The sequence below is a fragment of the Fretibacterium fastidiosum genome (genome assembly GCF_964642095.1).
Classification (GTDB): domain Bacteria; phylum Synergistota; class Synergistia; order Synergistales; family Aminobacteriaceae; genus Fretibacterium; species Fretibacterium fastidiosum.
In genome coordinates, this window is sequence record NZ_OZ209244.1 from 173,015 (window position 1) to 403,700 (window position 230,686).

General features: G+C 63.2%; 198 protein-coding genes, 5 tRNA genes and 4 pseudogenes (2 of these 207 cut by a window edge). 79 read left to right on the top strand and 128 right to left on the bottom strand.

Features of this window, described 5'->3' with window-relative positions:
* The 7 genes from ACK28C_RS00750 to ACK28C_RS00780 form a co-directional block, all read right to left on the bottom strand.
* Positions 1–550: the 5' portion of a hypothetical protein gene (locus tag ACK28C_RS00750; protein ID WP_208872554.1), read on the bottom strand. Its footprint begins 368 nt before the window's first position; the window shows 550 of its 918 coding nt (coding positions 1–550); it begins with the start codon at positions 548–550; its stop codon lies off the left edge, out of view.
* Between the two features lie 14 nt (positions 551–564).
* Entirely contained in the window at positions 565–1,242 is a 678-nt protein-coding gene (locus ACK28C_RS00755; protein ID WP_015555971.1) for a hypothetical protein, read from the bottom strand.
* A 15-nt stretch (positions 1,243–1,257) separates the two neighbouring features.
* A complete protein-coding gene (locus ACK28C_RS00760) occupies positions 1,258–2,427 on the bottom strand; it encodes an SPFH domain-containing protein (protein ID WP_015555970.1) in 1,170 nt (389 codons plus the stop codon).
* A 1-nt stretch (position 2,428) separates the two neighbouring features.
* A complete protein-coding gene (locus ACK28C_RS00765; RefSeq protein ID WP_208872553.1) occupies positions 2,429–2,695 on the bottom strand; it encodes a hypothetical protein in 267 nt (88 codons plus the stop codon).
* Positions 2,696–2,730: 35 nt separating this feature from the next.
* On the bottom strand, positions 2,731–3,525 hold the full coding sequence (locus ACK28C_RS00770) for a TNT domain-containing protein (RefSeq protein ID WP_015555969.1): 795 nt from the start codon (positions 3,523–3,525) through the stop codon (positions 2,731–2,733).
* A gap of 10 nt (positions 3,526–3,535) precedes the next feature.
* Positions 3,536–6,223, bottom strand: coding sequence for an ATP-binding protein (locus tag ACK28C_RS00775; RefSeq protein WP_015555968.1), 2,688 nt, complete (start codon positions 6,221–6,223; stop codon positions 3,536–3,538).
* 234 nt (positions 6,224–6,457) lie between these two features.
* Positions 6,458–7,414 carry a hypothetical protein gene (locus ACK28C_RS00780; RefSeq protein WP_243440555.1) on the bottom strand — a complete coding sequence of 319 codons (957 nt, stop codon included), beginning with the start codon at positions 7,412–7,414 and terminating at the stop codon, positions 6,458–6,460.
* 245 nt (positions 7,415–7,659) lie between these two features.
* On the opposite strand from ACK28C_RS00780, the gene citC reads away from it, so the two are divergent.
* A complete protein-coding gene (gene citC, locus ACK28C_RS00785; RefSeq protein WP_015555967.1) occupies positions 7,660–8,655 on the top strand; it encodes a [citrate (pro-3S)-lyase] ligase in 996 nt (331 codons plus the stop codon).
* Between the two features lie 79 nt (positions 8,656–8,734).
* Here the strand turns inward: citC and ACK28C_RS00790 are convergent, their stop codons facing one another.
* The 5 genes from ACK28C_RS00790 to ACK28C_RS00810 form a co-directional block, all read right to left on the bottom strand.
* On the bottom strand, positions 8,735–10,042 hold the full coding sequence (locus ACK28C_RS00790; RefSeq protein ID WP_208872551.1) for a Na+/H+ antiporter family protein: 1,308 nt from the start codon (positions 10,040–10,042) through the stop codon (positions 8,735–8,737).
* Between the two features lie 127 nt (positions 10,043–10,169).
* Positions 10,170–11,000 (bottom strand): hypothetical protein, encoded by an 831-nt coding sequence (locus ACK28C_RS00795; protein ID WP_208872550.1) that lies wholly within the window; start codon positions 10,998–11,000, stop codon positions 10,170–10,172.
* A gap of 6 nt (positions 11,001–11,006) precedes the next feature.
* Positions 11,007–12,575: a histidine ammonia-lyase gene (gene hutH, locus ACK28C_RS00800; RefSeq protein WP_015555966.1), complete on the bottom strand. Its 1,569-nt coding sequence runs from the start codon at positions 12,573–12,575 to the stop codon at positions 11,007–11,009.
* A 387-nt stretch (positions 12,576–12,962) separates the two neighbouring features.
* Positions 12,963–14,333 carry a tRNA uridine-5-carboxymethylaminomethyl(34) synthesis GTPase MnmE gene (mnmE, locus tag ACK28C_RS00805; RefSeq protein WP_015555965.1) on the bottom strand — a complete coding sequence of 457 codons (1,371 nt, stop codon included), beginning with the start codon at positions 14,331–14,333 and terminating at the stop codon, positions 12,963–12,965.
* Positions 14,317–15,654, bottom strand: a complete 1,338-nt coding sequence (locus tag ACK28C_RS00810; protein ID WP_015555964.1) for a CCA tRNA nucleotidyltransferase — start codon at positions 15,652–15,654, stop codon at positions 14,317–14,319. The genes mnmE and ACK28C_RS00810 overlap by 17 nt, the downstream gene beginning before the upstream one ends.
* A 398-nt stretch (positions 15,655–16,052) precedes the next feature.
* Here ACK28C_RS00810 and ACK28C_RS00815 point away from each other — a divergent pair, with 398 nt between their 5' ends.
* Positions 16,053–17,237 (top strand): M20 family metallopeptidase, encoded by a 1,185-nt coding sequence (locus ACK28C_RS00815; RefSeq protein WP_208872548.1) that lies wholly within the window; start codon positions 16,053–16,055, stop codon positions 17,235–17,237.
* Positions 17,238–17,278: 41 nt separating this feature from the next.
* Complete coding sequence (locus tag ACK28C_RS00820) at positions 17,279–18,697, top strand: YfcC family protein (RefSeq protein WP_208872547.1); 1,419 nt, start codon at positions 17,279–17,281, stop codon at positions 18,695–18,697.
* Positions 18,698–18,842: 145 nt separating this feature from the next.
* Here the strand turns inward: ACK28C_RS00820 and ACK28C_RS00825 are convergent, their stop codons facing one another.
* The 20 genes from ACK28C_RS00825 to ACK28C_RS00920 all read right to left on the bottom strand — a co-directional run bounded on the left by ACK28C_RS00825 (position 18,843) and on the right by ACK28C_RS00920 (position 41,544).
* The gene (locus ACK28C_RS00825) at positions 18,843–19,925 is read right to left on the bottom strand and encodes a Xaa-Pro peptidase family protein (RefSeq protein ID WP_015555963.1); all 1,083 of its coding nucleotides are present in this window, start codon (positions 19,923–19,925) and stop codon (positions 18,843–18,845) included.
* A 94-nt stretch (positions 19,926–20,019) separates the two neighbouring features.
* Positions 20,020–20,703, bottom strand: a complete 684-nt coding sequence (locus ACK28C_RS00830) for an ABC transporter ATP-binding protein (RefSeq protein WP_015555962.1) — start codon at positions 20,701–20,703, stop codon at positions 20,020–20,022.
* 2 nt (positions 20,704–20,705) lie between these two features.
* Positions 20,706–21,926 (bottom strand): ABC transporter permease, encoded by a 1,221-nt coding sequence (locus ACK28C_RS00835; protein ID WP_243440554.1) that lies wholly within the window; start codon positions 21,924–21,926, stop codon positions 20,706–20,708.
* A 1-nt stretch (position 21,927) separates the two neighbouring features.
* Entirely contained in the window at positions 21,928–22,335 is a 408-nt protein-coding gene (locus ACK28C_RS00840) for a DUF4418 family protein (RefSeq protein ID WP_015555961.1), read from the bottom strand.
* The gene (locus tag ACK28C_RS00845; protein WP_015555960.1) at positions 22,332–22,745 is read right to left on the bottom strand and encodes an FMN-binding protein; all 414 of its coding nucleotides are present in this window, start codon (positions 22,743–22,745) and stop codon (positions 22,332–22,334) included. The genes ACK28C_RS00840 and ACK28C_RS00845 overlap by 4 nt, the downstream gene beginning before the upstream one ends.
* A gap of 65 nt (positions 22,746–22,810) precedes the next feature.
* Positions 22,811–23,527 carry an ABC transporter ATP-binding protein gene (locus ACK28C_RS00850; protein ID WP_243440553.1) on the bottom strand — a complete coding sequence of 239 codons (717 nt, stop codon included), beginning with the start codon at positions 23,525–23,527 and terminating at the stop codon, positions 22,811–22,813.
* Between the two features lies 1 nt (position 23,528).
* A complete protein-coding gene (locus tag ACK28C_RS00855) occupies positions 23,529–24,770 on the bottom strand; it encodes an ABC transporter permease (protein ID WP_243440552.1) in 1,242 nt (413 codons plus the stop codon).
* A 50-nt stretch (positions 24,771–24,820) separates the two neighbouring features.
* Positions 24,821–26,107, bottom strand: a complete 1,287-nt coding sequence (locus ACK28C_RS00860; RefSeq protein ID WP_208872546.1) for an ABC transporter permease — start codon at positions 26,105–26,107, stop codon at positions 24,821–24,823.
* Between the two features lie 108 nt (positions 26,108–26,215).
* Positions 26,216–27,457, bottom strand: coding sequence for a Fe-S-containing protein (locus tag ACK28C_RS00865; protein WP_243440551.1), 1,242 nt, complete (start codon positions 27,455–27,457; stop codon positions 26,216–26,218).
* A 170-nt stretch (positions 27,458–27,627) separates the two neighbouring features.
* Positions 27,628–28,221: an iron transporter gene (locus ACK28C_RS00870; protein WP_015555958.1), complete on the bottom strand. Its 594-nt coding sequence runs from the start codon at positions 28,219–28,221 to the stop codon at positions 27,628–27,630.
* Between the two features lie 96 nt (positions 28,222–28,317).
* On the bottom strand, positions 28,318–29,739 hold the full coding sequence (locus ACK28C_RS00875) for an FTR1 family protein (protein ID WP_015555957.1): 1,422 nt from the start codon (positions 29,737–29,739) through the stop codon (positions 28,318–28,320).
* A gap of 604 nt (positions 29,740–30,343) precedes the next feature.
* Positions 30,344–31,276 (bottom strand): carbamate kinase, encoded by a 933-nt coding sequence (arcC, locus tag ACK28C_RS00880; protein WP_208872545.1) that lies wholly within the window; start codon positions 31,274–31,276, stop codon positions 30,344–30,346.
* Positions 31,277–31,290: 14 nt separating this feature from the next.
* A complete protein-coding gene (gene argF, locus ACK28C_RS00885) occupies positions 31,291–32,283 on the bottom strand; it encodes an ornithine carbamoyltransferase (RefSeq protein WP_208872544.1) in 993 nt (330 codons plus the stop codon).
* 253 nt (positions 32,284–32,536) lie between these two features.
* A complete protein-coding gene (locus tag ACK28C_RS00890; protein WP_015555956.1) occupies positions 32,537–33,556 on the bottom strand; it encodes a hypothetical protein in 1,020 nt (339 codons plus the stop codon).
* Positions 33,557–33,634: 78 nt separating this feature from the next.
* Entirely contained in the window at positions 33,635–34,687 is a 1,053-nt protein-coding gene (locus ACK28C_RS00895; protein ID WP_409152327.1) for an Rpn family recombination-promoting nuclease/putative transposase, read from the bottom strand.
* Between the two features lie 269 nt (positions 34,688–34,956).
* The gene (gene codB, locus ACK28C_RS00900; protein WP_015555954.1) at positions 34,957–36,321 is read right to left on the bottom strand and encodes a cytosine permease; all 1,365 of its coding nucleotides are present in this window, start codon (positions 36,319–36,321) and stop codon (positions 34,957–34,959) included.
* Between the two features lie 40 nt (positions 36,322–36,361).
* Positions 36,362–37,189, bottom strand: coding sequence for a creatininase (locus ACK28C_RS00905; RefSeq protein WP_208872542.1), 828 nt, complete (start codon positions 37,187–37,189; stop codon positions 36,362–36,364).
* Positions 37,190–38,413, bottom strand: coding sequence for an arginine deiminase (gene arcA, locus ACK28C_RS00910; RefSeq protein ID WP_015555952.1), 1,224 nt, complete (start codon positions 38,411–38,413; stop codon positions 37,190–37,192). It lies immediately after the preceding gene.
* Between the two features lie 202 nt (positions 38,414–38,615).
* On the bottom strand, positions 38,616–40,151 hold the full coding sequence (locus ACK28C_RS00915) for a sodium:solute symporter (protein ID WP_015555951.1): 1,536 nt from the start codon (positions 40,149–40,151) through the stop codon (positions 38,616–38,618).
* Between the two features lie 241 nt (positions 40,152–40,392).
* Complete coding sequence (locus ACK28C_RS00920; protein WP_015555949.1) at positions 40,393–41,544, bottom strand: N-dimethylarginine dimethylaminohydrolase; 1,152 nt, start codon at positions 41,542–41,544, stop codon at positions 40,393–40,395.
* Between the two features lie 322 nt (positions 41,545–41,866).
* Between ACK28C_RS00920 and ACK28C_RS00925 the strand changes: the two genes are divergently transcribed.
* The gene (locus ACK28C_RS00925) at positions 41,867–43,129 is read left to right on the top strand and encodes a helix-turn-helix domain-containing protein (RefSeq protein WP_208872541.1); all 1,263 of its coding nucleotides are present in this window, start codon (positions 41,867–41,869) and stop codon (positions 43,127–43,129) included.
* Between the two features lie 347 nt (positions 43,130–43,476).
* On the opposite strand, the gene ACK28C_RS00930 is transcribed toward ACK28C_RS00925, so the two are convergent.
* The 14 genes from ACK28C_RS00930 to ACK28C_RS00995 form a co-directional block, all read right to left on the bottom strand.
* Positions 43,477–44,046, bottom strand: coding sequence for a CD3072 family TudS-related putative desulfidase (locus ACK28C_RS00930; protein WP_243440550.1), 570 nt, complete (start codon positions 44,044–44,046; stop codon positions 43,477–43,479).
* 72 nt (positions 44,047–44,118) lie between these two features.
* Positions 44,119–45,420: an ABC transporter substrate-binding protein gene (locus ACK28C_RS00935; RefSeq protein WP_015555947.1), complete on the bottom strand. Its 1,302-nt coding sequence runs from the start codon at positions 45,418–45,420 to the stop codon at positions 44,119–44,121.
* A gap of 67 nt (positions 45,421–45,487) precedes the next feature.
* Positions 45,488–46,297: a carbohydrate ABC transporter permease gene (locus ACK28C_RS00940; protein WP_208872540.1), complete on the bottom strand. Its 810-nt coding sequence runs from the start codon at positions 46,295–46,297 to the stop codon at positions 45,488–45,490.
* Position 46,298: 1 nt separating this feature from the next.
* Complete coding sequence (locus ACK28C_RS00945; protein WP_015555946.1) at positions 46,299–47,183, bottom strand: carbohydrate ABC transporter permease; 885 nt, start codon at positions 47,181–47,183, stop codon at positions 46,299–46,301.
* Entirely contained in the window at positions 47,180–48,220 is a 1,041-nt protein-coding gene (locus tag ACK28C_RS00950; RefSeq protein ID WP_243440549.1) for an ABC transporter ATP-binding protein, read from the bottom strand. The genes ACK28C_RS00945 and ACK28C_RS00950 overlap by 4 nt, the downstream gene beginning before the upstream one ends.
* A 690-nt stretch (positions 48,221–48,910) precedes the next feature.
* Positions 48,911–49,504, bottom strand: coding sequence for a sulfurtransferase-like selenium metabolism protein YedF (gene yedF / locus ACK28C_RS00955; RefSeq protein ID WP_015555945.1), 594 nt, complete (start codon positions 49,502–49,504; stop codon positions 48,911–48,913).
* A gap of 59 nt (positions 49,505–49,563) precedes the next feature.
* Positions 49,564–50,325 carry a LamB/YcsF family protein gene (locus ACK28C_RS00960; protein WP_015555944.1) on the bottom strand — a complete coding sequence of 254 codons (762 nt, stop codon included), beginning with the start codon at positions 50,323–50,325 and terminating at the stop codon, positions 49,564–49,566.
* Between the two features lie 19 nt (positions 50,326–50,344).
* Positions 50,345–51,415 carry a biotin-dependent carboxyltransferase family protein gene (locus ACK28C_RS00965; protein WP_015555943.1) on the bottom strand — a complete coding sequence of 357 codons (1,071 nt, stop codon included), beginning with the start codon at positions 51,413–51,415 and terminating at the stop codon, positions 50,345–50,347.
* Complete coding sequence (gene pxpB, locus ACK28C_RS00970; RefSeq protein WP_015555942.1) at positions 51,412–52,143, bottom strand: 5-oxoprolinase subunit PxpB; 732 nt, start codon at positions 52,141–52,143, stop codon at positions 51,412–51,414. Before pxpB ends, ACK28C_RS00965 begins: the two co-directional genes overlap by 4 nt.
* 67 nt (positions 52,144–52,210) lie before the next feature.
* On the bottom strand, positions 52,211–53,416 hold the full coding sequence (locus ACK28C_RS00975; protein WP_015555941.1) for an NRAMP family divalent metal transporter: 1,206 nt from the start codon (positions 53,414–53,416) through the stop codon (positions 52,211–52,213).
* A 55-nt stretch (positions 53,417–53,471) separates the two neighbouring features.
* On the bottom strand, positions 53,472–54,272 hold the full coding sequence (locus tag ACK28C_RS00980) for a putative hydro-lyase (RefSeq protein WP_015555940.1): 801 nt from the start codon (positions 54,270–54,272) through the stop codon (positions 53,472–53,474).
* Positions 54,273–54,887: 615 nt separating this feature from the next.
* Positions 54,888–56,744 (bottom strand): TRAP transporter permease, encoded by a 1,857-nt coding sequence (locus tag ACK28C_RS00985; protein ID WP_409152328.1) that lies wholly within the window; start codon positions 56,742–56,744, stop codon positions 54,888–54,890.
* A gap of 53 nt (positions 56,745–56,797) precedes the next feature.
* Positions 56,798–57,751, bottom strand: coding sequence for a TAXI family TRAP transporter solute-binding subunit (locus ACK28C_RS00990; RefSeq protein WP_409152329.1), 954 nt, complete (start codon positions 57,749–57,751; stop codon positions 56,798–56,800).
* Between the two features lie 17 nt (positions 57,752–57,768).
* Positions 57,769–58,056, bottom strand: coding sequence for a hypothetical protein (locus ACK28C_RS00995; RefSeq protein WP_409152330.1), 288 nt, complete (start codon positions 58,054–58,056; stop codon positions 57,769–57,771).
* A 1,079-nt stretch (positions 58,057–59,135) separates the two neighbouring features.
* Between ACK28C_RS00995 and ACK28C_RS01000 the strand changes: the two genes are divergently transcribed.
* On the top strand, positions 59,136–60,146 hold the full coding sequence (locus ACK28C_RS01000; RefSeq protein WP_409152331.1) for a hypothetical protein: 1,011 nt from the start codon (positions 59,136–59,138) through the stop codon (positions 60,144–60,146).
* A gap of 226 nt (positions 60,147–60,372) precedes the next feature.
* Here the strand turns inward: ACK28C_RS01000 and ACK28C_RS01005 are convergent, their stop codons facing one another.
* From ACK28C_RS01005 to ACK28C_RS01045, 9 genes are all read right to left on the bottom strand, one after another.
* Complete coding sequence (locus ACK28C_RS01005) at positions 60,373–61,791, bottom strand: aminopeptidase (RefSeq protein ID WP_015555938.1); 1,419 nt, start codon at positions 61,789–61,791, stop codon at positions 60,373–60,375.
* 71 nt (positions 61,792–61,862) lie between these two features.
* Positions 61,863–62,864: an ABC transporter ATP-binding protein gene (locus ACK28C_RS01010; RefSeq protein WP_015555937.1), complete on the bottom strand. Its 1,002-nt coding sequence runs from the start codon at positions 62,862–62,864 to the stop codon at positions 61,863–61,865.
* Complete coding sequence (locus tag ACK28C_RS01015; RefSeq protein WP_015555936.1) at positions 62,861–63,847, bottom strand: ABC transporter ATP-binding protein; 987 nt, start codon at positions 63,845–63,847, stop codon at positions 62,861–62,863. Before ACK28C_RS01015 ends, ACK28C_RS01010 begins: the two co-directional genes overlap by 4 nt.
* A gap of 10 nt (positions 63,848–63,857) precedes the next feature.
* The gene (locus ACK28C_RS01020; RefSeq protein WP_015555935.1) at positions 63,858–64,754 is read right to left on the bottom strand and encodes an ABC transporter permease; all 897 of its coding nucleotides are present in this window, start codon (positions 64,752–64,754) and stop codon (positions 63,858–63,860) included.
* 10 nt (positions 64,755–64,764) lie between these two features.
* A complete protein-coding gene (locus ACK28C_RS01025; protein ID WP_208872536.1) occupies positions 64,765–65,730 on the bottom strand; it encodes an ABC transporter permease in 966 nt (321 codons plus the stop codon).
* Between the two features lie 149 nt (positions 65,731–65,879).
* The gene (locus ACK28C_RS01030; RefSeq protein WP_015555934.1) at positions 65,880–67,490 is read right to left on the bottom strand and encodes an ABC transporter substrate-binding protein; all 1,611 of its coding nucleotides are present in this window, start codon (positions 67,488–67,490) and stop codon (positions 65,880–65,882) included.
* 122 nt (positions 67,491–67,612) lie between these two features.
* Positions 67,613–68,671, bottom strand: a complete 1,059-nt coding sequence (locus ACK28C_RS01035) for a M42 family metallopeptidase (RefSeq protein ID WP_208872535.1) — start codon at positions 68,669–68,671, stop codon at positions 67,613–67,615.
* Positions 68,672–68,697: 26 nt separating this feature from the next.
* Positions 68,698–69,027 carry a YbjQ family protein gene (locus ACK28C_RS01040; RefSeq protein WP_015555933.1) on the bottom strand — a complete coding sequence of 110 codons (330 nt, stop codon included), beginning with the start codon at positions 69,025–69,027 and terminating at the stop codon, positions 68,698–68,700.
* A 164-nt stretch (positions 69,028–69,191) separates the two neighbouring features.
* Positions 69,192–70,031 carry a transporter substrate-binding domain-containing protein gene (locus ACK28C_RS01045; RefSeq protein WP_208872534.1) on the bottom strand — a complete coding sequence of 280 codons (840 nt, stop codon included), beginning with the start codon at positions 70,029–70,031 and terminating at the stop codon, positions 69,192–69,194.
* A 279-nt stretch (positions 70,032–70,310) separates the two neighbouring features.
* Between ACK28C_RS01045 and ACK28C_RS01050 the strand changes: the two genes are divergently transcribed.
* Entirely contained in the window at positions 70,311–72,617 is a 2,307-nt protein-coding gene (locus tag ACK28C_RS01050) for a hydratase (RefSeq protein WP_015555932.1), read from the top strand.
* Between the two features lie 76 nt (positions 72,618–72,693).
* Here ACK28C_RS01050 and ACK28C_RS01055 read toward each other — a convergent pair whose 3' ends face one another.
* A complete protein-coding gene (locus tag ACK28C_RS01055; protein ID WP_015555931.1) occupies positions 72,694–74,193 on the bottom strand; it encodes a leucyl aminopeptidase in 1,500 nt (499 codons plus the stop codon).
* A gap of 340 nt (positions 74,194–74,533) precedes the next feature.
* On the opposite strand from ACK28C_RS01055, the gene ACK28C_RS01060 reads away from it, so the two are divergent.
* The 8 genes from ACK28C_RS01060 (at position 74,534) to ACK28C_RS01095 (ending at position 82,777) form a co-directional block, all read left to right on the top strand.
* Positions 74,534–75,430 (top strand): WG repeat-containing protein, encoded by an 897-nt coding sequence (locus ACK28C_RS01060; RefSeq protein ID WP_409152332.1) that lies wholly within the window; start codon positions 74,534–74,536, stop codon positions 75,428–75,430.
* 136 nt (positions 75,431–75,566) lie between these two features.
* Positions 75,567–76,991: a YfcC family protein gene (locus ACK28C_RS01065; protein WP_208872533.1), complete on the top strand. Its 1,425-nt coding sequence runs from the start codon at positions 75,567–75,569 to the stop codon at positions 76,989–76,991.
* Positions 76,992–77,472: 481 nt separating this feature from the next.
* The gene (locus tag ACK28C_RS01070) at positions 77,473–78,618 is read left to right on the top strand and encodes an ABC transporter substrate-binding protein (protein ID WP_208872532.1); all 1,146 of its coding nucleotides are present in this window, start codon (positions 77,473–77,475) and stop codon (positions 78,616–78,618) included.
* A gap of 176 nt (positions 78,619–78,794) precedes the next feature.
* The gene (locus ACK28C_RS01075; RefSeq protein WP_243440547.1) at positions 78,795–79,688 is read left to right on the top strand and encodes a branched-chain amino acid ABC transporter permease; all 894 of its coding nucleotides are present in this window, start codon (positions 78,795–78,797) and stop codon (positions 79,686–79,688) included.
* An 11-nt stretch (positions 79,689–79,699) separates the two neighbouring features.
* Complete coding sequence (locus ACK28C_RS01080) at positions 79,700–80,599, top strand: branched-chain amino acid ABC transporter permease (RefSeq protein ID WP_015555928.1); 900 nt, start codon at positions 79,700–79,702, stop codon at positions 80,597–80,599.
* Positions 80,599–81,381: an ABC transporter ATP-binding protein gene (locus ACK28C_RS01085; protein WP_015555927.1), complete on the top strand. Its 783-nt coding sequence runs from the start codon at positions 80,599–80,601 to the stop codon at positions 81,379–81,381. The genes ACK28C_RS01080 and ACK28C_RS01085 overlap by 1 nt, the downstream gene beginning before the upstream one ends.
* Positions 81,382–81,384: 3 nt before the next feature.
* The gene (locus tag ACK28C_RS01090) at positions 81,385–82,116 is read left to right on the top strand and encodes an ABC transporter ATP-binding protein (protein WP_015555926.1); all 732 of its coding nucleotides are present in this window, start codon (positions 81,385–81,387) and stop codon (positions 82,114–82,116) included.
* Between the two features lie 223 nt (positions 82,117–82,339).
* Positions 82,340–82,777 (top strand): GNAT family N-acetyltransferase, encoded by a 438-nt coding sequence (locus tag ACK28C_RS01095; RefSeq protein WP_015555925.1) that lies wholly within the window; start codon positions 82,340–82,342, stop codon positions 82,775–82,777.
* A gap of 246 nt (positions 82,778–83,023) precedes the next feature.
* Here the strand turns inward: ACK28C_RS01095 and ACK28C_RS01100 are convergent, their stop codons facing one another.
* Positions 83,024–84,178, bottom strand: a complete 1,155-nt coding sequence (locus ACK28C_RS01100; protein ID WP_015555924.1) for an ABC transporter substrate-binding protein — start codon at positions 84,176–84,178, stop codon at positions 83,024–83,026.
* Between the two features lie 431 nt (positions 84,179–84,609).
* Between ACK28C_RS01100 and ord the strand changes: the two genes are divergently transcribed.
* From ord to ACK28C_RS01125, 5 genes are all read left to right on the top strand, one after another.
* Entirely contained in the window at positions 84,610–85,977 is a 1,368-nt protein-coding gene (gene ord / locus ACK28C_RS01105; protein ID WP_409152333.1) for a 2,4-diaminopentanoate dehydrogenase, read from the top strand.
* A 1-nt stretch (position 85,978) separates the two neighbouring features.
* Positions 85,979–87,388, top strand: coding sequence for a 2-amino-4-oxopentanoate thiolase subunit OrtB (gene ortB, locus ACK28C_RS01110; protein WP_409152334.1), 1,410 nt, complete (start codon positions 85,979–85,981; stop codon positions 87,386–87,388).
* Between the two features lie 97 nt (positions 87,389–87,485).
* Complete coding sequence (locus tag ACK28C_RS01115; protein ID WP_409152335.1) at positions 87,486–87,848, top strand: ornithine aminomutase subunit alpha; 363 nt, start codon at positions 87,486–87,488, stop codon at positions 87,846–87,848.
* A 1-nt stretch (position 87,849) separates the two neighbouring features.
* Entirely contained in the window at positions 87,850–90,102 is a 2,253-nt protein-coding gene (gene oraE / locus ACK28C_RS01120; RefSeq protein ID WP_409152336.1) for a D-ornithine 4,5-aminomutase subunit OraE, read from the top strand.
* The gene (locus ACK28C_RS01125) at positions 90,099–91,517 is read left to right on the top strand and encodes a GlmL-related ornithine degradation protein (RefSeq protein ID WP_243440546.1); all 1,419 of its coding nucleotides are present in this window, start codon (positions 90,099–90,101) and stop codon (positions 91,515–91,517) included. The genes oraE and ACK28C_RS01125 overlap by 4 nt, the downstream gene beginning before the upstream one ends.
* A gap of 187 nt (positions 91,518–91,704) precedes the next feature.
* On the opposite strand, the gene ACK28C_RS01130 is transcribed toward ACK28C_RS01125, so the two are convergent.
* From ACK28C_RS01130 to hrcA, 5 genes are all read right to left on the bottom strand, one after another.
* Positions 91,705–92,619, bottom strand: coding sequence for a DnaJ C-terminal domain-containing protein (locus tag ACK28C_RS01130; protein WP_015555923.1), 915 nt, complete (start codon positions 92,617–92,619; stop codon positions 91,705–91,707).
* A 216-nt stretch (positions 92,620–92,835) separates the two neighbouring features.
* Positions 92,836–93,957, bottom strand: coding sequence for a molecular chaperone DnaJ (gene dnaJ, locus ACK28C_RS01135; protein ID WP_243440545.1), 1,122 nt, complete (start codon positions 93,955–93,957; stop codon positions 92,836–92,838).
* Between the two features lie 154 nt (positions 93,958–94,111).
* A complete protein-coding gene (gene dnaK, locus ACK28C_RS01140) occupies positions 94,112–95,950 on the bottom strand; it encodes a molecular chaperone DnaK (RefSeq protein WP_015555922.1) in 1,839 nt (612 codons plus the stop codon).
* Positions 95,951–96,057: 107 nt separating this feature from the next.
* Complete coding sequence (locus tag ACK28C_RS01145; protein WP_409152337.1) at positions 96,058–96,765, bottom strand: nucleotide exchange factor GrpE; 708 nt, start codon at positions 96,763–96,765, stop codon at positions 96,058–96,060.
* Between the two features lie 31 nt (positions 96,766–96,796).
* Positions 96,797–97,861, bottom strand: a complete 1,065-nt coding sequence (gene hrcA, locus ACK28C_RS01150) for a heat-inducible transcriptional repressor HrcA (RefSeq protein WP_409152338.1) — start codon at positions 97,859–97,861, stop codon at positions 96,797–96,799.
* A gap of 283 nt (positions 97,862–98,144) precedes the next feature.
* On the opposite strand from hrcA, the gene dprA reads away from it, so the two are divergent.
* Positions 98,145–99,236: a DNA-processing protein DprA gene (gene dprA, locus ACK28C_RS01155; protein WP_015555920.1), complete on the top strand. Its 1,092-nt coding sequence runs from the start codon at positions 98,145–98,147 to the stop codon at positions 99,234–99,236.
* Positions 99,237–99,343: 107 nt separating this feature from the next.
* On the opposite strand, the gene lptB is transcribed toward dprA, so the two are convergent.
* Positions 99,344–100,156, bottom strand: coding sequence for an LPS export ABC transporter ATP-binding protein (gene lptB / locus ACK28C_RS01160; RefSeq protein WP_409152339.1), 813 nt, complete (start codon positions 100,154–100,156; stop codon positions 99,344–99,346).
* Positions 100,153–101,007 (bottom strand): LptA/OstA family protein, encoded by an 855-nt coding sequence (locus ACK28C_RS01165; RefSeq protein WP_208872528.1) that lies wholly within the window; start codon positions 101,005–101,007, stop codon positions 100,153–100,155. The genes lptB and ACK28C_RS01165 overlap by 4 nt, the downstream gene beginning before the upstream one ends.
* A 257-nt stretch (positions 101,008–101,264) precedes the next feature.
* Between ACK28C_RS01165 and ACK28C_RS01170 the strand changes: the two genes are divergently transcribed.
* The 11 genes from ACK28C_RS01170 (at position 101,265) to ACK28C_RS01220 (ending at position 111,324) form a co-directional block, all read left to right on the top strand.
* A complete protein-coding gene (locus ACK28C_RS01170; RefSeq protein ID WP_015555918.1) occupies positions 101,265–103,307 on the top strand; it encodes a methyl-accepting chemotaxis protein in 2,043 nt (680 codons plus the stop codon).
* A 572-nt stretch (positions 103,308–103,879) separates the two neighbouring features.
* Positions 103,880–104,611 (top strand): DUF5058 family protein, encoded by a 732-nt coding sequence (locus tag ACK28C_RS01175; protein WP_015555917.1) that lies wholly within the window; start codon positions 103,880–103,882, stop codon positions 104,609–104,611.
* A gap of 33 nt (positions 104,612–104,644) precedes the next feature.
* Positions 104,645–105,313 carry a hypothetical protein gene (locus ACK28C_RS01180; RefSeq protein WP_015555916.1) on the top strand — a complete coding sequence of 223 codons (669 nt, stop codon included), beginning with the start codon at positions 104,645–104,647 and terminating at the stop codon, positions 105,311–105,313.
* Between the two features lie 55 nt (positions 105,314–105,368).
* A complete protein-coding gene (locus ACK28C_RS01185; RefSeq protein WP_015555915.1) occupies positions 105,369–106,553 on the top strand; it encodes a M20 family metallopeptidase in 1,185 nt (394 codons plus the stop codon).
* 544 nt (positions 106,554–107,097) lie between these two features.
* Entirely contained in the window at positions 107,098–108,276 is a 1,179-nt protein-coding gene (locus ACK28C_RS01190; protein ID WP_015555914.1) for a M20 family metallopeptidase, read from the top strand.
* Positions 108,277–108,345: 69 nt separating this feature from the next.
* Complete coding sequence (gene yajC / locus ACK28C_RS01195; RefSeq protein WP_015555913.1) at positions 108,346–108,624, top strand: preprotein translocase subunit YajC; 279 nt, start codon at positions 108,346–108,348, stop codon at positions 108,622–108,624.
* 63 nt (positions 108,625–108,687) lie between these two features.
* Positions 108,688–109,980 (top strand): C40 family peptidase, encoded by a 1,293-nt coding sequence (locus tag ACK28C_RS01200; RefSeq protein WP_208872527.1) that lies wholly within the window; start codon positions 108,688–108,690, stop codon positions 109,978–109,980.
* Positions 109,981–110,084: 104 nt separating this feature from the next.
* Complete coding sequence (locus ACK28C_RS01205) at positions 110,085–110,645, top strand: DJ-1 family glyoxalase III (protein WP_015555912.1); 561 nt, start codon at positions 110,085–110,087, stop codon at positions 110,643–110,645.
* Between the two features lie 43 nt (positions 110,646–110,688).
* A complete protein-coding gene (locus tag ACK28C_RS01210; protein WP_208872526.1) occupies positions 110,689–110,973 on the top strand; it encodes a hypothetical protein in 285 nt (94 codons plus the stop codon).
* A gap of 193 nt (positions 110,974–111,166) precedes the next feature.
* A tRNA-Lys gene (locus ACK28C_RS01215) sits at positions 111,167–111,242 on the top strand.
* 6 nt (positions 111,243–111,248) lie between these two features.
* A tRNA-Glu gene (locus ACK28C_RS01220) sits at positions 111,249–111,324 on the top strand.
* Between the two features lie 500 nt (positions 111,325–111,824).
* On the opposite strand, the gene ACK28C_RS01225 is transcribed toward ACK28C_RS01220, so the two are convergent.
* Positions 111,825–112,199, bottom strand: coding sequence for an ASCH domain-containing protein (locus ACK28C_RS01225; protein WP_015555911.1), 375 nt, complete (start codon positions 112,197–112,199; stop codon positions 111,825–111,827).
* Between the two features lie 686 nt (positions 112,200–112,885).
* Here ACK28C_RS01225 and ACK28C_RS01230 point away from each other — a divergent pair.
* The 4 genes from ACK28C_RS01230 to ACK28C_RS01245 all read left to right on the top strand — a co-directional run bounded on the left by ACK28C_RS01230 (position 112,886) and on the right by ACK28C_RS01245 (position 116,999).
* Positions 112,886–113,533: a class I SAM-dependent methyltransferase gene (locus ACK28C_RS01230; RefSeq protein WP_409152340.1), complete on the top strand. Its 648-nt coding sequence runs from the start codon at positions 112,886–112,888 to the stop codon at positions 113,531–113,533.
* A gap of 219 nt (positions 113,534–113,752) precedes the next feature.
* On the top strand, positions 113,753–114,649 hold the full coding sequence (locus ACK28C_RS01235; protein WP_208872525.1) for a hypothetical protein: 897 nt from the start codon (positions 113,753–113,755) through the stop codon (positions 114,647–114,649).
* 142 nt (positions 114,650–114,791) lie between these two features.
* Positions 114,792–115,169, top strand: a complete 378-nt coding sequence (locus ACK28C_RS01240; protein ID WP_409152628.1) for a DDE-type integrase/transposase/recombinase — start codon at positions 114,792–114,794, stop codon at positions 115,167–115,169.
* 342 nt (positions 115,170–115,511) lie between these two features.
* Complete coding sequence (locus ACK28C_RS01245; RefSeq protein ID WP_409152341.1) at positions 115,512–116,999, top strand: transposase; 1,488 nt, start codon at positions 115,512–115,514, stop codon at positions 116,997–116,999.
* Positions 117,000–117,150: 151 nt separating this feature from the next.
* On the opposite strand, the gene ACK28C_RS01250 is transcribed toward ACK28C_RS01245, so the two are convergent.
* Both ACK28C_RS01250 and ACK28C_RS01255 read right to left on the bottom strand, forming a co-directional pair.
* Positions 117,151–117,600, bottom strand: coding sequence for a hypothetical protein (locus tag ACK28C_RS01250; protein ID WP_409152342.1), 450 nt, complete (start codon positions 117,598–117,600; stop codon positions 117,151–117,153).
* A 17-nt stretch (positions 117,601–117,617) separates the two neighbouring features.
* Positions 117,618–119,183, bottom strand: a complete 1,566-nt coding sequence (locus ACK28C_RS01255) for a hypothetical protein (RefSeq protein WP_409152343.1) — start codon at positions 119,181–119,183, stop codon at positions 117,618–117,620.
* Between the two features lie 105 nt (positions 119,184–119,288).
* Between ACK28C_RS01255 and ACK28C_RS01260 the strand changes: the two genes are divergently transcribed.
* From ACK28C_RS01260 to ACK28C_RS01275, 4 genes are all read left to right on the top strand, one after another.
* The gene (locus ACK28C_RS01260; RefSeq protein ID WP_015555907.1) at positions 119,289–119,561 is read left to right on the top strand and encodes a type II toxin-antitoxin system RelB/DinJ family antitoxin; all 273 of its coding nucleotides are present in this window, start codon (positions 119,289–119,291) and stop codon (positions 119,559–119,561) included.
* Positions 119,558–119,833, top strand: a complete 276-nt coding sequence (locus tag ACK28C_RS01265) for a type II toxin-antitoxin system YafQ family toxin (protein WP_243440544.1) — start codon at positions 119,558–119,560, stop codon at positions 119,831–119,833. Before ACK28C_RS01260 ends, ACK28C_RS01265 begins: the two co-directional genes overlap by 4 nt.
* A 219-nt stretch (positions 119,834–120,052) precedes the next feature.
* Positions 120,053–120,289: a hypothetical protein gene (locus ACK28C_RS01270; protein ID WP_208872520.1), complete on the top strand. Its 237-nt coding sequence runs from the start codon at positions 120,053–120,055 to the stop codon at positions 120,287–120,289.
* A complete protein-coding gene (locus tag ACK28C_RS01275; protein WP_208872519.1) occupies positions 120,282–120,560 on the top strand; it encodes a type II toxin-antitoxin system YafQ family toxin in 279 nt (92 codons plus the stop codon). Before ACK28C_RS01270 ends, ACK28C_RS01275 begins: the two co-directional genes overlap by 8 nt.
* Positions 120,561–120,583: 23 nt before the next feature.
* On the opposite strand, the gene ACK28C_RS01280 is transcribed toward ACK28C_RS01275, so the two are convergent.
* Both ACK28C_RS01280 and ACK28C_RS01285 read right to left on the bottom strand, forming a co-directional pair.
* Entirely contained in the window at positions 120,584–120,769 is a 186-nt protein-coding gene (locus tag ACK28C_RS01280; protein WP_409152663.1) for a hypothetical protein, read from the bottom strand.
* 78 nt (positions 120,770–120,847) lie between these two features.
* Positions 120,848–121,069 (bottom strand): annotated as a pseudogene (locus tag ACK28C_RS01285) (helix-turn-helix domain-containing protein); the annotation flags it as partial.
* Between the two features lie 58 nt (positions 121,070–121,127).
* On the opposite strand from ACK28C_RS01285, the gene ACK28C_RS01290 reads away from it, so the two are divergent.
* The 6 genes from ACK28C_RS01290 to ACK28C_RS01315 all read left to right on the top strand — a co-directional run bounded on the left by ACK28C_RS01290 (position 121,128) and on the right by ACK28C_RS01315 (position 124,725).
* Positions 121,128–121,535: a helix-turn-helix domain-containing protein gene (locus ACK28C_RS01290; RefSeq protein WP_409152344.1), complete on the top strand. Its 408-nt coding sequence runs from the start codon at positions 121,128–121,130 to the stop codon at positions 121,533–121,535.
* 17 nt (positions 121,536–121,552) lie between these two features.
* A complete protein-coding gene (locus ACK28C_RS01295) occupies positions 121,553–121,975 on the top strand; it encodes a hypothetical protein (protein ID WP_208872516.1) in 423 nt (140 codons plus the stop codon).
* Complete coding sequence (locus tag ACK28C_RS01300; RefSeq protein WP_015555903.1) at positions 121,975–122,547, top strand: TIR domain-containing protein; 573 nt, start codon at positions 121,975–121,977, stop codon at positions 122,545–122,547. The genes ACK28C_RS01295 and ACK28C_RS01300 overlap by 1 nt, the downstream gene beginning before the upstream one ends.
* A 136-nt stretch (positions 122,548–122,683) precedes the next feature.
* Positions 122,684–122,977, top strand: coding sequence for a hypothetical protein (locus ACK28C_RS01305; RefSeq protein WP_208872515.1), 294 nt, complete (start codon positions 122,684–122,686; stop codon positions 122,975–122,977).
* 616 nt (positions 122,978–123,593) lie between these two features.
* Entirely contained in the window at positions 123,594–124,526 is a 933-nt protein-coding gene (locus ACK28C_RS01310) for a hypothetical protein (RefSeq protein WP_409152345.1), read from the top strand.
* 61 nt (positions 124,527–124,587) lie between these two features.
* Positions 124,588–124,725: a hypothetical protein gene (locus ACK28C_RS01315; protein WP_015555902.1), complete on the top strand. Its 138-nt coding sequence runs from the start codon at positions 124,588–124,590 to the stop codon at positions 124,723–124,725.
* A 160-nt stretch (positions 124,726–124,885) separates the two neighbouring features.
* On the opposite strand, the gene ACK28C_RS01320 is transcribed toward ACK28C_RS01315, so the two are convergent.
* The 18 genes from ACK28C_RS01320 to ACK28C_RS01405 form a co-directional block, all read right to left on the bottom strand.
* A complete protein-coding gene (locus ACK28C_RS01320) occupies positions 124,886–126,397 on the bottom strand; it encodes an S-layer homology domain-containing protein (protein ID WP_015555901.1) in 1,512 nt (503 codons plus the stop codon).
* 334 nt (positions 126,398–126,731) lie between these two features.
* Positions 126,732–128,207: a Na+/H+ antiporter NhaC family protein gene (locus ACK28C_RS01325; RefSeq protein WP_015555900.1), complete on the bottom strand. Its 1,476-nt coding sequence runs from the start codon at positions 128,205–128,207 to the stop codon at positions 126,732–126,734.
* Positions 128,208–128,426: 219 nt separating this feature from the next.
* Positions 128,427–129,179, bottom strand: coding sequence for an SDR family NAD(P)-dependent oxidoreductase (locus ACK28C_RS01330; protein WP_015555899.1), 753 nt, complete (start codon positions 129,177–129,179; stop codon positions 128,427–128,429).
* 117 nt (positions 129,180–129,296) lie between these two features.
* Positions 129,297–130,409, bottom strand: coding sequence for an ATP-NAD kinase family protein (locus tag ACK28C_RS01335; RefSeq protein WP_015555898.1), 1,113 nt, complete (start codon positions 130,407–130,409; stop codon positions 129,297–129,299).
* On the bottom strand, positions 130,410–131,996 hold the full coding sequence (gene gcvPB, locus ACK28C_RS01340; RefSeq protein WP_015555897.1) for an aminomethyl-transferring glycine dehydrogenase subunit GcvPB: 1,587 nt from the start codon (positions 131,994–131,996) through the stop codon (positions 130,410–130,412).
* Positions 131,997–132,012: 16 nt separating this feature from the next.
* Positions 132,013–133,395 (bottom strand): aminomethyl-transferring glycine dehydrogenase subunit GcvPA, encoded by a 1,383-nt coding sequence (gene gcvPA, locus ACK28C_RS01345; protein WP_015555896.1) that lies wholly within the window; start codon positions 133,393–133,395, stop codon positions 132,013–132,015.
* Positions 133,396–133,420: 25 nt separating this feature from the next.
* A complete protein-coding gene (locus tag ACK28C_RS01350; RefSeq protein WP_015555895.1) occupies positions 133,421–134,194 on the bottom strand; it encodes an SDR family NAD(P)-dependent oxidoreductase in 774 nt (257 codons plus the stop codon).
* A 324-nt stretch (positions 134,195–134,518) separates the two neighbouring features.
* Positions 134,519–134,785 (bottom strand): Txe/YoeB family addiction module toxin, encoded by a 267-nt coding sequence (locus ACK28C_RS01355; RefSeq protein WP_015555894.1) that lies wholly within the window; start codon positions 134,783–134,785, stop codon positions 134,519–134,521.
* Positions 134,785–135,039, bottom strand: a complete 255-nt coding sequence (locus ACK28C_RS01360) for a type II toxin-antitoxin system Phd/YefM family antitoxin (RefSeq protein WP_015555893.1) — start codon at positions 135,037–135,039, stop codon at positions 134,785–134,787. Before ACK28C_RS01360 ends, ACK28C_RS01355 begins: the two co-directional genes overlap by 1 nt.
* Positions 135,040–135,952: 913 nt before the next feature.
* Complete coding sequence (locus ACK28C_RS01365; RefSeq protein ID WP_243440543.1) at positions 135,953–136,897, bottom strand: hypothetical protein; 945 nt, start codon at positions 136,895–136,897, stop codon at positions 135,953–135,955.
* Positions 136,898–137,145: 248 nt separating this feature from the next.
* A complete protein-coding gene (locus tag ACK28C_RS01370; protein WP_409152347.1) occupies positions 137,146–138,138 on the bottom strand; it encodes a hypothetical protein in 993 nt (330 codons plus the stop codon).
* 487 nt (positions 138,139–138,625) lie between these two features.
* Positions 138,626–139,018 carry a flagellar protein FlaG gene (locus ACK28C_RS01375; protein ID WP_015555892.1) on the bottom strand — a complete coding sequence of 131 codons (393 nt, stop codon included), beginning with the start codon at positions 139,016–139,018 and terminating at the stop codon, positions 138,626–138,628.
* Positions 139,019–139,178: 160 nt separating this feature from the next.
* On the bottom strand, positions 139,179–141,917 hold the full coding sequence (locus ACK28C_RS01380; protein WP_015555891.1) for a flagellin: 2,739 nt from the start codon (positions 141,915–141,917) through the stop codon (positions 139,179–139,181).
* Between the two features lie 659 nt (positions 141,918–142,576).
* A complete protein-coding gene (locus tag ACK28C_RS01385; protein WP_409152348.1) occupies positions 142,577–143,599 on the bottom strand; it encodes an Rpn family recombination-promoting nuclease/putative transposase in 1,023 nt (340 codons plus the stop codon).
* A gap of 185 nt (positions 143,600–143,784) precedes the next feature.
* On the bottom strand, positions 143,785–144,669 hold the full coding sequence (locus ACK28C_RS01390; RefSeq protein WP_409152349.1) for an Rpn family recombination-promoting nuclease/putative transposase: 885 nt from the start codon (positions 144,667–144,669) through the stop codon (positions 143,785–143,787).
* 128 nt (positions 144,670–144,797) lie between these two features.
* Entirely contained in the window at positions 144,798–145,769 is a 972-nt protein-coding gene (locus tag ACK28C_RS01395) for an Rpn family recombination-promoting nuclease/putative transposase (RefSeq protein WP_409152350.1), read from the bottom strand.
* 752 nt (positions 145,770–146,521) lie between these two features.
* Positions 146,522–147,097 (bottom strand): hypothetical protein, encoded by a 576-nt coding sequence (locus tag ACK28C_RS01400; protein WP_409152351.1) that lies wholly within the window; start codon positions 147,095–147,097, stop codon positions 146,522–146,524.
* Between the two features lie 104 nt (positions 147,098–147,201).
* Positions 147,202–150,849: a hypothetical protein gene (locus tag ACK28C_RS01405; protein WP_409152352.1), complete on the bottom strand. Its 3,648-nt coding sequence runs from the start codon at positions 150,847–150,849 to the stop codon at positions 147,202–147,204.
* Between the two features lie 367 nt (positions 150,850–151,216).
* Here ACK28C_RS01405 and ACK28C_RS01410 point away from each other — a divergent pair, with 367 nt between their 5' ends.
* From ACK28C_RS01410 to ACK28C_RS01440, 7 genes are all read left to right on the top strand, one after another.
* The gene (locus tag ACK28C_RS01410; RefSeq protein WP_015555890.1) at positions 151,217–151,639 is read left to right on the top strand and encodes a helix-turn-helix domain-containing protein; all 423 of its coding nucleotides are present in this window, start codon (positions 151,217–151,219) and stop codon (positions 151,637–151,639) included.
* A gap of 5 nt (positions 151,640–151,644) precedes the next feature.
* Positions 151,645–151,992, top strand: coding sequence for an ImmA/IrrE family metallo-endopeptidase (locus ACK28C_RS01415; RefSeq protein WP_015555889.1), 348 nt, complete (start codon positions 151,645–151,647; stop codon positions 151,990–151,992).
* Positions 151,992–152,177: a hypothetical protein gene (locus ACK28C_RS01420; RefSeq protein ID WP_015555888.1), complete on the top strand. Its 186-nt coding sequence runs from the start codon at positions 151,992–151,994 to the stop codon at positions 152,175–152,177. The genes ACK28C_RS01415 and ACK28C_RS01420 overlap by 1 nt, the downstream gene beginning before the upstream one ends.
* A 106-nt stretch (positions 152,178–152,283) precedes the next feature.
* The gene (locus tag ACK28C_RS01425; RefSeq protein WP_409152353.1) at positions 152,284–154,089 is read left to right on the top strand and encodes a C69 family dipeptidase; all 1,806 of its coding nucleotides are present in this window, start codon (positions 152,284–152,286) and stop codon (positions 154,087–154,089) included.
* A 4-nt stretch (positions 154,090–154,093) separates the two neighbouring features.
* The gene (locus tag ACK28C_RS01430; protein WP_409152354.1) at positions 154,094–155,176 is read left to right on the top strand and encodes a P1 family peptidase; all 1,083 of its coding nucleotides are present in this window, start codon (positions 154,094–154,096) and stop codon (positions 155,174–155,176) included.
* Positions 155,177–155,179: 3 nt separating this feature from the next.
* Positions 155,180–155,821 carry a thermonuclease family protein gene (locus tag ACK28C_RS01435; protein WP_409152355.1) on the top strand — a complete coding sequence of 214 codons (642 nt, stop codon included), beginning with the start codon at positions 155,180–155,182 and terminating at the stop codon, positions 155,819–155,821.
* Positions 155,822–155,994: 173 nt separating this feature from the next.
* Complete coding sequence (locus tag ACK28C_RS01440; protein ID WP_409152356.1) at positions 155,995–157,824, top strand: DEAD/DEAH box helicase; 1,830 nt, start codon at positions 155,995–155,997, stop codon at positions 157,822–157,824.
* Between the two features lie 125 nt (positions 157,825–157,949).
* Here ACK28C_RS01440 and ACK28C_RS01445 read toward each other — a convergent pair whose 3' ends face one another.
* Complete coding sequence (locus ACK28C_RS01445) at positions 157,950–159,602, bottom strand: phosphoenolpyruvate carboxykinase (ATP) (protein ID WP_015555886.1); 1,653 nt, start codon at positions 159,600–159,602, stop codon at positions 157,950–157,952.
* A 211-nt stretch (positions 159,603–159,813) separates the two neighbouring features.
* Between ACK28C_RS01445 and ACK28C_RS01450 the strand changes: the two genes are divergently transcribed.
* Positions 159,814–159,889, top strand: a tRNA-Val gene (locus ACK28C_RS01450).
* 99 nt (positions 159,890–159,988) lie between these two features.
* Here the strand turns inward: ACK28C_RS01450 and ACK28C_RS01455 are convergent.
* Positions 159,989–160,228, bottom strand: coding sequence for a hypothetical protein (locus tag ACK28C_RS01455; RefSeq protein WP_015555885.1), 240 nt, complete (start codon positions 160,226–160,228; stop codon positions 159,989–159,991).
* A gap of 712 nt (positions 160,229–160,940) precedes the next feature.
* On the opposite strand from ACK28C_RS01455, the gene ACK28C_RS01460 reads away from it, so the two are divergent.
* Together ACK28C_RS01460 and ACK28C_RS01465 are read left to right on the top strand one after the other, a co-directional pair.
* A complete protein-coding gene (locus ACK28C_RS01460) occupies positions 160,941–161,657 on the top strand; it encodes a flavin reductase family protein (protein ID WP_015555883.1) in 717 nt (238 codons plus the stop codon).
* A 20-nt stretch (positions 161,658–161,677) separates the two neighbouring features.
* Positions 161,678–162,433, top strand: a complete 756-nt coding sequence (locus ACK28C_RS01465) for a flavin reductase family protein (protein WP_015555882.1) — start codon at positions 161,678–161,680, stop codon at positions 162,431–162,433.
* Between the two features lie 1,071 nt (positions 162,434–163,504).
* Here ACK28C_RS01465 and ACK28C_RS01470 read toward each other — a convergent pair.
* From ACK28C_RS01470 to ACK28C_RS01495, 6 genes are all read right to left on the bottom strand, one after another.
* Positions 163,505–164,707, bottom strand: coding sequence for a M20 family metallopeptidase (locus ACK28C_RS01470; protein ID WP_015555881.1), 1,203 nt, complete (start codon positions 164,705–164,707; stop codon positions 163,505–163,507).
* A 65-nt stretch (positions 164,708–164,772) separates the two neighbouring features.
* On the bottom strand, positions 164,773–166,017 hold the full coding sequence (locus tag ACK28C_RS01475) for an NAD(P)/FAD-dependent oxidoreductase (RefSeq protein WP_015555880.1): 1,245 nt from the start codon (positions 166,015–166,017) through the stop codon (positions 164,773–164,775).
* Entirely contained in the window at positions 166,017–168,359 is a 2,343-nt protein-coding gene (locus ACK28C_RS01480; RefSeq protein WP_243440542.1) for a Tex family protein, read from the bottom strand. Before ACK28C_RS01480 ends, ACK28C_RS01475 begins: the two co-directional genes overlap by 1 nt.
* A 314-nt stretch (positions 168,360–168,673) precedes the next feature.
* Positions 168,674–169,156: a hypothetical protein gene (locus tag ACK28C_RS01485; protein WP_015555879.1), complete on the bottom strand. Its 483-nt coding sequence runs from the start codon at positions 169,154–169,156 to the stop codon at positions 168,674–168,676.
* Positions 169,153–170,898 carry a WD40 repeat domain-containing protein gene (locus ACK28C_RS01490; protein ID WP_015555878.1) on the bottom strand — a complete coding sequence of 582 codons (1,746 nt, stop codon included), beginning with the start codon at positions 170,896–170,898 and terminating at the stop codon, positions 169,153–169,155. The genes ACK28C_RS01485 and ACK28C_RS01490 overlap by 4 nt, the downstream gene beginning before the upstream one ends.
* Positions 170,899–171,211: 313 nt before the next feature.
* On the bottom strand, positions 171,212–171,361 hold the full coding sequence (locus ACK28C_RS01495; RefSeq protein WP_409152357.1) for a hypothetical protein: 150 nt from the start codon (positions 171,359–171,361) through the stop codon (positions 171,212–171,214).
* Positions 171,362–171,650: 289 nt separating this feature from the next.
* Here ACK28C_RS01495 and ACK28C_RS01500 point away from each other — a divergent pair, with 289 nt between their 5' ends.
* Positions 171,651–173,054: a TolC family protein gene (locus ACK28C_RS01500; RefSeq protein ID WP_409152358.1), complete on the top strand. Its 1,404-nt coding sequence runs from the start codon at positions 171,651–171,653 to the stop codon at positions 173,052–173,054.
* 61 nt (positions 173,055–173,115) lie between these two features.
* On the opposite strand, the gene ACK28C_RS01505 is transcribed toward ACK28C_RS01500, so the two are convergent.
* Positions 173,116–173,388: a hypothetical protein gene (locus tag ACK28C_RS01505; RefSeq protein ID WP_208872504.1), complete on the bottom strand. Its 273-nt coding sequence runs from the start codon at positions 173,386–173,388 to the stop codon at positions 173,116–173,118.
* A gap of 43 nt (positions 173,389–173,431) precedes the next feature.
* On the opposite strand from ACK28C_RS01505, the gene ACK28C_RS01510 reads away from it, so the two are divergent.
* A complete protein-coding gene (locus tag ACK28C_RS01510) occupies positions 173,432–174,124 on the top strand; it encodes a transglycosylase SLT domain-containing protein (protein WP_208872503.1) in 693 nt (230 codons plus the stop codon).
* A gap of 767 nt (positions 174,125–174,891) precedes the next feature.
* Here the strand turns inward: ACK28C_RS01510 and ACK28C_RS01515 are convergent.
* Together ACK28C_RS01515 and ACK28C_RS01520 are read right to left on the bottom strand one after the other, a co-directional pair.
* A complete protein-coding gene (locus ACK28C_RS01515) occupies positions 174,892–175,623 on the bottom strand; it encodes a hypothetical protein (protein ID WP_015555877.1) in 732 nt (243 codons plus the stop codon).
* A gap of 343 nt (positions 175,624–175,966) precedes the next feature.
* Positions 175,967–176,064, bottom strand: a tRNA-Sec gene (locus ACK28C_RS01520).
* A gap of 226 nt (positions 176,065–176,290) precedes the next feature.
* Here ACK28C_RS01520 and glyA point away from each other — a divergent pair.
* Both glyA and glpX read left to right on the top strand, forming a co-directional pair.
* Positions 176,291–177,550, top strand: a complete 1,260-nt coding sequence (glyA, locus tag ACK28C_RS01525; RefSeq protein WP_015555876.1) for a serine hydroxymethyltransferase — start codon at positions 176,291–176,293, stop codon at positions 177,548–177,550.
* Positions 177,551–177,919: 369 nt separating this feature from the next.
* Positions 177,920–178,933 (top strand): class II fructose-bisphosphatase, encoded by a 1,014-nt coding sequence (gene glpX / locus ACK28C_RS01530; RefSeq protein ID WP_015555875.1) that lies wholly within the window; start codon positions 177,920–177,922, stop codon positions 178,931–178,933.
* A gap of 229 nt (positions 178,934–179,162) precedes the next feature.
* On the opposite strand, the gene glgC is transcribed toward glpX, so the two are convergent.
* From glgC to ACK28C_RS01605, 15 genes are all read right to left on the bottom strand, one after another.
* Positions 179,163–180,479 carry a glucose-1-phosphate adenylyltransferase gene (gene glgC / locus ACK28C_RS01535; RefSeq protein WP_409152359.1) on the bottom strand — a complete coding sequence of 439 codons (1,317 nt, stop codon included), beginning with the start codon at positions 180,477–180,479 and terminating at the stop codon, positions 179,163–179,165.
* Positions 180,480–180,920: 441 nt separating this feature from the next.
* Positions 180,921–182,384: a glycogen synthase gene (locus ACK28C_RS01540; RefSeq protein ID WP_015555874.1), complete on the bottom strand. Its 1,464-nt coding sequence runs from the start codon at positions 182,382–182,384 to the stop codon at positions 180,921–180,923.
* A 5-nt stretch (positions 182,385–182,389) separates the two neighbouring features.
* Positions 182,390–184,135 carry an alpha-glucan family phosphorylase gene (gene glgP / locus ACK28C_RS01545; RefSeq protein WP_015555873.1) on the bottom strand — a complete coding sequence of 582 codons (1,746 nt, stop codon included), beginning with the start codon at positions 184,133–184,135 and terminating at the stop codon, positions 182,390–182,392.
* Between the two features lie 706 nt (positions 184,136–184,841).
* Positions 184,842–185,588: a hypothetical protein gene (locus ACK28C_RS01550; RefSeq protein WP_208872502.1), complete on the bottom strand. Its 747-nt coding sequence runs from the start codon at positions 185,586–185,588 to the stop codon at positions 184,842–184,844.
* Positions 185,582–186,028, bottom strand: coding sequence for a Panacea domain-containing protein (locus tag ACK28C_RS01555; protein WP_243440695.1), 447 nt, complete (start codon positions 186,026–186,028; stop codon positions 185,582–185,584). Before ACK28C_RS01555 ends, ACK28C_RS01550 begins: the two co-directional genes overlap by 7 nt.
* Before the next feature lie 494 nt (positions 186,029–186,522).
* Positions 186,523–186,598: transfer RNA gene (locus tag ACK28C_RS01560), tRNA-Thr, on the bottom strand.
* A gap of 99 nt (positions 186,599–186,697) precedes the next feature.
* Positions 186,698–187,081, bottom strand: a complete 384-nt coding sequence (locus tag ACK28C_RS01565) for a D-Ala-D-Ala carboxypeptidase family metallohydrolase (RefSeq protein ID WP_243440541.1) — start codon at positions 187,079–187,081, stop codon at positions 186,698–186,700.
* A complete protein-coding gene (locus ACK28C_RS01570) occupies positions 187,065–187,277 on the bottom strand; it encodes a YvrJ family protein (protein WP_243440540.1) in 213 nt (70 codons plus the stop codon). Before ACK28C_RS01570 ends, ACK28C_RS01565 begins: the two co-directional genes overlap by 17 nt.
* Positions 187,278–187,388: 111 nt before the next feature.
* Positions 187,389–187,598: a DUF2922 domain-containing protein gene (locus ACK28C_RS01575; RefSeq protein WP_208872500.1), complete on the bottom strand. Its 210-nt coding sequence runs from the start codon at positions 187,596–187,598 to the stop codon at positions 187,389–187,391.
* A gap of 48 nt (positions 187,599–187,646) precedes the next feature.
* The gene (locus tag ACK28C_RS01580) at positions 187,647–187,874 is read right to left on the bottom strand and encodes a DUF1659 domain-containing protein (RefSeq protein WP_015555872.1); all 228 of its coding nucleotides are present in this window, start codon (positions 187,872–187,874) and stop codon (positions 187,647–187,649) included.
* 232 nt (positions 187,875–188,106) lie between these two features.
* Positions 188,107–188,265, bottom strand: coding sequence for a hypothetical protein (locus ACK28C_RS01585; protein WP_409152360.1), 159 nt, complete (start codon positions 188,263–188,265; stop codon positions 188,107–188,109).
* Positions 188,262–188,606 carry a prepilin-type N-terminal cleavage/methylation domain-containing protein gene (locus ACK28C_RS01590; RefSeq protein ID WP_409152361.1) on the bottom strand — a complete coding sequence of 115 codons (345 nt, stop codon included), beginning with the start codon at positions 188,604–188,606 and terminating at the stop codon, positions 188,262–188,264. Before ACK28C_RS01590 ends, ACK28C_RS01585 begins: the two co-directional genes overlap by 4 nt.
* 100 nt (positions 188,607–188,706) lie before the next feature.
* The gene (locus ACK28C_RS01595) at positions 188,707–189,942 is read right to left on the bottom strand and encodes a type II secretion system F family protein (protein ID WP_015555870.1); all 1,236 of its coding nucleotides are present in this window, start codon (positions 189,940–189,942) and stop codon (positions 188,707–188,709) included.
* 64 nt (positions 189,943–190,006) lie between these two features.
* Entirely contained in the window at positions 190,007–191,086 is a 1,080-nt protein-coding gene (locus tag ACK28C_RS01600; RefSeq protein WP_208872499.1) for a type IV pilus twitching motility protein PilT, read from the bottom strand.
* Between the two features lie 28 nt (positions 191,087–191,114).
* Positions 191,115–193,391: a type II/IV secretion system protein gene (locus ACK28C_RS01605; RefSeq protein WP_409152362.1), complete on the bottom strand. Its 2,277-nt coding sequence runs from the start codon at positions 193,389–193,391 to the stop codon at positions 191,115–191,117.
* Between the two features lie 352 nt (positions 193,392–193,743).
* Here ACK28C_RS01605 and hisS point away from each other — a divergent pair, with 352 nt between their 5' ends.
* Complete coding sequence (gene hisS, locus ACK28C_RS01610; protein ID WP_409152629.1) at positions 193,744–195,012, top strand: histidine--tRNA ligase; 1,269 nt, start codon at positions 193,744–193,746, stop codon at positions 195,010–195,012.
* A gap of 79 nt (positions 195,013–195,091) precedes the next feature.
* Here the strand turns inward: hisS and ACK28C_RS01615 are convergent, their stop codons facing one another.
* The gene (locus ACK28C_RS01615) at positions 195,092–196,042 is read right to left on the bottom strand and encodes a GSPII_E N-terminal domain-containing protein (protein ID WP_015555865.1); all 951 of its coding nucleotides are present in this window, start codon (positions 196,040–196,042) and stop codon (positions 195,092–195,094) included.
* Between the two features lie 15 nt (positions 196,043–196,057).
* The gene (locus tag ACK28C_RS01620; RefSeq protein ID WP_409152363.1) at positions 196,058–197,452 is read right to left on the bottom strand and encodes a leucyl aminopeptidase family protein; all 1,395 of its coding nucleotides are present in this window, start codon (positions 197,450–197,452) and stop codon (positions 196,058–196,060) included.
* 435 nt (positions 197,453–197,887) lie between these two features.
* Here ACK28C_RS01620 and ACK28C_RS01625 point away from each other — a divergent pair, with 435 nt between their 5' ends.
* The 3 genes from ACK28C_RS01625 (at position 197,888) to ACK28C_RS01635 (ending at position 201,770) form a co-directional block, all read left to right on the top strand.
* A complete protein-coding gene (locus ACK28C_RS01625; RefSeq protein ID WP_015555863.1) occupies positions 197,888–199,798 on the top strand; it encodes a S9 family peptidase in 1,911 nt (636 codons plus the stop codon).
* 431 nt (positions 199,799–200,229) lie between these two features.
* Entirely contained in the window at positions 200,230–200,841 is a 612-nt protein-coding gene (locus tag ACK28C_RS01630; protein WP_409152364.1) for a peptide-methionine (S)-S-oxide reductase, read from the top strand.
* On the top strand, positions 200,841–201,770 hold the full coding sequence (locus ACK28C_RS01635; RefSeq protein ID WP_409152365.1) for a ketopantoate reductase family protein: 930 nt from the start codon (positions 200,841–200,843) through the stop codon (positions 201,768–201,770). The genes ACK28C_RS01630 and ACK28C_RS01635 overlap by 1 nt, the downstream gene beginning before the upstream one ends.
* A 147-nt stretch (positions 201,771–201,917) precedes the next feature.
* On the opposite strand, the gene ACK28C_RS01640 is transcribed toward ACK28C_RS01635, so the two are convergent.
* Positions 201,918–202,970, bottom strand: coding sequence for a ribokinase (locus tag ACK28C_RS01640; RefSeq protein ID WP_208872496.1), 1,053 nt, complete (start codon positions 202,968–202,970; stop codon positions 201,918–201,920).
* A gap of 542 nt (positions 202,971–203,512) precedes the next feature.
* On the opposite strand from ACK28C_RS01640, the gene ACK28C_RS01645 reads away from it, so the two are divergent.
* Both ACK28C_RS01645 and ACK28C_RS01650 read left to right on the top strand, forming a co-directional pair.
* On the top strand, positions 203,513–204,901 hold the full coding sequence (locus tag ACK28C_RS01645; protein WP_208872495.1) for a hypothetical protein: 1,389 nt from the start codon (positions 203,513–203,515) through the stop codon (positions 204,899–204,901).
* A gap of 168 nt (positions 204,902–205,069) precedes the next feature.
* The gene (locus tag ACK28C_RS01650; RefSeq protein ID WP_015555861.1) at positions 205,070–205,846 is read left to right on the top strand and encodes a hypothetical protein; all 777 of its coding nucleotides are present in this window, start codon (positions 205,070–205,072) and stop codon (positions 205,844–205,846) included.
* Between the two features lie 66 nt (positions 205,847–205,912).
* Here the strand turns inward: ACK28C_RS01650 and ACK28C_RS01655 are convergent, their stop codons facing one another.
* A complete protein-coding gene (locus tag ACK28C_RS01655; RefSeq protein WP_208872494.1) occupies positions 205,913–206,914 on the bottom strand; it encodes a hypothetical protein in 1,002 nt (333 codons plus the stop codon).
* Positions 206,915–207,109: 195 nt separating this feature from the next.
* Between ACK28C_RS01655 and ACK28C_RS01660 the strand changes: the two genes are divergently transcribed.
* From ACK28C_RS01660 to ACK28C_RS01670, 3 genes are read left to right on the top strand one after another with little or no spacing between them, the layout of a single operon-like run.
* Complete coding sequence (locus ACK28C_RS01660) at positions 207,110–208,498, top strand: serine hydrolase (RefSeq protein ID WP_015555860.1); 1,389 nt, start codon at positions 207,110–207,112, stop codon at positions 208,496–208,498.
* A gap of 23 nt (positions 208,499–208,521) precedes the next feature.
* Positions 208,522–209,619: a dipeptide epimerase gene (locus tag ACK28C_RS01665; RefSeq protein WP_015555859.1), complete on the top strand. Its 1,098-nt coding sequence runs from the start codon at positions 208,522–208,524 to the stop codon at positions 209,617–209,619.
* Between the two features lie 41 nt (positions 209,620–209,660).
* The gene (locus tag ACK28C_RS01670; RefSeq protein ID WP_015555858.1) at positions 209,661–210,839 is read left to right on the top strand and encodes a DUF819 family protein; all 1,179 of its coding nucleotides are present in this window, start codon (positions 209,661–209,663) and stop codon (positions 210,837–210,839) included.
* Positions 210,840–211,015: 176 nt separating this feature from the next.
* On the opposite strand, the gene ACK28C_RS01675 is transcribed toward ACK28C_RS01670, so the two are convergent.
* From ACK28C_RS01675 to ACK28C_RS01685, 3 genes are all read right to left on the bottom strand, one after another.
* The gene (locus ACK28C_RS01675) at positions 211,016–212,260 is read right to left on the bottom strand and encodes a YjiH family protein (protein ID WP_243440539.1); all 1,245 of its coding nucleotides are present in this window, start codon (positions 212,258–212,260) and stop codon (positions 211,016–211,018) included.
* A 458-nt stretch (positions 212,261–212,718) separates the two neighbouring features.
* On the bottom strand, positions 212,719–213,978 hold the full coding sequence (locus tag ACK28C_RS01680; RefSeq protein ID WP_015555856.1) for an ATP-binding protein: 1,260 nt from the start codon (positions 213,976–213,978) through the stop codon (positions 212,719–212,721).
* A gap of 206 nt (positions 213,979–214,184) precedes the next feature.
* Positions 214,185–215,510, bottom strand: a complete 1,326-nt coding sequence (locus tag ACK28C_RS01685) for a hypothetical protein (protein WP_208872493.1) — start codon at positions 215,508–215,510, stop codon at positions 214,185–214,187.
* Between the two features lie 196 nt (positions 215,511–215,706).
* Here ACK28C_RS01685 and ACK28C_RS01690 point away from each other — a divergent pair, with 196 nt between their 5' ends.
* Positions 215,707–216,696, top strand: a complete 990-nt coding sequence (locus ACK28C_RS01690) for a GAF domain-containing protein (RefSeq protein WP_409152366.1) — start codon at positions 215,707–215,709, stop codon at positions 216,694–216,696.
* Positions 216,697–216,837: 141 nt separating this feature from the next.
* Here the strand turns inward: ACK28C_RS01690 and ACK28C_RS01695 are convergent, their stop codons facing one another.
* The 6 genes from ACK28C_RS01695 to ACK28C_RS01720 form a co-directional block, all read right to left on the bottom strand.
* Positions 216,838–217,662, bottom strand: a complete 825-nt coding sequence (locus ACK28C_RS01695; protein WP_015555855.1) for a family 1 encapsulin nanocompartment shell protein — start codon at positions 217,660–217,662, stop codon at positions 216,838–216,840.
* Between the two features lie 14 nt (positions 217,663–217,676).
* Entirely contained in the window at positions 217,677–218,036 is a 360-nt protein-coding gene (locus ACK28C_RS01700; RefSeq protein ID WP_015555854.1) for a demethoxyubiquinone hydroxylase family protein, read from the bottom strand.
* A 148-nt stretch (positions 218,037–218,184) separates the two neighbouring features.
* Positions 218,185–218,439: a type II toxin-antitoxin system RelE/ParE family toxin gene (locus ACK28C_RS01705; protein WP_015555852.1), complete on the bottom strand. Its 255-nt coding sequence runs from the start codon at positions 218,437–218,439 to the stop codon at positions 218,185–218,187.
* On the bottom strand, positions 218,436–218,597 hold the full coding sequence (locus tag ACK28C_RS01710; RefSeq protein WP_409152367.1) for a hypothetical protein: 162 nt from the start codon (positions 218,595–218,597) through the stop codon (positions 218,436–218,438). Before ACK28C_RS01710 ends, ACK28C_RS01705 begins: the two co-directional genes overlap by 4 nt.
* 527 nt (positions 218,598–219,124) lie before the next feature.
* Positions 219,125–220,414: a hypothetical protein gene (locus ACK28C_RS01715; RefSeq protein ID WP_208872491.1), complete on the bottom strand. Its 1,290-nt coding sequence runs from the start codon at positions 220,412–220,414 to the stop codon at positions 219,125–219,127.
* 103 nt (positions 220,415–220,517) lie between these two features.
* A complete protein-coding gene (locus ACK28C_RS01720; protein WP_015555850.1) occupies positions 220,518–221,858 on the bottom strand; it encodes a replication-associated recombination protein A in 1,341 nt (446 codons plus the stop codon).
* 143 nt (positions 221,859–222,001) lie between these two features.
* Between ACK28C_RS01720 and ACK28C_RS01725 the strand changes: the two genes are divergently transcribed.
* The 4 genes from ACK28C_RS01725 to ACK28C_RS01740 all read left to right on the top strand — a co-directional run bounded on the left by ACK28C_RS01725 (position 222,002) and on the right by ACK28C_RS01740 (position 224,329).
* A complete protein-coding gene (locus ACK28C_RS01725) occupies positions 222,002–223,384 on the top strand; it encodes an MATE family efflux transporter (protein ID WP_409152368.1) in 1,383 nt (460 codons plus the stop codon).
* Positions 223,385–223,474: 90 nt separating this feature from the next.
* Complete coding sequence (locus ACK28C_RS01730) at positions 223,475–223,699, top strand: hypothetical protein (protein WP_409152369.1); 225 nt, start codon at positions 223,475–223,477, stop codon at positions 223,697–223,699.
* Between the two features lie 90 nt (positions 223,700–223,789).
* On the top strand, positions 223,790–224,014 hold the full coding sequence (locus tag ACK28C_RS01735; protein WP_409152370.1) for a hypothetical protein: 225 nt from the start codon (positions 223,790–223,792) through the stop codon (positions 224,012–224,014).
* Positions 224,015–224,104: 90 nt separating this feature from the next.
* Entirely contained in the window at positions 224,105–224,329 is a 225-nt protein-coding gene (locus tag ACK28C_RS01740) for a hypothetical protein (protein WP_409152371.1), read from the top strand.
* A 94-nt stretch (positions 224,330–224,423) separates the two neighbouring features.
* Here the strand turns inward: ACK28C_RS01740 and ACK28C_RS01745 are convergent, their stop codons facing one another.
* Complete coding sequence (locus ACK28C_RS01745) at positions 224,424–225,680, bottom strand: dicarboxylate/amino acid:cation symporter (protein WP_015555849.1); 1,257 nt, start codon at positions 225,678–225,680, stop codon at positions 224,424–224,426.
* Positions 225,681–225,701: 21 nt separating this feature from the next.
* The gene (locus ACK28C_RS01750) at positions 225,702–226,739 is read right to left on the bottom strand and encodes a low specificity L-threonine aldolase (protein ID WP_015555848.1); all 1,038 of its coding nucleotides are present in this window, start codon (positions 226,737–226,739) and stop codon (positions 225,702–225,704) included.
* 184 nt (positions 226,740–226,923) lie between these two features.
* On the opposite strand from ACK28C_RS01750, the gene ACK28C_RS01755 reads away from it, so the two are divergent.
* The 6 genes and pseudogenes from ACK28C_RS01755 to ACK28C_RS01780 form a co-directional block, all read left to right on the top strand.
* A complete protein-coding gene (locus ACK28C_RS01755) occupies positions 226,924–227,913 on the top strand; it encodes a LysR family transcriptional regulator (protein WP_015555847.1) in 990 nt (329 codons plus the stop codon).
* 235 nt (positions 227,914–228,148) lie between these two features.
* Positions 228,149–228,364, top strand: a pseudogene (locus ACK28C_RS01760) (MurR/RpiR family transcriptional regulator); the annotation flags it as partial.
* A 143-nt stretch (positions 228,365–228,507) separates the two neighbouring features.
* Positions 228,508–228,567, top strand: a pseudogene (locus tag ACK28C_RS01765) (hypothetical protein); the annotation flags it as partial.
* Positions 228,563–229,006: pseudogene (locus ACK28C_RS01770) on the top strand (MurR/RpiR family transcriptional regulator); the annotation flags it as partial. The pseudogenes ACK28C_RS01765 and ACK28C_RS01770, both read left to right, overlap by 5 nt.
* 140 nt (positions 229,007–229,146) lie before the next feature.
* A complete protein-coding gene (locus ACK28C_RS01775) occupies positions 229,147–230,448 on the top strand; it encodes a Na+/H+ antiporter NhaC family protein (RefSeq protein ID WP_015555845.1) in 1,302 nt (433 codons plus the stop codon).
* A gap of 38 nt (positions 230,449–230,486) precedes the next feature.
* Positions 230,487–230,686, top strand: the 5' end (the start) of a protein-coding gene (locus ACK28C_RS01780; protein WP_015555844.1) for a carbon-nitrogen family hydrolase. 634 nt of this gene lie beyond the right edge of the window; only the first 200 of its 834 coding nucleotides appear in the window; it begins with the start codon at positions 230,487–230,489; its stop codon lies off the right edge, out of view.

The following is a 230,686-nucleotide window of genomic DNA, read 5'->3' on the forward strand; positions in this document are numbered from 1 at the left end:
CTTCCGAAATTTTTTTGCAATCTTTCAATATCTGATCGAGTTTCTGCTGATATACACCCTTCAGTTCTTCCGGAGCGTATTCGATCGCGCGAAGTGCATTCGTGGTGTTGTTCCCAAAAAGATACTGCAGGTCCGCCCTGTCCAGTGCCGCAACGATGTCTTTCAATTCTTTTTTCGCATTTTCGATAAAGCCTTGCTTTATAAGAGAAATTACTCTATGCTGACAATCAACCAGTCTTATTGGAAGATACCCCCCCTCCAATAAACTCCTGAACTTTCCCCACCAGGCCTCGTGGCAAGTGGGGGCACCCTTCAGTATCTCCTCATACAAGGCCTCGGCCCCCTTCAGGTCCCCGTCGGAAAGCTTCTGCTCCGCGCGGATCAGCATGTTCTTCAGGGTTGGGAGCCCGTCAATCTCCGCCTTGAACTTTTGGATAGCCTCCTGAACCAGAAACTCGCTGCCGCAGTAGACGCAGATCCCCCGCTCCAGGCCGGGGTTGAGCTCCAGCGCGCCCCCGCAGGCGGGGCATTTGGCCTTGGTCAGCATCAATGCAATCCTCTCCTTTACGTTCGTTTTAAAAGGTGGTTCCTCTCCCGTATCAGCCTCTGAATCTCTTCGGCCCGACGGGCGATGTCCTCCCGGTTTTCTCCGCTCGCCCCGACGCGCGGCAGCGCGCGGATCGCGGCCTCCAGGTCGCGCTCGATATCCAAGACAGACGGGTGCGACCTCACGGGGCTGGAGGCCATCAGGTCATAAGTCCTGCGGAGCAGCCGGGCCTCCTCCCCCTCCCCGGCCTCGTCCACCGCCCGGCGCATCTCGTAGAGCAGCCCCTTGAAGGTCCGGAGCTCCGCCTCCCGCACGGTCTCGCCCCCGGCCGTGTGTTGGTCGGCCAGCATGGTGCTCGTCAGCGCGGCGATATGGAAGACGGACAGCACAAGCTGGAGGAAAAAGGCCGTGCGCCACCCCTCGGGACGGACCGCGATCAGCACGGAGCCCAGGGCCAGCTCGGCCAGGAAGAAAAACAGTCCCAGCCCTCCCAGCGTGGTCCCGAAAAGGGCCGCGCTCCGAGACCGCACGGTGAAACGCGGGGTCAGGAGCAGCAGGACATAGGCGCTGTGAACGAAGACGTAAGAAATCCACACCGAGGCGTTTTTCGGCTGGATGTCTGCCAGGAAGAACACGGCGTTGAAGAGCACGGGGAAGAGCGCTTTGAGGATCAGCCAGAGGATGCCATTTTTCATCGTTCTCACGCTCCCTCAGTTCCTGGGGGTTCCGCATTTGTTGCAGAACCGGGATTCGGGGGGCAACACCGCCCCGCAGTTTCCACACGTGGCCTCGGGCGCGTCCAGCCGCGTCCCGCACCGGCCGCAGAATAAGGAGTCCTCCGGGTTATCCGCGCCGCAGTGAGCGCAGCGCTTCGCGCCGCCGGGGCCGTCCCGCTGCACGAAGCGCCCTCCGGACGGCCCCTGAGGGAAGGGGCGCTCCTCCGGCCGGGGCTCCTGCATGGGCGCGAACATCTGCTGGGCCATGCTGTTGAAGACGCCGCCTGCGACCATGCCCATGCCCAGCCCCGCGCCCGTCGCGGCCACGCCGCCCGCCCCGGGGTTGTTCGCCACATCGTGCAGGATCTCCGTCGCCTGCTGCCGGCCCCAGTCGTTGCCCAGGATGCCCATGACGCCCTTGTTGGCGTAGGCCGCCTCCAGCTTCTGGCGGTTGGGGTCCTGCTCCGGGATGTCGATGGCCTCGATGGTGAAGTTGACCAGCCGGACCCCGTAATCGGCAAGCGGCTCGCGGAGGATGGGCGTCAGGTGCTCCGCCAGGAGCGCCTGACGCTCGCATATGCCCAGGATTTCCTCGTTCGACTCGCGGATCGCCCTCGCGATGTTGGACTTGATGTGCTGCATGAACTCGCGCCGAAAGTATCGGGTGAGCTCCTCCTGGGTGAGCTGCTGCACGTTGTTCCCCAGGAGCTTGATCAGAAACAGCTTGGAGTTGTCGACCTGTACCTTGAACGCGCCCCGTGCCGTCACGCTCGTCGCGATCCGCAGCACCGGGTCGCGGACCTGTATCGGGGAGTCCGTGCCCCAGAGGATCTCCATGGAGTGCGCCTTGCGGACGAAGTAGACCTTGCAGTTGAACGTGCTGATGCCCCCGGAGAAAAGGTTCCTCAGACGGCTGATGAACGGGTAGTTCTCGGTGGACAGCACGTATTTGCCGCCGTCGAAGACCTCCTCCACGATGCCGTCCCGGAAGAACAGCGCCTCCTCCGACTCGGCCACGATCAGGGTGGAGTTGGTGTTGAAGTCCTCCTCTCCGTTGAGCCATATCAGCAGGTTGCCCGGCCCCGTGTTCTTGATGACGTCGGTAAAGTGCTTCCTGCCCCCGACGTAGGCGGCCTCGTTGGGGTTGCGTCCGAACATCGCCATGCTAACGTCCTCCTTCGTTCAGGGCTCCGGAGCCCCGAAGCTCCTTTTCCCTGAGCATCCGGGAGAGCAGGTCCCGGCAGGCTTCCGATTCCGAATCATGAAGTTTCAACGAGCTCTTCAGACCATGCTCGCTGAAGTACACGGCCCACCTGCCATCGATACGCCTCATGCAGGTCCGACATTCGGAGATGCCTTCGTCGCCGATCAGATACCAATCGGGCGGTATGCCCTCCTTCCGCAGCGCAGAAAAAAGTTCCTTAAGCCCCACGCTTCAACGCCTCCTTCGACGTCAACGCCCCGGCGTCAACGCTTCAACTTCAGTGCCTCGTCAAAAGAGATTTCCCGCAGGTACGGGGATGCCCCCCGGGTCATCTCGAACTCCCTGAGCTCCGTCCTGTACTGTATCCCTCCGCCCGGCTGGCGGAACCACGGGGCCACCGTACCCCGCGCAACGTCCTCGAGGGGCCTCAGGATCTCGAAGTACCTCGGCTCCGTCTCCTTCCACGGCAGGGAGACCTTCTCATAGGGCGTCCCAAACTCCGTGAAATGGTGACCGGACTCGTTCCCCCACCGCTGCAGCACCACGGACCCCGGCTGCACCGCGACCGTCTCCGGATTTTCCACAAACCCGCCGTTGGGGGCCCAGATCAGGTCCCCGTTCGCGTCGATAAATTCGGGGTCCTCCCTGATGTCGTCCCGCAGCGTCTCCCGGATCGCGTCGTCGGCCCTCCGCTGCTCCTCGAACTCTGCCTCCAGGGAAGGATTTTCCTCCGTGTCCGTATCCCCGTCCTCCGGGATCTCGTCGGGACACGCTTCGGAGGCGTCGGACTCGTTGAGGTTCTCGAAGTCCGCGCTCGTGTCCTCCTCCAGATCGGTCAGGCCATAGCTTCCATCCGGCCCAGCATCCGGGGCATCCGGTAGCTCCGTGTCCTCTGCGATGTCCTGGGGCGGGGCGTCGAGGTCCGCGCTCCTCTCGAGCCCGGCGCCCTCGCTGAGCTCGACGCTTTCAGATAGGGTGTTCTCCGTGCTCTCAATGTTTCCGATATTCTCGGTGCTTTCGATGTTTTTGGTGAAACCGAGGTCGTTTCCGTCGCCCATCCTGTCCCTCCTACTTTTGCAGCGAGTTGCGGATCAGCGCATCGCTGACGTCGATCCGCGTCCCGTACCGGATTCGTCTCCAGAGATGGCACTTCGTGCAGGCCAGCAGTTCCGCGGAGAACGGCTCGTCGTTCAGCTCCGCCCTGACGCGCTGTGAAATGCTCCCGAACACGGACCTCAGGACCTCAAAGTCTCTGGTGTCCCCCTTGAAGTTCTTGGCGAAGATCCGTTTCGCCGCCTCCCGCGCCAGCTCCCTGAGGTCGGGCCGACACGTCTCGGCGCAGTACCGCACGAACCCGCACTCGGGGTAGGGCCTCAGGTCCCGCTGCCGGGTCCTCCAATACGTGGAGCGCTCACGGATGGCCTCGTCCGACAGCGTGACGCCGATCTCCTGCTCGAGGCGATAATCCGGGATACGCACCTCCTCCGGCACGTCGAGCCGGCCGAAGAACAGAAAGGCCTCCCCTGGCCTCAACCTGCCCAGACGCTCCGTCTGTGCCGCGTCCATGTTCGTGCTGTCGCTCACGATCTGCCTGTCGCCCGCCTCGACGATCCTGAAGGCCACCTTGATGTCGGTGAGGGCCACGACGTCCGCGGTCACCTTCCGCGGCGACTGGTCCGCGATCACCATGCCGACCCCATAGGCGCGGATCTCCGCGAGCATCCTCTTGATCAACTCCTGGGCGATCGCGCCCGGGTCCGCCTCTCCCTGTACGGCGTTCGTCCCGCCTCCCAGAAGGACGTGGGCCTCCTCCAGCAGGATGACGTTCTTCAAGCGGCCCTCCCCGACGTAGTTGGCGTTCACATAGGCCAGGATGGACAGCAGCAGCAGCGCAATCAGCAGCGCCTTCTGGTCGTTGTTCTCTATCGCGGCCAACTCGATGACCGTCGGCCTGGACAGAAGGTCCTCGATGGGGATGGAGTGATAATGGTCGAAGAGGTTCGACAGGCTGCCGAGCCGCACCGTCCCCGCCCGGCCGATGTTCAGGGCCTCGCCGACATAGCCGATCGCCTCGAACGTCTCCCGAAAGCAGCGGATGAAGTCCGCAATGTTGAACACGCGCCCCTTGTTGGCGGACGTGTAGGAGTCGAGCCATCGGAACTCCGAATAGCAGTTGTTGACCGCCTCCTCGAATATCTTGTCGAGCGGCGAGGACATGGAGACGGCCGCCGCGAAAGCGGTCTTCAAGGTCGATTTGTAGGCCCCAAGTCTGACGTTCTTCGGGGGCAGGAATGGGTTGAAGATGAAGGGAGAGATGAAATCTTTGCCGGGCGTGAAGACCTGAAGGTCGGGAATGCTCCGCACCAGGGCCCGGTATTCGTTCTTCGCGGGCTCGATGACGAGAAAGGGGATGTTGTATCGCTTCCACAGCCTGTCCAGCAGGCCGACCGCAAAGGTCGTCTTCCCCGATCCGGGAGTCCCGGCGATGAGCGCGTGCTTCGTCAGGTCGTCTACGGAAAACCCGATCGTGTTGCCGCCGGATGAGGATTTGAGCTGCCCCACCTCGATGTCGGCGCCGTCCACCACGTTCTCGGCGTAGGTCTTTTTTCTCCCGCCCGACTCGTTGACCGTCAGCCCCGCGGCGACGGTCCGGCTCCCGATGGGAAGACGGAAGAGCTCCGCGGCCTCTTCGGCGGTGATGATGCCGGGCAGCTGCCCGCAGACCCGGAGGAGGTCGCCACCCTGTCCGACGGCCGCGTCCGCCGGCTGTGTCAGTTCGTGCAGCCGCTGGTTGATCGCCCAGGGCAGGGGATGGTCGTTCCAGGGAAAACCGACGTCGGCCACGGGGATGGAGACGTTCTTTACGGCCACGGCCCCATCCCGTCCGGCGTTCAACTGCCCGAACAGCCTCTGCATGATTTGTTCCGCCGCCCGTTCCGGAGCGAGGACCGCGATGTTGTACCGGAACAGGGCCCTGTCCTTGTTCTCGGAGTAGTACTTGTAGACCTCCGCGGGGCGCTCCGCCAGGGTGAATCCGACGCTGCCGACCCCCTGGGTCATGACGCCCCTCTGGAGCGTCTCCAGGTTCTGGGAGAGCGAGTCGACGACGGCGGCCTCCTGGGGGGAGTACGACACCGGCATCAGCTGCACCGAGAACGCGCAGCCAGGATGACTGGCCAGCTCGTTGGCGATCCTTGCCAGGTCCTGACCACTCTTTCGTATCACGTCGAAGGAAAAGCACCAGGGGAGGATGGCGTTCTGAAGGTTCCGTATCCTGCCCTCCCTCACCAGCAGCCGTATCGCGTCGGTCTGAAGCTCCGAAAGGCTCGTCGCAAATTCGCCGTGCGGCAGGGGGCGGTATTCGTAGCGTTGGAGGTCCAGTGTCGTGGAACAGTCCCGGGCTATCGACCGGACCGCGTCCTCCGCAGCCGCTCGATCCACGGCCAGGGCGCGCGAAACAAGAAACAGACGAATGGAGGCCGCATACGGCTGGTTGGCGACCGACCGCGTCAGCCACATCAACTCGACCGAGACATCACGGCTCCCGGAGCCCCATGCCTTCCACCTCTGGTGTGCCTCCGAAAGCATAACGGCCATGCCGTCCCTGTACGCGGCGATGACGTCGCTCTCGTCCGCGCTTTGTCTTTCGGACAGGACACTGGCGACGTCCGGTATGGACGTCACCTCCAGAATATGCATCGCGGCGTACTCCTCGCCGCGCGTTCCAATCTTTACCGAGGAGATCGACGAATCCATTCGCACACCTCTCCCTCCCGGAGACCACCATCGAGAAAGAGGTCCCGGTCCCTCACGAGCCGAATTTTTCTTAACATACCCCATCTTCATTCACATTGTCAAGAGGTTTCGCACCTCCCCTTGCAGGGGGGCCTAATAAACCGGGGGCCTAACAACGCGCCTCTTCTTTTTGCCTCCCCTGGAAGGGGAGGCGCCGCCGAAGGCGGCGGAGGGGTTGCTTTTGAAGTGGTGCATTCAGTTTCCGGTTCCGGCCCTCAGCGCCGCAACCTCGTCAGGGGACAGACCGGTGAAGTCGGCAACCTGTTCGGGCGAAACGCCCCGATCCAGCATCCGTCGCGCCGTGGCGGCGATGCCCTCATCTCGTCCCAGAGCAATACCCTCATTGCGTCCCAGAGCGATGCCCTCCCTCAGGATCGTCTTCGCCTCGTACTCCAACACCCGGCCTCCCATGATGGACTTCACTCCTTCCCTCACCTTTTCGTGTCGACGGGCAATGTGCTCCAACACCTTACCGGACATCTCCTCAAGCGTCCGCTTCACGTACTCCGTCAACTTCCCGCTCTCCGCCAGCCCCTCAAGCCGTTCCCGTATCCCCTCGTACTCGGACAGAAGCTCCCGCAGCAATCCCTCGTCCCTCTCGTACTTCGCAAACCGTCTCTCGTGCGCAAAAATGTGGAAGGGAATGAGAAACAACAGCCCCCTGGAGAAGATGTCCTCCGGCGTGTACCGCTGGGCCTTCATCGCAGGGATATCGTAGGCCGCAGAACCACCGCCTGGCAGTTCGATGCGCACCGTCAGCACGTCCGGCGTACTCGCGCGACAACGAAGGTACAGGATCGCCGACGCAGGAAAGCGCACCGTCAGCACTCCCTCGCTCACCTCGCCCGCATCCAGCGCAATCTGCGCGTCGTACTCGAACATCCGGACCAGCATCGTGTCGTCCGACGTGCTCTGGCACTCGATGTGGTACTTCTTCAGCGACCTGCCCCGTATCCCGAAGCACGAGTCCGTGACGCGCTCTCGCTCCGTACCGTCCTGACCGTTGATAAAGTGCTCGTTAGGGTAGAACTCCACTGCCTCGTCCCCGGAGTACGACTCGTGAAAGATTTCGTTCACTAGCGGTATGATCAGGCTCGAACAATCGTTCAGCAGCGTTCGGAACACGTCGTCGTAGGGCGTGTTGACCAGCAATCCGCATCCCTCCCCCATCCCTTCGGCTCCTGGCCTCATTATAGCAAACAAGCCCCCTGCAAGGGTAGGCGCCGAACGCAGTGAGCCGGGTCGGTCGCTTATAACACCTTCTCTCACTTCCTGCCGTTGCATTTAGGGCGTAAATCCAGGAAAATAGAATGAAAAGCGCAGATTTTCGGAACGGACTTACAGGGCCGGCGCCCCTGCGCCGCGGCGGAATTCGTGTTATTCGGGAGGTGGTCGTCATGGGAGAGGTCAGCGTGGACACGATCTATCGGCCGGAGAGGGACGCGGCTCTGGCGGCGCTCCTGAAGGCAAACGACCTCACGCTACCAGAGGGGGCGGACGAGGGCGTGGGGCTCTACGAAGACGGGCACCTCGTGGGGTGCGGCTTCCTGAAGGGGAACCTGCTGCAGGGGGTCGCCGTCGATGCGGCGCACCGCGGGGAAGGGCTCTCCGCCACGCTCATCACGGCCCTGATCCAGAGGGCCGTCCAGCGCGGCATCACCTATTGGCAGGTGATCACCAAGCCCGACATGGAGCGTTTTTTCGCCGGCCTCGGATTTCGCCGGGTGGCGGACGCACGGCCCTACGCCGTCCTTCTGGAGGCTGGAAGCGGCAGCGCCTCGGCCTACTCGGAGGGCCTTCGGCGTCAGGCGGAGGGCAGGCCCACACCCCGCGCCTGCGTCGTGATGAACGCCAACCCCTTCACGCTGGGCCATCGGCGCCTCGTGGAGCGGGCCGCCTCGGAGAACCCCTGGGTGTGGGTGCTGGCCGTGCGCGAGGACCGGTCGGAGTTCCCCTTCGACGTCCGATTCCGGCTGATGCGCGAGGGCACGGCGGACCTGACCAACGTCGAGGTTCTGTCGGGGGGCGAGTACGTCATCTCCGCGCGCACCTTCCCCGCCTACTTCACGCGGCAGGAGTCGCTGGCCTCGGCGCAGGGCACGCTGGACGCAGCCGTCTTCTGCGATCTCGTGGCCCCTGCCCTCGGCGTCGCGAGGCGTTACGTGGGGACGGAGCCCTTCAGCCCGTCCACGGCGCGCTACAACGAGGCGCTCCTCGAGCAGCTGCCGAAGCGCGGCATCCAGGTCGTGGTGGTGGAGCGGGCCTCCGTAAACGGGGAGGCCGTCAGCGCGTCGCGGGTGCGGGCCGCGTTGGCCGCCGGGGACTGGGACACCGTTCGGGCCATGACGCCGGACAGCACGTATCGATACCTCCAGGAGCGGCGGGCAGGCTGACCCAGAGACAAAAAAAGGGGCGGGGCGGTGTTTCCGCCCCGCCGGCCGAGGGTCAGGCCCGGAAGCCCACGTCGCCGCGCTACAGGTACTGCGACAGGATGATCGCAGCGACCATCAGCGGAATGTTGAAGTGCAGGAACGTGGGGACACAGGTGTCCCAGATGTGGTCGTGCTGGCCGTCCGCGTTCAGGCCCGCCGTGGGGCCGAGGGTCGTGTCGGAGGCCGGGGAGCCCGCGTCGCCGAGGGCCGCCGCCGCCGCGATCAGGAGGCAGGTCGCCGGAGTGGAGAAGCCCATGTGCTTGCAGAGCGGGACGTAGAGCACCGCCAGCACGGGGATCGTGCCGAAGGAGGTGCCGATGCCCATCGTCACCAGGAGGCCGATGAGGGTGATCATCGTCGCAGCCATGACCTTGTTGCCGCTCATGGCGTTGGCCGCCGCGTGAACCAGCTCGTCGACGCCGCCCGTCTGCTTCATGACGCCGGCATAGCCGCCCGCGATCAGCATCACGAAGGCGATCATGCCCATGATCTTGATGCCGCCCGCAAACTGGTCGTCGATCCTGCTCCATGGGACGGCTCCCAGGGCGAACATCACCACGAGTCCGCTCAGGGCGGAGAGGGGCAGAGAGTCGCTCCAGAGCTGTACCGCAACCACGACGAAGATGGCCAGGACGGTGATCCAGTGCGCCGGCTTCAGTTCCTCGGCGATGGCGTCCGTGGCCGACGTGTCCACGTCCAGCGCCTTGTACTCGCGGGGAGCGGCGTAGGAGATGAAGATGGCGATCAGCAGGCCGATGAACATCGCCACGCCGAGGTGCCACGTGTAGTGCCAGACCACGGCCGTCTCGATGGGCATGCCGTTCTCGCTCATGTTCTTCGCGATGATGCCGTGGAAGATCGTGCCGAAGCCGAAGGGAATGGCGATGTAGGGCGCCTTGAGCCCGAAGGCCAGGGAGCAGGCCGCGCCGCGGCGGTCCAGCTTCATGCGGTTGAACATGGCCAGCATCGGCGGGATCATGATGGGGATGAAGGCGATGTGGATGGGGATGAGGTTCTGGGACAGGCAGCTGACGCCCGCCAGGATCAGCAGCAGCACCGCCCGCCGGTTCCCCATCACGCGGGACATCTTCTTGCCCATGATGTCCGCAAGGCCCGTGGTGGCGATGGCTGTGGCGAAGGTGCCCAGCAGCAGGTAGGCCAGGGCCGTCTCGGCGTTGCTGCTGAACCCCTCCGTGATGATGCCCATCACGTCGCGGAACGGGATGCCGCCCACCAGGGCGCCGGCGTAGCAGGCCACCAGCATGGCCGCCAGGATATTGAGCTTGAAAAGGCACAGCACGCACAGCACGATGACGGAAACCGTTACCGGGTTGGTCAGGATAGACAATCTAACCCCTCCTTTTGTCTGATAAAGTCCGCAAGGTCAAAGATATGGCTCACAATGCGCCTCGGCCTGGGGGGCGGCCCGTCCGCCGGCCGCTTCCGCCCCTCTCGAAAATTATAACATCACCGTATCACCCCGCCGCGTGCAGGTCAAGTTCGACCTCGATGGGCTCGTCCAGGGAGACCGGCCCCTCGATAAAGGCGCTCCGCACCTCCCCAGACCGCCGGACGACCGAGGCGATCAGGGCCCCGGCGGGCTGGACGTACCGCCTGCGGAATTCGCCGTCCCGGACCTCCGCGCTCTCCGCCACCGCCGCGGCCAGGCTGCCGGACCCGCAGCTGCCCTCCTGGAACAGCGTCCCCACGGAGGGGACCTTGACGAGAGGCGTCAGCCGCTCCTCCCCCGCCGCCGCGTCGAGGCGGTTCAGGAAGACGACGCCATAGGCCTCAAGCCCGGCCATCCCCTTAAAGACCGGCTCCGCGCGGTGGAAGAACCCGCGGCTCGGAGCCGTATCACGAACCACAAGGTGAGCGATGCCGCCCAAGTGGACCAGCGTCCCCCCGAACTCTGGGACGGGGCGGACCGCAAGGGGCAGGGGCATCTCCGTCCGCGCCGTGCCTTTCGCCCAGTCCACGTCCACCGCGATGGGGTGGCCGCAGCCGCTGACCTCAATCCGCACCCTCTCAGGCGGGGGGACGCGTCCCGCTTCCCGTGCGGTCCACATGCCCCAGGCGCGGGCCGCGTTGCCGCAGAACTCGCCCCCGGCCATCTCAAGCCGGGCAGCGCCACCCATGAGGGGTGCGGAGGCGAAGCCCACCTGCTCGACCTTCATCTCCGGCAGGGCGGCGATCAGCTTTCCCGCGGCGTCGGCGCGCAGCGCGCGGTCGACGGGCGTCAGCACGAAGAGCGTGACGTTGCCCGCCGGGTCCGCGCGGACGACCTTCAGCCTCACGAGGCTCACGACGGCCTACTCCAGGTCGGGGACGTGCGCTCTCACGATCTCCAGAAGCTCGCCGCTGCGGACCATCTTCTCGACCTCCACGATGTCGGGCCAGATCTCCCGGTCCACCTCGTAGAAGGCCACCCGCTCGCGCACGTGCTTCAAGAGCGCCTCGTGCAGCGGCGTGATCCCCTGGCCGTGGGTGTCGAGGCGACGGCGGACGTCGATGGCCTGGCAGGCCGTCAAGAGCTCGTCCGCCAGCACGGAGAGGGTGTTCTGCACGATCCAGCCCGCCTTGCGCGCGGCGGTGGTTCCCATGGAAACGATGTCCTCCTGATTTGCGGAGGAGGGGATGGAGTCCACGGAGGCCGGGTGCGCCAGCACCTTGTTCTCCGACACCATGGAGGCCGCGGCGTACTGGACGATCATGAAGCCGGAGTTCACGCCAGCCTTCGTCGTCAGGAACGGGGTGAGACCGTTCGAGAGCGCCGCGTTGACCATGCGCTCCGTGCGCCGTTCAGAGATGTTGGCGAGCTCGGAGCAGGCGATGCCCAGGGTGTCGAAGGGGATGGCCATGGGCTCGCCGTGGAAGTTGCCCCCCGAAATGACGGCCTCGTCCTCCAGGAACAGCAGGGGGTTGTCCGTGACAGCGTTCAGCTCGATCTCCACCTTGTCCAGCACGTAGTCCAGCGCGTCGCGCACCGCGCCGTGGTACTGGGGCACGCAGCGCAGGGCGTAGGCGTCCTGCACCCGATCCCCCTGGCAGCGGTCCAGGATCTCGGACCCCTCCATCAGGCGGCGCATGTTGGCGGCCACCCGGATTTGCCCCCTCTGGCCGCGGACCTGGTGGACGCGCGGGTCAAAGGCGTCCTTCAGGGCGGTCAGCCCCTCGAAGGACAGGGAGGCGATGACGTCCGCCAACTGGGCCGCGCAGATCGTGTCGTAGAGGGCCAGGGCCCCGACCGACGTCATGGCGCAGGTGCCGTTCGTCATGCCCAGGCCCTCCTTGCAGGCCAGCGTGCTCAACGTGGGGATATCCGCCTTCTCCATCGCCTCCGCTCCGCTCATCTCCACGCCCCGATACAGCGCCCGTCCGCGCCCCAGGAGGGGCAGCGTCATGTGGGCCAGCGGCGCCAGGTCGCCGGAAGAGCCAAGGGAGCCCTTCTGGGGGACGACGGGCGTCACCCCCCGGTTCAACATCTCGACGAGCATCTGCACCAGGACGGGCCGCACTCCGGAGACCCCTCCGCACAGGGCGTTGGCCCGCAGGAGCATCATGCCGCGCACCACCTCGGCGGCGTAGGGGTCCCCCGTGCCCGTGCAGTGGCTCAGGATCAGGTTCGTGGAGAGCTGGTTCGACATCTCCTCCGGCACCGCCACCTTCTGGAAGTCTCCGAAGCCCGTGGTGATGCCGTAGGCCGCGCGCTTCTCCCCCGCGATCTTCTCCGCCAGCGACCGGGACCGCTCCATGGCGCGGAGGGCGGACCCGGCCAGCTCCACGGAGGCGCCAAACCGTGCAACGGCAACGAAGCCCTCAAGGGAGAGGCTCTTTCCATCCATCACAACGCGCTTCACTGCAGAAGGGTTCATGATCATCGGCCTAACCTCACTTTGCTTTTAAAATTAACATGGGGTTATGCCCCCCACCTCGGGGAGCCTTACGATTGACAGTTCTCAACGACTCAATTTCAGTGTTTCCTCAAATTATCCACCGGCACAGGCTGCTCCAGGGGGCCGGGACGAACGGGGCTGAAAAACCTCAGGAAACTCGATGCAGCCGAGGGCGGTCCGGACGGGTGCGGCGCCTCTTTACTGCACCCTGTTAAACTAGTATTTTTTCAGATCAGTAAATTTAAAATAGTGGCATTTATTTGTTTAATTATAGTTTACTATGGCTCGAAGAAAATGTAAAGGTGGCAGACGAAAAGGCGGCGGGTCAAGGCCCGCCGCCTCGTTCTCTTAGGTTCGCTCCCGCTGCCTGCCCTACTTGCCGACGCAGAAGCGGCTGAAGATGGAGTCCAGGAGGTCGTCGTCCGCTGCGATGCCCAGCGTGCGCTCCAGGGCCTTTCTGGCCGTGCCCAGAAGGGCCGCCGTCACGTCCTGTCCCATGTCGGCCTCCAGGACCCTCTGGGCCTCCGCGATGGCCTCCGCGCAGGCGCGAAGCTCCGACAGCTGCCGCGCCGTGACGTTCAGCCCCACGTCCAGCGCGCCACCCGCCGTAGCGATGGCGGCGATGGCCTCCTTGAGGGCGTCCAGGCCCTCCCCCGTCTTGGCGGAAATGGCAAGCGTCCTCCCCTCCGGGACGATGGCCCGAAGGTCGTCCTCCGTCACCGCGAGGGCCTTGTCCGCCTTGTTCAGGACGATGATCGACTCCCGCGTCCCCAGGCTGCGGATGTAATCCCGATCCGCGTCCTCCAGGGGGGCGGAGCCGTCCAAGAGCCACAGGCAGATGTCCGCCTGCTTCAGGGCCGCCCGCGCCCGCTCGATGCCGCTGGCCTCGACCTCGTCGGAGGGGACGCGCAACCCCGCCGTGTCCACCAGACGGATGGGGATGCCCCGATAGGTGACGGTCTCCTCGATGATGTCCCGCGTCGTGCCCGGCACGGCCGTCACGATGGCGCGGGACTGCTTCAGCAGGGCGTTCAGGAGGGACGATTTGCCCACGTTGGGACGGCCGGAGATGACCACGCGGATGCCCTCCCGCAGCAGGAGCCCCAGGGAGCAGCGATCCTCCAGGTCCCGCAGGGTGATGCGAAGCGTCTCCAGCGCGTCGTACAGGCCGATCGGGTCCACAGCCGGCGCCGCGTCCTCCGGAAAGTCCAGCCCCACCTCGAGGTCCCCCTGAAGGGTCAGGAGCTCGTCGCGGATCTGGCGCACGAACTCGGAGAACTCCCCCGACAGGGTCCGCGCCGCGGCCCGCAGGGCCTCCTCGCTGCGGGAACGGATGATGCCGAGCACGCTCTCCGCCTGGGACAGGTCCATGCGTCCGTTCAGGAAGGCCCGGCGGGTGAACTCCCCCGGCTCCGCCATGCGGGCCCCCCGCCGCAGCAGTCCCTCAAGACACAGCTGAGCCACCAGCGTTCCTCCGTGGGTGTGGACCTCCACCACGTCCTCGCCCGTGAAGCTGTGAGGCCCTGGGAAGTGTACCGCCAGAACCTGATCGATGGCGTTGTCCGCTCCGTCCAGGAGGGCGGCCAGGCGCATCGTCCGGGGCGGGGGAAAGCCCTTCGGCCCGAAGCGCAGGATCGACCGGGCCAGCGGCACGGCACAGGAGCCGGACACCCGCACGACGGCGATGCCCGCCTCGCCCCACGCCGTCGATATCGCAGCGACCGTGTCAGACGGAGCGTGCATGGCTGACGATCCACTCCTCGGCCTGGGCGCGGTTCGTCACCCGCCCCGTGCCGACGGCCACGTCAAGCCCGTCCAGAAGAGCACCGATAATCCGTCCTGGAGCCAACCGAAGGAGGCTCATCACCTCGTCCCCTCCGAGGAAGCGCGAGGCGCCCCCCGTTTGAAGCGCCACGGCCTTGAAGCGGCGCAGCACCTGGGCCAGACGCCATCGGTTTTCGGAGAGCGTCTCCAGGTGCGGCAGGCCCTCCGCCCGCGCGATGCAGCCCGCGAAGTCAAGCCCCGCCGCCATCGCGTCGGCCCCGTGCTCCAGCACGGCCCCGCACAGGTCCTCCTCTGTCCGAAGCTCGTAGAACCTGCGGTAGCCGTCGATGATGGCCTGCGCGGCGCGAATCGTCTCCGCCGGGATGTTCCACTGGCTCAGGAAGGAGGAGGTCAGGGCCTTGTTACGCCTCCGCTCCCCCTCGTCCCCGGCGTTCAGCGACCTGGTGCCGATTCGGCTGAAGAGCCCCGCCAGGATAAAGGCCTCGTCCTGCATGATCTTGTGGGTCGGCAGGCGCCTCTCGATGACGGACAGGGTCGCCATGACGTGGCTGAAGAACGTCCTCCCGCGCCCGTCCGGAACGGACTTCAGGTCCTCCAGGTCCTTCAGGAAGACGGGCAGGAGGCCGTAGTGGTCGCAGAGGCTGATGAAGCGCCAGGGGCGCTCCTTCATGCCGCTGATGATCTCCCGCCCCCAGCGCTCGGCGGGGATGGCGTTCATGCGCTCCGCGTGGCACCTCAGGAACTCGCGCACGTCCATGTCGGTCCGCCAGAAGACGTCCATCCCCAGCTCCGCCGCAAAGCGCAGGATGCGCACGATGCGCAGCGGGTCCCTGTCGATCAGCTCCACGTCGTCGCCCGTCAGGCGGATGACGCGGTTTCGGATGTCGCGGCGCCCGCCGAAGGGGTCCACCACCCCGCCGTCGCTGCGCAGGGCGATGGCCTCGATGCTCAGGTCCCTGCGCGCCAGGTCGTCCGCGATCGTGTCGCCTTGGAGGCTGTAAGCCCGAAAGGGCGCGCCCAGGACCGAACCCCGGAGGACGGGGAACGTGCCCCTGGCGTCAACCGTCGCACCATCCAGCCTGTCGCTCAGGGAGCTCAGGTCCTTCGCGTCCACGGCCAGCGTCATGACCTCCGGCTCGATGCCCATCTCGATCATGCGAGCGGAATCTCCGACCAGCCAGGCCCTCACGCCGGTCCTCTCCACCGTCTTGAGAACGCGCAGATGTCTCATCTCCACCACCTCCAGAAAACCGCACCCAGGAAGTGTGCCGCCGGTCATGGACTCCCCCTCCTACTCCCTTTGTTATTTAGAACCGTTTTATCCTACGATATAAGTTTAACCCAAAAGCGTCCATATATCCAGAAGAATACCACTTATATTGAATTTAATGGCAGAAATTTCCGGCGGCGTGGATGGAACTCCCAAATCCGAAGGCAAAATTTTTAACGCGCAGCAGGGGGAGGTTTTTCGCGTTTTCCGACGCACCGGACGGGTGAAAGGACGGCGTCAGCTTACCTGCACAACGGCGGGCTCGATTTCCGAATAGAGACGTCGCAACCCGTGGATTTGGGGGAATCGAAGCGCCTTTCCACGCTTCTCGATTTATGCTATCATTTTTTACGTGCATTTTTTTAACGCGGTCAAGCAAACCGGACACGACAGGAGGAACGATCATTTTGAAGGAACGGATGAACCGCCTCATCGACTCCCTCAGGCCGGAACTCTCCCGGATGTCCGACGACATCTACGATCATCCGGAGGTTGGCCTGACGGAGCGGCATGCGTCCCGACTGCTCACCGCATGGCTTGAGGGGCGGGGCTTTGCCGTGGAGCGCGGCGTGGGGGGGCTTGAGACGGCGTTTCGCGCCGTCTGGCGCCAGGGGGAGGGTGGCCCTCGCATCGGGCTACTCTGCGAGTACGACGCGCTGCCGGCCCAGGGACACGCCTGCGGACACCAGATGCAGGGCCCCTGCATCCTGGGGGCGGCCGCGGCCCTGAAGGATGGGGGCATCGAGGCGCCCTTCAGCGTCGTCGTCTACGGGACGCCGGCGGAGGAGACGGTGAGCGGAAAGGTCCTCATGCTGAAGCACGGGGACTGCTTCAACGACATCGACGTCGCCCTGATGATGCACGGCAGCGGCGAGACGACGACGGACGTCAAGTCCATGGCCCTGACCAGCTTCACGGTGACGTACCACGGCCGGGCGGCTCACGCGGCCATCCGGCCCGAGGAAGGACGCAGCTCGCTGGACGCCATGATCCTGGCCTTTCAGGGGGTGGAGTTCCTGCGGGAGCACGTGAAGGAGGACGTCCGCATGCACTACAACCTAACGGACGGCGGCGGAACGGGAGCCAACACGGTGCCGGCCCTCACGAGGGCGCAGTTCTACGTCCGCTCCTACAACCGCGCGGTGCTGAGGGCCGTCATCGAGCGCTTCAAAAAGGTGTTGCAGGGCGCGGCCATGATGACGGAGACGGAGCTCGAGCTCGACGAGGGCAAGAGCATCGACAACAAGATCCCCGCGCTGAAGCTCAACGAAGTGATCCTGGAAAACGCCCGCGCGGTGGGGGCGCCGGTCATCCGTCCCCCCCGGCAGAAGACGGGCTCCACGGACCTGGGGAACGTCATGCAGGTCATGCCCGGCTCCTGCATCCGCGTCGCCTTCGTGCCGGAGGGCACGGCCTCCCACTCCCAGGCCTACCTCGACGCAGGCAAGACGGAAAGCGCCCACGACGCCGTCGTCTTCGGGGCCAAGATCCTGGCGGGCACGGCGGAGGACCTGATCGTCACTCCCGGCCTGCTGGACGAGATTCAGGAGGAGTTCCGGTCCAACAAGGCGGCCCTCGATGCCGAGGCGTAGGCCCGCAGATACCGTTTTCCATCGTTAAGGAGGTCTTTGTCGTGTCCGAGGAAAAAAACGCCGCTATCGCCGTAAAGCCCAGGAAAGCGATGAACACGCTCGTGATCATCTTTGCCGTCGTGTGCCTGGCCTGCCTCATGACGTGGGTCATCCCCGCGGGAGAGTTCAGCCGCGTCAAGCTGGAATCGGGGAGGTCCGTGGTGGACGGCGGCTCGTTCCACTGGGTCCAGAACGCTCCGGTGAACTTCCTCCTCATCCCGCTGCACATCGCGAAGGGAGCCAGGAGCGCCGCGGACCTGCTCTTCATGCTCCTGTGCTCCGGCGCGGCCTTCGCCATCGTGATCCAGTCGGGCGCCATGCACTCCTCCATCGGGGAGCTGGCCCTGAAGTACCGCGGACGCAAGACCCTGTTCGTCCTGGGCATGTTCGTCCTGTTCTGCCTCATCATGCTGACGCGCGGCCTGGTGGAGTTCGTGGCCTTCGCCCCCGTGCTCGTGATGATCTGTCTGGCACTGGGGCTGGACTCGATCACCGCCGTCGCCATCATGACGGGAGGCACGGCCTGCGGCTTCGCCACGGGCATGCTGCAGCCCAGCACGACGCTCATCGCCCAGGAGCTGGCCGGCCTGCCGCCCTTCTCCGGCATCGAGTTCCGCGCGCTCTGCTTCGTCCTCTACACGATCCTTACGGGCTTCCTGATCTGGCGCTACGCCGTGAAGATATCCAGGGACCCGACCGCCTCCCCCATGTACGACCTGGACCGCGAGGAGAGCCTGAGGGACCCCGACGCCATCCGGGCCTACGGTCCCATGGACCCTGGCAAGTGGCTGGTCTGCCTGGCCACCGTCGCCTCCATGGCGCTCATGGTCTGGGGCAGCATCCGGTGGAAGTGGCAGTACCAGGAGCTCTCCGCCACATTCATCGGCCTTGCCATCGCTGCGGGGGCCTTCGCCCGGATGAGCCCCTCCGCCATCGCCAAGACCTTCGTCGAGGGCGCGAAGACCATGGTCATGGTGTTCTTCCTGGTCGCCTCGGCCCGGGCCATCTCAAGCATCCTCACGGATGGCCGCGTGCTGGACACCATCGTCTACGGCCTGGGCGAGGGGCTGAAGAGGGTTCCGGCGGTCCTTCAGGGGCCGGCCATGTTCATCGCCAACCTCCTGATCAACACGGTCATCCCGTCGGGGTCGGGCCAGGCCGCCGCGGTGATGCCCATCATGCTGCCCCTGGCGGACCTCATCGGGATGACGCGCCAGACGGCCATCCTGGCCTTCAACTTCGGCGACGGCTTCTGCAACTGGGTGATCCCCACGAGTTCGGCGCTGATGGCGGTTCTGGGCATCGTCAACATGCCCTTCGAGCGCTGGATGAAGTACAGCTGGCGCGTGTTCTGCTGGTGGGTGGCGCTGGGCTGCATCCTGGTGGCCGTCGCTCAGGCGATCCACCTGGGGCCCTTTTAAGCCTGGGAGGGGACGCGATGAAAAGACTGATCCCCGGCGACGCCTTAGGCGCTCTTTCCCGACGCGGCAGACTGACTTCGCGCGAGAGCAGTCCTGGAAATATCCAGGGCCGCTCTCGCGTCCTCCGTCAGACGGCCTTTGGAAGTTACCGAAGCACCTCGAGCTCCTTGCTGTAGCGGTTCAGCCTCTCGCAGCCCTCCTCCGTCACCAGGACCAGGTCCTCGATCCGCACGCCAATGTCGTCCTTCAGGTAGATGCCCGGCTCGATGGAGAAGATCATTCCCGGCTCCGTCATGCGGCAGTCCGCCGGCGACACGTCGCCGTACTCGTGCGTTTCAAGCCCAATGAAGTGTCCGAGGCGGTGAGTGAAGTTCGGCCCATACCCCGCCGCCGTGATGACGTCCCGCGCCAGGGCGTCGATGTCGCAGAGCCTCACCCCCGGCCTCACGCCGGCCTCCGCCGTTTCCTGAGCCCGCCGCACCGTCTCGTAGACCTGACGATGGTGCTCCGACGCCGAGCGCCAGAAGAACGTCCGCGTCATGTCCGAGCAGTAGCCGTCCTTTCGGCAGCCCACGTCGAACAGGACGCAGTCCCCTTCCTTGAGGATCGTTCCGTCCGGCGCGTGGTGCGGGTCCGCCGCGTTGGCGCCGAAGGCCACCAGGGGGCTGAAGGAGAAGCCCTCCGCCCCCAGCTCGAGGTAGATGTCCAGGAGCTGGCGGGCGACCTCCGCCTCCGTGACACCCTCGTGAACGAGGCCTTTGAAGCGCCCCATGGCTTGATCGTTGACGCGGGAGGAGGCGGCCATCCTCTCCCGCTCCTCCGCGTCCTTCACGCCCCGGGCCAGGTCCACGGCCGGCGAGGCGACGATCAGGTCCTCCGGCGCCCAGCGCTCCAGGAGCGACAGCAGGAAGCGCGCCGGCATCCCCTTGTCGACGCCCAGCTTTCCAACGTTCCCGCGGTGGAGGCGCTCCGTCACGAGAGCCATCACCGGGTCCCCGTCCGAGTGGAGGACGACCTCCAGGTCCGGGTCCTCCTTCAGCCCGAACAGCCGGTTTGCGAAGAGGATGGGACGGCCACCCCCGCGCAGGCAGAGCGCGAAGAACCGCTCCATGGGGCGAACGTCCTGCCCCGTCAGGTAGAGGATGGACAGGGGATCCATCAGAAGAAAATCCGTCACCCCAAGCTCCCGCATCCCGCACAGCACCCGCTTCACGCGATCTCCGTTCATCGTCAACGCTCCTCCTTCACATTCAAGGCAGGGCCCCGCCTCGACGGCGCGGGCCCTGCTCTCTCATTATAATACGGAAAGCGTGCGTCCCAGGTTACGACAGCCCGTTCCCCTCCGTCAAGCGTCCGTCGACCATGGTGTACACCCGGTCGGCGAAGTCAAGGGTGTCCAAGTCGTGCGACACGACGAGGAGCGTGGTCCCGTCGTCCTGCAGCGCCGCAAGGCACTCCATCACGCCGCGGCGGGAAACCGCGTCCAGGTCCGAGGTGGGCTCGTCCGCGATCACGATGGAGGGCCGGTTGACGAGGGCGCGGGCGATGAGGGCCCGGCGCAGCTCGCCCCCCGAAAGGTCCTCCGGGTAGGCGTCCGCTAGCCCCTCGATCCCGAAGCGCGAGAGCAGGAGGCGCGCGGCCCCTTCCCCGTCGCCTCCGTGGGGCCACAGAACGAAGGGCAGGAGCACGTTCTCCAGCACCGTCAGGCCCGGCAGCGCGGACGGTCCCTGTGGAATGAAGCCAATCGCGTCGCAGCGCAGGCGCGAGAGCCGGGCGTCCTCCAAGTCCGCCAGGTTCTGCCCCAGCAGCTCGACGGAGCCGGCAGTCGGTGAGAGCATCCCCGCCGCCAGGTTCAGGAGCGTGGATTTGCCGCTTCCAGAGCGTCCGATAATGCTGACGCAGCTACCAGCCTCAACGTCCAGGCTCACGTGGTCCACCGCCAGGAAGCGCCGGCCCCCCCGGCGGTACTCCCGACAGAGGTCGTTCAAGCGAAGCACCGGAGCCATGGTCACGCCTCCCTCATCGCGGCGCTGATGTCGGTCCGCCCCGCCCTCAGGGCCGCCGAGAGCGCCGAAAGGAGGCCCGTCAGCACCGCCGTTGCTAACGAGCCCGTCGCTAAAAGCGACAACACCAGGGGGGACGGCAGCAAAAAGGGCATACGAAGGGCCGAGGCCAGCCCGGAGGCCAGGGTCGCCAGGGCCGCGATCGCCAGCAGCACCCCAAGGGACGCGCCCCAGAGGCTCTCCAGCAGTGCCTCTCCCAGAACGAGGCACACCAGCTTGCCGCGGCTTGCTCCCAGCGCGCGAAGCACGCCCATCTCCCGCCTCCGCTCCGCCAGAGTCACGGCAAAGAGCAGCGCGATAACGCACGCGGCAAGCAACCACACCAGCGCCCCGACACCCTTCAGAACCCAGGACACCGCAGCGAGGTTCGCCCCGATGCTGTTCACGAATTTCTTGCTGAAGAGGGCGTAGATGCCCCTGCCGTTGAAGCGCCGGTTGATCTCCTGAGCCGTGGCCACGGAATCGTGTCCCGACTCGAGTTTGATCATCACGGCGGAGATCAGGCTGTCGTCGCTGGTGAGGGGGTGCTTGAAGATGCGCTCCGCCTCGCGGGCCAGCGCCACGATGGTGGGACGGGTCACGAAGACCGCCGCGTCAAAGCCCATGCCCGTCTGGTGGAGCCGACCGGCGATGCGGAGCTCCTTCCCGAAGAACTTGAGCGTCTCTCCCGTCTCTCCGACGACGCGGCAGCCCACGACAGCCTCTCCGTCCGTCAGAGCGCGCCGAAGCTCCCCGTCCAGCCATGGCTTGATGATGAAGTCCGTGTCGAAGTCCACGCCAATCAACTGCAGAGGGTAGGAGCAGCAGGAAGCCCTGAGCGTCGCCAGAAAGACCTGTGGGGACATGCGGGCGATCCCCTCCACGCCCCCCAGGAGCTCCAGGACATCTCCCGGCAGGTAGAAGCTCGATGGCTCACCCGACAGCAGGATGCTGTCCACGTGGGGGTCGTACCCCTCCGGTACCACCATGACGTCCGCGCCCAGACGGTTTGCCATGCTCTCCGCTCCGGATGAAAGGCCCATGAAGAGGGCGGAGCCGGCGCAGAGGAAGAAGGAGAGCAGGAGCACTGCCGCGATGAGGCAGGCGCTGCGGCCAGGCCTGCGGCGGACGTTCCTCCGCGCGATGCCCAGCGTGGAGAGCGATCGGGTCAACGTACCATACTGCACCTCAGCGTTTCCCCACGAAGCCCGAAACGAGGCCCGCAATCCCGATGAGGACGATCGCCAGGACGATCCAGCCCACGACGGGCATGGTCACGGCGCGGCAGGCGTGGTTCGCCATTCCGCAGAGCCCCACGGCCCAGCCCGTTCCGGCAATGTGGATGATGTCGTTAGGGGCCAGCCAGGCCAGGAGAGCCGCTGCCGCCGCCAGGAGAAAGCTCCAGCTCTTCCACCAGGCCAGAATGGAGAACAGAACGACCAACACTCCAATGGCCGTGATCAGGATGCCGCTGTACCAGCAGAGCATGTGTCCGCCGTCCGGCTTGGGCATGGAACAGACCGGCCAGAGGACGAAGGGCGTCAGAGCCAACAGGACGCCCAGGAACGCTTCAAAGACCGCAAGACGTCGAGTCATCTCCGTGCCTCCTCGAGGGCCTGCTTCACCGCGTTCCGAAAGTCCAGAAGCGACACCGTGGCGCCTGACACGGCATCGATCCCGTCGACGTTCTGGGACTCGATCAACTTTTTCGGGTACTCTCCGATGCCCTGAAGGGCCGTCTGGGCCATGCGGAAGTTCGCCTCAGAGCTCCCCTCGCCGTAGTGGGCGTCCTTGACGTTTCCGTCGTCGTCCAGGGCCTCCATATCGCATTTCGCGATCCTGCCGTCTGCGATCGTCAGCGTGACCTTCGTCTCTCCGAAGGCTCCGGAGGCGCTTCCGCTGTAGACGCCGTCCCGATATCCAACCGGCCGCAGGTTCATGAACCCTGCGGTCCCGGCGACCATCAGGGCCGCTGCCCCGACAAGCAACAACGTGTGTTTCTTCATCGTCTTATCCTTCCTTTCAAACATTCCCCATAGATTAAACTGTACCAATCACCAAAAGCGGACGCTCAGCGATCCGACCGGACGACCTTCAGCTCGAGCGCCTGCCCGAAGGTGCCGCTCTGGTCCACGTCGTCCACGATTTTGCCGTACTCCAGCACGATCTTGCGCTGTGCCACATCCCCCACCTCCGGGTCGTGCGTCACCACGATGATGGTGACCCCCTCCTCGTGGAGCCTGCGGAAGATGTCCACCACGATGCCCTCGTTCTCCTCGTCCAGGTTGCCCGTGGGCTCGTCGCCCAGCAGGATCATGGGGGAGTTGATGAGGGCGCGGGCGATGCAGACGCGCTGCTGCTCTCCGCCCGACAGCTGGCTTGGAAGGTGCCGGGCCCGCTCCGCAAGCCCCACCTTGGCCAGCGCCTCCATGGCCTCCTCCTCGTCGGGCATGCTGTGGTAGTACTGAGCCAGCATGACGTTCTCGACGGCGGTGAGGTAGCTGATGAGGTGAAACTGCTGGAAGATCAGGCCGATCTTGTCCCGCCGGATCCGCGTCAGGCTCGCGGCGTTCTCGCGGCTGATGTCCACCCCGTCCAGGACGACGCTGCCCTCCGACGGCGTGTCCATGCACCCGATGATGTTGATCATCGTGGTCTTACCGCTGCCGGAAGGGCCCATGATGGACAGCCAGTCGCCCCTGTTCACGGACAGGTTGATGTCGGACAGGGCCCGCAGCGTTCCGTAGATCTTCGAGACGTTCTTCAACTCCAAAATCGCTTGCGACACGTTATTCCCCCCTCAGCACGATGGCCGGATGGATGTCCATCACCCTGCGGACCGGCAGAATCGAGGCCAGCACCGTGACGGCAATAAAGACTGCGATGGTGATGGGGATGAGGGACCACTGGAAGTTGATGGCCCTGCCAAAGACGTTCAGGCTGACGCGCTGGGCGAACTCGAACCCCAGCCATACGCCAAGCGCCCCGCCGATGAAGCCCAGGAACACGCCCTCGCCCAGGAGCTCTCCCATCACGAGGCCGTTCTCCGCGCCCAGCGCCTTCTTCAGCGCGATCTCGCGGTAGCGCTCCGCCACCATGGCGGTCATCGTCGTGTAGACGGAGATCATGGTGATGATGAGCACCACGACGGTCACCAGCAGGACCAGCGCCTGCAGCTTGCCCAGCACGATGTCCTGCGACTGCGTCAGGCGGCGGACGGCCCGGGGCAGCGCGCCGGGGACCTCCGCCTCCAGTTTCGCGGAGAGGGACGCCAGCTGCGTCGCGTCGGCCACCACACTGCACTCCACGACGTCGCATCGGAAGGCGTCGCCCACCAGCTCATCCAGCATGTCGACGTCCGCGAAGATGAAGCCCTCCTCCGCACCGCCTGTAGTGACGATGCCGCACACCGAAAAGCGCCGGCTGAAGTTCTGGCTGGCCAGGTCCCGCTTCTGGTTCTCCTCCGCGGTCAGGTTCTGGCCCGACGCCACGGCCTGGTGCCCGTACTTCACGCCCTGAACGGTGAAGGCGTCGCCCAGGCTCAGGTTCAGGGTGTCCGCGATCTCACGTCCCACCATCACGCGGTCCGGCTCCTCCGCAGAGGCCCACTGCCCCTCGACGTACCAGAAGGGGCTGTTCTTCTTCGCCTCGGGCAGGTCCGTCCCGGCGATGATGTAGGGCTGCTCGTTGATCTTCACCGTCTGATAGCGGTAGGGTGCCATCCCCACGATGCGGTCCGACCCCAGGACGTCCCGAACCTTGACCAGCTCCTCGCGCGTGATTCGGGCGTCGCCCTTCGGCAGGATGATGAGGTTCGCCCCGTAGGATCGGAACTCCCGTCCCAGCTGACGGGGGATGTCGTAGTAGATCGTCACAAGCCCCGAAAGGATCGTGGCGCCGATGGCGATCGCCAGCACCGCGATGATGAGCCGAGAGGCGCGGCGGACCAGGGAGCTCGTCACCATCCGCAGGTACATTCGTCGGCGGCTGCCGTGCCGCACGCCGCTATGCATATTTTCGCTGTTTTCCATGAAGAACCTCCGTAGACTTCGCGGAAAAGCCGCTCGCTTTTCCCGAACGCTCACTTTCCATGAAGGACCTCCGTAGGCTTCAGGGCCATCAGGTAGCGGATGGCCGGGACGCTCCCCAGGAGGGTGACGAAGAACAGGATCACCGCCACGATCAGGATGACCATCCGAGCGATCTCGATGGTGGAGCCGAAGACCGTCTGTCCGATGAGCTGAGCGAAGCCGATGCCGACGAAGTAGCCCACGGCACCGCCCAGGACAGAGGTCATCATGACCTCCGTCAGCACCAGGAGGGCGATCTGCCAGTTCTGCGCACCCAGCGCCTTCATCAGCCCCAGCTCCTGGCTACGTTCGATCACGCTCGCTGTGATGAGGTTCGAGATGGCCAGAGCCGAGCCGATGGAGCTCAGGATCGTGATCAGGACCATCAGGAGCGTCGTCTTGTTCAGGATCGTCCCCTCGGACTCCGCGACCTGCCGCACGGGCCGCGCCACCCCGTCGCGCACCACCTCCTGGATCTGGTGGCAGATGGCGCTGACGTAGGCCGTGCAGTACCACGTTTCATACTCGTCGGGGGAGAGGCTCTTGGGGTTTTGAGCCGCCTTGCGGGCCAGGTCGTTGTCCGGCGTCGTCAGAGCAGAGACCTCAATGGTGGACACGCAACCGGGCAGGTCCATTAGCTCCTGCACCATCCGCAGCGTACCGATGACCTCCGTGTCCGCGTTGCTCCCATCGGTGAAGACGCCCTTCACGGTCACCCGCTTCGTCCGTCCTCCGCTGCTCAGGGTCAGGACGTCCCCCGGCTTGATGTCGTTCCGACCCGCCAGGAGGCTCCCCACCATCACGAAGTCGTCGTCGGCCTCGCCGATCCAGTCGCCCTTCAGGTCGCGCGCCCACCAGCTGCGCAGGTCGCGCAGGCCCGTGTCCACCGTCTCGCCCGTATTGAGCTCCGCGTGCTTCCGCATCCACGTGCCCACGACGGTCACGGGGCCAACGCCCTGAAGCTCCACCCTGCCATTCAGCATGGGGGCGAAGCCGATGATGTTGAAGCCCCAGAAGATGGACTTCAACTTCATCACGTCCTCCTCCCGAAGGAACTTGTCCGTGACGCCCTGCCCCTCGTTCAGGCCGTAGAGGTCGCTCATGAGCGCGGCCTCCTTGTGGCGCACCGTGATGTTGGCGCCGTAGACCTTCAGCTCGCGGTTGACCTTGTCGCCCACCCCCAGCATGACGTTCATCATGGCGGTGGAGAGTGACACGCCCAGCACCACAGTGAAGGCGATCATCAGCATCTTGCCCTTCTGGCGGACCAGCGTCCGCCCTATCATTCTCCAGAACAACGCACGAACCTCCCCCGTGGGGCCCGCTCAGCGCAGGCCCGGTCAAGGTCGAAAACCAGAGGGACCGCCGCGCGGACGGCGCCGTAGGACGGCCCCCCGGAAAACCCGTCACTTAAACCGCTTCTCATGGCGCTCCAGGTCCCGCACGTCGATGAAGATCTTCGACGCCCGAATCTCGTAGGGGAAGGGGATGGGGTTGCACCCGCCATGGAAGCCGATGGTGTTCTTGTTCATCACCACGTCGCACCGGCGGCAGACGACCTCCTCCTCTCCCCGCTCGTAATAGCCCGCGATGCCACAGATCTCGCAGGCGTCCAGCCCGACGCCGTAGGCTCCGCCCACGGGCTTCTTCACCACCAGGAACCGGACGTCGAAGCCGTTTGGCGTGTGGTAGGAGAACTTGTGCAGGTGGCCGTCGTCCACCTGGTTCAGCGGGATCGTGATGATGCCGTCCTCCAGGGCGTACTCCTCCGGCTGCACCTCCGCAGGCGGGCGCGTGTCGTAGTAGCGCAGCACCACCACGATGAAGACCGCGATTGCGCACCAGAGAAGCAGGCTCCAGGACCATCGGCGGCAGTTGCGAAGCCGCGCCTTTTCCTTGCGGAGCAGCGCCCGGTTGGGGTAGGTCCCCAGCGGGCGGCGGTGAGTCGCGACGACCCAGACCAGCATCGCGACAGCCAGGGCCAGCTGGAGGAACAGGAAGACGTCAGGATGGGCGTCCCCGAAGATCATGACCTGGAACACCAGGTCCGTGAGGCGAATGACCTTGAGTCGCTGCAGCGCCGCCACGGCCATCGTGCCGTACCCCAGAAAGAAGACCCCGACAGAGAGGAGCAGGAAGCCCTCGCCCACCTGAGATGGGAGGGCGGAGTGGACCTCATCCGCGCTGAGGCACAGGAGTAGACAGACGATGATGCCGAGCGAGAAGCCGAGGGCGCGCAGCAGGGCGTTGGTGCTGATGCCGCTCTCCCCGAAGTAGACGAACTCGCGGGTGAACTGCAGCACCGAGGGCGTGACGTGCGTCAGCGCCAGGAGCGCCAGGACGGACAGCAGGAGCGTCAGGAACAGCGACGGACCGCCGTCCTGGCGCCGAAAGAGCAGGGCAAGGAGAGCCGACAGCGCGGAGAGGGCCGCCGCGGCGGCGATGGCGACCACGAGCCAGCGGTTGAAGCTGATCAGGATGAGGTTCGTGCCCTTCGGATCCCACAGGCGAACGCCGAAGGCCACACAGCCCAGGAGCAGCCCCGCGACGGCGCCGAACCGGGCCATGCGGCGCCGGACCGGGCCGCCTCCCGAAGCGAAGCTGAGGATGATGCCCAGCAGCACGGCTGGGGAGGCAAGATGATCCACGACGGATACAAGATACTTTAATATGGGGCTGACCTCCAATCTCACTCAGGGGGGGGCCGATCGAGGCCCGGCCAACACAGAAAAATTAAAAGCCGCGATGCCGGGCGGCGTTCGGCATGATCCGCAACGCGCCCGGCAGGCGGCCTTTTGAGGGAAATGGCGAACGTCAGTTACTTATTCTGAAGCTGCTCGCCGGTGTAATTCCAGTCGAACTCCGCAACGTGAGTCTTGAAGTACTCCGCCGCACCTTCCTTGGCGGGGACGCCCGTCTCCGGGTCCGTGTGAAGGAGGTAGTCCGTGGGGGGCTCGATGGTGATGCGGAGCTTATACGCACCCACCTTCAAGCCCTTCGCGATGTTGGCGCCGTAGTGGGGGCCGTCGTCGGCGTTCATGGGCATGAAGCTGCCCTCCATGGCGGTCTTGCCCGCCTTGTCGATAATCTCGTACTTGACGGTCAGATAGGCCGGCCAGATGTTGTCGCCGTTGCCGAAGCCGTACTTCACGGCGTCCTCGGGCTTCAGGTGGATGTCCGCCTCAAGGTGCATGTCCGAGTCCTCTTTCGAGGGGTTCTTGCCGGCGGGGTACATGTCCACGGCCTGGAAGTAGACGGCCGCGACGTTGTAGGGCCCAACCTGCTGCTCCTCCCCGATGGGGATCTCGGCAAAACCGCTCTCACCGGGCTTCTCCGCCGCCGGGGCGGCGAAAGCCACACCGGCCACGAGGGCCATGCACAGGACCATCAACGCAACCAACAACTTCTTCATGACAACTTCCTCCTTAAAAAAACCATCGATGAATGTGTGTATGTGCGCCCTATCACGCCCGCGCCGCAGCGCGGTGATCAAGCTAACGAATTCCCCCTACTCGCCCTCCGCAGGCTTTTTTCGGGAGAACAGGTGCGGGATGGTGATCCACAGCGCCGCGATGACCAGCATGATCTGAGGGATCAGGGTCTCCGCCCGGTCGTAGATGCTCAGGACCTCGATGGTGAAGCCGTTCATGGCGGGGATCACCGTTCGGCCCGTGATGACGTCCGCCTCCGTCAGCTCCTGGACTCCCTTGCCCATGAAGGAGACGCACATCACGAAGAGCAGGATGCTGGTGAAGAGGAAGAACGCCTTGAGGGGAAGCCGGACGCTGAAGTAGCGGAAGGCGATCCACACCGCCACCAACACGGCCACCCCGGCCGCGATGCCGTAAACAATGTAGACGGGGTCGCTCATGCCCCCCGTGAAGGAGGCCTGGTAGAACAGGATGAGCTCCGCCCCCTCCCGCATGACGGCGATGAAGGCCGCAAAGATCAGCGTCCAGTGGCTCCTTCGGTCGATGGACTGCTGGACCTTGCCACTGATGTACCGTTCCCAGGCGATGGTGTCCGCCTTGGACAGCATCCAGTTGCTAACGTAGAAGAGCACGGCCACGGCCAGGAACATCGTCCAGCCCTCCAAGAGCTCCCGTGCCACGCCGCTCTGCTCGCCCATCCACTCCTGCAGGACCCACGCCAGCGCGATGCTGGCCAAGATGGCGGCAAAGGAGCCCACGTAGACCCCCTTCAAGAGGTTCTTGTTGTCCGTCTTGATCAGGTAGGCCACGATGGCGACGATGACCAGAATGGCCTCCAGCCCCTCCCGCACCAAGAGCCCAAAGGCCGTGACGAAAGTGATCCAGTTCGGGTCCGTCCGCTGGCGCTTCTGAGGCGCGGGCATTGCAGCCGCCTCCGAACCCGCCTCGCCTGAAGAAGCACTCGCCACAGCCTCGATCGCCGCGGGAGCCCCAAGGAAGTCCGGCCGCTTCAAGCTCGTGTTGGCGTAGATCGCCGCTCCAGCGCTGTCCGGCTCCGACTCGTCAAGGTCGCCGTCCAACACCATGGCGTCACGATAGACCTTCAGCTTCAGGTCCTCCACCTGGGACAACAGAGCGTTCTTCTCCCCCTGAGTGTTGCCCAAAAGAGCGTGCTTGATGGCAGCGAACTGCCCCTCGATGTGACTGACCCGCGCGGCCGAGATGGCCACCATCACGTTCTTTTCAAACCCCTGGACCTCGTAATAACCGAAGTAGGCGTTGTTGACATGCTTATGTGCGTCCTTCCACTGATCGGCCAGAATGTCCTTCTGGGCCTCCTCAAACTCAACGGCCATGTCCGCCGCGACGGCCTTCCAGTTTTCGTAGCGCTTCTTGGCTGCAGCGGCTGCATCCCTCGTTCCAAGGGACAGCAGCAGGGCAACCAACAGAAGAGCCCCCGCCAGGGGCCGCACCCACGCTTTGCAAAACCCGAACTTCATCTCGTCCGCCCTCCAACCGAGCGTTCCCGCCTGAGCAGAACTCGACGGGGACAAGCAAAATGAATCACAATACCTGTATTCAGTCGCCATTATAACATTTTTTAAAAATAAATGTTAGTTAGATGACTGAAACCACGTGAAAGAGATTCTACTCCACCTCGTGGCCTTTGTCAACAACCCAACAAGGGAGGCAGGGGTCCCCCCTGGAAGGAGGGCTGCCCGGAAGGGGCTGGGACTGACGGCCCGTGAGCGGTAGCGAACGACAACCGGAAGGCTCCCCGAAGGGGAGGGGTGTTTTTCATAAGACGCGCCTGTCTAACATTCCCCGCCAACGCCTCCACAAGGCAATCAATTGCCTTGCTTCGGCACAGCCGACCGACACGACGCCGACCGCCTGTCGGCGTCCGTAAGTCGTGTCGTCTGGCTGAACCCCTCCGGTTCGCTGACGCGAACCACCTCCCCTTAGGGGAGGCAATTCATATTAAACGCGAATTGGTATGAGCTGGATATGAAAAAGGGCCGCTCCATCAAAACGGAGCGGCCCTTCGGTCTGCGGAATTTAAAATTCGCGACGACTACAGACGCCTGATGTCCAGAGGGTGGCCTAGGCCTCGATGACCGTCCCGACCTCGCCCTTCAAAGCCTCAGCAGCAAGGGCGAGGGAGGTGATCACGGCCTTGCGCCCCTTCTTGGCCTCGACGAAAGCCAGGCAGGCCTCGACCTTGGGCAACATGCTGCCCTTGGCGAACTCGCCCTTCTTCATGTACTCCCTGGCCTCTGCAACCGTCAGGTGCGTCAGGTCCTTCTGATCGGGCTTGTTGAAGTTGATGGCCACGCGGTCAACAGCCGTCAGGATCACCAGGGCGTCGGCGTCCAGGTCCGACGCAAGGCGGGCGGAGCTCCTGTCCTTATCGATGACCGCATCGATCCCCACGTAACGATCTCCCTTGCAGATGACCGGAATGCCGCCACCGCCGACTGCGATGACGACCATTCCCATCTCCATCATCTTTTTGATGGCGTCCATCTCGACGATCTTCACCGGGAGAGGAGAGGGAACGACCCTGCGATAGCCGCGTCCGGCGTCCTCGACGAAGGTCCAGCCCTTTTCCGCAGCAATGGCGTCCGCCTCCTCCTTGCTGCAGAAGTTGCCCACCGGCTTGGAGGGGTCCTGGAAGGAGGGGTCCTCCGCGCTGACCTCAACCTGCGTCACGACGCTCACGACGTCCAGCTTCAGGCCCACGTGCTCCGCTTCGGCCTGAAGCGCCTGCTGAAGGTGGTAGCCGATATAGCCCTGACTCATGGCGCCACACTCGACGAGGGGCATATAAGGCGTCTTGCCGTCCCCCTGCGAGGCGAAATCGAAGGCGTTGTTGATCATCCCGACCTGCGGGCCGTTTCCATGCCCGATGACCACCTGATGACCGGCCTTCACCAGCCCCATGATGGACGGAGCCGCCTTGCGGACCGCCTCGATCTGTCCCTCCGGGGTATTGCCAAGGGCATTGCCGCCCAGCGCAACGACAACTTTACTCAAGGTTCGTCCTCCGCTCAGCACATCGTCGCAAAGATGACGGCCTTGATGGTGTGCATCCGGTTCTCCGCCTCCTCAAAGACGAGAGAGCGGTCGGAGGTGAACACCTCGTCCGTGACCTCCATCTCCGGGATGCCGAACTTCTTGTAGATGTCCTCGCCGATGGTGGTATTCCGATCGTGGAAGGACGGCAGGCAGTGGAGGAAAATCGCGTTCGGCGAAGCCAGGTCCATCACGCGGCGGTTGACCTGATAGGGCGAGAGCAGTTTGATCCTCTTCTCCCAGATCTCGTCAGGCTCCCCCATGGAAACCCAGATGTCGGTGTAGAGGACGTCGGCGCCCTTAACCGCGGTATCGACGTTGGAGTCGAGCGACACCGTGCATCCCTGCCTCTTTGCGATCTCCTTGGCCTTCTCGACCAGCTCCGCCTTCGGGAAGAGGTCGCTGGGGCCACAGGCGGTGAAGTTCACGCCGGTCATGGCGCAGGCGATCATCAGCGAATTCGCGACGTTGTTCCTGGCGTCGCCCATAAAGACGCAGCTGAGCCCTTTGAGGTGCCCGAAGTGCTCCTCCATCGTCATCAGGTCCGCAAGCATCTGGGTGGGGTGGAAGTCGTCCGTCAGGCCGTTCCAGACGGGGACGCCGGAGTACAGCGCAAGCTCCTCCACCAGCTTCTGGCTGAAGCCGCGGTACTCGATGCCATCGTACATCCTGCCGAGGACCTTCGCGGTGTCCTCGATGCTCTCCTTTTTGCCCATCTGAGAGCTGCCCGGGTCAAGGTAGGTGACGCCCATCCCCAGGTCCATCCCCGCGACCTCAAAGGAGCAGCGGGTCCGGGTCGAAGTCTTCTCGAACAGCAGGACGATGTTCTTCCCCTCAAGGTAGCGGTGCGGCGTCCTGGTGCGCTTCAGGTCCTTGAAGTTCTTCGCCAGGTCCAGAAGGTACCGGACGTCCGAGGGCTCAAAATCTAAAAGCTTCAGAAAACTTCTTCCTCTCAAGTTCCTTGCCACGATAATTCCTCCCTATCGTTTTTCGATAACGGGGTCCGTTCGGGCTGAAAGCCCAACGAACGGCCCGCTTTAACGCTCAATTTTGCATTGAAAACTCAAGCTCCAAAAGACTGACGTACAATAAACCATCCTACCGAAAAAGGCAAGCCAGACAACGCTGGTTTTTATCTCGTTATTGAAAAGAGAACGGATCCTCGCCTACGGATACAAAAAGAAGGCTGCTCCTGGAGGTTCTTGTAGATGCCACTAAGCGCTAGTCCGGGAAATACTGCAGCGTAAGGTCCCGCTCCCTGCACCACTCCGTCCAGGTCTTTCCCTTGAAGTCGGTGTCCTTGGCGTAGTTATAGAACTGCTGCAGGAAGATGCGCCGCTCGATGGACGCCTTCATTTTATAGTGCTTTTTGCCCGTTGTCGCGACTTCCGTGCGCACATCTACGGGACCGATAAGGCCCTGCCGTGCAGCGATGTCGTCAAAGCTCGCCACTTTATAATTCTTGTAAATGTCGGTCATCACCATGAAGTTCGTGGTTCGTCCCTCGCCGGCATAGCAGTGCATGAACAGCCATTCGTCTGCCGGAAGGTTCGCCATGAAGGCCACAAACAGATCGACCTCATGATCGTCAGGGCGGAAGTGGTTGGTGTCCGCGAAACGCACGTACTTTGCGCCCTTGCTTTTGACGAGGTCTTCCTCGCTCCGGATCACCGGTTTTTTGTACTCCAGCATGGGACTCTCGTGATCTGCGCCCCAATCCTTGGTCTGATACATCTTTACGGTATCCTGCTTTTTCAATTCATCCAGCAGCCCTGCCTCGATCTCAAGCACTTTTTCGGTGGGGGTTCCCTCATTGACGTAGTTGTTGGGAATCCAGTACATGAACACATTGCCGTCGATAAGTCCGTGCGTTTCGCCACGCAAATCCATGACGGTTAGCTTATCCGGCGTTACGCCAACCTTCTCCTTCAGCGTGGACAAAATCCAGTCAAACTGTTTCTCGGTGAAGTCAGCGCCTCCGGCGGTGCGGAGGGTGTCCATTCCGGCACGGCTGACGTCAGTGCTACAGCCAAGCTCCTTCAACTTGGACAGCTTCTCCTCCGGAAAAGGATCGATCGACATGCGCCAGTTCATGTACTTGAAATCGGCAGCCAAGTCCTCGTTGACGAAGTCCACCTTCCATTCCGGTTTCGGCTCGGCTCCCTCCATTTGCGGAGCAATAGCAAAAGACAACAGGACAGCGAACGCCAGTTTCCACGCGATGGATGAACGCCGTAACATAACCATAAATTCCTCCTCAGACAACCATTCGACCTGTCCTGAATAAAGGAGCGAGGGCTATCTTTAACTGGAACTCCCTCAACTCCTCTTCAGGGCCTCGACCTCGTCCAGGGGAAGGCGGGTGAAGCGCGCGACGATCTCCGGGGACATCCCTTCCCGCAGCATGGCGCGCGCCGTCTCCTGCCTGCCCCGCAGCTCGCCTTTAGCCTCACCTTTAGCCTCGCCCTCAGCTCTGCCCTCGGCCCAAGCCTTCTCGCGGACCGCCCTCGTCGCCTCCGCCAGACGGTCCTCACGAATCGCCTTATAATCCAGCTGCGTCATCATCTCCCGCAGCTGATAGTAGCGGTTCTCCGGAGAACTCCAGTACTCCTGCTCCACCTCGCTCACCTCCGAAAAAACGGTATCCCCCGACAAGCTCTCGCGCAGCAGGGCCAACCCCTCGCTCTCGTTGTTGATGTAGCCTCCCCATACCTGCGCGCGCTCCTCGGGGCTCAGAACGTGCCCCGGCCTCGCCTTCAGCTTCGCCCGCAGCTCCCGCAGGGGGCGCGTCGCCTTGTTCAGCTCGACGTAGAACAGCAGAAGGTCGTCCGCCTCCATCAGACGACGCCCCGTCCCGGGGTTCATCAGCGCAAAGTCCCACAGCCCACGCTCTCCCTCGAAAAGGTCGAATCCCAACAGCAAGATGGAGACGATCGGGGACAGGCTCGCGTACCCTTCGCCCCTCTTGAGTGACCTCGTGTAGTTCCGGCACAGGTAGAAGAGGCAGCGCTTTTGAAAGTGGGTGTAGTTCTCCCGCTGCATCTCGATGTGGAGGGTGCGGCCCAGGTCGTCCAGCGCCGTCAGGTCCAGGCGCGTGTACTTCGACCCCAACGCCTCGGGCTCGCGCTCGGTGTCCGTGAGGGTCACCGTCTGCAACAGGGGATAACCCAGGGCGCCGAAGAAGGCGTTCAGCATATCGCGAAGCAGCCGGCCCCGTGCCGGCGTCCCCAGCAGGAAGCGGAAGTACAGGTCGGTGGAGCGGTCGATGTTCTCCGGCAGCTCCCCCTGCTCCTGAAGGTTCAGCATCTCCTGCCGTTCGTGCGTCGTCATCGCCGGAACGACCTTCGCCTTCTCTCCCTTGCCATCATCCATGCTCATCACTCCCCGCAGGCAACGTATTCGTTGGCTTTATTATAGCAACAACGGAACGCACCCCACAAAATTACAACTCATTGGTGGGTGCAGGACCAGGAATTTACATCACCACCGAAGGGGAAGTTCGAGCAAGAAAAACCAATGAGAAAAGTTAGAGCCTCTCCCGAACCACCGGCATGGTCATGCAAGGAGGCTTACTTGTATGTGTGGGTCCTCTGCTTGAGGCCCCACACATTTTAATTATCCAGCAGGAAGAGCGGAAAATCTTACACCTGCTGCTTACCCTCCCCGGGAGCAAGCACCCTATGGTCCTGGCTCATGCCCATAGCCTGCAGTATCTTATCCAGAATAGGATAGGCGATAAAAGCGGCGATGATGCCGTTGATAGGCGGAATCCCCGGGCTAAAGAGAGCTGCTGCAGCTCCAATAATATAAGCGCCGATTCCCGTGAGATTATAGTCCTTGAACTCAGTTTCCGCAATCTTAGAGTAGCGTCTCTTATGCTTAATCAGCCAATCTGCCAGCATAGTGCCACCAATAGGCGGAATGACCGTACCGGAGATGATGATAAAGTCGATCAGGTAATTATAGATTCCCCCCAGTGCCATAATGATAGCGATGACGGCACCTGTAAGCGTGATGCCTTTTCTTGCTTTGATGCGGAAGGCGTTGCAGCAGGCAACAGAGAAACAGTAAATCTCGTTGTCCTGGGTTGTCCACACGTTCAGGATTAACAAAACATATGCAGGAATGGCCATACCCTGCATGGCCATAACCCTTGCGACATCCGGGTCCTGATAAACGTAGCCGCCATAAGCGCCTGCAAAGATCATCAGGCCATTCCCGATAAAAAATCCAACGAAACTGGCTATTACCGCATGCCAGCCTTTGCTCGCAAATCGGGACCAATTTGTGGACTGCGTAGCCCCACTGACAAATGTGCCAAAAACCAGTGTCATCGCTGCAGCCGTTGTCATTGGTTCCTTCGGGAGAATTTTCTGCAGCCCTTCCAATCCTCCAACCTTTACCGTAGAAACATAAATGCTATAGAGGATCAAGCACGTCACGAGCGGCACAGCAACGATGGAAAGCAACTCCATCGCCTTATAGCCACCATACGCCGTCATCACAAAAAAGAATCCAAAGAAAATAATCAAAATCACATAGATATAGGGGTAACTGGCCGTATTTTCTTTTGTGATACCCGCCAGCTGAAGAACAAGGTCAGTGATCAGGGCAGTGCCCCAAGCATACCAACCGATTTGAGTAAATCCGTAAAGGAAGTCACTCCAACGACTGCCCTTATTGCCAAAGCAAAACCGACTCAGCAACCCCGCGTGCAGCCCTGTGGAGAAAGCGATATACCCCAGAACGGCTGCATAAGTACCAAGCAGGAAATCTCCTACAATGACCACGTACATCAAGTCAGGCCAAAATTTGTAGTGGACGCCAAGCTCACCGCCCGCCCACATGACGGACGTAAAAAACGTGAACCCGGCCAGCACCATAGAGAGCGAGAAAAGCCCGGCTCTGGCAGAAGCAGGTACCTCGGTTAAGGGATAATCCTGCCCCCTCCTTTCCTCTGCAGTTTCAGCCATGGTTTCAGTAATTTGAGTCCGATCTTCTACCATTATTAAACCCACCTTTTTGTCAAGGATAAATTACCGCGCCTTATAAATTAAACTCTTTCTTCAGGAAACGCAGGAAGTTTTTTATAACGTCGTCCGTGATGAGTTTTCCCTTTTCTGCAGTACTGGTCATCGACGTATACAGCGCACCTGTCTTCGGGATCAAAGTCTTAGACACAGGGTACCTCTGATACCGTGGAACGTCATCTCCAATGCCATCATCCGAAAGCAACTCCACCTTGACAAGTTCTGGAGCGAAATACAGCATCAAAGAAGTTTCTGTAACCGCAGCATGCTCCAAGTCCCAGCCTCGGAACGGCCTCTCATCGAAGACAGCGGGAATTATATCTTGCGAAACATTATCCCACCAACTGGTCAGGATCACCTTGGGAAACTCCTCTTGCTGTTTGCCAATGGTAAGATCTGCAGCTTCGGCCAAAAATGCCTGATTCTCATAATGACTATTCATCAGGATGATTTTTTTCCATCCGTCGGCAATGAACTCAAGCAATATGTCCTTGGTCAGGGTAACCAGCGTATTCCCCTTAAGGTCGATTGTGCCGGGGAAGAGGGGACCGCCGCCGCTTGTCGGGTTTGATTTGTAGCCATACGCAATACTAGGTGCAACGTAGGCATCAATTTCTTCTGTCAGTATCCTGGCAAAGTTTTCCGAGATAATCACGTCGACAGAGAGGGGCAGGTGCTGGCTGTGTTGCTCCGTGCTACCTACCGGAATGATCAAAACACCGTCTTTCGCAGCCTTTGCGTATTCTGGCCACGTGATGTTCTGAATAAACTTTTTATTGCGCTGCTCCATAAATATTTCACTCCTTCCGGTACCTTGCTTTTCAAAACTTTCAAGCGTTTTCAACTACAGTAGCTTCTCCCGAACCACTGGCATGGTCATGCAACGGGGACCGCCACGCCCGCGCGACAGCTCCGCTGACGGTATGACGTGCAGTTTAACCCCTGCATCCTCAAGAGATTTATTCGTGACCACATTGCGGTCGTAGACGATGATCTCACCTGGCGCGACGGCAAAAGTGTTGGAGCCATCGCTCCACTGTTCGCTGGGTGCGTCAACGGGGTCGCCCCCCCCGCAGGGCAGGAGCCGGACCTTATCCAGGTGCAGGTACTTCTTGAGCACGTCCTCAAGCGCACGCCCCTGATACTCGAACCTGAGCTCTCCATCCTTCATCGTCACAGCGATCACTTCAAGATGCTGCTGTATCTCCGGGTGGATCGTGAAGAGATCCCGGTCCACCATGGTAAACACTGTATCCAGGTGCATGAAAGCCCGCTTCGCGGGAAATTTGAACGCCAGAATCGTTTCAAAGCCATCAGGCCCCTTAAACAGCCTCTCTGCGAAGAGCTCAATGGCCCTAGCCTCCGTGCGCTGAGAGATTCCTATCGCCAAGACCTTATCGCTGAGGACCAGCTGGTCACCGCCCTCAATGTGGTACGGGATGTCCCTGTCGTAGTAGAACGGAATGGCGGAGTCCTTAAATCGTGGGTGATACTTAAAGATATACTTGCCAAAGAGCGTCTCGCGGTTGCGGACGGTGCTCCACATGTGGTTGAGCGACACGCCGGACCCGATCAGGGAAAAGGGGTCCCTTGTGAAATAGAGGTTGGGCATCGGGTTTGTGACGAATGGATACTCCACATCCACGAAGTCGACAAGCGACGTGTGATCACGCTTGGGGAAACTGGAGCGGCGGGTTCCGGCCATGATCTGCAGCACCATATCCCGCGTCTTGGGAATGCCCAGCAGGAAGTCCTTGAGCATCCGAATCTCATCCTTGGAGGTCACGCAGGTTTCGCCGATGAACTCATCCACAAACGCCTCGCGCACCCCGGCGTTCTCAATCGCCTCTGCAGCAAGGTCCTCAAGGTAGATCACCTCGGCACCGCAGCTTTTCAGCATGGCAGCAAAGGCATCGTGCTCCGCCATCGCTCCGCGCAAAAACGGCACTTCATCGAACAGGAAATCCGCCATCAGATCGGGAGAGATGTTGCTCAACTCGTTGCCAGGCCTGTGGAGGATAACCTGTTTCAACCGTCCTATCTCAGAAAAAACATGAATATCCTTCATGAACTGCACTCCTTCCAAAAATGCGGGGAATCCGCTTCAACCCCGCTTCAACCCCGAAGGAAACTCGCCTCCCAAAAAGGATTGCAACCTTGACGACGATATCAAGGCTGCATCCCAACTCAAAACGCATCCCTGCCTATGCATGGCAAAAACTCAAGCGCAGTCAGGGATATGGGGTTGACCGGTCAAATGGCGCGCGTCATCAGGCGGCAGCGGCCTCCTCGCTGTCGAGGGGCCTTGCCCTCATCCCGTTGGTGACGTAGCCGACGATCATGTAGACGAGCGAGCCGGCGATGCCCGCGATGATCGGTGCCTCGACCCAGCCGAACTTGCCGTAGATGAGGACGAGGTAGACGTTGCCGAAGAAACCCGTGATCATCGAGAGCAGACAGGTGAGCAGGTTCCCCTCGATGAACGTCCTGATGATGGTGGGCCCGACCAGCATCGAGATGAGGCCTCCGGTCCCTATGTAGGCGATGCGGTTCAGCATCCCCTGAGGGGCGAAGAAGGTCAGCACGATGCCCAGAACCGTCGTGACGACGACCGTGCCGCGGTCCAGGAGATCAGCGTACCTGGATTCCTTGCCCGCCGCCGACACATAAAGGTCGTGCGAGAGCGCCGCTGCCTGCACCTGAAGCACGGAGCTGATCGTGGAGAGCATCGCGAAGATGATGAAGAGCGATATGATGCTGGCGACAGCCGGCGACAGGTACGTGTTCAGGAAGACCGGCATCGCGTGGTCCGCAATGTGCGCTCCCGCCGGGGCATCGGCCGCCAGGGCCTGAGGCCAGGTAGGATCCTTGTAGAACATGTAGAGGCCCACCAGCGGGACAAAGCTCATGGCAAAGCCCATGGGGGCCATGTAGAGCGCGACGAGCGGAATGTTCATGTCCTTCTTCATGGCGAGGAAACGAACGGACATGTAGGGCAAAACGGTCGTAAAGAGCGTGGCGTAGACGAAGACGAGGAACACGCTGTACTTGGGGTCACCATAGGGGTTGGACGTGGTTGGGTTGATGAACTCCGGCTTGATCTCGCCCACCTTGGCGATGAGCTCCGTCAGCGAGATGTCCTGCGTGATGACGTAGTAGACGATGCACGAGGCGATGACCATGCCGCAGCACATGATCGTATCGGTGATCGCCACCGCCAGGAGCCCGCCCTGCATCGTGAAGATCATGACGACCGCCATGAAGATAATGGCCGACATGTGGGGTGACGTCCCAAGCCACTCCGAGGCCACGCTTGCGACGGCGCGGATCTGTCCGATCATGTAGACCGACAGGAAGACGAACGTGGCGATGGCCGCCAGGAAGTGGACGAGCCGACGCATGCCCTGCGAGCCCCTGTGGGTGTTTGCGAGGTATTCCGGAACCGTCAGCGCCCCGAACCTCTCGCCCTGCTTGCGCATGAAGCCCGCGAAGAAGAGCGCGCCGAAGGTAATGGCCGGCGCAAACAAGAAGTTTGCAAGGATCTCGATCGTGCCGTAAGCGTAGGCCGTCCCGGGCGAGCCGATGAAGCCCCAGCCGCTGTAGCCCGTCGCCATAAGCGTCCCCGCAGCCACAAAGGGCCCCATCTCGTTGCTGCCGAGCAAAAACGCCTTCTCGTCGTCGCCGGACAGGTGGGTCATCGCGGCCTTCTTCTTGAGCCTGACGTTCGTCCACCACCCCACGGCGATCAGTATCGCTGACGCAACCGCAAAGACGCCCCACCTGTACAGTTCGATTCCGGTCGTCATCACTCACACTTCCCCTGCTGGATCTGCCTGTGGATACAGGCGATGATGGGAACGGCAAAAAGAATGACGCTACCTATAATAAAAGAATCCAAGGTCCATGAACCAAGCATGGTGCCCTCCTTAATTAAGTAAGGATGATTTTAAGATACAAAAAAGGAGGTTTGTCGGGCTAAAAAGCTATAGCAGCTCGGCAAACCTCCAAAAACGTTATGCTAGACCGAAGCTCTAAAAATCGACGTCCTTAGCCGTTCTTCATCTTGCCAAACTCGACAAGCGTGACGTCCTTGACCTGCTTCGGGAAGTAGTCCTCACAGCCGCCCTCGCGGTACACGTCCGCCGTGGCGCAGTGCAGGCCGCCGCCGAACGGGTAGGCATCACGGAAGGGGATGGGGATGACGTTCATGCCCAGCTTGTCCATCTGCTCCATCTGGGCGGTTTCGCTGGCCTCCACGAACACCGTCTTGTGGTCGAGGACCAGGCAGTTCATGGACAGCCACACGCTGGAGTAGCAGAGTGCCGGCGGCTCCTTGTGGGCGGGCATGGCGGCCTCTACGATCTGCCAGTCGTTGGCCTCGAAGATCTTGCGCTGCTCCTCGGGGAGCTTGCGCTGCGGGTTGTTGAGGATGAGGCCGGGGCGCAGGGGAACGAACGTCGCGTCGATGTGGATGGGATAGGGGTCGCCGGGGAAGTTGACGGCGTGGATGCGGCACTCGGGGTACATACGGCGAATCCACTCCATGGCCTTCCTGTTGGTCGTGAGGCCGTGCTGGATGAAGAAGTCCTTGCCGACGCGCATCACGTCCGCGGCGTCAAACAGGATCTCGTGCTCCGTGGTGACCATCTCCAGCTTCGCCGTACGCTCAAGGAGGACCTCCTCCGTGATGTGCCCGTCGTAGTAATGCATGTCGTAGCTCGCGTCGCCCAGCTCGGGACGCGGGGCAGCAATCCAGCGGAAGTCCGGATCCTCGTCAAAGTAGCGGCGCAGGACCTTGGAGTAGGCCAGATACTCGAAGAAGCGGGAGCGGAAGGACATGGGCGCGCAGATGATGTCGCTGCCCACCGTCAGCAGGACGTCGCGCGGAGGCATGCAGCCGAACATGCTGCCCGTCATGAAGTGAGGGGTCACGACGGCCTGGTTCCACTGCATGGGCTCCGGACGGTCCACCTTAACGCCGCGCTTCTCCAGCTCCTTGACGAAGTGCTCGATCTGGGCGTTGGCCTTCTCAACCGTATCCAGCGGACGAGGACCGGTCATGCCGCGCATCGGGCTGTCCAGGGGAACCTTGGCCTTGGACGCGGGCTCAGAGGGCGCGATGCAGCAGTTATCGGCGCGACCGACGATAACGTGCTTCAGGGGGTCAAAATCATTCCAAGAGTTAACAACTTTCGGCATAATTCTTACCTTCCTTTACGTATTATTTTTGGGTGGCGGAGTTGCACCACTCCAAAGAAAAAAACGCTGTCGTCCCGAATAGCAGAAGTAAAACCCCTGCACACCAACCGTACATTGCAGAGATGCTCTATCTATGTGCACTATAGTATCATGCTTCGCATTTTTTTCATTGTACAATCCTTCCAAGATTACTTAAGAAACGTTTCCAGGTAATTCATTCACGAAAAACCTAGGATATCAAATGAGCTTGTGTTATAATTCTTAGAATAGATTCTCATAAAACTGGAAGCCACATCATAAGGAGGAGGGGGTGCTGCAGGTCATGTCTCAGAAACCGTCGGAAGCGTCGGAGTCCCTCGATGGCATCGTCCGGGACGTCCTGAGCGGCATGGCGGGGATCGTCCCCTGTCCGTTGGTCGTCTCAAACGCTCAAGGAAGGGTCCTTGGGACGACTGCCTCTGCGGTCAAGGCGGTTTGCCCCCTCTGCCGGAAGGTCGTGGACATGGTTGCCCATCAAAAAAAGATGGCACCGATTGGCGGTGAGGAATGCGAGTGTGACGACGCCTCGGGGGTAGCCCTGCCGCTGCGGAACGCATACCTCGAGGTCATCGGGGCCGTCGCGGCGCTTGGGACGGCCGATGAGGTCCGCCCCTACGCGCTGGCGGTGAAACACCAGATCGAGCTGGTCATCAAGACGCAATACAAGCTCAGATCAGGCTTCCTCAAGGAGAACGCGATCCAGGACATCATTCAGGACTTCGTGAACTACATCCCGGGCGTCAGCGACCTCGAACTGCTTGAGGCCAGGGCGCGCTACCTCGGCTTTTCGCCGGGGCTCCTCTACGTCCCCATCGTGTTCGACATGCATAATTTCAGGCAGTTCATCCGGGACTCGTGGAAGGACGCCTCGTCGTCGGAGGACTGCCGCGAGGCGGAAAACTTCATCCAGTCCGTCAAAAACAGGGTGCTCCTGCGGACCAAGGAGGTCTTCAGCGCTCCCGACGACGTTTCCGTTCCCCTGAACGGGGACAAGTACGCCGTCTTCTGTTCCATCAGCCCCAAGATCCAGCAGGACAAGGACCTGGTGTTCAAGCGGGTGAACGAGAACTCCCATATCCTCCTCAAAAAGTTAGAGGAGGAACATCTCTCCGCCGTCCTGGGGATCGGCTTCTTCTTTAAGGGCGTTCCGGGGCTTTCCTACGCCTACCGCAGTGCTCTGGAGGCGGTCAGCCTTGGAAAGCTGCTCTTCAAGCAGCCCGGCATCTACGACATCCAGAACCTTCGGGTGGAGTCCCTTCTCCTGAGCCTCCCCGCCTCCGCCCGGCAGCGCTTCATCCGGGACCGTTTCACCGAATTCAACCTGGATCCGAACGACGACGAGCTCAAGAACACGATCATCGTCTACGGAATGAACTTCTTCAACCGCCAAAGCACCGCGGACGAACTGCACATCCACCGGAACACCCTCAACTACCGGCTCAAGAAAATAGAGGAGCGCACGCAAAAATCCCTGCGCTCCTTCCGCAACTACATCGAGCTCTACATCGCCTGCCTGCTCTCGAACCTCCCCTCTCCGGAGCTTTAGAAACCGAAGTCCTGAAACGGCCTGGGGAAGCGCGCTTCAGCGCTTCCCCAGGGAGAGGCCATGTTCATCGTCGCACCGGGCTTATACCAATTCGCGTTTAATATGGATTGCCTCCCCTGAAAGGGGAGGTGGTTCGCGTCAGCGAACCGGAGGGGTTGTTTCTCAGGCTCAACACCCCCCAGCCCCTTCGGGGCAGCCCCCCTTGCAGGGGGGCCTTTCTTGCCCTTTAGACGCAAATTGGTATTAGGCACTTTCCACGACACACCGAATGACTCCGGCCAGAGGACGACGGGGCTGAAGAGCGTTGATCTGCATGGGGACGGGGGAGAGACGGGGTCGCCAAGCTCTCAGCTGCCGCATGGCCTCGCAGAGCCGCCGCGCAGCCCCTTCAGGAGCTCTTTCCAGGACAGCGCCTCCTGAATCCCCTCGTCGATCCCGACCGCTGGAATGGAAAGCCCCCGGCTCTGCAGCATCGACGTCAGGCACTCCATGAATACCCCCCTCCCATCGACGCAGGAAAAACTCGGCAGCGAAGGCATCGAGGCGATCTCCCCGCCCTTATATCCGGCGCAGGTCCGATCGACGCCGCAGGAGGGGCTGCCGTCAACGCCAACGATCCCCAGGACCTCATAGCCGTTGCGCAGATAGTCCTCCATCTGGTCCACGACATCCTCCAAAAGGGAACGGCAGTGCTTGCGGTAACAGGGAACGTCGTACTGTTCCCGCGTCATGCCCCATCGGCGGCAACCCCCGAAGGTCTGTTCCGGACAGGGCAACTGCACGATGCCAACGCCATCCTGCAAGAGCCCCTCGAGAACTCCGGGGATCGCCCCCCGAGTCTGGGCGGCGCCGGCGATTTTGGCGTTGGGGTTCAGGATGCAGTGCGCCAGCAGCACCATGGTTCTGCCCCTCTTCACGGTTCTTCTCCCTCCCTTCGCCTAGATTTCAAGGGCCCGTTCCACCGGTCCCCGGCCACAGACCCCACCCGGCTAGTTGAAGCTCTTGCGGCTCTCCTGGATCTCCTTCCAGGCCTGATCCGCCGCCTTGTCCAATGCCTCCTTCACGGGGACGTTCTCGAGGAGAATGGCGTCCAGAGCCTTCGACATGTTGTCGTGAATCGCGTAGCCGTTCAGGATTTTCGGGTCGCTGAACCCGTACTTGAACGAGGGCAGGATCGCCAGCTTCGCAGGGTTTTCCTTCTCCGCGAACTCGTGGAACTCCCTGCTGTTGAGGACCTTCCAGCTCAGCGGCAGGCAGCCCGAACGGGTCCCCCAGAGGCTCTGAATCTCCGGCGTGAGGAAGAACCTGAGGAAGCGGAAGGCGTCACGCCGCTCGATCTCCGGCACGGTGTTGAAGATCGCCACGTTCGTCCCCGTAAACATGCAGGCCTTGCGCACACCCTTCGGCAGCTCGACGGAACCGAACTCGACGCCGTTTGCGGCGCAGAGCTCGATGATGTTCGGGAGCTGCGACATGTAGGTGATGCCCATGGCGGCCTCGCCTCGACCGAAGGGGCCGAACATGTATTTTTCCTCGCGTATGATCTTGGCGTGCCCCTTTCGGATCATGGAAACCAGGAATTCATACGCCTTGACGCCCGGCTCCTCGTTGAAGGTGATCCGGTCCGCCGCCTCGTCGTAGATGTGACCGCCGGCCTGTTCAACCCAGAAACTGCCGTCGATGGCCACGGAGTTGTTCAGGGCCAGCCCAACGACGTCCTTGTCCCCCACCTTCCCGGTCAGCGCCTCGGCGGCTGCGCTCAGCTCCTCCCACGTCGCTGGCGGGGTAATGCCCTTGTCCGCCAACATCTTCTTGTTGTAGAAGAGCAGGAAGCCCTCCTTGTTGAAGGGCAGGGCGTAGTGCTTGCCATCCCAGACGCTCCCGTCGCGGAGAAACGCCGGAATGTCCGCCCAGGCCTCCTCTGAGAAGCCGTTTCCGGCATCGAAGAGCATCGGTTCCATCGGGTCCACGAACCCGTTCTTCACGTAGGAGATCAGGCGGTTGTTGTAGATCATGGCCAAATGAGGAAGGCTCCCCGCCTTGGCTGCGCCCTCCAGCTTGGCGAACAGATCACGGTAATGCCCCTGATAGACCAACTCCACGGCGCAGTCCTCGTTCGCCTGATTGAAACGATTCACGATCTCCTCGAGCGCTTCTGCGTTGGCACCGGTCATGACGTGCCAGAACTGGAGCTTCCTGGCCTCCGCAGAGGCGGGAAGGGCAGAGGCAACAAGCAATCCGGCCAGCACGGAACCGAGAATTCCCCTCAAGAGCGCGCGTGCATGAAACATGACAAAACCTCCCAACATAGTATTTTAATATCAACCAATCGTATGGATAGCGCTGTTTCCAATGGACTTAGCCCTTCAGTCCGGCCCCGGACAGGGTCCGAACGAGGTGTTTCTGCAACAGGAGGTACAGGGCAATCACGGGCAGGATGATGATCGTCGCCGTAGCCATCAGGAGGTGGTAGCGAATCCCCGCCTCGTTGGTGAACACGGAGAGCGCCACGGGAAGGGTGCGCATCTCCGGGCGGTGGGTCACGATCAAGGGCCACAAAAATTCGTTCCAGCTGTTGATGACGCGCAGAAGCCCGATCGTCACCAAGGCAGGCTTCGCGGCGGGGACCATGATCTGGAACAGGAAGCGGAGGTCCGAGCACCCATCTGCACGGGCCGCGTTGTAGAGCGATTCGGGGATCGTGAGGAAGTACTGACGCAGCAAAAAAACGGAAAACGCGCTGACGGTCCAGGGCAGGATCAACGCCGTGTAGCTGTTGACCAGCCCCATGCGGGAGAGGGTGACGTAGTTGGCGATGAGGAGGGCTTCCTCCGGAACGATCATCGTTCCGACGCAGAGGGCAAAGAGGAGGTCGCGCCCCCTGAAGCGGAGGCGGGAGAAGGCGAAAGCTCCCATGATCGTGGTCAGGAGGGTTCCAACCGTCACGCAGACCGTCACGATGACGCTGTTGACGACGTAGCGGACAAGGGGAATCTCGCGCGCCACCTCCGCGTAGTTGCCCCACCGAGGGGCCGCGGGAACGAACGTCATGGGAATGGCAAACGCCTCCGCCCCGGACTTCAGGGACGTGGAGATCATCCACAGGAACGGGAGCAGCGTGGTCCCGCACCCCAGAAGCAGCAGGAGGTAGAGCGCCGATCGTCTCAATCTACTTTCCCCTCCCGTAATGGATTACCCGGCGGGCAAGCCTGAACTGAATCAGGTTGAACAGCGTGATGAAGCCGAACAACAGCAGGACCGCCGCCGAGGCGATGCCGTAGTGATGTTGGTTATAGAACTTCTCATAGATGTAGTAGACCAGCGTCATGCCGCAGTTGGAGGGTCCCGGAGTGCTCCTGAAGAGGATGAAGGGGAGGTCGAAGACCTTGAAGCAGTTGATGGCGCTGATCACGCAGACGAAGAACAGCGTGGGCGACAGGAGGGGCAGGGTGATGAAGAAGGTCCGCCTCCAAAACCCCGCGCCGTCCACGGCAGCCGAACGGTTGTACTGGGCGTCGATGGTCTGCAGCCCCGTCAGGAAGATCAGGACGTTATACCCGGCGCTCTTCCAGACCCCCAAGATCACCAGGGAGACGCGCGCCCACCGGGGGTCCCGAAGCCAGGGGATCGGGTCGAGGCCGACCCCCTGCAGCATGGCGTTCAAAAGGCCGTGGTCGAGGTGGAATATCCAGTTCCACACCAGCGCGATCGCCACCGTAGAGGTGACGAAGGGCAGGAAGTAGATCGTCTGAAACAGCCTTTTGAACGGCCCGATGGCGTTCAGCGCAAGGGCAAGTGCCAGTCCGATTCCGACGGAGAGAGGCAGGGTCCAGGCCGTGTAGAAGAACGTGTTGTCCAGCGACCGCCAGAATTCCGGGTCGTTCCAAAGATAGGCGTAGTTGTCCAGGCCCCGCTCGAAGACCAGGTCGCGAAAGTAGTTGTAGCGGGTGTAAAAGCTCATATCGACCGTGCGAAGCGCAGGCCAGACCGTAAAGAGCCCCAACAGGATCAGAAGGGGCAAGAGCCAGAGCATCCCTGCGGCAAAACGCTTCATCGTGCAGCCTTCTCCACGGAGGGGGCCGGCAGCGCATCGACCCTCAGCCCGGATTCAGCGTCGAAGACGTGGAGCGCGTTCTCATTGAAGCGCAGCGGCGCCCACGACCCCACCTCAGGCAGGGCCTCTCCGGACGTCAGGAGGCGCAGAGGCCGATCCCAGGCGACGACTCGCACCAACCAGTCCCGGCCCAGGAGCTCCCGCCCCACAACCCGAGCTTGAAAATGCGCGTCCGCTCGAGAGGCCAGGCTCAACCCCTCGCAGCGCACCACCGCCTTCACCGCAAGGCCGGCCCCCACCGGACAGGCAACCCGCAGGGCTCCGTCGAAGAGCGCCAGAGCCCCTCCCATTCCCACGCCATCGAGGACGTTGACGGGAGGGTTGCCAAAGAACGAGGCCGTGAAGAAGTTCTCCGGGGACCTGTAGAGCGCCTCGGGGGACCCGATCTGCTGGACCCTCCCGTCGCACAGAAGGATGACGCGGCTGGAGAGGCTCAGGGCTTCCTCCTGGTCGTGGGTCACGAAGATCGTGGTGATCCCGGTCCTGGATTGAATCCTGAGTATCTCCTCCCGCATCTCTATCCGGAGCCCCGCGTCGAGGTTCGACAGAGGCTCGTCCATCAAGAGCAGGGCAGGCTGCTTCACCAGGGCGCGCGAGATCGCCACCCGCTGCTGCTGGCCGCCCGACATCTCCGCCGGCTTTTTGTCCAGGACGTCCTCGATGCGGGTCAGGGCCGCCACGTCGCGGATTTTGGAATCCCTGGCCGCCCGGCCCTCTCCCCTGGCCCTGAGAGGAAAGGCGATGTTGTCATAAGCCGTCATGTGCGGATAGAGGGCGTAGTTCTGAAACACCATCCCGATGTTGCGCTCCTGGGGCTTCAAGTGGGCGACAGGCCGGTCGTCGAAGGCGATCTCGCCGCCCTGAGGGGCAATAAACCCTGCAAGGGCGTTGAGCACTGTGGTCTTGCCACACCCACTGGGGCCCAACAGGCTGACGAACTCACCGGAAGAGGCCTCGAAACTCAGCCGATCGACCACCCGGCGTCCTCCATATCCCAAAGAAAGATCGCGCACCGACAGCTTCAAAAACCCGTCCCCCCTCCAGCAATCAAAACGCATCCACCACGGGAACCCGCAGGGGACCCGGCCCCACCGGCTTCCCGCAGCCCGTTCCGAACCTCCTGAACAAGGCGCCGCCAACGCTCCCCCGCAAAACAGGGGGAACGTCCGCCCGACGCGCACGACGAAAAGGAGGAGGATATCCCCTCCTCCGCCGAAGATGTAGGGCCCAGAGCACGCAACAGGCACGACGACGTTCAGGCCGTTCGGCCCGAACCGTCCTCTGCCAGTAGGTCGTTCAGATCAGCAGGTTAAAAATTCCGAGAACGTCGGGGACGCGCGTTCCAGGCGAACGAAGAACCGGACAGGTCGTTCAGGATGCAACCCGTGCAAGGCATTGCGTCGCGTCACGTGAATGTCGCAGTCATGTCCCGTTCGCCCCTCTCCCCGTTTTCGTATGGAAGGAATAAGGTATCGTTTCAGCGGAGCAACTCCGCCCTTATGGAGCAGTATAACAGAAATTCTTGGAATTGAGAATGGCCAGGAGCTGGCGCGGGGCCACTGGAGAGCCGCATCGGGAACCGGTGCGGCCCCCTCGCCCACGCAGCAGAGCTTTCCCGAGGGGCGCGAGAGCCGGCGCCTCGACGCGCGCCCTTCGGTCGGCGTTCGCTAGACGCTCAGGATCCTGTCCGCGCCCGTAACGGCCTCAAGGATCTCGAACATGTTGGAGACCGTCCCCACGCCGACTTGCTCGGTGATCCCGAAGTGGTTCGTGCAGGTCCCGCACACCAGGACCCGCGTGCCCGCCTTTTCCAGGTCCTTCAGGTGATCGCAGGTGGAGGCCTCAGGCAGGGCCAGTTTGACCCCCTCGTTCATGAGGGCCAGCACCGCGGGCGGCGTGCCCAGCTTCGAGAGCGTGCCCATAAAGCCCTTGATCAGGACCTCGCCCAGCTCCTTGTCCTCGCGCCCCAGGGTCTTGCCCGTGACCAGGACGGCGAGGCGGGCACCGCTCTGCGGGCAGGAAGCCGAAGCGGGGGCTGTGGCAGCGGCCGCACCATCTCTCCGGCCGGTCAGCCTGAACTCGCCAGCATTCTCCCGACGCTCCACCTGGAACCCCTGCCCCTCCAGAAGTCGGGTGACGTTCGAGGCGGCGACGGCGTTGTCCACCAGGACCTCCAGCTCCGTCGCTCCCTTCTCCAGCGCCGCCTTCGTCATAATGACCGGCTCCGGACAGGCCTTCCCCATAGCGTTGATTGTGATCATAAAAGAGTCCCTCCTAAAAAGTCGTGTTTCCTTAATTATACCGCCCACTCCCCGCATCCCTACTTCAGGGGGGCGATCTCGATGCCAGCCTCCTCCAGGCGGGCGCGGAGCGTCCGCGCCATCTGCACGGCCGTTGGGGAGTCGCCATGCAGGCAGATGGACTGGGGTTTCAGCCTGACCACCGTTCCGTCGACGGCCTCCACCACCCCCTCCTTCACCATGCGGATTACGCGCCTGGCCGCGACCTCCACGTCCTTGACGAAGGCCCCCTCCATCCTGCGCGGCACCAGGGAGCCGTCGTTCATGTAGCCCCGGTCCGCGAAGGCCTCCGCCGCGTAGGGGATGCCCAGCTTCTCCGCCGCCTCGTCGAATTTGGACCCCGCCAGCCCCATGAGGATGATGCCGTCCCCAGCGTCCTTCACGGCCTGGGCGATGGCCATGGCCTCTTCCAGCTTCTTGGCCGCGCTGTTGTACATGGCGCCGTGGGGCTTCACGTGCTGGAGCTTCAGCCCACCGGCCTCACAAAAGGCCTTCAGGGCCCCCACCTGATACAGCACGTCCGTGTACAGCTCGTCCGCCGAGCAGACCATGCCGCGTCGGCCAAAGCCCACCACGTCCGGGTAACCTGGGTGGGCCCCCACGGCCACGCCGGCAGCCCTGGCCGCAGCCACCGTGTTCTTCATCACCAGCGGGTCGCCCGCGTGGAACCCGCAGGCCACGTTGGCGGATGAGACGAAGGTCAGCACGTCCTCGTCCATGCCCATCTTCCAGGCGCCAAAGCTCTCGCCCAGGTCGCTGTTCAAATCCACCTTGTAAGGCATCAGGTCATCACTCCTCTACTCAGGAAAGTCTCTCCCAGGTGACGGTGTGTTCCACCCCGTCCACCCGCACCTTCATGGCCCCGGACGCCCTCCTCCCCAGCCCACGGAACGCCTTCGCCGAGGCGCCCGCAGCCGCAGTCACGTGCTCTTGAAGCGCCTTCAGCGCCGCCGCCTCCCGCCTGGATATCTCGATGCCCTCCTCCTGAGATATCTGCGTGAAGCGCACCGCTGCGCCGGGGACGCGCTGGCTCAGGCGGGCCACGTCAAAGGCGTGGACCACGCCAATCTTGACGTACCCCCCCGTGGTCTGGCGGTCCGCCATCATCACGATGGGGAGGCCCTGCCCGGGGATCTGCACCGCCCCCATGGGAATGCCGTCCGAAACGATGTCCGGGCCCTTCACGTGCTCGATGACGGCGTCCCCCTCCATGCGATACCCCATGCGGTCCGCCGAGGCGGCCACCTTGTACTCCGCCTCGAAGAAGGTCTTGACGCCATCGGGTTTGACGTAGGAATCCTGCGGCCCCAGGACCGTCCGCAGCGGGGCCTTTGGCGCGTAGTCGGGGCGCAGGTCCTCCGGACAGCCGACTCCCGCCGTGTAACGCCACAGGACCCAGGGCTCCCCCACCGGCAGCGCGTCCCCCGCCGCCAGCTTACGTCCCTCGAAGCCTCCGGTGCCGGCCTTCATGTAGGTGCTGCGGCTCCCCATCACCAGGGGGACGTCAATCCCGCCGGCCACGCAGAGGTAGGCACGGCACCCCTTGCCGGTCATGCCGCCGAAGGACAGGACGTCGCCCTCCCGGACCGCCACGATCGTCCAGTTGGGAACAGGCACGCCATTCAGCCTGGGAGAAAGGTCTCCGCCCGTGATGGCGACAGCCCCCTCGCCCTCCTCAAAGAGGACCGTAGGCCCCATCAGGGTGACCTCAAGGGCCGCAGCCCCCGCCGGGTTTCCCAGCAGCAGGTTGCCTCGGGCCAGAGCAGGCGCATCCATGGCGCCACTGACGGGCATTCCAAGCGCCTGGTGTCCCCAGCGGCCGAGGTCCTGCACGGTGGTCAGCGTCCCCGGTTTCTGAATCACAAGCCTCATCTCGCCGCCCCCTTCTCACGGTACTCAATTCTGTAGGTGCCGCTTTTGGCCTCCGCCTCAATCTCCCGATAGCGCTCCATGGTCACCGGATAGAAATGGACCCACATTCCAGCCTGGATGGCCACGGCGGGTTCACGACCGGCGTCGTAAAGGTCGTAGGGCACGCGACCGATGATACGCCAGCCACCGGGGCTCGCGATGGAGTAGGCTCCGGCCTGGGCGCCTCCAATGGCCACGCTGTTGGCCGGAATGAGCTCCCGAGGCGTCTTGAGCCGTGGTGTCTCCAGCGAAGGGTCCATGCCCCCCAGGTAGGGGAAGCCAGGGGTGAAGCCGTTCATGAAACAATAGAGGGGCGACTCGCTGTAGCGCCGCACCACCTCGTCCTCGCTGAGGCCTGTGTGCGCTGCCACCTCGCCCAGGTCCGGACCGAACTCGCCGCCGAAGAACACGGGAACGCACACCTCCGTGGTGCTGGCCGAGTCCGCGGGGCCGGCGCCCTCAAGCTCCTGCTCCAGGCGCTTCTTCAGCGCCGGCAGGTCCACGGTAAGCGGGTCAAAGTACACGGAAAGGGAGCGATAGGTGGGCACAAGCTCCTTCATCCCCTTGAAGGGACGATCCAGCAGCGCCCGCTTGATGGCCTGGACGTGCCTGTTGATCTCCATGTCGATCTTCTCGCCGAAGTCCACGAACAGACACGTCTCCCCCGCCGGAAGAATCTTTGCGTCCATGTCAGTCACCTCCAGATGAGGTCACACATGGGGGAGGGTCGGAAACGCGCCCTTCCCCATGCATCAATTAGCTGTTGAAGATCTTCATGATGTTGGGGAGCGCCTGGACGCCCATCCACAGCGTGAAGGCCACCACAGCCCAGCCGGTGAGGGTGAGGAGGATGGAGTGGCGGTAGGGGCCCACAACTTCCTTCTTGTATGCGCCCAGCAGGATGGAGCCCAGGGCCAGAGGCAGGATGAGGCCGTTGATGGTCCCGGCCAGAATAAGAAGCGCCACGGGCCTGGCCACCAGGACGTTGACGGCCGTGGAGACGCAGATGAAGCCGATCATCCACCAGCGGTAGTTCCGGTCAATGACCTTGAAGAGCGTCCGAAGGAAGGAGACGGAGGTGTAGGAGGCGCCGATGACGGAGGTGACGCCAGCCGCCCACAAGACGACGCCAAACATCCGCCGCCCGATCTCGCCGGCGCCTCTGAAGAACGCATCCGCCGCCGGGTTGTTCTTGTCCAGCGCGACGGCATCCTCTCCAGCCACAACGTACACCACGCCTAGGACCGCGAGGAAAAGCAGGACGCGCATGACCGAGGTGACGAGGATCCCATTGACCGCCGCCCTGGTGGCGTCCTTCACGTCTCTGATGCCGGCATCCAGCAGGCGGTGCGCGCCTGAGAAGGAAATGTACCCGCCCACCGTGCCGCCGATGAGGGTCAGGATCACCATCCAGTCGATCGTGCCGGGGGCAAGGGTCTCCTTGACCACCACGTCAAGGGGCGGCGCGGCCTTCACGGCCACGTAGCACATCAGGGCGATCATCAGGACGCCCAGGAACTGAGTGAAGTAGTCCATGGCCTTGCCCAGGTCCTTGTTCAGGTAGATGAAGATGGCGATGGCCGCGCTGATCACTGCGCCGTAATGCAGCGGAAGGCCCAGCACCGTGTTGAGGCCCAGGGCTGCGCCGCCCACGTTGCCCACATTGAAGGCGAGCCCGCCCAGGGCCACCGCAAAGGCCAGGAAGTAGCCCAGCCCCGGCAGGACCCTGTTGGCCACGTCCTGGGCCCGGAGGCCGGAGACGCAGAGGATGCGCCAGATGTTGAGCTGTACGATGGCCGTCACGACGATGGTGGCGAGGATGGCGAAGCCTGCCGCGGCCAGAAGCTGCTGGGTGAACACCGTCGTCTGAGTGAGGAATCCCGGCCCGATGGCCGAGGTGGCCATGAGGAAAGCTGCGCCCAACAGGACCTGCATCGTCCCCTTCTTGCTCTTCTGTTCCATATGCTGACCTCCTAAATATAGGGTATGCGCAAACGACCGGAGCCGTCCCGCTCTCCTAGAACACGGCGTAGTCGCTATCCATGGGGTCGGCGATGAACATGTGCCCCGGTGAATGGGTGATGGCAAACTCCGGACAGGCCGCCATGATGGCCGCCTGGGGCGTCACGCCGCAGGCCCAGAAAACGGGGGTCTCCCCCCTGCGGATATCCACTGCGTCGCCGAAATCCGGCTTCGTAACGTCGGCAATGCCGATGGCTGCGGGGTCACCGATGTGGATGGGAGCGCCGTGGACGGAGGGGAAGCGTCCCGTGCAGAGCACGGCCTTGGGGACCTGAGCGTGGGGGATGGGGCGCATGGAGACCACCATGGGGCCCTTCAACTGCCCCGCCGGGCGGCACTGGAGGTTCGTGATGTACATGGGGACGTTGCAGTCGCACTCAATGTGGCGAACGCCGATCCCCGCCTGGAGCAGCGCCCCCTCAAAGGAGAAGGAGCACCCCACCAGGAAGCCCACCAGGTCCCTCTTCCAGTACTTCGTCACGTCCGTGGGTTCGTCCACGCACTTCCCCTTCTCCCACACGCGGTAGCGCGGGATGTCCGTGGCGATGTTCGCCCCCGGCGCAATGAGGCGCGGCTCCGTCTCTCCGGGCTCCGTCACGTCCAGGATGGGACAGGGCTTTGGGTTTCTCTGGGCGAAGACCAGAAAATCGTAGGCAAGGTCCCTGGGCAGCACCACCAGGTTAGCCTGTACGTGTCCGGCACACATACCGGAGGTGGGCCGATCCCACTTGCCTTCACGGATCATCCGCCGCACCTCGCGGGGGCTGGCGCCCGCATAGTCGCTCATCTTTGCCATTTCCTTCAAGACCTCCGTTCCTGGATTGATCGAGCAGACACCTGGATTCACCATCTAAAAGGCGACAACAGGGGGATGAACGAAGAAAAAAGGCCCCTATTGAGAGACGGCCAACGAGCGCAGTGAGTTGTGCCGGGTCGCTCAGGAGCTTCATCAAGATGGCAGCCATTCGCGGCAGGTGAATTTTTACGAGCGCAAAGAGCGAGGAAGACGACCACCCGGAGTCCGCCCCTTCCTCTAAACATTCTGCCGGGAGGGTATGGGCTGTCATCATTCTATAGCAACAGAGCGGGAAAGTACACCGGGTCTTCACATCGGTCGGAGCATATCGGTCAGGCTGCTTCCATCGAACTTCAATCGAAAGAAGTCGAGCAGAGGCTCTACATCGGAGACCGGGAGGCCGGCGCCATTCCGGGCAAACCGGGGGCCCTGGTCGATCGCAGGCCCTGTCTCCGCCGCACGTTAAAAACCTTGCCCGTGGATTGGGAATCAAAATCCGGCTGGCCCCCCCGAGTAACACTCGAACGCCTGCCGGATTGAGTTATTCACGAAACAAGTTCTTAGTTCGACTTCAAATTACCACCGCGCCAAGGAAACCGGATACGACGAGAACCTTCATTTACGCACCCCACTTTCTTTGACGAAAAAACTCCCGCCCCAGCGGGCCGCACTGCCAAGCCCCAACGACGCCAGGATTCCGGCAAGCCGTAAAGGGGTATATGGGACGAAGCACAACGCCCCCGCAGCGAGGGCCACGATGCGCAGGGGAACGCTCAGGCGCACCCCCCACCACCCCTGCAGGGCCGCGGCAAAGGCGACGATGCCGACGGCCGCTCCCACCGAGACCTCCAGGACGGAGAGCGGAGAGCCCCCCTCCATGAGAATCGCTGGGTTGTAGATGAAGAGGTAGGGGAGCAGGAAGGAGGTGAGCGCGAAGAGCAGCGCACGGATTCCCGTGCCGGCCGCGTTCGCTCCGGCTATCCCCGCCGCCGTGAAGGAGGCCAGGCAGACCGGAGGGCTGATGTCCGCCATGATTCCGAAGTAGAAGACGAACATGTGGGCGGAGAGGGGCGGCACGCCCATCTTGACGAGGGCGGGAACGACCACCGTGCTGGTCACGATGTAGTTGGCCGTCGTGGGGAGCCCCATGCCGAGGAGAAGGCAGGCCCCCATGGCCAGAAAGAGGGTGGGCAGCAGGGCTCCGCCGGCAAGGTCCAGGATGTTGTCGGAGAGCGTCGGGCCCAGGGCAGTCAAGGAGCTTCCCCCGACGACGAACCCGACGACGGCGCAGGCGATGCCCGTTCCGACCGCGCCCCGCGCCCCGTCCGCAAGGGCCTTGACGACGAGCCGCGGCCCCATGCGGGTGTGACGTCTCAGCCCGGCGACGCCGACCATCACGAGGATGCCCCAGAACGCCGCCTTGAGCGGCGTGTAGGCGCGCATCAGCATGACGACGATCAGGAGGAGCGGCAGCAGGAGGTGCCCGTCGTCCCTCAGGACCTCCCGGACTCCGGGGGCATCCCCGCCCAACCCCTTCAGGCCGGCCCTGCGGGCCCTGAGGTGGACGTTCAGGAAGAGGCCCGCATAATAGAGCAGGGCGGGGACGATCGCAGCCGACAGGATTCGGGCGTAGGGGACGTTCAGAAACTCGCTCATCACGAAGGCGCCGGCCCCCATGATCGGGGGCATGAGCTGTCCCCCCGTGGAGGCGCAGGCCTCGATGGCACCGGCCTCCTCGGGCGTGTAGCCGGCCTTCTTCATCAAGGGAATGGTGAAGGCTCCGGTGGTGGCTACGTTGGCGATGGAGGAGCCGTTGATCGTCCCCAGCAGTCCCGAGGCGACGATGGCCACCTTGGCGGGGCCGCCCGGGCTCCTTCCCGTCAGCGAGAGGGCCAGGTTGTTGAAGAACCGGGCCCCTCCGCTGCCGGACAGGAAGGCGCCGAACAGGATGAACAGGAAGATGAACGTGGAGGAGACCCCGACCGCCACGCCGAAGACGCCCTCCGTCGTCAGGTATAGGTGCTGGACGATTCGCTCCAGGGAGTAGCCCCGATGCATGAAGATCGACGGGGCGTAGCGCCCGTAACGGCAGTAGAGCAAAAAGGCCAGGCCCAACAGGGGCAGCGTCCGCCCCAGGACGCGCCGTCCCGCCTCCAGGACGGCGATCAGGGTGAGGGTTCCCAGGACGAGCTCGTACGGCAGGACCTTGCCGCCCCGCAGGGCGATGGCGTCGGAGAAGAGGGCGATGTACCCCGTCCCGGCGATGGAGCAGAGGACCAGGAGCGCATCGATCCAGCGCCATCTCCTCAGCGGGTGCAGCAGAAAGACCAGGACCAGGACGAACCCGACGTGGACCGCACGCTGGACGGGCGTCTGGAGGAGGTCGATCCCTGCGGTGTAGAGGTGGAACAGGGACATGGCGACGCAGAGCGCGAACGCCGCGTTCGTCCTGATTTTGTCGATGAAGGGCACCCTGAGGGGCGAAGGGGGATCCTCAGGCCCCTCTGAGGTAAACAACGCCATTGTTATCGCAGGATCCCGTTCTCTTTGTAGTAGCGCAACGCCCCCGGGTGCACGGGAATGCCGACGTGGGCGATGGACTCGGGATTCATGGCCGACATCCGCGCGCTGACGGCGACGAGGTCCTCCTTGTGCTCGAAAAGGGCCTTGGTCATCCGATAGACGAGCTCGTCGTCCAGCTTCTCGTGCACGGCCAGGATATTGGGGCTGCTGAAGGTCCCGATGGCCTTCGCCTGGTTTTTGTAAGTCCCCTCGGGAATCGTCAGAGGGCTGAAGTAGGGCGTCTCCTTGCAGATATTCTCGACGACGTCCTGTGGGATGGCGACGAGGTAAGCCGTTCCCAGCGTGGTCGTCTCCATGGCGCTGGCGATCCCGATGGCCCCGATGGTGACGGAGGCGTCGATGCGCTTGTCCGCGAACGCGGCGACCACGTCCGCGTGCCCCAGGTTCTCCGGGACGATGTCCTTTTCGGGATCGAGCCCGGCCAGGTGCAGGAGCTGGAAGGCCGTCAGCATGGTGCTGCCGCCCACGGCTCCCACAGCGACGCGCTTGCCCTTGAGGTCCTGAAGGGTTTCGATGCCGCTGTCCCGGGCCGCGAGCAGGTGGATGGCCTCGGGATAGAGGGGCACGGCGGCGCGCAGGAAGGACTGCGGCTTGCCCTCGTAGCTCTTGAGCCCGTTATAGGCGTCGTAGTAGAGGCCGTCGGCGAAGGCGGCTTCGGCCTCTCCATCGGCGAGCAGCTGGATGTTGTTCATGGTCCCCCCGGAGGACTGGGCGCTCGCCTTGAGCCCCTCGATGTTGTCCGTCCAGATTTTGGCCATCGCAGAGCCCACGGGATAGTAGGTGCCGCCGGTCGGCCCCGTTGTGACGTTGACGAACTGGACGGCCGCGGCGCCCGAAGCGCACAGGAACAGGGTAAGGAGCGTCAGGGAAAGGAACGAGATCACAGATTTTTTCATGCAGATTTCCTCCTCATTCATAACTGAGCTGGGACAGATACGTAAAGAATATTCGCTCGAGACAGGCTACCGATGGTACTCGGCAAAAGACTTCTCCATCCGGCCGTAGACCTCGGGTCCTCGTCGTAGTATTCCGCCTTGGCCATCGCCAAAAAGGCGCCGGACGGACCGCAGCGAGGGGAGAAAAAGGCCGGGCTGGCCGCCACGGTGGCCAGCCCGGCCTCGACGAAGTAGCGCAGCATCAGGACCCCGTGCTTTAGGTTCAGGAGGTCGTAGGCCGCACCCATGTTCCAGTCATTTTTCACCAGTCGTCACCCCTGCCCTTATCCGACAAAAAGCACAAGGAGCACAGAACGCCCGTCGGGCGCTCTGCGCAACCTCAAAGACGCCCCATGGACGACGACGTCCGTCGGGCCTCTTGCGTTTATCTCAGTGCAGCAAAAAAGGGAATGTCGTCAGCTAGGCCAACGCAGGAACAGAAAAGATGGAAAGAAGTGTCTCCGAAGTGGGGCAGGCGCCCCAACGAGCCTCAGCCCCGAAGCGGGGTCAAGACCGTCAAGACAAAAGACGGGAGAGCCCGGATCCTTCCATGCGCGGCCGCGTGACGACGTAATGCACCCCGTGCACCGTCCGCAGCGGCTCACGTCATCGCACAACGCATGGCAATCCTCCTCCCCCAACACAACAATCCAGCATAACAATCCTTTAACGTCTGAATCACCGTCATTCTAGCAAAGGGCCTGCGAGGCTGTCAAGGGCAACGCCGCCATGGCCATCGCTCATTAAATTAAGGACAAACCGGTCGCTTTTCAAGCTCCCCTGAAAGGGGAACTGTCGAGTCCCGAAGGGGCTGGGACTGACGGCCCGTGAGCGGTAGCGAACGGCTGCCGGAAGGCTCCCCGAAGGGGAGGGGTAGAGGTGGCGAGTGTTTTTCATAAGACGCGCCTGTCTGACATTCCCCGCCAACGCCTCCACAAGGCAATCCATTGCCTTGCTTCGGCACAGCCGACCGACCGGCCGCCGCAATCGTTGACGCGATTGCATAAGCTGCGTCGTCTGGCCGAGCTATGGAAGTCCCCCGGACTTCCTTCGCCCTCAGCCGACCGACCGGCCGCCGCAATCCTCCCGAAAGATCGGCTTGCGTGAGGCCGGTCGTCTGGCTGAACCCCTCCGGTTCGCTGACGCGAACCACCTCCCCTTTCAGGGGAGGCAAGGCAAGCAGAGCGCGCTTTTGGGCCCCCCTGAAAGGGGGGCTGGCGAGCCCCGAAGGGGCGAGACTGAGGGGTTGTTTTTGAGCCCCTTTCTGATCAAACTCTCCTGAGCTCTGCTATACTGGTACAGGGAAAGCCTGAGTGCGCGGCAAATCACGAAACGAGGTGACGCCATGAGCGGGAAGAAAAAAGACCCATCGGAGAAGGCCGCCAAGGAACCGCGACGCGATGACTTACTCTGGAAAGATATTCTAAACCGATTCTTCGTCCCCATGCTTCATTCCCTGCTGCCCGACCTGGCCAGGGACCTCGACGAGAAACGGGACGTCGTTTTCCTCGATAAGGAATTGCGCCGGCTGGCCCGCTTTACCCAAAGGTCGGAGGGCGGCGAGCCGGACGGGAACCGATTCGTGGACCTCCTGGCGAACGTCCCCCTTCGCACCCAGGAAGACGCCTGGGTCCTCCTTCACGTGGAGGTGCAGGGCCGTGGCGGGAACGAGGACTTCCCCCTGCGGATGCACCGCTACCGCGGCCTCCTGGAGGGACGTTACCGAAGACACGTCAGCGCCCTGGCCCTCCTCATCGAGCCCCTGTCGGAGGCGCAGTCCTGTGGGGTCTATTCCTGGGAGGGCTACGGTACGCGGGTGAAGTACGAGTTTCCCGTGTTCAAGCTCTACGAAGGGGACGAGGAGGCCCTGAAGGCGAGCGACAACCCCTTCGACTGGGCGCACCTGGCTGGCTTGAGGGCGTGGAAGAGCCGGGCCAGCGAGCCGAGGAAGCTGAGCTATCTGAAGGAGATGCTGAAGCTCTTGGACGAGCGGGGTTGGCCCCACTCAGACAAGGCGCAACTTCTGGTGTTTATGGAGGGCGTCATTCACCTGACGGAGGACGAGAGCTCAAGGGAATACGAAGAGTGGGAAAATACTTTGGAAGAGGCGAAGGAGGCGGGACGGATGTACGTCAGCATCATGGAGCGTAAGGGTATTGAGAAGGGCAGGATAGAGGGCATCCAGCTGGGCGAGGCCAGGGGCATTAAGCTGGGAGAGGCAAGGGGCATTCAGCTGGGCAGGACGGAAACGGCGCAGAACCTGCTTCGGATGGGGCTGGACCTGACTAAAATCGCAGAGGCCACCGGACTGCCCCTGGATGAGCTGCAATCCTTAAAAAACGCAGGGCGGGCGTAAGCGCACAACAAACCTCGATGACGATCAACAGGAAGCAGGGTTGCCGAATTGATCCCAATGCGGCAACCCTGCTTATTTTCATCCACAAGCGATCCGCCATGCAGCGTCATTGTCTTTGAACCTCGCAGGCAATGGCTTATCGTCTGACAACTTAGGTTAACACTGTTTTTTCAAACAGTCCCTGACTGGTGCTATTCTTTATAACCGTAGATTGGGGACGCCCTCCTCACCGGTGCGCCCTGCACACGGCCTCCATGGCCTTGAAGGTCATGTAGCAGTCCAGCTTGGCCGCCACCTCAAAGGGCGCGTGCATGGAGAGCAGCGGGACGCCCGCGTCCAGCGTGTCGATGTTGCGGTTGGCCATGAAGAGCGCTACGGTACCGCCGCCCCCCGCGTCCACCTTGCCCATCTCCGACATCTGCCAGGTCACGCCGGCGTCGTCGAACCACCGCCGCACGGCGGCCACCGTCTCGGCCGAGGCGTCGGAGGCGCCGCTCTTGCCCCGCGCCCCGGTGTACTTGTTCAGGGCGATGCCGCGGTTGAAGCGGGCGGCGTTGCGCTTGTCGAACACGTCCGGGAAGTTGGGATCGAAGGCCGCCGTCACGTCCGCGGACAAGCAGAAGGAGCGTTCCAAACACGCCCGCAGCGGCACGTTCTGCGCCTGGCAGAGGTCCTCCATAAAGGTGTCGAAGGCGGCGGTGCGCATTCCACTCACGCCCACGGAGCCGATCTCCTCCTTGTCCGCCAGCACGCAGACGGCACTTCGCTCCGGGGCCGCGTCCAGGTCCAGGACGGCGCGCAGGGCGGCAAAGGCACAGACCCGGTCGTCGTGGCCGTAGGCCCCGATCATGCTGGCGTCCACCCCAACGTCCACGGCGTCAAAGGCGGGGACGGCCTCCAGTTCCGCCGAGATGAAGTCCTCCTCCGTGAAGCCGTACTTCTCGTAGAGCAGCTTCATCACGTTCAGCTTGACACGGTCCTTCGCCCCTTCCTCCCCCTCCTCGCCTCCGTTCCCGGAGAGCGGCTCACTGCCGATCAGCAGGTTCAGTTGTTCGCCCTTGATGCCCTCAGACAGGGGCTTCTTGTTCTGTTCAGCGCCAAGGTGCGGCAAGAGGTCGCTGATGACGAGGCGGGGTTCTCCGCGCTCCCCTCCCAGGGTCACGGAGAGCGTGCGCCCATCCTTCATGGCCACGACGCCGTGCAGCTCGAGGGGGATCGTCACCCACTGGTACTTCCGGATGCCGCCGTAATAGTGGGTCTTGAGGTAGGCCAGCTCGCTGTCCTCGTAGAGCGGGTTGGGCTTCAGGTCCAGCCGCGGGCTGTCGATGTGGGCCGCGGTCATCTGAACCCCTTCCTCAAGCCCAAGGCGGCCGACGACCGCCAGGATCAGCATCTTGCCGCGGTTGTTGAAGAACACCCGGTCCCCGGCCTCGAGCGCCATGCCCCGGACGTAGGGGCGGAAGCCCGCCGCCTCGGCCAGCCGCACGCTCTCCTGCACGCACTCGCGCTCCGTCTTCCCCGCGTCGAGAAAGGCCTTGTACGCCGTGCAGTAGGCGTTCATCCGCTCCCGCTCCTCCGCGCTCAGGCGCTCGTAGCCATTCTTTGGTTCGACGCAGACCTTCTTCTTCCATTCTTTGGCGTTCATGAAAAACCCTCCTTAAGTCGGAATTTCAAAAGGTATCCGGCGGAAGGACGGCGACGCCCTCCCGCCGGCAACTACCGGCAAAACAGGTGGCACTGCACGAAGCGGCCCGGCTCCACCTCCCGCTCCGGCGGCAGCTCGGCGCTGCAGACGGGCATGGCGTAGTCGCAGCGCGTGTGGAAGCAGCAGCCGGACGGCAGGTCCATCGCGCTGGGGATCTCCCCCTGGATGCCCGCGAACCGGTTCATGTTGTGTCCGGAGAGCGTGGGGATCGACGAGAACAGCGCCTTCGTGTAGGGGTGCATGGGGTTGGAGAAGATCTGGTCCCTGCTCCCCTTCTCCACGATGCGCCCCAGGTACATCACCCCCACCTCGTCCGAGATGTGCTTCACCACGGACAGGTTGTGGGCGATGAAGAGGTAGGAGAGGCGAAACTCCTCCTTCAGATCCATGAGCAGGTTGAGGATCTGCGCCTGGATCGACACGTCGAGGGCCGACACGGGCTCGTCCGCGACGATGAACTCCGGGTTCACCGCCAGCGCCCGCGCGATGCCGATCCTCTGGCGCTGCCCGCCGGAGAACTGGTGCGGGTAGCGCGAGGCCTGCTCCGGCCGGATGCCGACGCGCTCCAGGAGGGCAAGCACGCGCTCCCGCGCCTCGCGGCGGCCCGCGACGACGCCGTGGAACAGCATGGGCTCCGACAGGATGTCGAAGACGCTCTGGCGCGGGTCGAGCGACGCATAGGGGTCCTGAAAGATCATCTGGAGCTTCCGGCGCAGCGGCAGCATCCGACGCTCCGGCACGTGGGTGATGTCCTGCCCGCGGTAGGTCACCGTGCCCCCCTTGGGCTCCAGCAGGCGGATGATGCTCCGCGCCGCCGTGGACTTCCCGCAGCCGGACTCCCCCACCAGGCTGAACACGCGCCCCTCCGGCACGTCAAAGCTGATGCCGTTCACGGCGTGCACGACGCGCTTGCGTCGCACCACGCGGCCGCGCTCGAAGCGGATCTGGCTCAGGAACGAACGGTCCAGGTCAAAGCGCTGTTCCAGGCCCCGGACGGAAAGGATGGGGGTCATGATCTCACCTCGCGATGGATTGGAAAGTGACAGGCGACGCAGTGGCCGGGCTCGAGCTCCCGCAGGTCGGGCGCGGAGGTTCGGCACAGGTCCTGCGCCCGCTCACAGCGCGGGCTGAAGCGGCAGCCACGGGGCAGGTCGAACATGTTGGGCACGATGCCGGGGATGGTCTTGAAGCGCCCCTGTTCGCGATTCAGGTCCGGGATGGAGTCGATGAGGCCCAGGGTGTAGGGGTGGAGGCTCCCGTCGATCACGGCGCGGGCCGGCCCGCTCTCCACAATCCTGCCGCAGTACATCACGTTGATGCGGTCCGCGATCTCCGACACCACGGCCAGGTCGTGGGTGATGAGCATGAGGGAGCACCCCTCGGCGTGGATCAGGTCCGTCATGAGGCGCAGGATCTGGGCCTGCACCGTCACGTCCAGCGCCGTCGTGGGCTCGTCCGCGATGATGAGGCGCGGGCGCGCCGCAAGGGCGATGGCGATGACGACCCGCTGACGCATACCGCCCGAAAACTGATGGGGGTAGCTCCCCAGCCGCCCCTCCGGGTTCGAGATGCCGACGGACCGAAGGAGCTCCACACTGGCCCTGCGCCGGTCGGCCCGGCCCATGGAGGTGTGCAGCCGCAGGACCTCGTCGATCTGCTGGCCGATGGTGTACACGGGGTTGAGCGACGTCATGGCGTCCTGAAACACCATGGAGATGTCCTTGCCGCGCACGCGGTTCATCTCCCGCTCGGAGAGCTTCATCAGGTCGCGCCCCGCAAAGAGGACCTCTCCTGACTCGATCCTCCCCGGCTCGTCGATCAGCCGGATCACCGAGAAGCCCGTCACCGACTTGCCACCTCCCGACTCCCCCACCACGGCCAGGACCTCTCCGACGCGGATGTCGAAGGACACGTCGTCCACGGCCTTGACGACGCCTTTGAAGGTGTGGAACCACGTTCTCAGGCCTTTCACCTGCAGAAGCAAACGGTCATCCATGGCGCGCGCCTCACTTCAGCTTGGGGTTCATCTCGTCGCGCAGGAAATCGCCGAGAAGGTTGATGCCGAACACGATGATCATGATGTAGAGCCCCGGCAGGATGGACACCCACCACAGGCCGCTGTAGAGCACGGTGAAGCCGTTGTTGCAGAGCATCCCCAGGGAAGGGCGCGAGATCGGCACCCCCAGGCCCAGGAAGCTCAGCGTCGCCTCCGTCAGGATGAAGCCCCCCACCTGCATCGTGGAGAGGACGACGATGGAGGCGAAAACGTTGGGCAGCACGTGCCGGAACAGGATGCGCCAGTTCGGCAGGCCGATGACGTGGGCCGCCTCGATGTACTCGTTGCGCTTGACCGAGAGCGTCTCCCCCCGCACGGTGCGCGCGTAACGCACCCAGCCCACCAGCATGAGGGACAGGAGGATGTTCGCCACGCTCCGCCCCAGGATCGACATGAGGAAGAGCGCGATGAGCATGGAGGGGAACGACAGCTGAACGTCCGCGATGCGCATGATGAGGGCGTCCACCTTCCCGCCGAAGTAGCCGGAAGCCAGCCCCAGCACGATGCCGATGGCGCTGGCCATCAGGGTGCCCAGGAGGCCGATGACCAGGGACACCTGACTGCCGTAGACGATGGCGCTCACCATGTCACGCCCCTGCTGGTCCGTCCCCAGCAGGAACTTCGGGTCCCCGCCCTCCATCCAGAACGGCGGCTTGTAGGCGTCGGACAGCTGGAGCTCCGCCATGTTGTAGGGATCCTGAACCGTAAAGTACGGGCCGATCAGGGCCACCAGCAGCACGAGGACCACGATCAGCGCGCCGGCGACGGCCGCCGGCGAACGGCGAAAGTTGTAGAAGAACTCCGACTGAAAAAAGGCGCGGAGCCGGCCTTTCCTTGTCTCTGACATGCCCTTCCTCCTATCGCAGGTCGATGCGCGGGTCGATGACCACGTAGAGCAGGTCCACGACGAAGTTGATGGCCACGAACATCACGGCGACGAAGAGGATGTACGCCGCGATGATGGGTCGGTCCGCGCTGGACACCGCGTCGATCAAGAGCTTTCCGATGCCCGGCCAGGCGTAGATGGTCTCCGTGATCGTCGTGAAGGCGATCAGGTTGCCCAGCTGCAGGCCGAACACGGTGACCACGGGGATCAGCGTGTTCTTCAGGGCGTGTCCGAAGAGCACCTTTCCGGTGGAAACCCCCTTGGCCCTCGCGAACTTGACGTAGTCCCGGCGCATGTTCTCCTGCATCCCGGCCCGCGTCAGGCGAATGATCGTCGCCACGTTGCCGAGGGCCAGCGTGATGGACGGCAGGACGACGTGGGCCCAGCCGTCCGCGGTGGCAAGGCTCGTGGACACGCCCAGAATCGTCCCCACCGCGCCGCGTCCGGACACGGGCAGCACGCCGAGGTAAAGCCCGAAGAAGTAGATCATCACCATGCCGATCCAGAAGGAGGGCATGGAGATCCCCGCGATGGAGGCGGCCATGACGCACCGGCTGAACCGGCTCTTCGGGTAGGCCCCCGCCCACACGCCGAGGGGGACGCCCATGACGATGGAGAGGATCATGGCCACCGCCACGATGTCGAGCGTGGCCGGAAGTCGTTCGGCGATCAGCGTGAGCGCCGGCAGGCGGTACATGTAGGACTGGCCGAAACGGCCGTGAAGCGCGTTGTTGAGGAATATCCCGTACTGCACGTAGAGGGGCTCGTCCAACCCGAGCTGGGCCGACACCGCCGCGATCTCCTCCGGCGTGGCGTTCTCGCGCACCATGAGGTACACCGGGTTGCCCAGCACGCTCGTCAGGACGAAGACGATGAGCGACACGGCGAACATCACCAGGACCAGCTGCACCAGCCTCCTGGCAAAAAACTGAAGCACAACGTCACCTCCAAAAATTCATGCGGGGGACGCCGGAAATGCCTGAGCGTCACAAACGGGCACGGTCCAGGGAAAGGACCGTGCCCATTGCCCATACCGGCGTTTTTACGAAAGGGGCCCGAAGCCCCAGGGAAGAAGTCCGAGGTCCGTCAATCCTTAAACGAGATGTCCCAGGCGTAGACGAACTTGTTGTACCTGGGCGCGTAGTCGATGCGGCTGCCGACGGCGTAGAGGTCCATCTGGAAGTGCAGGGGGATGTAGGCCGTATCGTCCGCGGCCAGCTTCCACGCCCGTTTCACCAGGTCGGAGCGCTTCTCCGCGTCCACCGTCTGCATGGCCTCCTCGATGAGCTTATCGACCTCCGGGTTCTGGTAGTAGCCGCGGTTCACGCCGCCCCACCCCTGCTTCACGTACTCGCCGGGCTTCATGGAGTAGATGCAGTCCATCGCGATCAGGGCGCCCTCGCCCCCCGAGTCCGCCCAGCCGGTCTGGCAGAGGTGCGTGTTGTCGCCACTCTTGTTGGTGGCGCCGATGTAGGAGAAGAAGACGTTGCGGGACATCAGGTTCAGGTTGACCTTGATCCCCACCTTCTCAAGGTAGCCGGCTATGGCTCCGGCGATCGCCGCGTCGTTGATGTAGCGGTCGTTCGACGCATCGAGCGTCACCGTGAAGCGCATGCCGTCGGCCTGGCGGGGGTACCCCGCCTCGTCCAGCAGCTTCTCCGCCAGGGCGGGGTCGTAGGCCAGCCGCTTGACGTCCGGGTTGTAGCCGTTGTAGCCCTCAGGGCAGTAGGTGGCGGCGGGCACGGCGTAGCCGTTCATGACCTTGGAGATGATCTCGTCCTCGTTGATGGCGCGGTACATGGCCTCGCGCACCCGCTTGTCCACCATGGGGTTCTTTCCCGTCGGGGAGACGAGGGGGAACTTGGAGTCCTTGCTGGGCGACTCGACGCAGGACGGGTTCAGGTAGATGATGCGAAGGCTCGGCGCCTTCAGGATGGTGATGTCCTTCTGCTTCTCCAGCATGGACACGTCGCGCACCGGCACGTCCACGATCATGTCCACGGCGTTGGTCATCATGTTGGCCGTCCGCGTCCCCGCGTTCGTGATGGGCTTGTAGGTCACGTTCTCCGCCTGCGGCTTCTCGCCCCAGTAGCCCTCGTTGCGCTTAAAGACGATGCGGTCGCCCCGCACGTACTCCGCCAGCTCGTACTTGCCCGTCCCCATAGGGTTGTTGGCGTTGTAGTCCTCGTCGTGGGCCTCGCAGGTCTCCTTGTCCAGCATGTACACGTCCTTCAGGTGGCAGAGCAGGAGCGCGTTCGGCGCCTTGCAGGTCACCCTGACGGTGTGGTCGTCCACCTTCTCGTACTTCTCGACCGTGGCCAACGCATAGACGAAGGCGGACTTGCCCGCCAGCTGTGCCATGCCGAAGGAGTAGACGACGTCGTCCGCGTTGAAGTCGTTTCCGTTCGTGAACTTGACGCCCTTCCTGATGTGGAAGGTCCATACGGAGGCGTCCTCGTTCACGTCCCAGCTCTCGGCCAGGAGGGGCATGAACTTCAGGTCCCGGTCCAGGTCCACGAGCGGCTCAAAGACGTGCTGCATGATGGCGTTGTTGATCGTCTCGTTCAGCGTAAAGGGGTAGAAGGAGTGGGCGTCCGCCGTCAACCCGATGGTGACGTCGCGCGGGCCCGCCGCCCAGGCGCCGGAGGCCGAGAACACCAGCCCTGCCAACAACAAACACAGGATACTTCGCTTCATAATCGCTTCCTCCTCATGGGGTAGATCGCAGGAACGTCCTGCTGCTGTGATAGAGTATACCTCAAAAGCTCAATCTTCGGGGGCGGGGAGCGCCGTCCGGACACGCCCCGCCCCAGCCGGGCTCAGGACGCCATGGGCGCCGTCAAATAGGCGATCAGAAGCCGCAGGGCGGCGTCAATGGAGTCTGCGTGGGTGCGCTCGTAGCTGTGGGTCGCCTCCGCCGCCGGGCCGAAGCACAGGGCCCGGACGTCCTTCCCCGCCTTCAGGCAGGCCGAGGCGTCGGAGCCGTAGTTCTGGTAGGCGTCGATGCGGTAGGGGATGCCGTTCGCCTCCGCCAGGGCCTTCAGCTGACGCACCATGCGGCGGTCGTAGGGCAGGGCTCCGTCGCGGGAGAGGATCGTGACCGCGTGCTCGCTGGACGCCGTCCCCTCCGCCACGACGCCGATGTCAAGCGCCGCCACCTCCTCCGCGCGCGGCGGGATGGCGGGCGTGCCGTGGCCGATCTCCTCGTAGTTGCTGAGGTAGAGGTGCGTCGTGTGAGGCAGCTCCACGCCCCGACGGCGAAGGTCCCGGACGGCCGTCAGCAGGATGGCCACGCTGAGCTTGTCGTCCAGGAAGCGGGACTTGATGAACCCCGTCTCCGTCACCACGCTCCGCGGCTCAAAGGAGACGATGTCCCCCGCGTGGATCCCCAGGGCCTCCGTGGACGCCTTCGAGTTCGTCTCCACGTCCAGGCGGACCTCGACGTTCTCCTCCTTGCGGGGCTCGTCGCGCTTGTCGATGGGCGTCGCGTGCCGCGCCGCCCGATCCGGCAGGAGCGTCCCGTCGCAGGCCGCCCCATCCAGGGTGTGTACAGTGCAGTTCTCGCCCTCAAAGCTGCGCCAGTCGTAGCCCCCAATGGGGTAGAGGCGCAGGCGGCCGTTGTCCTTGATCTCGTGCACCACCGCACCCAGCGTGTCCAGGTGAGCCGCCACCACGCGCTGGCGGTCGTCGTCCCGCCCCCGCAGGACCGCCAGCACGGCGTCCTTCGCCGTCCGGGTCGGGGCCAGCCCCGCGTCCCGCAGCTCGCGTTCCGCCACGCTCATGACCGCGGCGCAGTCCCCGGACACGGAGGGGATGCTCAGCAGCTTCAAGGTCAGGTCAACCACGTCCTCAACCAGCAAATTCTTCTCGTAGCGCAAGGTTCAAACCTCCATCCGCTCGTCCGTCACTCGACCCTGGCAAGCCTCACGGCCGTTCCGCTGCAGGCGGCCATCAACATGCCGCCGTTGGGTCCCAGCACCTCGTAATCGACCCGGACCGCGAGGACCGCATCGGCCCTCAGCGCACGGGCCCGCTGCTGCATCTCCTCGAGGCTCCTCTCCCGCGCATCCTGCAACTCCTCCTCGTAGCCCGCGGAGCGGCCCCCGATGACGTTCCGGATGGCCGCTCCGAAGTCCTTGATGAAGTTGACGCCCAGGATCACCTCACCCGACACGATGCCGAGGTAGTCAACGACCCGCCACCCTTCCAGGTCGTTCGTCGTGGTCACGATCATGCCGATCCCTCCTCGAAAAAATTGACACGACGGCATTGTAGCACGCGAAGCGCCGAAAGGACACGCCAAGGCAAAAGACGGGGCCGCCGGCATGCCGGCGGCCCCGCGAAACGTCCAGTGCATCGCTCTTTTCTCCTTGCGCCCTCCGGGCGCAGGGATGCCTATCAGCGCTCCTTCTTCGGCCTGGCAACCCGGTCCTTCGTCCGCACCAGCCCAACCTGTCTCGATACCTCGTAGGGCTCGGAGAAGTCCATGAGCCTCTCGCGCTCCTCTGTGACGGCAATGCCCGAACAGATCATGTCAACCCATCCCTCTCCCACCACCAAAAAGAGCGCATCGAGAGGGTAGGCGACGACGCTGAGCTCCATGTCGAGCTTCCTGGCGACGGCGGCACAGACCTCGACGTCGAGGCCCATGAAGCCGCCCTCCCTCATGGTGTCGGGCGAAAAACCCGGCCCCATCCCCACCGTCAGCTTTCCGCCGGCGGCCCCCCGATTGAGGTCGATGTCCTCCGGCCTCGTGGAGGCCGGCTCCTGTCGGTGCTTCAGCACGATGGCCTCAAGCGTCCCGTCGGCCTTGAGCTCCGTCAGTGCCCTGTTGACCTTCTCCAACAGGGCCTCATTGCCCTTCCGGAAGCCGATGGCGTACCGTTCGGCGGACAGGGGCCCCGGCAGGATCGACAGGTCACCCGACGAAGCCTTGACGAAGTGCATGGCGGTCGCCTCGTCCATGACGGCCGCCTGGACCTTGCCCAGCTTCAGCGCCTCCGCGACGTCCTCCCCCCGGTCGAAGGCCGTCAGCCGATCCTTCGCCCGGTCGCCAAGGAGCGTTCTCGCGATCCCCTCCGCACTCGTCCCGCGCTGAACGCCGAGCTTCGCCAGCCTCAGGTCCGCCGGCGTCGCGAACGTCAGAGACTTCTCGACCGGACAGGCTCCGACCGCCGATGCCGGGACCGCATGGGCAAGAGCCACCAGCGCAACGCCCCCCAGGAAAACCGCAAACAAAAACCTTCTTATTGAAAAGACCTCCATTCATAATGATGTATCCATATTATAACAACAAAGCATCGACGGGCGACACGCACTCCTGATCCAAAGTATCTCATGACAAAGTTGAGATAAAATAAAGACAGCAGCCTGTGAACCGAAGTTGACCAACGCATACCGACAGGGGAGAAAAAACGCTCACAGGACGCGCCGTCACGCCTTGCGCGACGACCGATGGAAACGCAGCCACGCATTGACCCACGCTCAGGCGACTTTAACAATGATGGGGGGATTTTTATGGTCAAACTTTACGATGAAGGCGTATACCTCGTCCATGGTGCGGAGGTCGTCCCGGAGTCAGAGGCGGATAAAGTCCGGCAGCTGACCGGAAAGGACGCGGACAAGGCGACGGCCTTGCAGGGGACCATCGCCTGGGGCATACTCGAGGCTCACAACACGTCGGATTCCATGGAACGCCTGAAGATCAAGTTCGACGCCATGACCTCCCACGACATCACCTTCGTGGGCATCATCCAGACGGCACGGGCCTCCGGGATGGAGCGCTTCCCGCTGCCCTACGTTCTGACGAACTGCCACAACTCGCTCTGCGCCGTGGGGGGCACCATCAACGACGACGACCACCTCTTCGGCCTCAGCGCCGCAAAGAAATACGGCGGCATCTACGTCCCGCCCCACATCGCCGTCATCCATCAGTACATGCGGGAGAGCTTCGCCGGCTGCGGAAAGATGATCCTGGGCTCCGATTCCCACACCCGCTACGGCGCGCTGGGGACCCTGGCCGTTGGCGAAGGGGGCGGCGAGTTGGTGAAACAGCTCCTGGGTGACACTTACGATATCGCCCGGCCCGGCGTCGTGGCCATTTACCTCAAGGGGAAGCCCGCACCCTTCGTCGGCCCCCACGACGTGGCGCTCGCCATCGTCCGCGCCGTATACAAGAACGGATACGTGAAGAACAAGGTCATGGAGTTCGTGGGGTCTGGCGTCTCCTCGATGACGACGGACTATCGCAACGGCGTGGACGTCATGACGACGGAGACCACGTGCCTGTCCTCCATATGGCGGACGGACGGGGACACGAAAACGTTCCTGGAAAGGCACCACAGGGAGGGCGACTACAAGGAGCTGAACCCGGCGGAGATCGCCTACTACGACGGCTGCGTGGAGGTGGACCTGTCGGCGGTGAGGCCCATGATCGCGCTGCCCTTCCACCCGTCCAACGGCTATACGATCGACGAGCTCTACGGGAACCTGAAGGACATCCTCCAGGAAACCGAGGCCGCGGCGGAAAAGGTGGCCGAGGGCCGGGCGCGTTTCACGTTGCTGGATAAAATCACGCCGGACGGCAAACTTCTGGTGCAGCAGGGCGTCATCGGTGGCTGCGCGGGGGGAAATTACACGAACGTCGTCGAGGCCGCCCACTGTCTCAAGGAAAGGTCCTGCGGCGACGGTGAGTTCTGCCTCTCGATCTACCCGTCGTCCCAGCCGGTGTTCACGGACCTGGACAGGAAGGGCTTCCTTGCAGACCTGATGGACGCCGGGGCGGTGATCCGCACGGCCTTCTGCGGCCCCTGCTTCGGCGCCGGCGACACACCCGCCAACAACGCGCTGTCCATCCGGCACACGACGCGAAACTTCCCCAACCGGGAGGGCTCCAAGCCCGGTCAGGGGCAGATGGCGGCGGTGGCCCTGATGGACGCCCGCTCCATCGCCGCCACGGCGGCCAACGAGGGAAAGCTGACGAGTGCCGAAAATTTCGAGTGCCAATGGGGCGACGTGCCGGAGCACGACTATGACGACAGGGCGTATCGAGCCAGGGTCTACCAGGGCTGGGGGAGGGCGGCGCCGGAGACGGAACTCCGTTCGGGGCCCAACATCAAGCCCTGGCCGGAGATGGAGCCTCTGACGGAGAACGTCCTGCTGCGGGTGGCGTCGAAGATCCTGGACGAGGTGACGACGACGGACGAGCTCATCCCCTCGGGGGAGACTTCCTCCTTCAGGAGCAACCCCCTGGGGCTTGCGGAGTTTACGCTGTCGCGACGGGACCCGGAGTACGTGGGGCGGGCCAAGGCGATCCAGGCGCTCGAGGAGGAGCGCCGCGCCGGCCGCCAACCCGACGACGCCGGCCTGAAGGAGGTCTTCGCCCTCATCAAAAAGATACCCGGCCAGGAGAGCGTCGATCCAATGAAGGTGGAGATCGGCTCCGTCGTGTACGCCAACCGGCCCGGAGACGGCTCCGCCCGCGAACAGGCGGCCTCGTGCCAGCGGGTGCTGGGCGGTCTGGCCAACATCGTTCAGGAGTATGCCACAAAGCGCTACCGCAGCAACTGCATGAATTGGGGCATGATCCCCTTTCACCTCAAGGGCAGGCCGGACGCATTCGACGTGGACGACTACATCTACGTGCCGGATATCCGCAGGGCGCTGGACGACGACCTGAAGGACATTCCAGCATATGTCCTGAAGGACGGCCGCGCGTCGAAGGTTTGCCTTTACGTCCAGGACATGACGGCCGAGGAGCGGGAGATCATCAAGGCCGGGTGCCTCATCAACTTCAACAGGAATCGGCGAAAGCGGGGGAAGTGAACCGCAGGATTGAACCTCGAAGGCGGTCTTGGGCCTCCTTCTACGGAAGGCCCAAAGACCGCTCCCCGATCTTCCCTTAAAGCGAGGCCAGGTAGTCCAGGCAGGTGCGGACGCCGAAGGCGCTGGCCCCCCTCGCGTAGACGCCCCACGCCTTCTCCATGAAGTCCACGCCCGCGATGTCCAGGTGGGCCCAGGGGATCGCCCGATCCACGAAGTTCCCCAGGAAGAGGGCGGCGAAGGTCGCCCCGCCGTAGCGCTGGCCGGAGTTCACCAGGTCCGCAAAGGGAGACTTCAGTTTTTCCGCGATGCGGTCGTCCTCCGCGGGCAGCCGCCAGAAGCGCTCCCCGCGCCTGCGGGCCGAGGCCAGAAGCGCCTCCGACAGGCCATCGCTGCGCGAGAAGAGGCCTGCCCTCCAGTTGCCCAGGGCCACCGCGCAGGCCCCCGTCAGCGTCGCGATATCGACGATGGCGTCAGGGCGCATCTCGCTGGCCAGACAGAGGGCGTCCGCCAGGACCAGCCGGCCCTCCGCGTCCGTGTTGTTGATCTCGATCGTCTTGCCGTTGCGGGCGCGGACGATGTCGTCCGGCCTGAAGGAGGAGCCAGAGGGCATGTTCTCGGCCGAGGCCAGGATGCCGTGGACCTCCACGTCCAGCTTCATCTCCGCCGCACCGCGCAGGATGCCCATGACGCAGCAGGCCCCGGACTTGTCCCCCTTCATGGTGGTCATGGACGAGGCGGGTTTGATGTCGAGCCCGCCACTGTCGAAGGTGATGCCCTTGCCCACGAACACGACCTTACCGCGGGCCTTCCCGCCCCTGGGGACGTAGGAGAGGCGGATTAGCCGCGGAGGCGTCGCGGAGCCGCTGCCCACCGCCAGGAGCGCGCCCATGCGCTCCTCCTTCAACCGCGCCTCGTCCCACACCTCGCAGGCCAGCCCCAGTTCCTCCGCCATCGCCTGAGCGCGGTCGGCCAGCGCCGGCGGGTTGATGACGCAGCCCGGCTCGTTGGCCAGGTCCCGCGCCGCGACCTGAGCGGCAGCGTAGGTCATCCCCCGCCGCGCCGCGGCCTCGTCCAGGCCGGGGACCAGGACCTCCCGCAGAGCGAAGGGTCCCTCCTCGTCGTCCTCCTTCCGCTCCTTGTACTTGTCGAAGGCATAGCCGGAGAGCCCCGCCGCCTCCCCCACGACGACGGACCAGTCGGGCGCCTCCGGACCGAAGGGCCGCCCAGCCCCGACGTTCAGATGCGCCATGGGGACGAGGGCGGACTCGCAGCGATGGCGCCCCGCCTCGCGCAGGGCGGCGGTCAGCGCGTTCCGCACCGCCTCGGCATTGCAGGCCTCGTCCTCCCCATTGCCCAGCCCGACCAGGAACAGGTTCCGCACACCGCCGCTCAGGAGCGGCACCCGCAGAGACGTCCCCGTCTTTCCCGTGAAGTCCTTCCGCGCCGCCAGTTCCTTCACCGCATCCCGACAGGGCACCTCCGGCACCGACCTGCAGTCCTCCTCCCGCAGGAGCAGGACGACGGCTCCGCCGCTCCACCCCGCGGCGTCTCCACCACGCACCTTAAGCTCTACCATACACAAAGACCCCTTTCGCTGCAAATGGCCGTCATCCGCTCCGAAGGCGGAGCCGCCCCAGGGGCGAGAACCGCGATCGAAACCGACCGACGCCCTCTAACCCTACTTCAAAACCTCCGTTTTGTCACCCCGAAAAGTCGGGTGGAGGCACTTTTCTGCACAGGCGCAGAGGAGAGGCCGGGCCGCCCCGCAGCGCGCTTTTTTGATATAATTTGATATAATACGAAAGAGTAGGGGGATGACCTTCAAAAGTTCCCCTGTGAAACCGTTTGTGAATCCGCACGAAAGGACAAGGATGTCGATGGCCCTGAAAACAGCGCAAAAAAAACTGAAAAGGATTTTGACGTGCCTGCTTCCAGCCCTCGCCGCAGCGTTTTTTACAGTGGGGGCGGAGGCGGTGCAGACGTGCCCGCCGCGCGTCGTGATCGACTTCGAGTACGCGGAGGCGAGGGACTTCCACGAGGGGCTGGCCGCCGTGAAGTCCAACGACGCCTGGGGCTACATCGACAGCCTGGGGCGCATGGTCCTGCCCTTCGTCTATCGGGTCCCGGAGGCGGGGCCCTTCAGCGAGGGGGTAGCCTTCGTGGGAGACCGCTACATCGACCCCGACGGAAAGCCCGTCTTCGGGGACGCCACCTTCGAGGGAGGGCTGCCCTTCAGCCAGGGGTTCGCTGCCGTGCAGCACGGCGGCCTCTGGGGCTTCATCGACATGACCGGCCGGTTCGCCATTGCGCCGAGCTTCGAGGCAGCCGGCTCCTTCTCCCAGGGGCTTGCGCCGGTGCGGCGCAACGGACTTTGGGGCTACGTTGACGCAGCGGGGCACATGAAGATTCCGCCCCAGTTCCTGAGTGCCGGTCCCTTCAGCGAGGGCCTGGCCCCCGTGGAGGTCGAGGGGCGGTTCGGCTACATCGACGTGGCGGGACGGGACCGCATCCGGGCCTCCTTCGACGAGGCGGGCCCTTTTAAATACGGCCTCGCCCCCGTGAAACGCCACGCGAGCTACCGCGCCTGGGGCTACATCGACGCGCGGGGACGCCTCGTCATCCCCCACCGCTACAACGGGGCCCTGCCCTTCAGCGAGGGGGTCGCCGGGACGGCGACGGACGCCCGATGGAGCTTCGTCAACGTGCTGGGGGAGAACGTCCTGAACAATCAATACGACGAGGTGCGGCCCTTCAGCGAGGGCCTGGCCGCCGTGCGCCAGGAGGACCTGTGGGGGTACATCAGGGCGCAGTGAGGAACGATCCGGACGCGCCCGCATCGACCTCGCGGGCCGGCAGGCGTTCGGGCGCGGCCGCGCCGCAACCGTACAGATTCAGGAGGACTTCGTCCTCGCGATTTATTTCTATAATTATTTTTAGGAGGAATTCAAAGTGTCAGAGAACCCCAAGCCCCCCGCGAAAAAGCTTCGGGAGCTGCCCCACATCTTCGTGCTCCTCTTCTGCGTGCTCGTCCTGGCGACCGTCGCCACCCACATCGTCCCCGCGGGGCAGTACGCCAGGGTGATGGACGAGGGGCTCAAGAGGACGGTCATCGACCCCACCTCCTTCAAGTACGTGGAGGAGACGCCCGTCGGCCTCTTCGAGATGTTCGTCTCTCTGGAGCTTGGCCTGATCGAGGCGGCCAACATCGTCTTCCTCATCTTCGCGGCGTTCTCGTGCCTCTACCTGATGGAGAAGACCGGAGCCATCGACGCCAGCATCGCCCTGATGGTCCGCCAGGCGAAGAAGAACCCACGGTTCTCCCTGGGCCTGATCGTCGTCCTGATGACGCTCCTCTCCATCTGGGGCTCGACCGGGACGCTGTCCTATGAGGAGATCATCGCCTTCTCGCCGATCTTCGTGTCCCTCAGCATCGCGCTGGGGTACGATGCGCTCACCGGCGTGGCCATCTCCGTGGTCCCGGTGGGGATCGGCTTCGCCTCCGCCACCGTCAACCCCTTCACGATCGGCGTGGCACAGAGCATCGCGGAGCTCCCCGTGTTCTCCGGCATCGGATACCGCTGTCTCATCCTCGCCGTCATGACGGCCTTCAGCATCCTCTACGTCCTGCACTACGCGAACCGGGTGAAGAAGGACCCGTCGAAGAGCCTCGTGAGCGACGTCGATTACTCCGACTTCACCATCGACGACGAGAAGATGAACACGCCGTTCACGCTCCAGCGCAAGCTCTCGATGCTCGCGCTCCTCGTCGGCGTGTGCGTCATGGGCTACGGGCTGATCTTCCTGGGATGGTACATCAACCAGGTCGCCGCGATCTTCATGATCGTCTCCATCGTCGTGGGGATCATCAACCGCTGGGGGCCCAACCGCATCGCGGGCACGCTCTGCGACGGGCTGTCCAGGGGGGTCGTCGCCGCGCTGACCGTCGGCGTGGCCCGCGGCATCCTCGTCGTGCTCACGAAGGGCAACGTCATCGACACGCTGATCCACGGCTGCGTCAGCCTCCTCGAAAGCCTGTCCCTCTACGCAAGCGCCATCGGCATGCTGGTGTTCCAGAACCTGCTCAACTTCCTGATCCCGTCGGGATCGGGGCAGGCCGCCGTCGCCATGCCCATCATCACCCCCATCGCCGACCTCATCCACCTGAACCGGCAGATCGCGGTGCTGGCCTTCCAGTTCGGGGACGGCTTCTCCAACCTGCTGTGGCCCACGGGCTTCATGGTCATCGTCTGCGCCATGGTCAAGATCCCGCTCTCGCGCTACTATCGCTGGATCATCCCGTTCTACGCCCTCTGCTTCCTGCTCCAGGCCGCCTTCATCGTCGGCGCGGTCGCGATCGACTACGGCCCATTTTAAGCCAGGGGGGAGAGGGCCCTGCCGGAGCACATCGGCTCAGGCCCAGGTCCACAGGCAAAGTTTTTAACGTGCAGCGAGGGCAGGCTTTGCACATTCCTTCCGCACCGGACAAGTGCAGGATAATACCAATTCACGTTTTAAAGAAGACAAGAAAAGCCCCCCTGCAAGGGGGGCTGCCCCGCAGGGGCTGGGGGGTGTTGTTGTACCCAGGGAACAACCCCTCCGGTTCGCTGCGCGAACCACCTCCCCTTTCAGGGGAGGCAATCTACATTATTAGACGCGATTGGGTATAAAATCAACTTAACCTGTGCATAGATGCAATCCTCGATAAAGCCGTCGCAGATTGTGGATTTGGGTCAGGGCCCTTTACATTTTCGCGCCGGGCCGGTACAATAATAGTCATCAAATTGCTAAATTGCTGCTACTCAAAATTATTTTCATTGGCTTTCCCGAAATCTGAAATTATCCGGAGGTGGACACCTTGAGAAAGGCTTTAGCGGTACTGGCGATGGTTTTGGCGGTTTCAGGAGCGGCCTGTGCGGCGGAGGGCCCCATCAAGATCGGCTACCTTGCCGCGCTCACGGGCGATTACGCGCAGTACGGCATCACCGAGGTCAACATGGCGAAGATGGTGGTCAGCGAGACCAACGCCGCGGGAGGCGTCCTTGGCCGTCCCATCGAGCTCGTCGTCTACGACACGAAAACGCGCAACGAGGACGCGGTCAACGCGGTGCGCCGCATGATCGAGAGCGACGGCGTCTGCGTCATCGTCGGGGCCAACACCAGCGGCATCAACATCGCCACGGCGCCCATCGTGAACAAGGGGCGCGTCCCCCAGATCTCCACCATCGGGACCAACCCGCTGGTTACGGTGGACAACAAGGGCAAGGTCCGTCCCTACTCGTTCCGCATCTGCTTCACGGACCCCTACCAGGGCGCGCTGGCGGCCGACCTGGCCTACAACGACCTGAAGAAGACGAAGGCCGCCATCCTGTACAACGTCGGCTCCGACTACGCCCACGGGCTCCGGGAGTTCTTCACCAAGGACTTTCAGAAGCTGGGCGGCACGGTCGTGGCGGACGAGGGCTTCCGCGAGACGGACGTGGACTACCGCGCGCAGCTCACCACCATCAAGAACTCCGGCTCGGACGTCCTGTTCCTGCCGGGGATGGGCAAGGACATGGCGCTGGCCATCAAGCAGGCCCAGGAGCTGGGGCTCGACGTCACCGTCATCGGCGGCGACGGGTACGGCGAGTTCATGAACGAGATCGCGGGCGACGCCATGAAGGGGACGTACTGGATCAACCACACCTACCTGGGGGACCCGGTCATGGCCCCGATCTTCGCGCGCTACAAGGAAACCTACCACGACGAGTGCAAGGAGTTCGTGAACGGCACGATGGCCTACGACGCCATGTGGTGGGTCCTGGACGCCATCAAGCGCGCGGGTGCGGCCGAGGGGCCTGCGATCGCAAAGGCCCTCGAGGAGACGAAGGGCCTCAAACTGAACCACGCCACCCTCACCATCGACCCCGAAGACCACAACCCGCTGAACAAGGCGGGCATCATCTTGAAGGTCGGCGACGACCTGAACACGGAGTTCTACAAGAAAATAGAGCCGAAATAAACCGCATTCACGGAGGGGCCCAAGGCTGGCGTTCGTCGGTCCTGGGCCCCGTTTCTATGCGGCCTCACCACCTTTCGGAGCGCGGGCGCGGGACGCGAAAGGACCGACGGTCCGAGTCCCCAGGCGCTTGGGCGCCTCCGTATCCACACCACTCAACGAAATCGAGGTGTTAAATTTTGAATCTCTTCGTCACCCTGATTCAACAGGTGATCAACGGGCTGTCGCTGGGATCGGTCTACGCCCTCATCGCGGTCGGCTACTCGCTGGTCTACTCCGTGTTGCTGTTCTCCAACTTCGCGCACGGCGGCTTCCTCGTCATCGGCGGCTACATTTGCTACTACGCCCTCCTCAAACTCAAGCTGGACATCTGGACGGCCTCCCTGGCCGCCCTCGTCGGCGCGGGCGTTTCGGCCATCGTCGTGGAGCGCCTGGCCTACCGTCCCATCCGCGAGCGCACGCCCGTCACGCTCTACATGCTCATCGCCTCCATGGGGATGAGCATCGTGATCGAAAACCTCTTCGTCGTGACCATCGGCGGCCGCTTCCGCGCTCTGCCGCCCGTGATCCCAACGAACCCCGTCCGCTTCTTCGGGGTGGTCACGACGAGCGCCTTCGACATCCTGTCGCTGATCACGGCCGTGGCGTTCCTCATCGGGCTGCAGGTCTTCCTCGTCAAGACGAAGTGGGGGCTGGCCATACGGGCCGCGTCCTACAACCTCCGAACGGCGGGGCTGATGGGGGTCAACGTCAACCGCCTCATCTCCATCGTGTTCTTCGTCGCGGGGCTCCTTGCGGCCGTGGGGGGAATCTTTCTCTCCGTGCGGTACACGCTCTATCCCCAGCTGGGGAACGCCATCACGACGAAGGCCTTCATCGCGGCCGTCATCGGCGGGCTGGGCTCCCTGCCGGGCGCCGTGCTGGGCAGCATCATCCTGGGGCTGGCCGAGATGCTGACCGCCGGCTTCATCTCAAGCCAGTTCCGCGACCTCGTCGTCTTCGGCATCCTCATCGTGACGCTGATCATACGCCCCACGGGCTTCTTCGGAAAGTCCGTCAGCGAGAAGGTATAGGGGGGATCATCATGGTGGAAGGTTATGCATCCGGAGTCGTCACCCTTCTGGCGATCAACCTCATCGCCGCTCTGGGGGTCTCCCTCTTTACGGGCTTCACCGGCATCTTCACGCTGGGGCACGCGGGGTACATGGCCATCGGGGCCTACACGGCGGCCATCCTGACCGTCGAGTACGAGGTGCACTTCGCCGCTGCGATCCTCGCGGGGGGCGTCCTGTCCATGGTGCTGGCGTACCTCATCGGCCTTCCGACGCTCAAGCTGGTGGGCGACTACTACGCTATCGTCTCCCTGGGGCTGGGTGAGGCCATCCGGCTCATCATCGAGAACTGGAACAGCGTCACGCGCGGCGCGCGCGGCTATCCGGGAATCGACAACTACACGTCCATGACCGTGGCCGTCTCCTTCTTTCTCGTCCTGTGCGTGCTCATGTTCTTCCTGATCAACAGCCGGTACGGGCGCGCCTTCAAGGCCTGTCGGGACGACTACGTGGCGGCGTCCCTCCTGGGCTTCAACACGGCCCACTTCCGCGTCCTGAGCCTCGCCATCTCGGCGTTTTACTGCGGCGTGGCGGGCGCGCTCCTGGCGGGCTACATGTCCTTCATCCAGCCCGTCATGTTCGATCAGGTGAAGTCGACGGAGCTGGTCTCCATCGTCGTCTTCGGCGGGCTGGGCTCCACCAGCGGCTGCCTGATCGGCACGACGATCCTGACGCTGGTCACGGAGCTGTTCCGCCCCATCTCTCAATACAGGATGCTCGTCTACGGGGCCGTGCTGGTGCTGATCATGGTCCTTCGCCCGGAGGGCATCATGGGGACCAACGAGTTGACCCCGGCCTACGCCCGACGGGTCCTGAAGCGCTGGAGGAAGTCCCCGGCCGCCGGGCCGGACGAGAAGGGAGGGAGCCGCTGATGAACCCGACATCGAAGAGCGCGGTGCTGGAGTTGAAGGGCGTCAACAAGTTCTTCGGCGGGGTCCAGGCCGTCAGCGACATGAGCTTCGTCATCCGGCGGGGGGAGCTCGCAGGGCTCATCGGGCCCAACGGTGCGGGAAAGACCACCATCTTCAACCTGGTGACCGGCGTCTACGACACAAACGGCGGCGACATCAAGTTCATGGGCAAAAACGTCAACGCCCTGCGGTCCTATCAGGTCATCCGCCTGGGGATAGCCCGCACCTTCCAAAACCTCAGGCTCTTTCCGGGTTCGACCGTCCTTGAGAACGTCATGACCGCGGCGCAGCAGCACCACGGCTACTCGTTCTTCGAGGCCATCACGCACCTCGGCCGCTGGCGCGGACGCGAGGCCGCGATCCGCGGGGAGAGCATGGAGCTCCTGGAGCAGGTCGACCTGGCGGACCGCGCGGAACAGGCCGCCGGGACCCTGCCCTACGGCCTGCAGCGCCGGCTTGAGATCGCCCGCGCCATTGCGCTTCAGCCGCAGCTCCTGCTCCTGGACGAACCCGCCGCGGGCATGAACGCCGATGAGGTGCACGACCTCAACGAGTTGATCACCCAACTGCATCAAAAACTCGGCCTCACCATCCTCCTGATCGAGCACCACATGGACATGGTCATGGCCATCTGCCCGCACATCATCTGCATGAACTTCGGCGCAAAGATCGCCGAGGGCAGTCCGCAGGACATCCGCCAGCACCCCGAAGTGCTCAAGGCCTACCTTGGGGAGGAGGAATGACAAATGGCTGACGAGAGAACCCCCATCCTTTCCGTTCAGGACCTCTCGGTGAACTACGGCGCCATCCAGGCCCTGAGGGGCATCTCGCTCGACGTCTTCCCCGGTGAGATCGTGGCGGTGATCGGGGCCAACGGCGCGGGAAAATCGACCATGATGAACGCCATCATGGGCGACGTCCCGCGCGCATCGGGCAGGGTCCTGCTGGAGGGCCGGGACCTGCCCCGAAGGAGCCATCAGGTGGTGACCAGCGGCGTCTCCCTCGCGCCGGAGGGGCGCAGGGTCTTCGCCCCGCTCACCGTCCTGGAGAACCTCAGGATGGGGGCCTTCCCCCTCTCCGACCGCAGCGCCATCGAAGAGCAGGAGCGGAAGGTCTTTGAGCTTTTCCCCCGGCTCCTGGAGCGCAGGGAGCAGTACGCGGGCACGCTGTCGGGCGGCGAGCAGCAGATGCTGGCCGTCGGCCGCGCCCTCATGGCCCGGCCCAAGGTGCTGCTCCTGGACGAGCCATCCCTGGGCCTCGCCCCCATCATCATCAACGAGATATTCAAGGAACTGACCGTCATCAACCGGAAGCTGGGCACGACGATCCTCATCGTCGAGCAGAACGCGAAGAAGGCGCTCCAGCTCTCCCACCGGGCCTACGTCATTCAGACGGGATCCATCGTCAAGGAGGGGGCGTCGAAGGACCTGCTGGTTGATCCGGAGATCGAAGCGGTCTACCTGGGCGGCAGGAAGTGACGGATAGGGCGGCATGAAGAGAGCCCGCCCCAATTGAGGCGGACGCTTTTATACCGCTGTCGAAAAAGTGCAATCGTTATGACATGAGATTCTAAGATCGACAAAGACAGCCGACCGAAGTCAGTCTTATGTCTTCTCCCTTAAGACTGGAAAGTTCGCCCCGCTTTGTGGGCACGGCTGAAGCCGAGGGCTTTCCCATTGCACTGTCGTAAGGGGTGATGGTATGGAACTCAACACAAAACGATTCCATGAATTAACCAATGAAGAACTGTACGCCATTCTGAAATTTCGTGTGGATGTTTTCGTGGTCGAGCAGAACTGCCCGTACCCAGAACTCGACAACTGCGATCAAGCTGCCATTCACGTGTATCTGAAGGACGAAAACGGCATTCAGGCTTATCTGCGGGTAATGGATAAAGAGATCGAAAGCGAGTACGTTTCCATCGGTCGCGTCATCGCGGCAAAACGGCGATGTGGCTTAGGCAGCCAAATTTTGAAGGAAGGCTTACTGGTAGCGCAGAAGCAGTTTGGGGCAAAACAGATTTATCTGGAAGCACAGACCTACGCGAGGCGTTTTTACGAAAAGCTGGGCTTCCAGCAGATATCCGAGGAATTTCTGCTGGACGGGATACCTCACATAAAAATGCTATTGCAGATCTGAAGGAAACCTGCCGGCGCACACGCTCCCTTTGAGGCTCCATCAGTCACCGTGAACTTCTTCTATCACGACGATTGGTTGCATAAAGCGTCCGCCCCGACAGGGACGGACGCTTTTTCTATCCAGTGGAGCTTTTGCGAAACCGCTGGGCCGTCTCTCAGGACCGACGGCACCCCACGGCCCCGTTGCCGCTGGCAGTCCAAAAGCAAGCTTCCGTTTGGGGTCCGTTGAGCGTTCACCCCCGCTCCCCTACTCCGCCTTGGGCTCGATCTTCTTGTAGAACTCCGTCTTCAGGTCGTCGTCGACCCGCAGGACCACGCCCGCCTTGTTCATGGGGTCGTGGGTGGCGGGGTCGATGGTGATGGTGGCGTGGTGCAGCTTCAGGCCCTTCGTCTCCTCGAGGGCCTTCGCGATCGCGGGCCCCTCGTCCACGCCCGCGCGGGTGATGGCGTCGAAGACCCAGTACACCGCATCCGCCGCCATGGCGCCGTCCAGGAACTCCTTGCAGACGTCGTTGTAGCGCTTCTGGTAGCGCTCGTAGATGGGGGCCATCTCCGGGTCCTCCATGTAGGTGTGGTTGATCCAGTACGTCCCCTTCATGGCGTCGCCCGCGATCTCGAACATGATGTCGCTGAAGCCGTCGCCGCCGACGATGGTCCCGTCGAAGCCCAGCTCCCGCGCCTGCTTGATGGCCAGCGCCATGTCCTTGCCCATGCCAGGGAGGAACAGGAACTCCGCGCCCGACGCCTTGATGGTGGTGAGCTGTGCGCGGTAGTCCACGTCCTCGCCGCGGAAGCCCTCGTCCGCCACGATCGTGCCGCCCAGCCGCTTGAAGTTCTCGGTGAAAAACTCGCGGAGCCCGTGAGCATAGTCGGAGCCGACGTTGTACAGGATGGCGGCCTTCGTCTTCTTCAGGTCGTTGTAGGCCAGGTCCGCCGCGATGGCGCCCTGGTACGGGTCCGTGAAGCAGATTCGGAAGGAGTAGGGCCTCACCCTGCCCTTCTCGTCAACCGTCACCAGCGGGTTCGTGCCGATGGTCGAGATCTGGGGAACGTGTCCCCGGTTGACGATGGGGGCCGTCGCGATGTTGATGCCGCTCGCCAGGTCCCCGATGATCACGCACACGCGGTCGCTCTCGATCATGCGGCGGGCCGCGTTGACCGCGTCCTCGTTGCGCGTCTTCGTGTCGTAGACGATGAGCTCGATGGGACGGCCGCCCAGAAGGCCGCCCGCCTCGTTCTGCTCGTCCACGATCATCCGGGCCATGTTGGCCTCCGTGATGCCGAAGGGGGCGTTGTCGCCGGTCAGCGCGACGAGGTAGCCGATCCGGATCGGGTCCGCAGCCAGCCCACTCCCAGCCAACAGGAGCACCAACGCCAGTGACGCAAGGATTTTCTTCAACATAATACAACTTCACCTCCTGAAAATGATTCACACACTCTCACAAAAACGGGCAACCGACAACGACTTTAACACTTTACCATCAGACGAGAGGGTTTGTAAAGCTCTCTTTCAGATAAACCATCGATTCATTCAAAATTCAACAGCGAAATTCAATACCCAATCGCGTTTAGCACGTGGATCGCCTGCCCCAGCGGACGGAGGGGTTCTCTTTTCATCCGCTTTATGCTATTCTAAATCCGTATTCAACGCATACAATTTTCTTCTTTTGCAGGGCCTCCGCGGGCAGCACGGGGTGTCAGGAGCCGCCCCAGCACAGACCTTGCCGCAGCGCCGTGGGGGATGGACGCGCTTCGCGGTTTTTTGGTTTTTCTTTGTGTATTTAATAGTTTTGTAATCAATTTGAGTTAAATTTGTAGTGAGGAGGCGTTTTCATGAGGGATATCCGTGTGATGATATGGGGATTTGGCGCGATGGGGAGCGGGATCGCGCGAATGCTTCTGAAGAAGACGGGCGTTGAGATTGTGGGGGTTGTGGTGGGGCGCAAGCACCTCCACGGAACGGACGTCTACCAGTACCTGGGGGAGGAGCGGGGGAGCCGTCCGGAGCTTTTGTTCGGCGGCACGGAGCTCATCCGAAACGGCGCGTGCGACGTGGTGCTGTTGGGGACGGACTCCTTCACCAGGAGCGCGTTCGAGAAGGTCAAGCTCTGCGTGGAGCACGGCCTGAACGTCATCACGACGGCGGAGGAGATGGCCTGGCCGTGGGCTCAGGAGCCGGAGCTGTCGCTCGAGATCGACCGTCTGGCGCGCCAGCACGGGGTGACGGTCTTTGGGACGGGGATCAACCCTGGTTTTGTGCTGGACCTGCTGATCCTGGCCATCACGGGGACCTGCGAGGACGTGAAGTCCATCGAGGCGGCGCGCATCAACGACCTCTCGCCCTTCGGCGGGGCGGTGATGCACGAGCAGGGCGTGGGGATCACGCCGGAAGAGTTCAAGAGGCGCCTTGCGGCCAACGACCTGGCGGGGCACGTGGGCTTTCCGGAGTCCATCTCGGCCATCGCCGCGGGCCTGGGCGTCGAGATCACCAAGATCGAGCAGACGAAGGACCCCATCATCTCGAAGGTACACCGCGAGACGCCCTACGCCAAGGTCGAGCCGGGGAACCTGGCGGGCATCCGTCAGCAGGGCTGGGGGAGGACGGCCGACGGCCGGGCGTTCATCCACCTGGACCACCCGCAGCAGGTCCGTCCGGAGGCCGAGGGGATCGACACGGGGGACTACATCACCATCGACGCGGGCGGCTACACGCTGAAGTTTTCGGGCAAGCCGGAGATGCCGGGCGGCATCGGCACGATCGCGATGGTCGTGAACATGATCCCGCAGGTGCTGAACGCACCCGCTGGGCTGACCGACCTTCTGGAGCTCCCGATCCCGCACGCGATCCTGGGCGACATGAACCGGTTCGTCCACGAGCTGCGGGAGGAGCGCCGCGTCTACCACAAGGGGGACTGCGTCGTGCTGCACATTGAGCTGCTCCCTGCAGGGGAGCGGGCCGCGGGTGTTCCGGAGGACACCGCCGCGCTGCCGCTTGAGATGTGGGTCAAGGGGGAGCTGTTGGCGGAGAGCGCCCACACCGGCGAGTCCGTGCGGGTCCGGACGGCGATCGGGCGCGAGGTGGAGGGCACGCTCACCAACTGCGACCCGGGGTATCGGCACGACTTCGGAAGCTACGTCCCGGAGCTGGCGCAGGTGCATCGGCAGGTTGTGGATATCCTTAGCGGAAAGGGGGCCTGCTGAGATGGGCGGCAGGAGCTATGAGGCCGTAATGGCGCGCAAGAGCGAGATCGTCAAGGCGGCGGTCGGGATCGACTACTCGAAGTTCGAGGAGCCGGGGGGGCGCTTCGACTACGAGCGGATGATGCGGGAGGCGGTCCCCCACAGCCTCGAGGAGATCGTCAAGATTCAGAGCGGGATGAGCGTTGGCGACACGAAGCTCCTGAGCCTCGACAACGTGACGGAGCTGGCCCGGAGGACGGCCGGAGGCGGGAAGGGTGCGCAGATCCTGGTGAAGGACGAGGCGCAGAACCTCTCCGGGAGCTTCAAGGCCCGGCGCGCGGCCCTGTCCGTCTACGAGGCGCACCGGATGGGGTACAAGGGCGTGGTTGCGGCCACGTCGGGCAACTACGGGGCGGCGGTGGCCTGCATGGCGGCGCGCCTCGGCCTGAAGTGCATCGTCGTCCAGGAGTGTTACGACAGCCGCCGCGTGGGGCAGCCGGAGATTCTGGAGAAGCAGCGGGCCTGCGAGGCGATGGGTGCCGAGGTGGTGCAGCTCACGGTGGGGCCGGAGCTCTTCTACGAGACGCTGATGCTGCTGGAGGACACGGGGTTCTACAACGCATCGCTCTACACGCCGTCGGCGATCGCGGGCATCGAGACGCTGGGCTGGGAGATCGCCCAGCAGTGCCGCAGCCAGCTTGGTCGGGACCCGGACGTCGTCGTGGCCACGAACGCGGGGGGCGGCAACATCACCGGCACGGCCCGCGGGCTCCGGAAGGCTGGGGCGAAGTCCCAGGTCTACGCGGCGAGCGTGGACCTGTCGGGGCTGCACATGGCCTCGGACCACGACTTCAACCGCAAGTCCTTCACGACGGGCCACACGGGGTTCGGCGTGCCCTTCACGGTGCAGCCGGACCGGACGGACGTGCCGCGCAACGCCGCGCGTCCGCTGCGCTACATGGACCGCTACCTTCTGGTGAAGGAGGGCGAGGTGTTCTACATGACGGAGGCCCTGGCCGCGCTGGAAGGGATGGAGCGAGGTCCTGCGGGCAACACCTCCCTGGCCGCGGCGTTCGCCCTCTCCATGACGCTGCCGTCGGACCAGGTCATCGTCGTGCAGGAGACGGAGTACACGGGCGCGGGTAAGCACCCGATGGCGCAGCTGAGCTTTGCACGCCGGAACGGTGTGGAGGTCCTGATCGGGGACCCGGAGACGGAGGTGCCCGGGAAGAACATCGTGCTGCCCGACCACCCGTCACGCTTCAAGGTTCGGGAGCACAGCCTGGAGGCCATGCGCCGCAGCGCGCTGAAGCGCCTGGCGCAGGACCGGAAGACCGCGAGCGCCGAGGACCTGGAGTACTTCAAGGCGGAGCTGAACGCGGACGCGGAGTTCGTCCGGAAGGAGCTCGAGGCGCTGGGCGTCACCTGCTGAGGGGCGCGCCGGCCGTTCCGCGGGGGGAGCGCTGTCCGTTCCCCCCGCGGGTTCACGAGGGCGCCGTGAGAGGTGCGAGTGGGAGAGAGGGGAGAGCATGGCAAGAGCGGACGACTTTGAACAGCGGCGCACGCACCTGGCGGACAAGAGCGACGAGGAGCTGTTCGACTACTTCTGGGAGCTGGCGGGCAGGGTGGTCCAGCCCATGCTGGACGCGGGGAAGGTCTACACGACGCCAGCGGTGGAGCGCAGCGTGCTGCTGCGCATGGGTTTCTCCAGCATCGAGGCGAAGCCCATCGTGGACGGCCTGGTGGAGCGCAGCCTGCTGGGGCACGGCGCGGGCAACACGGTGTGGCGCCTGTCGGAGAAGCTTGGGGTTTCCGTGCGTCAGGCGGGCGTGGCGCTGGCGTCCGGAGAGCACTGGGAGCTGGTTCCAGGCCTGTACGAAGGGGGGAAGTGACGTGGTGGAGGACAGAAAGGTTCCGTTCCCGGAGGCGGGGGACCCCCCGGAGCACCTGGACAAGGACCGTAAGATCGACGTCCGCCAGATACTGAACGGCCTCGAGGACTACCGGCCGCGGCGTCACCCGTGGCACTGGCGCGAGGGCCGCGGCGTCGAGCGCCAGGTGGGGGACTTCGTCTACCGCGAGACGTCGGAGCCCCTGAAGCAGTCCGTGCCCCTGCCAGGGAGCCGTGGCTTCGGGTCCATCGACCCGCAGCCGGACTGCGTCATCACGACGGAGATCGCCTCTGGGCGCTTCGAGGATGACATCCGCCGCATGAGGATGGCGGCCTGGAACGGAGCGGACCACCTGATGGTCATCCGGACGGCGGGCCAGTCGCACATCGACTCGCTCATCGAGGGGACGACGCAGGGGATCGGCGGCATCCCGGTGACCCGGAAGCAGTGTCGTGCGACGCGCCGTGCGCTGGACCTGATCGAGGAGGAGGTGGGGCGTCCTCTGAACTTCCACTCCTACGTGTCGGGCGTCGCGGGGCCGGACATCGCCGTGATGTTCGTGGAGGAGGGGGTGTCGGGCGTGCACCAGGACCCTCAGTACAACATCCTTTACCGGAACATCAACGGCCTTCGGAGCTTCATCGACGCCTGCGAGAGCAAGAAAGTCCTGGCCTACGGTGGGATGCTTCAGATCGACGGGGCCCACAACGCCAACGCGACGGCGATGGAGGCGTGGAAGGTGATGCCGGAGCTGATGGTGCAGCACGCCATCAACTCCATTTTCTCGCGGAAGGTCGGCATCCGTCCTGAGAACATCGCGCTCTCCACCGTGCCCCCCACCGCGCCGCCGGCGCCGTGCATGAGGCTGGACCTCCCCTACGCGGTGGCGCTCCGCGACCTGTTCCGCGACTACAAGATGCGCGCGCAGCAGAACACGAAGTTCATGGAGTCTGAGACGCGGGAGGCGACGGTGACGCACACGTTGAACATCGTCATCTCGCGTCTGACGAGCGCGGACATCCAGTCGACCATCACGCCGGACGAGGGGCGCAACGTGCCGTGGCACTACTACAACATCCAGGGGGTCAACACCGCGCGTCAGGCGCTGGACGGTCTGGACGGGATCCGGGACCAGGTGAAGCTGGACCGCGAGGGCGAGCTGGGGCGCACGGTTCGGGAGCTGAAGGAGCGGGCGGTGCTCTTCCTGGAGGAGATTCTGGAGGTCGGTGGCTACTTCGAGGCGGTGGAGCGCGGGTTCTTCGTGGACAGCGGGAAGTACCCCGAGCGCAAGGGGGACGGCATCGCCCGCGAGAAGGCGGGAGGCATCGGCAACGACATGATCTTCCTTCGGGAGCCGGACTACTTCGCGCCGGTCTCCGTGCACTACGGGAACAACCACGTCCCGCCGCAGTTCGAGCGCCCCTCGGACGCCATCGGTGGGGACACGTTCGAGGACCCGTCGAAGATCGTCTGGGTGGACGAGCTGGACGAGTTTGACAACGTGAACGCGCGGATTGCGGAGAAGCGGAAGTACTACGAGCACCCGAACCTCATCCGCCCCGAGGTGGAGTGGATGGCGGACGGGGTGGTGGTGGTGACGCTCCTGCTGCCGACGGACGTGCGCACGGCGGAGTTTGCGGCGCTGAAGATCGGGGAGAAGATGGGCCTCACCGACTGCGTGGCGATCCACAAGCAGGCGATGCACCCGTGCGAGGGTGCGCTGATCGAGCTGAAGGGCGTCGTGGGGTTCGACATCGACACCGACGAGCTGGTCATCCCGAAGCTTCCTGAGGTTTTGAGCGCGAAGGAGATTCGGGACTACATCCACGAGCGTCCCATCACGGTGGTGGCGGCGACGGTGGGCGAGGACGAGCACTCGGTGGGGTTGAAGGAGATCCTGGACATCAAGCACGGGGGGATCGAGGGCTTCGGGGTCAAGTACCACTACCTGGGCACGTCGTGTCCCGTGGAGAAGCTTGTGGACGCGGCCATCGAGACGAGGTCGGACGCGATCCTGCAGTCCACCATCATCTCGCACGACGACATCCACATCCAGAACATGCGGCGCCTGAACCAGATCTGCGTGGAGCGGGGGGTGCGCGACCGTCTGATCCTGGCGGGTGGCGGCACGCAGGTCACGGACGAGATGGCCGTGGCCGCGGGGCTGGACGCCGGCTTCGGCCGCGGCTCGAAGGGCATTGACGTCGCCAGCTTCCTCGTCAAACGATGCAGGCAAAAGGACGCAGAAAAGTGAGAAGGAAGCAGCCCGACGAGATCGTAAAGGAGGCCGTCATGTCCCAAAGGAAATCCATCGACGTCCTGGTGGCCGAGATCGGCAGCACGACGACGGTGATCAATGCGTTCGACGGCGTGGAGGGCTCCGACCCCGTCTTTATCGGACAGGGTCAGGCCCGCACCACCGTCGAGGAGGGGGACGTGGGCGTCGGACTGGATCTGGCGCTGACGGACCTCAAGGAACGGCTTGGCTGCGCGGACCTCGAGTGGCGCGATATGCTGGCCACGAGCTCCGCGGCGGGAGGGCTTCGCATGACCGTCCACGGCCTGGTGTACGACATGACCGTGCGCGCGGCGCGGGAGGCGGCCCTGGGGTCCGGCGGCGTCATCAAGGCGGTGACGGCCGGACGGCTGCGCCGAACGGACCTGGCGAAGGTCCGGGAGATCAACCCAAACATCATCCTCGTCGCGGGCGGCACGGACTACGGCGAGCGGGACACGGCCCTGGCGAACTTCGAGGCGCTGTCCCGCACCGTCCCGTCGATCCCCTTCATCTACGCGGGGAACGTCGAGAACCGCGACGAGATCGCGCTCATGGCGGAGGAGGCGGGCGTCCGGGTCTACTTCACCGAGAACGTCTACCCAAAGCTGGACCAGCTCAACATCGAGCCCACGCGCACCCTCATCCACCAGGTCTTTGAGGAGCACATCACCCACTCCCCCGGCATGGCGCGCATCCGCGAGAGGGTCAACGGCGCGATCCTGCCGACGCCCGGAGCCGTCATGCAGTGCGCCATCATGGCGCAGGAGATTCTGGGACCCCTCATCGTCATCGACGTCGGCGGAGCGACGACGGACGTCCACTCCGTCTGCGAGGACAGCCCCGCCGTCGCGGACGTGATGATGGAGGCGGAGCCCTTCGCGAAGCGCACCGTCGAGGGCGACCTCGGCGTGTTCGTGAACCGCGTACACCTCGTCGAGAAGTTCAGCGAGGAGGAGGCCGCGCGCCTCATCCCGCAGGCCGCCTATTTCCTGGAGCACGCCTCGAAGATTCCGACGACTCCGGAGGAGGTCGAGTTCGTCGAGCGCCTGACCCAGAAGGCCTGCGACGTGGCGCTCGACCGACACGCGGGGCAGTTCATCGACCTCTACGGCCCGACGGGCAGGACCACCCTGGCGAAGGGGAAGGACCTCTCCCTGGTGCGCACCGTCATCGGCACGGGCGGCGCCCTGACGCGCCTGCCGGGCGGGCGGGACATCCTGGCGCACGCGCTCTGTGCGGGCGGACGGCGCAAGCTCTTTCCGCCAAAGGACGCAAAGATCCTGCTGGACGGGGACTACATCATGGCCTCCCTCGGCGCCCTGCACCGGCGCCACCCGACGGCAGCGCGCAGGCTCCTCTTGAAGAGCCTGGAGGTGGAGGATCGGGCGTAGGGGGCGCACGCCAGGGACGCGCGGGAAACGTCCCCGTTCCGCGTGGCGGGCCCGCGCTGCCTGGGACACCAGGCCTCCGCCCCCACGGCCTTCGACGCAACCCTTCGCAAAGTACGGAGTGGGGCCGAACCCCGACGGGCTCGGCCCCACTCCGGCGTCCTGCGCCTCCCCTGCGGCCCGACCGCGGTTACTCGCCGCTCCTCTCGAGCTCCTGCCACAACTCGCGCTGGCGGTCCGTGATGTGGCGGGGGATTTCAATGCGCACCCTCACGTAGAGGTCGCCATTGCCGCTGCCGCGCTTCGGCAACCCCTTGCCCCGCAGGCGCAGGCGCTGCCCGTCCTGAATGCCGGGCGGCATCTTCATCGTGACGGAGCCCGTGAGGGTCTCCACCTGCACGTCGCCCCCAAGGACGGCCCGCCACGGCGCCACCTTCACCTCGCGCGTCAAGTCGCAGCCGCTGACGCTGAAGACGGGGTGCGGCGCAAGGTGCAGGTTCACGTAGACGTCCCCGCCCCCCGCAGCCTTGCCCGGAAGGCGGATTTGCGCCCCCTCCGTGACGCCCTTCGGCAGGCGCACGTTGAGCTCGCGGCGCTCGCCCCCCGGCGCGGTCATCACCATCGTGTGCGTGCCGCCGCGGACGACCTCCTCCAGCGGGAGCTCCAGGTCCACCTCGCTGTCGCGCCGGACCGGCGAATAGCCCCCGGCGGAGCTGAAGTTCCCTCCCCCGGCTCCGCCGAAGAGGTCCGAGAGGCCGCCGCCGAAGAGCGTCTTGAAGAAGTCACTGAAGCCGCCGGCGTCGCCGCCGAAATCCACGCGGAACCCGCCGCCCGCGCCGCCGCCCTGCCAGCCCGGAGGCGGCGTGAAGTCCTGCCCCGCCTGCCAGTTCATGCCCAGCGTGTCGTACTTCTGCCGCTTGTCCGGGTCCTTCAGCACCTCGTAGGCCTCGTTGACCTCCTTGTAGCGCTGCTCGGCGTCCTTTTCCTTCGAGACGTCCGGGTGGTACTTCTTCGCCAGCTTCCGGTACGCCTTGCGGATCTCGTCCACAGACGCGCTGCGAGGCACACCCAGGATCTCGTAATAGTCTTTATACTGAACGGCCATAGCCCATCAGCCCCTTTGACCAATATTAACCTTACCGAGAGAGTATAGCATCGCGCTTCGGCGCCGTAAATCACGAAAACTACGGACGTCGGGCGGTCTGAGCGAAGAAGGGGCCCGGCCCGCGGCCGCGCCGGAAGCGACGAAAAGGGCGAACGGGGGAGCGGGTGAACCCGTCCCTCCGTTCGCCGCACCGAACTGCCGCGATCGGCCTGCGGATCAGTTGAAGAGCTTTTTGACCTTCTCGAAGAAGCCCGGCTCCCCCGTGCCGACGGGGGCCTTCATCTCATCCGCCAGCTGCGTGATGAGCTCCCTCTGGCGGTCGGTGAGCTTCGCGGGGACGTCGATGAACACGTGGGCGTAGAGGTCGCCCCGCGACTTGGGTCGGTTCAGCCGCGGCATCCCCTTGCCCCGCACCTTCAGCACCTGGCCGTGGGCCGTGCCCGGCGGGACGGCGATCTTCTCCGGCCCGTCGGTCAGGGTCTCGATCTCCGCCTCCGCGCCCAGCACGGCCTGGGGGTAGGTCAGGACGAGGCGCGCGTGCAGGTCTGCGCCGTCGCGCTCGAACCGCTCGCTAGGCGCGACGTCCACGACCAGATAGAGGTCCCCCGCCGCCCCCCCCTTCGTGCCGGCATCCCCCGCACCGGGGATGCGAAGGCGTGTGCCCCGCTCCACTCCGGCCGGAATCTTGACCTCCAGCTTGCGCTTCTTCCGCACCTGTCCGTGGCCGCCGCAGTCGGCACACTTGTCCCGGATGACCTTGCCCGCGCCGCCGCAGTTGGGGCAGGCGGCGATGGTCATGAACTCTCCGAAAATCGAGCGCTGCACCTGCTGCACCTGCCCTCGGCCCCCGCAGACCGGGCAGGGTTCGGGCTTCGTGCCGGGCTTCGCCCCCGTGCCGCTGCACGTCTCGCACCGCTCCCAGCGGGGGACCTCGACCTCCCTCGCCACGCCCTGCGCCGCCTCAAGCAGCGTGACGCGCAGCACCATCTCCAGGTCGCCGCCCCGGCGCGGGGCCTCCGGGTCGCTGGCGCGCCGCCCCATGCCGCCGCCGAACACCTGGGAGAAGAGGTCCCCGAAGAGGTCGCCAAAGTCCATGCCGTTCATGCCGCCGAAGGGGCCGGAGCCGTCGGCGGTGCCGAACTGGTCGTAGCGCGCCCGCTTCTCCTCGTCGCCCAGCACGGAGTAGGCCGCGTTGATCTTCTTGAACTTCTCCTCCGCCTCCCTGTCGCCAGGGTGCGTGTCCGGATGGTACTTCCGCACGAGCTGACGGTAGGCCTTCTTTATGTCCGCCTGAGTCGCGTCCCTGGGGACTTCGAGGATCCGGTACAAATCTTCCACTTGAACAGACACCCCACTGCCGGGGAAAACGTCCCCCAAAAGAATTTAAAAGGGGCGGCGGGGCTTCTGCCGTCCGCCGTCCCTCAAAGATTATAGCCTATTCAGTGTGCGCTATCCGCTTCGCGCTCGGAGCGACGTCCCCGCAGCCTTCGGGCTAAGCGTTGCCCTTGTCGCTGAACTCGGCGTCCACCGTCTCGCCGTCGCCGCCCCCTGCACCAGCGCCGCCCGCATCGTTCTCGGCCGCCGCACCCTCCGCGCCGGCGCCCGCGGCCTGGTAGAGGCGCGTGGAGAACGCCTGCACCGTCCCCTCCAGGGCCTCCTTGGCGCGCCTCATGGCCGCCTCGTCCTTCTTATCGATCGCCTGCTTCAGGTCGTCGATCTGGGAGTTCAGCTTGCCCTTTTCCTCGGCGGTCATCTTGTCGCCGTAGTCGTTGATGAGCTTTTCCGCCCCGAAGACCGCGGAGTCCGCCTCGTTGCGAACCTCGGCGGCGCTGCGCTTCTTCGCGTCCTCGTCCGCGTGGGTCTCGGCGTCGTTCTTCATGCGCTCGATCTCATCCTTGGACAGGTTGGAGGACTGGATCGTGATCTTCTGGGACTTACCGGTCCCCTTGTCCTTCGCGGAGACGTTCAGGATGCCGTTGACGTCAATGTTGAACGTGACCTCGATCTGAGGGATGCCCCTGGGTGCAGGGGGGATGCCGTCCAGCACGAACTGGCCCAGCTTCACGTTGTCCGCCGCCATGGAGCGCTCGCCCTGAAGCACCATGATCTCCACCTGGGCCTGATTGTTGGCCGCCGTCGTGAAGACCTGGCTCTTGGAGACGGGGATGGCCGTGTTGCGCTCGATGACCTTCGTGAAGACGCCGCCCAGCGTCTCCAGCCCCAGGGACAGGGGCGTCACGTCCACCAGGACGATGTCCTTGTGGTCCCCCGTCAGGATGGAACCCTGGATGGCCGCGCCGGCCGCGACGCACTCGTCGGGGTTGATGCCCTTCGTGGGCTCCTTGCCCATGATCTCCACGATCTTCTTCTGCACCATGGGCATACGGGTGGAGCCGCCCACCAGGAGGACCTTGTCGACCTTCGACGGGTCGAGGCCGGAGTCGCTGAGGGCGCGCTGCGTGGGGACGGCCGTGCGGTCCAGGAGGTCCGCCGTCATCTCCTCGAACTTCGCGCGGGTCAGCTTCATCTCCATGTGCTTGGGGCCCGCCTGGGTGGCCGTGATGAACGGCAGGGAGATCGTGGTCTCCGTCATGTTGGAGAGCTCGATCTTCGCCTTCTCGGCCGCCTCGCGCAGGCGCTGCATGGCCATGCTGTCGTTCTTCAGGTCGACGCCCTCCGTCTTCTTGAACTCGCTCACCATCCAGTCCACGATGCGGTTGTCCCAGTCGTCTCCGCCAAGGCGGTTATCCCCCGCCGTGGCCAGCACCTCGAACACCCCCTCGCCGACGTCCAGGATGGAGACGTCGAAGGTGCCGCCGCCCAGGTCGAACACCAGTATCTTGTGCTCCTCCTTGCGGTTCTCGCCGTAGGCCAGGCAGGCCGCCGTGGGCTCGTTGATGATGCGGAGCACCTCGAGGCCCGCGATGGTCCCCGCGTCCTTCGTCGCCTGGCGCTGCGCGTCCGTGAAGTAGGCCGGCACCGTGATGACGGCCTGAGTCACCTTCTCCCCCAGGTAGTCCTCGGCGTCCCTCTTCAGCTTCTGAAGGATCATCGCGGAAATCTCCTGCGGCGTGTACTTCTTTCCGTCGATCTCCACGTGGTAGTCGTGCCCCATCTCGCGCTTGATCGACATGATGGTGCGGTCCGCGTTCACGATGGCCTGTCGCTTGGCCAGCTGCCCCACCAGGCGCTCGCCGTCCTTCGTGAAGGCCACCACGGAGGGCGTCGTCCGCGCCCCTTCGTTGTTGGGGATGATCGTCGTCTGATCCCCCTCCTGAACCGCAATGCAGCTGTTCGTCGTTCCAAGGTCAATTCCAACCACTTTCGACATAACGTTTTCCTCCTGTATGCAAACTTGTATCGTCTCTAAAGATAAGGAACCCCGATAACCGCGATCCCCTTGAACCCATTGAAAAAACGGCCGTTCCTCCGGCGGTCCTATTCCGCCTTGCCCACCAGGACCCGCGCGGGCCGCAGGACCCGATCCTTCGTCCGATACCCCCGGAGCTGCTCATCGACGACCGCGCCGTCCTCCTCCGCGTCCTCCACGGGGACGGCCCCGATCGCCTCGTGGAGCGCCGGGTCAAAGCGCTCGCCCTTCGCGGGGATGGCGCTGACGCCCATCTCGTCCAGGACGGACAGGAACTGGCGGCTCACCATCTTCACCCCCGCCAGGATGTCCTTCGCGCTGCCGTCCTCAGGGACGGAGAGCGCCCGGTCCAGGTTGTCCAGCACGGGCAGGAGGGAAACGATCAGGTCCTCCATCGCGCGCCGGCGCAGGTCCTGGCGCTCGCGCATCGCGCGCTGACGATAGTTGTAGAAGTCCGCCCTGGCCACCGCCAGCTGCCGCTCCAGCTCCGCGACGCGCTCTTCCGCGCCCTCGTCCGGCTCCTTCGCCGGCGGGTGGGCCGCGCCTTCCTCTTTTTCCTTCCCTTTCGCCTTCTCTTCGGGCTCCGGCGTCTCCTCAATGAGGACGCCGTCCTCGCCGATGGAGTACTCCTTAACGGGCCGGCTCATGGCCTCCGCCTCGGAATCCCCCAGGGCGTCCTCCGCTTCGGGTATCAGGTAGTCCTCCTTCAATCGTTCCTCCGTCATAGCACTCATCTCCCGCTCGGCCGTCCGGTCGTCCCCGGCGTTCCGGCTCATTCTCGTCGGCAGGCCCTTACGTCCCGCGCGCTTATTTTTTTTCCTGTGCATTCAGTGCCTCTTCTTTCCGCAGCCTTCCAGGCTCTCCCGCCTCGTCGTCCAGCGCGTCCGCGACGGCCTCCAAAACGCTGATGGAGCGTTCGTAGTCCATCCGCAGCGGGCCGATCAGGCCCAGGACCGCCTTCTGCTGACAGGCCCGCGCCGGGATCAGGATCATGGCGCTCTCCTGCATCCCGTCCGTCTCGTTCTCGTCGCCGAGGGATACCCGCAGGTCCGAGGCCTGGCGGCACTGTTCCACCATGCTCGCCAGCGGCTTCTCCTGCTCCAGGAGCGTCAGCACGGCTTGCAGCCGCGACAGCGCCTGAAAGTGGGGCAGGCTCAGGATGTGCTTCGCGCCGCTGCTGAAGAAGCGGTAGTTCTGTTCCGTCAGAAACCGGTCCACGTCGCTGATGGCCGCTCGGCAGGCCGTCTCGGCCTCCTCAAGCCCCCCCAGCACGTACTGATACAGCACGTCGTGGACCTCGCTCCAGGAGTGCTCGCAGGCGATGGTGTTGATCCGGCGGCTGAGCTCCTCCAGGAGCCCCGGCTCCACCTCGCAGGGAAGCGTGAACTCCGTGTGGTGCACCAGCCCGCCCTTCAGCACGATCAAGGCCAGGACGTTCTTCCCTCCCAGCGGCATCAGGTCGATGTGCCAGATCTCCATGCTGTCCAGCCCGGAGACCGCTGCCACCGCAACGCAGTTCGTGAGGCGCGAGAGAAGGTTCGTGACGTAGTTCAGGAGGTCTTCGATGCCGCTCCGCCGGCCCATGAGCTCCCGCCGCCAGGCCTCGGCCCCGCGGGAAGAACGGCTGCGGGCCCTGGCGGTGACGGAATCCACGTAGACGCGATAGGCTTTGGCCGTGGGCAGCCGTCCGGAGGACGTGTGGGGCTGATAGAAATACCCCATCTCCTCGAGGTCGGCCATCTCGTTGCGAATCGTGGCAGGGCTCAACCCCTTGATGTACTTCTTCGTGATGGTGCGCGATCCGGCGGGCTCCCCCGTCTTGATGTACTCGTACACCACCGCCAGGATAATGCTGAGCTGCCTCTCCGTCATCGGCATCGCCTCCGTTTCGTCCCCTTGATTAGCACTCTTGATCGGTGAGTGCCAACAGGTCGATAACATGGATAAGATTAGCAACTGGACCTCTAAATGTCAATACAAGTCAGACCCTGTAAATTACGGATTTTGCACGCCTGATGCGCGCTGCTGTAACGTTGAGCCTCGCCACATACCGGTTCACGCTAAAAGAAATGCTCAGTGCTCCTGGTCCCCCTGCAAGGGGCCCTGCCCCATTCCAGTATAATGGAGCGGTCACTGGGAGGAGGTCATGCGAACCATGGACTCGACACTGAAGGCGGCGCTCCTGATGAACGCCGCGCACGCGCCGCTCCCGGCGTTCCGGAAGCTGTGCGAGAATTATGCCCCGGAGGACCTGAAGCGGGAGGAGTTGTGGGATGCGCTCAACCTGACGCCGTCCGTCCGGAAGAACCTGTCGCGCCTCCTGCGAGAGGGGGACTGGCCCGAACGGGAAGAGGAACGCGCGGCGCGGTTCGGCGCGCGCTTTCTGACCGTGGACGACCCGGATTGTCCGGCGCGGCTTCAGGACCTGAGCCAGCCGCCCATCGGGCTCTACGTCAAGGGGAAGCTGGACGTCGCGCTGCCCTCCGCCGCCGTCGTGGGGACGCGGCGGTGCAGCGCCTATGGTAAGACCGTGGCGGAGGCCCTTGGCCGCGCTCTGGCCAGAGGGGGGCTCATGGTGGTGAGCGGCGGCGCCCGCGGCATCGACGCTGCGGGTCACAGAGGGTGTCTGGCCGAGGGCGGCGTCACGGTCGCGGTGCTGGGCACGGGCATCGACCGGGTCTACCCGATGGAGCACAGGGAGCTCTTCGCGCAGATCGCGGAGACGGGGGCGCTGGTCTCCGAGTACCCCATGGGGACGGACGGCGCGGCCTGGCACTTCCCGGAGCGCAACCGCCTCATCGTGGGGATGACGGGTCGCACGGTGGTCGTGGAGTCGCCGGAGGACGGCGGCGCGATGATCAGCGCCCGCCTGGCGCTGGACCTGGGGCGCGAGGTCTGGTGCGTGCCGGGGCGCATCACGGAGGGCGTGTGCCGGGGAACCAACCGTCTCCTGCGCGACGGCGCCGAGCCCCTGGTGGACGTGGACGAGTTCATCCACTGCGCGACGGGGCGCTACGGGCAGCTGGTGTTGGACCTGGACGAGCCCGCCGCCAGGCCGCAGCCGCCCCTCTCCACGGACGAGAAGGTCGTGCTGGCCCTGTTGCAACGCCAGGGCGGCCGAACGATGGACGAGCTCCTGGCCGAGAGCGGTCTGGACCTCGTGACGCTCCAGACCTGCATGATGACCCTCTCCGCCAGCGGGCTGGCCGTCGTCAGCGGGCCGGGGCGGTTCTCTGCCGGCGTCTGACCTGACCGGACGGCACCATCGAGAAACTCCGCAGGGCGCATTTCGAGTGCAAAACCATCGCCAACGGCGAGAGGCAAGGGGCCCCGGCAAAGCGACCGGGACCCCTCTTATCTTTTGCGGCGCCTGGGCTTCGCGTCGGGCCCCCGTTTCGGTTCAGGGTTCGGCGCGGCCTGCCAATCGAAGTGATCGCCGAGGTAGAACTTGCGGGCCATGGGGTTCTCCGCCACCTCGGACGGCGTCCCCTCGAGGAAGATCTTTCCCTCGTGGATCAGGTAGGTCCGGTCCGTGATGGAGAGGGTCTCGCGCACGTTGTGGTCCGTGATGAGGACGCCGTAGCCGCCCTCCTTCAGACGATGGATCATCCCCTGGATGTCGTTCACGGCGATGGGGTCGATGCCGCTGAAGGGCTCGTCCAGCAGGATGAAGCGCGGCGAGAGCGTCAGGGCCCTGGCGATCTCCACGCGCCTCCGCTCCCCCCCCGACAGGGCGTAGCCCTTCGTGTCCGCGATGTGCGCGATGCCGAACCGCTCCAGAAGCCCATCCGTCCCCGCCCTGGACTGCCGCGTCTCCTCCCACACCAGGTCGATGTTCTCCCGCACCGTGAGGCTACGAAACACCGAAGGCTCCTGGGGCAGGTAGCCGATGCCGGCACGCGCCCTGGCGTAGACCGGCAGGCCGGTCACGTCGCGCTTTCCGATAAAGACGTGCCCCGCGTCGGGGCGGACCAGCCCGACGATCATGTAGAAGGACGTGGTCTTGCCCGCGCCGTTGGGGCCGAGAAGCCCAACCACCTCGCCGGGGCGCACCCGGACGCTGACGTCCGAGACCACGAGCCGGCCGCCGTATCCCTTGCGAATCCCCGTGGCGGTCAGCTCCTCCGCTGCGCCGCCCCGCTCCTTCCCCGCCTTGTCGAGATTCACTTTCTGCGCTCCCGCTTGAGGTCGATGGTGATCTCCGCACGGTCCGCGCTCACCGTGCCCGACTCGTTCCGGGTGATGCCGCCCAGGGCCTCCACGCGGTTCTGGTCCGGAAAGTAGACGATGGAGTCGGACCTCAGGGTGCGCCCTCCCTGCACGGCCACGACCCGGCCGCTCAGCACGACGCTGCCGCGCTGGAGGGAGTAGAGCGCGTGGTCGCCGTTGATGCTTACGGGCTCCCCCGACTGCTTCGGTCGGCCCCTGACCCACACCCGATCCTTCGCCGTCATGGAGGCCAGAGCCCCCTCCCGCAGGACGCCCTCGATGGAGTCCGCGCCGAACGTCAGGCCCCTGGAGCGGTCCTCCAGCCTGTGGGCCCCCACGATCCAGAACTTCGTCTGCTGGTCCTCCTCCGTCGGGCTCCCGACGCCCCCTGCCCCGATGAGGGTCAGCCGGTCCGCGTCGAGGCCCATCGTGCCCACAGCCCCCTTGACGCCATCCTGAAGGCGGCAGGCCGGGGCTTCTGCGAAGTTGAGGGTCAGCCTTCCCGCCCTGAGGTCCACGGCATCGCCCATCCACGTTCCGGAGGCCGTCACCCCGCTGTCGAAGGCCGCCTCGCGACGCGGGACGTTACCCGAGCCTCGAGGCGCTCTGACCGTGAGTCCGTCCGCCGTGATGAGGACCTCCCCCTCCGCCAAAAAGTCCCCCGTCGTCGAGTCGAAGCGCATCCGGTTCGCCGAGAGCTTCGCCTTGTCCGGCAACCCCTGCTCGTCTACCGCAAAAGCAGCTCCCGCCAGCCACAGCGCCAGAAGCGCTGCCAACCCCATCGCCCCCGCCGTCCTTCTCATCCGCATCCGCTCCCCTCCGTGCAGGACGACGCAAAGCCCCTCTCCGCTCGACGTCGCCCGATATTTTCATTCCTAAATTATATCAGGGGGCGTCCCAGGGAGGACAACCGGCAGGGCACTGAAGTTTATGCCGTTTATGCCGGAACATCAGGCCGTCACCCCGACCTTACCCCTTCATCCCACTATTCGGGGGCTTGAGGTATATAATCGATACGCAGGTTATGCCACCATTTTGTGGAAAATTTTCTCCTGGAGGGAAAGATATGTCGATTCGCGGCAAGTTGAAGCTCATGGTGACCGTGGTGTTCCTCATTATTGTGACGATGACGCTGGTGACGCACTTTCGTTCCACCTCCATCGTCAGCGATCTGCAGGAACGAACGGGGAACGAGATCGTGACGGGAAGCGCGGGCGTCATCCGCGAGTACCTGGACAAGTACGCCAGCGTGACGCGGATGGCGGCTGCGGAGGTCCGCCACGCTATCCTGGAAAATCCCGACGTCCAAAGGAAGGACCTCGAGGCGCTGATGGCCTCCCTGGCCGGCTCCGTGGAGTCGCTCGGCCTCGTCGGCCTCTACCTGGGGACGAGTTCCGACGGACAGCTCTATTCGAGCGACGGATGGAATCCGGAGGGCTACGACTCCCGAACCCGACCCTGGTATCAGGCCGCCCTGAAGGCTCAGGGCGGTGAGCCCATCTTCACCACGCCCTACGTGGACGCCACGACGGGGACCTCCATCCTGAGCGTCGTCCAGCCGATCTCGGACAGGTCGGGCGGCCTGATCGGCGTCGTCGGCGTCGATATCAAGATGGAGGCCCTGGAGCAGTTCGTCGTCTCCCAGAAGATGTTTGGCCACGGCTCGGGCGCCATGATCCTGGAGGACGGCCTGCTCGTCGCCCATACCAACCAGAGCTTCGTGCTGAAGGCCAACCTGCTGAACCCCGCCGACTTCAGCGATTCGGTCAGCGCCTTCGCCCGCCGCATGGTCGCCGGGGAGACGGGCTTTGCAAGATACGAGTTTCAGGGAGAGCCCCACCACGCCTTCTTCACCCCCGTTGGAAACGGGTTCTTCTTCTACATCTTTCTGCCGACGAAGGTCATGGAGGCCCGGACCCACGCCCTGACGGTCCTGAACGTGACGATGGCGCTCATCGCCATCGCGTTCTCGACGATCTTCATCCTCTTCATCATCCGCGGGCTGTCGAGGGCCATCCGCGGCATGACCTCCGTCACGGACGTCCTGAGCGGGGGCGACCTGACCGCGCGCTTCGAGGCCTCGGGCCGCGACGAGCTGGCCCGCATCGCAGGCCTCCTGAACTCCATGCTCGACTCCATCTCAGGGGCCCTGAGTAGGGTCCGGGGCGAGGCGGAGGAGAGCTCCAGGCAAGCCAGCACCCTGGCCGCCCTCTCCCAGGAGACTCTGGCCTCCATGGAGGAGGTCTCCGCCTCGGTCGCTCAGGTCAACGGGCTGATGGAGGCGGCCTCGGCCTCCACCGAGGCGACCGGCGTCTCCGTCTCGGAGATCGCCGCCAGCGCCCAGTCCAGCGCTCAGGCCTCCACGGACGGCGCTCAGCAGGCCGCCCAGGTCGCCGAGGCCGCACGGAACGCCGCGGAGGAGGTCACCAAGGTCCTGAAGAGCATGAGCAGCGTCGGGGACGCCGCACGCCAGAGCCTCCAGGGAATCCGCGAGCTGGGGCAGTCCGTGGACTCGATATCCGGCTTCGTCGCCACCATCACCTCCATCGCCGACCAGACCAACCTGCTGGCCCTGAACGCGGCGATCGAGGCGGCGCGGGCGGGCGAGGCGGGACGGGGCTTCGCCGTCGTGGCCGAGGAGGTCCGCAAGCTGGCGGAGGAGTCGGGGCGGGCCGCTCAGGAGGTCTCGAAGCTGATCGCGAACCTGCAGAAGGAGTCCGAGAGCTCCACCGTCATGACGGAGTCCGCAGGGCCCCTGCTCCAGAGGGCGATGGAGGACGCGGAGTCGGCCCAGAGGAGGCTGGACGCCGCGCAGGAGGCCATCGAGAGCCTGAACCAGGGGATCCAGAGCATCGCTGCGGCGGCGGAGAAGCAGGCCGCGTCGTCCGAGGAGATCGCCGAGGCCATGAAGAACCTGAGCGATTCCAACGCGAAGATCATGGACTCCACCGCCGCGATCCGCGACTCGAGCCACGAGACGACGACGGCTGCGGAGTCGATCGCCACGGCGGCCCAGTCCATGGCGGAGACGTCGGAGCGGCTGAACGGGCTGGTCGACGCCTTCGTGCTGGACGAGAAGAGGGACCACCCCGCGTTCCTGAAGGGTTAGAGCAGCGGACGGAAACGCTGACGAAGGACGACCGGCGGACGCGATCGCGTCCGCCGGTCGTCCTTATTGCCCACTCCCCCGTTCGCCCCGCTCCAGGCCGGACGCCGCGGCCCCTCAGGCCGGCTGCGTAAAAGACCGAACCAGGCCATCCATTGACAAGCGTTCTGCCTTATGGATATAATTGTTCCAACGGTTTTGATGTTATCGGCCTTGAGAACGCCGTTGAGGACGGCCTGAATTCATTCGCCCCCCAGGCGCTCGAACGTAAGAGCGATCGAAAAATAGAGGGGCGAATTTTGCTGCGCTGCGGGGCAGCGCACTACCAGAAGGAGGTCCGCTCGTTCTTCAGGAAACGCTGTTCGGCACCCGGCTCGAAAGGCCCTGCCCTTGAGTGCACTGAACCCGCTTACAAAACGCCAGATACCCGCCCGAACCTCGTCGTCTGGTATCCCTGGGCGCGCTGAAACAGCGTATGAAACCCTTTCAAAACATCCCCTGGGGCCGCGCCTACCGCGCGGCCCTGTGGGTGTCCGGCGGGCTTTCCGCCAATTTCTATTCAAGGAGTGGTTTTTATGCAGGACGGACAGAGCTACTTGGACATCGCGAACTCGAGCATCATCTGGATGCTCTGCGCGATCACGGTGGGCATCGCGTTTCTACAGGCCATACTGTTCATGTGCATGGCCCGCCGCACCAGGCTTCGCGCAGGCATTCCGGCGGAGATCAGCAGCAAGGCCCTGCGCGTCGGACTCATCACCTCCATCGGCCCCGCACTCGGCGTCTTCATCGTCATGGTGGGGCTGATGGCGGCAATCGGGGGCCCCATGGCCTGGATGCGCCTCTCCATCATCGGCGCCGCCCCCACGGAGCTGACGGCCGCCACCTACGGCGCTCAGGCCTCCGGCGTCGAGCTGGGAGGAACGGGATACGACCTCACCGTCATGTCCGTCTCCTGGTTCGCCATGGCGCTGAACGGAGCGGGCTGGCTGGTGTTTACGGGACTCTTCACGCCGGCCGTCGAAAAGCTCCGCGAGAAGGCGAGCGGTGGCGACTCCAGGTGGCTGGTGGTCCTGTCCGGCGCCTGCTCCCTCGGCATCTTCGGCTACCTGGTCCACGGCGAGCTGCGCAAGAGCTCCGGACACGCGACGGCCGCCATCGCCGGGGCGCTCTGCATGTTGTTCCTGGTCAAGTTCGTCGTGCCGAAGTGCCCCAAGCTGATGGAGTACTCGCTGGGCATCGCCATGCTGTTCGGGATGGCCTGCGCGCTGGTCTACGACATGTATTTTGCCGTCATGCCGCAGTAGGGCTTGGACGCACACACTTCAGGAGGAATCACTATGTCAGAACACGATCACATGGCTGAATGGAAAAAGGGCAGCATCCTCATCGGCGCGCCCACCAACCTCATCGCCGCCGCGACGGCCTTTATCCCCGTCCTCTGGCTCTGCAGCACGCACCACTGCTGGCCGGACTGGAACGTCGTCCTTACCGCCTGGGGCATGACCGCCGCCTCCTTCGGCGCCTTCTACCTCGTCGAGCCCATCTCCTACTACGCGGCTTTGGGCATGGCAGGCACCTACCTCGGATTCTTGTCCGGCAACATCGGCAACATGCGCGTTCCCGTGGCGGCCCTGGCTCTTGAAGCCACGGACAGTCAGCCCGGAACGATCCAGGCGGAGATTGCGTCCACCATGGCCATCTGCGGGTCCATCATCATGAACCTGTTCTTCACCACCCTGGCGGCCGTCGTCGGCACAGCCGTCGTCGCCGTCCTCCCCAAGTTTATCGTGACGGGCCTCACGAAGTATTCGGCGGCAGCCATCTTCGGAGGCACCCTGGGCAACTTCGCCATCAAGTATCCCCTGGTGGGCGTCTTCGCCCTGGGGCTTCCGCTGCTCCTCCACTGGGCCATCCCGTCGATCGCCGCGTGGCTGCTCATCGTTATCTCGGTCTTTGGAAGCATCACCTTCGCCCGCGTGCTGTACGGCATGGGCATGGGGAAGTAACGCTTTCTTTTTTTAAGTAACGTTTTTCTTCGAAAAGTAAGGAGGAAGATCATCAATGAACCTGTGGAAGGAATGCGAGGGCCTGCAGGACTACATCGTGGGCATCCGCCGCGCCCTGCACCAGATCCCGGAGCTGGGGACGGACCTCCCCAAGACTCAGGCCGCGGTCTGCGCCGAGCTGGACAAGCTGGGCATCTCCTACAAGAAGAACCAGGGCGATTCAGGCCTCATCGGCACGATCCAGGGCGGAAAGCCGGGAAAGACGATCCTGCTCCGCGCGGACATCGACGCCCTGCCCATCAAGGAGGACACGGGCCTGCCCTTCGCCTCGAAGCACGAGGGACGCATGCACGCCTGCGGACACGACAACCACGCGGCCATGCTCCTCGGGGCCCTGCGCGTCCTGAACGAACATAAGGCGGAGCTGGCCGGCAACGTCAAGTTCGTCTTTCAGACGGGCGAGGAGATCAGCCGGGGTGCGAAGGTCGCGATCAAGGAGGGCGTCATGGACGGGGTGGACGCCGTCTTCGGCACGCACATCGGCTCCATCCTCGACCCCAACATCCCCTCCGGAACGCTCATCGTCGTCCCCGGCTGCGCCATGGCGTCGTTCGACCGCTTCGTCCTGACGGTGAAGGGCACCGGCTGCCACGGCTCGACGCCGGAGAAGGGCGTCGACCCCATCACCATCGCCGCAAACATCGTCCTGTCGCTTCAGGAGGTCATCGCGCGGGAGATCGCTGCGCCCAAGGCCGCCGTCCTGACCATAGGGAAGATCGCGGGCGGCTTCGCCTACAACGTCATCCCCAACGAGGTCGTGATCGAGGGCACGATCCGCGCCTTCGAGGACCCCGTGCGGCAGCACCTGGCCAAACGCATCGGGGAGATCGGTAAGGGGGTCGCGGCCACCTTCCGCGGCGGCTGTGACTTCGAGATGGACTGGGGCGCTCCTCCCGTCGTCAACGACGACGCCATGGCGAAGCTCGCGGGCGACACGGCGAAGAAGGTCCTCGGCGCCGAAAACGTCATTACGTCGATGCCCGCCCCCAACATGGCGGGCGAGGACTTCGCCTACTACCTGGAGAAGGCGCCCGGCGCCTTCATGTTCCTGAGCTCCTCGAATCACGAAAAGCACACGGACATCCCGCACCACAACCCGAAGTTCGACGTCGACGAGGACGTCCTGTACCGGGGCAGCGCCATGTTCGTCGGCCTCGTGGAGGAGTTCCTGGGCTGCTGACGCCGGCAGTCGGCCCCACAGCCCACAGCGGCATCTCCGGAAGGGAGAACCCCTGACCGCGGACGAGCGGTTTGACGAAACGCCTCAAGGGGGATCCGAAGACAGGGTCCCCCTTCTTTCTCGCTCTAGGAAAACACTGAATTAAATCGTTGAGAACTGTCAACCGTATGGGCTCCCTTCAGTGGCTGAAACTTTATCAGGCCGCGCGAAGCGCGTGGGGATTGGGGCGTAGCCCCATTTTAAAATTATAGGGAAGCGCTGAAGGATACCCTTTGTTTGATGATCCTTGATTGCTTTCAACAACTTTTGAAGGTAATACCAATTTGCGTCTAAAGGGAAAGAAAGGTCCCCCTGCAAGGGGGGCTGCCCCGAAGGGGCTGGGGGGTGTTGGGCCTGAGAAACAACCCCTCCGGTTCGCTGACGCGAACCACCTCCCCTTTCAGGGGAGGCAATCCGTATTAAACGCGAATTGGTACTAATCAGCGCTTCCCTATAATTTGCCATTATAATGATATTATAATGATGATGAAAAGGAGTGGATTCCATGAACTTGTGGGAAGAGTGTAAGGGGCTTCAGGACTACATCGTGGGGATCCGCCGCACCCTGCACCAGATCCCGGAGCTGGGGACGGACCTCCCCAAGACTCAGGCCGCGATCTGCGCCGAGCTGGACAAGCTGGGCATCCCCTACAAGAAAAACGTGGGCGATTCGGGCCTCATCGGCACGATCCAGGGCGGAAAGCCGGGAAAGACGATCCTGCTCCGCGCGGACATCGACGCCCTGCCCATCCAGGAGGACACGGGCCTGCCCTTCGCCTCGAAGCATGAGGGACGCATGCACGCCTGCGGACACGACACACACGCGGCCATGCTCCTTGGGGCCCTGCGCGTCCTGAACGAACACAGGGCGGAGCTGGCCGGCAACGTCAAGTTCGTCTTTCAGACGGGCGAGGAGGTCTGCAAGGGCGCTAAGGTCGCGGTCAAGGAGGGCGTCATGGACGGGGTGGATGCCGTCTTCGGAATGCACATCGGCTCCATCTTCGAAGGGATGCCGCTGGGGTCCTTCGCCATCGCGCCGGGGTGCATCATGGCGTCGTTCGACCGCTTCGTCTTGACGGTGAAGGGCACTGGCTGCCACGGCTCGACGCCGGAGAAGGGCGTCGACCCCATCACCATCGCCTCAAACATCGTCCTGTCGCTTCAGGAGGTCATCGCGAGGGAGATCGCTGCACCCAAGGCCGCCGTCCTGACCATAGGGAAGATCGCGGGCGGCTTCGCTTACAACGTCATCCCCAACGAGGTCGTGATCGAGGGCACGATCCGCGCCTTCGAGGACCCCGTGCGGCAGCACCTGGCCAAACGCATCGGGGAGATCGGTAAGGGGGTCGCGGCCACCTTCCGCGGCGGCTGCGACTTCGAGATGGACTGGGGCGCTCCCCCCGTCGTCAACGACGACGCCATGGCGAAGCTCGCGGCCGAGGCGGCGGCGAAGGCGTTGGGCAGGGAGAACGTCGTCACGGCCTTCAATCCCGTCATGGGCGGCGAGGACTTCGCCTACTATCTGGAGAAGGCGCCCGGAGCCTTCATGGCCCTGTGCTCCGTGAACCCCGAGAAGCACGCGGACGCGCCGCACCACAACCCGAAGTTCGACGTCGACGAGGACGTCCTGTACCGGGGCAGCGTCGTGTTCGTCAGCATCGTGGAGGAGTTCCTGGGCCGTTGAGCCGGCCCTCCCCGACTGCCCCCACAGGGGGAAAATTCGGAGCGGTTTTGTCTATGGAGGGGTTCGACCATGAATGATCTGTTGTCCCTCGGCATCCTTTACGTGCTGGGGATATTCGTCCTGATCTACTTCTTCACCGTGCTGCCGGCCCGAAAAAAGCACAAGCGGGTGCAGGCCATGCACGCCGCGGTCAAGGAGGGCGACGAGATCGTCACGATAGGCGGCGTCATCGCGCAGGTCCTGTCCCGCGACGGCATGGAGCTCGTGTTGAAGCTCAACGACGCGGGAACGACCATGAAGATCGTCGTCTACGCCGTGCAGTCCATCCGCAAGACCGGGACAAGATAGACGCCAAGCGCGTCAAGCCGCGCAAAATTCAGGCACACACATAAAATCCGAGGAGGTTGTTTCATGCGTTCTTTGGTTGGAAAAGCGCTTTGCATCGCATCGGTCCTCTGCGCCGCGGCCCTCGCGGCACTCCCCGCCCGGGGCACCGACGGATCGGGAGACCTGTGGGCGGTCGTCACCGCGCCGATGGCCCCCACCCTCTACGACGGGGAGCGGGACGACGAAGTCCTCTACGGGATGATCGGCGAGGTCCTGGCGGACAGGGACGACCAGGGGCTGTACGGCGTGCGGATGCAGTACGGCTACAAGACGTCCATCGAGGGCCAGCACGTTGCGCTCGTCTCCAGGGACGAGGCCGAGGCCTGGCGGGCCTCCGTCACCCACCAGGTGATCGCCCCCTTTGCGGACGTGCTGCCCGAGGCGCGGACGGAATCCTATCCACCGCTCATCACCCTGCCCCGCGGAGCGTACCTCAAGGTGGGGGAACCGGACTCCGAGGACGCCCGCTGGCTTCGCGCCGAACTTTTCGGCGGGCAAACCGGCTGGGTCAACAAGAACCTGGTGCGGGAACTTCGCGCGTGGGGGCAGGAAGAGGCCGTGCGCGCGGCGCTGACGGCCGACGCGGAGCTCTACCTCGGCGTCGGCTATCGCTGGGGCGGGAAGACCCCCTGCGGCCTGGACTGCTCCGGCTTCACCAGCATGGTCTACATGCTGAACGGCCTCGACATCTACCGCAACTCCCGCCCCGAGGCGGGCTACCCCATCGCCCTGATGCACGTGGAGGGGACGCCGGAGGACGCCCACACGGCGGAGACGCTGGCCGCCGCAAAGCCGGGGGACCTGGTCTTCTGGGGCGGACACGTCGGGTTCTACGTTGGAAACGGGAAGTACATCCACTCCAACGGCTCCTCCTTCAACACGAGGGTCAACTCCCTGATCTCGGGGGACGAGGACTTCCGCGCGGACCTGGCGAAGCCGTCAGCCATCTACACCTGGGGGACGGCGTTCCCAGCGGAGCCCAATCGGCTCGTCGTCCGGCGGTTCTACGCCCTGCCCTTCACGTCCGGCGACCAGACGGGCTACCGCTTCTACGCCCGCGCGGACGGGTACGCGCCGAACCGCGCGATCCTGTACCCCGAGGGGAAGGACGGCCCCGCCATCGAGGTGGGCAGGACGCGCCGCATGCTCTACGACAACCCCGCGTCGGAGCATAAGGACGTCCCCGTCTACTTCTACCCGAAACCCGGCTCCTACAGGCCCGCGCTAGTCCTGGTGAACGACGGGGGCTACCGCCCGGAGGGAAAGACCATCAGCAGCGATCTCGCGGAGATGACCGAGCCCATCGCCGTCCGGTGAGGCGCGCCGTTCGGGAGTGACCGGGGCCTGCCCATGAGGCAGGCCCTTTTTCGCTTGCCTAAACGCCCCAGATGGGGGACAATGGCCCCCAGGAGGTGTTGTCTATGGCAAGCGCAGCGGTATTTTTGATCGATGGCTTTGAGGAGACCGAGGCCCTGACCACCGTGGACATCCTGCGGCGGGGCGATGTGGAGGTCACGACCGTCTCCCTGACGGGACGGGGCGACGCGGTGAGCAGCCGCGGGGTTTCCGTGCGGGCGGACGCGCTCTTCGACGACGCGAAGGACAAGGACTTCGACATGCTGGTCGTTCCGGGCGGCACGGTGGAGTACGCCAGGCATGAGGGCCTCCGAACGCTGGTGCAGAAGTACGACGCGGCGAAGAAGCGCCTGGCCGCCATCTGTGCGGCACCGCTGGCGCTGGAGCGCGCCGGGGTGCTGAAGGACCGCCGGGCCGTCTGCTATCCGGGGATGGAGCCCCAGATCCCCAGCGCGATCCTCGGCACCGAGAACGTCGTGACGGACGGACACGTCACCACGGCGAAGGGGCCGGCCATCACGCCCTTCTTCGCGCTGAAGCTGCTCGAACTCCTCTGCGGCAAGGAGAGGGCCGACGAGGTTGCGAAGGACTTTCTGATCCCACTGATCGGCGGGGGTCAGCGATAGGCCCGTTAAAAACGGGGACGACTTGATCATCGAGGTGGATGAAATGACCAACGAGGAGTTTGCGCGCTGCGTTCAGGAGGCTGGGGAGAAGGACCTGGAGAACTTCCAGATGGGGATCGTGATGCTGAAGAACCTTCGCCCCATCATGGCGAAGTACGGCCTCGCCGGCAAGGCGGACCAGGACGCCAAGCTGAAGGAGGAGAACGCAGCAGCCCGGACCGCCACGCTGATGCAGTTCTGCCCCGCGGCCGAGTCCGCGGACGTGCTCTACGTGGACGAGAGCGGCGGCAAGTACGACGCGCTGATGTCAAAGCACAGCGGGTACTAGCGGGTACTGATGAGACGCCGGGCGTCCGTCCATAACGGAGTCACCGCGACGGCGGCACTTTCCATGGGGCCGCGCGACAGGGCGCGGACGGACCCCTTCATCCCGCGGAGGTGTCGGCGCCTCCGCGGGCACTTTTTTCCCCTCTTTCCAAATTGTTATGATATAATGCCATGGTGTCTGTTTCAGACGCCTTGAGCCGTTAGCTCAGTCGGTAGAGCACCGGACTTTTAATCCGGGTGTCGTGGGTTCAAGTCCCACACGGCTCACCATCGCGCGGTCCCATCGTCCAGAGGCCCAGGACACAGCCCTTTCAAGGCTGCGACGCGGGTTCGAACCCCGCTGGGACCGCCATTCTAACCATTCAACGATCATCATAACGGCCATATAATTCACTCTCGACGTTTTGCTCATCCAGGAGCCGTTGCGTTGATGTTGGGGCTCAAATGATACCAATTCGCGTTTAATATGGATTGCCTCCCCTGAAAGGGGAGGTGGTTCGCGTCAGCGAACCGGAGGGGTTCAGCCAGACGACACGACTTACGGACGCCGACAGGCGGCCGGCGTCGTGTCGGTCGGCTGAGGGCGAAGGAAGTCCGGGGGACTTCCGCAGCTCGGCCAGACGACACAGCTTATGCAATCGCGTCAGCGATTGCGGCGTTGCGTTGGTCGGCTGTGCCTCCACAAGGCAATGGATTGCCTTGTGGAGGCGTTGACGGGGAATGTCAGGCAGGCGCGTCTTATGAAAAACACCCCTCCCCTAAGGGGGGCGTAGCCCCATGTTATTTTAGGGAAGCGCTGAAGGATACCCTTCGTTTGATGCTCCTTACAGGCCACAGAAGGTGCTATAGGGGTTACAAAACGACCTCAAAAAGCCCCTGTTTGCCGCGAACCGGCGGGGTGTCCGGCACCACTACAGGGTTCTCCAGCACCCAGGAAAATCCCTGCACAGAGGGCAGAGCGTCTTCCTCCATCATCGCTGCCTCGGCATCCTTTTTGGGCTCAAACGGGCGAACCTCGACCAGTTCGACCGTTGCGACCGCGACACCAAGAGGCCAATTTTGCCTCGCCTCATCAGGGTCAAATTCAAAATAGATATCGTCTGGAGTTTTTCCCGAACAAATCAGCAACGGCCCTCGATAGTGCGTTCTCCATGAACGCCACTCGATCGTCTTATACCCGCCGGCGATCAAACTCGCCCAGGGTTGTTTTATCGACAGTGCTTTCATCTCGTCGCGTCCTCCCCGCCAGCCTCCGCCCGGAGGCAAACAGATGGGCATTCTTCGCGGCATATCGCTCCATGGATGCCCTCAACACGGTCGCCATCGTCGCACCGTTGGGAAACAGCAGAGCGGTAAGCGCCGGAACGACCGATTTTCGACACAAAACGTTATCGCTCTCTCCTGCCCATGCCACCACTCCCCTATCCGATACAGAGTATACAGTAAAATAATGTAAGAAGTAAGCCATACAAAAACTCACAGGGATTCCTTTTCTACTTTTCTACGCCCGCGATTCCGACGCAAAGGGCCCCTCCAGCCGCGGCAAGCGCCCTGTCGGGGACACGTCGCACACGCCTCGGCGGAGGCCGGCATCCTCCGAGCCCCCTGACGAAGCACAGACGGCTGTCTATTCTCAAAACTCTCCCGATCCGTGCTCTTGTTCGTGGTATCTTTATTCACGGCATATCCTCCTGTTTTCAGGAACAGGCACTGTCGGGAATATAACGATTCTACCCGGATACGCCATTCTTTAACCCCTTCCGGAACCCATACACCAGATTTGACAACAACTCGAAGGGAAGCTATGCTGGAGTTGCGGGAAGCGAACGGATTTTCAACATCTTTGAGGAGGTCGGTTCGATATGGGCTCAATCGCCGAAGCACGGGCAGAGGGAGACTGGTACGCCCGAAACATGAACGCAGCAAACCTGGAGGAGGTCTATCGGACGCGGCTGCCAAGGGTCCGTCAGTATCTTGAGGCGGAGATCGGCTTTGTGCGCAGTTTTTTGAGCGGCCGTGAGCGGGTGCTGGAGCTGGGGGCCGGATACGGCCGCATCGTGAAGGAGCTTGCGCCCTTTACGGCGTCGATCGTGGGGATAGAGCTCTCGGAGGCATCCGTGGCCTTCGGCAAAGAGTACCTGAAGGACGTTCCGAACGCAGAACTGAAGGTGATGGACGCGCATCACCTTCACCTCGCCGCGGAGTTCGATGTCGTACTTTGCCTGCAGAACGGACTGTCTGCCATGAAGGGAGACCCTTTGAACCTGGTGCGACAGGCAGTCTCCGTTCTGCTGCCCGGCGGCAGAGCTCTTTTCAGCAGCTACAGCCCAAAGTTCTGGGAGCACCGTCTGGCCTGGTTCCAGGAACAGGCAGAGAAAGGGCTTCTTGGTGCAATCGATCCTGACAGGACGAAAGATGGCATCATCGTCTGTCGGGACGGTTTCGAGGCCAGGACCTTTTCCCTTGAGGATTTGGAGGCCCTGGGGAACGCCATCGGCTGTGACCATTTTCTGGAGGAGGTCGACGCATCAAGCGTTTTTCTCGTCGTCACGAAGCCGTGAGTTCCTGAGCGTTCCCCTCCAAAAGAAACAACGCCCTAATCGGGCACATCATACTCGAAACGAAGGGTAATTCACGGAGGTATCCTCTTCGGCTGCCTCGTGCCGAAGGCGTTTGTATAGCTCGTCCGGGATTCGTAGGTAAGTCTGTTTCACTATGCACCTTCTAAACTTCCCGTGAGGGGAGTATTCCCAACAATCAATATCAGGACGGTGTTGGTCTTGCAGGATAATCGTAACGACCTTGCTTCCGCCTCCATCCGCATCACTTATGAAGGGGCCGCTTTAGAATCTCATTCCATCGACGCCGAAGCATTTGGTAAAAGCATTATGGCCGCTTCGCACATTCTTAAAGAAACATCTAGAGTCCTTTACGGCTTTGAATTCACTGTTCGCCTTGAACTTAAGGTCGTGGAGGCAAACTGTATCAGTGCCGATCTTCTCGTCTATCTATCAAGAGCAGCGGAAGCTATCCATTTTTTAGCCAACAATCCCCTGACTGCTGTTTTGGACGATATTCTGAAGCTGGCCGGCTATGCTCCTTTAGGCATTGGCATTTACGCTCTATTTCGTTGGCTCAGAAATCGTAAAATCAGCAAAACCGAAAAGCACCAGGATATAATCACGCTTTACTTGGAGGATGGCACACAAGAAACCATCTCGTTAAAGCTATACGAGGCCATCTGTAACTCGGTTTTACGTAAATACATCAAACAACATACCCAAATTCTTCAAACACCAGGTATTGAGCGTATCTGCTATTTCCGTAAAGACGATGAAGGCTTGCAGGAAGCAACGATCCTCACCAAGGATGACCTGGGACTTTTCGATTTGGACTTGGACGAAGCCCCCATCGAAAGAGAGTTGGATGTCATCGCAGAATTGGATAGACCGTCTTTCCACAAATCCAAGCGAGGCTGGAAATTGGTGTGGGAGGGGAAAGTCGTCCCCGTCGCACTTACCATCACCGACGATGCTTTCCTTGAAGATGTGGCCTCAGGTAAAATCTTTGTCGCCAAAGGGCAAAAATTCAACATCCACTTGGTTGAAGAACGCAAGCCCAATCAGACTAAGCCAAAATACAAAGCCACCATCATAACGCCTCGCTCTTTAACGTAAAGAAGCAGCTTGGTATAGCAAAAGAAAAGAGCCGAAAACTACTACCAAGGCAAAAAAACTCCAAACCACACATTCAGCCACCAAGCAAATTCCTTTGGTGTAAAATTTTGGGCTGCCCTCCAAAAGAAACAAGCCGGAAAAAATACATCAGCCCTACAACAATCAAGCAAAATACGTCTGCGTTGTTTTGGACCTGTTCTCTCGGAAGGTGATCGCCTGGCGTGTAAGCGACAAAATAGACACACAATTGGTGATGGAGACGGCAGAAGAAGCGTACCTCAAACGAGGACGCCCTCAATCGGTGTTGTTTCACTCCGACCGCGGGTGTCAGTATACGTCGGAACTGTTCCGACGCTTTTCGGACCAGAGGAATATCGTGCAGTCGTTCTCTGCGCCTGGCTACCCCTACGACAATGCGGTTGTGGAATCTTTCTTTAAATTCTTCAAGAAAGAGGAACTGAATTCGGAGGCATTTTCGAGACCAGGAGGAATTGAAGCGTTTCGCTTTTGTGTATATTGAGGGTTTTTATAATCCAAAGCGGCCTCACTCCGCCAATAACAACCTCTCGCCCGACGAAAAGGAGGACGTGTTTAAAAAACAGACTACGCCCATATCATGATTCCTTCGCTTAGCCTGTCCTTTTTCTTGACTATGGTCCAGGTTGGGCAAAGACCTGCCTTCCGCGGCGGGAGGTGACATTTTCTCTCACTACTTATAGGGTGACATGATCACTGATCAACGACACCTCACCCCCCAACCCGCGGGCAAAAAAACAGCACCTTGCAGGGACTGTTTGCAAAAACAGTGTTAAGCTTAAGTCACCAAACAATAAGCCATCACCTGCGAGGTGCGAAGACCATTATGCCATACAAACGACCAAAAATCGAGGTTACGACGACGGACAAGATGCAGGACATCACCCCTTTTGCCGGCCTTTTCCCCGTTATCGAACTTTGGAACCGGCTCCATCTTGACGAAATCATCGATACTTCCATAGGAATCCGGAAGCACAAAGGGTACCGGGACTCCGAGCAGCTTCTGTCGATGGTCCTGCTGAACCTCAGCGGCGGCAGAGCCGTGGAACACCTGAAGTTTTTGAAGGAGCAGGCGGGGCTGAAGAAAGTCTCTCTGCCGTTTCCATCTCCGACGTCGGCCCGGGACTACGCCAGCTGTTTTCATAACGAATCGAAGGACCGGGAGCGGGGTCATGGCCGTTCCTTTGTCCCGGCATCGAATGAGGCGCTGAGGGGGTTTGAGGAGGTGCACCGCCATCTTCTGAGGTGCGCGTTCGAGGCGTCCGTGCAGGAGGAGTTGACGCTGGACCAGGACGCGACGTTCATCGAGACGAAGACGAGCGGGGCGTTGTACAACTACCAGGGGAAACGGAGTTACGAGGCGTTGAACGTGTACTGTCCGGAGTACGACCTGCCTGTGGCGACGGAATACCGGGACGGGAATGTGAAGCCTGGGCACGGACAGCTGGAGCAGTTGCAGGGGGTACTGGCGCATCTTCCTGCGGGAGTGAGGAAGGTGAGGTACCGTTCGGACAGTGCGGGTTACCAGACGCATCTTTTGCGCTATCTGGCAGAGGGTCAGGATGCGCGTTTCGGGGTGATCGAGTTTGCGATATCGTGTCCTGTATACAGGGATTTCAGGGAGGCGGTGGAGGCAGTTTGTGAGAAGGATTGGCGCCCTTTGGGCAACGGCCAGGAATGGGCGGAGGTCATCTATGCGCCACAGTCTTTGAGTCTCGACAAGAAAGGTCCGACGTACCGTTTTCTTGCCATTCGCGAGGCATTCGAGTTGGAGGGATCGGGAAAGAAGCTTCGACTGTCTCAGGAGCTGCAGGACTCACGGCAGCTGTTCATACCGGAGCTGATCGACGACCTGGAGTCTGAGAACGCCAAGGTGAAGAAGCTGCATCTGACGGAGCTTGGCGGCCACGTATACAAGGTGTTTGGTATCGTGACGAACCTGTTGGATTGGGAGGGAGGAGCGGTAATCCGTTGGTATCGTGAGCGGTGCGGCAAGTCAGAGGAAGTGCACCGCATCCTGAAGGAGGACCTGGCCGGCGGGCACGTCATCTCGCACCGATTTGGGTCGAACGCGTTCTGGTGGAATGTGTCGGTGCTGTCTCTGTCGCTGCACAGTTTGTTAAAGCGTCTGCTTCTGCCTGAAGCGTTGAGGAGTTACCGTCCCAGGACGCTGCGATTTTTGTTTTACACGAGCATAGGGCGTATGGTGCGCCATGCGCGCCGCATTGTGCTGCAGGTGAAAGGGGGAGTTGTGGGGAGTTGGTTTCTGGGAGCGTACCGGAAGCTCAAGAAATTGGCTATCTCGCTGGAATGAGCGGGAGAACGCCGGGCCAATAGGCGAGAGGGGGTGTGGGTGCGAGCTCACGCTGACGGGGTTATTGTGAGAACGGGAAGATATTTCCGTATTTAAAGGCAGCGGAGGGGTGAACAGCCCATTTTTTAAAACTTTTCCTCTGCCTGCCTCCTTACCTTGCCCGCACTTTGCGTTCCCGTGGATTTGGGGCCTCTATCATCTCTTCCAGGATGATCTGATCTTCCCGTGCCACGTCCTCCGTTTCGGCCAACAAACGCTCTTTGCGTTCTTTATCCGTCAAAAGCGTGCGCTTCTCGATGTTCCGGGCCTCCACCTCTCCTGCAAGGCGGTGATATCGCTCGCCCCCCTTCTCCAGGTTCCCCCCGCTGGCGAACCCTTCGATGTTCTGTATCGCGTGTTGAATTTCGTGGATCAGTGCTGTCCTCGCATCCTCACCACGAACCCAAGCGTTGAGGGTGATCACGTTTTTAGCCGGGCTGTAAGCACCTTTTTTCTTCCCTCCCATACCCTGAAATTTGACACGAACATCCGCCAACTCCGGGTATGCTGCATAGAGCTCCGGTGCGTTGTAGAAATCGGAGAGCCGGGAAGGCTTCCTCATCTGCCGCACAGCAGGCTTCAGCTCCTCAAGCCTGGCCTGTTCCTCGTCCGTGAGATTCCCCTCAATATAGCGGTCGTTATCGCTTTGGAGAAGCTGTACCCCACGTAGTCGGCGCCCTTCTTCCCGGTCCCTGATGCCCTCTCCTTGTAGAACATCCTGACCAGGCTCTTCATGGTGCTGGACGAGAGCCGTCCACCCCAGCGGTAGATCAGCTCCTCGTCCGTCTTAATCTGCCCGTTCGTGACCTCCTTGAACGCCTGTGCCCAATCCCGGACGTCTTCCTTGAACTTCTCCGGGCGGTGTATCTGTGCGGCCCATCTCTCCATCTGCACGCGCTGTTTCCCGTCCGCCCCGCTGTCCTGGATGAGCTGCTGCGCCTCCTCCAGGCTCGAGCTGTCGGCGATCTTGTCCATCCAGCCGCTCATGTAGTCGCGGTCCCGCTGCGCCTCCCAGCGCTCCCGGTCGGAGAGGCGCGCCTTGTATTTACCCCAGATGCGCTCGCGCGTCTCGGGGTCCAGCGAGGGGTCGTTCTCCATCGCATTCCACGCGGCCCGCTCGTCCGTCCCAAACCGGTCCATGAGCGCATCCGTGGCGGCGTAGGCCGCCGCCTTCTCCGCCTCCGCCGCAGCCTGCCGCTCCAGGCGCTCCACCTCTCCGGAGAGCTTTTTCCTGAGCCCCGCCGCCGTGTCGGGGAGCAGGTACTCCGACCCTTCCGTCATCGCCAGGGCCGCGACGGGGTCCTCGGACACGACGACCGCGATGCGCGCTGCCTCGAGGTCGGAGTCCGCCTCCTCGACAGCGCGGGAAATCCCCTCGGGCGCCGCCCAGTCCTCACCGTTGTGCTTGCCGTTCCTGTACCCCCGCCAGTCGTCGAACTTTCCCGTCCGGCGCGCCTTCACGTCGGGGAGCATCCGGCCCCCCAGAGCCCGGCTGTCCCCTCCCTGCTCTCCCTGCAAGGAGGGGACAGCCGAAGCCCCACTCTTTTGCCCCCCCTGCAAGGGGGGGTGCCCCGAAGGGGCAGGGGGGTCATACGGTGTCCCGTCCGGTATCATCTTGGAGCGCTTCTGTCTGGGTGCGGCGGGGGCCTGCACCCCCTGCCCTCGCCGATCGGGGAGAGGCTGGAGCGGTTCCGGCTGTCCGGGGGGGTCTTCGCCCTCGTACTCGCTCGCCTGCTTCCAATACGGGAGCTTCGCGCGCTCGGCGATCCGCAGAAACGCGGCCTTCTGGTTCTCGTTCTCCAGGCCTCCGGCGATCTTTTCCGCCAGCTCGTCGGCATACTGGAAGGTCTCGTCGGTCAGTCCCCGCGCGGCCCCCAGCTTCAGGGTCTGGAGCTTCCCCGTCTCGGGGTCGTCCATCCACTCGGCCATCTGCCGTGCGTACTCGGTCTGAGCGTTCATGACCGTCGCGGCGTCCCACTCGTCCTGCTGGCGCTTGCGGACCTCCGCGAACCGGCGGAGCTCGTCGCCCGCTCCCGCGATGGCCCCGGCGACGTTCACGCCCGTCGCGGCGCCGTCGACGTAATTCCGCCCGAACGCCGCCGGTGTCGCCGCCTCGTTTATCTGATTCCGATACCGCTGCACCATCCCGCCTCCTTTCATGATGGGCAGTCTCGCTGTTGTACTGTATTGCCTTGTCGATATCCCCTGCCTGCGATAAAATGTAGCTACATTGTGCAAAGGAGGGGTATCATGAAGACAGATTCCGTCATCCGGGCCCGCATCGATTCGGACGTCAAGCACAAGGCGGATGCCGTATTCGCCCGTCGCGGTGTATCGGCCAGCACGGTCATCCGTGCGTTCTTCTCGACGGTTGCCGAGACCGGAGCACTCCCGATCGAGCTGAACGTCCCCAACGAGGAGACGGCCGCGGCGATTCGGGACGGCCGAGCCGGGCTTGGAGTCCGCCGTTTCGACAACGCGGCCTCGATGTTCGCCACGCTTGACGAGGAGGATGGGGAGTGACCCGATCCATCCTCACGACGAAGGCTTTCAGAAAGGACTACAAGCGTTCTTCCCGTTCCGGCTCCTGCGATATGGAGCTTCTTCAGTCCGTTATCGATCTTCTGTCCCAGGACGCCCCCCTGCCGGATTCTTATAGAGAGCACTCCCTGGTCGGGGAGTGGGTGGGCTGCCTGGAGTGTCATGTCGCTCCGGACTGGCTGCTTATCTATGAGCGGGACGAGGAGACCTTGACCCTCTATCGCCTCGGCAGTCACGCCGAGCTCTTCGGCTAGAACGCATACCCCCCGCGCCCCATCTGCTTGTTTCTGCGCCAGTCCTCATAGGGCCGGGACGCCAGGGTGATGCTCCCGCCCCGGACGCGTGTTCCGGTCGGCAGCCAAAAAACGCAGTTTGCGGTGCGTTCAAAGGGGAGTCTCGCCGTAAACTGCACTGTCTCTTTTCCCCTCACATTCCCCACGCCCCTTTTGTTATAATCTCTCCGAAAGGAGAGGATGATCATGACCGTTGCCCAAGTTGCTGAACGGAAAGCCCTGTACCGCCGTTTCCGCAATCTCTCGGACCAGGACGCCGCGCGGGTGCTCCAACTCATCGACGAACTGGAGGACCCTGAGCCTAACGAGGAAACCCTGGCCGCGCTTAAGGAATCAGAACGTATCGCTCATGACCCGTCGGTAAAAGGCTATTCAAGCGCTGCCGCGATGATGGCGGACATTCTCGCCGATGTATGAAATCAAGCCATCGTCCCGTTTCAGAAAAGACGTGAAGCTTCTTGCTAAAAGAGGCTTCGATATTTCTCTTCTGACTGAAACCATTGATCTGCTGGCTTCAGGCGAACCATTGCCCGCGCGCTGCTGCGATCATGCCTTGAGAGGGAAATGGCTGGGTCATCGAGAGTGCCACGTCACCCCAGATTGGCTTCTGATTTACAGAAAGTACGAAGATGTCCTCGTCCTCGCTCTTTCTTGTACCGGAACCCACGCCGATCTGTTCAAAAAATAGCCCCCCTCGTGGGGCTATTTCTCTTACGCCCTCGCCTCCTTCCACTTCTCCTGCTGCGCCCAGGCCTCGTCGAACCGCTCGGCCATTTCGTCCAGCATCAATTTTTTCGCCTCCTCGCGATTCAGGTTCGCGGTCTTGATGTTGACCATCGCGGCGATGCGCCGCGGCGAGACGGACATCACGCGCTGCTCCGGCGCGTTTGCTGCCATGTTCAGGACCTCCATTCTCAAATCCCCCTCTCTGTCGTAAATCAAGGTGAACTCTCGTGACTCCTCCGCCGGCCCGTTCAAAAGCTCTGATGTTTCGACACTCAAAATATTGGCGATACGCTCAGCAATACCTACTGATGGAGTAGATTTTTTATTTTCCCATCGCCATAAGGTATTCTCCTGAACTCCCACCTTGCCTACAAGGGCTCTTTGAGAATATCCTCGTTTTTCTCGAAAATATTTTAGCCATTTCACAAAGTTTCCCCTTAATAAAACAACTTTTATGTAGGTGAAAATCATCTGATATGGCAATAGACTTTCCGTCTACGAAATTGTAGAGTGTGTGCGGTGGTTGACAATGAATGTGGGAGAGAGGATTAAGCGGGCTCGCGAAGCCCTTAGATTGAGCCAAGCTGCTTTAGCGGAGGCTGTTGGTGTTCAAACTAACACGGTCTGGCGCTGGGAAAACCAACGTGCAACCCCTGATGTTGAAGTGATCTCCCAAATTGCTCAGACCCTGGGGGTTCCTGTCGCTTATTTTTTTTGTGAAACTGGTAAAACTGAGAAGTCTGAGGGGAAAAATGTTGTGCCACCTGTGGCTGGGAGTGACGCCCCTGTGGTGTTTCAGATAGGGGAGATGCGCTTGGAGCTTCCACCCACCCCTGAAACTTACGCATTTTTGGAGCGTCAGTTAAGGGGAATTCTGCCAACCGCTGAGAGGTTGCCTGCGCCGTCGCAAGAGGACGCTGGGGGACGGTCCGTATGATTAAGGGAGGGAGGAACATGCCTGAAGGTTACGACAGGGTGGCACACCTCGGTTTCATCCAGGGTGCAATCAATCGCATGGCGGGTAATTCATTCCTCTGTAAGGGCTGGGCGGTGACGCTTTTCTCCGCTCTTTCTGCGTTTGTTGTCTCGGCGGAGGGCTCTCATGTATTGTGCGTCCCCTGGCTTCTTGCTGCGGCGGTGCTTGTTTTTTGGTGGATGGATTCCTGGTATCTCCGTATGGAGCGTCTTTTTCGCCGCCTTTATGACCGAGTTCGTCTTGGGGATGAGGCAGGGAATCCCTACGACATGTCCTTCAAACCCTTCATGGGAGAAGAACAATGCGTCTTTCGTATCATGTTCTCCCGCAGCACGCTTCCCGTTTATTCTGTCATGCTGGTCGCTGCGCTGGTCTTGTTCTTCGTGAGGAGGGGTTGTTGATGACCAAGGTAAAAGAAAAGGTGTTCTACAGTTTTTATTACAAACAGGACGTCATGCGTGTGCAGAATATCCGACAGATGGGCGTTCTGGAGGGTAACGAGCCGGTTGAGCCCAACAAGTGGGAAGAGATCAAGAAAAAGGGTGACGATGCCGTCAGAAAGTGGATTGACGAGGAGATAGCGCGTTGTTCTTGCGTCATCGTCCTCATCGGCGCGGAGACGGCAAGTCGAAAATGGGTCAAGTACGAGATTAAAAGAGCCTGGAATGCCAACAGGGGGCTCATGGCCATTTATATTCACAATCTGTCCCCGGTCAATGACTCTTTGGCGAGCAAGGGACTGCAGGGGCAAAACCCCTTGTGCTCTTTTTGGCTGAGATCAGATGAGCAAGTCTTGGAGTTGTACACGGTTGCACCTGTTAAGAACCCGTCGGAATGGGACGCTTACGACGAAATACACGAGAATCTGAATTGCTGGGTTCAAGAGGCAATCGATGTGCGTAAAAAGTATGCCCGATACACATGCGTTCCCACCACGGTGAAAAGAATTTTCGGAAAAAGTTTGGAGCATTGACCACGATCTGATGGCATTGCCTGGCCTGCGTGATAGGGGGGAACGTAGATGAAAGGAGGAAAGCTTGGTATCAAACAGGATGGTCACATAATGAAGTTGAAGTGTTGCAGTAAGTATTGAATAGGAGGGTGTATCTATGACTACAGTGGGAACGAGAAAGGCCGCCATACATAACGTGGAAGGTTTTTTGATTGGAGTTTTTGATAAGGCAACATCGAAGGAGATAAGCGATACTGAAAATGGAAAAATGAAAGCATATCCACGTGAACGCGCGACAAAAGGTAATTCTACTGTTTCAGAATTTATCAAGAAATTTGAAAACTCTTACTCCGATTCTAATCTAACTTGTAAGGTTTATAAGGAAGACGGAACAGAAGCGACTGGGCAAACCAAGTTGTCTACTGTGAGAGAAAGCTACGAGGCTGATTAGCTCGGAGTGCTTTTAGCTGTGTGCTTAGGGAGAGAAGGGAGAAATAGCCTCTCTATTGTCTGACGAATCTAGGATCATGTTTCTTTCTCTGCGTTAGTGGATCTGTGCGCACGTATGGCTTGGACGCAGCTTTGCGACAGTATGCGGGCAAAGGATTCTTTCCTGGTCTTTGGCGCCTCCGAAATATTTGACCGCAATGCTCAGAACCTGCCCTCGGGTATCTTGGGGCGCTATCTCAGGAATAATGCAGAAGTCTTATCCTAATACCAATTCGCGTTTAATATGGATTGCCTCCCCTGAAAGGGGAGGTGGTTCGCGTCAGCGAACCGGAGGGGTTCAGCCAGACGACACGACTTACGGACGCCGACAGGCGGTCGGCGTCGTGTCGGTCGGCTGTGCCGAAGCAAGGCAATTGATTGCCTTGTGGAGGCGTTGACGGGGAATGTCAGACAGGCGCGTCTTATGAAAAACACCCCCCAGCCCCTTCGGGGCAGCCCCCCTTGCAGGGGGGCCTTTCTTGCCCTTTAGACGCAAATTGGTATAAGTAGGCAGCTCGCACCAGACTTTTATCGTCCGCCGCATGTCGAAAGTGATGGAGAAATGAATCAGGGGGTGTTTGGGTTTGTATTTGCCATGGAGTTTTTATTGCATAATCCCGTTTTTTTATTTTATATTAATGTTAAGTATTCACGTTTTATATGATGTTTTTCAATCATTTTTCTTGTTCTGTATCCCAGAAGACCTTACACTTTGGTTAAAACGTATTTTTCAAGCAACTTCTAGCCTCTTGTTCATTAGCAGTAGCACAATTCTTTTTTTTGAACGGAGCTTTTCACTTGATATTTTTCTGAGGTTGTTGTGGTTCATCTTTCTCTGCTTGGGATATTCTGTTTGCGTTTTAGTCGTTTTTGATCGTTTCTGTTGTTTTTTTTGTGTAAATCCTAATATTGTACATAGGTTAACATATCATTTTGGGATTGCCTTTAAACAGGGCAAAAAGGCTTGTGAAAATCGACTGTCTCAATGGTTTGAGTGTATTAAAAGAGGAAGAGAAGTATTCGGGGAAGTAGAAAAAAGTCCTTTAGAACATATACTTCAGCCTATTTCTGATTTTGGGGAGGATGCTGATCACCCCCAAAAATTTAAGACGATGACCTTGCGTTGGGAAAATCATTGTGTGTATGAAGGAACTCCTAAGAATTCGGTAAAACTTGCATCGGAGCATGGTTGCGCTCTCGTTTTCTCTTTAGATCCCACAGGGCGCGTTGTATGTATACTCTCCCCGTTTAGGTCTGATTGGCATTCATTCCCTGAATCATATCTTATAGCGAAAATCTATAAAACTCCTGCGCAACTTACAAAAAGAGAATTTTACAAGATGCTCCGTTATTTTTTTGCGTATTCCCTTTCTACTTCTCTTTGGGGAGCTCCTCGGATATCAGATCAAATTATCGTGCGATGGATAAAAATAATGAATTGTTTTCATTCCCGAAAGTGGCGCAAATATATCTTATCAGTTTTGACGGCCGTTGTAGAACACGCTTTCTAGTCTTCACTAAATAAACAAGGCTGTAGTTCATTGTGATTTTCTTCATAGGAGGATCTTTGCCATGCCTCGAGAAAAAATTCTCATCCTTGTCAAAGCCTGCCCAGAGCCAAGCAAGGGCTACATAGAGACCACCTGCGTCGCTGGAATAACGGAGGTGGGGGAGATGCGCAGGCTTCTCCCCGTTCCGTTTTCTCGATGAAGGGCAGCAATTCATACCAATTCGCGTTTAATATGGATTGCCTCCCCTTTCAGGGGAGGCGAAAAGAAGAGGCGTGTTTTTCGGGGGCAAAGACAAAGCGAGCGGGAGGCTTTTGCCTCCCGCTCGCTTTATAATTCAAGATCGTTCGTGATTTTCTTGACTAGAACACAACCTGCGTACGGAAACGAAGAACGTGGTCGTCATTCTTCTTATCGTCGTCCCAGTCAATCTTCACGTAGTTAAGACCGAACTTCACGCTGGGGTTGTAGGTGTACTGAACGCCAAGGCCCCACTCCGTCAGGTCAACATCCGTGTCGAAGTTGTAGCCGTTGTAGAACAGGTGGGTGGCCCACTTGTCGTTCCACTCCTGGCCCAGCGCCACGCGCCAGTACTTCAGGTCGTCGGGAAGCACGTAGCTAAACGCGTCGGTGGTGAACAGTGCTCCGTTCCCACCAAGCTCCGCCGGGACGATGAAGTTCTTGTCCATCTGGCCGTACTCCAGCCACAGGCTGGTGAACTTCAGAGCCTCCTGATTGACGTCCACGATCAGCTTCCAGTGGTTTGCGCTGTCGAGGTCCGCATCCTTCCAGACTCCACCTGCAGCGCCGGGCACCCAGACATCGCCGTTCAGCTGCTGGTGGTAGAAGATACCCTTCAGCGCGATGTCGTCGTTGAAGTTGAAGCGAAGGCCCGCGAAGATCGTCCACAGGTTGTCAAAGCTCCACCCGCTGCTGCTCGCCGTATCGATGTACTCCGCGTTGTCGCCCAGGAAGGCCTGCAGCCCCAGGTCGAAGCCGAAGCGCTCCGTGAACTGGAGCTTGCCCATCGCGAAGAGCTCCCACGCGCCCAGCGTCTTGGGAGCCTTCCCACCACGGTCGTAGTACTCGTTGCTGGGGTGAGCCACGTAGGCGATGAACTTGCCCATGCCCCACTGCTTCTCGAGGCCGAGAGCGTCCATCGTCCGGTCCGTCAGGATGCTGTCGTAGGCCGCGAAACTCCCCGTCTCCGGAAGGCTCGTCGCGCCACCCAGGTAGTACTCGTCCTCAAGGTCCCACACGAAACGGCCCGCGGTCAGCGTCGTCTCGAAGAAGAACGGGATCTCGGCGTAGAAACGGCTCCAGTTTTTGGTCCCCTCGTCCAGACGGATCACGGCGTGCATGGGGTTCTCCTCGTCGCCGAACCACCGCTCGATCCACAGGCGTCCCTGCTTCAGATAGACCTTGTTCTCCGACTCAGGAGCGTCCCTATCCTCGTAGTTTTCGATGTCGAGGCGCAAACGAGCGTGGATGTGCCATCCGCCCAGGCGCTCCTCAAGCAGGCTGACCCTCTCGTCCAGGTTCTCGACCTTGACGCCCAGAGCCTCCAGCTCGTCCTTGAACTCGACGACGAGCTTCTTCAGCATCTCCACGTCCTGTTTGCTGGCCTTCGTCATGTCGACGACCGCCAGCGCGCGGGCGAGGGCAGAGGCCATCTCGTAGCGCGTCGTGGGCTGCTTGCCCTTGTAGGTGCCGTCCGGATAGCCGGAGAGGATGCCGTGGGCGGCAAGCTGGCCGATGGCGTCATAGGCCCAGTGGTTCATCGGAACGTCCATGAACGGGTTGGTGGCCGCGAACACGGGCGCCGCGAAAGCAAAAAGCACCGCAACTGCAATTGCTGCTGCAAACTTCTTCATGATCTTGTGAAACCCCCTTATTTGGTTGTCAAAAATACCTTTTGACATACACCGTCCTCGTCCCTGGGGCACTACCCTGCGATTCGGGGGGTCCGGGAGAAGTTGCCTTGTTCCCTTTTCCCATTCCCCTGTCGAGAGAAACACCCTGCCGGACCAGCGCCCTGGCTTCCCGTCCCTTGTGGCATCCTGGGGGTTTTGCACCTCCTCCCCTGCCGTCAGAATCGAAAAACTCCGCCTTGGCCGACGATGCCCACCGTCCTCACGTGTCCCCACCTGAAGATCGGCTTGGCTATATCTTACAGGATAAGGTGTTTTTGCGCATGGGTCTTAAGGTTTATTTTTCCTTAGGCTCAGGGTCCGCCGCCCTGCGGAGGCGCACCTCCGGCTCCGTCGGAAGGGCGAAGAGGGGGACGAAGCGGTCCCACCCCGTCCACGTCAGGATCAGCATGGAGCCGACGGCGATCCACGCGAAGTAGTTGTGCAGGATGATGTCGCCCAGCGAGACGGTCCCCGCCGCCAGCGGGTACACAGCCCAGGCGATCCCCGCGAAGAAGGCCATGTAGGCGTGCCACGGGATGAGCTCCGCGCCCAGCACGGCCATCGCGTCCGCAAAGGTGGCGTTGCGCAGCGCCAGCCGGTACAGGGCCTTCGGGTCGCCCTCCACGTTCTGCTCCGTCAGGTTGCGGATGATGGGGCTGAGGGTGACGATCTGCGCCATCTCGTCCGCCAGGGCCGCGTTGCCCAGGAGGCACAGCGCCGCGTTGGCGAACATCAGCTGCCGCACCCTGGACACGCACTTCAACACGGCAGCCGCGATGGGGTCAAAGGCGTTCATCTTGCGCATGACGCCCCCAAAGGCCCCCACCCACAGCATCATGGCGATGGACCAGCCCCCCGCGTCGGAGAAGCCCGCGTAGACGCGCTCCCCGAAGGCGGCGAGGCTCGTCACCGTCCCCGCGGCGAAGCCGAAGACCAGGGAGCTCAGGATGCCCGCAGCCAGGCAGATCAGCGTGCTGGTGCCCCGCGCCGCCAGGATCAGTACCAGCACCAGCGGGATCACCATGTAGTACGGCACGCCGGCCTGCACCTGATGCAGCAGCGTGACGGCCGCCGGGCGCTTCTCCTCTAGGGCGGCCCACACCGTGTCCGGAATCTGACGGATGGCCTCCTCCGCGCTGCCCGCCACGTCCGAGAGGCCCATGCTGACCGAGGCGAAGTAGAACGCGGCCACCCCAAGCAGCAGGCACAGCCCGGACCAGACGCCCTGATGGCGCACGCGGTCGATGACGGAGACGTTCTGCATCCCGGAGCTGACCACCGTCGTGTCGGAGATCAGGCCGATGTTGTCCCCAAAGCAGCTGCCGCCCACCGCCGCCGCGATCACCAGCACCGTGCTGCCGCCCACGATGTGGTTCAGCCAGAGGAAGATCGGCGCGCAGGCGGCGAAGGTGCCCCAGGACGTGCCCGTCGCCACGGACAGGATCGCCGTCACGACCAGGCAGGCCGGCGCCACGAGCTTGGCCGTCATCCCCATGGAGAGCGCCATGTTGATGATGGCGGCCGCCACCCCGGTGGACATGAAGCACTCCGCCACGGCGTAGGCCGCCTGGAGGATCAGGAACACGATCAGGAAGTGCCGCAGGTTGTCCAGCGCGGCGTCCTGGAGCTCACCGAAGCTGTAGTGCTCCGTCGCCATGGCGACGAGCACGGCGCAGACGAAGGCGACGGGCGCGGAGAGCAGGATGTCGATGCCGCCGATCATCATCCCCGCCAGGACGGCGATAGGGCTCAGTTTCAACAGTGCGATCATTAAAAGCTCACTCCTTAACTTAGGGTAGCGCTGATTATACCAAATCGCGTTTTATAGGACTGCCTCCCCTGAAAGGGGAGGTGCCGAACGGAGTGAGGCGGAGGGGTTTGCTTTTAACCTGCTCAACACCCCCCAGCCCCTGCGGGGCAGCCCCCCTTGCAGGGGGGCCTTCTAAGAATTATCCCATCGGACCCGCCGTGGTTCAAGCGCGTCGCGGCGTCAGTACAGCCCCGCGGTCTCGCCGCCGTCGATGCGGACATCCGCACCCGTGATGTACCGGGCATCGTCGGACGCCAGGAAGGCGTAGAGCGAGGCGATCTCCTCCGGCTCCGCGTGGCGCTTCATGGGGATGCCCTCGTTGACCTTCGCCAGCATCTCGTCCGTGTACTCCGCGCGCTGCATGGGCGTCAGGACGTAGCCGGGGCAGACGCAGTTGACGCGCACGACGGGCGCCAGCTCAAGCGCCATCGTCTTGGTCAGGAGGATGACGCCGGCCTTCGAGGCGTTGTAGTCCGCGTACCAGCGGTGCCCCTCCGTGCCGTTGGTGGAAGCCGTCATCAGGATGACGCCGCCGCCCTGCTCCTTCATGCGACGCCCCGCCTCCCGAGCGCACAGGAACATGCCTCCCAGGTTGATGCCCATCGTGCGGTTCCACTGGCTGTAGGACACGTCCAGGACGCCGTTCCGCACGCTGATCCCGGCGTTGGAGATCAGGACGTCGATGCCGCCGAGCTCCCGGTCCATCTGCCGAAAGGCCGCGGCCACGTCCTCCTCCCTCGAAACGTCGGCGGGGGAGAAGCCGGCGAACTCCGGATGCGCTTTCCGCGTCTCCTCCAGGGCCTCCGCGTTGTAGTCCACGACGAAGACCCGCGCACCCTCCTCCGCAAACCGACAGGCCGTCGCCAGCCCGATGCCGCTGGCAGCGCCCGTCACCATCACGCGCCGCCCCTCGAGCTCCTCATAACGCGCCATATCCTAACACCTCCGTGCCGTTCTCAGTTCAAAATGCCCCCTCGTCCCCTGCTGAGGGCGCCGTCAACCTCCCGGCCGCGTTCACGGCTTCCCTGGGCCCACAAGGTGCGGCCCCGCTCACCGCGACAGCCGGCACATCTGCCGGCGGGCCCAGCCCGTGACCACCGGAACGTAGCCCGACAGCGCCCGGTCCAGGTCCGCGTCGCCCGTATCGACCAGGAGCGGGCGCGGAAACAGGGCGTTCAGCTTCGCCGGCGTGGCGGCGACGACGACGTTCTCGCGCCCCGCGGTGCGGATCACCTCCGGGCTGAGCTGCTGGTTCCCGCGGCCGAACACGTGCCCCTGACCGCCAATGACCGTCACGATGAGGGTCGTGTCCCCCGGCCTCGCCATCTCAAGGATCGCGCGCTCCGTCAGGTCGCGCCCCACCAGGCGCCGGTCCCTCACCGCGTCCACGCCCAGGAGCGTGTCCGGCAGGCCCAGGGCGTCCATCACGGCCTGGGTCGTCGTGCCGGACCCGACCAGGTACAGCCGCCCCGGCCGCATCTGGTCCGCCAGCCAGGCGCCGATGGCCGTGCGGTCGTACTCGTCCCGCGCCATGCCCCCCGACTTTCGGTCCTGAAGGCAGCTCCGGTCCAAAGGCACCGTCAGGCAGCCGTAGAACCGGGCGTTGACGTGCCCCTGACGAAAGGCCTCTTCGTCGATGTCCATCACGTCGGCGCGGGTGAAGTCCCGCACCTGGCCGTTCATGAACTTCGCCAAAAGCTGCCCCGATCGGACGGGCGTGACGCCGTAGACGGCGGAGTGGATCTTGACCCCCGCCGGAACGCCGATCACGGGGACGGCGCGGCCCTCGAGCGCCGCGCACAGGTCGCGGGCCGTGCCGTCTCCCCCGGCGAAGACGATGAGGTCCGCCCCGGCCTCCGCCATGGCGCGGGCCGCCCGCCGGGTGTCCTCGCCGCTCGTCCTCCCCTCCGGCGCGTAGACGACGCCGCAGGGGATGCCCAGGGACGCCAGGATCGCCTCCCCCATCTCCCCGCCGCAGGACAGGAAGCGGACCCCGTCGGGAACGGGAAGGGCCGCGGAGAGGGCCGCCCCCGCGCGAAGGTGGGCGCGGGGGACGGCGCCCAGCGCAAGCGCCCTGCGCAGCGTCTCCGCGCCGTCCGTCCCCTTCAGGGCCACGGCGCCCCCCATCCCGGCCACGGGGTTGACGAGGAAGGCGATTTTCATCTATTTCTTTCGAGGCTGAAAGTAGCCCGTGTACTTCTGCCTGTAGTTCCGCCACGACAGGGCCCAGCGCTCTGGGTCGTCGAAGTAATCGTGGCTCGTGTGGTGCACGGTGCTGTTCAGCGGGGCCGCGCGGATGACCTCCGGCTCCTCGTAGCACTCCCGCGCGATCTCCTTCAGAACGTCGCAGTAGGCGTCGAGGTCCTCCCTGGAGTAAGACTCGCTGGGCTCGATGGTGAACGGCTCCGGGACGACCCAGGGCTCGTGGCTGGACCAGTAGTGCGTCCCGAAGTCCGGGATGCGGCGTGAGACGTCCGCCGTGCCGAAGCCCGTGTCCTCCTTCAGCTTCTGCCAGCTGTAGCGCACCTGCTCCACGCGCGGCGCGTGGGCCGGGAAGCTGATGGAGGCCCCCTTGATGTCGAGGATTCGCTTCATGCAGTAGTTGTTGTTCAAGATAGCGACGCGGGACGCCTCCTTCAGGCCCTCCGCTCCCAGGCTCATGATCCAGGCATAGGCGCGCACCACCACCGGAGCCACGCCCCAGAAGGACTTGACCTTTCCACAGGTGTGGGGCAGGTCGAAGTCCAGGTAGTACCCCCGCTCCGGGCTGTGCTCCACCAGCGGGACGGGCATACAGTCGCGAAACTCCTTCCGGCAGGTGATCATGCCCACGGCGGGGCCGCCGCAGCCGTGGGGGGACGAGAAGGTCTTGTGCAGGTTGAAGAAGGACATGTCGAAGTCCGCCTCCACCGTGCGGGTGATCCCCAAAAGGCCGTTGGCGTTGGCCTGGTCGTAGCAGCAGAGGGCTCCAACCTCGTGGGCCAGCCGCGTGAACTCCCGAATCCGGCGGTTGAAGATGCCCGTGTCCTCCGGGTTCGTCATGAAGAGGGCGGCCGTGTGCTCGTCCAGGGCGGCCTTGAACGCCTCCAGGTCCGGCAGCCCCTCCTCGTCCGGAGGCAGCACGATGACCTTGTACCCCTTGACGATGGGGCAGGCGGCGTCGGAGGGATGGGAGAAGAACGTGGTGATGACGGTGTCCCGCCCTTCCTCTCCCCTCTTTTGCCAGTAGGCCCGGACGATGGAGGCCAGGGCCAGGACGCCGTGGGTGCCGCCGCCCGGCTGGACGCTGAAGCACTCCAGCCCCGAAATCTCGCCGAAGAGACGCCCCAGCCGCCAGACGATCTCCAGGATGCCCTGGGCCGTTCCATCGGGCTGCAGCGGGTGCATGTCCGCCACCTTGGGGCCGGAGGCCAGCCGGTCGTTGACCTTGGGGCTGTACTTCATCGTGCAGGTGCCCTGGCCGATATCGATGTTGCTGTCCACCCCCAGGTTCTCCTGGGACAGGTGGTTGTAGTGCCGCGCCAGCTGAGGCTGGCCGATCTCCGGCAGGTCCGGCGGCGTCTCGCGCCTCATGCAGGCCGGAAGGCTCGACACGCCGTCCCCAACCTCCAGAGCCACCTTCTCCGACACCTGCGGGACCAGCACGCCGCGCTGCCCCTTCACGCTCAGCTCGTAGATGATGGGCTCGTTCCAACTGGCCTGGTGAAACTTCGTCAGGCTCGTATCCCTCTTGTCCGCGATCTTGTCCATGAAAAACGCCTCCCCCTCAGCCCAGGATCTCCGTCAGGGCCGCGGTCAGCCCGTCGATGTCCTCCTCCGTCGTGCGCTCCGTCACGCAGAGAAGCGCGCACTGCCCCAGCTCCGGGAACTTCGCGCCGAGGTCGTACCCGCCCAGGATGCCGCGCGCGAGAAGCGCTTCGTTCACCTCGGCCACGCTCCGCCCCTCGAACCGGACGACGAACTCCGCGAAGGGCGTTCCGGACAGGGGGCAGACCGTCAGGCCGGGCACGGAGGCCAGGCGCCTGCGGGCCAGGAGGCTGCGCTGCAGGATCGTCTGCCCCAGCTCGCGCATCCCCTCCGGCCCCATGCTCGCCAGGTAGACGGCCGCGGCGATGCTCCACAGGGCGGCGTGGGTGCCGACGAACTCCTTGGCGTGGTCGCGGTTCGCGAAGGACGTGCGCTCCCACATGACGTCCCCGAAGCCCCACTCCCCGTGGGTGGTCGGAGCTAGGCCGAACAGGCGCGAGGGGTACTCCCGAACGATTTCGGGCCGGTCCTCCGAGGCGATGTAGCCCGCCACGCCGCCGCCGTAGTTCATGTGGATGCCAAGGCCCTGGATGTCGCCGCAGGCGATGTCCGCGCCGTACTGGAAGGGGGGCTTCATCACGCCCAGCAGCGAGGGCTCCGCGTAGACCAGGAAGAGCGCGCCCGCCCCGTGGGCCATTCGGGCGGCTTCCTCCGCCTCCTCCTCGACGATGCCGAAGAAGTTCGGGTTCATCACCAGGACGGCCGCGGCCTTGTGGCTCAGCTTCTTTTCAAGGTCGGCCAGGTCCACCCGGCCCGTCCTCCGGTCGTAGTCCACGAGGGTCAGCGCGACGTCCGGATCGAGGTAGGTCCTCACGGCCTGCAGCACGTCCGGGTTCAGGGCGGCCGTGACCAGCACCTCGTCGCGCTTCGTCACGCGCGTCGCCATGCGAAGCGACGTGCCCGCCGCCTGAGAGCCGTCGTAGTTCGGAACGTTGACGACGTCGCAGTCCAGGAGCTCCGCCATCATGCTCTCGTACTCGAAACAGGCCTGAAAGCGGCCGTGGTCCTCATAGGGCTCTCCGGCGTAGGCGGACAGGAACTCCGAGCGACCGATCACCTCGTCCACCAGCGCGGGGACGTAGCGGTTCCAGCAGCCCGCGCCCAGGAAACACGTCAGCTCCTGCGCCGTGCGGTTCTTGTCCAGGATGGCCGACACGTGGCGCACCAAGTCGCCCTCCGCAGTGAAGGGCGCCGGGAGCTTCAGCGGCTCCTTCATCAGGAGCTCCTTCGGGATGTTCCGCTCGATCAGCTCATCGATGGACCGCGCCCCGATGGCCTTCAGCATTCCGGCCTGGATGGCGGGGTCCGAGTTCGGTATGTAGGGGACGTTGCGTTTTGACATCGATAAGACCTCCCCGGTCCGTCCGTTAAGCAATGCCGCCGCCGTCCACGACGAGGGCGGCGCCCGTTACCCACGACGACAGGTCGCTGGCCAGGAACAGCACGGCGCGGCCGATGTCCTCCGGCGTGCCGAGGCGCGCCAGCGGCCGACCCCTGGCGGAATCCCTCAGGAACGCGCCCTCCTCCTCCCCCAGCTGACGGCCTTCGTCGCGCAGCATGTCCGTGTCCGTGTCGCCGGGGTTGACGGAGTTCACGCGGATGTTCTGCGGGCCGTGGTCGATGGCCATGGCCCGGGTGAGGTTCACGATGCCGCCCTTCACGGCGCAGTAGGCCGCGGCCTTGTCCCCGCCCTTCAGGCCCCAGCCGGACCCGGTGTTGATGATGCTGCCGCCGCCGCCCTTCGCCATGACGGGGATGACGTGCTTCGAGAGCAGAAAGGTCCCCTTCAGGCCCACCCCCAGCACGAAGTCCCACTCCGCCTCCGTCAGGTCCACCACCGTCTTGCGCACCGTGACGCCCGCGTTGTTGAACAGAACGTCGATCCTGCCGTACCTCCCGACCACGGCGTCCACGGCCGCCGTCACCTCGGCCTCCGACGTGACGCTGCATCGGACGAACATGGCGTCGATGCCCATGCCGGCGAGTTCGGCGCGGGCTGCCTCTCCCGCCTCCGCCTTCAGGTCCAGCAGCGCCACGGACGCGCCGTGCCGTCCAAGCACCCGCGCCGTCCCAAGCCCGATGCCTCCGGCACCGCCCGATATCACGGCGACCTTGCCCTCGAGAGAGATTCGGTCCTCCATCGCGACTCCTCCTCCCCGCGCGTCGCTCTGCGCGTTTTTGGAAAATTGATGCCCCTGTGCTGTTGTATTGATGCAGTGCGTTTGCGTCAAATGTATACAAAGTATACACGCAGGGCGGAGAGGTTGTCAATTCATCGCTTTTTTCAATTTCATACCAATTTGCGTCTAAAGGGCAAGAAAGGCCCCCCTGCAAGGGGAGGCAATCCATATTAAACGCGAATTGGTATGAGAACGTCGTCGTTCGCCAAGCACAGACAGGACAGTTGAAGGGGGGAAGGAGTTTTCAAAAAGGCTGACAAGAGCCAGGCGTAACGCGCCCGGCTCTTACTCCTGGTAGTGACCGCGGCAAGACAGGATTTTGAGACGATCCTCATCGAGGCGGTAGATCAAACGGTGTTCGGTCGTAATGCGTCGGCTGTATTCGCCCGATTGCCCCAGAAGCTTCTCCGGCTTCCCGATACCGCTCATCAAGCCATTTCGATGAATATCGGCAATGAGAGCTTTGATCTTCGCCAACGTTTTCCGGTCGTTTTGCGCCCAGTAAGAAAAGTCCTCGAGTGCTGTGGGCGAAAAGGTGGTATCTTCGTGCATCAAAATGCATCGAGCTCCTCTGGGGTCATGGTCTGCCCCTCTCCGTTATCGAGCTCTTCACGGCTGCGGCGCAATTTCGCCAGGTAACGTTCGTTGTTGAGCTGCCGGTTGTATTCCGCGAAAGAAACCACCACAACCTGTGGCTTGTCGCGGCGGGTGACAATCAGAGCTTTGTTCGTTCGTTCCACGTCATCGCAGTAGTCTTTGAATCGTTCCCGAACCTGGGTCGCAGGCGCCGTATCAATGGTGAACATGGAAAATTGCCTCCTTAACTGAATACGTACCGTACAAAGTACCTTATACAGTACATATTGCCATTATAGCAGGAGACGCAAATCGGTTTCAGCTCCTTACGTGAGCGGTCTGTGCTGCGGTTCAGGATTTTTTGCCCTTCACGCCCAACGCCACCTCCCCTTCGGGGAGCCTAATAAACCGGGGGCCTAAAGCGCACCCCTTCGTTTTGCCTCCCCTGAAAGGGGAGGTGGCCCGAAGGGCCGGAGGGGTTCGGCCAGACGAGCGGCCTCACGCAAGCCGATCTTTCGGGAGGATTGCGGCGGCCGGTCGGTCGGCTGAGGGCGAAGGAAGTCCGGGGGACTTCCGTAGCTCGGCCAGACGAGCGGCCTCACGCAAGCCGATCTTTCGGGAGGATTGCGGCGGCCGGTCGGTCGGCTGAGGGCGAAGGAAGTCCGGGGGACTTCCGTAGCTCGGCCAGACGAGCGGCCTCACGCAAGCCGATCTTTCGGGAGGATTGCGGCGGCCGGTCGGTCGGCTGAGGGCGAAGGAAGTCCGGGGGACTTCCGTAGCTCGGCCAGACGAGCAGCCTCACGCAAGCCGATCTTTCGGGAGGATTGCGGCGGCCGGTCGGTCGGCTGAGGGCTAAGGAAGTCCGGGGGACTTCCGTAGCTCGGCCAGACGAGCAGCCTCACGCAAGCCGATCTTTCGGGAGGATTGCGGCGGCCGGTCGGTCGGCTGAGGGCTAAGGAAGTCCGGGGGACTTCCTTAGCTCGGCCAGACGACACGACTTACGGACGCCAGCAGGCGGTCGGCGTCGTGTCGGTCGGCTGTGCCGAAGCAAGGCAATGGATTGCCTTGTGGAGGCGTTGACGGGGAATGTCAGACAGACGCGTCTTATGAAAAACACTCGCCGCCCCCTTAGGGGGCCAACGATCAGTTGTCCATCCCCCGCCTCAGCGCCTCCACCTCGCCGAGGGACAGCCCGGTGAAGTCAACGACCTGCTCCAGCGGGACGCCCCGCACCAGCATCCGCCGCGCCGTAGAGGCGATGCCCTCATTTCGTCCCTCATTGCGTCCCAGAGCGATGCCCTCCCTCAGGATCGTCTTCGCCTCGTACTCCAACACCTGGCCTCCCATGATGGACTTCACTCCTTCCCTCACCTTTTCGTGCCGACAGGCAATGTGCTCCAACACCTTACCGGACATCTCCTCGAGCGTCCGCTTCACGTACTCCGTCAACTTCCCGCTCTCCGCCAGCCCCTCGAGCCGTTCTTTTATCCCCTCGTACTCGGACAGAAGCTCCCGCAGCAGCCCCTCGTCCCTCTCATACCTCGCAAACCGTCTCTCGTGCGCAAAAATGCGGAAGGGAATGAGAAACAAAAGCCCCCTGGAGAAGATGTCCTCCGGCGTGTACCGCTGGGCCTTCATCGCAGGGATATCGTACGCCGCAGAACCGCCGCCTGGCAGCTCGATGCGCACCGTCAACACGTCAGGCGTACTCGCCCGGCAACGCAGGTACAGGATCGCCGACGCAGGAAAGCGCACCGTCAGAACTCCCCCGCTCACCTCGCCCGCGTCCAGCGCAATCTGCGCGTCGTACTCGAACATCCGGACCAGCATCGTGTCGTCCGACATGCTCTGACACTCGATGTGGTACTTCTTCAGCGACTTGCCCCGTATCCCGAAGCATGAGTCCGTGACGCGCTCTCGCTCCGCGCCGTCCTGACCATTGATAAAGTGCTCGTTAGAGTAGAACTCCACCGCCTCGTCCCCGGAGTACGACTCGTGAAAGATTTCGTTCACTAATGGTATGATCAGGCTTGAACAATCGGTCAGCAGCGTTCGGAACACGTCGTCGTAGGGCGTGTTGACCAGCAATCCGCATCCCTCCCCCATCCCTTCGGCTCCTGGCCTCATTATAGCAAACAAGCCCATCGCTCAAAACCGATCAAAACAGGGAAACTGAAACGGGGTAATACCAATTTGTGTCTAAAGGGAAAGAAAGGCCCCCCTGCAAGGGGGGCCTGAAAAAACGGGGGCCTAACAACGCGCCTCTTCTTTTTGCCTCCCCTGAAAGGGGAGGTGGCCCGAAGGGCCGGAGGGGTTGGTCCTCTGAAGTGGCGCATTCAGTTTCCGGTCCCGGCCCTCAGTGCCGCAACCTCGTCGGGGGAGAGGCCGGTCGCCTGGGATATCTGCTCGGGCGTGAAGCTCATGCCCAGCATCCGCCGCGCCGTGGAGGCGATACCATCCGCCCGTCCTTCGTTCAGGCCCCTGGCCAGCCCTCTGGCCTCGCCCAAGGCGATGCCCTCATCGCGCCCCAGAGCGATGCCCTCCCTCAGGATCGTCTTCGCCTCGTACTCCAACACCTGGCCTCCCATGATGGACTTCACTCCTTCCCTCACCTTTTCGTGCCGACAGGCAATGTGCTCCAACACCTTACCGGACATCTCCTCGAGCGTCCGCTTCACGTACTCCGTCAACTTCCCGCTCTCCGCCAGCCCCTCGAGCCGTTCCCGTATCCCCTCGTACTCGGACAGAAGCTCCCGCAGCAGTCCCTCATCCCTCTCGTACTTCGCAAATCGTTTCTCGTGCGCAAAAATGCGGAAGGGAATGAGAAACAACAGCCCCCTGGAGAAGATGTCCTCCGGCGTGTACCGCTGGGCCTTCATCGCGGGAATATCGTACACCGCAGAACCGCCGCCTGGCAGCTCGATGCGCACCGTCAACACGTCAGGCGTACTCGCGCGGCAACGCAGGTACAGGATCGCCGACGCAGGAAAGCGCACCGTCAGCACTCCCCCGCTCACCTGGCCCGCATCCAGCGCAATCTGCGCGTCGTACTCGAACATCCGGACCAACATCGTGTCGTCCGACGTGCTCTGGCACTCGATGTGGTACTTCTTCAGCGACTTGCCCCGTATCCCGAAGCACGAGTCCGTGACGCGCTCACGCTCCGTGCCGTCCTGACCGTTGATAAAGTGCTCGTTAGGGTAGAACTCCACCGCCTCGTCCCCGGAGTACGACTCGTGAAAGATTTCGTTCACCACCGGGATAATGAGGCTTGAACAATCGTTCAGCAGCGTTCGGAACACGTCGTCGTAGGGCGTGTTGACCAGCAATCCGCATCCCTCCCCCATCCCTTCGGCTCCTGGCCTCATTATAGCAAACAAGCCCCTCGCTCAAAACCGATCAAATACAGGGAAACTGAAACGGGGTAATACCAATTTGTGTCTAAAGGGAAAGAAAGGCCCCCCCTGCAAGGGGGGCTGCCCCGAAGGGGCTGGGGGTGTTTTTCATAAGACGCGCCTGTCTGACATTCCCCGTCAACGCCTCCACAAGGCAATCAATTGCCTTGCTTCGGCACAGCCGACCAACGCAGCGCCGCAATCGCTGACGCGATTGCATAAGCTGCGTCGTCTGGCTGAACCCCTCCGGTTCGCTGACGCGAACCACCTCCCCTTTCAGGGGAGGCAAACCATATTAAACGCGAATTGGTATGAAAAACACTTGCCAGCCCTCCTTCCAGGGCAGCCTGAAAAACAACCAGCCGGAGGGACGCCCCTCCGGCTGAATCGGCAAATCAATGCGAAACGGACGAAGCGCCCGCTACGCCACCACGTCCAGGCGCTCGCTGAGCGCCTTGTGGATCTGCTTCACCATCTCGATGATCTCGTCCGCGGGAATCCGGCGCACCACCTGGCCGTCCTCGTTGTTGACGACCTGGATCTGCACCATGTCCGCCTCCTCGATCACCTCGTACTTCAGGTGCCGGTCCGGCGCCAGGAGGTTCACCACCTCCAGTACCTTCTCCAGCACGTCCTTCTGCGCGTCACGGTCCGGCTCGCGCTCCGGGGACGCCGCGGGGTCCTCCCGCAGGACGTCCGGCGCAGCCTGCGCGGCCTCCGGGGGACGCACCCCCTCCGGGACGCCGCCTCCCGCCGCCGGCAGGCCCTCAGGGGCGGCAGGCAGGACAGCCTTCGCGCTCAGGTTCACCTGCATAGCCTCACCCTGCTTTCCGTCTGCTCTCGATGCGCTCTCAAGGGAACGTTTTCAGAACACGCCGTCCTTGTAAAAGGGGGGAGGGGGACAGATCCCCCGCCCCCCCACGCCTGACGCTTCACGCCTCAGGCCGCTTCCCTTCCCTCAGGCGTACGAAAAACTACCGGATCAGGGTCAGGACGCTCTGCGGCAGCTGGTTGGCCTGCGCCAACATCGACGTGCCGGCCTGCAGCATGATCTGCAGCTTGGTGAAGTTCATCATTTCCTTTGCCATGTCCGTGTCGCGGATACGGCTCTCGGCAGACGTCAGGTTCTCCGCCGCCGTGTTCAGGTTGTTGATGGTGTGCTCCAGGCGGTTCTGGTACGCGCCCAGCTTCGCCCGCTGCGTGGACACCTTGTCGATGGCGTTGTCGATGATCGTGATGCTCCGCGCCGCGCTCTCGCGGTCCGTCACCAGCACCGCGTTCAGGCCCAGGGCGTGGGCGCGCATGTCGCCGATGTTGATGCCCATGTCCTCGCCCTCGTTCGCGCCGATCTGGAACACCGTCGTGTTGTCCGCCAGGTGCAGCGTCGTGCTGTAGTCCTTCGCAGCGTAGACGAAGCCCTTGCGCGCGCTGTCCCACTTCGCCGACACGCCCGCCATGGCGTCAAACTCCACGTCCACGTTGGGGTTCACCACGCCGTACAGCCGGTTGCCCGTGATCTGGACGTTGCTGGCCACGATGTCGCCGCTGTGGGCGTCCTTCACGGACACGGTGTAGCTGCTCTCCGTCGCGTCCTGAATGACGTTCAGGGAAAGCGCGTTGATGATGTTCTCGTCGCCGGAGAAGCTGATCGTCCCCGCCGAGCCGGACACGACGGAGCGGATGACGAACGTCCCCGCCACGGACTCGGAGTTGCCGGAGGCCGTATCGACGAAGTCCACGAAGTGCTTGCCGCCCTCGCCGTCAACGTACTTCGCCTGCCCCAATCCCACGCCGATGGCGGCGTTCAGCTTGTCCTGCACGTCCTTGAGCGTGTCGTTGGCGTAGAGCGTCACGGACGTCTGCTTGCCGTCACCCTGCGTGATGGTCAGCGTCTTGGCGTCCTTCTGGGAGAACACGCCCTGGCTGTCCCAGAACTTGTCCAGGTCCCGCAGCTTGACGTCGCCGCGGGCCACCTCGCCCACGTAGGTCGCGTGGAACTTGGCCAGCTCACCGGTCGGGGTGGCCGCGAAGTCGTCGTTTAGTGTCAGCTTCACGGTGCCCTCCATGACCTCGCCCGTCTTCTCGTTCAGGTAGTAGTTCTTGAAGCTGATATCCTTTCCTTTAACAAGGTCCGACTTCAGACCGTAAGACGCCGAATTGCGCGTCACATCGGTGCCCCACTTGCCATCCCATTCCTGGTTCTGCTTGCCGGAAACCGTGAGTTTGACGTCGGCCTTGGGGTCGGCTCCATCATTGCCCTTGGACACGTTGTAGACGAGCTTCGAGCCCTTCTCGAAACCGTAGGAGCCGTACCCTTCAAGTTTTAGCGTGAATGCCGCCGCCGCACCAAGGCCCAGCTTGTCGCCAAGGTTCGTCGGCGCCTCCCCGCCCTTCAGCACGATACCCTCATACGTCACCGTGCTCGTCTTGCCGTCCACTCCAAGCTTGGAGACCGTGGCCTTCAGCGTGACGGAGTCCGAGTCGTGATTGACGTTCGTCACCTCGAACAGGATGTTGGCGTTCGTGTTAATGGCGTTGGTATTCGTCGCCGTCAGCGTCTTTTTCGCGGGGTCGTCGATGGAAACTAAGGTATTGTCGAGACCACTGGTTCCATCGCCAACGTCAATAGCGTCGGCCGGGGTCACAGCGCCCGGCGTATACTGAATCAGACCAGCGCCCTTCCCTAACGCATCAGTCCCATCGGTCTTGACCGCTACGATATCCAGCTTATCCGTACCACTCTCCTTCAGCTTGATCGCGTACCCGGCCTTGGCGAACTCCTGCTTGGCTTCCTTGGTGGTGAGCGCTGCCACTACCTTATCACGTACCTTCCCGGGCTCATCGTCCTTTACAAGATTGGTGAGGTTTATTTTAACGCCGGCAACGGTAATGCTGGCATCCGATGCACCCGCAACTGGAGCCGTAATCTTCTTGAAAGTTAGTTGCGCACCAGAGGCATGAAAACTCTTCGCGTTATACGCGCCCTGGAGCGCTGGGGCAGTGTCCGTCACGGCGGCAGCGGCTTTGTTAATTGTGTAGTCGCCTGCAGGGACGTTGTTGACGGACACGCCCTTTGCGCCGGCCACGGCGTTCAGCGTGACGTCCGTGATGACGTCCTTGTGCTTGATCTTGAAGATGTCGCTCTTCTTCACCTCGGCCTGCCCCGGCTCCGCCCTGACGTCGATCTTGTAGTTGCCCTCAGAGGCCTTCTTCTGGCCGAACTGGTCGATCTGGCGCAGGCCGCCGTTGATGATGGCCTTCGTGTTCAGGTTGTCGCTGCTCCACAGCACCGCCGCGTCGCCGTTCAGGAGCTTCTTCTTGTTGAACTGCGTGGTGTTGCCGATGCGCGTGATCTCCTCGCGGAGCTGGTCGATCTCCAGCTGGATGTAGCCGCGGTCCTGCTGCGTCAGCGTGTCGTTGGCACTCTGGACGGACAGCTCGCGCATGCGCTGAAGGATGCTGTGCGTCTCGTTCAGCGCGCCCTCGGCCGTCTGGATCATGCTGATGCCGTCCTGGCTGTTGGACACCGCGCGGTCCAAGCCGCGGATCTGGGCGCGCATCTTCTCGCTGATCGCGAGGCCCGCGGCGTCGTCCGCCGCGCTGTTGATGCGGAGGCCCGTGGAGAGCTTCTGAATGGACTTCTGGAGCGAACTGCTGGTGCGGTTGACGGTGTTGTAGGCGGAAAGAGCGGGGATGTTGTGCATAACTACCATAGACATACGAATGACCTCCCTGTCCGGGCCAGATGGCCCGGTTTGTACATGTCCGCTTCTTCCATGGATACGGACATTGGCCCATGCCGGCACGGCTCCCTGCCTCCGGCTGAGCTTCCTGATGTTCCCGCCCTGGAGCGCCTCTTGCGCTCCGGGCCTGCGCTCTTACAACGCGGCCTCCGTCCCTCCGGGCGCCCGAACGGCTCGAAGACCTGCGCAGAGTTATTATAGCACGCGGAGGCGGAAAAAAGTCAACCGGCAGGGGGGAACCCCAACCCACAGGCAAAGTTTTTAACGTGCGTCAGAAAGCGGTTTTATGCGTTTTTTGCTGCACCTGACGGGTGAGAGGTCAGAGTCAGGTTAACCTGTGCTATGACGGGCTTGATCCTTGATAAAACTGCTGCAACCTGTGGATTTGGGGGGAAACGTAAAAGCCTCCCCTGAAAGGGGAGGTGCTGAACGGAGTGAGGCGGAGGGGTCGCTTTGAAGTGGTGCGTTCATACCAATTCGCGTCTAAAGGGCAAGAAAGGCCCCCCTGCAAGGGGGGCTGCCCCGAAGGGGCTGGGGGGTGTTGAGCCTGAGAAACAACCCCTCCGGTTCGCTGGCGCGAACCACCTCCCCTTTCAGGGGAGGCAATCCGTATTAAACGCGAATTGGTATCAGTTGTCCATCCCCCGCTGCAGCGCCGCAACCTCGTCAGGGGAAAGGCCGGTGAAGTCAACGACCTGCTCCAGCGGGACACCCCGCACCAACATCCGTCGCGCCGTGGCGGCGATGCCTTTGGCCTCACCCTCGGCGATGCCTTCAGCCTTACCCCTGGCCTCTCCTTCAGCGATGCCTTCAGCCTTACCCCTGGCCTCACCCTCGGCAATCCCTTCGGCCCTGGCGGCCCGGCGGATCGTCTCCTCGATCGTCAGATCGTCCACCATCGCCTTGTAACTCAAAATGTAGCGCAGACGTTCCTCGTGGTTCTGCAAAAACAGCCTCTCCAAATCCAGCGCCTCGCCGATCATCGGGTCCTGCACCATCGCCTCAGGCATCTTCTTCGCCTCCATTCCCGCAAGATACATCAGCCAGTACTCCAGACGGTTCCGTGGCGTCCCCTGACGGACGTACTTCGGCACCTCCAGGTAGACCAGTCTCAAATCCTCGCACAGCCTCTCCCCCGTCTCCTCGTCGCACAGGCTGAACGCCCGGCGGAAACGATCTCCCGCAAACAGGTTGAACGCCAGAATGTGGATCGAGATCGTCTTTTTCAGGTCCAGGTACGAGTCTCCGGCCCTCAACTGAGAGGCGTGCAGCGCGCTCAGGTAATAGGTGGAGCGCTGGGGGTAGTCGTTTCGGTTCCTCACCTGCACCTCGACCTCCACCTGCGTGCCGTCCGCCATGCAGGCCACGATATCGAGGTAGACACTCTTTCCAGCCTCCCGAGTGGCGGAGAGCTCTCGATCGGCGTACTCCAGGCCCGTGAAGCCCGCACTCTCGTCCGGGAACACGAGGGAGTTCACGAGGTCCAGAAACAGGTGCTTGCGCTCCTCACGGCCAAACAAAAACTTGAAGAATCGGTCGTTGAGGCGGTAGATTTTTCCCCTCGCCAGGTCCGCCTCGATTTGCCCTTCCGTCACAGGCCCCGACGCCGGACCGATCAGCCCACCGTCGCGCTCCCGCTCTGCGTCCTTCATGTCTCCGCCTCCTCGCTAAACGTCCCCTCACTGCCTGACTTTATTATACAATTTGCCCGTTGTGTTTTTTCGCCTCCCCTGCAAGGGGAGGTGCCGAACGGAGTGAGGCGGAGGGGTTGTTCTTCACGCTCAACAACAACCCCCCAGCCCCTACGGGGCAGCCCCCCTTGCAGGGGGGCCAACGATCAGTTGTCCATCCCCCTTCGCAGCGCCTCCACCTCGTCAGGGGACAGCCCGGTGAAGTCGGCAACCTGCTCGGGCAAAACGCCCCGGTCCAGCATCCGCCGCGCCGTGGCGGCGATACCCTCATTTCGTCCCTCATTGCGTCCCAGCTTAATGCCCCTGGCCTCACCCAGCTGAATGCCCCTGGCCTCAACCTTGTCCAAAACGCTCAACATCGTGACCGCCTCCCCCTTCCTGAACTCGCTCTGCGTCTCCTCAAACCGATGGTCCCGCGTCAGCGCAGACATGAGCTTCAGCACCGCATCCACGTGCTCGATCGTCTGACGCGGGGGCACGTAGTCCTCGTCTCGCCCCATCTGCACAAAGTAGTCCGCAACGATCCTGAAGTCGCTCTTGAACTGCCCCACCTGCTCCGCCGTCAGACGCGGAACCTCAAAGACGTTGACCCGATAGTCGTTCACAAACGGCTTTAGTCCTTCGGCCACAGAAACCCTATCGAACAGCGTCCGCGGCGCCGTCCAGGGCGAATCACCAAAGTAGAGGACCAGCGTCACCACCGGATACAGTCCCTGACCCGCGGACAGCTGACCCCGGTAGTCCGCCCCCTCGTACCCCAGCACCCGAAGCGCCATGTCCCAGTCCGCCTCGGTCTGGTTCTCGAACCCGATCAGGGAGATCACCGCCCCCTCGGAGACCCACAGCTTGGAGATGTCCCGCTCCTGCTCGTGGAGTTTCCCGTCCGTCTTGTAGAACGTGCGGGCCCGCGTGTCTTTCAGGTCCTCCGGCTTCACCCGCCTCTTTCCGTCGAAGAGCAACACGTTCACCACGTCCGCAAAGACGTCGTTGTATCCTTCCAGGTGCTTCTCCGTCATATCACGCTCCGGCACCCGCATCCCCCTCCTTCAGCGAGTTTCTTCACCAGAGGGCCGAACCACCCCCTCCCCTTCGGGGAGCCTTCCGGCTGCCGTTCGCCCTTGTTCACGGGCCGTCAGTCTCGCCCCGCCGGGGCCAACGATCAGTCCATCCCCCGCCTCAGTACCGCAACCTCGTCAGGAGACAGACCCGTCGCCTGGGATATCTGCTCCGACGTGAAACCCATGCCCAGCATCCGCTGCGCCGTGGCAGCGATGCCTTCAGCCTTACCTTCAGCCTTACCCCTGGCCTCACCCTCGGCAATCCCTTCGGCCCTGGCGGCCCGGCGGATCGTCTCCTCGATCGTCAAATCGTCCACCATCGCCTTGTAACTCAAAATGTAGCGCAGACGTTCCTCCCGGTTCTGCAAAAACAGCCTCTCCAAATCCAGCGCCTCGCCGATCATCGGATCCTGCACCATCGCCTCAGGCATCTTCTTCGCCTCCATTCCCGCAAGATACATCAGCCAGTACTCCAGACGGTTCCGTGGCGTCCCCTGACGGACGTACTTCGGCACCTCCAGGTAGACCAGCCTTAAATCCTCGCACAGCCTCTCCCCCGTCTCCTCGTCGCACAGGCTGAACGCCCGGCAGAAGCGATCTCCCACAAACAGGTTGAACGCCAGAATGTGAATAGAGATCGTCTTTTTCAGGTCCAGGTACGAGTCTCCGGCCCTCAACTGAGAGGCGTGCAGCGCGCTCAGGTAATAAGTGGAGCGCTGGGGGTAGTCGTTCCGGTTCCTCACCTGCACCTCGACCTCCACCTGCGTGCCGTCCGCCATGTTGGCCACGATGTCGAGGTAGACGCTTTTACCGGCCTCCCGCGTGGCGGAGAGCTCTCGATCGGCGTACTCCAGGTCCGTGAAGCCCGCACTCCCGTCCGGGAACACGAGGGAGTTCACGAGGTCCAAAAACAGGTACTTACGCTCCTCACGGCCAAACAAAAACTTGAAGAATCGGTCGTTGAGGCGGTAGATTTTTCCCCGCGCCAGGTCCGCCTCGATTTGCCCCTCCGTCACAGGCCCCGACGCCGGACCGATCAGCCCACCGTCGCGCTCCCGCTCTGCGTCCTTCATGTCTCCGCCTCCTCGCTAAACGTCCCCTCACTGCCTGACTTTATTATACAATTTGCCCGTTGCGTTCTTTGCCTCCCCTGCAAGGGGAGGTGGTTCGCGCCAGCGAACCGGAGGGGTTCGGCCAGACGACACGACTTACGGACGCCGACAGGCGGCCGGCGTCGTGTCGGTCGGCTGAGGGCGAAGGAAGTCCGGGGGACTTCCGCAGCTCGGCCAGACGACCGGCCTCACGCAAGCCGATCTTTCGGGAGGATTGCGGCGGCCGGTCGGTCGGCTGTGCCGAAGCAAGGCAATGGATTGCCTTGTGGAGGCGTTGGCGGGGAATGTCAGACAGGCGCGTCTTATGAAAAACACTCGCTGCTCCTACACCCCCCTTCGGGGAGCCTTCCGGCTGCCGTTCACTACCGCTCACGGGCCGTCAGTCCCCTCCCCTCCGCGGCCAAAACAACCCCCCAGCCCCTTACGGGGCAGCCCCCCTTGCAGGGGGGCCTAACAACGCGCTTCTTCTTTTCGCCTCCCCTGAAAGGGGAGGTGGTTCGCGCCAGCGAACCGGAGGGGTTGGTCCTCAGGTTCGCACTCCCAAAACAACCCCTCAGTCTCGCCCCTGCGGGGCTCGACAGCTCCCCTTCCAGGGGAGCCTAATAAACTGGGGCTTAACAACACGCCTCTTCTTTTCGCCTCCCCTAAGGGGAGGCAGGCCCAGCGGGGTTGCCGGGGGAGCCAAATAAAACCGCTCCGGGTCGGGTTTTGCGTCAGGGAAGGATATCCGTCAGGTCCTCGTCCGGCGGGTTGTCCGCATCCCGCTCCGGCTCGTCCGTTGAGGCTTCGTCTTCGGGTTCATCCACGCTGATCGCCTCCGCGATCGGTTCGTCCGCCGAGGCGGGCGCTATCGTCTCCGGGGCGAGGGAACACAACTGCGGACCCGCTGCGTCGGGGTTGGGTTCGAGGGGAGGGTTGCCCCGCAGGTCGTCGATGAAGTGCTCCAGGGATTGCCTGACCTGCTGAAAGGCTTCCATGCCCATCAGCTTCTCCGTCCATGGAAGCCGCCGCAGCGTCTCCTCTGGCAGGGCCAGAAGGACCCCGGCTGCCGCGACGATCAGGAGGAGCAGGAGCGCCAGAAGACAGCCGCACCCTGTGCCCTGACGCTTCCGGACCGGCATCACAGCCTGTGGCTCCCGTCGCGCCGCGCCCTCAAGGCGCGGAACGATGTCGAACCCCATGTCCAGCAGAAGGTTTTCCCGTGCCGTTGCGTACTCCTCCCCGGTGATGTACTCCTCGTGCAGCAACTCCTCCAGGTCGTCCAGCCTTTGCCTGATGCCGTCTTTCATGCGTCAACCCGCTCCTCGTTCTCATAAGCCAGGAGGGACGGGCGATCCCGCCCGTCCCTTTGTTTTATCCAGGGGTTCCCCTGTGCCTTAAACCGTTTGGACGCTCAGTTGAACAAACCCTCCAACCCCTTCTTCAGCTCTTTACCCAGTTCCTCTTTCAACTGGTCCTTGATCCGGTCGCCCTGGCTCTTTTGAGCCTCGCCGTCTGGCGAGGCAGGGTGCTGGCCCTGGCCTTCGTTCCCCGATGGAATGATGGCGTCCAGAACCCGGTCCGCTATCCGGTCCACGGCGTCCTTGGTCTCCGGCGCCTCGGGCTGAGGCGTTGGCGTTTCTACACTGGGCTGCGGCGCTGGTGTCTCTACGCTGGGTTGAGGTGCCGGGGTGCCCTGATCCACGCTCGTCGCCGTGACCGCCGCGCTCTGCGACTCGTCCTTCAGCGTGGAGGCCCCGATCTTGAGGTCCTTCACGGAGGGCGCGTCCACCTTGCCCTTCAGCGTCAGGGTGACGGTACGGAAGTCCGCCCGTGCGCCGCCCTTCTGAGCCCCTTCAAGCCCCCCGCCGAGCGCCTGTTTCAGGGTGTCGGCAACGTTTGCGCCGCCCTCCAGCAGTCCGCCCAGGGCGCCCGTGCCACCGCCCGTCAGCGCGTTGACGAGCTGGTAGTTCACCATGAGCTCAATGGGGACGTTGAGCGTCTTGTCGAAGTTGACCACGCCGTCGGAGGCGATCCTCGCGTAGCGGTACAACGGGTCGCGCTCCGGGGCCGTCGCCTCTGCGCCGGCGTGAAGGATCAGCTTGCCCGTCTTGACGGTGAAGGGCGCCTTGACGCTGACGTAGCGGATGCCTTGCGTGCCGTAGAGGCGCGTCACGATGTCCAGACCGCTGAAGCCCGTAACGGCTCCCTCGCCCATGGTGAACTGGCCCGTGCCGGCGTAGCTCAGGCCCTTCGCCGCGCTTCCGTTGAGCTTCAGGCTGAGCTGCCCTCTGCCCGAAACCTTGCCGCTCAGGCCGCCCGTCACGTCTTGAAGCAGCGCGTTCACGTCCACTTCGTCGGCGGAGAGCTCGTCGCTGAACTTCAGGGACCCCGTATCGAAGCTCAGGCTGTTCCTGGCGCTGCCTCCGTAGAGCTTTGCCGTGCCTCCGGATGAGGCGAAGGTGGCCCCGCTGTAGGAGAGGGGCAGGTTGACCTCCGTCAGGTTCAGGCCAAAGGCCTTCAGGGCGGGAGAGGTGAGGGCCCCCTTGCCGGAGAATCCGCCCGAACCGCCCGTCACGTTGAAGGTCAGGTCCGCCTTGCCGCTGATCTGCCCTGCGGCGTCCGGGTAGTCCTTCGTCAGGGCCGCCAGGTCCAGAGCCGTGCCTTGAATGGAGAGGTTGGCGGACAAGGGGGCGAACTGCACCGTGCCGGAGGCGCTGAGGGGCGCGCCACCCGCCTCCGCCTTGAAGGCGTTGATCTTCAGTTCCTTTTGCGTCCCCGAGGCGTCGGCCGTCAGGTTCGTCAGGGTGAGCCCCTGGGCCGTGACGGAGGGCGCGCTGCCGTTGAAGCTGAAGGTCGGCGCTCCCACCGTCCCGCCGATGCCGACGCTGCCCGTCAGGACGCCCTTCAGGCCCAGCCCCGACGCCTGGGCCAGAGGCTTCAGGTCCAGGCGGTCCAGGTTGAAGGTCAGGTTCAGCCTGGAATCGGGCGAGGACCCCGCCGTTCCGCTGCCCGTGATGGAGCCGCCGCCGCTTCGGGCGCCGAAGCCGGCCAGGCTGATGGCGTCCCCGGCCTTGCTCACCTTCGCCGTCACGTCCGTGAGGGTCGTCCCCGACGCCTCCACGCTGGCCGCGCGGGCGCTCAGCTCCAGCCGGTTCAACGCCGCAATTCCGCCGTCGAGGGCCGTGGAGAGCTCCAGGCCGCGAACCGTCAGAAGGTTCATGGCGGAGAGGTTGGCGCTGGAGGCCACCAGGTCGACGTGGGGAGCCGGCAGGCGCCCCGTCAGCTTGATGCCCGCGCTCACGTTCCCCTTCAGGGAGTAATCGCGCACCTGAGGCGCCAGGACCTCCAGCGCCGCCGGCGCGATGGTGAGCGTCGCGCTCATGTCGATGGGCGGCCTGGCGGAGGTCAGGGGGCCCAGTCGGCCCGCGAGGTTCACGGGCATTCCGTTCAGCGTGCCGGAGCTCTTCTGGATGGTCAGCGTCCCTCCGGCGTAGGCGAAGCTCACGGAGGGCTTGTCCAGCGCATAGGGCTGGCCCGAAAGCTTCGCGGAGACCGCAGGGCTCTCGATCGTTCCGCTGATGGAGGGGCTGGAGGTGCCGCCGCGGATGACGAGCCGCGTCGTGACCTGCCCCGCCAGGTCGTACTGCGACGCGCCGGGGATCATTGCGGCGACGCGGGCCAGGTCCAGGCCCTGAAGCGTGGCCTTGAGGTCCATCCTGGGGCCCGTCAGGAGCGAGGCGACCTTGCCGTTCAGGAAGCCCTTCGCCCCCTCGAAGTTGAACTTGCCGTCCAGGGTGGCGCTGTCGCTGTTGGCGAGCTTCAGCTGGGCCCTGACGTCCGTCGCCGTCCGGCCCCGCCAGCTCACCCTGGGGGCCGTCAGGTTCACGGCGCCGCTCAGGGCCTTCAGGGGGCCCTGGATGTTGGCTCTGAAGGATGAAACGCGCCCGCCCAGCCCCGCGAGGGCCGGGAAGGTCTTCTCCAGCCCCTCCAGCGCGGCGTCCGTCCCCTCCAGCTTGATCATGACGGAGGGTCCTTTCCCCTCCTGAACGTTGACGGCCGCGGCGCCCGTGATGGGGACGTTCAGGGCCGAGGCGTCGATGTTGCTGATGGAGATGCGCCCTCCGCTGTAGTCCACGTTGGCCGCCACCCGCTCCACGGGGTAGCCTCCCAGCCGGGTGCCTCGGTAGTTCACGGTACTCGTGACCTTGAGCGCCGCGATCGTGCCGCTGGCCTCGACGCTGAGGTTTGCCGTCCCGCTGTAATCGTTCGAGTCCAGCGCGGGCAGGAGCGCCATGAGTTCCTGGAGGTCCAGGCCCTGTACGGCGCCCTGCAGGTCGAGCGTCGTGGCCGTGTTCTGCTCCGAGAGGGGGTGGATGCCGCCCGTCACGCTGATCTTCCCCCGGCCGAAGCTCACGTTGGAGCGGTTGATGCCGATCGTCGTGCCGCCCGACACGTCCAGGTTCGCATCCCCCCGCACCGGGACGCCGTTTACCGTGCCGTCCGCATCGACGTCCAGGTTCCCGCCGTGGACGTTCGCCCCGACCTCCTTCACCTGGACGACGCCCCACTTCGACGTGAAGCGGCTGTCCGTCAGGCTGATGCGGTCCAGGGGGACCTCGCCGCCGCCGCTCCCGCCCTGGGGAAGCTCAAGCTTCCGGACCTCATCGAGGAGCTGGTCGAGGTCCATGTCCACCCCGCCGACCGACAGGTTCGCCAGCCGCAGTGACCCCCTCAGGAGCGCCGAGAAGTTCAGGCTGGCGGAGAGGGACCGCGCGGAGAGGAGCCGATCCCCGCTCTCGGTGGCGACGGAGAAGTCGGAGATTCGGTAGCCCTTCAGGGGGTTCCCGCTGACGCCCTCGGCCGTCAGCTCCAGCCGGGCCTGCTTCTTCAACTGCTCCTTTGCGACGCCGAGGATCAGGTCGCCCCCGATGTCAACGAAGGACAGGATGCCTCCTATGACGGCAAGCAGGGCGACGAGGCCAAGGAGAAATTTGACGACGCCGTGCCCTCCTCCCCTCGCTGTCCTCCGGCCGGGCCTTGCGCGTGCTCCGTCTCCCATGAAACGCACTCCCCTTCGTGAAATAATCATGGATCGCGCCGCGCCGTGAACGCGGCGTTCGATTGCTTAACCATTCAATAATAGGACGAAATGCCGTAAATGCCATCCGTGAAAAACATCAGGCGGGAGCGTCGGGGCCGCCGGGCGGCTCATCCGGGGGCGGAGGAGGCCGTTTCGGCGCGAGGCCCGGCAGGAGTTTCACCAGAGGCCCGCCCGTTGAACGGCATCAACGTTAACTGCATAAGCAATTATCTCGTTGTCACCATGTTATTATATAGGGGCGTGACGGGGGGACACTCCTGAGACACTTTCTGAGAAAATGCAGTGCCGCCGGATGCTGCTGAATTTTGAGGAGGGGGATTTTAGGATGGCTTCGATCGGCGCCAACATCAAGGCGCGCCGCCGGGCGCTGGGCATGAACCAGGAGGAGCTGGCCAGGAAGCTGGGGGTGACGCAGGCGAACATCAGCCGCATCGAGTCGAGCGTCAAGGGGCTCAGCTCGGACATGCTGCTGCCCATCGCCTCGGCGCTCTCCTGCGACGTGCGGGAGCTCCTGGGGCTGAAGTGCGACGACAGGACGGAGCTCTCGGCGCTGGGCGAGGACGCCCGCACCTTCGTGACCCGAACGCTCGAGAACGACCCGCAGCTGGCCCTGTACCTTCGCAGCTTCGTGAAGGACCAGGACTCCTTCACGGAGGAGGACTGGAAGTTCCTGGCCTCGAGCCTGAGGCTGGCCCTGGGCTATGCCGTGGACGCCATCAAGACGCGTCGCGTCCGGGACGGGTTTTGAAGGCGATGTTCCAGGATGGGCTTTTGGGCCCTGCGCGGGAGGCTGCGGCGTCCCTCCTGCGATCGACGATGCCGCGGATGTCCGCGCCACCGGTGAGCTTGAGCGTCATCTGCGACCACCTGGACATCGAGGTTTACGCCCAGCCCTGCGACGCCTTCGGGGCGCTTTTGGCGGAGGTTCGGGGACGGCGGGTCCTGATGGTCAACACCTCGATCCCCCTCGTCCGGGCGCGCTTCTCCATCGCCCACGAGCTGGGACACGCCCTCCTGGGGCACCGCTCCGCCCTGGAGCGGCCCTCCCTGTCGGACGAGCGGCAGGACGCCAGGCCGACCTCTTCGCGGCGGAGCTCCTGATGCCCCTTGCGATGGTCGCCGCCGAGGCCGGAGCCGGCCCGGAGGCGCTTGCCCGGCGCTATCGGGTGTCCCGTCAGGCCATGGCGCTGCGGCTTCGCTCCATCTCCGCCCTCGTGAGGGCCGAACGCCCCGATCCGCTCACGGCGGCGCTCTCCTGCGGCGGAACGTTTTGTCCGTCGGCCTGAACGGGGCCTGTCCGTTTTGACGATTTGGTGCGATAATAAACAATTCACCCATATCTTTGGAGGTGGCCCGCGAGGTCGGGCGCCTCTGCCGAGGAGGTCCGTTTGGATGTTTCTGTTGATGACAGCGGCGGTTTTCGGTGCGCTCGTGCTGGCGCTCCTTTGGGGGCGGCCCGCGCACGCCTGCATGACGGTGTTGGTGGGGCGCAGAGCCTCCGAGAACGGCGTGGTCCTGGTGGGGCACAACGAGGACAGCCGCGGACGCTACGTGATGCTGACCCACATGACGGCCCCCGTCGTCCGGACCGCTCCGGAGACCGTCCGTTTTGAGCCGTGCTGTGCGGAGCTGCCCCTGCCGGAGGCCAGCGCGGGCCTCCTGTGGTCCGAGGCGCGCCGGGGAGGAAAGGGCGGGGGCGAGTCCTACTGCGACCTGTTCATCAACCGGAACGGGGTCGTCGTTTGCAGCGACAACTGCTCGGAGTCCCGCGAGGACGCCCCGGACCTGACGGACGGCGGCATCGGCTACGGCCTGCGCCGCCTCGTGGCCGAGGGGGCCAGGAGCGCCGCTCACGCCGTGGAGATCGCCGCGGACCTCATTCAGCGCTACGGCTATGCAGACAGCGGACGGTCCTACCACTTCGCGGACAGCGAGGAGTGCTGGGTGGTACAGGTGATGAAGGGCAGGCACTTCGCCGTCAAGCGGGTGCCGGACGACGAGGTCTTCATCATCCCGAACCACTACACGATCCACGAGCCGGACCCGGACACGCCGGGCCTTCAGGCCCTCGTGGACTACGCGACGAAGCGCGGGTGGTACAGCCCCGCGGACGGCCCCTTCGACTTCGCCAGGGCCTGTCAGGCCCCGGCGTCGCGGGGGGCGATCTACAACATGCACCGGCACGTTCGGGGGCTGGAGGTCCTGTTGGAGCGCGACCTGAGCGGTCTTCTCGACCGGCCGGAGGACCTTCCCTTCTCCGTGAAGCCGGCGCGGCCGGTGGGGATCGACACGCTGAAGAAGATCCTGCGGACGCACTTCGAGGGCACGGCGTCCGACATCTCGAAGGGGGGCTCCCACCACTTCATGAGCACCCGCCCGATCTGCGCCGTCACGACCCTTGAGAGCAACATCGTGGAGGTGCGCCACGATCCGGAGCGTATCCTCGCGCGGCGCGCTCTGGGCCGGCCCTGCCTCTCTCCCTACATGCCCTGGTACCTTGGCATCGCCGAGGTGCCGGAGGGGTACGGCTATGCGGCGGGGGCGAAGAAGGCCCTGGCGACGCACTTCTCCGTGCCCGCAACCGACCTGGACTGGCGGGAGGACAGCGCCTGGTTCCGTACCACGGCGGTTCAGGCGGCTGCGGAGCTCCTGAGCGGGGCCGCGGAGGAGGCCGTGCGCTCCAGGGTCTGCCTGATGGAGGACCACATGGAGGACGAGCTCCGCATGATGGACGCCCAGATCGAGATGCACATGCACTCGGACCCCAACGTCGCCAGGGCCATGATGGAAGGGCTGGTCCGCGCCTGGGGCGTGACGGTCCGGGAGGGGATGCGTGCGCTCTTCGGCGACCTGAAGGTCCTGGTGGGGACGCCCGACGGGGAGCTGGATGCGTCGCAGGCGGACGCCCGCTTCACCGTGCGCTGGGACGCGCAGGGACTGCCCCCTGCCGCCCTGGACCCGGCGCGATGCCTCGCCGGGCCGCACTACCTGCCGCAGGAGAAGTGGTCCGTCGGGTCCGCACTGGAGGTCGCGCCGGACGGCGCTTCCTTCAAACTGACCTTCGGCGGCGGCGCGTGGATGGAGGACGCGGACCCCTGCCTTACGGACCTCGCCGTCCTGTTGACGGAGGGGGACGGGACGCGCCGGGCAGCCTGCGTGCGGCTGAGGGTGCGTCGGGACGTTCCCCTGAAGGGGTGAGGCCGTGGCCTCTCTCGTGGAGGAGCTGGGACTTGGCGTCGGCACGCTGCCCAGGGGGCCGGGGAACGCCCTGACGGACGTGCCGGGCGTGCGCGTCGGCCACGCCACGGTGGATGACGGCGGCGTCCAGACGGGCGTCACAGCCGTGATTCCGGCGCCCGGAAGCCTGTTTCGCCGGAAGGTCCCGGCGGGGTGCGCCGTGTTCAACGGCTTCGGCAAGAGCATGGGGCTCCTGCAGGTAGAGGAGAAGGGGACCATCGAGACGCCCGTCGTCCTGACGGGGGTCTCGAGCGCCGGGGCGCTGTACGAGGCGCTGTTCCGCCGCTTCATGGACGAGCACCCTGAGATCTGCACGACGGCGGGCAGCGTGAACCCCGTGGTGTGCGAGTGTAACGACAGCTACCTGAACGACGCACGGGCCGCGCGCCTGGGCCGGCCCCACTTGGACGCGGCGCTGGCGTCGGCCGCGGAGGACTTTCAGCAGGGCGCGGTGGGCGCGGGGCGGGGCATGAGCTGCTTTGGGCTGAAGGGTGGCATCGGCAGCGCCTCGCGGCTGGCGACGACGGGGAAGGAGACGTACACCGTCGGCGTCCTGGTCAACGCGAACTTTGGCGTCATGACGAACCTCGTTCTGGCAGGGCGTCCTGTCGGGGCGGCACTTTCGGCCCTCGTGGAGGCGCGCCGGACCGAGGAGGAGCGGGAGTCCGGCTCCATCATCCTGGTGCTGGGCACGGACGCGCCCCTCACGGCGCGGCAGCTGACGCGGATGGCGCGCCGGTGCTTCGTGGGCGTAGGCCGGACGGGCTCCTTCGTGGGGGACGGCAGCGGCGACGTTGCCGTGGCCTTCTCGAACGCCTTCCGCATCCCCCACGAGGCACCGGAGGACCCCGTCCTCCGTGTCCCCTCCCTCCACGAAGGCGGCATCGACCCCCTGTTTCAGGCCGCTGCCGAGGCTGCGGAGGAGGCCATCCTGAGCGCGCTCCTGTGGGCGGAACCCGTTCGGGGGCGTGGGGAGCACGTCCGCCGTGCCCTGCGGGACTTCCTGCCGGAGCTTGACGCTGCCGGCCTGCTGCCCCCGACGCGCTGAGCGATGGCTGGACGACGTCGAAGCGCTTCGTTTTGGAGCGGCCCCCGGAGCCGCTTTCGAGGGGGCGCGAACCGCGTCATGGAGCGGATGCTGAAGCGCCTCGTCCTCGCCTTTCTGGCCCTTCTGGCCGGGTGGCTGGGACTTGAACACTGGCAGGGGCAGACGGGGGACGTCCTCTCCGCTCCGGTGGTGCGCGTCGTGGATGGGGATACGATCGTCGTGAGCGTGGAGGGCTCGAACCGGAAGGTGCGGCTCATCGGGGTGGACACCCCGGAGACCGTGAAGCCCAACACACCGGTGCAGTACTACGGAAAGGCGGCCAGCGACTTCACGAAGCGGGAGCTGACGGGGCGGCGCGTGTGGCTGGAGTACGACGCCGAGCCGACGGACCGCTACGGACGCCACCTGGCCTACGTGTGGCTGACGTCCCCGCCCGAAAGCGCAGACGAGGCGTCGGTGCGGCGGGACATGTTCAACGCTCAGCTCCTGACGGGAGGGTATGCGCGGGTGCTGTCCATCAAGCCGAACACCCGCTACAGGGAGCTCTTCGCCCGGCTGGAGCAGGAGGCCCGCCGGACGGGGATCGGGCTGTGGGGGCAGGAGGGCCGATCGACGGGGCGGAGCGGGGCGCGATCGCGTCATTGACATTATCCCCCGTCTGGCTCATAATCAGACGCGAGGAAGCTTAATGCGGGAAGGCCCGACGCGGCCTTCCCCTTTTTTGCCTATTTGCCTATGGGGGTATGCAGGTTTCAATGAACGAAGTGCAGGGAATGAACGAAGTGAGTGCAACGAGTGAAGTGACTGAAGTGACTGAAGTGACTGAAGTGAGGAGCGGGAACGCAGCCGGGGAGAGGGGGACGCCCTTCAGCGCGCCCTCGAACCTGGACCTGAGCGAAATATCGAGGGACGAGTACCGCGAGCTTGAGAGCTACGGACGGGAGCCCGTCGACGAGGGGTTTGACGTCTACGGCCTTCGGGACGAGCTCCTGCGCGCGCTGGAGGAGAAGGGTTTCGAGCGCCCAACGCCCGTGCAGCGGCGCGTGCTGGGCGCGGAGTGGCAGGGACGGGATCTGATCGTCCGGGCGCGGACGGGCAGCGGCAAGACGCTGGCCTTTCTCCTGCCCCTGCTCCAGGAGGTTTCGGCGGGGGAGAGGCAGCCCCGCATTCTCGTGCTGTCCCCCACCCGCGAGCTGGCGCAGCAGACGGCCAGGGAGGCGGATTGGCTGACGCGCCACCTGAGGTTGGGCGTCGTGGCGCTGGTGGGCGGCATGGAGATGGGTCCCCAACTGCGCGCCCTGCGCGGGGGCGCGGCCGTCGTCGTGGGGACTCCCGGTCGGGTGCGGGACCACATCGAGCGCGGAACCCTGCAGACGGAGGACATCCGGCACGTGGTCCTGGACGAGGGGGACCTGATGCTGGACATGGGCTTCCGCGACGAGCTGGAGGCCATCCTGGGGGCCCTGCCGGAGGAGCGCAGAACCTGGCTCTTCTCCGCCACGATGCCGGACGAGATGCGGGAGCTGGCGGACCGCTACCTGGAGGACCCCCTGATCCTCTCCCTCGTGGAGGAGGGGGCGCAGCACGCGGACATTCTGCACCGGGTCTACATGATCCCCTCCCGCCGCCGCTTCGAGGGGCTGGTGAACATCCTGCTGTGGGAGCACCCGAAGCGGTGCCTCGTGTTCTGCCACACGAAGATGGAGTCCATCGAGATCGCCCAGAAGCTGCAGGACGAGGGCTTCACCGCGGCGGCCCTTCAGGGCGACATGACGCAGAACGAGCGCATGGCGGTGCTTGCCTCCTTCAAGTCCGGCTCCATCCCCTGCCTCGTGGCGACCAACGTCGCTGCGCGGGGGCTGGACGTGGAGGGCGTGACGCACGTCATCCAACTCGGACTGCCGGACGACCAGGAGACCTTCGTCCACCGCAGCGGCCGCACGGGAAGGGCGGGCAACGAGGGGACGAACCTGATCCTGCTCTCGCCGCCCGAGGCGGGGCGCTTCCGCGACATGCTGCGGTCCACCCGGATGAAGGTGGAGTGGGAGGACATCCCGGACCTGGACCGCATCCACGCGACGCAGCGCGAGGTGATGGAGCGCGAGCTGCTCTCCGCGCCCCTCGACGGGGACTACGAGGAGTGCCTGAGCTGGGCGGAGGACCTCCTGTCCCGCGCGGAGCCGAGGGTGCTGACCGCGAAGCTCCTGGCCTTCCTCTCCTCCCGCACGGCCAAGGGGTACAGCCTCAGCGCGGAGCTGGATCGGGAGCGGGAGCGCCGTCGGGGAGGGCGCTCCTCGATTCGGTCGCGGGAGGGCGCTGCGGCGGGCCGCAGGCAGCGCGGCGTCATGACGCGGATGCGCAGCAGCCGCGGGCCGGTGACGGACGTGGGCCGCATCTTGAACGCGCTCTGCACGGCGCTGAAGGTGGAGCGCTGCGAGGTGGGCGCCATCCGCCTGAAGGACGATCACATCCTGGTGGAGCTCCAGCCGCTGGCCATGTCCCGTCTGGAGCAGGGCCGGGCGGGGCTGGCGCGCTGGGGGCTCTTCCCGGAGGACGAGGCCCCTCGCCGCGGGCGGCGCAGCCCCCGCGGCGAGGTCCGGAGCCGGCGCGTGGGATCGAGACTTCGCAGGAGCCGGGAGGGGTATTAGGAAGGTCAGGGGCAAAACGGGCGAGGACCCTCGCCCGTCCCTTTGGCGAGGCGGCGCTGCAGCGCCGCCTCGTGCTTCTGGAGATTGATGACGACGGCGGAGGGGGGGCGGTGCGCCGGTCCACCCTACCTCATCGCGGCGATGACCGCCTCGAGGGCCTCCCTGGCGTCCGGGGGCAGCCTGTCCACGCCGCCGCGCTCCGTCTCGCGGGCGATCACGAAGTTCAGCCGATCCTGGAAGCGGGCCTTGAGCTGCTCTCGGTAGGCGGCATCGTTCAGATCGACCTTGAAGTCCGGCATGTCCAGCGTCTTGAGCCCCGGCAGGTCGCCGAAGGGAACCCAGCGGGCCCTGCCCTCCACGATGGCCTCGATGATACCCAGCGTGTGCTCCTTCTTCACCTTGGCGCCCATGAAGTCGGCGGTGTTCAGGATGTAGCAATCCACGCCGTCGGCCAGGAGCGTCTTGAAACGCTCGTAGTCCATGGAGAGCGGGTAGGTGCGGAAGGGGTTGGCGTAGGGCTCGCACACCAGGGCGTTGGGGTCCACGCCGGGGGCCAGGCGCTCCGCGCTGGTGCGCTTGGTGGCCAGGGTGGCGCCCAGCACCGCGCCGAGGGACGGGCCCTCCAGCTTCAGGACGGGCGGGATCGTCGGGTCGCGCATGAGCCAGAAGATGGCGTTCAGCGGCTCGTCGATGCGGTCCACGCGGTTGGGGGACCAGAGGCGGGACTTGATGGAACGGCCGTTGCCGTTGCGCATGTCCTCCGTCACGGCGACCTTCCGGCCGTCCCCGGTGACGGTGGCGCCGCAGTTCTGGATCGTCAGGAGGTACTTGTTGTCCTCGCAGCCGATGGGGTAGTCCGCCAGCTTGTCGAAGTAGGTGGGCTCCATGGCGATGGCGTACTTGTCCTTGATGTTGACGATGAAGGCGTCGTCGTGCAGGACCATGATGTCGTACCTGCCGTCGTGTTTGGCGTGGGTGATGGTGGACTTGCCGGAGCCCGACAGGCCGAAGGCCGCCATGACGAACTTCCTTCCGTCCTTCATCGTGTAGCGCTTCAGGCCGCCGTGGCAGGCCGCGTAGCCGTTGCGGGCGGCGATGCCCCAGGCCAGGGTCAGGGTCCCCTTCTTCAGCTCGCCGAAGTAGCGCAGGCCCAGCACCGCGGCGCAGTTCTCCTCCGGGGAGAAGAACGCGAGGCCCAGCGGGAAGTCGGGGTGCGACCAGTCGGGGTCGGCGAAGAAGAAGATGTCGCCGTCGGTGTCCGATATCCTTCGGGAGGCCGCGTAGCGCGGCCTGTACCTCTCGTTGTCGTACTGAAAGTTGATCATCCAGTTGTAGAGGTTGTTCTCGTAGCCCTCCGGCAGGAGCAGGTGGGCCTTCACCATGAAGTCCTCGTCCAGCCCCACGTAGGCGTCCGCCTGGTACATCCTGCGATGGCGCGTGTTGAAGATGGCCTCGCGCACCACGGTGCAGAGGGCGTTGGCGTCCACGCCGGGCCAGCCCACGATGCGGCGCGCCGCCGCCGTGCGGCCGAAGATCGCGCCGTCGTTGAACAGCAGGACGTTCGCGTCCTGGGGCAGCTCCTGCTCCGTGGGGTGGTAGACGGGCATCCCCGTCAGCTCGACCGTGCCCGGACTGTTCTTCGCCAGGTTGTAGGCCTCCTTCAGGTCCAGCACCCGGTGGACGTTGTTGCCGTAGAACACGGCCTCCACCGTCGGGCGGACCTGAGTCTTGTTCACCTTTTTGAAGTTTTCCTCATCATAAGCGCCGATCGTTGCCATCGTTAACCCCCACTCCTTTTTCGCGTCCTGGCCGCCCCGCCCTCGCGCGGCGGCCCTTTTTTGAAGCCCGAAAGCTCTCCTGCCATTATAGCCCGATTGCCCCGCACATTCCAGCGCCGGCCAGGGCCGGGGCGCGGGGAGCGGTTGAACGGCAAAACGAAAACGCCCCTTGTGCTTCCCCCGGTCTTTGTGTATAATAATTCCCCGTTGAGGGCGATTAGCTCAGCGGTAGTAGCGCTTCCTTCACACGGAAGAGGTCACTGGTTCGAACCCAGTATCGCCCACCATTGATAGCAAGGGTTCAGGGGAGTTTCTCCTGAACCTTTTTTGTTCTCCTTAGAAGCGCCCTTGAAGCAAAAAACAGCGGGGCCCCGAAGGGCCCCGTTCTACATCAGCGTCGCGATCCCTGCCTTGAAAACCTTCGGCAGGATATCCCAACCCGGCACACCGGTCAGGACGGCCAAGGCTCCCAGCAGGACCAGAAACCCCAGCGCAATCTGTCGCAGCCGGTGCGAGGCGTCGTTCACCGGCGGCGCGAACCCTTCGCCCTGCACGGCGTCCTCGCCGCGCCGGAACGTCCGCTTCATGGCGTCGGATGGGGAGATGTTGGCACGCCGCGCCAGCATCCCGGCGGCAGAAGAGGCAGTCGGGCTCCGTCGCCGCAGGATTACCGGACCTCACGGTCTGCGCAACGACGTTGATCTCCGTAACGTAGCGATGGCCGCGCATGGGCACGATCCTTTCCACCTGGGTCGTGTACTTTTTCCTGAGCCTGATGATCTGCCTCCGACAGAGGCTCATAAGCAGACGGCCAGCTCTGATAAAGCCCCTAAGCGATTCTCACAGCTCGTTCCTCGCTGGCTCTCTGCTTATCTGCGGCTGTAAGCCGCAGATGCTGCGCCGGTCGCTTATGTCGAGACGCGGCATCGTTGCCGCGTCTCGACGCAGGTGGTTTATCGCTTCGGTTGTAGACCATGACCTCGATGCGCTCGACCTCTTTTTGTGTCCATGCCACTCACTCCCGCTTCATACCCAGGTATCACCGAAAGACCTGCCTGCCGCGGCGTGGGATGACATTTTCTCTGACGACCTATAGGGTGACATGATCACTGATCAACGACACCTCACCCCAAACCATATTGACAAAACGACGTCGTGGTGATAAATTTTTCATGTAGTTAGATATAACTAATTTTATTCAGGCAGACGTTTAGTTTGCGGGGCAGAACGGCCCTGGGAAGGGTTTGTCTTTTGCTGAAGGAGGCACGTTCGCGAGGAACGGTCGTTCTCCGGCAGTTCGTGGATTCATGGAGCGTTTTTGGTTAAGGAGGAACGTTTATGAAAGGATATCGTTTGTTGGGAGTGCTTGCCGCCGCGCTTCTGTGCACCCCGGCGCAGGCGGCGAAGGTGGAGGTCGAGACGGGAGCGCGGCTCCTGCCGACGACGGCCTGCCTCGTGGGGACCTACGACGCGGAGGGGCGCCCGGACGCCGCCATCATTGACCGCGTCGGCATCGCCGAGACGCCGTCGAAGCAGAGGATGATCTTCTACGTGGCGGTGAACCCGAAGCGCCAGACCGCAAAGAACATCGAAGCCACGGGCGCCTTCACCGTGAACGTGATGAACGCGGCCCTCGTGCCGCAGGGCGACTTCTGCGGAACGGTCTCCGCAGCGTCGGGGGACGAGTACTTCGACAAGTTCTCCGTCACCGGGCTGAAGCTGGAGAAGGGCAGCGACGTGAACGCTCCCGTCCTGACGGAGTGCCCCGTGACGTTGGAGTGCAAACTCGTCAAGACGCTCGAGTTCCCGGACGGGCAGCACCGGGTGTTCCTGGGCGAGGTCGCGAGTTACCACGTGGCGGCGGAGGCCCTGGACGGCGACAAGACCGCCCCCGTCAGCCAGTTCGACCCGCAGAAGTCCGGCATGGCCGTCTACTTCGCGGGCAGCGCGGAGGGGAGCGGCTACTACGCCCTCAGTGCACCCCTTGGAAGCGGGATGAGCGCGGAGAAATTCCCCTGGCCCAATGGGCTCGAGCCCAAGCCCGCGGGGCATTAGGCACAAAAAGGAGCGTTATCATGAAGGAAAGAATCTATCGCGCCATCCTGACGCTGGCGTTCACGCTGTCCCTGCTGAGCCTGCGCGCCGGTATGGCCTCCGCGGAGTCCCTGAAGTTCACGGGATCGCCCCACTTCCTGCCTGCGCCGCTGATGGTGGTGGGCGTCTACACCCCGGAGGGGCAGGCCAACTTCGCCCCCTTCCATCGGGGAGGGGTCCTCGCCTCCGGAAAGGACGGCGGCCCCATGCGCATCGGCTTCGGCATCAAGGGCGACGCGGAGAAGAGCTGGACGTACCAGTGCCTGAAGAAGATGAAGGCCTGCACCGTCAACCTGCCCTCCGTCAAGTACCTGGCGGAGGCGGAGCTCCTGGGCCGCTACTCCGGACGGCCGCTCTCCGGCGATGCGCCGCTGCTGTCCGAGAACGGCGGCTTTCAGGACAAGCTGGCGGTCACGAAGCTCACGGCGGTGAAGGGTTCGGCCGTGAACGCCCCCATGATCGAGGAATTCCCCATCTCGCTGGAGTGCGAGCTCGAGGAAGACATGCCGATCGCCGAGGGCAGCAAGAGCCGCCTGATGATCCTCGTCGTGCGCAAGGTGTGGGCGGACGAGGCCTACTTGGACGCGGGGGGTAAGATCAACCCCAAGACCGCCGATCCGGATTCCTCCATCGTCTTCTTCTCCCACTCCCACGCGGCAAACGGCGGATTCTACGGCTACGGCGAGATGCTTGGCAAGTCCGGCCCCATCTCCGACGCCTATCGCCAGAAGAAGTAACGCAACCGTCGCTGCGGGGGGCCGCTGAGACGGACGAACGGCTCCCCGTGCACACAACCCTGCCTCCCTTACCGGAGGGCGTCTTTGGCGCGCTCTATTCCTGACTTGAGGTCCTGCCTGTCGCGAGGCAGGACCTCGCTTTTTTCCGGTGGGGGCTACGGGCTGGACGACGTTTCCGCTGCACCGATCGAAGAACGTGCAGGAGAGGGGCTTCCTCTTTATACCATTTTGCCTCTAAAGGGGGGCTGCCCCGAAGGGGCTGAGACTGACGGCCCGTGAGCGGTAGCGAACGGCAGCCGGAAGGCTCCCCGAAGGGGAGGGGTGTTTTTCATAAGACGCGCCTGTCTGACATTCCCCGCCAACGCCTCCACAAGGCAATCCATTGCCTTCCTTCGGCACAGCCGACCAACGCAGCGCTGCAATCGCTGACGCGATTGCATAAGCTGCGTCGTCTGGCTGAGCTGCGGAAGTCCCCCGGACTTCCTTCGCCCTCAGCCGACCGACCGGCCGCCGCAATCCTCCCCAAAGATCGGCTTGCGTGAGGCCGGTCGTCTGGCCGAACCCCTCCGGTTCGCTGACGCGAACCACCTCCCCTTTCAGGGGAGGCAAAAGAAGAAGCGCGTCGTTAGGCCCCCGGTTTATTAGGCCCCCCTGGAAGGGGGGCTGGCGAGCCCTGGGGCGAGACTGAGGGGTTGTGAGCGGTAGCGAACGGCTGCCGGAAGGCTCCCCGAAGGGGAGGGGCGTTTTTCATAAGACGCGCCTGTCTGACATTCCCCGCCAACGCCTCCATAAGGCAATCAATTGCCTTCCTTCGCCGACAGCCGACCGACACGACGCCGACCGCCTGTCGGCGTCCGTAAGTCGTGTCGTCTGGCTGAGCTAAGGAAGTCCCCCGGACTTCCTTCACCCTCAGCCGACCGACCGGCCGCCGCAATCCTCCCGAAAGATCGGCTTGCGTGAGGCCGGTCGTCTGGCCGAACCCCTCCACCGCTCCTGGCGGCACCTCCCCTTAGGGGAGGCAATCCATATTAGACGTGAATTGGTATCAGGGTGCGCGTGGGGGCCTTCCGATCAGCGGCTGAGATACGTCCACGCGAAGGCGGCATGGATGGCCGCGGCGCGTTTCAGCTGAGCCTCGTCCAGGTCGAACTTTGCCGAGTGGTGGGGCCTGTGGGTCCCCGGTCGGTCCGGGGCCGCCGTCCCCAGCTGCAGGTACGTCGAAGGGACGGCCTCCGCGAAGCAGCTGAAGTCCTCGGACCCCATGTTGAGCGGCGCCTCCACCATGGCCTCCGGTCCGAAGAGGTCCGTCCCGGCCCGGATCAACAGGTCCGTCATGGCGGGGTCGTTGAAGGTCGCCGCCGTGGATCTCTGATAGTCCAGCTCCGCGCGGCAGCGGAAGGCCGAAGCGATGTCCGAGGACAGGCGCCTCATGCCCGACTCGACCGCGTCCTGGACGCTGCGCTCGAAGGTGCGCACGGTCCCCACCATCTTCACGCGCTCCGGAATGATGTTGAAGGCCCTGGAGGAGGTCTCAAGACAGCCGACGCTCAGCACCGCGGTATCCCTGGGCGATACCTCGCGCGAGATGACGGTCTGGAACGCACTGCCGATCTGGAACGCAGCGGGCGTCGGATCGACGGCCAGCTCCGGGGCCGAACCGTGTCCCCCCTTGCCCTCGATGGTGAGGTTCCAGACGTCGCAGGCGGCATAGCAGGGGCCGCGTCGGTACAGCAGCTCGCCTGAGGGGAAGATGGAGGCCACGTGCAGGCCGAAGGCGGCGTCCACGCCGTGAAGGGCCCCTTCCTCGACCATGGCCCTGGCTCCGGACCGGTCACCCGCCTCCTCCGCCGGCTGAAAGAGCAGGCGCACCGTGCCCCGCAGCTCGCTCCGGATCTGCATCAGGATCTTCGCCGCCCCCAAAAGACCCGCCGTGTGGGCGTCGTGCCCGCAGGCGTGCATGACGCCCTCGTTCTGGGAGCGGTACTCCACGTCGTTCTCCTCCGTCACCGGCAGCGCGTCCAAGTCGGCGCGCAGGGCGACGCACTTGCCCGGCGCCCCTCCCTGGATGTCCGCGATGAGGCCGCTCGAGGTGCCGTCGTAGCCCCGATGCACCGTCTCGATACCCAGCTTCCGAAGCTCCTCCTGAACGCGGTCCGTGGTCCGTTCCTCCTGCCAGGACAGCTCAGGATGGCTGTGAAAGTGCCGCCGCAAGGCGATAACCTCCGGCTCGAACTCCCCGGCGAGCTCCCTGATCCTCTCGATGACGTCGTTCATGACCCCAACTTCCTTTCATTCCTCTACAAAACGATCCAATCGCATCTCCGTCGTCCTCCGGTCGGTCAGCCGGGCTGCTGCGCGCCCTCGCCCGCCACCCAGCCCGTGCTCCAGCAGATCTGGAGGTTGAAGCCACCCGATGGCCCGTTGAGGTCCAGCACCTCGCCCGCGAAGTAGAGGTTCTCGCACCGCTTGGAGCGCATCGTGGCGGGGTCCACCTCCTTCAGGCTGACGCCCCCCCGGGTGACCACCGCGTTGTTGAAGCTCCACAGCCCGTTGACCGTCAGGCGGATGTCCTTCAGCAGGTCCGCCGTCGCCTCCGCCTCCTCGCTCGAGACGTAGGCTGCGGGCTTGTCCTCCGGCACGTCCGACAGCTCCAGGATCATGGGGATGAGGGGGCCGGGCACCAGCCCCTTCAGGGCACCGGCGAAGCGGCGGGCGCTGAACTTCTCCAGGTCGCGGCGCACCCGTTCCGTCAGCTTCTCGCGCGTCAGGGCCGGCTTCAGGTCGATAGAGAGGGAGAGGGGCCCCTGGGCCATCCAGTCGGGCACGGAGGAGCTCATGTCCATGATGACGGGCCCGCTGACACCGAAGTTCGTGAACTCCATCTCGCCGAAGCGCTCGTCCACCCGCTTTCCGTCCACCAGTGCCGTCACCCGAACGTTTCGCAGGTTGCATCCGTGGGCCAGCTTCACCCACGTCTCATGGGTCTTGAGGGGGACCAACGCCGGCATCGGCGTGACGATCGCGTGCCCTGCCTGCTCCGCAAAGCGGTAGCCGTCCCCCGTGGAGCCCGTGCGGGGGTAGGACTTGCCGCCCGTCGCCACGATGAAGCGATTCGCCTCCAGCTCCTCGACCTCCGTGATGAGCCGCTCCACGCGCCCGTCCCGAACCTTCAGGGACCGCACGGGGGAGCTCCTCAGGATGCGCACTCCGAACTTCCTGCAGAGCATCAGGAGCGCGTTCAGCACGCGCTGGCCGCCGCCCTCCGCGGGGAAGACGCGGCCCCCCCGCTCCGTCACGGTCTCGACGCCGTGCTTCTGAAAGAAGGCGAGGGTCTCTGCCGGACCGAAGCGGCTGAAGGCGGACCACAGGAAGCGGCCCTTCTCCCCGTAGCGTGCGATGAAGGCGGCCGGGTCCGGCTCCGCGTTCGTGAAGTTACAGCGCCCCCGCCCCGCCAGCAGGAGCTTGGTCCCCAGGGAGGCGTTCTTCTCCGTCAGGAGGACGCGCTCCCCCAGCTCCGCCGCCCGCAGGGCCGCCATGAGACCCGCCGGCCCGCCGCCGATCACGATGGCGTCGAAGCGTTCCATCAGCGCCGCCGCTTTCCGCCCTCAGCCAGCTGTTCCCTGAAGAGCGATCCCATGGTCATGTCCGGCTTCTCAGGCCTCTCGCGCCGCCCGCCGGCCCGGTGCGCCCCCTCGCCGCGGGGCCTGCCCTCCGGGGTCCTTTCGCCCAGGTCGGACTTTCGCGCCGAGAGGGCGATGCGGCTTCGCTCCAGGTCCACCTCCAGCACGGCCACGCGGATGTGCTGCCCCGGCTTCAGGTGCGCGTGGGGGTTCTCCACGAACACGTCCGCGATGCGGCTGATGTGGACCAGCCCGTCCTGGTGGACGCCGACGTCCACGAAGGCGCCGAAGTCCGTCACGTTGGTCACGATGCCGTTCAGGATCATGCCCGGAGCCAGGTCCGTCATCGTGCGGACGTTGGGGTCGAAGGCGAAGGGCTCGAACTTCCGCCGCGGGTCGCGCCCCGGCTTCTCCAGCTCCGACAGGATGTCCTTCAGCGTGGGGAGACCCGCCGTCTCAGAGACGAAGTCCGGGAGGCGGATGCGGGCGCGCAGCGCGGGGTCGGAGAGGAGGTCGGCCACCGTGCAGGAGAGGGCCGCGGCCATGCGGGCCACGGTGGCGTAGTTCTCCGGGTGGACGGCGCTGGCGTCCAGCGGGTTCGCACCTCCCAGGATGCGGAGGAAGCCGGCGGACTGCTCGAAGGCCTTGGGGCCGAAGCGAGGCACCTTCTTGAGGGCCTCGCGGTCGCCGAAGGGGCCGTTGGCCTCGCGGTACTTCACGATCTGGGAGGCCGTCTGGCGGTTGAGGCCCGAAACGTAGGACAAAAGCTCCGGGCTCGCCGTGTTGACGTTGACGCCCACGGCATTCACGCAGTGGGTCACGACGTCGTCCAGCGCCTGCTTCAGCTCCTTCTGGTCCACGTCGTGCTGATACTGGCCCACGCCGATGGACTTGGGGTCGATCTTGACGAGTTCGGCCATGGGGTCCATGAGGCGGCGGCCGATGGAGACGGCCCCCCGGACGGTGACGTCCTGGTCCGGAAACTCGCGCCGGGCCACCTCGGAGGCGGAGTAGATGGAGGCGCCGCTCTCGTTGACGGAGACGACGGCCACGTCGGGCAGGTCCAGGCCCCGCACGAAGACCTCCGTCTCGCGCCCCGCCGTGCCGTTGCCGACGGCCACGGCCTCAAGATGGTACTTCCGCACCAGCTCCCGCAGGACCCTGCCGGCGTCCTCCCGCTCGCGCTCGGACCGCTGGAGGAAGACGACGGTGTGAAAGAGCAGCGCCCCCTGCGCATCCAGGCACACGACCTTGCAGCCGGTGCGCACGCCGGGGTCGATGGCCAGCGTGGCCCGCTGCCCCATGGGCGCGGACATCAGCACCTCCCGCACGTTCTCCGCAAAGACGCGGATCGCGTCGGCGTCGGCCCGCTTCTTCATCGCCCCCCGCAGCTCCGTCTCGATGGACTTCCGCAGGAGCCGCTTGTACCCGTCCTCCACGGCGGCGGCCACCATGCGCGACGCCGCGCCCGCGCCGTGCACGAAGCGGCGCTTCAGCAGGGAGATCGCCTCCTCCTCCGGAGGCGCGGCGCTCGTGGTGAGGAACCCCTCCCGCTCGCCCCGCAGGATGGCCAGCACGCGGTGCGACGGCATGGAAGCGGCGCTCTCCTCAAGCTCGAAGTAGTCCCGGTACTTCGCGCCCTCCTCCTCCTTGCCCCTGGCGCAGGCGCTGGTCAGCACGGCCTTGCGGGCGAAGAGCCGCCGCGTCTCCTGGCGGGAGTCCGGGTCCTCGCTGACGCGCTCGGCCAGGATGTCCATGGCGCCGGCCAGGGCCTCCTCGGCGCTGGCAACGCCTCGGTCCCCGTTCACGAAAGCCTGGGCGGCAGCGGCAGGGTCCATGGCGTCGTCCTGCGCCATCAGGAGGTCCGCCAGGGGGGTCAGGCCCTTCTCGGCGGCGATGGAGGCGCGGGTGCGGCGCTTGGGGCGCCACGGCAGGTAGACGTCCTCCAGGGCGGTCATCGTCGGGGCGGCCGCGACGGCAGCCCTCAGCTCATCCGTCAGAAGGTTGCGCTCGGCCAGCGAGTCCAGGATGGCGGCGCGGCGCTTGTCCAGCTCCGCCATCCGCGCGGCGCGGTCCCGGATTGCGGTGATGACGGTCTCGTCCAGCGATCCCGTCGCCTCCTTGCGGTAGCGCGCGATGAAGGGGACGGTGCAGCCGTCGTCGAAGAGGGAAAGCACGGCCTTGACCTGAGCCGGGGTGAGCTTGAGCTCCTTTGAGATGGCGTCCGGAATGTCGAGGGCGGGGTGAGGGGCGCAAGCCTCGGAGTTGGGGGTAGAGCGTACCGTCGTCGTTTCCATCAGAATCATCTCCTCCCTGGCGGAGCTGCGGGTCAACTGCGTCCCAGGCCGCCTGAATGGAATTGAGCGGAACGGAAAGATTATACCAAAAGGGGAAGAGGGACGTCGCCTCAGCCCCTTGAAAATGTCAATGACCAGATAAAAACCCAAATCCACGGTCTGCGGCGGCCTTATCGGGGCTCAAGCCCGTCATGGTGCAGGTCAAGCTGGCTCTGGCCTTGCACCCATCAGGTGCAGCAGAAAACGCACAAAACCTGTTTCTGCTAAAAATTTGTCTATAACTTTAAGTGAAATGAGTCTACGAAAAGAAAAACAAAACGAGGTTATCTTGCTACAGAAACGGCGCGAAACCTGTTTCGGATGGGACTGGACCTGACTAAAATCGCGGAGGCCACCGGACTGCCCCTGGATGAGCTGCAATCCTTAAAAAACGCGGGGCGGGCGTAAGCGCACAACAAGCCTCGACGACGATCAACAGAAAGAAGGGTTGCCGGATCGATCCCAATGCGGCAACCCTTCTTGTTTTTGTTTGCGAGCGACCGGCGTACGGCGGAGTCCGGCCCCTCGGAGTATTTCAGAAAAGCGGAGAGCTTCCGGGGGCGTGTTGTATAGTGGAAGTGGCCGTCATGCCCTTCCATTGCATCCAGATTTTTGAAGTGCGCTCCTGTGAAACCAAGATCGTCAGTATAGCTGGGAACATACCCTCCATGACCCCCCTCACCCTTCAGGCAGGTGCTCGTCATCTCGTACGAAAGTTTGATGAGCTGCAGCATCTCAAGCTGCTTGTCGTGGCTCCACGTCGTCATTTATCCTCGCCCTCCTTCAGGTCGATAAATGTCAATGTCCCTCCATACTCGCTCTTCATTGCAACCGCAAAAAGCCGCGGCTTCAACCAAATAAAGCGCCAGGAGTCTCCCTGGTCTCTTTGTACAACTTTATAAAGAAGCTGCTTTTCAGCCAAAGTGTCCAGGTTCAAAAAGTTCAGGGCAATCAACACGACACCCGAAACCTGATTGTTTCCGGCAAGCATAACGACCTGCTCTCCATCCGCGGACAGGGCCAGACGCCACCCCCGGCTCTTCAGTTCCCTGGTTCGACCGGTTTGCAGGTCCAGTTCCAGCAAGACTCCCTCATACCCTCCTTCTTTCAACTCTTTTTCGCAAAGGAGATACGCCCTCGTTCCGTTTGCGTTGAGTCTCCATTCATACCAGGGTTTAATACCCCATAAAATTAGTTGATACCCACTTAAATGAAACAATTGCTCCTGCCATTTTTCTGTATCCATTAGGCAAAATCGATTAAATTCCTTTTGCATCCCTTCTATTGAATATACAAAACAAGATGCATCTGAGGCAAAATACGCACTCCCTTCAACACATAAATCAAAATCAACAGAGAGTCCTTTACGTATCCTTCGAAAAGAACTTAAAGCATTCTTTTTTATATTTCCTTCTGTACAAAAAAGGTCCACTGTATCAAGATCATGCCCAAGATCCTTCTCCCTTTCCCTCACCGCATCGGCCTCATCGCCGTACCAACCCTGAGGCATCCGATTCCATATCCAGCTCCGGTGCCACAACACCAGCAGCGTTTCCTCGTCCGGGCGGAATACCATGTCGTGGAACACCTTCTCCTTGTGCTCCTCGTGCTCCGGCCAGTCGAAACCAGGCAGACGCCTGAACCCCTCCACCTCGTACACCGCCAGGTCGCTGGTCCCCTCAACCCGCCCACGACCCGCCGCGGCCAGGTATCGCCCCCCAGGACTGAAGCGCACCCGCTGCACCGCAAGGCAGTCGTCGCTCCAAACGCACTCCCGCCCCCCCGTATCCCACACGTAAAGCCCCTTCTCCGTCCCCAATGCCAGCAGACTCCCGTCTGGAGAACCTGCCATGCAGTTGATTACTTCCTTCACTCGATAAATTTTGACCTCAGGCGCCTGATTCAGCTCTTCCCTCAAGTTCCTCGAAGACTGCACCGAGTCCCACGCCGGAAGGGCCGGCGCCAGATAGCAGACGATGGCCACCACAACCATCACCGCGTCCAGGCAGGCCGCACGAAAATTGCCACTTGCCCCGCCAACAGCAGCCATCAGCTGGCCCAGCCGGCTGGCCGACCGGAAAAGTTTGACAAACAACACCAACAGGCCACCGACAACTCCAAAAACAAGCAACACCACAAACGGCAGCATCGCAACGCTGGACGGGCCGTCGAACCCGAAAAAAAATGACCCCACAGACACTACAGCCAACAAAATAGCGGCCTGTATCCCTTCAACGACCGCATAGAACATCAGGACACCGCCGGTGGAAGAAGGCCTTTGGCTGTAGAACCACATGAGCAGCGGCAGTGCTGCAAAAAGGGCTTTTCCGAGGATGCTCATGCCCCCCGCAGTCCCCAGAAAGAGGAGGAGAAGGTTGCCCGCCCCAGATACTACCTGAAGGAGAACCACCATAAAGTAGATCATCAACAGCGTTCCGATTTTCTGGCGGCACTTCTTGATCTCCTCCAGCACACTCTCCCGCGTCGGTTCCAACGTCGCCTCGTCCATTTGTTCCGCCTCCTGAACTTCTGAACTGGACGTCCCATTTTTGCTTTGAATCGTCAACGTGATGATGAAGAGAATATCAATATAAAACTATCAAATACCGTTGCGGCTGTCAATAGGAACAGGAATGAGGGAGCAGGACACTTCTCGCAGGGGAGGCAAGGCAAGCAGGGCGCGCTTTTGGGCCCCTCTGCAAGGGGGGCTGGCGAGCCCCGCAGGGGCTGGGGGGTTGTTTTGGGGCGTGAAAGACAACCCCTCCGGTTCGCTAGCGCGAACCACCTCCCCTTGCAGGGGAGGCAAAGCAAGCGGCGCGTTTTTAGGACCCCGGACTTCCTTCGCCCTCAGCCGACCGACACGACGCCGGCCGCCTGTTGGCGTCCGTAAGTCGTGTCGTCTGGCCGAACCCCTCCGCCGCCCTTGGCAGCAGCTCCATGACCTCGATGCGCTTGATCTCTTTTTGTGACAAGGCCACTCGCTCCTGCTTCATAACCCAAGTATCACCGAAAGACCTGCCCGCTGTGTCGGAGGGTGAGATTTTCTTTGACTACTTATAGGGTGACATTATCACTGATCAACGACAACAACCAGCCCCTTGAAAATTGACGCGGCTGGAGCGCGGGTATAGAATATATCGATAAAACATGGCGTCAACATGGATTCTGCGACGGTTTCGTCCGTGGGCTCTCAGGGAACCCGATCCGATGGTTCTTAGAAATGATGATACCGAGGTGGTCGCGTTGAAGCGTATTCTCAAGTTGTTCCTGTTGTTTCTGTGCCTGACCGGCGTCCTTGCCGGCGAGGCCGCTGCGCTGGTGCAGATGAGCTTTCGGGATTACCTGAAGGAAATCCTGCTGAACAACCACGCCCTGCGGTCCGGCGTCAAGGCCGTCGAGGCGAACTACTACGCCGTGCTGGCGGCCATGGGCACGCAGCGCCCCAGCCTGGGTCTCAGCGCGAAGGGGGCCTGGCTCTCCGAGATGAACGGCGAGGACAACTACACCATGGGCAGTGCGGGCCTCGCCCTGACGCACCGCATCGACCTGTCGGGGAAGTACTCGCTGGAAGAGCGCCAGAACGTCCTGGGCTACGAGATCGCACGGGCGCAGTTCGACGCGAACGTGAACGCCCTCGTGGCCACGGCGGAAGAGACATGGTGGTCGGCGGTCCTGGCCCGCGAGAACGTGCGGCTTCAGCGGGAGATACTGCGCCAGCGGGCGGAGAACCATCGCGTGACGCTGGAAAAGTACCGCCAGCAGCTGGTCCCGAAGCTGGACGTGGTGCGCAGCGACGCTCAGGTGGTGGAGGCGGAGACGCTGGTGAAGAGCGCGGAGACGACCTACAGCAACCTGCTGGCCAACCTCTCCTACCTGGCCGGAGGGCTGGACGTGGAGCCGCGGAACGAGCCCCTGCACGTCCCGGCCTTTGACATGACGCTGAGCTACGACGAGGCGCTGAAGAACCGTCCGGACATGCGTGCGGCGCAGCTGACGCTGGATCGGGCGAAGGTGGTGAAGAAGCTGACGGCCCGCGGGCTCTCCCCGACGCTGGACGTCAACCTCCAGTGGACGGCCTGGGCCGACCCCGACGTGTCCGCCACGCCCCAGAGCCATGAGGCCCAGGCGGGGCTCTCCCTGAACGTCCCGATCTTCGACGGGCACCGAACGAAGTACGGCGTCCTGAACGCAGACCGCATGGTGCAGTCCGCGGAGGCGGCCCTGGACTCCCTGAAGGAGGAGACCCGACAGGACCTCACCGTGGCGATGAACAACTGGAAGAACGCCGAGGCGCTCGAGGTGGACAAGAAACGCCAGATGGCCCGTTCCGAGGAGGAGCTGCGCATCACGGAGCTGATGTACGCGGAGGGCATGGGCGCCCAGATCGACCTCATCAATGCCCAGACGGCCTACCGCACCGTGCGGACGGAGTACCTGGACGCCGTGAAGAGCATGTACGTGGCGCTGGTCGCCATGCGCAAGGCCATCGGGGACTACGCGCCCAACGAGGACGGGGCATGGAAGGAGGCCATCGTCCGTTACGGCAGGGGATGCGAGGTGGCGGGCGAGGTCGGGCTGGCCGGCCTGCGCGGGGAGCGCCGTCAGGGCGAGGAAACGTCTGCGAAGTCCTCGGAGGGGGCAGAATCTCCGAAGAAGAAACGATAGCTGGGGCGATCTCGGCCCTGCTGTGCAGGCCCCGTGCGGGGCCTGCGCCCGTGAGGAGGATTCAGGGGAAAAGGACAGTTCCTTTTCCCTTTTTTTTCGGATTTTTAGCTTTGAGCCCTGTGTTAGTATCTCTACCATAAATTTTTCTGTGCGGGGTTTCAGCGTCTCGGACTTCTTTGGCGAAACGGGGCGGGAGAGGCGAGAGGATCGCCCACGCCCTTTGAGAGAGGATGCGTTTACATTCAGGTAAAGAAGCTGTGATGTGCTGTCTGGCGTCTGTTGGTCTGCGGGCTTGAGCGTTTGTGGAAACGGCGTTCTCTTTTTCGTCCGTCATCCAGTCAGGCAGGACCCCAAAATCTGTTCAGGGGGGACGCCCAGTGAAATTTCGGAATGTCGCGCGCGGGCGCGGCGCAATTTGGTGTCTGTTGGCGGTGGGGTTCTTCGCCCTTCCGGGCGCGGCGGGAGCGAACGACGAGAAGGTCGAGCGCCTGTTCGGAAAGTCCGAGCCGTTGATCACGGCGAACCTCCTTCCCAGGGAGCCCGTGACCGTCACGGCGGCCCGTAACAAGGAGAAGGCCCCGAAGAAGGCCGTCGCGGGCCAGCGGGACCGCGAGGCGGAACTGAAGAGCATCGAAGCCCTTCTCTTTCGCTACAACAAGAGGCTATCGCCGCAGAAGGCGCGACTTTACGCGGAGTTCATCGTCGAGGCGGGGCAGCAGTTCCATCAGGACCCCTTCGTCATCGCGGCCATGATCGTCAACGAGTCCAGCGCGCGGCACGACGCCCTTTCCCGCGGCGGGGACTACGGCCTGATGCAGGTGCGGTGGCGTGTCCACAAGCGCAACATCACGAAGAAGTATCCCCACATTAAGCAGGCGAAGGACATGTTCGACCCGAAGTACAACGTCCTGGTGGGCACGGAGATATTCTCCCGCTGCTGTGCGGCCTCCGCGGACCTGCAGAGCGGACTTCTGCGCTACAGCGCCGGCAATCGGCGGCTGGCCCGCAAGATCGTTGCGGAGGTCAAAAGGTTGGAGGACGCCTATCAGCACCACCTGAAGAACAGCTGATACCAAATCGCGTCCAATGTGGATTGCCTCCCCTGAAAGGGGAGGTGGTTCGCGTCAGCGAACCGGAGGGGTTCAGCCAGACGACCGGCCTCACGCAAGCCGATCTTTCGGGAGGATTGCGGCGGCCGGTCGGTCGGCTGAGGGCGAAGGGAGTCCGGGGGACTTCCGCAGCTCAGCCAGACGACCGGCCTCACGCAAGCCGATCTTTCGGGAGGATTGCGGCGGCCGGTCGGTCGGCTGAGGGCGAAGGAAGTCCGGGGGACTTCCGCAGCTCGGCCAGACGACGCAGCTTATGCAATCGCGTCAGCGATTGCAGCGCTGCGTTGGTCGGCTGTGCCGAAGCAAGGCAATTGATTGCCTTGTGGAGGCGTTGGCGGGGAATGTCAGACAGGCGCGTCTTATGAAAAACACCCCTCCCCTTCGGGGAGCCTTCCGGCTGCCGTTCGCTACCGCTCACAACCCCTCAGTCTCGCCCTTGCAGGGCTCGCCAGCCCCCCTTCCAGGGGGGCCTAATAAACCGGGGGCCTAACGACGTGCTTCTTCTTTTGCCTCCCCTGAAAGGGGAGGTGGTTCGCGTCAGCGAACCGGAGGGGTTGTTTCTCAGGCTCAACACCCCCCAGCCCCTTCGGGGCAGCCCCCCTTGCAGGGGGGCCTTTCTTGCCCTTCTTTAAACACGAATTGGTATGACGGCACACCAAAACCGGAGGGCCTCAAGGCCCTCCGGACGTTTTCGGAGCAGCGCTCCAAACTCTTTTCGCTATTTTTCGCTACTGTCCCAGCGCCTTGTTCAGCAGGTCGACGGCGATCTTGGCGGTCTCCATGGTCCCCTCCCGCCAGCGGCGCATCCAGAAGGAGTAGAGCCAGCCCTCTGCGGACGCATCCCACTCGGAGAGGTACATCGTATCGTCCTTCAGCTCGATGTCCATAGCCGCCGTGTAGTAGGGCTTGTCCCCGATCTCCGGGAAGCCCGCGATGTGAAATATCTTTCCCCTCTGAATGGAAGGATACTCCCCCTCGCCCATTATTTTGCCGAACTTCTTCTGCCAGTCCGCCGTAGCCACGATGGCCTCGTAGTAGCGGGGCAGCTCCTTGAGGGTCGCCTCAAGCTGGAGCGGCTTGACGACCTGCTCCACGGCGCCCTGGACGAGCCTGTCCAGCGTTGGGGCTCCCCCCTGGCACAGAAAGGCGACGATGGGACCGGCCTCTACGTGCAGGGCGTAAGTTCCCTCTCCCCCTTCCGCATCGCTGGCGGCCTTGAGCAGGCGGGCGATGCGGAGCCTGCCGCGGAGCAGCGCCATAAAGTGGTCGTCCTTCAGTATCTCCTCGGCCGACTCCGATCCGATCTTCAGGTTGTCCCCGTTCAGGTTCAGGGCCTTGGCCGCATCGACGTAGCTTTTAACGTCCTCGGCCGTCAGGCACTCCGCAGGGACCGCCTGCGTCAAGAGAAATATCGCCGCGGCAAGAAGCGGCAGGGACAGGGAGAACATCGTCTTTCTCATTCGTTAAACGCCTTCCTTAAATATTATGATGGTGAAGCAATGCACTTCATTATATATTTCATCGCCCAGGCAGGGCAAGGGTGGTTTTTTTCGCCCCTTCGCCGTGGCAGCTCAAGGGCCTTCCCAGCTCATCAGATTATACCGAATTGCGTTTAATGTGGATTGCCTCCCCTGAAAGGGGAGGTGCCGCCAAGGGCGGCGGAGGGGTTCGGCCAGACGATCGGCGAGGTACGAGCCGTATCGGTTGCTTGGGGGCTTATCAGGGAGGCTTTTTTTACACGCGAATTGGTATTAGACGAATGAGGGGTTGGCGTTTTCTTCGTCGAGCGTCGTCCGAACGAAGTGGCGGAGGCGTGTGGGGATCGAACCCACCAGAGACGGCGAAAACCGCCCCTCACCGGGTTTGAAGCCCGGGCCCGTCACCAGACGAATCTCACCTCCGAAACTGATTTATTATACTTGCTGGCAACGGAAAAGTCCACCGCCTCGAAAAAAGATATATTCCGCCCTCCGAAACCCCTCCAGCCCTCAATTTTCGCCCTTTTAAGGTATACTGACAACAGAAGGTATCCAGCAGCTTTTTTCATGGCAGCGGATGCCGTGGCGTTCCCACGCTGTGGAGCCCACGGCGGGTTCTGCCGTCGAAGACGAAAGGGGAACGGAAGAGATGGACAAGGACGCGGATCGATACCTGCGCGACGTGGACCCGGAGATCGCGGACGTCATCGTGGAGGAGTACCGGCGCCAGAACGATCAGATCGAGCTCATCGCATCGGAGAACTTCACCTCCCGCGCGGTGATGGCGGCCATGGGCTCCGTGCTCACGAACAAGTACGCCGAGGGCTACCCGGCGCACCGGTACTACGGCGGCTGCGAGGTCGTGGACAAGGCGGAGGACCTGGCGCGCGATCGCGCGAAGAAGCTCTTCGGAGGCGATCACGTCAACGTTCAGCCCCACGCCGGCAGCCAGGCCAACATGGCCGCCTACTTCGCCTGCCTCGAGCCGGGGGACACGATCCTGGCCATGAACCTGACGGACGGCGGGCACCTCACCCACGGCTCCCCCGTCAACTTCTCCGGCAAGCTCTACAACGTCGTCCCCTACGGCGTGCGGAAGGACACGGAGACCATCGACTTCGACCAGGTCCGGGAGCTCGCGAAGAAGCACCACCCCAAACTGATCGTCTGCGGGGCCAGCGCCTACCCGCGCATCATCGACGCCTCGAAGTTTCGGGAGATCGCGGACGAGACGGGGGCTCTCGTGATGTTCGACATCGCCCACATCGCGGGGCTGGTGGCGGCGGGGGCCCATCCCAACCCGGTGCCCTACTGCGACTTCGTCACGACGACGACGCACAAGACGCTGCGGGGGCCCCGTGGCGGCATGGTCCTGTGCAAGGAGTGCTTCGCCAAAAAGGTGGATTCCGCCATCTTTCCGGGGATGCAGGGCGGGCCCCTGATGCACGTCATCGCGGCGAAGGCCGTGGCCTTTGCCGAAGCGCTGAAGCCGGATTTCAAGGACTACCAGCATCGGATCGTGGCGAACTGCAAGCGCCTGGCGGAGAAGGTCATGGAGCGCGGGTTCCGCCTCGTGTCCGGCGGAACGGACAACCACCTGATCCTGGTGGACCTGACGAGCAAGGGCGTGACGGGCAAGGACGTCCAGATCGCGCTGGACCGCGCCGGCATCACCGTGAACAAGAACACGATCCCCTTTGAGACGCTGAGCCCCTTCGTGACGAGCGGCGTCCGCATCGGCACGGCTGCGGTGACGACCCGCGGCTTCGGCGCGGAGGAGATGGACCGGATCGCGGGCTGGATCGACCGCGTCGTGACCCACATCGCGGACGAGGCGGAGATCGGGAAGGTCCGCGCGGAGATCTCGGAGCTCTGTGCGGCGAAGCCCCTCTATCCGGGGCTGTATTGATCGCATTCATACCAAATCGCGTCTAATGTGGATTGCCTCCCCTGAAAGGGGAGGTGGTCCGAAGGACCGGAGGGGTTGGTTCTCACGCTTGACAACACCCCCCAGCTTCGCTACCGCTCAGCAGCCCCCCCTTGCAGGGGGGCTTTTCTTGTCCTTCCGCGAATTGGTATGAGATCACCGCGCCATCGCCGCCTCCCGGCGCTTCCCCCTGTCCGGCCTTTGGACGCGCCCGGCAGCTCCCAAAGTTCTGCTACAATAGAGGCGGGTCCTCAGGCCTCCGCCGGCAGAGCGCCCCCGGAGGCGTACCCGGACCCGTTCGCCGTATCTCCTGTGCCGTCTTTCATAAAACTTTAGGGGAGGTCGTTTTGAATGTCGCTTTTCGCTGATGACAAGAACCTGGCTCTGGAACTGGTCCGTGCCACGGAGGCCGCCGTTATGGCGAGCGGCCGCTGGTTTGGGCGCGGCAGCAAGAACGATGTGGATCGGTCTGCCGTGGAGGCCATGCGCTACATGCTGAGGGGCGTGGCCATGAAGGGGGTCGTCGTGATCGGCGAGGGGGAGAAGGACGAAGCGCCCATGCTCTTCAACGGCGAGGAGGTGGGGGCCGGCGAGGGGCCGGAGATGGACATCGCGGTGGACCCCATCGACGGGACGCGACTGCTGGCCCAGGGCCTCGGCGGCTCGATCAGCGTCGTGGCGGCCGCGGACCGCGGCAGCATGTTCAGCCCTCAGGACCTGTTCTACCTGGACAAGATCGTGACCGGCGTGGAGGCGGCGGACTGCATCGACATCCAGGCTCCCGTCCACGTGAACGTCAAGGCCGTGGCCCGCGCCAAGGGCAAGGCGGTGGAGGACATCACCGTGGTCATGCTGGACCGTCCGCGCAACGAGAAGATCCGCGACGAGGTGCGGGCGATGGGAGCGCGGTTGCGGATGATCCCGGACGGGGACGTCAGCGGCGCCCTGACCACCTGCCTGCTGGGCAACGAGACCGCGGACCTGCTGCTGGGCTCAGGGGGTTCGCCGGAGGCCGTCATCACCGCCTGTGCCGTGAAGTGCCTTGGGGGCAACATGCAGTGCCGCCCCTTCTTCCGCGACAAGAAGGACGAGGAGAAGGCGAACGCCCGCGGCCTGACCCGCGACACCGTGCTCACCCTCAACGACCTCGTGAAGAGCGACAACGTCTTCTTCGCAGCCACGGGGGCCTCGGACGGCGACCTCCTGAAGGGGGTCCACTACCAGGGCAGCCACATCCAGACCTCGTCCCTCTGCATGAGGGGCATCAGCGGCACGGTGCGCTACATCTCGGCCGTCCACTCCCCCAAGAAGCTTTCCGAGATGGGCAGCGCCATCGACTACAGCCCCAACAAGAACAACCGTTAATACCAATTTACGTCTAAAGGGAAAGAAAGGCCCCCCTGCAAGGGGGGCTGCCCCGAAGGGGCTGGGGGGTGTTGAGCCTGAGAAACAACCCCTCCGGTTCGCTGACGCGAACCACCTCCCCTTTCAGGGGAGGCATCCATATTAAACGCGAATTGGTATAAAAGACGCCCCTCGCGCCGGATAGCTTCAAAAAAAGCGGGCCCGCCTGAATGGCGGGCCCGCTTTCGTTTCACAGGCCGAGGGGATCGGTTTCGTCGTCCTGCGTCGTGTTGTCGGTGTCGTCGGTAAACCCCTTCTGATAGTAGATGCGCGGGATCCCCAGGACCACGAGGCCGGACTTCGGGTCCACGTAGTAGCTGCGGGCGTCCTCCTCCGGGTCCTCCCCTATGACCGTGTTGTCCGGGATGTTGTTGTGGGCGTCGATGATGGCGCGCTTGATGCGGCAGTTTCGCCCGATGATGACGTCGTGCCCGATGATGCTCTTTTCGATCACGCTCCCCGTCTCGATGAGGCAGTTGCGCGACAGGACGCTGTCCGTGACGGAGGAGCCCAGGATGCGGCTGCCCTCCGCCAGCATGACGCGGTTGACGGTGCAGTTGTAGCCGTCCGCGGGGTAGGAGTAGGAGGGCGGGTCGGCGAAGGAGACGGTGCGCACGGGCCACTGGGGGTTGTAGAGCGTCATCTCGGAGTCCGGGTTCAGGAGCTCCATGTGCGCCTGCCAGTAGGCCTTCAGCGTGCCGACGTCACGCCAGTAGGGCCTGTCGTCCCGCCATTCGTAGGAGTAGCGGGGGCGGGTCTTCGGCCCCGGAAGGACGTTGGTGGAGAAGTCGTAGGCGAAGACGCGCGCGCGCTGGTGGACCAGTTTGGGGAGGATGTCCCGACCGAAGTCGTGGCTGGTGGACTGCATGGAGTCCTCCACGAGGGCGTCCACCAGCACCTTGCGCTCGAAGATGTAGTTTCCCATCGAGACGTAGCAGAAGCCCGGCTTGTCCGGAATCTCCGGCGGGACGGTGGGCTTCTCCATGAACTCCAGGATCCGTCCGTTGCCGTCGGTCTTGATGCAGCCGAACTGGCTGGCCTCGTTGACGGGGACGACGTTGGCCGCCAAGGTGATGTCCGCCTGCTGGTCCAGGTGCCAGCGGAGCATCTGGCTGACGTCCATCTTGTAGATGTGGTCGGCCGCGAAGATGCACACCCGGTCCGCCCGGAACATGTTGATCAGGTGCATGTTCTGAAACACCGCGTCCGCGGTGCCCTGGAACCAGTGCTCGCCGCGCCACATCTGCGCCGGCACGAGAGTGACGAAGAAGTCGCGCCCCCGCAGCGCGCCGCCGAACTGCCAGCCCCGCTCGATGTGCTCGTTGAGGGACTGGCTCTTGAACTGAACGAGGACGTACACGGCAAAGACGCCGCTGTTGACGAGGTTTGAAAGCGCAAAATCGATGATGCGGTATTTCGCGGCAAAGTAGACCGCAGGCTTGGCCCGATACCGCGTCAGCGGCATCAGCCTCTCGCCCTTGCCTCCCGCCAGGACGATTCCAAGCACCCTTCCGTTGGATCCTCCGTACATACCCCATCTCCCCTTTCCGATTTCGTTGAAAAACCGGGGAAAACCTCTGTATTCACTGTTCATACCAATTCGCGTTTAATATGGATTGCCTCCCCTGAAAGGGGAGGTGGTTCGCGTCAGCGAACCGGAGGGGTTGTTTCTCAGGCTCAACACCCCCCAGCCCCTTCGGGGCAGTCCCCCTTGCAGGGGGGCCTTTCTTTCCCTTTAGACGCAAATTGGTATGAAAACGCGCTGCTTCACTTTCGCCTCCCCTGAAAGGGGAGGTGGTTCGCGTCAGCGAACCGGAGGGGTTGTTTCTCAGGCTCAACACCCCCCAGCCCCTTCGGGGCAGCCCCCCTTGCAGGGGGGCTTTTCTTGCCCTTTAGACGCAAATTGGTATCAGTTAAAACCCAGGCAGGCCTTCGCCTCCCCCTGCGGCTAGCAGCGGGCCGTCTCCCGGTACAGTGCCTTGTAGAGCTCCGCCGAACGGGTCCAGGTGAAGTCCCGCTTCATCGCCCGCTCGACGATGATCTGCCACGAGGGCTGGTCCCGAAAGCGCGCCACGGCCCGGCGCAGCGCCCAGAGCATCCCCTTCGCGTCGCAGGTCAGGAACGTGAACCCGTCCCCGCCCTCCGGAGAGTCCGCGTCGGTCACGGTGTCCCTCAGGCCGCCCACCTCCCGCACCACCGGGATCGTGCCGTAGCGCATGGCGATCATCTGAGAGAGCCCGCAGGGCTCGAAGACGGACGGCATCAAAAAGATGCTGCCGCCCGCATAGAGGAGGTGGGAGAGCGGCTCGTCGTACCCCTTGAAGAAGCGGATGTAGTCCGGGTGGGCAGCGGCGGCGCGCTCGAGGGCTCCCTCGATCCAGCCCTGACCGCTCCCCAGGAAGACGAACTTCGCGCCCAGCGCGGGCAGCTCGTCCAGCGCCTCCAGGATGAGGTTGAACCCCTTCTGTTCGACGAGGCGGCTGACGCAGACCACGACGGGCGCCTCCGTCTCGACGTCAAAGCCTGTCCGCCTGAGGAGCTCCCTGCGGCAGGCCTGCTTGCCCCCCAGGTCCCGCGCCGTGAACCGTGCCGGGAGCGCGCGGTCATGCTCCGGGTTCCAGTACCTCGTGTCGATGCCGTTCAGGATGCCCCGCAGCTTGCCGCGCTGCTGATAGAGGACGTCCGCCAGCTCGCGGGTGGACTCGTGGGTCTGAATCTCGCCCGCGTAGGTCGGCGAAACCGTCGTGACGGCGGTCGTCGCGACGATGCCGCCCTTCAGCAGGTTGACCCGGCCGTAGAACTCCAGGGCGGACAGGTTGAAGCTCCATGGCTCCAGCCCGGAGGCCTCCATGAAGGGGTGGGGGTCGAACACCCCCTGATACTCCACGTTGTGCAGGGTGAGGACGCTCCGCTCGCCCGCGTATCGGTAGTGGCGGTGCCACGCCAGCGCGCAGGGAAGGAAGGCCGTCGTCCAGTCGTGGCAGTGGTAGAGGTCCGGCCGCCAACCCGTGGCCCGGTGCAGCTCGAGCGCCTGCATACAGAAGACGGCGAAGGGGGAGACGGTCCAGAAGTCGAGCTGCCGGGGGTACATGTCCCCCGTGTAGTCCTCCGCGCTCAGGAAGTAGACGGTCACGCCGTCCACCTCCGCCCGGACGACCTTCGCCTCGCGCACCTGCCAGTTGTAGGCGGCGCAGGCGGGGCGGGACATTGCGGTGGTCTTGATGCCGGCGGCGGCCACCTTTTCCAGCACGCCGGGCCAGGCGGGAGTGACCACCCGAACGTCCATCCCCGCCTGACACAGGGCCTTCGGCAGCGAGCCCGCGACATCCCCAAGCCCGCCCACCTTCGAGAAGGGAGCCAGCTCCGTCGTCACAAAGAGGACCTTCACCGCCTCACCTCCGGCCCCGCTCATGGCGATCACATCCCCCGGAAGCTGATGGAGTACGCCTTCGACGCGTATTCGCGCACCACCCGATGCGTGTTGAAGAAGCTTGCGTCAAGCGCGATGGTGTGCTGCATCATGCTCACCCATCGGTCGTGGTCGTCGTAGTAGGTGGGGATGATCTTCTTCTCCAGCTTGTCGTAGAGGTCCACCGCGTCCAGCGACTCGTCGTAGCTCGCCCCCATGTCCTTCTCGTCCGGCACCGGCCCGATGGACCAGCCCGTCACGTCCTCGATCCAGCCCTCGATCCACCAGCCGTCCAGGATGGAGAAGTTCATGATGCCGTTCATGGCGCACTTCATGCCGCTCGTGCCGCTGGCCTCGCGCGGGCGGATGGGCGTGTTCAGCCACACGTCGACGCCCTGGGTCAGGAGGGAGGCGATCTCCATGTTGTAGTTGTCGATGAAGACGATGGGGATCTCGGACTCCAGCTCCCTGGCCACGCGGCGGATCTTCTGCAGCAGCGCCTTGCCGCCGTTGTCGTTGGGGTGGGACTTTCCGGCGAAGACGAACTGGACCTTGCGGTTGCCCGCCACCTTCCGGAAGCGCGCCATGTCGGAGAAGAGCAGGTCCGCCCGCTTGTAGGTCGCGGCCCGCCGGGCGAAGCCCAGCGTCAGGACGTCCGGGTCGAGCTGCACGCCGTTGGTCTCCATGATCCGCGCGAAGAGCCTCAGCTTGGACGCCTGGTGCGCTGCCCACAGGTCCTCCTTGGGGATCGTCAGGGCCTGGACGAGGCGCCCGGGGTCCTCCTCCCAGCCGGGAATGTTCTTGTTGTAGAGCTTCCTCATGCCGGAACTGATCCACGTGGCGGGGTGGATGCCGTTCGTGATCCAGTCCACCGTCTCCATCTTGAACATGGCGTTGCTGACCTCGGCGTGCTTCTTGGCCACGCCGTTGACGTAGCGGCTGTAGCGCAGGCCCAGCTCCGTCATGGAGACGCCCGGAACGTCGGGCAGCATACGGTGGAGGGTGCTCCTGGCCTCGTCGGGGAACACCTGGTCGATGAGGCTGTACTCAAAGTAGTCGTGGCCCGCGGGGACGGGGGTGTGGGTGGTGAACACCACCTGCTCCCGAATCTTGTCCGGGTCGTAGTAGCCCATCTCGCGCATCAGCTCCAGCGTGAGGAAGCCGGCGTGTCCCTCGTTCAGGTGGAACGTGTCGATGTTCTTGTAGCCCAGGTCCCGCAGGACGCGCAGTCCCCCCACGCCCAGGACGAACTCCTGACAGAGGCGATAGCGGTTGTCCCCGCCGTACAGGTACCAGGACAGCTTGCGGTCGTCCGGGTGGTTGGGCTCAAAGTCCGTATCGAGGAAGTAGACGGGCAGCGGGTATCCGCTCTCACCGATGATCTCGTAGACCCACACGCCGACCTGAATCTCGCGCCCCTGAAGCCGGATCGAGATGCGGTTGGGGAGCAGCGTCAGCTCCTGCGCGGGGTCCCAGACGGCGGGCTTCTCCTGCTGCCAGTCGTCGGCGTTGAAGCCCTGGACGAAGTAGCCCTTGCGGTAGAGGAGCGTCACGCCCGCCATGGGGACCCCAAGGTCCGCAGCGCTCTTCAGGATGTCCCCCGCCAGGACGCCCAAGCCGCCCGAATAGGTGGGGATGGACTCCCTCAGGCCCACCTCCATGGAAAAATACGCGATGGGCCTGAACGCGGGGTCGTTCTCCATCAACGTCCTCAGGGAACTGCCGAGGTCACTGCGGTGCAGTCTTTGAATCATCGTCTTGAAACTCCTTTCAACAACCGACCGACGGCGGGCTTCCCGCCCGGACCGCCGCGGTGGGGTTCACGTCGCCGCCTTCAGCGCCGCTGCCGGAAGGGCAGCGATATCGCCGGCGTGACGGCCTGAGGCCTGACGGAGGCACCTTCAAAAGTTAGGCGTCAGCACTGCATTGATATTGATTGTGCTTAAATTATCTCACAAATTTTCTTTTTGTGCGCGTTCGTTTGGGGAGAGATGAAGGAGTTGCCTTGCCTCCCCTGCAAGGGGAGGTGGTTCGCGTCAGCGAACCGGAGGGGTTGTTTCTCAGGCTCAACACCCCCCAGCCCCTTCGGGGCAGCCCCCCTTGCAGGGGGGCCTTTCTTGCCCTTTAGACGCAAATTGGTATGATTGCCTTGTGGAGGCGTTGGCGGGGAATGTCAGACAGGCGCGTCTTATGAAAAACACTCGCCGCCCCTACCCCCCACTTCGGGGAGCCTTCCGGCTGCCATTCGCTACCGCTCACGGGCCGTCAGTCCCCCACTTCGGGGAGCCTTCCGGCTGCCATTCGCTACCGCTCACGGGCCGTCAGTCCCCCACTTCGGGGAGCCTTCCGGCTGCCGTTCGCTGCCGCTCACGGGCCGTCAGTCCCAGCCCCTGAGGGGCAGCCTCCCTTGCATAAGCAGACTGCCAGATTTCTCTATAAACGCGAATTGGTATGAGTTCCTCAATGGCAGGAAAGGAAAAAAGACGCAGCTAAAACAACGTCAACAACACCAACGTACACCCACCCTACACGAATACTTTTCCCTGTAAGTTGCCCGATAAAATACATCAACATAAACAATATATTGGCTAACACAAATCCACATGGGGGAACAACCGCAACAAGGGGTTTTAAAGAAACGGTATTGATGCTGGATAAAGCACTTGATAGATAATTGCTCCCTGTAGAAAAGGCAATAACCACAGCAGCAAAAATAGCGAGAATCGCGACAAAATCCACCTGAAGCCTGGAAAAGCGATCCTCGGCTCCCTTGGCGCGCTCCTCGACTTCTTTGGATAACGCATCGATTTTATTGAGCCGATCCTCCATAGAGGTCAGTCTACCTGCTTTGCCAAATAAAAACTCCCATCTGGATATTTCAAGCCAAAGGTGATCGTAAAGTTTAACAATTTTTTTCTGAAACGGGTTTTCTCGGTCGTTACAAACAAATTTCCTGATAGAGCTGAGATTCTCTCGAAAGGTTTCAATGTCTTTCCCCTCCGTTTTTTCAAAAATTTCTTTGAGAACCTCATCAAAAAACAACGAGTATTGATGACGGAAATCATCGTCATAAATGGAGCTCAAACGTACAATGTATGCAAGAAGTGGTTTTGAGTTCTCTTCCAACATCCCCACTGAGGGAGATGCCAACTCTAACAGGACTTTATGCAGATATTCCTGCTTTTTTCCACGTTTTTCCTCTAACACGACACACCCTCGCATTCTTTATCCACAATCAGCTCAAAATCAATAACACGATCCCTTCCTTCTCCGCCTTGATATACAGAATCCCACGCTCCACCTTTACGATGGGATTTGTTTACCAATTCATACGCCGTCCATCCTTTAAAACTCGCCAAACAAGTATTAAGGGTTTTTGTGTCGAGCCCTGACAAACTTACAGGCCGATACCGAAAAACAGGCTCAGCTCCATAGGCACAAAAGTCATAATATGCACTGAGAACAACTGGGCCCAAAGGCCATGCCACAAAGCTCTCATCAAAAAGATAAGCACCCTTCTTTTTTTGGTAATAGTCAATCCATGAAAAATAAAGCAACTTCTGCAGCTGTAAATTGCTGACAGGGGCATCAGCGTTGATGAAATAATTGACAATATACTGCGCAATGCTTTTAGCATCGGATACCATCACGCATCAACCTCCTCTTTGCTGTATTCGGTCTTATGATACCAAACTTGGGGTTCATTGTCTTCGGTAATCATCTATGGTTTTTAAGGACTACAAGACTCGAGTGCCAGGACAGGGGGCCGAGGCACAGGGCGAGGAGGAGGAGCCTTATCCCCCACAAAAGATCGTTAAGCTGGGGCGGTGGCTCGAAGGGCCGGAGGGGTTTGCCTTGCCTCCCCTGCAAGGGGAGGTGGTTCGCGTCAGCGAACCGGAGGGGTTGTTTCTCAGGCTCAACACCCCCCAGCCCCCTTGCAGGGGGGCCTTTCTTTCCCTTTAGACGCAAATTGGTATGATTGCCTTGTGGAGGCGTCGGCGGGGAATGTCAGACAGGCGCGTCTTATGAAAAACACTCGCCGCACCCACATCCTCCTCCATTCAACTCATCCAACTCTGGCCCCATCATAACAAAACGAGGATCGCACCTCATGGGTACGATCCTCACTCTCCTTCAATCATGGAGCCGGCGAACAGACTCGAACTGTTGACCTGCGCATTACGAGTGCGCTGCTCTACCAACTGAGCTACGCCGGCCTTACAAGGGTTTATTTTATCAGGCCATGGCCATTTTGGCAATAGCAAACTCAACGTTGCCTCATTCAAACGCGGTCGCCGGGGGCTGCCCGCGGCGCCTCAGGACGCCACCCCCACCTCCCCTCCCGACCACAGCCGCGCGGCCTCCCGCCGCGGGACCCCGACGTGAACGAATGTCCCGTAGAAACGCAGCTCCCAGCCCGGCAGGCTGCCCAGCCTCCGCACGAGGCAGCTGAAGTCCTCCATCGAGCCCTCCGCGGGCCGGACGTCCGCGGCGCAGCCGATCAGGTGACGGGAGTTGGACACCCCGCCAACCTCCGCGTTGTGCCGCCCACAGCGAAAGCCGCTGTTCACGACGACGGGGCCACCCCACGCCCTCCGCAGTCCCTCCAGCCACAGCACCAGGAGGGCCGCGGGCCGTCCCGTGCCGCAGCAGGGACACCGAAATTCATCGATCCGGAAAAACTCAGGACCGCACTTCACCACGGGCCTCCGCAACAAAATTTTGCAGGTCCCCGATCCCCGGCGACAGCCTGCACGTCTGGCAGTGGCGCAACAGGACGATGGCCTCCCGCAGGGCCCGCAGCTCCCGCTCCATCCGAAGCAGCAGAAACGCGGCGACCACCACGGAAAAACCGCCCTGAAGTGCCGCGCCGACGAACGCCTCCAAACGATCCATCAAGTCCTCCTCTCGACTTTTCCCCGCATCGCGGGGTTAAAAAAGACCGGGGCGTCCCCCGGTCCGTCATTTCAGATGCGCATCCTTCCACCTCACGGCCGCTCTGCGCCGCTACAGGCTCACCGGGGTGCTGCTGACGGTCACGAACTCCGCGCCCACGATGGCCACAGGCTCCGGCGAGTAGATGGCCTTGTTCGCGATCATCCCCTCCATGAGGGCCTTCACCGCCGATGCCTCCGCGTCGGGCTTCGCGTGGTTGAGGGTGCTGGAAATGCTCCGGGCATCGGCATCCTTGAACTTCAACTTCAGGCTGACAGACAAACGATCACCTCCCTTCTCTCACCAATTGACAACGATCGGGTCCCCTTCCTACTGCCTCTCCAGGGTTCGGACCTCGGTCCGCTCCACCCGCGTCACGGGATGGGCCAGAACAGGGGCCACGAGCTCCGCCACGTTCACGATCGCCTCAGGGTCCGCCCCGCCGCGGATGCCCGCAAGGGAACAGCTCTTCACCATCGTGCTGCCCGTCTTCGGATTCTTACCCGCGTTGAGCTTCAGGGCCACCGTGCTCCGCCTCAGCGTGCTGCTCACCGGCATACTCTCACCTCCTCTCCTGTGGATTTCACCACGTCACCCCCTTTCGTAAATATAAGTATATAACATATTCTATTATTGTCAAGGGGTGATTCGCAATAAATTTGGGGACGACCTCAAAGGCCGTCCCCATCGGGACATTTTCGGCTGCCCCCTCCAACAGGCCTCCCCTTAGGGGAGGCAGGACAAAAAGACGGCCCCCGAAGGGGCCGTCCCATGTGCCGTGCCTTTTGGACTAGCGGGCCACCATCCACACAACCTTGTGGGTGGTATTGATCGACGGGGTCGTGTTCGCAGGAGCACTCGTAGCATCCGTGGTGCTGATAAGGGCCAGGGTATCCTTCTTGCCCTCCAGCTTCTTCATGACCTCGTCCATCGTGCTGCTCATCTTCAACTTTTCCAGGTCAACGCCCACAAACCAGTTCTTGTTCGTATTGGACTTGAACAGATAACCCTTACCGTCCGCAAATCTCTCGGATTGTCCGTATAGCCCTTCAGAGCATCGACGGTCACCGTACCAGGAAGAAGGCCGTTCACGGCAGCGATCGCATCCATGCTGTCCGCATAGAACATCATCGTTGCAGCTTTCAGGCTGCGAAGGTTGCTGACGATGTTGGACGCCTCGGCAGAAGCCGTCGCGGAACCGCTGGAGAGCAGCATGGCCGCCGCAAGGATACCGATAATGACGATGACGATCAGGAGCTCGACGAGAGTGAAACCTTTGCGCATTTTCATGATAAATTCCTCCTTAAATTTTTGTCCCACCCACTGTGGAACTTAATGATGAAATTATAAAGCTTTCAGGACTATAATCAATAGGTCTAAAGGCTCATATTTACATCTGAGACATGGCCGCCGTGATGGGGCCGAAGATGGCCAAGGCGATCACCGCCACGAGCCCACCCACGAACATGATCATTATCGGTTCCATCAGGGAGGTCATGGCCTTGATCTGCTCGTCCAGCTCCTGGTCGTACCACCTGGCCACGCGCTCCAGCATGTCGTCCAGGTGGCCCGTCTCCTCGCCGATGCGCATCATCTGGCACACCAGGATGGGGAACACCTTCGCCCGCTTCGCGGCGTCCCCCAGGTGGACGCCCTGCTTGGCGGAGGCCTGGAGGTCCGCAAAGCCCTGCCGGATCACCTCGTTGCCCGCAGCGTTTTCTGCCATCTCGAGGCCCCTCAGGATGGGGACCCCTGCGGTGACCAGGGCCGCCAGCGTCTGGGTGGCCCGGGCCATGCCGGACTTGAACACCAGGCTCTTGATGACCGGCAGCTTCAGCTTCACCCGATCCATCATGGGCTTCGTGGCCTTGCTCCTCAGGAGGAAGCCCAGCACCCCGACGACGGCCAGCGTCCAGATCACGATGCTCAGCCAGTTTTCGGTGCAGTACTCGCCCAGGCTGAAGAGCATCTCGGTCAGCGCGGGGAGCTCGATGTTCATCCCCCTGAAGACCTGCTGGAACTTCGGCAGGATGAAGGCGATGAACACCACCACCACGGCCACGGCGAAGAAGATGACGAAGCTGGGGTAGAACATGGCGGAACGGATCTTGCTCTTCAGCGCCGCCTGCTTCTCCAAGAGCCCCGCCACGCGCTCCAGCGAGTTGTCCAGGAGACCCCCCTCCTCGCCCGCCTGGACGAGGGAGATCATCATGTTGTTGAAGACCGACGGGTGCGCCCTCATGGCCTGGCTCATGGGGATGCCGCGGTCCAGCCGCCCCTTCACGTCGAGCAGCACGTCCTTGAAGACCATGCTCCGCTCCTGCTCCGCGATGATGTCGATGGCCATGGAGAGGGTCAGGCCCGCCTGGACCATCGTCGCCATCTGGCGAAAGAACACCATCTTCGCCTTGGCGGGCACCGCGCCGATGCGCTGCAGCTTCTCGAAGAACGACAGCCCGGCTCCGCTGCTCCCCACCTCCCGGCCTCCCGCCGTCGCGGCGTTCATGGAGAGCACCAAAAGCCCCTTCTCCCGCAGGGCCTGAAGCGCAAGTCCCTGGCTCTCCGCCTCCAGCTGCCCCTCCTGGATGTTGCCGTCCGAGGCGCGCACGCGATACTTGAAATTCATCGTTTACCTCCCAAAGTCTTCAGAAAGGCCTGCCGGGGCCCGATGGGCCAGGTTTGCAGGGGCCTCACAACGTTCCCTGCGACAGGATGCGCTGGAGCTCCTTGGGGTCGTAGGCGTAGGCCATCGCGGCGTCGCGGCTCAGGATGCCTTCGCCCACCAGGTCCGCCAGGCACTGCTCCATCGTGTGCATACCCGTGGCGGCCCCCGTCTGGATCGCCGTCCGGATCTGGCTCGTCTTGCCCTCGCGGATGCAGTTGCGGATGCCGGGGTTCGCGATGAGGAGCTCCGTGGAGCAGACGCGGCCGCTGCTCCCCCTGGGGATCAGCTGCTGGGAGCAGATGCCCACCAGGACCGACGCCAGCTGGATGCGGATCTGCGCCTGCTGGTGCGGGGGAAAGACGTCGATCAGGCGGTCCACGGACTGGGAGGCGTCCTGGGTGTGCAGCGTGCCCAGCACGAGGTGTCCCGTCTCCGCGGCGGTGATGGCCGCCTGGATCGTCTCGAGGTCACGCAGCTCTCCGATGAGGATCACGTCGGGGTCCTGGCGCAGGACGTGCTTTAGGGCCTCGGCGAAGCTGGAGGTGTCGGAGCCCACCTCCCGCTGGTGGACCACGCAGTTCTGCGGCCGATGGACGTACTCGATGGGGTCCTCGATCGTGACGATGTGGTCGGATCGCGTTCGGTTGATCTCGTCCACCAGGGCGGCCAGCGTGGTGCTCTTTCCGTGTCCCGTCGGCCCCGTCACCAGGAACAGCCCCCGGCGCCGGTGGGCGACCTCCTCCAGCTCCCGCGGCAACTCCAGCTCCCGGAGCGTCCGAATCCTCATGGGGATCAGCCGGAACGCCGCAGCGATGCCCCGCATATCGCGGTAGCAGTTGCCTCGGAAACGCGCCTCCATGCCGTTCCCCACGTGGGAAAAGCTGAAGTCCAGCTCGTGGGTCTCCATGAACTTCTTGTACTGTTCGGGCGAGATGACCTCCAGGAGGGCGCGCTCCACCTCCTCGAAGGTCATGGGCGCCGTGCCCCCCACGGGGTTCAGAATGCCGTCAACACGAATCGCGGGCGCAATGCCGACCCCCAGATGAAGGTCGCTCGCGTCCTTCTCTATGACCAGATCCAGCAGGGATCTCAAGGTTATTTCCACTAGATACCGCCTCCTGAGGCAACAGCCTTTATAGCGTGCTGGTCAAGACCTCTTCCAGCGAGGTGAACCCGGCCAGCGCGGCGTTGATGCCGGACTGGCGCAGCGTCTTCATGCCCTTCTCGATGGCCGCATTGCGGAGGTCCAGGTTGCTGGCCCCCTCCAGGACCATGCGGCGAAGGTCGTCGTCCAACACCATGATCTCATAGATACCGCGCCGCCCCTTGTAGCCGTTGCGGCACTCGTTGCACCCCCGTGCCCTGAACGCACGGGTCCCCACCGGAACGCGCAGCTCCTCGCACGTCTTGGGCGCCAGCTCGTACTCCTCGCGGCACAGGGGGCACAGCCGGCGCACCAGGCGCTGGGCGATGACCCCCGACAGCGACGCGGAGACCAGGAACGCCGCCACCCCCATGTCCACCATACGGGTGGCGGCGCTGGGGGCGTCGTTGGTGTGCAGCGTCGAGAGCACGAAGTGTCCCGTCAGCGCCGCACGGATGGCGATCTGCGCCGTCTTCTGGTCGCGAATCTCTCCCACCATGACCTTGTCGGGGTCCTGGCGCAGGATGGACCGGAGGGCGGACTCGAAGGTCAGCCCCGCCTTCTCGTTGACGAAAACCTGGTTGATGCCGGCGACGGAGAACTCCACGGGGTCCTCCACCGTGATGATGTTGACGTCCGGCTGGTTGATCCTCTGGAGCATGGAGTAGAGCGTCGTGGACTTTCCGCTTCCCGTGGGGCCCGTCACCAGCATGATGCCCCAGGGCATCTCGCAGAACATCTGAATCTTCTCCATGTCGTCCGGCTCCAGGCCCAGGCGGTCCAACCCCACGTTGGAGCTCTCCTGATCCAGGATACGAAGGACGGCCTTCTCCCCGTTCATCGTCGGCAGGATGCTGGCGCGAAGGTCGATGCGCCGCCCGTCGACGCGGATGAGGATGCGGCCGTCCTGGGGCTTGCGCCTCTCCGCGATGTCCATGCCGCTCATGATCTTGATGCGGGACGCCACAGAGGGGTGCAGGGACACGGGGTACTCGAAGGCGGTGTAGAGCTGCCCGTCGACGCGGAACCTGACGCGGGCGCTCTTCTCGTAGGCCTCCACGTGGATGTCCGACGCCCCCTCGCGCACCGCCTGCTGAAGCAGGTTGCCGACCAGCTGGATGACGGGGGCGTCCTCCGTGCTCGCCGTCACGTCCAGCTCCTTGTTGATCTCGGTGTCCGGGTCGATCTCGACGATGGCCTCCTCCAGGTTGTTCTGGAGGTTGTAGAGGCGATCCAGGTTCTTGGCGATCTCCTCGTGGGTGGAGATGCCGATCTTGAGGTTGCGGCCCGTCAGCATGCGGATCTCGTCCTGGGCCAGGAGGTCCAGGGGGTTCGACATGGTGATGAGGAGGAGACCATCGTCAACGATGGTCAGGGGTATCAGGCTCAGGCGCTCCGCCACGGCGCGGGGCACCATCTTGATGGCCTCCGGCATCGGGTGGTAGCGCGTCAGCGAGAAGAGCGGCAGGCGCAGCTGGGTGGACAGGGCCTCCGCCAGGCGCGTGTCCGAGATGATCCCTTCGGAGATGAATATCTCCCCCAGCCTCTTTCCTGTAGTTTTCTGCAGCTGCAGCGCCTGGGCCAGCTGCTCCTTCGTGATGGCCCCGGCCTGGATCAGGACGTCGCCCAACCGGGGCTGCTTCATCTGGAGTGCCGCGACGCTCGGCACGATGGCGGAGTTCATGCTCTGCCCCACCTCAGGTTCTCCCTGCGGCGCAGGGCCGACGCCCTGCTGGCCTGGGATCGGCCCCAGGGGAGCCTGTACGCCGCCCAGGGGCACCCCGACAGCCGGGCCCCGCTGCATCCCGGGCACCGCCGCAGCGCCGGGCATCCTGCCCTCCATCAGGGCCTCGCGAATCTCCTGCGCCGGCGCCAGGGCAAAGCGCAGAGGGATAGGCAGCTTCGTCCTCAGCATGTCCTGGGTGGCGACGTCCAGAGGGTCCGCGATCGCGATCAGGAGGACGGAGCCCCGCTCCTGGAACTCCAGGGGGAAGACGTTGAACTTCTCCATCAGCTCCCGCGGGCACTCGTTCTGGGCGGCGATATTCGCCATGTAGTCCGACACCTTCACCACGGGCAGCATGAACTGCAGGCCCAAAGCTTCCGTCAGCTGCCGGTCCGTCAGGAACCCCAGCTCGACCAGGATCGCGCCGATGCGCTTCTGAGGATTTTTCGCCTGCTCCTCCAGCGCGCGCTGCAGGGCTTCCGGCGCCACCCTGCGCGACCGCAGCAGTATCTCACCAATTTTCTTCCGAGTTGCCCCCATTGCGACGCTCCTTCTGTATCACCGTTCAAACACGCCCGACCGGCGCCCTCCGCCAGGGGACGTTACGCAAAATGTTTCAGCGTCCAACGTCATCCGCACACAGCAGAAGACGGCAAAAGCACCCGACGTTTCACCTCCTTTTATTCTATCACGAATCGACGTGCATTCCGCACAACCTGCCCGCATCGACTCCCGTCAGGATTATCGGCACTCCGGACGGCCCGGAACAGGGGGCTCGTCCACGCCCCTTCGGGATGAAAAAAGGCGCGCCGTGAGGTATACTCTCAAGGACGCCATGCGCCGCGCCCGCAGATTCGGAGGGCGCGCGGGCGAGATCGCTGCCGAACGGGAGATGAACGCTATGGAGATCAAAGCGCCGCGGGGAGTACGGGACATCCTGCCCGAGGAATCGTGGAAGTGGGCTTACGTCGTGAACACGGCGGCCAGGACGATGGCCGATTTTGGATTTTCCGAGGTGCATCTGCCCCTCTTCGAGCAGACGGAGCTCTTCGCCCGTGGCGTCGGGGACACCACGGATATCGTGGAGAAGGAGATGTACACCTTCACCGACCGCGGCGGCAGGAGCCTCACCCTGCGCCCGGAGGGCACGGCCAGCATGGTGAGGGCCGCGGTGGAGAACGGGCTGTGCGCCCAGGGCACTGCGGCGAAGCTGTGGTGCTGGGGCCCCATGTTCCGGTACGAACGGCCCCAGAAGGGGCGTTACCGCCAGTTCTATCAGATCGACGCCGAGTACCTGGGGGTGGCGGGCCCCATGGCCGACGTGGAGACCATCGACCTCTCCGCGGAACTCTTCCGCCGTCTGGGCATGAAGAACCTGGAGGTCGTCATCAACTCCGTGGGGTGCCCCAGGTGCCGCCCCGTCTACCGGGAGGCCCTGCTCCAGCACTTCCAGGCCCGGCGGGGCGAGCTGTGCGAAACGTGCCTCGAGCGCATGGACCGGAACCCCCTGCGGATACTGGACTGCAAGGAGCCGGGGTGCGGCACCGTGGCCGACGCGGCCCCCGCCATCTACGAGTCGCTGTGCGACGAGTGTCGCAGCCACTTCGAGGAGGTCCGATCGGGCCTCGAACGCCTGAGCTTCCGCTACCGCCTGGACAAGCGGCTGGTGCGGGGCCTGGACTACTACACGAAGACGGCCTACGAGATCCTCTCGGGGGACCTGGGGGCTCAGAACGCCGTGTGCGGCGGCGGGCGCTACGACAACCTCTCCGAGGCCATCGGCGGCCCCCGCCTGCCCGGCGTCGGCTTCGCCTGCGGCCTCGACCGCATCGTCCTGGTGATGGAGCAGCAGGGCTGCACCTTCGGGCGCAGACCGCAGGCCAGGGCCTACGTGGCGGCGCTTGACGGCGCTTCGCGGGGGGCGGCCCAGGTCCTGGCCCACGAGCTGCGGCGCGCGGGCGTCGCAGCGGAACAGGACACGGCGGACCGAAGCTTCAAGGCGCAGATGAAGAACGCCGGCGCCTCCGGCGCGCGCTGGGCCTGCATCCTGGGGCCGGAGGAGCTGGCGAAGGGTTGCGCGGCGGTCAGGGACCTGGAGGAGGGCAGTCAGACGGAGGTGCCCCTGGCTCAGGTGCCCGATTACATCCAGAACCACGAATAAACCTCCGGGGAACCGGGGGCGTCGACACGACGAGGGGGAGAGGACGCGCGTCCTCTCCCCCTCGCCTCCTGTCCTGCCTCTAGCGGTTGTAGAAGCGGGGCAGGTTCTGATAGATCGACTCCTGGGTGGCGACCCCGATCCGGATCCCGCCGCTCACCATCATCTGCACCTCGTCCTGAGCCAGGATGTCCAGCGGGTCGGCCATGGCGATCAAGAGCCGTCCGTCCGCCTCGATCCTCAGGGGCAGCAGGTTCAGCCGTGCGGCGATGTTCCGGGGCACCAGCCGGATCGCCTCGGGCTCCGGTTCCTCCTCCGCCAGGGAAAGCAGGGGCAGCTTGAGCTGCTCCGACAGCGCCTCCGCCAGGCGGCTGCTCGTGATGATGCCCTCCGAGAGCAGGATCTCGCCCAGCCTCTTTCGCGCCCTCTCCTGGATCACGAGCACCATGCTCAGCTGCTGCTGCGTGATGACCCCCGCCCGCAGCAGCATCTCCCCCAGCAGGGGGTGTTTGGCCCTCAGCGTTTTGATGCTCAGGGGGGTTGCAGCGCCGAAAGACGCGGGGGCCGGGGCGGGCGCAGGGGGAGGGGGAGGCGGATCGGACACGGCCTCCCTCAGCGCCTCCAGGATATCCTCTTCCGGGGCCAGGGCAAAGCGGATCGGGAAGGATATCTTCGCCCGCAGGATGTTCCGGGTCACGACGTCCAGGGGGTCCGAGATCGCCACCAGGAGGACGGTGCCGTGCTCCTGAAACTCGAGAGGAAAGGCCTTCAAGCTCTCCATGAGCTCCCGCGGGACCGCGTGACGCGCGGCGACGTCCCCGTAGTTCGCCACCTTCACCACCGGCAGCATGAATTGACGCCCAAGGGCGCTGGTCAGCGCCTGACTCGTGGTCCCGCCCCTCTCGATGAGGATCGCGCCGAGGCGCTTCCCAGGACTCCTGGCCTGATCCTCCAGAGCGAGCCTCAGCTCCTCCGGCGACACCAGCTTCATCTGCAGCAGAATCTCGCCAAGTTTCCTTCGCTTAACCTCCATCGCTCAGATATCCCCTCACGCCCCCTGTCGGGCCTCCGCCGCGGCGACGTCGCGCAGGTACTCGACGACCGTCGTCAGGGAATAGGCCGAAGCGCCCTTCGCGTAGACGCCGAACTCCCGGTCGTACCACCCCGTCGCGCCGATATCGAGGTGCGCCCAGGGCACCTCCGGCTTCACGAACTCTCGAAGGAACATGCCGCCCGCGATGGGGCCGCCGCCGTCGGGAGAGTAGGGGCGAAGGTCGGCAAAGGTCCCCCTCAGCCCCCCGCACAGGCGCTCGTCGTCCATCGTGAAGCGATGGAAGCGCTCCCCCGCCCGACCCGCTGCCCGCAGCAGCGCCGCGGACAGGTCGTCGTCGTCGCTCACCAGGGCCGCCGTGTACTTCCCCAGGGCGTCCCTGACCGATCCGGTCAGCGTCGCGACGTCGATCAGGGCGTCCGGTTCGAGGCGCGAGGCGAACGTCAGCACGTCCGCCAGCACGAGGCGCCCCTCGCAGTCGGTGTCCTGCACCTCCACCGTCTTTCCGCTCATGGTCCGGACGACGTCGCCGGGCCGACAGGCCGCCCCGTCCGGCATGTTCTCCACCAGAGCCGCTATGCCGTGGACCTCGATCGGCAGCCCGAGCTCCGCCGCGGCCTGCAGGACGCCCATCATGACGCAGGCGCCGCTCTTGTCGTACTTCATGCACTGCATCTCGTCCGGCCCCTTGACGCAGAGGCCGCCGCTGTCGAAGGTCACTCCCTTGCCCACGACGGCGACGCGCCGAACGGGGAGCCCCCCCGGCCGGTACACCATGTGGATGAGCCGCGGCGGGTTGGCCGAACCCCGGCCGACGGCCATCAGGCCGTTCATCCCAAAGCCCGATATCTCCCACTCGTCATAGAACTCGCAGGACAGCGTGGCCCGTCCCGCAAGGCGGCGGGCCACGCTCACAAAGGCCTCCGGGGTCAGGACGTTGGGCGGCTCGTTGGCGAGGCTGCGGGCGAAGATCAGGGCCGTGCCCACGACGCGCCCCCGTTCCAGCCCCGCCTCGTCCCCTCCGATCAGCGCAAAGGAGGCCAGTTTCGCCCGCGCCGCACCCTGCGTCCTGTACTTGGTGAAGGCGCAGGCGCCGGCAAGGGCACCCTCCGCAGCGGCCTCGCTGGCCTGGGGGGACAGGGCGTCCACGCCCTCCACCTCAAGCGCAAGGCAGGACAGGTCCGAGTCCAGCGCGAACCGGACGAACTCCGCCGTCAGGGTGCGCAGGCCCGCGTCGTCAAAAGCCTCCCTGGGGCCGCCGTTCACCGTGTAGCGAAGACGCTCTCCATCGCCCACCGCCGCGACGATCTTTCCCCTCCGGTCCGCCGCGCCGAACGCGATGCGCCCGACGGCCTGCACCTCGTCCGTCATCCTGTTCAGGAGCTTCGTCATCCTTAAGAAACGCCTCCTCGCGATCCGCTTCTTCGCCGGGGTTAGCCCCCGCACCGCATCGACCGACCGCTGTCCAAAAATCGTCCGTAAAATACGCCTGCTGTGCAATTCGGCGTATCCTTTGCCTTTATATATCGTATAGGAATCAGTGGGGTTGTCAAGATACTTAAGGCGTTCATCCTTCGTCTCATAAGACTCAGGGCCTCAAGCACAGGGGCCCAGGGCCCCGCAGGGCATGGGCAGCATGAAGGGGATCCGACGAAAAAGAACCTGCGGAACCGGCCCTGCCCTTTTTCCGCATAACAGCGCATGGCGCGGAGGGCGTTTTGCGCTTAAATGTTTCGTGGCAGCAACGCCGCGCCGGCGCCGCCACCCTGCAGCGCACCCGTCGCGCCTCTTCGCCTTTATCTTACACCTTGGGAGGTTTTCATCACCATGAACGTGAAGTACCTTGGCGACCTTCTGACCCTTGGGGCGGCCCTGGGCCTTCTCCTGCCGTTCGCCGGAGCGGCGGAGGCCGGGACAAAACCGGCCCCGCTCCTGCCCATGGAGGACTTCTTCCGCAACCCGGAGTCCGCGGCCTACGCCATCTCGCCCGACGGACGGCGCCTGGCCTACGCGAAGCCCTGGAAGAGCCGCATGAACGTCTTCGTCCGCGACCTCGACAGCGAGGAGGAAAGGCGCGTCACCTCCGCCGAGGAGCGGGACGTGGGGGGCTTCTTCTGGAAGGGGAACGACCGCATCGTCTACGTGCAGGACCGGGGCGGCGACGAAAACTTCCACGTGTACATCACGAACCTCGAAGGGACCGCCTCCCGTGACCTCACGCCGTTCGAGAAGGTCCGCGCCGGGGTGCTGGACGACCTGGAGGACGACCCGCGCCACATGCTCATCAGCATGAACCGGCGGGACCCGGAGGTCTTCGACGTCTACCGCTGCGACCTGGACAGCGGCGAGCTCACGAAGCTGGCGGAGAACCCGGGCAGCGTGGTGGGCTGGATGACGGACCACGAGGGACGCCTCCGCGTCGCCATCGAGACGGACGGCGTCAACACGAACCTGCTCTACCGGACCTCGGAGGACCAGGAGTTCCGCAAACTCCTCACCACGAGCTTCAAGGACAGCTTCGACCCCATCCTGTTCAGCTACGACAACCGGCTGCTCTACGTCGCCTCGAACCTCAGCCGCGACAAGGAGGCCATCTACACCTTCGACCCCGAAGCCAACAAGCTCCTGGACCTGGTCTACGAGAACGACGAGGTGGACGTCGGCGGGCTGATGCACTCCAAGAAGCGCAAGATCGTCACGGGCGTCCACTACACGACGGACAAGACGCGGTACCACTACTTCGACGAGGAGAGCCGAAAGCTCCGCACGGCGCTGGAGGCCTTCTTCCCCGACCACGAGGTCTCCGTCACGGACATGGACGACGAGGAACAGCGCTGCATCGTGCGCGTCTGGGGGGACCGCACGCGGGGCGCCTACTACTTCTACGACCGCACCAATAACGCCCTGAAGAAGCTGGCGGACGTCTCCCCCTGGCTGAAGGAGGAGGACATGTCCCCCATGACGCCCATCACCTACCGCTCCCGGGACGGGCTGACCATCCACGGCTACCTGACGATCCCCACGGGAGCCGTCTCCCGCGACCTGCCCCTCGTGGTCATCCCCCACGGAGGGCCCAGCGCCAGGGAATACTGGGGCTTTGACGCCGAGGCGCAGTTCCTGGCCAACCGCGGGGCGGCCGTGCTTCAGGTCAACTTCCGGGGCTCCACGGGCTACGGCAAGAAGTTCTGGACCGCCGGCTTCAAGCAGTGGGGACGCGCCATGCAGGACGACGTGACGGACGGGGTGAAGTGGGCCGTGGACCAGGGCATCGCGGACCCGAAGCGCCTGGCCATCTACGGCGGAAGCTACGGCGGCTACGCCGCCCTGGCGGGCGCGACCTTCACGCCGGACCTCTACGCCTGCGCCGTGAGCTACGTCGGCCCCTCCAACCTCTTCACCCTCCTGGCGAGCATCCCCCCCTACTGGGAGCCCCTGCGCGAGATGGAGTACGAGGAGATCGGCGACCCCTCGAAGGACAAGGCGCTCCTCGAAGAGGTCTCCCCCCTCTTCCACGCGGACCGGATTCATATTCCGCTCATGGTCGCCCAGGGGGCCAACGACCCCAGGGTCAACAAGGCGGAGTCCGACCAGATCGTCGAGGCCGTCCGCAAAAACGGTCGGGACGTCCTCTACATGGTGAAGGAGAACGAGGGGCACGGCTTCCACAACGAGGAGAACCGCTTCGACTTCTACCGGGCGATGGAGGACTTCTTCCGAAAGCACCTGGGCCTGCGCTGATACCAATTTGCGTCTAAAGGGAAAGAAAGGCCCCCCTGCAAGGGGGGCTGCCCCGAAGGGGCTGGGGGGTGTGAGCCTGAGAAACAACCCCTCCGGTTCGCTAACGCGAACCACCTCTCCTTTCAGGGGAGGCAATCCATATTAAACGCGAATTGGTATGACTTCGACTGGTGCGCCTCTTCGCCGATCCTGCGCAGCCGCAGGCGACCGGACAGGCGATCCGGACGATAGCCGGGGGGCCCGTCCGCACGACAATCAAGCGTAGCCCGCGCGCGGCGCGCGGGTCAGGACCTCGAAGGAGTGCGCACCCTCCTTCGAGACGTTCCGCCGGCGGGGGGAAGGTCCCTTGCCGCCGGCGATGACTCGGGGAGTGAAGGTCTATGCGGCCACTTTTATCATCTTTAACGGAGAGGATACCTCCGATCGACGCCATGGTGCCAGCCCGACTCGAGACGGCCCTGTTCGCCGCGGGCAGCTTTCAGGACACGGAGGCGCGGTTCGGGTTCATCGGCGGGGTCTGGCGCACCAGCGTGGGCTACGCCGGGGGGACCTTCCCCACCCCCTGCCGCGGGAACGAGGGGGACCACCTGGAGGCCGTGACGGTGGAGTACTCGCCGAGCACGATCAGCTACGGTCAACTGTTGGAGCTCTTCATGTGCTGGTACTGCACCGCACCGTCGGACCAGTGCGCGGCCATCTTCGTCCGGACGCCGCAGGAACGGCGCCTGGCCCAGGCGGCCGTCGAGCGGGGAAGCCTCTGCCGCAGGGACCGCCCGGCGCCCCGCGTCCTTCCCTTCAAGACCTTCATCCGCGCGGAGAACGCCTGCCAGAAACACTACCTCCGCCTCGCCGCGCGGTTCTACGACGACCTGGTGGCGCTCTACGGCGGGGAGGAGGCGCTGCTCCGCTCCACGCTGGCCGCGCGCCTGAACGGCTTCCTGCTGAACCCCTCCGCTTCCGCCCTGCACTGTATGCCGGAGAGCCCGGACCTCTACGGGCTGAGCCCCCTCGACCTCCAGGCGCTGCAGGGGCTGGCCGTCTGATGCGTATCGCCGTCGTCGGCGCAGGGGGCGCGGGGGGCCTGGTGGGGGCGAGGCTGTCCGCCCTCCTGCGCCACAGCCCGGACCATCAGGTCGTCCTCTGGTGCCGCGGCGCCGTCCTCGACAACGTCCGCAAAAACGGCCTGAGGCTTCAGTCCGACAGCGGGGACCTGACGGTGCACCCCGCCACGGTCACCCACGACGCATCGGAGGCGGGCCCGTGCGACGTCGTCATCTACGCCACCAAGGGCTACGACCTGGAGGCGGCCGCGGCCGAGACGGTCCCGCTGGTGCGGCCCGACACGCGGGTCATCCCCATCCTGAACGGCATCTCCGCCCCCGAAACCCTGGCTCGGCTCCTGCCGCCCTGCGACGTCCTGAGCGGGTGCGTCTACCTCTCCGCCCATGCGGAGGCTCCGGGGGTCATCCGGCAGACGGGGGCCGTCCAGCGCTTCCTCTTCGGCCATCCGGGCCTTGGGGAGGCGGAGAACCGGATGCGCTACGCGGACCTCGAGCGCCTGCTGAAACGGGCCGGCCTGCAGGTGACGCTGACGGAGCTCATCGACGTGGAGGTCTGGGCCAAGTTCCTGTTCCTGTCCCCCCTGGCCGCGCTGACGGCGCTCCACGGCAGGAGCATGGGCGAAATCCTGGGGGACGACGAGGCCCGCGGGCAGCTCACCGCCATGATCTGCGAGGCGGAGGATCTGGCCCGCGCATCGGGCGTCCGCCTGCCGGAGAACGTCGTCAACATCACCCTCGAGAGGTGTCGCCTGTTCCCCGGCGAGGCGCGGACCTCCATGCAGCTGGACCGGGAACGGGGGCGGCCCATGGAGCTGGAGACCCTCGTCGGCTGCGTCTGCCGGCAGGGACGAAAGCTGAAGGTCCCCACGCCGACCTATGACCGGGTCTATTCAGAGCTGAAACCCCAATGAAACCTGAACCCCGGCTCAGCCGGAGGTTTTCTAAAAGACTAAAAAGACAGAGGGGCCTTCCAAAAAAGGCCCCTCTGCAAATTCCAGGGAGAGGAACGCTGCCTGAGCGTTTTCCCAAATCGGCCGCGGGGGGGCACCCCCGCGGCCTCAGCCTGCGTAGTCCCCCTCCGTCTCGTCCAGAAGGGCCTCCACCTCGTGGCGCCAGGGCAGAGAAGGGTGCGCCCCGATGCGCGTGCAGGCCAGGGCCCCGGCCGCGGAGGCGAAGCGGGCGGCGCGCTCCATGGTCATCCCCTCCGCCAGCGCCACGCATAGGGCCGCGCAGAAGGCGTCCCTGGCCCCCGTGTTGTCCACCACGTGCACCTTGAAGGGGTCGAAGGCGAAGGGCTGTGCGCTCCGGCTAAACACCTGCCCGCCGCGGGCGCTCCGGGTCACCACGACGTCCTGCACGCCCCGGTCCAGCATCCGGTTCGCCATTCCACGGACCTCCTCGTCGGACTGCAGGTCCGAGGGGGACGCATTTCCCGTCACATAGACATCGAGGGCCTTCTGGTTCAGGACGAGGCAGTCGGCGTACTCCCAGGCCTCCGTCGGTAACGGAAAGGGCGGCTCCGCGGAGAGGAAGGTTCGACAGCCCGCGTCGTGGGCCAGGCGCAGTCCCGCCGCCACGGTCTCCGGCGGGACCTCCATTTGAAAGAGGGCCGCGTCCGAGCGCCGAAAGAGCTCCGACGCCCGCTCCATGGCCTCCACACTCAGTGCGGCGTTGGCCCCGCGGGAGAGCACGATGGAGCTCTCCCCGTCGTCGGTCACGGTGATGACGGCGACGCCCGTCACGGCATCTTCATGGACCTCCACGCGGTCGCAGTTGACCCCGCTCTGGTCCAGGACGGCCCGCAGTCGCCTGCCGAAGTCGTCGTCCCCGACGGCCCCCACCATGAACGCCTCCGCGTCCAGCCTGGCCGCCGCCAGCGCCTGATTGGACCCCTTCCCTCCGCCCGTCATGCCGAAAGCCCCGCCCAGGATCGTCTCGCCCCTCCGGGGGCGGCGCGGCGCGCGGATGACCAGGTCCATATTCAAAGAGCCAACGACTGTTACAGCAGCCACAGGGCCCACTTCCTTATCCTGTAAAATTTTTATAGCGGCCTTGCCCATGAGGCCCGTCCCCTTCATGGAGCCTTCCGGCTGCCGTTCGCTGACGCTCACGGGCCGTCGTCCCGATCCCTCAAGAACCCTGCCGATCACCGGTCCGATTGGGAAATGGGGTAGCGAAGAAGACAAAACGATGCTTTCTTAATTTGGGGAAGCGCTGATTCATCGTTAAAATGTTGTTGAAAGCTATCAAAAATCGCCAAATTAAGGATATTCTTCAGCGCTTCCCTGAATTTTTAACATGGGGCTACGCCCCAATCCCCACGCGCTTCGCGCGGCCTAATGAAGTTTCAGGCACTAAAGGGAGACAATACGGTTGACAGTTCTCAACAATTTAGCCAGTGTTGCCTTTATTATGATACCATATCCATAAAGAGGAAACGCGCGGGGAAGCGGAGGCCCTCCTCCGTCAATCTGCGGGGAGCTTTCGTCCTGGAGGATCGCTCGCCGACGGCCTGCAGCTATCTTCTTATAAAAGAGCACGAGGTGAACGTTATGACCTTTCAGCTTCCCAAACAGTGCGCGCCGGAGCGGCGCTGCGGCCTCCCCGCCGCGCCCGGCATGACGGAAGGGCCCTGCGGCACGGAGGCCCGATCGTGATCCTCCCCCGCCTGATCCTCGCGGACGAGATGACAACCGGGCGGATCCCCGCCTCGCTGCTCCTGATTCAGGCCATGCGCAGCAAGCTGGGGCAGGTCAACGTCTTCTTCTGCAACCGCAGTGAGGAGGACGTCCGCCTCATGCAGCTCCTGAGCGACGCCCCGGTGGCCTGCCTCGACCTCTACACCATGGGGAGCCCCCGCGCCCTGAAGACCCTCTTTCAACGGCGCTCCGCCGGGGACGCCCTGAACGTGGTCTCCATGCCCCTGGGCGCTGCACTGGACGAGAAGACCTTCCAGCTCTACCCGGACGTCACAGACCTCATGAAGGTCCTGGACTGCGGGGATGTGCCCGTCATGGCGGCGTCCATGGCGTCCGCCGTGAGCGCCGCGCTGGCGGCCGACGCCATGGACGCCCTCAATGAGGCCGCCCCGGGCAGGACGGCGGGCATCCTCTTCAGCTCCGTCAGCCACCCGCGGGAGTTTCAGATGCTGGAGAAAAACCTGTACCGCAGGACGCCGGCCCTGACCCTGGGGTTCATGCCCCACGCCCTGGACTGCACCATGCCCTCCATGCAGGCGATGAGCGTCGGGAACCCGTCACTGAAGCTCATCTCCCCCAAGAGCGCGGCGCTGCAGTTGGCCGGGCCGCACCGCCAGGTCGAGTGGAACATCCTGAAGGGGCTGGCCAGCCTGGACGCGGAGTGGTCGCCTTCCGAACCCTACTCCTTTCAGGCAAAGCACCTGAACGTCGCCGTCATGGGTCGTCACGCCTCCCTGGAGGGCGACGGCAACCTGGAGGTCTTCCGCATGATGGGCTGCAACGTCCACGACTGGGACCACGGGAAGGACGAGTTCCCCATCGGCTCGGACGTCCTCTACTTCCCCCACACGATCAACGAGCCCTACATCGAGGAGCTCCTGTCCGACAGCAAGTTCCGGGCCGGCGTCGCCGCAAGCTACAAGAGCAACAAGCTGATCCTGGCGATGGGGGCCTCCTCGCTGCTCTTCGGCGAGTTCTACTGCACCGCCGGCCAGAAGAAGATCGAGGCGCTGCAGATCTTCCCCTACGGAGGCCTGTCGAGCCGCGGCGCCCACGGCCGCCCCCGGAAAAGACTCCGCGTCGAGGCCCGCGGCATCCAGGACACCTGCTTCATCAGAACGAACGAGAAGGTGCGCGGCACCGTCGCTTCGGGCTTCACCATCGCCAACCCGGGTAACCTGGCGACCCCGGCCCTCTCCTTCCGCGACATGAAGAGCGACGTCGACATGGGGCTCTCCGGCTGGACGAACAGCTCCTGTTTCGTCACGGACCTGAAGCTGGACCTCTGGAGCGCGCTGGAGACGGTGAACCACTGGCTGGGTCTGAGGCGCAGGGCGGGCTGAGACGGTCGACCCAAACGCTGAACGCGCGGGGCGCCACGGGACGACAGGCACGGTCGGAGGATGGGAAAAACCGTCCTTCCCGCTTCCCCTCGTGCGTTATAGAATGAGGGCATCGCGGGCGTTGACTCGATCACTCAAAACTGCCCGCACGAAGGAGGAAGACACATCATGATGAGAAAAATTTTTCCCGCCCTGGCTGCGCTTCTCCTTTTTGCGGCCCTCACGGCCGTCGCCGGTGCGGAGGCCGTCGAGCAGAGGGCCTTTGCCCTCAAGGACCCCGTAACGCTCTACGCGAAGCCCGATGAGAGCGCGAAGTCCTGGGAGGTCAGCCTCCCCGACGAGGGCGTCAAGGTTCCGAGCGCCATTCGGGACAAGGACGACGCGCTGTGGTACAAGGTCACGGTGGACGGACGGACCGGCTGGCTCTTCAACGAGGGCATCCGCCTCCTGATGGGGGGAAAGAGCCGCGTTGCGGAGAGCGTCTACAAGCGCTGCGCCGGCGTGCGCAGCCGCGTCATGAAGAAGCCGGGCAGCGCGTGGCAGGAGGGCACGACCACCGACGAAACCGATGGGACCCTCGTCACCTACACGACGGAGGGCGGCGCCTTCCAGGCGCTCAAGACCGGGGATGGGGTCGAGGACGTCTACTTCTGCGCAAACGGCTCCGAGGCCTGCAAGACCTTCCTGGGCTTCGACCCCATCGACATGCACAAGGACAAGCTCCGCGCCAAGGTCGGGACCCCGACGGTGCGGGAGACGCCGGACGGCGAGCGCGACGTCAGCATCCTCTCCTACGAGTTGGGGAACCGCAGGATGACCATGGCGTTCCACCTGCGCAACGACCGCGTGGAGTGGTTCGAGCTCTACCGGGGGCGCACGGGAGAAGCCGCCGAGGGCTGGAGCCTCGAAGCGATCCGGGCCCGCGAGGAGGCCAGGGAAGACTAGAACCCGAAAGCGCCTCAAGAGGCCGGGGCCGGCCTTTATATAGGGCCGGCCCCGTCCTTCGCTTTCTCAGTCTGCGGGGGCAGCCTCCCTCGCGTCCCAGTAGCGCGCCACCTGCACCCGCGCGTCGTCCTCCGGGATGCCAAACATCTCGGCGAGCTTCACGACCGTCTCGTCGTAGGAGAGGCCGAAACTGCGGCAGGTATTGACGGAGCCCTGCACCTTGCCTTCAGCCTCGCCCTCAGCCCTGCCCCGCACCTTGCCTTCAGCCTCGCCCTCAGCCATAGCCTCCCGATACAGCCTCTCCTCACGTATCCTCGTGACCGTCTCCTGATCGAAAAGCAACGACATAATCTTCGTGACCTCCCTCTCTCTCCGCTCAAGGTATTCCTTCAGCACGTCCCGATCTCTGCACAGGCGAATCGTCTCCCTCAACGCCTTCTCCGTCAGGCCGTAGAGCCTCGCCTGTTCGTTGAAAATCCTGCAGAACGCCACGTATTGGCTGACGATGTCGCCCCCGCCCTCGCCGTACAGCATTCGGATGCGCACCTCGACCGCACTCCGCTCTCCGCCGAAGAACTCCCCCGACAGGGAAAGCTCGCCGGGGCGCGAGGCCCTCTCTCCCGTGTAGATGACGTAAAGCTCCGGCTTCGGCAGTTTTACCTTGCCGCTGTTGTAAAGGTCCGCCCTCGTCCTGGCGAAGTAGTCCTTCCAGACCTGCGCCAGATACAGCAGCGCACGGACGACGATGTTCGCCGTCCAGGTGCTCTGCGCCTCCACGAGGACCATCAGTCGATCCCCCACCATAAAGCTCAGGTCGTTGTAGAGGTCGTCCGTCAACACGTTATCGATCGTGACGTCCACCAGATCGTCCTCAGCCGTCGTCTCGTCCTCCGGGTGCAGCGTCCGATAGAGCTGCAACAGATACTTCTTGATACCGAACAGGTCGGAGAAGACGCTGTCCTTGACCTCACGCTTAACAAACCCTCCCGACGGACCCCTCTGCGCTGCCGCCTTGTCCATGCCCTCGCCTCCGACCTTCAGGATGTCATCATTATACCGGCTTGTCAACGTCAGCCCCACTGGTTCTCCGCCGCGTCATCGTGCTGAAACAGGGAGGACAAAGCGACAGCGTGATATAATAGCAAAGGTCTGACGGCGGGGGCCGAAGCGCTCCGCCGGGAAGCGACAAGGCAGGCCGCATCCGGCTTGAGCAGTCCCCATGCGGCGCGCCCTAACCCTCATCTTAAGGAGTGTTTCTTCACCATGAGCAAGTACTTATTAGCGGTTCTTGCGGTCGTCCTGGCCGGGACGGTCGGAGGGGGATTTCCCGCCCTCGCCGCGCCCCTCGACGCGGAGAGGACGGCGGGGCTGGACGCCGCGCTGGACGCCATGATCGGCTCGGAGGGGACCTGCGTCCCCGGCCTCGGCGTGATCGTCTACAAGGACGGGACCAGGGCCTACAGCAAGTTCCTCGGACGCCGCCACATCGACGCGCAGGACCCCTCGCTGGACCGCCCGTTTACGGAGGACTCCCGCTTCCGGGTCGCGTCGGTCTCCAAACAGTTCACGGCCCTGGCCGTCCTGCAGTTGACGGAGCAGGGGAAGCTGGACCTGGACGCGGACGTCAGCCAGTACCTGGGCTTCAGCCTGAGGAATCCCCACTTCCCGGACACGCCCATCACCCTTCGGATGCTCCTCTCCCACACCTCCTCCATCCGCGACGGGAGGGCCTACGCCATCCCGCCGCAGTACGGCGTGAAGGAGTTCTTCGTCGCCGACGGAAAGTTCTACGAGGAGGGCACGCACTTCGCCCCCGCCGAGGAGGCGCCCGGCAAGTACTTCAGGTACTCCAACCTGAACTACGGCCTTCTGGGGACGATCGTCGAGGCCGTCACGGGAGAGCGCTTCGACCGATACATGAGGGCCCACCTCCTAGCGCAGCTCGACATCAAGGGCAGCTTCAACCCTGGAGACTTCACGAAGGAGGAGCTCGCCCTGCTGGGCAGCATCTACCAGAAGCAGAAGGACGGCCAATGGGACGAGAAGGGGCCGTGGGTGGCGCAGATCGACGACTACGGAGACGAGGCGCCGGACCGGGACACGGTCGCCGTCAACAACCCGGACATCCGCGAGACCGACTCCTGGTACGGGCTCGCGGACTACAAGCCCGGCACGAACGCCACGGTCTTCTCCCCTCAGGGCGGACTGCGGGTCTCCTGCGCCGAGCTGGAGCACCTGCTGCAACTGTACCTGAACGACGGCGTCTACAACGGCGTGCAGGTCGTGAGGAAGGACCTGCTGGACGAGATGTTCCGGGTCCAATGGCAGTTCGATCCGGACCATCCCAACGGAAACACCTACGGCGGGTCCATCGAGGCCTACTGCCTCGGCGTCTACCCCCTGCTCGGCACGGGGCGGTCCCGTCCTGCAAAGGACCTCGACGTCAACCTCAAGGGGCACCTGGGGGAGGCCTATGGCCTGCTCTCCGGCGTCATGGTCCGGACGGGGACCAGGGACGGATTCATCTACATCATGAACGGCGAGGCCGTGGCCGAGGACGACGATCCTCGCTCCGAGGGCACGTTCAGCGGTAACTACATCTGGGAGGAGACGATGATGAACGCCATCTGCTCCAACGCCTTTGCCGATTAGGGCCAACGCAGGGAGGAAAAGTCATGCGCATCACGAGGATTCGGTTGGGACGGATATCCGTCCCCCTGCGGGTTCCGTTCAAGACGGCGCTCCGCAGCGTGGACAGCGTCGAGGACGTCGTGGTGGAGGTCCACACCGACGCGGGCACGATCGGCTACGGTGAGGCGCCCCCCACGGGCGTCATCACGGGCGACACGACGGGAGCCATCGTCGGAGCCGTTCAGGACCACATCGGAAGAGCCATCCTGGACCGCGACGTGGACGACCTGGAGGACCTGCTGCAACGGGTTCAGCGGAGCATCGTCCACAACACGAGCGCCAAGGCGGCCGTCGACATGGCGCTGTGGGACCTGTACGGGCAGCTCCACCATATCCCCGTCTACAAGCTCCTGGGCGGCGCGAGAAAGTGCATCGTCACCGACATCACCATCAGCGTCAACCCGCCGGAGGAGATGGCGCGGGACGCGCGGGACGCCATCGGGCGCGGGTACGACTGCCTCAAGGTGAAGGTGGGCGCGAACCCGGCCCTCGACGTGGAGCGGCTGTCCGCCGTACGGCGCGCGGTTGGGGACGATGTGTGCATCCGCATCGACGCAAACCAGGCCTGGCGCCCCAGAGAGGCCGTCCGCATCCTCAACGCGATGCAGGAGAAGGGGCTCGCCATCGAGTTCGTGGAGCAGCCGGTGAAGGCTCAGGACATCGACGGCCTGAGGTACGTCACGGAGCACAGCGACGTGCCCGTGCTGGCGGACGAGAGCGTCTTCTCTCCCGAGGACGCGATGCGGATCATGCAGACGCGGGCGGCCGACCTGATCAACATCAAGCTGATGAAGTGCGGCGGGCTGACGAACGCCCTGAAGATCGCCTCCGCGGCCGAGGTCTATGGCGTGGAGTGCATGATCGGCTGTATGCTGGAGGCGAAGATCTCCGTCAACGCGGCTGTGGAGCTGGCCTGTGCCAAAAGGATCATCACGAAGGTGGACCTGGACGGCCCCGTGCTCTGCAGCGAGGACCCCATCCTGGGCGGCGCCGTCTTCCGCGAGAAGGAGATCACCGTCTCCGACGAACCCGGCCTCGGAATCAGGGGCGTCGAGCCCGGGCGCATCGCCTACATCGACTGATCGACCCATTCTGAACCCACATACCGAAAGGAGAAGGAAATATGGTCATCACAAACGGTTTCACCTACATCGCGTTCCTGATGTTCGTCGCGGGCAGCCTGCTGGCACTCGAGAAGTACGCCAGGTGGAAGGTCTTCAACGTGGTTCCTCCGCTGGTCTGGATCTACGTGCTGAACATGATCTTCTGCACGATGGGGCTCTTCAACTCGGAGGCGTGCAAGACGGCCTACAGCGCCCTGAAGAACAACCTGCTGTACGCCATGATCTTCGTCATGCTGCTGCGCTGCGACTTCAGGAAACTGGCGCGACTGAGCGGGCGGCTGATCGCCATCTTCCTGGGGTGCTCCGTGACGCTGGCCGCGGGCTTCATCGTCCTCTATCCGGTCTTCAAGGGCTTCCTGGGGGCGGACACCTGGGGCGCGGTGGCAGCCCTCTACGCCTCGTGGGTCGGCGGCTCGGCCAACATGGCGGCGATGCAGGCGGCTCTGCCCGTGGACGCCGGAGCCTACTCCTGCGCCCTGGCGCTCGACACGGTCTGCTACTCCCTGTGGATCGCCCTCCTGCTCCTGGCCGTCCGTTACTCGTCCAAGTGGAACGCGGCCACCAAAGCGGACACCTCCAAGCTGGACGCCCTGGCCGACACCGCCAACGCGCAGGTGGCCGCAGAGAAGAAGCTGGCGACGGGATCGGATTGGATCTTCCTCGTCGGACTCTCCCTCGCCGTCTCCGCGGCCTCTCAGTGGATCGGCGCCGAGGCAAACGCCGCGCTTAAGGGCGCCGGGTTCGCCATGTTCGACAAGGGCACCTGCACCACGCTGTTCGTCACCGTCCTGGGCCTCGTCTGCGCTATGACGCCGCTCGGCAAGCTGCCCGCCGTGGAGGAGCTCTCCAACATCTACCTCTACGCCGTGGTCTCCCTGCTGGCCTCCACCGCCACCATCGTGGACCTGGTGGCCGCGCCCATGTGGGTCGTCTACGGCCTCCTGATCCTGGCGATCCACGTCGCCCTCATGTTCTTCCTCTCCAAGCTCTTCCACTGGGACCTCTGCATGGTCTCCACGGCCTCCCTGGCCAACATCGGCGGCGCGGCCTCCGCGCCCATCGTGGCCACGGCCTACGACCAGAACTACGCGGGCATCGGCGTCCTCATGGGCGTCTTGGGCGCTGCCATCGGCAACTTCGCGGGGCTCGCCATGGGGGCACTCCTGAAAACCTTCTGAGCCCGAAGGGTGCCCGCGGTTCCGCTCAACCCGCGGACCTTCCCAATCCCAAAGGCGACGCCCGGCCCCTCTCAGGGGGCCGGGCGTCGCTTTCACTGCCGAACGGAGCGATCCACGCCCCTTCGAGATCAGCGCGGACTTGCAGGGCGGCCACTGCCAGCGCCGCAAAGCGGCACCTACGGGGCAACGGCCTGAACGACGTCGGAGAACCCCAACAGCATGGCGATGGGGATCGTGATGAGGATACTCAGGACGACCCGCTCAAACCAGATGACGACGATCTCCCACAGTTTGATGGGAATGTCCGTCCCCAGGATGCAGGGAATGCTTGCCGAGAAGAAGAGTATCTCGGAGATGCTCACCACCGCGATCACGAACTTCAAAAGCGGGGTCCCCGTCTTCGCGATCAGGATGGCCGGAAGGAACATCTCCGGAAGGGAGACGGCGGCAGCCGTCCCGCCCAGAGAGGCCTGGGACACTCCGAAGAGCTCGAAGATGGGAACGAACATCAGGCCCATCCACTCGAAGAGCGGGGTGTACCTGGCCAGGACAAGCCCCAAAAGGCCGATCGACATGATGGAGGGGATGACGGAAAAGGCCATATCGAGACCCGCCGTAAAGTTCTTCCAAACCATCTGCGGCAGGGGCGGCACGTTCTCGGCGACCTCGACGCCGGCGTCCCAGGCTCTGCGCATGAGGCTTCCCTCCCGAACCGGGTCCTCGCTCCTGACCCCCGTCGCATAGGTTTCCGGCATCCAGCTGAGGGGCCAGAGGCGTGCCGTGACGGCCGTGACGGCGAACGTGACGAACATGGCAACCCAGAAGTAGAGGGTCCAGTGGTCCATGATGCCCAAAGTCTTGGCGACGATCAAGAGGAAGGTCGCCGAGACCGTGGAAAAGCCCGTGGCCACGATGGCGGCCTCACGCGCCGAATACTTGTCCTGGCGGTAAACCCCGTTGGTGATCAGGAGGGCGATCGAATAGCTCCCCACGAACGAGGCAACGGCATCGATGGCGCTGCGTCCCGGGGTCTTGAAGAGGGGACGCATGACGGGGGTCATGAAAACGCCGGTGAACTCCATGAGGCCGAAGCTGGACAGAAAGGCCAGGAACACGGAGCCGATGGGAATCACCAAGCCTACGGGCAGGGACAGCTTTTCAAAGAGGAAGGGGCCGAAGTCCTTTTGAGCGAGCCAGGCGGGAGCCACGTTGAAGTAGATCACCGTACCGGCCACAGCGCCGACGACCTTGGCGAACGAGAAAAACAGGGTGAGCCCGTCCTTGTTCCACGTCCTCCGAATAAAGGGAAGGGCCGCCCCGACGTACATCACGATGAGGATATAGACCTTCGCCCCCGGCAGAAGATCCTGAAGGATGAAGTTGATGATATGATCTACAGGGATCGTCATCTTTCCACCCAACGTCAAAGGGCAAAAGAACATAAAAAGGCCAAAAAGGCTGTAGACAAGAAACTTCCAAACGCCTTTCCCACTTTGATTTTCCTGCATAAGTCAGCACCCCCGTCAAAAACAGACAACGACACGACGCAAAATCGTCAAGCCAGAGCGACGGGACCAGAGGGGCGAACGTTCGTAACAGTCGATGACCCACCAGGGTCGGCTGGTGCGCCCTCCTCCAGCTCCCGGATAACGCTTTCCGAACTTTAACCGTGTCGCTTCCAAATTTCACCGTTCTCATCGCAGAGAAATCGAACTCAGCGCATAATAATCCACTCCCAGACAAGCAGCGGTCCAGTCTCTGTGATAAAAAAGTCAAATCTTAATCTACTATATTTTTCTGGACTGTCAAGCAAAACTGCCGTCCCCAAATGGGGAATAAGGGAGCGGAGCGGAGCTTTTCCGCCCTGCTCCCGCGCCTTTTATACGAACCACACGGGTATCTGAAGAACGTTTTCCCTCAGCATTCCGGGCTGCGGACAGTTGCATATCACGGCGCCCGCTCCACGTCTCTTTTCGTTCACTTTATCGAGTACCAGGAAAGCAGAGGTTTCATCGGCAGCGACGGAGGAGCTCTGCTTAATCTCAATGGGATGGAGGACCCCGTTTTCTTCGATGATCAGGTCAATTTCACCTTCGATTTCGATCATGGCCCCATTCTTTTTGACCTTCTTCCTGTCTCGCCCTCTGTAGTAGGAGACGCAGTAGCGATAATCGATCGCTCTGTTTGAGTAGGACTTTAAGATTTCCGAAATGACGAAGGTCTCGAAAAAAGCCCCGCTCATTGCACCGTTCGCTAAAGTTTCCGGCGTCAGCCAGCGCGTAAGGTACGCAGCGAGGCCGGTGTCGCGGAAATATGCCTTGGGCGTTTTGATCGCCCGTCTTAAGACGCCGGGCGTGTATGGTTCCAACAGATAAACGATCCCGGACGCCTCCAGAATGGACATCCACGATTTCACCGTGGTCTGATCTTTGCCGATCTCATCGGCAATGTTGCTGTAGTTGACCCTCTGTCCGGTCCTTGCCGCAACGGCCACCATGAAGCGCCTGAAGTCATTCAGGTCCTGAACGGCGGACAGCTTTCGGACGTCCCTTTCCAGATAAGTCTTGACATAGCTGGAAAAGAAAACTCCCCAATCGATCTCCGGGTCCTGCAACGCCGGGTAGCCGCCACGGTGGATTCTTTCCCAAAGGTTATTCGGAGCCTTCGCGGTCTTGTTTCGTTCCCGCACGTACTCCATCGTAGGGAGAAAGGGCGCGTTGAAGGCGTCGCCATCGATCTCGCGTTGAGATAGGGGGGACATCTCGATAATCCCTATTCTGCCGGAAAGCGATTCCGACGCCTTTTCCATCAGCTCCAGAGGCTGTGAACCGGACAGGCAGAACAACCCTTTGTCGTCCGTTCCGTCGCAGGCGATCTTAATATACCGGAACAGCCCCGGCGCACGCTGCACCTCGTCATAAACAACGGGCGGCTGGTTCAGCATCATGAACAGGTTTGGATTGTTGTTCGCCTGATCCTCGACGAAAGGATCGTCTATAAGCACGTATTTCTTGTCCGGAAAGAGCTTCCTGATCATTTCGGTCTTTCCGGTCTGTCTTGCACCCGTGACGAGGAGGCTCTTAAACGTCTTATCCGAATGCAGGGCGATATCCTCTACCGCTCTTTTGATATATTCCATTATGCGACACCCCTGATGGCAAATCTGGGATTCAATCCTGAATCTGCCATCATTATACCGGAATACCGGAATTGCGACGAGATGAGGGTATCGACAAATCCGGGATCGGAACCCGGATTTGTCATCATCGTATCGCTGACGCCCGTTCGGGCAGAAATCGGCGGCAATGCCCGGCCCCGCTCAGGGGACCGGGCGTCGCCTGCGCTTCAGCGCGGCGGGAGGGGGCAAAACATCCCCTCCACGTCAAAGGGAAGGGCCGTCCGCGTGCGCCGGAACTTCCCCCGGCAGAGCGACGCCGGCAACACGTCGTCCCGCGCCAGCTCGATCTCAAAGCGTCCCCGGCCCCCGTAGACGTCCTGAAGCGCATCGTGCACCGCCCCTCTGGCCCCCCGCACGTCCCCCGGAGCAAAGAGCGCCCGGATGTGGTAGGCGTCGCGCGCCGTCTGCGTCAGGCGGTAGTCCCGCAGGCGCGGGATGAGGGCGAGTCGCGCATCCAGCGTCCCGGTCGTCACCAGCCGGCCGCCCAGCGTGAAGGTCACGTCAGCGAGGCGCCCCTCCACGGCCTCGGCAACCATGCCCTCGCCGCTCCCTTCGCCGGCCCCCAGCCGCAGGAGGTCCCCCATGTCGAAGCGCAGGACGCAGTTCCACGAGTTGCCGAACGTCGTGACGAACGCCCGCCCCAGCTCCGGCCCGCCAAAGGGCTCCTTCAGGGGCTGAAAGTCGATGCGGCAGAACTCCGCGTTCTGGTGCAGAAATCCGTCCCGCCCCTGCATCATCACGAGGCCCGCCTCCAGGCTCCCGTAGGCGCTGAAGACGGGACAGTCGAAGACACGGCGGATCGCATCGAGGTAAAAGGGGGCGGGCAGCTCATGGACGAGGATCACGGCGCCGGGCGACGTCAGGAGAACGTCCGCATCCGCCGCCCACCACGCGAGGCGCGCCAGAAACGCGGGGTCGGCCTCCAGGACGGCGGGGCGGAAGTCGTTCAGCTCCCTCGCCATGCGCCGCAGAAGGCGCGGCGTCCACTGCGCCGTGCTGGGCTTTTCGTTCAGGTGGAGGACGCCGCCCAGGAGGCGCCCTTCCAGGGGGAGGTCCTCCTGAGAGGCGAGGCCCGCGCTTCGGGCGCCGGCCAGCACGGCCCGCCGCCCATCCCCGTTCAGCCCTACGAGCGCCCACCCCGCAGCCCTGGAGCGCTCCTGCCAATCCCGATCCACGACGTGCGCCGTCTCCCCCTCCGGGCCAGGGTCCACCCTGAGGGCGATGGCGCCGCTCTCAAGGCCGTCCTTCAGCTGCCGGTCCATGGGCATCAGGGGCATCCGCCCCCTCTCGAGGGCCGGGCCGGCACGGAGGTCCGCCCCTCGCAACGCGGGGAGCGCGTCGAACCGCTCGTCCAGGGGCGCACTGTCGTCGGGCCTCAGACCGCGCTCCCCCCACTCCATGTAGAGGGGCACGCGGTCGAAGGCCTCAAAGAGCCTCGCCTCGCACCGTCTGAGGAACTCCACAGAATAGCAAAAACGATTCGTCAGGATCACGTTTCATCACCTCCCGGAATGAAACCAGTGTACCACAAAGGCGGGCGCCGTCCATCCGCTGGCGGAACGGCAAGTGCAGCGTCAGCCCTCTGGCAGGGCGCGAACGCTTCATCCCCTCGTTGCACTTCGTCCCGGGTTCGCCGCACCTGCCGCACAAACGGGCGCGAAAATCATATATAATAGGGACCTGAGAGGGGTGCGAGAGCCCCAGCCTGAGGTCATTCGCGACAGAATCGAGAGGAAGATCATGGACGACATCAACGTTGAAATTCAATCCTTTTTTGAGAACATGGGCGAGATCATGTACATCTCCGATCCCAACACCTACGACCTCGTCTACCTGAACCGGGCGGGGCGCGAGGCGCTGGGCGTGTCTTCGCTGGACGACATCAGGGGAAAGAAGTGCTACGAGATCCTCCACAGGGTGAAATCCCCCTGCCCCATGTGCACCAACGCCCTCCTCAGACGGGGACGGTTCTTCGAGTGGACGTACTTCAACTCCAACCTGGGCAGGCACTATTCGCTGAAGGACACGCTGATTCAGCACGGAGGCAGGCTCCTGCGCGCCGAGCTGGCCGTGAACATCGAGGTCGAGGAGAAGCAGCGTGAGGCCCTCTCGAAGATGATGTCCAACGAGACGGTCATCAATCAGGCCCTCGAGCTGGCGCTGAACGAGGACAACCCGGAGCGATCCATCAACGTCATGCTGCAGTACCTGGGAGAACACCTCGATGCGGATCGCATCTACATCTTCGAGACCCTTCCGGACGGCGCATCCAGCAACACCTACGAGTGGTGCGCGGACCGCGTGCCCCCTCAGATACAGCACCTCCAGTGCATCCCAGGCGACGTCCTCAAACCATGGTACGAGGAGTTCGACCGACACAACAACATCCTGATCTACGACATGGAGGACTACAGGGGGGTCTGCCCCACGATGTACGCGCTCCTTCAGCCCCAAGGAATCCAGACCCTGGCGGTCGCTCCCATCTTCCTCAACAACCGGCGCATCGGCTTCTACGGCGTGGACAACCCGCCCTACAGGAACATCGAGAACATCTCCACCATGTACACGATCCTGGGGCGCTTCATCGCCTCGCTCCTGCGCCATCGAGACAACATGAAGCAGATCGAGGCCTGCATCCGCGCCAGCGGGAAGCCCAGCGACGCCAAAGGGCAGGGGTAGCGGGGCCGATTCGGCTCACCCGTCAAAGGTCAAACGTCAAAAAGAAGAAGGGGGCGAAACCCGAAATCCGGGACGCCCCCTTTTTGTTTCGATTCACTGCCGTCAAACAGCCCCCGGCAGCCCAGTGGGCCGAGGCGGAAGCTACTGCGCCGAGCGGTAGACGACCACTGCGTCCGGGCTCTTGATGCGCGGGCAGGCCGTCTCCAGGATGCGGAAGCGGTGGTTGAGGTCCAGCTGCTCCGCGTAGGCCGTGCGGATGTCCTGCCCCACCACGAGGTCCATGTACTGCGGCTGCGGGCAGAGCAGGAGGGCCGTGCCCGGCTGGAGCACCGGGGTCTGGAACAGGCGCCCCTCCAGCAGGCTGCGGATCCTTTCGATCTCCGTCAGCCCCGTGCCCGGCTGGATGCGATGGAGCTGCACGAACAGGTCCTGACTGAGGACCAGCGTGATGCGGCCGATCCGTCCCTTCTGCTGCAGCACGGCCATGCCGGCCGCGATGTCCGTGAAGGCCGATTCGCCGGCGCTCCAATCCCCCCGGTCGAGGACGTTGGTCCCGCCGACCGAGAGCAGGCCTTCAACGCCCAACCGCTTGACGCCGTAGAAGACCATCCGGTCCTCCCGCCGGCACAGGGCCTGAGCCGCCATGTGCGCGGCATGGAGATCGAGGGGCAACCCCTCGCGCTTCGCGGCCTCCACGTCCCTCCACAGGATCCAGAAGTCCTCCGTCAGCTGGGGAAGCTCCACGTACGTGCGCCCCTCCGCAAAGGTAAAGCCGTCCTCCGTCCTCTCCGTGCGGACGGGACGGTCCACGGGCACCACCTGAACCCCCGCGCCCAGCGGGCCGCACAGCGGCAGGAAACGACGGGCCGTCAGAAGCCCTTTGGCCGTCTCCACCACCGTCCTATCCAACGCGCTCCAAAACTCCTCGTCAAGGGGGGACGCGCTGCGCCCCAGAAAATCGTCCATCAACGGCGCCTCCTTCACTTCGAGATCAGGCTGCCGACGGTGGATTGCCCGTCGGAGGCCCCTTCAGCCGGCGCGATGCCCAACTCCTGCATCGTCTCCAGGACCTCGCCCTCGCCGCCAGCGAGGGACTCCGACCAGTTGGGGTCCAGGCGGCTCAGCAGGGTCGTCAACTCGCCGACGTGGGCCTTCTCCTCGTCGCGAATCTCCATCAGCACCTTGCGCGCCAGGGGCTCGTCCGTGGCCTGGGCGTGGGCGTCGTAGAGGAAGATCGCCTCAAGCTCGCCCGCAATGTCGATGCGCAGGGCCTGGACCAGCTCCTCCCTGCTCATTTTGCGCTCGACGTTTCCGGCAAAGGGATCGGGAAAATTTGGCATCAGTTCAACACTCCATTTCCAATAAAATTTATCCTCACCACTCCAGCAGGCTCCCCCCCACGCAGGAGGAAACGGCCATCGCAGAACAACGCCTGCCTCCTTATATCGACGGAATCAGTGCGCCATTCTTTCGCTTTCTCTTCCGCGGTTACTTATAGACATCTCCGCGCGGGCCGACCCGGTTGATGTAAATAGCCAGATTCTCGTCATCAACGTCCATCAGAACACGCCATTTTCCCACACGCAACCGATAGTCCCTCCCGCCCGCCAGAGGGCGGACATCCCGCCCCTCAATGCCATCCTCCAGCGCCACGATTGCGGCCAGAATCCGCCCCTTGTCCGGGTTGGGGATCCGGGCAAGCTGCTTCTCCGCAGTGGGCATCACCGTCACAGTCCACATCATAGAAGGTCTCGAATGACCTCCGCAATCGGACGCCCCAGCCCTGCGGCACGCTCTGCCCGCGCCTGCTCCACGCCGGCAATCTCCTCCGGCGTCAGCGGCGGCTCCGTCGGGTCGGGCACCCGCCACAGCGCCACACGCTCCTGCACCTCAACGCTCATCCTCTCCCCCCCCATCATGCGGAATCTTCCCCACCGGTCCTTTGCGACACATCTCGTCCGCGCCGAACTTCCGCAGCCTCGCCTCTGTGGTCGGCGCGGCGCTTCCAGAAACGGCCATCGCACCAAAACGCCACCGCGCGGGGAAGCCAAGGCAGGGAACGCCTCGAAAGGCCGGCGCTCCCCGCGAAGGAAGCGCTCACCCCACGAAAGAGGCCCCCGGTTCACCCGATCCGGGACAGCGGCGTTTGGCAAAACGGTTGCAAACGATTGCGCTTGAGTTTAAATGCTACTCCACTCCCGCTCGAAGGGCAAGGGCGGAAATACATACAGGTTATGGTGGATTGCCCCCCCGCCAAGGCGATCGCCTGCGCCTCCCGGACGCGGAGCGCCGCGTTCACCGGCCGGCGAGGCCAGAGGATGGACCGAAAAAAAACTGAGGAAAAATCTTACGACACGTTGACAGGCCCCGTCTCCTCTAAGGGGAGGCGGGGCCTGCGGATTGAATTTCTTTGCAGGGGTAACGGCCCTCAGCGCTCCTTGAGGCGCCGGTTGATCTCCTCGAACTCAAGCCTCATGGCCTCGCTCTCGAAGGGCTGAAGCTGGGGCATGGAGAGCGCGTCGATGGAGTCGAAGACCGCCAGGCCGGAGTGGATGAGGTCCTTCAGGTCGCCGGAGCTCCTCACGGTGCGGTAGGTGTTCTCTGCCAGGTCGCGGCTGCGCCTGAGGTCCTTCAGGTTTTCCAGGACGCTCCGGCGCTGGGCAGCCAGGAGGTCCGCGTAGAGCTTCCCCACCCGAACGGTCATGGCGTTGGCCTCCGCGTTGCGCCTGAACGACGCCCGCTGGGCCTCGTTGTAGGCCTCCTGCCCCGCATTCTTCCGCGCCGTGCCCTCGAGGATCAAGGCCTCCTTGACGATGCCCTCCAGCCGCGGGCCGTAGTCTTCGTCGATGCGGCGCACCAGTTCCTCCTGGGTGTGGATCAGGAGGTCGTTCAGCACCAGGTACAGGCCCGTGTAGCGGCGGTTGATCTCCAGGTCGTTCTGGTCGTTCCCCGCCAGGGAGGCCAGCTTCTCCACCACGGCCCTCACGTTGGAGAACACCACGGCGTTCTGGAGCATGTCGTCGCCCGTCGCGGAACTCAACAGGACGTCAACCTGCCCCTGGTCCAGTTCAAGCCCCATCTCGCGCAGGGCGTCCGCCAGGCGCCCGTTGACGCCGGCGAGGGCCGCCTCCCGCGCCCGAATCTCCCCGTCGATCTCCTTCAGGCGCTCGTCGATCCGCGCCTGCGTCGTCCGCCAGGGCACCTTCGAGTCCACGGGAGCCGTGATGCGGTCGTTGCGGAGCCTGTCCGCCTCATGGCGAAGGTCCGCTATCGACGCGCGCAGGTTCGAGGCCTCGCGGCGGACGTCCCCCGCCCTCCCCTGGGTCAGGACCTCGAGGGCGGCGTCCAGGAGCTTGTTGACCTTCCTCGCGTTGGAGGACTTGTCCTCCCCGAACCAGGCGGAGTCCGGCAGCTTCTCGCGCTCGTCCCTCAGCCTCAGCGCCTCCGTGAGGGAGTTCGTCAGGCGGCCCCATCCATCGGCCAGGCAATCCGGCAGGGAGGTGTCCAGCGAGGAGAGGGCGAGGTCGGGGTCTACGCTCTCGGCCTCGTCGTCCCGAAAGAGCCCCGTCACCTTCTGCCATCCGGCCTGAATCCCGGAGGCCACGTACCCCGTCCAGGAGGTGCCCTCGGAGGCTGCGGGGTCTGCACTGGCCCGGCCCGCCGACAGGCAGAGCACAAAGATCGCAAAAACGGCAAAGCGCCAACGTCCGTTCCTCAAAGCAAACCTCTCCTTTCCTCGTCAACCGCTCCGCCCACTCGACAGCGGCGGCCCCCTCCCCAAACCGCACAAAGGATACCACAATCCACCCTCAAATTATCCGTCATTGGCCGTATCTTTCGGCTCCATCCCCGTGCGCCCGCCTCCACGCCCTGATCTGCTCGAGCCTCGCCTTGCACCGCGCCTCGTAGCCCTGTTCCGTGGGGCGGTAGTACTCGCGGCCCCGCAGGGAGTCCGGGAGACACTGCATGTCCGTCAGCCTGTCCGGGGCGTCGTGGGCGTACTGGTATCCCCTGCCGTAGTCCAGCTCCTTCATCAGGCGCGTGGGGGCGTTGCGGATGACGAGGGGAACGGGCTCCGCCAGCTGCTCCATCGCGTCCGACCGGGCCGCTGCGTAGGCCGTGTACATGGCGTTGGACCGCGGCGCCAGGGACAGGTACACCACGGCCTCCGTCAGGTGCACGCTGCACTCCGGCATCCCGATGAAGTGGCAGGCCTGATAGGCGGCCACGGCGATCTCGAGCGCCTTGGGGTCCGCCAGCCCCACGTCCTCGCCGGCGAAGCGCAGGACGCGCCGGGCCACGTACAGCGGGTCCTCTCCGGCCTCCAGCATCCGCGCCAGCCAGTAGACGGCCGCGTCCGGGTCCGAGTTTCGCATGGACTTGTGCAGGGCCGAGATGAGGTTGTAGTGCTCCTCGCCCCCCTTGTCGTAGAGCAGGGAGCGGCGCGAGGTACACTGGGCCAGCATCTCCTCCGTCACCCGAATTCCGTTCCCGCAGGGCTCCCCGTTCAGGACCGCCATCTCCAGCGTCGAGAGGGCTGCGCGGGCGTCGCCGTTGGCGAAGGTGGCGATGGCGTTCAGCATGTCCGGCGCGACCTCCGCCCGATACCGCCCAAGGCCTCGCGGGTCGGACAGGGCGCGGGACAAGAGGCCGGCCAGCTCCTCCGCAGTCAGGGCCTTCAGCACGAAGACCCGGCAGCGCGACAGGAGCGCGCCGTTCACCTCGAAGGACGGGTTCTCCGTCGTCGCGCCGATCAGGACGATGCTGCCCCTCTCCACGAAGGGCAGGAAGGCGTCCTGCTGAGCCTTGTTGAAGCGATGGATCTCGTCCACGAAGACGATGGTCCGCCCCCCGAGGCGGCGCCCCTCCTCCGCCCTCTGCATCACGGCGCGGATCTCCTTGATGCCGCTGGTGACGGCGGAGAAGTTGATGAAGGCCGCGCGCGTCCGCTGCGCGATGACGCCGGCCAGCGTCGTCTTGCCCACGCCGGGCGGGCCCCAGAAGATCATGGAGGAGACGTGGTCCTCCTCGATCAGGCGCCGCAGCACGCACCCCGGCCCCAGGAGGTGCGTTTGCCCCACGAACTCGTCCAGCGTCCTGGGGCGCATCCGTGCCGCCAGCGGCTGGCTGGCCTCATCCTCAAAGAGCGACCGTTCCTCCATGCCTCATCCCTCCCAACGTCTGATTTCACTTTCGCATTATATAGGGAAACGGTGATTTAATCCACGGAAGCTCAAGGACCCTGCCCTTGACAGGGGCGGACGCGCGCGGGTATGATTCAAGGGACTATTCAGAAGAACAGCTGGTGGGTTCAGTGATCGACAGAGAATCTCAGAACAGGAAGTACCTGCTCATGACGACGGGTTCCGTGGAGCGGCTCATCGCCGGCATGGCCCTGCCCAGCGTCCTGAGCATCCTCACCACCGCGCTCTACAACACGGCGGACACCTTTTTCGTCTCGCGCATCGACACCCAAGCCACGGCCGCGGTGGGGATCGTCTTTCCCTACATGGCGCTGATTCAGTCCCTGGCCTTCTTCTTCGGGCAGGGAAGCGCCATGTACATGGCCAGGGCGCTGGGCCAAAAGGACGTCCGGAGCGCCGCCGTCGTGGGGGCCGCGGGATTCTTCTCCGCGCTGATCCTGGGGACGGCCATCCTGGCCGCCGGACTCACGTTCATGGACCCCCTGCTGCGCCTCCTGGGCTCCACGGAGACGATCCTGCCCCAGGCCCGCGCCTACCTCCGCTGGATATTGGCGGGCACCCCCTTCATCATGGCGTCGCTCGTGATGAACAACCAGATGCGGTTGCAGGGCAACGCGGCCACGGCCATGATCGGCATCATCTCTGGCGCGGTGCTGAACATCGCGCTGGACCCGCTCCTGATCTTCACCCTGGGCATGGGCACGGAGGGGGCGTCGCTGGCCACGATGCTCTCGCAGTGCGTGGGCTTCACCCTCCTGCTTCGCATGACGGCCCGGCGCGACGGCATCCCCCCGCGGCTCTCGAACTTCCGCCCGACCTGGAGCCAGTACCGCGAGATCATCGCAAGCGGCCTGCCCTCCCTGGGGCGTCAGGGGCTGGGCAGCGTCAGCATCGCCTGCCTGAACCACGCGGCCGGCCCCTACGGGGACGCGGCCATCGCCGCCTTCTCCGTGGTCAACCGCCTCACCATGCTCTCCACGTCCATCGTCATCGGGTTCGGGCACGGCTTTCAACCGGTCTGCGGCTTCAACTTCGGCGCGGGAAAGTTCGACCGCGTGCGGCGTGCCGTCCGCTTCTGCGCCCTGGCCACGACGGGCTACTGTGTCCTGATCGCTGCCCTGGGCCTGGCCTTCGCGCCGGCCGTCGTCGCGCTGTTCCGCCCGGAGGCGGAGCTGGTCCGCATCGGCGCAGGGGCCCTTCGCTTTCAGTGTCTGGCCTACCCGCTGGTGGGCTGCATCGTCACCGCCAACATGTACCTTCAGAACATCCGCAGGACGGCCAGCGCCAGCGTCGTCGCCGCGTCGAGGCAGGGCATCCTGTTCCTGCCCGCCATCCTCATCGGACACCGCTTCTTCGGCCTCACGGGCCTCATGGCCGCCCAGGCCGTCGCGGACGCCCTCACCTTCGCCCTCGCCCTGCCCCTCATGCTCCACGCCCTCAACTCGATGGACCGCTCCGACACACAAAGCCTGGATATCGACTGAAGCCCGCCGCCGCTTCGGGAAGCGCCCCGCGCTTCCCGCGCCCTCAGCCGACCCGCTGTACGCCGCCCGCCTCATAAAAGATCGGCGTGCGTGGGTTCAGCGGTCTGGCCGACCGCCAGCGTCGTCGCTGCGTCGCGGCAGGGCATCCTGTTCCTGCCCGCCATCCTCATCGGACACCGCTTCTTCGGCCTCAGGGGCCTCATGGCCGCTCAGGCCGTCGCGGACGCCCTCACCTTCGCCCTCGCCCTGCCCCTCATGCTCCACGCCCTCAACACGATGGACCGCTCCAACGCACACAGCCTGGACCTCAACTGAAACCCGACGCCGCTTCGGGAAGCGCCCCGCGCTTCCCGCGCCCTCAGCCGACCCGCTGTACGCCGCCCGCCTCATAAAAGATCGGCGTGCGTGGGTTCAGCGGTCTGGCCGACCGCCAGCGTCGTCGCCGCGTCGAGGCAGGGCATCCTGTTCCTGCCCGCCATCCTCATCGGACACCATTTCTTCGGCCTCATGGGCCTCATGGCCGCTCAGGCCGTCGCGGACGCCCTCACCTTCGCCCTCGCCCTGCCCCTCATGCTCCACGCCCTCAACTCGATGGACCGCTCCGACACACAAAGCCTGGATATCGACTGAAGCCCGCCGCCGCTTCGGGAAGCGCCCCGCGCTTCCCGCGCCCTCAGCCGACCCGCTGTACGCCGCCCGCCTCACAAAAGATCGGCGTGCGTGAGTTCAGCGGTCTGGCCGACCGCCAGCGTCGTCGCCGCGTCGAGGCAGGGCATCCTGTTCCTGCCCGCCATCCTCATCGGACACCATTTCTTCGGCCTCATGGGCCTCATGGCCGCTCAGGCCGTCGCGGACGCCCTCACCTTCGCCCTCGCCCTGCCCCTCATGCTCCACGCCCTCAACTCGATGGACCGCTCCGACACACAAAGCCTGGATATCGACTGAAGCCCGCCGCCGCTTCGGGAAGCGCGGGGCGCCTGTTCTCGACGGCAAAACCCTTCGGGACATGGAGCGGCGCAGCCAAAAACTCCGGCAGGGGTCACCTCGATTGAGACGAAGCTCCATCGCCATTTTCAGCCATGGCGTACCTCTCCTCCGCCTTGCCCACAATGACGGTTCCCACCAGGTCGCCCAGGCAATTATTGGTGGTGGTTCCCATGTCAAAAAGACGATAGAACGCTGCGATCACTCCCACAACCTCCAGGGGAAGCCCGGCGGACTGTACCACGACCATCAGCTTCACGATGCCACTTCCAGGGATTCCACCGCCCCCCATCGACAGAATCGTGGAGATGAAGATCACGTTGATCAGCTGAAGCAAGGTCATCTGCTGGCCAATCATCTGACTAATGAACAGAATAACGCAGGCATAGAGCAGCACGGAGCCGTCCGTGTTCATCTGGGAGCCCAGAGGAATCGTGAAGCCGGATATCCGTTCGGGAATGCCGAATTTCTCCTCGGCAACCTTGATGTTCACGGGAATCGTGGCGATGGAGCTGCAGGTTGAGATTGTATACACCCACACCTCGGCACTGTCCCGGATGAAGCGGAGGGGGTTGATGTGGGGCTTGAAGGCCATAAGGAAGCCGCCGTAGACGATGATGACATGCGCCAGACAAGCGGCGTAGTATGTGCCTACCAGCACCGCCATGGAGGTAAAGATGCCCGCGCCGTACTTGCCAAAAGAACTGCCCATCAGGAAGAACACGCCGATGGGGGACACGCTCATGATCATGCCGATCAACGAGAAGATCATGCTGTTGAAGCCGTTGAAGAACTTTCTCATGACCTCCTTGTGCTCCTGATTTGCGATGCGGAGGATGGCGATCCCCAACAGGATGGCGATCACCAGCGTCTGAACGATATTGCCATCGGCGAAGGTCTTGACCATGTTGGTGGAGAACAGCCCCTTGAGGAAGTCCGCCAGGGTGATATCCACGCCGCCCTTGACCTCCTGGGTGGCCAGACCGGCAAAGTCCGCAAACTTTCCAGGTTGCAGGAGCATCGCAACGACAATACCAACAATACAGGCCAGCACCGTGGTAACAACGTAATAGGCGATGATGCGCACGCTGACGCGCCGGAGCGAGGTCAGGCTGTCCTGGGAGACGATGCCCGTCACAATCGTGCAAAGCACCATGGGAACGACGATCATCTTGATGCAATTCAGCCATATATCGCCGAGGAAGCCCAGCTGCACCATCGTTTTACCGTCCACGAGCCCCGCGATGGAGCCCAGGATCATCGCCAGAAAAACCTGAGTTGTCAAGGAAACTTTTTTGCCGCCAACCCTCATAAGAAAAACCTCCCTTGTCCCTTAAAGCTCTCCATCTATTTCCCGAACAATTGCCGCCGCCCGCTCCGCGTCGCTCCGCGTGATGCCCTTATAGAACACAAGTCTCACGAAACTCCCTATGATCGGGCGAATCAGGAGCCCCCTTTCCTTTGCGCGGGCGCAGAATTCCTGAGGCGTAATCCCAGCCCCTTCCATGTCCAGCATCATGATGTTGGTCTGCACGTTCTGCTGTGCTTTGACCTTTTTCAGGTCCTTCAACAGTGAGGCGCAGAACTGCGCGTTCTCGTTATCCTCCCTGAGACGCTCCACATTATGCTTGAGGGCGTAGATCGCCGGGGCCGCGATAATACCCGCCTGACGCATGGCTCCGCCCAGCAGTTTGCGCATCTCCTTCGCCTCGGAGATAAACTTCCTTGTGCCACACAACAGGGAACCCACCGGCGCCCCAAGGCCCTTGGATACGCAGAACATCAGGGAATCGACGTACCGTGCGATCTCCTTCACCGTCGTCCCCAGGAAGGCCGCTGCATTGAACACCCGCGCCCCGTCCATGTGTACGGGGACCCCGTACCGATCCGCCAGACTGCGAATCTCCGCCATGCGTTTCAGGTCGATGCAGGCGCCCCCCGTGTAGTTGTGGGTGTTCTCAATGCAGATCAACTTCACCGGACCGTTCTTCAGTTCCTCCTCCATGCTCGCCGTATTCGGCATCAGCGACGCATCGGAGCGATACGTCACCTTCTTCAGCTGGCCGAACCGCGGAGTGAAGGCCGTCTTCTCGCTGCGGTCGAGGTGTTGCAGTTCGTCAATCAACACCGTGTCACCGGGGCGGCACCACGTCAACAACGCCGCCTGGTTTCCCATCGTCCCGGACGCGCAGAGCAGCCCAGCCTCCTTGCCCGACACTTCGGCCGCCATGTCCTCCAGCTCGTTGACGGCAAGGTCCTCGCCACGCCCCTCTGCGTCGAGGCGCCCATCGTCCCCAAGCCGCGCCGTGAGGATCGTCCGAAGCATCGGTTCATCTGGAAGGGTGAGGGTATCGCTTCTCAAATCGATCATGCGTCAACCGCTCCTTTACTGTGTCTGTGTGTATGCCACGTTGTCTATCAAAGAGAACTTGTACAGAGCGAAAGGGCTCTCACAACACATTAAACCGCATTTCCGCGATATAATCTAATATAGATTTAAAAATATCTATATTTACTTTTGTAAATGACAAGACATTAGCGGAGGCAGGTCAGGCATGTTTCACTACGCGAATTACATCTACGCCGTATACCGCGAGCGAAGCTTCAGCAAGGCTGCGGACAAGCTCTTCATCACGCAGCCTGCACTGAGCATCATGATCCGGAAGGCGGAGGAAGAGCTTGGGCTTCCGATCTTCGACCGCTCTCACAACCCTATAGGCTTGACGCCCTTTGGCGTGGAGTACGTTCAAGCACTGAAGGAGATTCATGCCATCGAGCAACGCCTCAGGGAATTGATCGAGCAGACGCGCACGTTGCAACGAGGTCACCTGTCCATCGGCAGCAGCAACCTTTGCGTGGATTACTTCGTCACCCGGCATTTGGTTCAGTTTCATCGGCAGTACCCAAACGTTGACCTCACTGTACGGAACCTCAACACTCTGGATGCAAAGCATCTGCTGGACTTGGGCGAGCTGGATTTCGTCATCACAAACCGTCCCTATGACGATAAAAAGTACGTGCAGAAGGTCTGCTTTCGAGAGTGTCTGATCCTTGTCGTCCCCTCGGATTTTGAAGTAAACAAGGGCCTTGAAGCCCATTGTCTCGCACCAGAGGAGCTGGGCGACACCGTGTTCTCTTTGCCGGGGAGGCGCACCGTGAGTTTGAGCCTCTTCGCTCAGGTGCCCTTCATCCTCCTCAGCAGCCAGAATTACCTGCGGCAGTACACGGATTTTCTATTCCGTGAGAGAAATATCTCCCCAACCATTCTCCTCGAACTGGAGCAATCGGCCACATCCTACAACTTCGCGAACCTCGGCATGGGGGCAACCATCCTGAGCAATCGTCTGATTCAGAACAATGCAGATACAACAAAACTTTGTTTTTACAAGATCGACAGCGATCACGCTGACCGCGACACCTTCCTCAGTTTCCGGCGCGGCGTATACTTCTCGGATGCGATGCGGCGATTCGCGGAGTTGTTTCTGGAGGCCCATTCAGTTGTCGACGACGAATCCATGGAGAATTTGTCCTCAACAGACCGTTGAGTGGATTGCGCAAGACGACGTCTTCCAGAGAACGCGTTTTTTTTGAAGGAGGACTATAACGCCCTCCAGCTCGCCCAGTTCCGAGGTCTTAACGTCATCCCCTGCGCCTTATATTTTTGAAGGGGGATTGAACGATATAAAAAATTTACTTTCATTTTTCCATAAAATATGGTAATATATTTTCACACATCGTACTGAGACTGATAAAAGAGACTGGTGAAGCGCCATGAATGAAATGAAGGATGTAGCTTCGAAGATACGCGGTCTGTACGACACGTTTTCCAAAGGGCATCAAAGTCTGGCTGAGTTCATACTAAACAACCCACAGGAGAGCGCTTTCCTCTCCATAAGCGCATTGAGCGACAAGACGGGAATAAGCGCGCCCACGATCACGCGCTTTGTACACAAGCTGGGCTTCGACGGATACGCTACGTTTCAGCGCGAACTGTACGAGGCTCAGGCACAGATAATGCCCTTCAGCCAACTGAAGTCGCTGCTTCGCAACTCCGCGGGGTCTTCCCCTGAGACAGCGACCGGGAAGGGGGCGCTCTTTCTTGGAATTGAAGCGAACCTGCGACTGATGGAGGCGCTGTATACGCCACAACTTCAGGAGGCCTTTACGCGTACTCTAGGCATCATACAAAACGCCCATAAAATTTACATCGCGGGGCAGAGGTCGTCCTTCTCCATCGCGCACTACTTGTCGTTCATGCTTCAACGTATATACAGCAACGTCGTCCCACTCAATGCAACGGCGAGCGCACTCCCGTCGGAACTAAGCGACGTGCGTGAGGACGACTGTCTCGTCGCAATATCATACTCGCGTTACACAAAAGCCACATACAACGTTGTTTCATATTTTCACCGACTTGGATGCAAAATCGCCGCGATAACCGATTCTCCGACCTCGCCGATCGCTTTGAAGGCCTCCGAAGTCATGATCGCTCCAAACGGTGAGTATTTTTCGCCCGTGTGCGCCATGACGTTGTGCAACTGCCTGATAGCCGCGTTGGGATCCCTCGACGTTCAAAGAACGCTTGAACGCATGGAACTTCAGGACAACATTGCCATAGAGCACGATATCTATCTTTAAGGGAACGCTGGTTAAATTTGGTATTCACTTAAAAGGTTTGGGCTTCACCCCCGCGGGATGGGCCGGCCGCCCGTTGGGGAAATGCGGTAAGGTAAATGGATTCAACATTACGGTGCAGGTCTTGCAAAGGGGGAAACGACATGATTTTCAACCTGAATCCACTGTGGGGGTTCCTTCCGCTGTTGCTCTACATTATTCTGATGCTCATGGGCAAGGACATGAACGTATCCGTCCTGTTGTGCGTTATCCTCGGTGCAGTGCTCAATGGAGAATCCATCATGGGATTCGCCAACACAATCAAGAACTCGCTGGGATCTTTTTGTGCCATGATAGGCTTCATCATCGTGCTTGGTTCGGGCCTGGCTGAGGTCCTGTCACGCACCAGGGTAGCGCACAACCTCGTGTATACCGTTGTGAGCCGCTTCAAGCTCAAGAACAAAAAGATGGCCATCCTCATCTCCATGGCGACCTCGACGCTCATGGTGTCGCTTCTGGGAACGCTTGCCGGTTCCAACGCCATCATCGCCCCCATACTTATTCCCATTGTCGCCAGCGTTGGCCTGACGCCATCCACCCTCGGCGTCATCCTTCATGGCGCCGGCGCCACAGGCCTTTACATCGGGCCATTCGTTCCCCCGGTCGTCACCATCATGGGGTTGACGAAGATAACGTACGGTTCGTTTATGATGAACGCCGGTATTCCGCTCGCGATCATCGTCTGGGGTTCGACGTTTTTCATGGCCTGTTGGACACAGAGAAGGACCGAGGGCAAAGAGACATACGCCGAGACGGATAAGGAGGCTACAAGTTTCGTTCCCGACGAGAGGTGCAAGCGTGCCACGTGGGTGTTCCTCATCGTCATGGCCATCATGATCGTTTATGGCCTGTACATAGGCGCGGGCGCCAGCTACGCGATCCTGGTCATGATGGCAGCGTCCATCATCGTCGGCATGGTGGGCGGGCTGTCGCTCAAGGACTCCCTCACCACCATGATAACGGGCGGCTCAAAGATGTTCTGGATGTTCTTCATGTTCGTGCTGTTCGATCCATTTCTCAACTACGTCAGCGCTTCCGGCGCTTTCAACGCAGTGGCAGAGCTTATGAAGCCGCTCATTGACGTCGGCGGGAAGGTTGCTTTCTTAATGCTCAGCGCAGCCGTCGGCGTGTTCGGAATCTCCGGAACCGGAGTTGCCCAGGCACAGATCACACACGAACTGTTTCTGCCGATGGTCAACTCCATGAATATCGAAATGGCCATATGGTCTCTTATTGTGCTTGTTGCCTGCCAGATCACCTTCTTCGTAACGCCGACGGTCGATATGGTCGGACAGATGGGACTTGCGCGCTCAAAGAACATCAAGGCGATGCTCGCCAACGGATGGGTGCTCACAATCATCACGTTCGGATACGTTCTCGTTCGCGCCATCCTTTACACGATGTAATCAATAAGCCGACATGCCCTTACCAGGAGGTGTACTCCATGACAAATTTTGCGCTGCTCCAAACGGACATAGAGTTCTGTAATCCAGAGGCCAACTTCAGTCATGTTCGCTCAATGTTCGCTGAAGCCATGAAGAAGACGCCGCGTCCTGACGTCGTAGTGCTGCCGGAGGACTGGGCCAGCGGCTTCTCCGACGAGATGTTTCGCCACATGGAGAAGTACGCAGAACCGGAAGATGG

What these genes read in the sequence shown, in the direction of transcription:
- ACK28C_RS00755 (WP_015555971.1), bottom strand. Translation starts at nt 1,242, where the DNA reads ATGAAAAATGGCATCCTCTGGCTGATCCTCAAAGCGCTCTTCCCCGTG.
- ACK28C_RS00760 (WP_015555970.1), bottom strand. Translation starts at nt 2,427, where the DNA reads ATGGCGATGTTCGGACGCAACCCCAACGAGGCCGCCTACGTCGGGGGC.
- ACK28C_RS00770 (WP_015555969.1), bottom strand. Translation starts at nt 3,525, where the DNA reads ATGGGCGACGGAAACGACCTCGGTTTCACCAAAAACATCGAAAGCACC.
- ACK28C_RS00775 (WP_015555968.1), bottom strand. Translation starts at nt 6,223, where the DNA reads ATGGATTCGTCGATCTCCTCGGTAAAGATTGGAACGCGCGGCGAGGAG.
- citC (WP_015555967.1), top strand. Translation starts at nt 7,660, where the DNA reads ATGGGAGAGGTCAGCGTGGACACGATCTATCGGCCGGAGAGGGACGCG.
- hutH (WP_015555966.1), bottom strand. Translation starts at nt 12,575, where the DNA reads ATGATCATGAACCCTTCTGCAGTGAAGCGCGTTGTGATGGATGGAAAG.
- mnmE (WP_015555965.1), bottom strand. Translation starts at nt 14,333, where the DNA reads ATGCACGCTCCGTCTGACACGGTCGCTGCGATATCGACGGCGTGGGGC.
- ACK28C_RS00810 (WP_015555964.1), bottom strand. Translation starts at nt 15,654, where the DNA reads ATGACCGGCGGCACACTTCCTGGGTGCGGTTTTCTGGAGGTGGTGGAG.
- ACK28C_RS00825 (WP_015555963.1), bottom strand. Translation starts at nt 19,925, where the DNA reads ATGAACGGAGATCGCGTGAAGCGGGTGCTGTGCGGGATGCGGGAGCTT.
- ACK28C_RS00830 (WP_015555962.1), bottom strand. Translation starts at nt 20,703, where the DNA reads ATGGCTCCGGTGCTTCGCTTGAACGACCTCTGTCGGGAGTACCGCCGG.
- ACK28C_RS00840 (WP_015555961.1), bottom strand. Translation starts at nt 22,335, where the DNA reads ATGACTCGACGTCTTGCGGTCTTTGAAGCGTTCCTGGGCGTCCTGTTG.
- ACK28C_RS00845 (WP_015555960.1), bottom strand. Translation starts at nt 22,745, where the DNA reads ATGAAGAAACACACGTTGTTGCTTGTCGGGGCAGCGGCCCTGATGGTC.
- ACK28C_RS00855 (WP_243440552.1), bottom strand. Translation starts at nt 24,770, where the DNA reads ATGGAAAACAGCGAAAATATGCATAGCGGCGTGCGGCACGGCAGCCGC.
- ACK28C_RS00870 (WP_015555958.1), bottom strand. Translation starts at nt 28,221, where the DNA reads ATGAAGAAGTTGTTGGTTGCGTTGATGGTCCTGTGCATGGCCCTCGTG.
- ACK28C_RS00875 (WP_015555957.1), bottom strand. Translation starts at nt 29,739, where the DNA reads ATGAAGTTCGGGTTTTGCAAAGCGTGGGTGCGGCCCCTGGCGGGGGCT.
- ACK28C_RS00890 (WP_015555956.1), bottom strand. Translation starts at nt 33,556, where the DNA reads ATGTTACGGCGTTCATCCATCGCGTGGAAACTGGCGTTCGCTGTCCTG.
- ACK28C_RS00895 (WP_409152327.1), bottom strand. Translation starts at nt 34,687, where the DNA reads ATGGATGATGGCAAGGGAGAGAAGGCGAAGGTCGTTCCGGCGATGACG.
- codB (WP_015555954.1), bottom strand. Translation starts at nt 36,321, where the DNA reads ATGGTAGAAGATCGGACTCAAATTACTGAAACCATGGCTGAAACTGCA.
- arcA (WP_015555952.1), bottom strand. Translation starts at nt 38,413, where the DNA reads ATGAAGGATATTCATGTTTTTTCTGAGATAGGACGGTTGAAACAGGTT.
- ACK28C_RS00915 (WP_015555951.1), bottom strand. Translation starts at nt 40,151, where the DNA reads ATGACGACCGGAATCGAACTGTACAGGTGGGGCGTCTTTGCGGTTGCG.
- ACK28C_RS00920 (WP_015555949.1), bottom strand. Translation starts at nt 41,544, where the DNA reads ATGCCGAAAGTTGTTAACTCTTGGAATGATTTTGACCCCCTGAAGCAC.
- ACK28C_RS00925 (WP_208872541.1), top strand. Translation starts at nt 41,867, where the DNA reads ATGTCTCAGAAACCGTCGGAAGCGTCGGAGTCCCTCGATGGCATCGTC.
- ACK28C_RS00935 (WP_015555947.1), bottom strand. Translation starts at nt 45,420, where the DNA reads ATGTTTCATGCACGCGCGCTCTTGAGGGGAATTCTCGGTTCCGTGCTG.
- ACK28C_RS00945 (WP_015555946.1), bottom strand. Translation starts at nt 47,183, where the DNA reads ATGAAGCGTTTTGCCGCAGGGATGCTCTGGCTCTTGCCCCTTCTGATC.
- yedF (WP_015555945.1), bottom strand. Translation starts at nt 49,504, where the DNA reads ATGATCACAATCAACGCTATGGGGAAGGCCTGTCCGGAGCCGGTCATT.
- ACK28C_RS00960 (WP_015555944.1), bottom strand. Translation starts at nt 50,325, where the DNA reads ATGCCTTACAAGGTGGATTTGAACAGCGACCTGGGCGAGAGCTTTGGC.
- ACK28C_RS00965 (WP_015555943.1), bottom strand. Translation starts at nt 51,415, where the DNA reads ATGAGGCTTGTGATTCAGAAACCGGGGACGCTGACCACCGTGCAGGAC.
- pxpB (WP_015555942.1), bottom strand. Translation starts at nt 52,143, where the DNA reads ATGGACGCAAAGATTCTTCCGGCGGGGGAGACGTGTCTGTTCGTGGAC.
- ACK28C_RS00975 (WP_015555941.1), bottom strand. Translation starts at nt 53,416, where the DNA reads ATGGAACAGAAGAGCAAGAAGGGGACGATGCAGGTCCTGTTGGGCGCA.
- ACK28C_RS00980 (WP_015555940.1), bottom strand. Translation starts at nt 54,272, where the DNA reads ATGGCAAAGATGAGCGACTATGCGGGCGCCAGCCCCCGCGAGGTGCGG.
- ACK28C_RS00990 (WP_409152329.1), bottom strand. Translation starts at nt 57,751, where the DNA reads ATGAAAAAATCTGTGATCTCGTTCCTTTCCCTGACGCTCCTTACCCTG.
- ACK28C_RS01000 (WP_409152331.1), top strand. Translation starts at nt 59,136, where the DNA reads ATGAGCGGGAAGAAAAAAGACCCATCGGAGAAGGCCGCCAAGGAACCG.
- ACK28C_RS01005 (WP_015555938.1), bottom strand. Translation starts at nt 61,791, where the DNA reads ATGAACGCCAAAGAATGGAAGAAGAAGGTCTGCGTCGAACCAAAGAAT.
- ACK28C_RS01010 (WP_015555937.1), bottom strand. Translation starts at nt 62,864, where the DNA reads ATGACCCCCATCCTTTCCGTCCGGGGCCTGGAACAGCGCTTTGACCTG.
- ACK28C_RS01015 (WP_015555936.1), bottom strand. Translation starts at nt 63,847, where the DNA reads ATGGATGACCGTTTGCTTCTGCAGGTGAAAGGCCTGAGAACGTGGTTC.
- ACK28C_RS01020 (WP_015555935.1), bottom strand. Translation starts at nt 64,754, where the DNA reads ATGTCAGAGACAAGGAAAGGCCGGCTCCGCGCCTTTTTTCAGTCGGAG.
- ACK28C_RS01030 (WP_015555934.1), bottom strand. Translation starts at nt 67,490, where the DNA reads ATGAAGCGAAGTATCCTGTGTTTGTTGTTGGCAGGGCTGGTGTTCTCG.
- ACK28C_RS01040 (WP_015555933.1), bottom strand. Translation starts at nt 69,027, where the DNA reads ATGATCGTGACCACGACGAACGACCTGGAAGGGTGGCGGGTCGTTGAC.
- ACK28C_RS01050 (WP_015555932.1), top strand. Translation starts at nt 70,311, where the DNA reads ATGGTCAAACTTTACGATGAAGGCGTATACCTCGTCCATGGTGCGGAG.
- ACK28C_RS01055 (WP_015555931.1), bottom strand. Translation starts at nt 74,193, where the DNA reads ATGGTAGAGCTTAAGGTGCGTGGTGGAGACGCCGCGGGGTGGAGCGGC.
- ACK28C_RS01080 (WP_015555928.1), top strand. Translation starts at nt 79,700, where the DNA reads ATGGTGGAAGGTTATGCATCCGGAGTCGTCACCCTTCTGGCGATCAAC.
- ACK28C_RS01085 (WP_015555927.1), top strand. Translation starts at nt 80,599, where the DNA reads ATGAACCCGACATCGAAGAGCGCGGTGCTGGAGTTGAAGGGCGTCAAC.
- ACK28C_RS01090 (WP_015555926.1), top strand. Translation starts at nt 81,385, where the DNA reads ATGGCTGACGAGAGAACCCCCATCCTTTCCGTTCAGGACCTCTCGGTG.
- ACK28C_RS01095 (WP_015555925.1), top strand. Translation starts at nt 82,340, where the DNA reads ATGGAACTCAACACAAAACGATTCCATGAATTAACCAATGAAGAACTG.
- ACK28C_RS01100 (WP_015555924.1), bottom strand. Translation starts at nt 84,178, where the DNA reads ATGTTGAAGAAAATCCTTGCGTCACTGGCGTTGGTGCTCCTGTTGGCT.
- ord (WP_409152333.1), top strand. Translation starts at nt 84,610, where the DNA reads ATGAGGGATATCCGTGTGATGATATGGGGATTTGGCGCGATGGGGAGC.
- ortB (WP_409152334.1), top strand. Translation starts at nt 85,979, where the DNA reads ATGGGCGGCAGGAGCTATGAGGCCGTAATGGCGCGCAAGAGCGAGATC.
- ACK28C_RS01115 (WP_409152335.1), top strand. Translation starts at nt 87,486, where the DNA reads ATGGCAAGAGCGGACGACTTTGAACAGCGGCGCACGCACCTGGCGGAC.
- ACK28C_RS01130 (WP_015555923.1), bottom strand. Translation starts at nt 92,619, where the DNA reads ATGGCCGTTCAGTATAAAGACTATTACGAGATCCTGGGTGTGCCTCGC.
- dnaK (WP_015555922.1), bottom strand. Translation starts at nt 95,950, where the DNA reads ATGTCGAAAGTGGTTGGAATTGACCTTGGAACGACGAACAGCTGCATT.
- ACK28C_RS01145 (WP_409152337.1), bottom strand. Translation starts at nt 96,765, where the DNA reads ATGAGCCGGAACGCCGGGGACGACCGGACGGCCGAGCGGGAGATGAGT.
- hrcA (WP_409152338.1), bottom strand. Translation starts at nt 97,861, where the DNA reads ATGACGGAGAGGCAGCTCAGCATTATCCTGGCGGTGGTGTACGAGTAC.
- dprA (WP_015555920.1), top strand. Translation starts at nt 98,145, where the DNA reads ATGGACTCGACACTGAAGGCGGCGCTCCTGATGAACGCCGCGCACGCG.
- ACK28C_RS01165 (WP_208872528.1), bottom strand. Translation starts at nt 101,007, where the DNA reads ATGCGGATGAGAAGGACGGCGGGGGCGATGGGGTTGGCAGCGCTTCTG.
- ACK28C_RS01170 (WP_015555918.1), top strand. Translation starts at nt 101,265, where the DNA reads ATGTCGATTCGCGGCAAGTTGAAGCTCATGGTGACCGTGGTGTTCCTC.
- ACK28C_RS01175 (WP_015555917.1), top strand. Translation starts at nt 103,880, where the DNA reads ATGCAGGACGGACAGAGCTACTTGGACATCGCGAACTCGAGCATCATC.
- ACK28C_RS01180 (WP_015555916.1), top strand. Translation starts at nt 104,645, where the DNA reads ATGTCAGAACACGATCACATGGCTGAATGGAAAAAGGGCAGCATCCTC.
- ACK28C_RS01185 (WP_015555915.1), top strand. Translation starts at nt 105,369, where the DNA reads ATGAACCTGTGGAAGGAATGCGAGGGCCTGCAGGACTACATCGTGGGC.
- ACK28C_RS01190 (WP_015555914.1), top strand. Translation starts at nt 107,098, where the DNA reads ATGAACTTGTGGGAAGAGTGTAAGGGGCTTCAGGACTACATCGTGGGG.
- yajC (WP_015555913.1), top strand. Translation starts at nt 108,346, where the DNA reads ATGAATGATCTGTTGTCCCTCGGCATCCTTTACGTGCTGGGGATATTC.
- ACK28C_RS01200 (WP_208872527.1), top strand. Translation starts at nt 108,688, where the DNA reads ATGCGTTCTTTGGTTGGAAAAGCGCTTTGCATCGCATCGGTCCTCTGC.
- ACK28C_RS01205 (WP_015555912.1), top strand. Translation starts at nt 110,085, where the DNA reads ATGGCAAGCGCAGCGGTATTTTTGATCGATGGCTTTGAGGAGACCGAG.
- ACK28C_RS01210 (WP_208872526.1), top strand. Translation starts at nt 110,689, where the DNA reads ATGACCAACGAGGAGTTTGCGCGCTGCGTTCAGGAGGCTGGGGAGAAG.
- ACK28C_RS01225 (WP_015555911.1), bottom strand. Translation starts at nt 112,199, where the DNA reads ATGAAAGCACTGTCGATAAAACAACCCTGGGCGAGTTTGATCGCCGGC.
- ACK28C_RS01230 (WP_409152340.1), top strand. Translation starts at nt 112,886, where the DNA reads ATGAACGCAGCAAACCTGGAGGAGGTCTATCGGACGCGGCTGCCAAGG.
- ACK28C_RS01245 (WP_409152341.1), top strand. Translation starts at nt 115,512, where the DNA reads ATGCCATACAAACGACCAAAAATCGAGGTTACGACGACGGACAAGATG.
- ACK28C_RS01250 (WP_409152342.1), bottom strand. Translation starts at nt 117,600, where the DNA reads ATGAGGAAGCCTTCCCGGCTCTCCGATTTCTACAACGCACCGGAGCTC.
- ACK28C_RS01255 (WP_409152343.1), bottom strand. Translation starts at nt 119,183, where the DNA reads ATGGTGCAGCGGTATCGGAATCAGATAAACGAGGCGGCGACACCGGCG.
- ACK28C_RS01260 (WP_015555907.1), top strand. Translation starts at nt 119,289, where the DNA reads ATGAAGACAGATTCCGTCATCCGGGCCCGCATCGATTCGGACGTCAAG.
- ACK28C_RS01270 (WP_208872520.1), top strand. Translation starts at nt 120,053, where the DNA reads ATGATCATGACCGTTGCCCAAGTTGCTGAACGGAAAGCCCTGTACCGC.
- ACK28C_RS01275 (WP_208872519.1), top strand. Translation starts at nt 120,282, where the DNA reads ATGTATGAAATCAAGCCATCGTCCCGTTTCAGAAAAGACGTGAAGCTT.
- ACK28C_RS01280 (WP_409152663.1), bottom strand. Translation starts at nt 120,769, where the DNA reads ATGGCAGCAAACGCGCCGGAGCAGCGCGTGATGTCCGTCTCGCCGCGG.
- ACK28C_RS01290 (WP_409152344.1), top strand. Translation starts at nt 121,128, where the DNA reads ATGAATGTGGGAGAGAGGATTAAGCGGGCTCGCGAAGCCCTTAGATTG.
- ACK28C_RS01295 (WP_208872516.1), top strand. Translation starts at nt 121,553, where the DNA reads ATGCCTGAAGGTTACGACAGGGTGGCACACCTCGGTTTCATCCAGGGT.
- ACK28C_RS01300 (WP_015555903.1), top strand. Translation starts at nt 121,975, where the DNA reads ATGACCAAGGTAAAAGAAAAGGTGTTCTACAGTTTTTATTACAAACAG.
- ACK28C_RS01305 (WP_208872515.1), top strand. Translation starts at nt 122,684, where the DNA reads ATGACTACAGTGGGAACGAGAAAGGCCGCCATACATAACGTGGAAGGT.
- ACK28C_RS01315 (WP_015555902.1), top strand. Translation starts at nt 124,588, where the DNA reads ATGCCTCGAGAAAAAATTCTCATCCTTGTCAAAGCCTGCCCAGAGCCA.
- ACK28C_RS01320 (WP_015555901.1), bottom strand. Translation starts at nt 126,397, where the DNA reads ATGAAGAAGTTTGCAGCAGCAATTGCAGTTGCGGTGCTTTTTGCTTTC.
- ACK28C_RS01325 (WP_015555900.1), bottom strand. Translation starts at nt 128,207, where the DNA reads ATGATCGCACTGTTGAAACTGAGCCCTATCGCCGTCCTGGCGGGGATG.
- ACK28C_RS01330 (WP_015555899.1), bottom strand. Translation starts at nt 129,179, where the DNA reads ATGGCGCGTTATGAGGAGCTCGAGGGGCGGCGCGTGATGGTGACGGGC.
- ACK28C_RS01335 (WP_015555898.1), bottom strand. Translation starts at nt 130,409, where the DNA reads ATGAAAATCGCCTTCCTCGTCAACCCCGTGGCCGGGATGGGGGGCGCC.
- gcvPB (WP_015555897.1), bottom strand. Translation starts at nt 131,996, where the DNA reads ATGGACAAGATCGCGGACAAGAGGGATACGAGCCTGACGAAGTTTCAC.
- gcvPA (WP_015555896.1), bottom strand. Translation starts at nt 133,395, where the DNA reads ATGTCAAAACGCAACGTCCCCTACATACCGAACTCGGACCCCGCCATC.
- ACK28C_RS01350 (WP_015555895.1), bottom strand. Translation starts at nt 134,194, where the DNA reads ATGGAGGACCGAATCTCTCTCGAGGGCAAGGTCGCCGTGATATCGGGC.
- ACK28C_RS01355 (WP_015555894.1), bottom strand. Translation starts at nt 134,785, where the DNA reads ATGCACGAAGATACCACCTTTTCGCCCACAGCACTCGAGGACTTTTCT.
- ACK28C_RS01360 (WP_015555893.1), bottom strand. Translation starts at nt 135,039, where the DNA reads ATGTTCACCATTGATACGGCGCCTGCGACCCAGGTTCGGGAACGATTC.
- ACK28C_RS01375 (WP_015555892.1), bottom strand. Translation starts at nt 139,018, where the DNA reads ATGCAGGTGAACCTGAGCGCGAAGGCTGTCCTGCCTGCCGCCCCTGAG.
- ACK28C_RS01380 (WP_015555891.1), bottom strand. Translation starts at nt 141,917, where the DNA reads ATGGTAGTTATGCACAACATCCCCGCTCTTTCCGCCTACAACACCGTC.
- ACK28C_RS01385 (WP_409152348.1), bottom strand. Translation starts at nt 143,599, where the DNA reads ATGAAGGACGCAGAGCGGGAGCGCGACGGTGGGCTGATCGGTCCGGCG.
- ACK28C_RS01395 (WP_409152350.1), bottom strand. Translation starts at nt 145,769, where the DNA reads ATGAAGGACGCAGAGCGGGAGCGCGACGGTGGGCTGATCGGTCCGGCG.
- ACK28C_RS01400 (WP_409152351.1), bottom strand. Translation starts at nt 147,097, where the DNA reads ATGAAAGACGGCATCAGGCAAAGGCTGGACGACCTGGAGGAGTTGCTG.
- ACK28C_RS01405 (WP_409152352.1), bottom strand. Translation starts at nt 150,849, where the DNA reads ATGGGAGACGGAGCACGCGCAAGGCCCGGCCGGAGGACAGCGAGGGGA.
- ACK28C_RS01410 (WP_015555890.1), top strand. Translation starts at nt 151,217, where the DNA reads ATGGCTTCGATCGGCGCCAACATCAAGGCGCGCCGCCGGGCGCTGGGC.
- ACK28C_RS01415 (WP_015555889.1), top strand. Translation starts at nt 151,645, where the DNA reads ATGTTCCAGGATGGGCTTTTGGGCCCTGCGCGGGAGGCTGCGGCGTCC.
- ACK28C_RS01420 (WP_015555888.1), top strand. Translation starts at nt 151,992, where the DNA reads ATGCCCCTTGCGATGGTCGCCGCCGAGGCCGGAGCCGGCCCGGAGGCG.
- ACK28C_RS01425 (WP_409152353.1), top strand. Translation starts at nt 152,284, where the DNA reads ATGTTTCTGTTGATGACAGCGGCGGTTTTCGGTGCGCTCGTGCTGGCG.
- ACK28C_RS01435 (WP_409152355.1), top strand. Translation starts at nt 155,180, where the DNA reads ATGGCTGGACGACGTCGAAGCGCTTCGTTTTGGAGCGGCCCCCGGAGC.
- ACK28C_RS01445 (WP_015555886.1), bottom strand. Translation starts at nt 159,602, where the DNA reads ATGGCAACGATCGGCGCTTATGATGAGGAAAACTTCAAAAAGGTGAAC.
- ACK28C_RS01455 (WP_015555885.1), bottom strand. Translation starts at nt 160,228, where the DNA reads ATGCTGGCGCGGCGTGCCAACATCTCCCCATCCGACGCCATGAAGCGG.
- ACK28C_RS01460 (WP_015555883.1), top strand. Translation starts at nt 160,941, where the DNA reads ATGAAAGGATATCGTTTGTTGGGAGTGCTTGCCGCCGCGCTTCTGTGC.
- ACK28C_RS01465 (WP_015555882.1), top strand. Translation starts at nt 161,678, where the DNA reads ATGAAGGAAAGAATCTATCGCGCCATCCTGACGCTGGCGTTCACGCTG.
- ACK28C_RS01470 (WP_015555881.1), bottom strand. Translation starts at nt 164,707, where the DNA reads ATGAACGACGTCATCGAGAGGATCAGGGAGCTCGCCGGGGAGTTCGAG.
- ACK28C_RS01475 (WP_015555880.1), bottom strand. Translation starts at nt 166,017, where the DNA reads ATGGAACGCTTCGACGCCATCGTGATCGGCGGCGGGCCGGCGGGTCTC.
- ACK28C_RS01480 (WP_243440542.1), bottom strand. Translation starts at nt 168,359, where the DNA reads ATGATTCTGATGGAAACGACGACGGTACGCTCTACCCCCAACTCCGAG.
- ACK28C_RS01485 (WP_015555879.1), bottom strand. Translation starts at nt 169,156, where the DNA reads ATGACGACGTGGAGCCACGACAAGCAGCTTGAGATGCTGCAGCTCATC.
- ACK28C_RS01490 (WP_015555878.1), bottom strand. Translation starts at nt 170,898, where the DNA reads ATGGACGAGGCGACGTTGGAACCGACGCGGGAGAGTGTGCTGGAGGAG.
- ACK28C_RS01505 (WP_208872504.1), bottom strand. Translation starts at nt 173,388, where the DNA reads ATGACGGACGAAAAAGAGAACGCCGTTTCCACAAACGCTCAAGCCCGC.
- ACK28C_RS01515 (WP_015555877.1), bottom strand. Translation starts at nt 175,623, where the DNA reads ATGAGAAAGACGATGTTCTCCCTGTCCCTGCCGCTTCTTGCCGCGGCG.
- glyA (WP_015555876.1), top strand. Translation starts at nt 176,291, where the DNA reads ATGGACAAGGACGCGGATCGATACCTGCGCGACGTGGACCCGGAGATC.
- glpX (WP_015555875.1), top strand. Translation starts at nt 177,920, where the DNA reads ATGTCGCTTTTCGCTGATGACAAGAACCTGGCTCTGGAACTGGTCCGT.
- ACK28C_RS01540 (WP_015555874.1), bottom strand. Translation starts at nt 182,384, where the DNA reads ATGAGCGGGGCCGGAGGTGAGGCGGTGAAGGTCCTCTTTGTGACGACG.
- glgP (WP_015555873.1), bottom strand. Translation starts at nt 184,135, where the DNA reads ATGATTCAAAGACTGCACCGCAGTGACCTCGGCAGTTCCCTGAGGACG.
- ACK28C_RS01555 (WP_243440695.1), bottom strand. Translation starts at nt 186,028, where the DNA reads ATGGTATCCGATGCTAAAAGCATTGCGCAGTATATTGTCAATTATTTC.
- ACK28C_RS01570 (WP_243440540.1), bottom strand. Translation starts at nt 187,277, where the DNA reads ATGGATCGTTTGGAGGCGTTCGTCGGCGCGGCACTTCAGGGCGGTTTT.
- ACK28C_RS01580 (WP_015555872.1), bottom strand. Translation starts at nt 187,874, where the DNA reads ATGCCGGTGAGCAGCACGCTGAGGCGGAGCACGGTGGCCCTGAAGCTC.
- ACK28C_RS01590 (WP_409152361.1), bottom strand. Translation starts at nt 188,606, where the DNA reads ATGAAAATGCGCAAAGGTTTCACTCTCGTCGAGCTCCTGATCGTCATC.
- ACK28C_RS01595 (WP_015555870.1), bottom strand. Translation starts at nt 189,942, where the DNA reads ATGAATTTCAAGTATCGCGTGCGCGCCTCGGACGGCAACATCCAGGAG.
- ACK28C_RS01605 (WP_409152362.1), bottom strand. Translation starts at nt 193,391, where the DNA reads ATGGGGGCAACTCGGAAGAAAATTGGTGAGATACTGCTGCGGTCGCGC.
- hisS (WP_409152629.1), top strand. Translation starts at nt 193,744, where the DNA reads ATGAACGCTATGGAGATCAAAGCGCCGCGGGGAGTACGGGACATCCTG.
- ACK28C_RS01615 (WP_015555865.1), bottom strand. Translation starts at nt 196,042, where the DNA reads ATGGAGGTTAAGCGAAGGAAACTTGGCGAGATTCTGCTGCAGATGAAG.
- ACK28C_RS01620 (WP_409152363.1), bottom strand. Translation starts at nt 197,452, where the DNA reads ATGACGAAGCTCCTGAACAGGATGACGGACGAGGTGCAGGCCGTCGGG.
- ACK28C_RS01625 (WP_015555863.1), top strand. Translation starts at nt 197,888, where the DNA reads ATGAACGTGAAGTACCTTGGCGACCTTCTGACCCTTGGGGCGGCCCTG.
- ACK28C_RS01630 (WP_409152364.1), top strand. Translation starts at nt 200,230, where the DNA reads ATGGTGCCAGCCCGACTCGAGACGGCCCTGTTCGCCGCGGGCAGCTTT.
- ACK28C_RS01635 (WP_409152365.1), top strand. Translation starts at nt 200,841, where the DNA reads ATGCGTATCGCCGTCGTCGGCGCAGGGGGCGCGGGGGGCCTGGTGGGG.
- ACK28C_RS01650 (WP_015555861.1), top strand. Translation starts at nt 205,070, where the DNA reads ATGATGAGAAAAATTTTTCCCGCCCTGGCTGCGCTTCTCCTTTTTGCG.
- ACK28C_RS01660 (WP_015555860.1), top strand. Translation starts at nt 207,110, where the DNA reads ATGAGCAAGTACTTATTAGCGGTTCTTGCGGTCGTCCTGGCCGGGACG.
- ACK28C_RS01665 (WP_015555859.1), top strand. Translation starts at nt 208,522, where the DNA reads ATGCGCATCACGAGGATTCGGTTGGGACGGATATCCGTCCCCCTGCGG.
- ACK28C_RS01670 (WP_015555858.1), top strand. Translation starts at nt 209,661, where the DNA reads ATGGTCATCACAAACGGTTTCACCTACATCGCGTTCCTGATGTTCGTC.
- ACK28C_RS01680 (WP_015555856.1), bottom strand. Translation starts at nt 213,978, where the DNA reads ATGGAATATATCAAAAGAGCGGTAGAGGATATCGCCCTGCATTCGGAT.
- ACK28C_RS01695 (WP_015555855.1), bottom strand. Translation starts at nt 217,662, where the DNA reads ATGGACGATTTTCTGGGGCGCAGCGCGTCCCCCCTTGACGAGGAGTTT.
- ACK28C_RS01700 (WP_015555854.1), bottom strand. Translation starts at nt 218,036, where the DNA reads ATGCCAAATTTTCCCGATCCCTTTGCCGGAAACGTCGAGCGCAAAATG.
- ACK28C_RS01705 (WP_015555852.1), bottom strand. Translation starts at nt 218,439, where the DNA reads ATGATGTGGACTGTGACGGTGATGCCCACTGCGGAGAAGCAGCTTGCC.
- ACK28C_RS01710 (WP_409152367.1), bottom strand. Translation starts at nt 218,597, where the DNA reads ATGAGCGTTGAGGTGCAGGAGCGTGTGGCGCTGTGGCGGGTGCCCGAC.
- ACK28C_RS01720 (WP_015555850.1), bottom strand. Translation starts at nt 221,858, where the DNA reads ATGGAGGAACGGTCGCTCTTTGAGGATGAGGCCAGCCAGCCGCTGGCG.
- ACK28C_RS01745 (WP_015555849.1), bottom strand. Translation starts at nt 225,680, where the DNA reads ATGAGGGTTGGCGGCAAAAAAGTTTCCTTGACAACTCAGGTTTTTCTG.
- ACK28C_RS01750 (WP_015555848.1), bottom strand. Translation starts at nt 226,739, where the DNA reads ATGATCGATTTGAGAAGCGATACCCTCACCCTTCCAGATGAACCGATG.
- ACK28C_RS01755 (WP_015555847.1), top strand. Translation starts at nt 226,924, where the DNA reads ATGTTTCACTACGCGAATTACATCTACGCCGTATACCGCGAGCGAAGC.
- ACK28C_RS01775 (WP_015555845.1), top strand. Translation starts at nt 229,147, where the DNA reads ATGATTTTCAACCTGAATCCACTGTGGGGGTTCCTTCCGCTGTTGCTC.